Origin of the sequence: Roseateles microcysteis, from assembly GCF_036880965.1 — a bacterium.
Lineage (GTDB): Bacteria > Pseudomonadota > Gammaproteobacteria > Burkholderiales > Burkholderiaceae_C > JAUASW01.
The window spans coordinates 448,564-672,665 of sequence record NZ_JBAJMV010000001.1 but is presented as its reverse complement, the minus strand read 5'-3'; the positions used below and the strand labels follow the sequence as shown (position 1 = coordinate 672,665).

The 224,102-nt window shown below is 66.0% G+C and carries 205 protein-coding genes and 4 tRNA genes (2 of these 209 only partly in view); 127 read left to right on the top strand and 82 right to left on the bottom strand.

The features are described 5' to 3' along the window. Together V3596_RS03110 and V3596_RS03105 are read left to right on the top strand one after the other, a co-directional pair. Positions 1-1,506, top strand: the 3' portion of a protein-coding gene (locus V3596_RS03110) for a response regulator (RefSeq protein WP_334276130.1). Its footprint begins 108 nt before the window's first position; 1,506 of the gene's 1,614 nt are visible here — the last part of the coding sequence; the start codon falls outside the window, past its left edge; the stop codon is at positions 1,504-1,506. Positions 1,507-1,534: 28 nt separating this feature from the next. Continuing rightward, positions 1,535-2,167 carry a sensor histidine kinase gene (locus V3596_RS03105; RefSeq protein ID WP_334276129.1) on the top strand — a complete coding sequence of 211 codons (633 nt, stop codon included), beginning with the start codon at positions 1,535-1,537 and terminating at the stop codon, positions 2,165-2,167. A 4-nt stretch (positions 2,168-2,171) separates the two neighbouring features. Here V3596_RS03105 and V3596_RS03100 read toward each other — a convergent pair whose 3' ends face one another. Continuing rightward, positions 2,172-3,056, bottom strand: coding sequence for an aldose epimerase family protein (locus V3596_RS03100; RefSeq protein ID WP_334276128.1), 885 nt, complete (start codon positions 3,054-3,056; stop codon positions 2,172-2,174). A 267-nt stretch (positions 3,057-3,323) separates the two neighbouring features. On the opposite strand from V3596_RS03100, the gene V3596_RS03095 reads away from it, so the two are divergent. Genes V3596_RS03095 through V3596_RS03085 form a run of 3 tightly spaced genes read left to right on the top strand, consistent with a single transcriptional unit; the run spans position 3,324 to position 6,161 of the window. Continuing rightward, on the top strand, positions 3,324-4,085 hold the full coding sequence (locus V3596_RS03095; RefSeq protein ID WP_334276127.1) for a GntR family transcriptional regulator: 762 nt from the start codon (positions 3,324-3,326) through the stop codon (positions 4,083-4,085). After that, positions 4,078-5,394, top strand: a complete 1,317-nt coding sequence (locus V3596_RS03090; protein WP_334276126.1) for a serine hydrolase domain-containing protein — start codon at positions 4,078-4,080, stop codon at positions 5,392-5,394. The genes V3596_RS03095 and V3596_RS03090 overlap by 8 nt, the downstream gene beginning before the upstream one ends. After that, positions 5,391-6,161 carry a phosphodiester glycosidase family protein gene (locus V3596_RS03085; protein ID WP_334276125.1) on the top strand — a complete coding sequence of 257 codons (771 nt, stop codon included), beginning with the start codon at positions 5,391-5,393 and terminating at the stop codon, positions 6,159-6,161. Before V3596_RS03090 ends, V3596_RS03085 begins: the two co-directional genes overlap by 4 nt. A gap of 14 nt (positions 6,162-6,175) precedes the next feature. On the opposite strand, the gene V3596_RS03080 is transcribed toward V3596_RS03085, so the two are convergent. From V3596_RS03080 to V3596_RS03070, 3 genes are all read right to left on the bottom strand, one after another. Then, positions 6,176-7,798 carry a methyl-accepting chemotaxis protein gene (locus V3596_RS03080; protein ID WP_334276124.1) on the bottom strand — a complete coding sequence of 541 codons (1,623 nt, stop codon included), beginning with the start codon at positions 7,796-7,798 and terminating at the stop codon, positions 6,176-6,178. An 89-nt stretch (positions 7,799-7,887) separates the two neighbouring features. Further along, entirely contained in the window at positions 7,888-8,874 is a 987-nt protein-coding gene (locus V3596_RS03075) for an alginate lyase family protein (RefSeq protein ID WP_334276123.1), read from the bottom strand. Beyond that, positions 8,874-10,028, bottom strand: coding sequence for an alpha-hydroxy acid oxidase (locus tag V3596_RS03070; protein ID WP_334276122.1), 1,155 nt, complete (start codon positions 10,026-10,028; stop codon positions 8,874-8,876). Before V3596_RS03070 ends, V3596_RS03075 begins: the two co-directional genes overlap by 1 nt. 23 nt (positions 10,029-10,051) lie before the next feature. Between V3596_RS03070 and V3596_RS03065 the strand changes: the two genes are divergently transcribed. The 4 genes from V3596_RS03065 to V3596_RS03050 all read left to right on the top strand — a co-directional run bounded on the left by V3596_RS03065 (position 10,052) and on the right by V3596_RS03050 (position 14,557). Next, a complete protein-coding gene (locus tag V3596_RS03065; protein WP_334276121.1) occupies positions 10,052-10,426 on the top strand; it encodes a YbaN family protein in 375 nt (124 codons plus the stop codon). A 34-nt stretch (positions 10,427-10,460) separates the two neighbouring features. Continuing rightward, positions 10,461-11,867 carry an ATP-dependent RNA helicase DbpA gene (gene dbpA, locus V3596_RS03060; RefSeq protein ID WP_334276120.1) on the top strand — a complete coding sequence of 469 codons (1,407 nt, stop codon included), beginning with the start codon at positions 10,461-10,463 and terminating at the stop codon, positions 11,865-11,867. Between the two features lie 154 nt (positions 11,868-12,021). Further along, complete coding sequence (locus V3596_RS03055; protein WP_334276119.1) at positions 12,022-12,249, top strand: hypothetical protein; 228 nt, start codon at positions 12,022-12,024, stop codon at positions 12,247-12,249. A 55-nt stretch (positions 12,250-12,304) separates the two neighbouring features. Beyond that, the gene (locus V3596_RS03050; RefSeq protein ID WP_334276118.1) at positions 12,305-14,557 is read left to right on the top strand and encodes a S9 family peptidase; all 2,253 of its coding nucleotides are present in this window, start codon (positions 12,305-12,307) and stop codon (positions 14,555-14,557) included. A gap of 695 nt (positions 14,558-15,252) precedes the next feature. Here V3596_RS03050 and V3596_RS03045 read toward each other — a convergent pair. Then, positions 15,253-17,037, bottom strand: coding sequence for a glutamine--tRNA ligase/YqeY domain fusion protein (locus V3596_RS03045; protein WP_334276117.1), 1,785 nt, complete (start codon positions 17,035-17,037; stop codon positions 15,253-15,255). Positions 17,038-17,087: 50 nt separating this feature from the next. After that, positions 17,088-17,423: a 2TM domain-containing protein gene (locus V3596_RS03040; protein WP_334276116.1), complete on the bottom strand. Its 336-nt coding sequence runs from the start codon at positions 17,421-17,423 to the stop codon at positions 17,088-17,090. A gap of 209 nt (positions 17,424-17,632) precedes the next feature. On the opposite strand from V3596_RS03040, the gene V3596_RS03035 reads away from it, so the two are divergent. After that, entirely contained in the window at positions 17,633-18,406 is a 774-nt protein-coding gene (locus V3596_RS03035; protein WP_334276115.1) for a flagellar hook protein, read from the top strand. A gap of 1 nt (position 18,407) precedes the next feature. On the opposite strand, the gene V3596_RS03030 is transcribed toward V3596_RS03035, so the two are convergent. From V3596_RS03030 to V3596_RS03015, 4 genes are all read right to left on the bottom strand, one after another. After that, the gene (locus V3596_RS03030; RefSeq protein ID WP_334276114.1) at positions 18,408-19,202 is read right to left on the bottom strand and encodes a LytR/AlgR family response regulator transcription factor; all 795 of its coding nucleotides are present in this window, start codon (positions 19,200-19,202) and stop codon (positions 18,408-18,410) included. After that, a complete protein-coding gene (locus V3596_RS03025) occupies positions 19,199-20,278 on the bottom strand; it encodes a sensor histidine kinase (protein WP_334276113.1) in 1,080 nt (359 codons plus the stop codon). The genes V3596_RS03030 and V3596_RS03025 overlap by 4 nt, the downstream gene beginning before the upstream one ends. Further along, on the bottom strand, positions 20,275-20,784 hold the full coding sequence (locus V3596_RS03020) for a DUF6622 family protein (RefSeq protein WP_334276112.1): 510 nt from the start codon (positions 20,782-20,784) through the stop codon (positions 20,275-20,277). Before V3596_RS03020 ends, V3596_RS03025 begins: the two co-directional genes overlap by 4 nt. A gap of 128 nt (positions 20,785-20,912) precedes the next feature. Then, a complete protein-coding gene (locus V3596_RS03015; protein WP_334276111.1) occupies positions 20,913-22,469 on the bottom strand; it encodes a helicase HerA-like domain-containing protein in 1,557 nt (518 codons plus the stop codon). 187 nt (positions 22,470-22,656) lie between these two features. Between V3596_RS03015 and V3596_RS03010 the strand changes: the two genes are divergently transcribed. The 19 genes from V3596_RS03010 (at position 22,657) to V3596_RS02920 (ending at position 39,265) form a co-directional block, all read left to right on the top strand. After that, positions 22,657-23,382 carry a YebC/PmpR family DNA-binding transcriptional regulator gene (locus V3596_RS03010; RefSeq protein WP_334276110.1) on the top strand — a complete coding sequence of 242 codons (726 nt, stop codon included), beginning with the start codon at positions 22,657-22,659 and terminating at the stop codon, positions 23,380-23,382. Positions 23,383-23,458: 76 nt separating this feature from the next. Next, positions 23,459-24,739 (top strand): phosphoribosylamine--glycine ligase, encoded by a 1,281-nt coding sequence (purD, locus tag V3596_RS03005; RefSeq protein WP_334276109.1) that lies wholly within the window; start codon positions 23,459-23,461, stop codon positions 24,737-24,739. Next, positions 24,736-25,368: a 1-acyl-sn-glycerol-3-phosphate acyltransferase gene (locus tag V3596_RS03000; protein ID WP_334276108.1), complete on the top strand. Its 633-nt coding sequence runs from the start codon at positions 24,736-24,738 to the stop codon at positions 25,366-25,368. The genes purD and V3596_RS03000 overlap by 4 nt, the downstream gene beginning before the upstream one ends. 2 nt (positions 25,369-25,370) lie before the next feature. Beyond that, on the top strand, positions 25,371-26,306 hold the full coding sequence (hemF, locus tag V3596_RS02995; RefSeq protein WP_334276107.1) for an oxygen-dependent coproporphyrinogen oxidase: 936 nt from the start codon (positions 25,371-25,373) through the stop codon (positions 26,304-26,306). Between the two features lies 1 nt (position 26,307). Continuing rightward, positions 26,308-26,913, top strand: coding sequence for a nicotinate-nucleotide adenylyltransferase (gene nadD, locus V3596_RS02990; protein WP_334276106.1), 606 nt, complete (start codon positions 26,308-26,310; stop codon positions 26,911-26,913). A gap of 8 nt (positions 26,914-26,921) precedes the next feature. After that, positions 26,922-27,788, top strand: a complete 867-nt coding sequence (gene rsfS, locus V3596_RS02985) for a ribosome silencing factor (protein WP_334276105.1) — start codon at positions 26,922-26,924, stop codon at positions 27,786-27,788. A gap of 8 nt (positions 27,789-27,796) precedes the next feature. Next, positions 27,797-28,267, top strand: a complete 471-nt coding sequence (gene rlmH, locus V3596_RS02980; protein ID WP_334276104.1) for a 23S rRNA (pseudouridine(1915)-N(3))-methyltransferase RlmH — start codon at positions 27,797-27,799, stop codon at positions 28,265-28,267. After that, complete coding sequence (locus V3596_RS02975; RefSeq protein WP_334276103.1) at positions 28,264-28,884, top strand: Maf family protein; 621 nt, start codon at positions 28,264-28,266, stop codon at positions 28,882-28,884. The genes rlmH and V3596_RS02975 overlap by 4 nt, the downstream gene beginning before the upstream one ends. A gap of 4 nt (positions 28,885-28,888) precedes the next feature. Continuing rightward, positions 28,889-30,373, top strand: coding sequence for a ribonuclease G (gene rng / locus V3596_RS02970; RefSeq protein WP_334276102.1), 1,485 nt, complete (start codon positions 28,889-28,891; stop codon positions 30,371-30,373). 193 nt (positions 30,374-30,566) lie between these two features. Then, entirely contained in the window at positions 30,567-31,874 is a 1,308-nt protein-coding gene (gene tolB, locus V3596_RS02965; RefSeq protein ID WP_334276101.1) for a Tol-Pal system beta propeller repeat protein TolB, read from the top strand. A gap of 60 nt (positions 31,875-31,934) precedes the next feature. After that, entirely contained in the window at positions 31,935-32,483 is a 549-nt protein-coding gene (pal, locus tag V3596_RS02960; RefSeq protein ID WP_334276100.1) for a peptidoglycan-associated lipoprotein Pal, read from the top strand. Continuing rightward, positions 32,483-33,259, top strand: a complete 777-nt coding sequence (gene ybgF, locus V3596_RS02955) for a tol-pal system protein YbgF (RefSeq protein WP_334276099.1) — start codon at positions 32,483-32,485, stop codon at positions 33,257-33,259. Before pal ends, ybgF begins: the two co-directional genes overlap by 1 nt. A gap of 101 nt (positions 33,260-33,360) precedes the next feature. Beyond that, a complete protein-coding gene (locus V3596_RS02950; protein WP_334276098.1) occupies positions 33,361-34,479 on the top strand; it encodes a YeeE/YedE family protein in 1,119 nt (372 codons plus the stop codon). Between the two features lie 2 nt (positions 34,480-34,481). Continuing rightward, on the top strand, positions 34,482-35,264 hold the full coding sequence (locus V3596_RS02945) for a tRNA threonylcarbamoyladenosine dehydratase (protein WP_334276097.1): 783 nt from the start codon (positions 34,482-34,484) through the stop codon (positions 35,262-35,264). A 56-nt stretch (positions 35,265-35,320) separates the two neighbouring features. Continuing rightward, positions 35,321-35,396: transfer RNA gene (locus V3596_RS02940), tRNA-Lys, on the top strand. Between the two features lie 25 nt (positions 35,397-35,421). After that, positions 35,422-35,497, top strand: a tRNA-Lys gene (locus V3596_RS02935). Positions 35,498-35,522: 25 nt separating this feature from the next. Then, positions 35,523-35,598: transfer RNA gene (locus V3596_RS02930), tRNA-Lys, on the top strand. Positions 35,599-35,771: 173 nt separating this feature from the next. Continuing rightward, entirely contained in the window at positions 35,772-36,797 is a 1,026-nt protein-coding gene (locus tag V3596_RS02925) for a family 43 glycosylhydrolase (RefSeq protein WP_334276096.1), read from the top strand. Further along, positions 36,794-39,265, top strand: a complete 2,472-nt coding sequence (locus tag V3596_RS02920) for a glycosyl hydrolase 115 family protein (protein WP_334276095.1) — start codon at positions 36,794-36,796, stop codon at positions 39,263-39,265. Before V3596_RS02925 ends, V3596_RS02920 begins: the two co-directional genes overlap by 4 nt. On the opposite strand, the gene V3596_RS02915 is transcribed toward V3596_RS02920, so the two are convergent. Then, positions 39,208-40,062 (bottom strand): alpha/beta hydrolase, encoded by an 855-nt coding sequence (locus V3596_RS02915; protein WP_334276094.1) that lies wholly within the window; start codon positions 40,060-40,062, stop codon positions 39,208-39,210. The genes V3596_RS02920 and V3596_RS02915 overlap by 58 nt on opposite strands. Positions 40,063-40,143: 81 nt before the next feature. On the opposite strand from V3596_RS02915, the gene V3596_RS02910 reads away from it, so the two are divergent. The 3 genes from V3596_RS02910 (at position 40,144) to V3596_RS02900 (ending at position 42,525) form a co-directional block, all read left to right on the top strand. After that, complete coding sequence (locus tag V3596_RS02910; protein WP_334276093.1) at positions 40,144-40,761, top strand: LysE family translocator; 618 nt, start codon at positions 40,144-40,146, stop codon at positions 40,759-40,761. A 76-nt stretch (positions 40,762-40,837) separates the two neighbouring features. Next, the gene (gene apbC / locus V3596_RS02905) at positions 40,838-41,932 is read left to right on the top strand and encodes an iron-sulfur cluster carrier protein ApbC (RefSeq protein WP_334276091.1); all 1,095 of its coding nucleotides are present in this window, start codon (positions 40,838-40,840) and stop codon (positions 41,930-41,932) included. An 8-nt stretch (positions 41,933-41,940) separates the two neighbouring features. After that, on the top strand, positions 41,941-42,525 hold the full coding sequence (locus tag V3596_RS02900; RefSeq protein WP_334276090.1) for a nitroreductase family protein: 585 nt from the start codon (positions 41,941-41,943) through the stop codon (positions 42,523-42,525). 8 nt (positions 42,526-42,533) lie between these two features. Here the strand turns inward: V3596_RS02900 and V3596_RS02895 are convergent, their stop codons facing one another. The 13 genes from V3596_RS02895 to V3596_RS02835 form a co-directional block, all read right to left on the bottom strand. Then, positions 42,534-42,839 (bottom strand): antibiotic biosynthesis monooxygenase family protein, encoded by a 306-nt coding sequence (locus tag V3596_RS02895; RefSeq protein ID WP_334276089.1) that lies wholly within the window; start codon positions 42,837-42,839, stop codon positions 42,534-42,536. An 87-nt stretch (positions 42,840-42,926) separates the two neighbouring features. Beyond that, positions 42,927-43,442: a GFA family protein gene (locus V3596_RS02890; RefSeq protein WP_334276088.1), complete on the bottom strand. Its 516-nt coding sequence runs from the start codon at positions 43,440-43,442 to the stop codon at positions 42,927-42,929. Positions 43,443-43,450: 8 nt separating this feature from the next. Then, positions 43,451-43,960: a DUF1993 domain-containing protein gene (locus V3596_RS02885; RefSeq protein ID WP_334276087.1), complete on the bottom strand. Its 510-nt coding sequence runs from the start codon at positions 43,958-43,960 to the stop codon at positions 43,451-43,453. Between the two features lie 123 nt (positions 43,961-44,083). Continuing rightward, positions 44,084-44,821 carry a substrate-binding periplasmic protein gene (locus tag V3596_RS02880; RefSeq protein WP_334276086.1) on the bottom strand — a complete coding sequence of 246 codons (738 nt, stop codon included), beginning with the start codon at positions 44,819-44,821 and terminating at the stop codon, positions 44,084-44,086. Between the two features lies 1 nt (position 44,822). After that, a complete protein-coding gene (locus tag V3596_RS02875; protein ID WP_334276085.1) occupies positions 44,823-45,836 on the bottom strand; it encodes a 2-dehydropantoate 2-reductase in 1,014 nt (337 codons plus the stop codon). Further along, on the bottom strand, positions 45,833-46,855 hold the full coding sequence (locus V3596_RS02870; RefSeq protein ID WP_334276084.1) for an MBL fold metallo-hydrolase: 1,023 nt from the start codon (positions 46,853-46,855) through the stop codon (positions 45,833-45,835). The genes V3596_RS02875 and V3596_RS02870 overlap by 4 nt, the downstream gene beginning before the upstream one ends. After that, positions 46,852-47,394: an Mpo1 family 2-hydroxy fatty acid dioxygenase gene (locus tag V3596_RS02865; protein WP_334276083.1), complete on the bottom strand. Its 543-nt coding sequence runs from the start codon at positions 47,392-47,394 to the stop codon at positions 46,852-46,854. The genes V3596_RS02870 and V3596_RS02865 overlap by 4 nt, the downstream gene beginning before the upstream one ends. Positions 47,395-47,510: 116 nt before the next feature. Beyond that, a complete protein-coding gene (moeA, locus tag V3596_RS02860; RefSeq protein ID WP_334276082.1) occupies positions 47,511-48,800 on the bottom strand; it encodes a molybdopterin molybdotransferase MoeA in 1,290 nt (429 codons plus the stop codon). Further along, positions 48,797-49,327: a GNAT family N-acetyltransferase gene (locus tag V3596_RS02855; RefSeq protein ID WP_334276081.1), complete on the bottom strand. Its 531-nt coding sequence runs from the start codon at positions 49,325-49,327 to the stop codon at positions 48,797-48,799. The genes moeA and V3596_RS02855 overlap by 4 nt, the downstream gene beginning before the upstream one ends. A gap of 45 nt (positions 49,328-49,372) precedes the next feature. Further along, positions 49,373-50,476 (bottom strand): GTP 3',8-cyclase MoaA, encoded by a 1,104-nt coding sequence (gene moaA / locus V3596_RS02850; protein WP_334276080.1) that lies wholly within the window; start codon positions 50,474-50,476, stop codon positions 49,373-49,375. Between the two features lie 227 nt (positions 50,477-50,703). Further along, on the bottom strand, positions 50,704-52,071 hold the full coding sequence (locus V3596_RS02845) for a M28 family metallopeptidase (protein WP_334276079.1): 1,368 nt from the start codon (positions 52,069-52,071) through the stop codon (positions 50,704-50,706). 140 nt (positions 52,072-52,211) lie between these two features. After that, positions 52,212-52,601 (bottom strand): DUF1801 domain-containing protein, encoded by a 390-nt coding sequence (locus V3596_RS02840; RefSeq protein WP_334276078.1) that lies wholly within the window; start codon positions 52,599-52,601, stop codon positions 52,212-52,214. Between the two features lie 33 nt (positions 52,602-52,634). Further along, positions 52,635-53,237: a phenylacetic acid degradation protein PaaY gene (locus V3596_RS02835; protein WP_334276077.1), complete on the bottom strand. Its 603-nt coding sequence runs from the start codon at positions 53,235-53,237 to the stop codon at positions 52,635-52,637. 126 nt (positions 53,238-53,363) lie between these two features. On the opposite strand from V3596_RS02835, the gene V3596_RS02830 reads away from it, so the two are divergent. From V3596_RS02830 to paaZ, 11 genes are all read left to right on the top strand, one after another. Further along, positions 53,364-54,176 (top strand): enoyl-CoA hydratase-related protein, encoded by an 813-nt coding sequence (locus tag V3596_RS02830; RefSeq protein ID WP_334276076.1) that lies wholly within the window; start codon positions 53,364-53,366, stop codon positions 54,174-54,176. 2 nt (positions 54,177-54,178) lie between these two features. Continuing rightward, entirely contained in the window at positions 54,179-54,616 is a 438-nt protein-coding gene (gene paaI, locus V3596_RS02825) for a hydroxyphenylacetyl-CoA thioesterase PaaI (RefSeq protein WP_334276075.1), read from the top strand. Positions 54,617-54,623: 7 nt separating this feature from the next. Next, positions 54,624-55,931 carry a phenylacetate--CoA ligase PaaK gene (gene paaK / locus V3596_RS02820; RefSeq protein ID WP_334276074.1) on the top strand — a complete coding sequence of 436 codons (1,308 nt, stop codon included), beginning with the start codon at positions 54,624-54,626 and terminating at the stop codon, positions 55,929-55,931. Between the two features lie 36 nt (positions 55,932-55,967). Beyond that, positions 55,968-56,969, top strand: coding sequence for a 1,2-phenylacetyl-CoA epoxidase subunit PaaA (paaA, locus tag V3596_RS02815; protein ID WP_334276073.1), 1,002 nt, complete (start codon positions 55,968-55,970; stop codon positions 56,967-56,969). Then, the gene (gene paaB, locus V3596_RS02810) at positions 56,966-57,265 is read left to right on the top strand and encodes a 1,2-phenylacetyl-CoA epoxidase subunit PaaB (RefSeq protein WP_334276072.1); all 300 of its coding nucleotides are present in this window, start codon (positions 56,966-56,968) and stop codon (positions 57,263-57,265) included. The genes paaA and paaB overlap by 4 nt, the downstream gene beginning before the upstream one ends. 85 nt (positions 57,266-57,350) lie before the next feature. Beyond that, entirely contained in the window at positions 57,351-58,127 is a 777-nt protein-coding gene (gene paaC / locus V3596_RS02805; RefSeq protein ID WP_334276070.1) for a 1,2-phenylacetyl-CoA epoxidase subunit PaaC, read from the top strand. Further along, positions 58,127-58,642, top strand: a complete 516-nt coding sequence (paaD, locus tag V3596_RS02800) for a 1,2-phenylacetyl-CoA epoxidase subunit PaaD (RefSeq protein WP_334276069.1) — start codon at positions 58,127-58,129, stop codon at positions 58,640-58,642. The genes paaC and paaD overlap by 1 nt, the downstream gene beginning before the upstream one ends. 24 nt (positions 58,643-58,666) lie before the next feature. After that, on the top strand, positions 58,667-59,746 hold the full coding sequence (gene paaE / locus V3596_RS02795) for a 1,2-phenylacetyl-CoA epoxidase subunit PaaE (RefSeq protein WP_334276068.1): 1,080 nt from the start codon (positions 58,667-58,669) through the stop codon (positions 59,744-59,746). Positions 59,747-59,765: 19 nt separating this feature from the next. After that, positions 59,766-60,377, top strand: coding sequence for a TetR/AcrR family transcriptional regulator (locus V3596_RS02790; protein WP_334276067.1), 612 nt, complete (start codon positions 59,766-59,768; stop codon positions 60,375-60,377). A 22-nt stretch (positions 60,378-60,399) separates the two neighbouring features. Continuing rightward, positions 60,400-61,551 carry an ABC transporter substrate-binding protein gene (locus tag V3596_RS02785; protein WP_334276066.1) on the top strand — a complete coding sequence of 384 codons (1,152 nt, stop codon included), beginning with the start codon at positions 60,400-60,402 and terminating at the stop codon, positions 61,549-61,551. Between the two features lie 164 nt (positions 61,552-61,715). Beyond that, the gene (paaZ, locus tag V3596_RS02780) at positions 61,716-63,770 is read left to right on the top strand and encodes a phenylacetic acid degradation bifunctional protein PaaZ (protein ID WP_334276065.1); all 2,055 of its coding nucleotides are present in this window, start codon (positions 61,716-61,718) and stop codon (positions 63,768-63,770) included. A gap of 74 nt (positions 63,771-63,844) precedes the next feature. Here paaZ and V3596_RS02775 read toward each other — a convergent pair whose 3' ends face one another. The 15 genes from V3596_RS02775 to V3596_RS02705 all read right to left on the bottom strand — a co-directional run bounded on the left by V3596_RS02775 (position 63,845) and on the right by V3596_RS02705 (position 85,769). After that, positions 63,845-65,047 carry an RNA polymerase sigma factor gene (locus tag V3596_RS02775; protein WP_416383954.1) on the bottom strand — a complete coding sequence of 401 codons (1,203 nt, stop codon included), beginning with the start codon at positions 65,045-65,047 and terminating at the stop codon, positions 63,845-63,847. 20 nt (positions 65,048-65,067) lie between these two features. Next, positions 65,068-65,415, bottom strand: a complete 348-nt coding sequence (locus V3596_RS02770) for a YciI family protein (RefSeq protein ID WP_334276064.1) — start codon at positions 65,413-65,415, stop codon at positions 65,068-65,070. 128 nt (positions 65,416-65,543) lie between these two features. Continuing rightward, positions 65,544-66,353: a substrate-binding periplasmic protein gene (locus V3596_RS02765; protein ID WP_334276063.1), complete on the bottom strand. Its 810-nt coding sequence runs from the start codon at positions 66,351-66,353 to the stop codon at positions 65,544-65,546. Between the two features lie 94 nt (positions 66,354-66,447). Next, a complete protein-coding gene (locus V3596_RS02760) occupies positions 66,448-69,801 on the bottom strand; it encodes a hypothetical protein (protein WP_334276062.1) in 3,354 nt (1,117 codons plus the stop codon). Between the two features lie 20 nt (positions 69,802-69,821). Next, a complete protein-coding gene (locus tag V3596_RS02755) occupies positions 69,822-70,553 on the bottom strand; it encodes a carboxylesterase family protein (RefSeq protein WP_334276061.1) in 732 nt (243 codons plus the stop codon). Beyond that, the gene (locus tag V3596_RS02750) at positions 70,550-71,647 is read right to left on the bottom strand and encodes an ABC transporter ATP-binding protein (protein ID WP_334276060.1); all 1,098 of its coding nucleotides are present in this window, start codon (positions 71,645-71,647) and stop codon (positions 70,550-70,552) included. Before V3596_RS02750 ends, V3596_RS02755 begins: the two co-directional genes overlap by 4 nt. A 7-nt stretch (positions 71,648-71,654) precedes the next feature. Beyond that, the gene (locus V3596_RS02745; protein ID WP_334276059.1) at positions 71,655-74,693 is read right to left on the bottom strand and encodes a discoidin domain-containing protein; all 3,039 of its coding nucleotides are present in this window, start codon (positions 74,691-74,693) and stop codon (positions 71,655-71,657) included. Next, complete coding sequence (locus V3596_RS02740; RefSeq protein ID WP_334276058.1) at positions 74,690-75,517, bottom strand: carbohydrate ABC transporter permease; 828 nt, start codon at positions 75,515-75,517, stop codon at positions 74,690-74,692. The genes V3596_RS02745 and V3596_RS02740 overlap by 4 nt, the downstream gene beginning before the upstream one ends. Beyond that, complete coding sequence (locus V3596_RS02735; RefSeq protein ID WP_334276057.1) at positions 75,514-76,413, bottom strand: carbohydrate ABC transporter permease; 900 nt, start codon at positions 76,411-76,413, stop codon at positions 75,514-75,516. Before V3596_RS02735 ends, V3596_RS02740 begins: the two co-directional genes overlap by 4 nt. Before the next feature lie 5 nt (positions 76,414-76,418). Continuing rightward, a complete protein-coding gene (locus V3596_RS02730; protein ID WP_334276056.1) occupies positions 76,419-77,714 on the bottom strand; it encodes a sugar ABC transporter substrate-binding protein in 1,296 nt (431 codons plus the stop codon). A 79-nt stretch (positions 77,715-77,793) separates the two neighbouring features. Further along, a complete protein-coding gene (locus V3596_RS02725; RefSeq protein WP_334276055.1) occupies positions 77,794-79,221 on the bottom strand; it encodes a glucoamylase family protein in 1,428 nt (475 codons plus the stop codon). A gap of 69 nt (positions 79,222-79,290) precedes the next feature. Then, positions 79,291-82,206, bottom strand: a complete 2,916-nt coding sequence (locus V3596_RS02720) for a TonB-dependent receptor domain-containing protein (protein WP_334276054.1) — start codon at positions 82,204-82,206, stop codon at positions 79,291-79,293. 58 nt (positions 82,207-82,264) lie between these two features. After that, positions 82,265-83,299 carry a LacI family DNA-binding transcriptional regulator gene (locus V3596_RS02715; protein ID WP_334276053.1) on the bottom strand — a complete coding sequence of 345 codons (1,035 nt, stop codon included), beginning with the start codon at positions 83,297-83,299 and terminating at the stop codon, positions 82,265-82,267. 128 nt (positions 83,300-83,427) lie between these two features. Next, entirely contained in the window at positions 83,428-84,420 is a 993-nt protein-coding gene (locus tag V3596_RS02710) for a glucokinase (protein ID WP_334276052.1), read from the bottom strand. After that, positions 84,417-85,769 carry a GH1 family beta-glucosidase gene (locus V3596_RS02705; protein ID WP_334276051.1) on the bottom strand — a complete coding sequence of 451 codons (1,353 nt, stop codon included), beginning with the start codon at positions 85,767-85,769 and terminating at the stop codon, positions 84,417-84,419. The genes V3596_RS02710 and V3596_RS02705 overlap by 4 nt, the downstream gene beginning before the upstream one ends. A gap of 678 nt (positions 85,770-86,447) precedes the next feature. Between V3596_RS02705 and V3596_RS02700 the strand changes: the two genes are divergently transcribed. The 3 genes from V3596_RS02700 to V3596_RS02690 are packed head-to-tail and all read left to right on the top strand — an operon-like array spanning position 86,448 to position 91,283. Then, the gene (locus tag V3596_RS02700; RefSeq protein WP_334276050.1) at positions 86,448-87,932 is read left to right on the top strand and encodes a PAS domain-containing sensor histidine kinase; all 1,485 of its coding nucleotides are present in this window, start codon (positions 86,448-86,450) and stop codon (positions 87,930-87,932) included. After that, positions 87,929-88,330: a response regulator gene (locus V3596_RS02695; RefSeq protein ID WP_334276049.1), complete on the top strand. Its 402-nt coding sequence runs from the start codon at positions 87,929-87,931 to the stop codon at positions 88,328-88,330. Before V3596_RS02700 ends, V3596_RS02695 begins: the two co-directional genes overlap by 4 nt. A 10-nt stretch (positions 88,331-88,340) precedes the next feature. Next, positions 88,341-91,283, top strand: a complete 2,943-nt coding sequence (locus V3596_RS02690) for an EAL domain-containing protein (RefSeq protein WP_334276048.1) — start codon at positions 88,341-88,343, stop codon at positions 91,281-91,283. 551 nt (positions 91,284-91,834) lie between these two features. Here the strand turns inward: V3596_RS02690 and V3596_RS02685 are convergent. Beyond that, positions 91,835-92,602, bottom strand: a complete 768-nt coding sequence (locus V3596_RS02685; RefSeq protein WP_416383953.1) for a C40 family peptidase — start codon at positions 92,600-92,602, stop codon at positions 91,835-91,837. A gap of 221 nt (positions 92,603-92,823) precedes the next feature. Here V3596_RS02685 and V3596_RS02680 point away from each other — a divergent pair, with 221 nt between their 5' ends. After that, positions 92,824-94,725, top strand: coding sequence for a propionate--CoA ligase (locus V3596_RS02680; RefSeq protein ID WP_334276047.1), 1,902 nt, complete (start codon positions 92,824-92,826; stop codon positions 94,723-94,725). Positions 94,726-94,810: 85 nt separating this feature from the next. On the opposite strand, the gene V3596_RS02675 is transcribed toward V3596_RS02680, so the two are convergent. The 4 genes from V3596_RS02675 to V3596_RS02660 all read right to left on the bottom strand — a co-directional run bounded on the left by V3596_RS02675 (position 94,811) and on the right by V3596_RS02660 (position 98,792). After that, the gene (locus tag V3596_RS02675; RefSeq protein WP_334276046.1) at positions 94,811-95,665 is read right to left on the bottom strand and encodes an HAD family hydrolase; all 855 of its coding nucleotides are present in this window, start codon (positions 95,663-95,665) and stop codon (positions 94,811-94,813) included. An 88-nt stretch (positions 95,666-95,753) separates the two neighbouring features. Then, entirely contained in the window at positions 95,754-97,430 is a 1,677-nt protein-coding gene (locus V3596_RS02670) for a PhoH family protein (protein ID WP_334276045.1), read from the bottom strand. Positions 97,431-97,826: 396 nt separating this feature from the next. Beyond that, entirely contained in the window at positions 97,827-98,306 is a 480-nt protein-coding gene (locus V3596_RS02665; RefSeq protein WP_334276044.1) for a peroxiredoxin, read from the bottom strand. A 108-nt stretch (positions 98,307-98,414) separates the two neighbouring features. Next, the gene (locus V3596_RS02660; protein WP_334276043.1) at positions 98,415-98,792 is read right to left on the bottom strand and encodes an Mth938-like domain-containing protein; all 378 of its coding nucleotides are present in this window, start codon (positions 98,790-98,792) and stop codon (positions 98,415-98,417) included. 128 nt (positions 98,793-98,920) lie between these two features. Between V3596_RS02660 and V3596_RS02655 the strand changes: the two genes are divergently transcribed. From V3596_RS02655 to speD, 6 genes are read left to right on the top strand one after another with little or no spacing between them, the layout of a single operon-like run. After that, positions 98,921-100,147 (top strand): pyridoxal phosphate-dependent aminotransferase, encoded by a 1,227-nt coding sequence (locus V3596_RS02655; protein WP_334276477.1) that lies wholly within the window; start codon positions 98,921-98,923, stop codon positions 100,145-100,147. A gap of 34 nt (positions 100,148-100,181) precedes the next feature. Next, positions 100,182-101,492, top strand: a complete 1,311-nt coding sequence (locus V3596_RS02650) for a homoserine dehydrogenase (protein ID WP_334276042.1) — start codon at positions 100,182-100,184, stop codon at positions 101,490-101,492. After that, positions 101,492-102,883 carry a threonine synthase gene (gene thrC / locus V3596_RS02645; RefSeq protein ID WP_334276041.1) on the top strand — a complete coding sequence of 464 codons (1,392 nt, stop codon included), beginning with the start codon at positions 101,492-101,494 and terminating at the stop codon, positions 102,881-102,883. The genes V3596_RS02650 and thrC overlap by 1 nt, the downstream gene beginning before the upstream one ends. Continuing rightward, the gene (locus tag V3596_RS02640) at positions 102,876-104,105 is read left to right on the top strand and encodes a molybdopterin molybdotransferase MoeA (RefSeq protein ID WP_334276040.1); all 1,230 of its coding nucleotides are present in this window, start codon (positions 102,876-102,878) and stop codon (positions 104,103-104,105) included. The genes thrC and V3596_RS02640 overlap by 8 nt, the downstream gene beginning before the upstream one ends. Further along, entirely contained in the window at positions 104,102-104,350 is a 249-nt protein-coding gene (locus V3596_RS02635; RefSeq protein ID WP_334276039.1) for a MoaD/ThiS family protein, read from the top strand. The genes V3596_RS02640 and V3596_RS02635 overlap by 4 nt, the downstream gene beginning before the upstream one ends. A 2-nt stretch (positions 104,351-104,352) precedes the next feature. Next, positions 104,353-104,724 carry an adenosylmethionine decarboxylase gene (gene speD / locus V3596_RS02630; RefSeq protein ID WP_334276038.1) on the top strand — a complete coding sequence of 124 codons (372 nt, stop codon included), beginning with the start codon at positions 104,353-104,355 and terminating at the stop codon, positions 104,722-104,724. Between the two features lie 60 nt (positions 104,725-104,784). On the opposite strand, the gene V3596_RS02625 is transcribed toward speD, so the two are convergent. The 6 genes from V3596_RS02625 to V3596_RS02600 form a co-directional block, all read right to left on the bottom strand. After that, positions 104,785-105,315, bottom strand: coding sequence for an outer membrane beta-barrel protein (locus tag V3596_RS02625; RefSeq protein WP_334276037.1), 531 nt, complete (start codon positions 105,313-105,315; stop codon positions 104,785-104,787). 90 nt (positions 105,316-105,405) lie between these two features. Further along, a complete protein-coding gene (locus tag V3596_RS02620) occupies positions 105,406-107,013 on the bottom strand; it encodes a flavin monoamine oxidase family protein (RefSeq protein ID WP_334276036.1) in 1,608 nt (535 codons plus the stop codon). After that, positions 106,995-108,581 (bottom strand): polyamine aminopropyltransferase, encoded by a 1,587-nt coding sequence (locus V3596_RS02615; protein ID WP_334276035.1) that lies wholly within the window; start codon positions 108,579-108,581, stop codon positions 106,995-106,997. Before V3596_RS02615 ends, V3596_RS02620 begins: the two co-directional genes overlap by 19 nt. Then, positions 108,562-108,783, bottom strand: a complete 222-nt coding sequence (locus tag V3596_RS02610; RefSeq protein ID WP_334276033.1) for a DUF350 domain-containing protein — start codon at positions 108,781-108,783, stop codon at positions 108,562-108,564. The genes V3596_RS02615 and V3596_RS02610 overlap by 20 nt, the downstream gene beginning before the upstream one ends. Positions 108,784-108,808: 25 nt before the next feature. Beyond that, a complete protein-coding gene (locus V3596_RS02605; RefSeq protein ID WP_334276032.1) occupies positions 108,809-110,464 on the bottom strand; it encodes a DUF4178 domain-containing protein in 1,656 nt (551 codons plus the stop codon). A 3-nt stretch (positions 110,465-110,467) separates the two neighbouring features. Beyond that, positions 110,468-111,508 carry an SPFH domain-containing protein gene (locus V3596_RS02600; protein WP_334276031.1) on the bottom strand — a complete coding sequence of 347 codons (1,041 nt, stop codon included), beginning with the start codon at positions 111,506-111,508 and terminating at the stop codon, positions 110,468-110,470. Positions 111,509-111,655: 147 nt separating this feature from the next. On the opposite strand from V3596_RS02600, the gene V3596_RS02595 reads away from it, so the two are divergent. The 4 genes from V3596_RS02595 to nadB all read left to right on the top strand — a co-directional run bounded on the left by V3596_RS02595 (position 111,656) and on the right by nadB (position 116,878). Beyond that, positions 111,656-112,141, top strand: coding sequence for a molybdenum cofactor biosynthesis protein MoaE (locus V3596_RS02595; protein ID WP_334276030.1), 486 nt, complete (start codon positions 111,656-111,658; stop codon positions 112,139-112,141). Then, positions 112,138-112,524 (top strand): fluoride efflux transporter CrcB, encoded by a 387-nt coding sequence (gene crcB, locus V3596_RS02590; RefSeq protein ID WP_334276029.1) that lies wholly within the window; start codon positions 112,138-112,140, stop codon positions 112,522-112,524. The genes V3596_RS02595 and crcB overlap by 4 nt, the downstream gene beginning before the upstream one ends. A gap of 57 nt (positions 112,525-112,581) precedes the next feature. Beyond that, entirely contained in the window at positions 112,582-115,176 is a 2,595-nt protein-coding gene (gene clpB, locus V3596_RS02585; protein ID WP_334276028.1) for an ATP-dependent chaperone ClpB, read from the top strand. Between the two features lie 88 nt (positions 115,177-115,264). After that, a complete protein-coding gene (gene nadB, locus V3596_RS02580) occupies positions 115,265-116,878 on the top strand; it encodes an L-aspartate oxidase (RefSeq protein ID WP_334276027.1) in 1,614 nt (537 codons plus the stop codon). On the opposite strand, the gene V3596_RS02575 is transcribed toward nadB, so the two are convergent. From V3596_RS02575 to V3596_RS02565, 3 genes are all read right to left on the bottom strand, one after another. Beyond that, positions 116,875-117,165, bottom strand: coding sequence for a late competence development ComFB family protein (locus V3596_RS02575; RefSeq protein WP_334276026.1), 291 nt, complete (start codon positions 117,163-117,165; stop codon positions 116,875-116,877). The two genes, nadB and V3596_RS02575, sit on opposite strands and share 4 nt — an antisense overlap. Before the next feature lie 105 nt (positions 117,166-117,270). Further along, a complete protein-coding gene (gene nadA, locus V3596_RS02570; protein WP_334276025.1) occupies positions 117,271-118,371 on the bottom strand; it encodes a quinolinate synthase NadA in 1,101 nt (366 codons plus the stop codon). A gap of 46 nt (positions 118,372-118,417) precedes the next feature. Further along, positions 118,418-119,125 (bottom strand): helix-turn-helix transcriptional regulator, encoded by a 708-nt coding sequence (locus V3596_RS02565; protein WP_334276024.1) that lies wholly within the window; start codon positions 119,123-119,125, stop codon positions 118,418-118,420. A gap of 189 nt (positions 119,126-119,314) precedes the next feature. On the opposite strand from V3596_RS02565, the gene V3596_RS02560 reads away from it, so the two are divergent. Both V3596_RS02560 and V3596_RS02555 read left to right on the top strand, forming a co-directional pair. Next, complete coding sequence (locus V3596_RS02560) at positions 119,315-120,565, top strand: MFS transporter (RefSeq protein WP_334276023.1); 1,251 nt, start codon at positions 119,315-119,317, stop codon at positions 120,563-120,565. A gap of 63 nt (positions 120,566-120,628) precedes the next feature. Further along, complete coding sequence (locus V3596_RS02555) at positions 120,629-121,108, top strand: VOC family protein (protein WP_334276022.1); 480 nt, start codon at positions 120,629-120,631, stop codon at positions 121,106-121,108. Between the two features lie 30 nt (positions 121,109-121,138). Here V3596_RS02555 and V3596_RS02550 read toward each other — a convergent pair whose 3' ends face one another. Next, positions 121,139-122,659: an Lcl C-terminal domain-containing protein gene (locus tag V3596_RS02550; RefSeq protein ID WP_334276021.1), complete on the bottom strand. Its 1,521-nt coding sequence runs from the start codon at positions 122,657-122,659 to the stop codon at positions 121,139-121,141. A gap of 184 nt (positions 122,660-122,843) precedes the next feature. Here V3596_RS02550 and V3596_RS02545 point away from each other — a divergent pair, with 184 nt between their 5' ends. From V3596_RS02545 to V3596_RS02530, 4 genes are read left to right on the top strand one after another with little or no spacing between them, the layout of a single operon-like run. Continuing rightward, positions 122,844-124,565 (top strand): thiamine pyrophosphate-binding protein, encoded by a 1,722-nt coding sequence (locus V3596_RS02545; RefSeq protein WP_334276020.1) that lies wholly within the window; start codon positions 122,844-122,846, stop codon positions 124,563-124,565. A gap of 23 nt (positions 124,566-124,588) precedes the next feature. After that, positions 124,589-124,813 (top strand): RNA-binding S4 domain-containing protein, encoded by a 225-nt coding sequence (locus V3596_RS02540; RefSeq protein ID WP_334276019.1) that lies wholly within the window; start codon positions 124,589-124,591, stop codon positions 124,811-124,813. Positions 124,814-124,834: 21 nt separating this feature from the next. Continuing rightward, positions 124,835-125,344, top strand: coding sequence for a ribonuclease E activity regulator RraA (gene rraA, locus V3596_RS02535; protein ID WP_334276018.1), 510 nt, complete (start codon positions 124,835-124,837; stop codon positions 125,342-125,344). Positions 125,345-125,358: 14 nt separating this feature from the next. Next, the gene (locus tag V3596_RS02530; protein ID WP_334276017.1) at positions 125,359-126,648 is read left to right on the top strand and encodes a metal-dependent hydrolase family protein; all 1,290 of its coding nucleotides are present in this window, start codon (positions 125,359-125,361) and stop codon (positions 126,646-126,648) included. Here V3596_RS02530 and V3596_RS02525 read toward each other — a convergent pair. Genes V3596_RS02525 through mfd form a run of 3 tightly spaced genes read right to left on the bottom strand, consistent with a single transcriptional unit; the run spans position 126,638 to position 131,747 of the window. Then, positions 126,638-127,585, bottom strand: coding sequence for a septation protein IspZ (locus V3596_RS02525; protein WP_334276016.1), 948 nt, complete (start codon positions 127,583-127,585; stop codon positions 126,638-126,640). The genes V3596_RS02530 and V3596_RS02525 overlap by 11 nt on opposite strands. Positions 127,586-127,596: 11 nt before the next feature. After that, a complete protein-coding gene (gene serB / locus V3596_RS02520; protein WP_334276015.1) occupies positions 127,597-128,292 on the bottom strand; it encodes a phosphoserine phosphatase SerB in 696 nt (231 codons plus the stop codon). After that, a complete protein-coding gene (mfd, locus tag V3596_RS02515; RefSeq protein ID WP_334276014.1) occupies positions 128,289-131,747 on the bottom strand; it encodes a transcription-repair coupling factor in 3,459 nt (1,152 codons plus the stop codon). The genes serB and mfd overlap by 4 nt, the downstream gene beginning before the upstream one ends. Positions 131,748-131,866: 119 nt before the next feature. Here mfd and V3596_RS02510 point away from each other — a divergent pair, with 119 nt between their 5' ends. Next, positions 131,867-133,651 (top strand): DUF885 domain-containing protein, encoded by a 1,785-nt coding sequence (locus tag V3596_RS02510; protein ID WP_334276013.1) that lies wholly within the window; start codon positions 131,867-131,869, stop codon positions 133,649-133,651. A gap of 113 nt (positions 133,652-133,764) precedes the next feature. Beyond that, entirely contained in the window at positions 133,765-134,292 is a 528-nt protein-coding gene (locus V3596_RS02505; protein WP_334276012.1) for a hypothetical protein, read from the top strand. Here V3596_RS02505 and V3596_RS02500 read toward each other — a convergent pair. From V3596_RS02500 to V3596_RS02490, 3 genes are read right to left on the bottom strand one after another with little or no spacing between them, the layout of a single operon-like run. Beyond that, positions 134,279-135,322, bottom strand: a complete 1,044-nt coding sequence (locus V3596_RS02500; protein WP_334276011.1) for an RNA methyltransferase — start codon at positions 135,320-135,322, stop codon at positions 134,279-134,281. The two genes, V3596_RS02505 and V3596_RS02500, sit on opposite strands and share 14 nt — an antisense overlap. Before the next feature lie 49 nt (positions 135,323-135,371). Next, positions 135,372-137,918 (bottom strand): ATP-binding protein, encoded by a 2,547-nt coding sequence (locus V3596_RS02495; RefSeq protein WP_334276010.1) that lies wholly within the window; start codon positions 137,916-137,918, stop codon positions 135,372-135,374. A gap of 16 nt (positions 137,919-137,934) precedes the next feature. Further along, positions 137,935-138,426, bottom strand: a complete 492-nt coding sequence (locus V3596_RS02490) for a cache domain-containing protein (RefSeq protein WP_334276009.1) — start codon at positions 138,424-138,426, stop codon at positions 137,935-137,937. A 71-nt stretch (positions 138,427-138,497) separates the two neighbouring features. On the opposite strand from V3596_RS02490, the gene ispD reads away from it, so the two are divergent. Next, positions 138,498-139,208, top strand: a complete 711-nt coding sequence (ispD, locus tag V3596_RS02485; RefSeq protein ID WP_334276008.1) for a 2-C-methyl-D-erythritol 4-phosphate cytidylyltransferase — start codon at positions 138,498-138,500, stop codon at positions 139,206-139,208. Between the two features lie 82 nt (positions 139,209-139,290). Next, entirely contained in the window at positions 139,291-139,776 is a 486-nt protein-coding gene (gene ispF / locus V3596_RS02480) for a 2-C-methyl-D-erythritol 2,4-cyclodiphosphate synthase (protein WP_334276007.1), read from the top strand. Between the two features lie 8 nt (positions 139,777-139,784). Here ispF and V3596_RS02475 read toward each other — a convergent pair whose 3' ends face one another. Then, positions 139,785-141,110, bottom strand: a complete 1,326-nt coding sequence (locus V3596_RS02475; protein WP_334276006.1) for an ATP-binding protein — start codon at positions 141,108-141,110, stop codon at positions 139,785-139,787. 16 nt (positions 141,111-141,126) lie between these two features. After that, entirely contained in the window at positions 141,127-141,858 is a 732-nt protein-coding gene (gene ompR / locus V3596_RS02470; protein ID WP_334276005.1) for an osmolarity response regulator transcription factor OmpR, read from the bottom strand. A 143-nt stretch (positions 141,859-142,001) separates the two neighbouring features. On the opposite strand from ompR, the gene V3596_RS02465 reads away from it, so the two are divergent. Both V3596_RS02465 and V3596_RS02460 read left to right on the top strand, forming a co-directional pair. Continuing rightward, the gene (locus V3596_RS02465; protein ID WP_334276004.1) at positions 142,002-142,721 is read left to right on the top strand and encodes an SIMPL domain-containing protein; all 720 of its coding nucleotides are present in this window, start codon (positions 142,002-142,004) and stop codon (positions 142,719-142,721) included. 51 nt (positions 142,722-142,772) lie between these two features. After that, positions 142,773-143,372: an ATP-dependent Clp protease proteolytic subunit gene (locus V3596_RS02460; RefSeq protein WP_334276003.1), complete on the top strand. Its 600-nt coding sequence runs from the start codon at positions 142,773-142,775 to the stop codon at positions 143,370-143,372. 3 nt (positions 143,373-143,375) lie between these two features. Here the strand turns inward: V3596_RS02460 and V3596_RS02455 are convergent, their stop codons facing one another. Beyond that, positions 143,376-144,146, bottom strand: a complete 771-nt coding sequence (locus V3596_RS02455) for a 3-hydroxybutyrate dehydrogenase (RefSeq protein ID WP_334276476.1) — start codon at positions 144,144-144,146, stop codon at positions 143,376-143,378. Between the two features lie 68 nt (positions 144,147-144,214). On the opposite strand from V3596_RS02455, the gene V3596_RS02450 reads away from it, so the two are divergent. From V3596_RS02450 to V3596_RS02440, 3 genes are all read left to right on the top strand, one after another. Continuing rightward, positions 144,215-145,084, top strand: coding sequence for an alpha/beta fold hydrolase (locus V3596_RS02450; RefSeq protein ID WP_334276002.1), 870 nt, complete (start codon positions 144,215-144,217; stop codon positions 145,082-145,084). Then, positions 145,081-147,279: a RelA/SpoT family protein gene (locus tag V3596_RS02445; protein WP_334276001.1), complete on the top strand. Its 2,199-nt coding sequence runs from the start codon at positions 145,081-145,083 to the stop codon at positions 147,277-147,279. The genes V3596_RS02450 and V3596_RS02445 overlap by 4 nt, the downstream gene beginning before the upstream one ends. Positions 147,280-147,348: 69 nt before the next feature. Continuing rightward, positions 147,349-147,425: transfer RNA gene (locus tag V3596_RS02440), tRNA-Val, on the top strand. 62 nt (positions 147,426-147,487) lie between these two features. On the opposite strand, the gene V3596_RS02435 is transcribed toward V3596_RS02440, so the two are convergent. Next, positions 147,488-148,552 (bottom strand): AraC family transcriptional regulator, encoded by a 1,065-nt coding sequence (locus V3596_RS02435; protein WP_334276000.1) that lies wholly within the window; start codon positions 148,550-148,552, stop codon positions 147,488-147,490. Positions 148,553-148,696: 144 nt separating this feature from the next. Between V3596_RS02435 and V3596_RS02430 the strand changes: the two genes are divergently transcribed. The 4 genes from V3596_RS02430 (at position 148,697) to phaR (ending at position 154,444) form a co-directional block, all read left to right on the top strand. Beyond that, entirely contained in the window at positions 148,697-150,115 is a 1,419-nt protein-coding gene (locus V3596_RS02430) for a coniferyl aldehyde dehydrogenase (RefSeq protein ID WP_416383952.1), read from the top strand. 15 nt (positions 150,116-150,130) lie between these two features. Further along, positions 150,131-151,744 (top strand): GMC family oxidoreductase, encoded by a 1,614-nt coding sequence (locus tag V3596_RS02425; RefSeq protein WP_334275999.1) that lies wholly within the window; start codon positions 150,131-150,133, stop codon positions 151,742-151,744. A 26-nt stretch (positions 151,745-151,770) separates the two neighbouring features. Next, complete coding sequence (locus V3596_RS02420) at positions 151,771-153,744, top strand: alkyl/aryl-sulfatase (RefSeq protein WP_334275998.1); 1,974 nt, start codon at positions 151,771-151,773, stop codon at positions 153,742-153,744. Between the two features lie 109 nt (positions 153,745-153,853). Continuing rightward, positions 153,854-154,444, top strand: coding sequence for a polyhydroxyalkanoate synthesis repressor PhaR (gene phaR / locus V3596_RS02415; RefSeq protein ID WP_334275997.1), 591 nt, complete (start codon positions 153,854-153,856; stop codon positions 154,442-154,444). An 11-nt stretch (positions 154,445-154,455) separates the two neighbouring features. Here the strand turns inward: phaR and V3596_RS02410 are convergent, their stop codons facing one another. Then, positions 154,456-155,175: a substrate-binding periplasmic protein gene (locus V3596_RS02410; RefSeq protein ID WP_334275996.1), complete on the bottom strand. Its 720-nt coding sequence runs from the start codon at positions 155,173-155,175 to the stop codon at positions 154,456-154,458. A gap of 214 nt (positions 155,176-155,389) precedes the next feature. Here V3596_RS02410 and rimO point away from each other — a divergent pair, with 214 nt between their 5' ends. Both rimO and V3596_RS02400 read left to right on the top strand, forming a co-directional pair. Next, positions 155,390-156,811 carry a 30S ribosomal protein S12 methylthiotransferase RimO gene (gene rimO, locus V3596_RS02405; RefSeq protein WP_334275995.1) on the top strand — a complete coding sequence of 474 codons (1,422 nt, stop codon included), beginning with the start codon at positions 155,390-155,392 and terminating at the stop codon, positions 156,809-156,811. 11 nt (positions 156,812-156,822) lie between these two features. Next, on the top strand, positions 156,823-158,013 hold the full coding sequence (locus V3596_RS02400; RefSeq protein WP_334275994.1) for a PLP-dependent transferase: 1,191 nt from the start codon (positions 156,823-156,825) through the stop codon (positions 158,011-158,013). On the opposite strand, the gene smpB is transcribed toward V3596_RS02400, so the two are convergent. Continuing rightward, positions 158,014-158,481, bottom strand: a complete 468-nt coding sequence (smpB, locus tag V3596_RS02395) for an SsrA-binding protein SmpB (RefSeq protein WP_334275993.1) — start codon at positions 158,479-158,481, stop codon at positions 158,014-158,016. A gap of 59 nt (positions 158,482-158,540) precedes the next feature. Here smpB and V3596_RS02390 point away from each other — a divergent pair, with 59 nt between their 5' ends. After that, the gene (locus V3596_RS02390) at positions 158,541-159,008 is read left to right on the top strand and encodes a type II toxin-antitoxin system RatA family toxin (protein WP_334275992.1); all 468 of its coding nucleotides are present in this window, start codon (positions 158,541-158,543) and stop codon (positions 159,006-159,008) included. Next, complete coding sequence (locus V3596_RS02385) at positions 158,995-159,345, top strand: RnfH family protein (RefSeq protein WP_334275991.1); 351 nt, start codon at positions 158,995-158,997, stop codon at positions 159,343-159,345. Before V3596_RS02390 ends, V3596_RS02385 begins: the two co-directional genes overlap by 14 nt. Positions 159,346-159,394: 49 nt before the next feature. Here the strand turns inward: V3596_RS02385 and V3596_RS02380 are convergent, their stop codons facing one another. Then, positions 159,395-159,892, bottom strand: a complete 498-nt coding sequence (locus V3596_RS02380; protein ID WP_334275990.1) for a DUF4124 domain-containing protein — start codon at positions 159,890-159,892, stop codon at positions 159,395-159,397. Between the two features lie 124 nt (positions 159,893-160,016). Here V3596_RS02380 and guaB point away from each other — a divergent pair, with 124 nt between their 5' ends. From guaB to V3596_RS02360, 4 genes are all read left to right on the top strand, one after another. After that, positions 160,017-161,489 carry an IMP dehydrogenase gene (gene guaB, locus V3596_RS02375; protein ID WP_334275989.1) on the top strand — a complete coding sequence of 491 codons (1,473 nt, stop codon included), beginning with the start codon at positions 160,017-160,019 and terminating at the stop codon, positions 161,487-161,489. A gap of 62 nt (positions 161,490-161,551) precedes the next feature. Further along, positions 161,552-162,802 (top strand): TCR/Tet family MFS transporter, encoded by a 1,251-nt coding sequence (locus V3596_RS02370; protein ID WP_334275988.1) that lies wholly within the window; start codon positions 161,552-161,554, stop codon positions 162,800-162,802. A 36-nt stretch (positions 162,803-162,838) separates the two neighbouring features. Beyond that, positions 162,839-164,473: a glutamine-hydrolyzing GMP synthase gene (gene guaA, locus V3596_RS02365; RefSeq protein ID WP_334275987.1), complete on the top strand. Its 1,635-nt coding sequence runs from the start codon at positions 162,839-162,841 to the stop codon at positions 164,471-164,473. A 221-nt stretch (positions 164,474-164,694) separates the two neighbouring features. Then, the gene (locus V3596_RS02360; protein ID WP_334275986.1) at positions 164,695-165,945 is read left to right on the top strand and encodes a tyrosine-type recombinase/integrase; all 1,251 of its coding nucleotides are present in this window, start codon (positions 164,695-164,697) and stop codon (positions 165,943-165,945) included. Here V3596_RS02360 and V3596_RS02355 read toward each other — a convergent pair. Beyond that, positions 165,942-166,067, bottom strand: a complete 126-nt coding sequence (locus V3596_RS02355; RefSeq protein ID WP_334275985.1) for an arsenic metallochaperone ArsD family protein — start codon at positions 166,065-166,067, stop codon at positions 165,942-165,944. The genes V3596_RS02360 and V3596_RS02355 overlap by 4 nt on opposite strands. Before the next feature lie 110 nt (positions 166,068-166,177). On the opposite strand from V3596_RS02355, the gene V3596_RS02350 reads away from it, so the two are divergent. The 10 genes from V3596_RS02350 (at position 166,178) to V3596_RS02305 (ending at position 176,031) form a co-directional block, all read left to right on the top strand. Beyond that, on the top strand, positions 166,178-166,501 hold the full coding sequence (locus V3596_RS02350) for an ArsR/SmtB family transcription factor (RefSeq protein ID WP_334275984.1): 324 nt from the start codon (positions 166,178-166,180) through the stop codon (positions 166,499-166,501). Positions 166,502-166,529: 28 nt separating this feature from the next. After that, complete coding sequence (locus tag V3596_RS02345; protein WP_334275983.1) at positions 166,530-167,024, top strand: arsenate reductase ArsC; 495 nt, start codon at positions 166,530-166,532, stop codon at positions 167,022-167,024. Positions 167,025-167,041: 17 nt separating this feature from the next. Further along, positions 167,042-167,554 carry an arsenate reductase ArsC gene (locus V3596_RS02340; RefSeq protein WP_334275982.1) on the top strand — a complete coding sequence of 171 codons (513 nt, stop codon included), beginning with the start codon at positions 167,042-167,044 and terminating at the stop codon, positions 167,552-167,554. Positions 167,555-167,564: 10 nt separating this feature from the next. Further along, a complete protein-coding gene (locus tag V3596_RS02335) occupies positions 167,565-168,275 on the top strand; it encodes an MIP/aquaporin family protein (RefSeq protein WP_334275981.1) in 711 nt (236 codons plus the stop codon). Next, positions 168,268-168,999: an arsenical resistance protein ArsH gene (gene arsH, locus V3596_RS02330; RefSeq protein WP_334275980.1), complete on the top strand. Its 732-nt coding sequence runs from the start codon at positions 168,268-168,270 to the stop codon at positions 168,997-168,999. Before V3596_RS02335 ends, arsH begins: the two co-directional genes overlap by 8 nt. Before the next feature lie 131 nt (positions 169,000-169,130). Next, entirely contained in the window at positions 169,131-169,550 is a 420-nt protein-coding gene (locus V3596_RS02325; RefSeq protein WP_334275979.1) for a hypothetical protein, read from the top strand. Between the two features lie 257 nt (positions 169,551-169,807). Continuing rightward, a complete protein-coding gene (locus V3596_RS02320) occupies positions 169,808-172,513 on the top strand; it encodes a TonB-dependent receptor (RefSeq protein WP_334275978.1) in 2,706 nt (901 codons plus the stop codon). Between the two features lie 70 nt (positions 172,514-172,583). Beyond that, positions 172,584-173,276: a PepSY domain-containing protein gene (locus V3596_RS02315; protein WP_334275977.1), complete on the top strand. Its 693-nt coding sequence runs from the start codon at positions 172,584-172,586 to the stop codon at positions 173,274-173,276. 8 nt (positions 173,277-173,284) lie between these two features. Continuing rightward, positions 173,285-175,093 carry a 2Fe-2S iron-sulfur cluster-binding protein gene (locus tag V3596_RS02310; RefSeq protein WP_334275976.1) on the top strand — a complete coding sequence of 603 codons (1,809 nt, stop codon included), beginning with the start codon at positions 173,285-173,287 and terminating at the stop codon, positions 175,091-175,093. A gap of 77 nt (positions 175,094-175,170) precedes the next feature. After that, positions 175,171-176,031, top strand: a complete 861-nt coding sequence (locus tag V3596_RS02305) for a hypothetical protein (RefSeq protein ID WP_334275975.1) — start codon at positions 175,171-175,173, stop codon at positions 176,029-176,031. Between the two features lie 62 nt (positions 176,032-176,093). Here V3596_RS02305 and cueR read toward each other — a convergent pair whose 3' ends face one another. Both cueR and V3596_RS02295 read right to left on the bottom strand, forming a co-directional pair. Then, positions 176,094-176,564, bottom strand: a complete 471-nt coding sequence (gene cueR / locus V3596_RS02300; RefSeq protein WP_334276474.1) for a Cu(I)-responsive transcriptional regulator — start codon at positions 176,562-176,564, stop codon at positions 176,094-176,096. A 42-nt stretch (positions 176,565-176,606) separates the two neighbouring features. Further along, positions 176,607-178,805: a heavy metal translocating P-type ATPase gene (locus V3596_RS02295; protein WP_334275974.1), complete on the bottom strand. Its 2,199-nt coding sequence runs from the start codon at positions 178,803-178,805 to the stop codon at positions 176,607-176,609. A gap of 185 nt (positions 178,806-178,990) precedes the next feature. Here V3596_RS02295 and V3596_RS02290 point away from each other — a divergent pair, with 185 nt between their 5' ends. The 13 genes from V3596_RS02290 to V3596_RS02230 all read left to right on the top strand — a co-directional run bounded on the left by V3596_RS02290 (position 178,991) and on the right by V3596_RS02230 (position 187,243). Beyond that, on the top strand, positions 178,991-179,248 hold the full coding sequence (locus V3596_RS02290; RefSeq protein WP_334275973.1) for a heavy-metal-associated domain-containing protein: 258 nt from the start codon (positions 178,991-178,993) through the stop codon (positions 179,246-179,248). Positions 179,249-179,344: 96 nt separating this feature from the next. Further along, entirely contained in the window at positions 179,345-179,767 is a 423-nt protein-coding gene (locus tag V3596_RS02285; RefSeq protein WP_334275972.1) for a hypothetical protein, read from the top strand. A gap of 118 nt (positions 179,768-179,885) precedes the next feature. Beyond that, the gene (locus V3596_RS02280) at positions 179,886-180,245 is read left to right on the top strand and encodes a hypothetical protein (RefSeq protein WP_334275971.1); all 360 of its coding nucleotides are present in this window, start codon (positions 179,886-179,888) and stop codon (positions 180,243-180,245) included. Between the two features lie 9 nt (positions 180,246-180,254). Beyond that, entirely contained in the window at positions 180,255-181,676 is a 1,422-nt protein-coding gene (locus tag V3596_RS02275; protein WP_334275970.1) for a TolC family protein, read from the top strand. Between the two features lie 14 nt (positions 181,677-181,690). Then, the gene (locus tag V3596_RS02270; RefSeq protein WP_334275969.1) at positions 181,691-183,100 is read left to right on the top strand and encodes a copper oxidase; all 1,410 of its coding nucleotides are present in this window, start codon (positions 181,691-181,693) and stop codon (positions 183,098-183,100) included. Positions 183,101-183,164: 64 nt separating this feature from the next. After that, complete coding sequence (locus V3596_RS02265) at positions 183,165-183,689, top strand: cupredoxin domain-containing protein (protein ID WP_334275968.1); 525 nt, start codon at positions 183,165-183,167, stop codon at positions 183,687-183,689. After that, positions 183,670-184,176, top strand: coding sequence for a DUF411 domain-containing protein (locus V3596_RS02260; RefSeq protein ID WP_334275967.1), 507 nt, complete (start codon positions 183,670-183,672; stop codon positions 184,174-184,176). Before V3596_RS02265 ends, V3596_RS02260 begins: the two co-directional genes overlap by 20 nt. 11 nt (positions 184,177-184,187) lie before the next feature. Next, on the top strand, positions 184,188-184,541 hold the full coding sequence (locus tag V3596_RS02255) for a copper-binding protein (RefSeq protein ID WP_334275966.1): 354 nt from the start codon (positions 184,188-184,190) through the stop codon (positions 184,539-184,541). 166 nt (positions 184,542-184,707) lie between these two features. After that, positions 184,708-185,118, top strand: a complete 411-nt coding sequence (locus tag V3596_RS02250) for a hypothetical protein (protein ID WP_334275965.1) — start codon at positions 184,708-184,710, stop codon at positions 185,116-185,118. A 146-nt stretch (positions 185,119-185,264) separates the two neighbouring features. Next, positions 185,265-185,684, top strand: a complete 420-nt coding sequence (locus V3596_RS02245; RefSeq protein ID WP_334275964.1) for a hypothetical protein — start codon at positions 185,265-185,267, stop codon at positions 185,682-185,684. A gap of 16 nt (positions 185,685-185,700) precedes the next feature. After that, entirely contained in the window at positions 185,701-185,946 is a 246-nt protein-coding gene (locus V3596_RS02240) for a DUF2933 domain-containing protein (RefSeq protein ID WP_334275963.1), read from the top strand. Continuing rightward, complete coding sequence (locus tag V3596_RS02235; protein WP_334275962.1) at positions 185,943-186,593, top strand: methyltransferase family protein; 651 nt, start codon at positions 185,943-185,945, stop codon at positions 186,591-186,593. The genes V3596_RS02240 and V3596_RS02235 overlap by 4 nt, the downstream gene beginning before the upstream one ends. A gap of 44 nt (positions 186,594-186,637) precedes the next feature. Beyond that, positions 186,638-187,243: a YqaA family protein gene (locus V3596_RS02230; protein ID WP_334275960.1), complete on the top strand. Its 606-nt coding sequence runs from the start codon at positions 186,638-186,640 to the stop codon at positions 187,241-187,243. On the opposite strand, the gene V3596_RS02225 is transcribed toward V3596_RS02230, so the two are convergent. Further along, positions 187,237-187,476 carry a hypothetical protein gene (locus V3596_RS02225; RefSeq protein WP_334275959.1) on the bottom strand — a complete coding sequence of 80 codons (240 nt, stop codon included), beginning with the start codon at positions 187,474-187,476 and terminating at the stop codon, positions 187,237-187,239. The genes V3596_RS02230 and V3596_RS02225 overlap by 7 nt on opposite strands. A gap of 293 nt (positions 187,477-187,769) precedes the next feature. Here V3596_RS02225 and V3596_RS02220 point away from each other — a divergent pair, with 293 nt between their 5' ends. Beyond that, positions 187,770-190,133: a copper-transporting P-type ATPase gene (locus V3596_RS02220; protein ID WP_334275958.1), complete on the top strand. Its 2,364-nt coding sequence runs from the start codon at positions 187,770-187,772 to the stop codon at positions 190,131-190,133. Positions 190,134-190,153: 20 nt separating this feature from the next. On the opposite strand, the gene cadR is transcribed toward V3596_RS02220, so the two are convergent. Continuing rightward, positions 190,154-190,633, bottom strand: coding sequence for a Cd(II)/Pb(II)-responsive transcriptional regulator (gene cadR / locus V3596_RS02215; protein ID WP_334275957.1), 480 nt, complete (start codon positions 190,631-190,633; stop codon positions 190,154-190,156). A 67-nt stretch (positions 190,634-190,700) separates the two neighbouring features. Here cadR and V3596_RS02210 point away from each other — a divergent pair, with 67 nt between their 5' ends. From V3596_RS02210 to V3596_RS02175, 8 genes are all read left to right on the top strand, one after another. Then, positions 190,701-192,965 carry a heavy metal translocating P-type ATPase gene (locus V3596_RS02210; protein ID WP_395385749.1) on the top strand — a complete coding sequence of 755 codons (2,265 nt, stop codon included), beginning with the start codon at positions 190,701-190,703 and terminating at the stop codon, positions 192,963-192,965. A 34-nt stretch (positions 192,966-192,999) separates the two neighbouring features. Next, on the top strand, positions 193,000-193,368 hold the full coding sequence (locus V3596_RS02205; RefSeq protein WP_334275955.1) for a cobalt-zinc-cadmium resistance protein: 369 nt from the start codon (positions 193,000-193,002) through the stop codon (positions 193,366-193,368). 99 nt (positions 193,369-193,467) lie between these two features. Then, positions 193,468-194,778 (top strand): TolC family protein, encoded by a 1,311-nt coding sequence (locus V3596_RS02200; RefSeq protein WP_334275954.1) that lies wholly within the window; start codon positions 193,468-193,470, stop codon positions 194,776-194,778. A gap of 6 nt (positions 194,779-194,784) precedes the next feature. Further along, positions 194,785-196,353 carry an efflux RND transporter periplasmic adaptor subunit gene (locus V3596_RS02195; RefSeq protein ID WP_334275953.1) on the top strand — a complete coding sequence of 523 codons (1,569 nt, stop codon included), beginning with the start codon at positions 194,785-194,787 and terminating at the stop codon, positions 196,351-196,353. Between the two features lie 13 nt (positions 196,354-196,366). Then, complete coding sequence (locus V3596_RS02190; RefSeq protein ID WP_334275952.1) at positions 196,367-199,504, top strand: efflux RND transporter permease subunit; 3,138 nt, start codon at positions 196,367-196,369, stop codon at positions 199,502-199,504. Next, positions 199,501-200,118 (top strand): class I SAM-dependent methyltransferase, encoded by a 618-nt coding sequence (locus tag V3596_RS02185; protein ID WP_334275951.1) that lies wholly within the window; start codon positions 199,501-199,503, stop codon positions 200,116-200,118. Before V3596_RS02190 ends, V3596_RS02185 begins: the two co-directional genes overlap by 4 nt. Before the next feature lie 19 nt (positions 200,119-200,137). After that, a complete protein-coding gene (locus tag V3596_RS02180; protein ID WP_334275950.1) occupies positions 200,138-201,202 on the top strand; it encodes a DMT family transporter in 1,065 nt (354 codons plus the stop codon). Between the two features lie 15 nt (positions 201,203-201,217). Continuing rightward, positions 201,218-201,349, top strand: a complete 132-nt coding sequence (locus tag V3596_RS02175; protein WP_334275949.1) for a hypothetical protein — start codon at positions 201,218-201,220, stop codon at positions 201,347-201,349. 162 nt (positions 201,350-201,511) lie between these two features. Here the strand turns inward: V3596_RS02175 and V3596_RS02170 are convergent, their stop codons facing one another. Genes V3596_RS02170 through V3596_RS02160 form a run of 3 tightly spaced genes read right to left on the bottom strand, consistent with a single transcriptional unit; the run spans position 201,512 to position 202,374 of the window. Next, positions 201,512-201,739, bottom strand: a complete 228-nt coding sequence (locus V3596_RS02170; RefSeq protein ID WP_334275948.1) for a GDCCVxC domain-containing (seleno)protein — start codon at positions 201,737-201,739, stop codon at positions 201,512-201,514. Next, a complete protein-coding gene (gene merP, locus V3596_RS02165; RefSeq protein WP_334275947.1) occupies positions 201,736-202,014 on the bottom strand; it encodes a mercury resistance system periplasmic binding protein MerP in 279 nt (92 codons plus the stop codon). Before merP ends, V3596_RS02170 begins: the two co-directional genes overlap by 4 nt. Positions 202,015-202,026: 12 nt before the next feature. Beyond that, positions 202,027-202,374: a mercuric transporter MerT family protein gene (locus V3596_RS02160; RefSeq protein WP_334275945.1), complete on the bottom strand. Its 348-nt coding sequence runs from the start codon at positions 202,372-202,374 to the stop codon at positions 202,027-202,029. 75 nt (positions 202,375-202,449) lie between these two features. Between V3596_RS02160 and merR the strand changes: the two genes are divergently transcribed. The 8 genes from merR (at position 202,450) to V3596_RS02120 (ending at position 214,330) form a co-directional block, all read left to right on the top strand. Further along, a complete protein-coding gene (gene merR / locus V3596_RS02155; protein ID WP_334275944.1) occupies positions 202,450-202,845 on the top strand; it encodes an Hg(II)-responsive transcriptional regulator in 396 nt (131 codons plus the stop codon). A gap of 44 nt (positions 202,846-202,889) precedes the next feature. Further along, positions 202,890-203,297, top strand: coding sequence for a hypothetical protein (locus tag V3596_RS02150; protein WP_334275943.1), 408 nt, complete (start codon positions 202,890-202,892; stop codon positions 203,295-203,297). 68 nt (positions 203,298-203,365) lie between these two features. Then, positions 203,366-204,616, top strand: coding sequence for a TolC family protein (locus V3596_RS02145; protein ID WP_334275942.1), 1,251 nt, complete (start codon positions 203,366-203,368; stop codon positions 204,614-204,616). Between the two features lie 3 nt (positions 204,617-204,619). Then, positions 204,620-206,131: an efflux RND transporter periplasmic adaptor subunit gene (locus tag V3596_RS02140; RefSeq protein ID WP_334275941.1), complete on the top strand. Its 1,512-nt coding sequence runs from the start codon at positions 204,620-204,622 to the stop codon at positions 206,129-206,131. Then, a complete protein-coding gene (locus V3596_RS02135; protein WP_334275940.1) occupies positions 206,128-209,277 on the top strand; it encodes an efflux RND transporter permease subunit in 3,150 nt (1,049 codons plus the stop codon). The genes V3596_RS02140 and V3596_RS02135 overlap by 4 nt, the downstream gene beginning before the upstream one ends. An 845-nt stretch (positions 209,278-210,122) precedes the next feature. Next, positions 210,123-212,210, top strand: coding sequence for a ParB/RepB/Spo0J family partition protein (locus V3596_RS02130; RefSeq protein ID WP_334275939.1), 2,088 nt, complete (start codon positions 210,123-210,125; stop codon positions 212,208-212,210). A 677-nt stretch (positions 212,211-212,887) separates the two neighbouring features. Next, positions 212,888-213,361, top strand: a complete 474-nt coding sequence (locus tag V3596_RS02125) for a single-stranded DNA-binding protein (RefSeq protein ID WP_334275938.1) — start codon at positions 212,888-212,890, stop codon at positions 213,359-213,361. Between the two features lie 102 nt (positions 213,362-213,463). Further along, positions 213,464-214,330: a DUF932 domain-containing protein gene (locus tag V3596_RS02120; RefSeq protein WP_334275937.1), complete on the top strand. Its 867-nt coding sequence runs from the start codon at positions 213,464-213,466 to the stop codon at positions 214,328-214,330. 312 nt (positions 214,331-214,642) lie between these two features. Here the strand turns inward: V3596_RS02120 and V3596_RS02115 are convergent, their stop codons facing one another. The 4 genes from V3596_RS02115 to V3596_RS02100 all read right to left on the bottom strand — a co-directional run bounded on the left by V3596_RS02115 (position 214,643) and on the right by V3596_RS02100 (position 216,579). Beyond that, positions 214,643-215,116, bottom strand: coding sequence for a hypothetical protein (locus tag V3596_RS02115; RefSeq protein ID WP_334275936.1), 474 nt, complete (start codon positions 215,114-215,116; stop codon positions 214,643-214,645). Further along, on the bottom strand, positions 215,113-215,853 hold the full coding sequence (gene stbB / locus V3596_RS02110; protein WP_334275935.1) for a StbB family protein: 741 nt from the start codon (positions 215,851-215,853) through the stop codon (positions 215,113-215,115). The genes V3596_RS02115 and stbB overlap by 4 nt, the downstream gene beginning before the upstream one ends. A gap of 3 nt (positions 215,854-215,856) precedes the next feature. Next, entirely contained in the window at positions 215,857-216,258 is a 402-nt protein-coding gene (locus V3596_RS02105; RefSeq protein WP_334275934.1) for a hypothetical protein, read from the bottom strand. 162 nt (positions 216,259-216,420) lie between these two features. Beyond that, positions 216,421-216,579 (bottom strand): hypothetical protein, encoded by a 159-nt coding sequence (locus V3596_RS02100; protein ID WP_334275933.1) that lies wholly within the window; start codon positions 216,577-216,579, stop codon positions 216,421-216,423. On the opposite strand from V3596_RS02100, the gene V3596_RS02095 reads away from it, so the two are divergent. The 3 genes from V3596_RS02095 (at position 216,578) to V3596_RS02085 (ending at position 218,786) form a co-directional block, all read left to right on the top strand. Next, positions 216,578-217,180 carry a hypothetical protein gene (locus tag V3596_RS02095; RefSeq protein WP_334275932.1) on the top strand — a complete coding sequence of 201 codons (603 nt, stop codon included), beginning with the start codon at positions 216,578-216,580 and terminating at the stop codon, positions 217,178-217,180. The genes V3596_RS02100 and V3596_RS02095 overlap by 2 nt on opposite strands. Beyond that, positions 217,165-218,139, top strand: a complete 975-nt coding sequence (locus V3596_RS02090; RefSeq protein WP_334275931.1) for a relaxase/mobilization nuclease domain-containing protein — start codon at positions 217,165-217,167, stop codon at positions 218,137-218,139. Before V3596_RS02095 ends, V3596_RS02090 begins: the two co-directional genes overlap by 16 nt. Before the next feature lie 347 nt (positions 218,140-218,486). Next, complete coding sequence (locus V3596_RS02085) at positions 218,487-218,786, top strand: hypothetical protein (RefSeq protein ID WP_334275930.1); 300 nt, start codon at positions 218,487-218,489, stop codon at positions 218,784-218,786. A gap of 610 nt (positions 218,787-219,396) precedes the next feature. Here V3596_RS02085 and V3596_RS02080 read toward each other — a convergent pair. From V3596_RS02080 to V3596_RS02070, 3 genes are all read right to left on the bottom strand, one after another. Beyond that, positions 219,397-221,313 carry an Lcl domain-containing protein gene (locus V3596_RS02080; RefSeq protein ID WP_334275929.1) on the bottom strand — a complete coding sequence of 639 codons (1,917 nt, stop codon included), beginning with the start codon at positions 221,311-221,313 and terminating at the stop codon, positions 219,397-219,399. Positions 221,314-221,869: 556 nt separating this feature from the next. After that, the gene (locus V3596_RS02075; RefSeq protein WP_334275928.1) at positions 221,870-223,027 is read right to left on the bottom strand and encodes a DUF1173 family protein; all 1,158 of its coding nucleotides are present in this window, start codon (positions 223,025-223,027) and stop codon (positions 221,870-221,872) included. Between the two features lie 8 nt (positions 223,028-223,035). Next, positions 223,036-224,102, bottom strand: partial view of an LPD7 domain-containing protein gene (locus V3596_RS02070; RefSeq protein ID WP_334275927.1) — the 3' portion only. Its footprint extends 85 nt past the window's final position; only the last 1,067 of its 1,152 coding nucleotides appear in the window; its start codon lies beyond the right edge, outside the window — the gene reads right to left on this strand; its stop codon occupies positions 223,036-223,038.

The window sequence follows — 224,102 nt, the reverse complement described above, 5'->3', positions numbered from 1 at the left end:
CGCCAGGTGGTGATGACAGCGCATGCGGACGAAGCCTTGAAGGCCATGCGTGAAGGCAGCTTCGACCTGGTGCTGTGCGACTACAACCTGGGCGAAGGGGCGGACGGCCAGCAACTGCTCGAAACCGCACGCGGCAATCGCTGTGTCAATCCGCTGGCGCCATGGATCTACATCACGGCCAATTCCTTGCGCGCCGATGTGCTGGCTGCTGGCGACTACCAGCCCGACGGCTATATCCTCAAACCCTTCACCGATCAATTGCTGGCCCGGCAGATCGAGGCGCTGGCCGCCCGCAAGCAGCAGCTCGCGCCCTTGCTGGTGGCGGTGGATGCACGCGATTGGGACCAGGCCATCAGCGTGGCCGACGAATTCATCAAGAAGGCTGACAGCACCCGCGGCGAAGGCTACAAGCAGAAGGCGCAGGCGTTGATGAAGCTGGCCCGCTTCGACGATGCGCGAGCATGTTTCGAGCAGGCGCTCGGCCTGAACTCCGAACTGGCCTGGGCGCAGCTGGGTCTCGCCCAGGCTTTGCGAGCCCTGGGCCGCGCACCGCAAGCCGAGGCTGCGCTGCAGAGATTGGTGCAGGCCCAGCCCGACTATGCAGCCGCCTTCGATCTGTTGCTGGAACTGGCCGAAGAGCGCGGCGATGCCGTCGGTGCGCTGGCGCTGGCAAAGACTCTCGCCGACCTGGCGCCCAATGCCCAGCGCAAGATCAAGCTGGGCGAACTGGCCCAGGCCAACGGCGACGTGGCGTTGGCGGTGCGCGCGCTCGAGTCGGCTGTCACCAAGAATCGCAGTGCGCTGCAGCGCAGTCACCATGAAGGCATGCTGCTGGCCCAGGCGCTGATGGACAACGGCGAGATCGGCAAGGGCGTGATGATGGCCCAGGAACAGGGCAAGCAGTTTGCTGACCTGCCCGCAGCCCGCGCCTTGGGCAAGGCCCTGCAGGCGCAGGGCCTGCACCAGCTGGGCCAGGCTGACAAGGCCGCGACGCTGATGGCCGAGGCCCAGCAAGGCGGCATGGAAGAGCTGCCCGACGCCCACAAGCTGCTGATGGCGCGATCTGCGCTGGCCACCGGCAACCTGGAGCTGGGCCAGGCGCTGATATTGGCCGTGGCCCGCAACAACTCCGACCAGCCGATGATGCTGGCCGCCGCCTTGAACTCCGCCAAGGGCACGGCAGTCGAGGAGGCTTGCCGTGAGCAGGTCGAGCGAGAAGGCAGGGACGTTGACGAGGCGCTGCAGCAGTTGCAGCAAGCCAAGCGGGGCGGCGATCTGGCCCAGGCCATCGTCGTCGGCGAGGCGGCGCTGGTGCGCGCACCGCACAATTTCAGCGTGCTGATCGAGCTTTGCACCCTCTACCTGATCGCAATGAACCGGATGGGACAGGCACAGCAGCATGCCGACCGCGCACGCGAACTGCTGGACCAGTTGACGGCGCGCTATCCGAACCATGACCGCGTGGCGGCAGCCCGCAAGTTCTTCCGCGAGCGTGTCAAGGGATGAGCCTGCAAGCAGACGCGGAGCACGCGTCATGACCACGCCGCTGGACAGCGTCATCGTCCACGACCTGAAGAACCGCCTTGCCTTGCTGGCCGACTCGCTGGCGCGCCTGCAGGTGCTCAGCAGCGCAGGTGAGGCACAGGAACTGGCAGCGGGCAGCCACGCGCAAGTGCTGCAGCTGACCCATAGATTGAGCGGTTTGTTGCTGACCCAGCGCCTGGCCTCCGGTCGCCGGCTGCCTGTGCATCTGCAGGATGAGTCACCGGCACAGATGCTGGAGGAGCTTGCCGACGACGCGCGGCTGCTGGGTGGCGGGCGGCTGCAGATCGAGGTGCGGGCGGCCCCTGAGTTGCCGGCAATGTGGATCTGCGACCGCCATCTGCTGCGCCTGGCGTTGGACTCTGCGCTCTACAACGCCCTGCATTACGCGGTGAGCCGCATCCGGCTGGCCGCTGCCTTGGGCGAGGACGGCATGCTGGTGTTTTCCATCGCCGACGACGGCCCCGGCCCGGCGGCAGCCACGCCGGGCGAGCACAGCACGGGCCTGGGCCTGCAGGTTTGCCGCGCCGTGGCCCAGGCCCATCGCAACAAAGGCCGCGAGGGCCTGAGTCGGCTCAGCGAAGGTGTTGGCGGCGGGGCGCTGTTCGAGCTGCGGATTCCCTGAGCATTCAGCCGAGCTCGATCCGGTAGCCAGCCACGAAGGCCCGACCGGCCGGCAGCAGGATGGCGGCCGGCTTGGCGAGCAGCTCCAGTGGCGTCTGGGCGTCGTCGTCAACGCCATACCAGGGTGCAATGGTGACGAACTCCGCGCCGGGGCGCGACCACAGGCACAGGTGCGGCGCAGCACCGGTATGCAGAGCGAGGCGGCGGCCGTGGCGGCGGTGCAGCAGGTCCAGCCGACGCGAGTTGATGTTCTTGAACACCAGGCCGCCCGCAACGAATTGCTGCGACCCCAGTTGCACGCTTTGCCGGGGCTTGAATTCAAAGGGCTGGGGCAGGGAGCCGAGCAGCCTTCCATCGAGCCGATAGACCTCGGGTGCTTCCGCGCAGTCAAAGCCGACCATCCAGTCCGCCAGGCCCTCGCCCGGCCGCAGCGGCAGGGCCAGTGAGGCCTGCGACCCGAGGCTGAATGCCATCCGTTCCAGACCTCGGTTGCGCACCCGATAGTCCACCACCAGACCATCGCTGCGCAGCGTGAAGGTGACGCGCAATTCGAAATCGAAGGGGTAGCACTCGCGCGTGTGGCTGTCGGCGCGCAGTGTCAGCGTCAGGCTGTGGGCGGCGCGCTCGATCAGGCGGAACTGGGAGCTGCCGGCAATGCCATGCGGCGGCAGGGCATAGAAGCGGCCCGCGTGGGCAAACCCGTCCTCGCGCAAGCGCCCCACGTGCGGGAACTGCAGGGCCGCCGAGCCAAGCCCCTGTGGTTCGGTGCCGCAGTCCGCGCCGCTGCCCTGCCAGAGATAATCGTCGTCGCCGCGACGCAGGCTGCGCAGCTCCGCGCCGACCGACGTGACGGCCGCGCTCAGATCGCCCAGGCGAAGATGGTGCAGCATCGTCAGGCGTGCGGCACGTTGGGCTGGAGGCAGGACTCGTTCATTGGCAGGGAGTCTCGCAAGCCTGGCCCGATTGGCGCCTCGGGAATGCCCGAGGTCGGGCGGCCGCCGTCAGGTCGGCAAAGCGTCATCCGGTTATGGTCTGCTGATGGTTTGGCATCTGGCACACGCGCCGCCGGTTCAGTGGCAGCTGGTCTAGTCGCTACCATCGCGTTAGACCATCTGCAAACCAATTTGCCGGCCTGCCGGCCTAGAGCGAGGGCGCCCATGACCCCGGACCGCAATCAGAAACGCGAGCAATTGAAGCTGCGCCTGCTGGAGCTGATCCAGCAGAACGGAGAGGGTGGCCGCCTGCCGCCAGAGCGCGAGTTGAGCGAACGTTTCGAGGTGGCGCGCGAGACCCTGCGGCGCTGCCTGCGTGAGTTGGAGCTCGACGGCCTCCTGCAGCGCCGGCAGGGCGCGGGCACCTTTGTGTCAGGCCAACCTGTGGTCAAGCAGCCGCTTCTGATGTCTTTCTCGGAAGAGATGCGCCAGCGCGGCCTGGTGCCCTCGAGCGAGGTGCTGAGCAGCCGCCTGCTGGCGGCCGGCGCCAAGCTGGCCCAGCGGCTCAAGGTCATGCCCGGCACACAGCTGCTGGAGGTGCGTCGGCTGCGCCTGGCCAGCGATGAACCGATGGCGCTCGAAACCGTCTACCTCGTTCATTCGCGCGTGCCCGGCTTTGATGCCGCCGTGCTGGCCACGGGCTCGCTGTACGAACTGCTGGAGGCCCGCTATGGCTTGCAGATCCGTGCCGCCAGCCAGCAACTGCAGGCCACCGTCCTGAACGAGGAGGAGGCCGGGGCGCTGGGCGTGGCGCCGTTCTCGCCTTCGCTGCTGGTGGAGCGGCTCTCGCATGCCGGCTCGGGCGAGGTCGTCGAGTACGCCAAGACCCTGTACCGCGCTGATCGCTACCGCTTCGAAGTCCAGGTGATGCGACCCATCGTGACGACGCGTGAGGCCGTCGAAGTCGAGGAAGACGGCGATGAATGAGGTGCAGCGCCGCACGATGCTGAAGTGGGGCGTCGCCGGTGCTGGCGCGAGCGTGGTGTCGATGGCCCAGGCCTCGCCGGATCTGGCGCAGCAACTGCGCGGGCTCGTCGACGACCCGCAATGCCCGCTGCCAGGCCTCAGCGTGCTGGTGTTGCGCCAGGGTGAGGTGGTGTTCGAAGGCCAATACGGTCATCGTGTCGTCGCTTCGGAGAGCCGGCCGGCTTTGCCGGTCACGCCCGACACACTGTTCCGCATCGCCTCGGTCACCAAGCTGGTGGTCTTGTTGGGGATGATGCGTCTGGTTGAAGCCGGCCGCATGAGCCTGGACGAAGACGTGTCCGAGCGCCTGGGCTTCAGGCTGCGGCATCCGCGCTTTGCCGACGTGGCCATCACGCCGCGCCTGCTGCTGAGCCACCGCTCCGGTTTGACCGATGCTGGCGGGCTTTTCTTCGAGCTGCCCGCCACCTTGCAGGGGCTGCTGGGCGCGCAAGGCAGCATCGCAGCCCGGGCCTGGGGCGAACGGGCGCCGGGGGCCTTCTTCCAGTATTGCAATCTGAACTATGGTGTCCTCGCTTCGGTGATGGAAGTCGCCGCTGGTCGGCGCTTCGATCACTTGATGCGGGAGCTGGTGCAGGTGCCGCTGGGCATGGCGGGCGGCTTTGATGCCTCGGCGCTGCCGCCCGAGCAACTGGCCCAGGTGGCCGTGCTCTATCGCAAGCGCCGCGACGAACAGCCATATGACACGGCCGGCCCCTGGGTGCCGCAGGTCGACGACTTCAGCCGCGAGCCGCCCAAGCCGTTCAAGGGTCTGGCCGACTACAAGCTGGGCAGCAACGGCACGCTGTTCGGTCCGCAAGGACGGCTGCGCGTGCGCGTGAAAGACCTGGGCACCATTGCCCGCATGCTGCTGGCCGAAGGGCGGCATGACGGCCGGGCCTTCCTCAGGCCTGAGAGCGTGCGCCTGATCTGCACCGAGCAATGGCGTTTTGAAGCCCAGGCCGGCAACGGCGACAACCTGGGTGGCCTGTTCCAGGCCTGGGGCGTGGGACTGCAGCATTTCATCGACCGCAGCGAAGGCGGGCGGGGCGATCGCGTCTTTGCAGGTCAGGAAGCCTGGGGGCATCTCGGCTTTGCCTATGGCTTGCATTCCGGCCTGCTGATCGATCCGCGGCGCGGCAACGGCATCGCCTACGCGATCTCGGGCGAAGGTGCAGACCCGGAGAAGTTCCGCGGGCGGCATTCCAGCCTGCCGCTGTTTGAGGAGCGTCTGCAGGGCATGCTCTGGGCCCACGCAAAGGAGGGCGCATGAGGCGCATGCTGCTGGGCTGGCTGGTTCTTGCGCTGGCGGGTTGCGCCAGCATTCCCGCGCGCATCCAGGCGAACAGCGCGGGCCTGGACTATGCGCGGATCACGCCTTTCCCGGACAGCGTGGTGCATGCGCTGCGGGTTGACTTGCAAACCGTCAAGCTCAGCGTCTCGCCGCCAGCCGAGCGCGGCCAGGCCATCGACAACATGCCCAGCGCCGCCGGCGCATTGGCCAGCATCAATGTGTCCTTCTTCAACAAGGAGTACCAGGTGCGTGGCATCACCATCAGCGATGGAGAGGCCTGGGAGCCGGTGTTCGAGATTGCCAGGAGCCCCGTGCTGGCCTGCGATGCGGCCCAGCATTGCGTGATCGAGCTGAAGCCGGAGAAGGCCCGGCCCGAATGGCGCAATGTGATGGCTGGCACGCCCTGGCTGCTGGACCATGGCCGCCAACGCACCGCCGAGGACGACGCCACTTGCAAGAACCTTTGCGCAATGGTGCATCCGCGCACCGCCGTGGGCCTGGATGCCTCCGGCCGCTTCCTGATCATCGCGCTGGCCGAAGGCCGCCGGCCGCCGGTGCTGGGCCTATCGCTGGCGCAGATGTCAGCGGTGATGGCGCAGCTCGGCGCGGTGCACGCCATCAACCTCGATGGCGGTGGCTCGTCCACCTTGCTACTGCAGGGCCGCTCAGCGATGGAGCGCCCCTTCAACGAACCCGCGCTGCGCAAGGTGGCGAACGCCTTGCATTTGTTCGCCGTGCCGCGCTGAGCAGCAGCAAGCGCTCAGGAGTTGGCCCAGAGATTGCCGCTCGCCGCGGCGCCTGCTGGGGCCTTCGCAACGCTTCGCGCCACCGATCCGCTCTCAAGCCTGAAGCTCGCCACCGCTTCCAGCAGCGTGGCCGCCTGCGCTTTCAGGCTTTCACTGGCGGCAGTGCTTTCTTCGACCAGCGCCGCGTTCTGCTGCGTGGCATGGTCCAGCTGCGTCACGGCCTCGCCCACCTGCGCGATGCCGGCGCTCTGCTCGCTGCTGGCGCTGCTGATCTCGCCGACGATGTCTGCCACACGTTGCACCGAGGTGACGATGTCGCCCATGGTCTTGCCGGCGCGGTCCACCAGCAGGGTGCCGGTCTGGACCCGCTCGACCGAATCGTTGATCAAGGACTTGATTTCCTTGGCGGCCTCGGCGCTGCGCTGTGCCAGGCTGCGTACCTCGCTGGCCACCACAGCAAAGCCACGCCCCTGTTCGCCAGCGCGGGCCGCCTCGACCGCCGCGTTCAGCGCCAGGATATTGGTCTGGAAGGCGATGCCGTCGATGGTGCCGATGATGTCGGCAATGCGCTTGGAGCTGTCTTCGATACCCCGCATCGTGGTGACCACCTCGCCCACCACCGCGCCACCGTCGCGCGCCACGGTGCTGGCGCTTTTGGCCAGCTGATTGGCCTGCTGGGCGCTGTCGGCGTTCTGTCGTACGGTGGCGCTGAGCTCTTCCATCGTGGCCGAGGTCTGCTCCAGGGACGAGGCCTGCTCCTCGGTGCGGGCCGAGAGGTCGACATTGCCCTGGGCAATCTGTGCGCTGGCTGACGCGACCGATTCGGCGCCCTGGCGCACGGTGCCGACGGTGGCTGCCAGTGCCTGCTGCATGCGCTGCAGGGCGGCCAGCAGCCGCGCGGTTTCGTCGCTGCCTTCGAAGTTGATGCGCTGGCTCAGGTCTCCGTCGGCCACCTGATCGGCCACTTGCACAGCCTGAGCGAGCGGCGCGGTAATCGCGCGAATCAGGAACAAGGCCATGGCAATGGCGGCTGCAGCGGCCAGTGCGGACACGCTCAGCAGCCACATCTGGGCTGAGCCGAACACCTGCTCGGCGTGCAGGGCCGAGGCGCTTGCACCCTTGGCATTGATGTCGACCAGGTCTTGCAGGTCCTTGCTGGCGCGCAGATAGGCCTGGCGAGCTTCGCCACCCTGGATGCGACGGCCTTCCTCGGCATTGCCTGCGTTGACCGCGACCACGGCACGCGCTGCAAGCGACTGGTACTCGCTCCAGGCGGCATCGAACTTCTCGTAGAGCTTGCGCTCTTCCTCGTCGTTGATCAATGACTTGTAGTCGGTCGAGGCGACGCGCATCTCGTCCCTTGCCTTGGCCATATTGGCTTCGGCGATCTTGCTCTGTTCCGGCGTGCTGGCTGCCATCGCCTGCAGGAGGCCGACGCGGTAATCGGAGGCGCTTGCGTCCATCACGCCGGCCAGGCGAACGGCGGGCAGCCAGTTGCCGCTGATCTCCCTGGAGTCAGCCTGTACCAGCTGCAGACGGCTGTTGGCGAACCAGGCCAGGCCGACGAGCAGGAGCAGCATGAGGGCGAAGGCTGCTGTGAGTTTGCGAGCGATGCTGATGTTCTTCAAAGATGGCATGAACGACTCCTTGTTGAAGCTTGGGCCTTGGGTCGCCAATCGCTACCAGCCCGGGTGGCATCGTCGGGCCATCGAAGTAGCGGCGCAAGTCAGCGCGTCGAAAAGAAGCGCTTGGACGACATCAGATGAAGGTCGCCGCCGAGTGTGGTGTTGCGCAAGGGGCCGTTGGTGGGTATGGCAAGCACCCTCTGTCGCCGGGCTTCGCCGCGCTGCGAATAGAAGACAGCCCAGCCTGTGATGCCGCCGCGCGGCAGCTCCTGGCTGAGACCGGTTCGGTTGACAAACCAGGCCGGATCGGCAATGCCGGAAGCGGTGCGCTCGACCAGCAAGTCCAGCCGCGATCCCTGCAGCGCGTACCAATCCTCGCCGTCGCGCGCTGCCAGTTCGGCTGTCAGTACCAGCGGGGCCAGCGCATAGTTGTGATACGCCAGCGCCTTGCCGGCGCGGGCCAGTTCCTGTGGCAGGCTGCCGTCGTCCTGGATGTCGCTCAAGGCATCGTTGAAGAGCTCGCGGGCTGCGCTGCGCAGTTCGGTGTCAGCGGTGGCGCTGGCCGTGGCCATGATGGCGAGGCCGACCCAGTAGGCATGGTTGTTGCGCGCTGACTTGCTGTGGCGGATGTGGTTCAGTGCCTCACCGGCGACGCGGCGCAGCCAGCCGTCGATCTGCGACTGCTGATCGGCGCTCGCCTGGGGCCGCAGCTTCAGGTAGGCCAGGGCCAGCGAAGCCAGGGTCCATTTGCGCAGGTATTGCGCCTGGCTGGTCGCGATCCTGCCCAGCATCGCTTCGCCGGCAGCCCAATGCTGAAGCCATGCGAGTGCGCAACCGGCGTTTTCCGCCGCATCGGCTCCGCCCGCCAGCACCCTGTCGGCTCGCCGGCTGATCTGGTCGGCGAAGTCGGTGAAGGGCCTGGCTGCCGCTTCGTTCTGCGCCTTCAGGACCGGGTCGACGATGGAGTGGTTCTTGTCGCTGTAGTAGCCGTTGCCCTGCATGTCTCGAAGTGCTGGCTGTGCATCGGGGCAGGGCGCGGACTCGGCCAGGCCTGCCAGCAGGATCAGCGAAACAAGTAGCGCCCGCATCAGGCCTGCGGAAAGCTGCCCGGCAGGAGGATGCCGCTGTCCACCTTCTTCAGCTGCGTGTGGCCGCAAAAGGCCATGGTCACGTCGAGCTCCTTGTGGATGATCTGCAAGGCCTTGGTCACACCCGGCTGGCCCATGGCGCCGAGGCCGTATAGGAAGGCCCGGCCTATCCAGGCGCCGCGAGCGCCGAGGGCCCAGGCCTTGAGCACGTCCTGGCCGGAGCGCACGCCGCCGTCCATGTGCACTTCGATCCTGGAGCCCACGGCATCGACGATGCGCGGCAAGGCATGGATGCTCGACTCGGCGCCGTCCAGCTGGCGGCCGCCATGGTTGCTGACCACCAGCGCATCAGCGCCGGAGTTGGCCGCAAGCCTGGCGTCCTCGACATCCATGATGCCCTTGAGGATCAGCTTGCCGCCCCAGCGCTGCTTGACCCATTCCACGTCGGCCCAGGAGAGGCGCGGGTCGAACTGCTCATTGGTCCAGGAGGCGAGCGACTTCATGTCGGTGACGGCCTTCACATGGCCGACGAGATTGCCGAAAGTGCGGCGCTTCGTGCCCAGCATGCCCAGGCACCAGCGCGGCTTGGTCGCGAGGTTGATCAGGTTGGCGAGGGTCGGGCGAGGTGGAGCAGTAAGCCCGTTCTTGATGTCCTTGTGGCGCTGGCCAATCACCTGCAGGTCGAGCGTCAACACCAGCGCGCTGCAGCGGGCGGCGCGGGCGCGCTCGATCATGCGCTCCATCGCATCGCGGTCGCGCATCATGTAGAGCTGGAACCAGAAGGGCGCCGTGGTGTGGGCGGCGATGTCCTCGATCGAGCAGATGCTCATCGTCGACAGCGTGAACGGGATGCCGAAAGCCTCGGCCGCCTTGGCCGCCAGGATCTCGCCATCGGCATGCTGCATGCCGGTCAGGCCCGTGGGCGCTATCGCCACCGGCATCTTGGCGTCCTGGCCCACCAGCTTCACCGCCGTGCTGCGGTTTTCCATGTTCACGGCCACGCGCTGGCGCAGCTTGATGGCCTGGAAATCCGACTCGTTGGCGCGGTAGGTGCCTTCGGTCCAGGAGCCCGAATCGGCGTAGTCATAGAACATCCGTGGCACGCGTTTTTCGGCCAGGACACGCAGGTCTTCGATGCAGGTGATGGCAGGCATGGCGGCCACTCTACACTGGCGCCGTGCCCAACTCGACCCCACTCGCCCTGCGCGTTCTCTGGCTGCTGGCCGGCCTCGCCGCGCTTGTGCTAGGCATCGTCGGCATCTTCGTGCCGCTGCTGCCGACCACGCCTTTCGTGCTGCTGGCGGCCTTCTGTTTTGCCCGCGCCAGCAAGCGTTGCGAGGCCTGGTTGTTGAGTCACAAGACCTTCGGGCCCATGGTGCGGAACTGGCGCGCGCGCCGCGCGATTCCGCTTCGGGCCAAGCAACTGGCCTGGGTCATGATGACCTTCGGTTGCGCCGTGGCCGCATGGCGGCTGCCGCTGGCCTGGTCCTGGCTGCCTGCCGCGATTTGCCTCTGCGTGGCGGTCTGGATGTACCGGCTGCCGAGCAAGTAAAGGCTCGCGCGAGGCGGCCTGGGATAATCCTTCGATGAACACGTTCCCGCAGTCTTTCGCCGTCCTGCCGCTGTCCGCAGCCATGCAGGCCAATCTGGCCCAGCTGGGCTTCACCGAAATGACCGCGATCCAGGCCCTTTCCCTGCGCAAGTCGCTCGCCGGCACCGACCTGATCGCGCAAGCGCAGACCGGCAGCGGCAAGACCGTGGCCTTCGGCCTCTCGCTGCTGCACCGGCTCGACGCTTCGCGCATGAACGTGCAGTCGCTGGTGCTTTGCCCCACGCGTGAATTGGCCGATCAGGTCGCCGAAGTGTTGCGCCAGCTCGCGCGCGCCGCGGAAAACATCAAGATCTTGACTGTTTGCGGCGGCGTGCCGATGCGCAACCAGATTGCCAGCCTCGAGTTCGGCGCCCACGTCATCGTCGGCACGCCGGGCCGCATCCTCGACCACCTCGAGCGCGGCACGCTGGACCTGTCGCAGCTCAACACGCTGGTGCTCGACGAAGCGGATCGCATGCTGGACATGGGCTTTGTGGAAGACATCGCCACAGTCGTGAAGGCGGCGCCCAAGAACCGCCAGACGCTCCTGTTCTCGGCCACCTGGCCCGAGGGCGTGGCCGGCCTAGCTCAGCGCTTCATGCGCGACCCGCAGACGGTCAAGGCCGAAGCGGCCGCCGCGCCGCGCCAGATCCAGCAGATCGCGTTCGAGGTGAGCGAAGGCGACCGCCTGCACGCCGTCTCGCAATTGCTCCTGCACTACCGTCCGGCGCGCACGCTGGCTTTCTGCAATACGCGCCAGCAATGCCGTGATCTGGTGGACGTCCTGCAGGCACAGGGCATCGTCGCCCTCGCGCTGCATGGCGAGCTCGAGCAGCGCGAGCGCGACCAGGTGCTGATCCAGTTCACCAACAGCAGCTGCTCGGTGCTGGTGGCCACCGATGTGGCTGCGCGCGGCCTGGACATCGCCGAGCTGGAATGCGTGATCAACGTGGACATCGCGGCGGATGCGGAGAGTCATCTGCACCGCATCGGCCGCACTGGCCGCGCGGGCGCTGAAGGCCTGGCCCTGAACCTGGCAAGCCTGGACGAGATGGGTCGCATCGGGCGCATCGAGCAACTGCTGGGCTATGCCCTGAAGTGGAAGCCGCTGGCTGAAATGACGGCAGCCTCCAAGGCGCCGCTGCTGCCAGCCATGGACACCTTGCAGATCCTCGGCGGCAAGAAGGAAAAGATCCGCCGCGGCGACATCCTGGGTGCGCTCACTGGCGAGGCCGGTTTCGAGGCCGCCCAGATCGGCAAGATCCACGTGACCGACTTTCATTGCTACGTGGCCGTGGAGCGCAGCATCGCCCGCGAGGTGGTCAAGCGCCTGTCGGACGGCAAGCTGAAGGGGCGCAAGGTCAAGGTGCGCCGCCTGGCTGATCTGGCACCCCTCGACTGAAGGGGCGGACGGCTGGGCGATCCCCCCCGGGTCACGGGTTGAATCAGTGGTGGGGCCAGAAGCTGCGCCTTATTGCACGCAGGCTTCTCCAAAACACTCCTAGTCTTGCTTCAAGAGGCCGAAATCAAGGCAGAGGCAAGGCAAGGAGCCCATCATGGAAAGCAAACTGAGCCACGGACTTTCGATTGCGGGTGGCGCCCACTACGAACTGCGCTTCCAGTCGCTGTATCACGCTGGCCGCGGCCTGGCTTTTCCCTGCGACGCCCGAGGCGAAGTGCCGCTGGACGACCTGAGCCCGCGAGCGCTGGAAAACTACCTGTTTGCCCGCGCTGTCATCGGGGACGAATATTCGACGCCCGAGGTTCGCGAGTGCGGTGACTGAAGTCATTGGGTGAGGACCCCATGGCTTGCGGCGGCTGCTGCATTTAGCATGCGGCATGCGCAAACCCCTGACCCTCACCCTGCTGGCCGCCGCCCTGGCCGCCAGCGTCTCGCCCCTGGTCGCGGCCCCTGCCGCCACCGATGAACTCACCCTGGACCGCATTTATGCCGATCCGCCGCTGGCGGGCCGGCTGCCGCGTGCGGCAAACCTGTCGCCGGCTGGTCAGTGGCTGACCTTTCTGCAGCCCTCGGAGGCCGACAGCGAAGTGATGGAACTGTGGGGCCAGCCGCTGCCCGCAGGCAAGCCGCGTCGCTTGCTGGCGATGTCCGACCTGATCGGCGGCGCCAAGGCTGAGCTCACCGAGGCCGAAAAGATGGCGCTGGAGCGCCGTCGCATCCAGGGCAGCGGCATCCTGAGCTATCAGTGGTGCGGCGAGGATGACAAGCGCCTCCTGGTGCCGATGTCGGGCGCGCTGTATGCCGTTGAGCTCAATGGCGACGCTGCGCCGAAGTCACGCAAGCTGACCGAAGCCGGCGGCGACCCGGCCCGTGAGCCGCAGTGCGACAAGGCCGGCCGCCAGGTTGCCTTCGTCAAGGGCGGCGACCTGTATGTGCAGTCGCTGAACGAAGGCGGCGCCAAGCGCCTGACCTTGAGCGGCAGCAAGACCATGAGCACCGGCCTGGCCGAGTTCATCGCCGAGGAAGAGCTGGACCGCCACAAGGGCTTCTGGTGGTCGCCGGACGGCAAGGCTGTCCTTGCCATCGAAGTGGACGAAAGCCCGGTGCCGATCAAGGTGCGCGCGCAGATCTTTGCGGACCGCACCGCGATGACCGAGCAGCGCTATCCCGGCGCCGGTCAGCCCAACGCCAAGCTGCGCGCCCTGAACATCGATGTGGCGAGCGGCAGCATTACGCCGCTGCCCTTGCCGACCGAAGCCGAGTACATCGCCCGTGCTGGCTGGTTTGCCGACGGCAAGCCCTGGCTGCAATGGCTGACCCGCGACCAGACGCGACTGGACCTGGTCGAGTTCGATGGCGGCAAGGCGCGCACCGTGCTCTCCGAGCGCGACCCGGCCTGGGTCGAGCTGCACAACGACTTGCGTGAACTGCCGGCGATGAAGCTGTCCGGCCATCCGGCGCTCCTGTGGTCCAGCGAGCGCAGTGGCCGCCGCCAGCTCTGGCTGCTGGACCGCGTGAGCGGCGCGGTCAAGCAACTGACGCAGCAGCCCGAGATGGTGGCCGGCGTCGTCTGTGCCGCTGACAAGCGCATCGTCTTTTCCGGCGTGACCGAACGCGGCCGCGGCAAGGAATTGTTCGAGACCGACCTGAACGGCAAGACCCGGATGATCGATCCCGGTCAGCCGCGCCGCACCCGCGGCGCGTCGGGCGACAGCAGCTGCCAGCGTTTGCTGATGAGCGAATCCAGCTGGGGCAAGGTGCCGACCACTCGCGTGATCTCGATTGACGGCAAGGCCGCGCCGATCGAAGTCGAGGGCAGCCCTGCCGACCCGCTCCTCGCGCGCATCGTGCCGGAGCAGCAGGTGCTGGACATCATTTCTGCCGATGGCAAGACGCCGCTCAACGCCACTTACTCGCCGCCGCTCAAGGCCTCGGCCTCGGGCAAGAACCCGGTCATCGTGCAGGCCTATGGTGGCCCGCATGGCGCCTCGGTGGGCTGGCGCTACAGCGGTGGCATGGCGCTTGAAGCCTACTGGCAGCGGTTGGGCTTTGGCGTGATGACGGTGGACACGCGCGGCATGGCCAACCGTGACCGCGACTTCACGCATGCGCACTACCGCGCCATCGGCAAGATCGAAGTGGCCGACCTGTTCGCCGCGGTTCGCCAGCTGCCCAAGCTGGTGCCTTCGGTCGACCCGGCGCGCATCGGCTTCACCGGCTGGTCCTACGGCGGCTTCCTGGCTGCGCGTTCGATGCTGGACACCGACACACCGTTCGCCGCCGCCTTTGCCGGCGCACCGCCGACGGACTGGACGCTTTACGACACGGCTTACACGGAGCGTTATCTCGGCATCGACCCGCAGGGCGGCAAGGCACCGGCTTATGCCGAAGCCAACCTGATCCCGCGCGCCAAGTACCTGTCCAAGCCACTGATGCTGATCCACGGCACGGCCGACGACAACGTGCTGTTCGAGAACTCACTCAAGCTGATCGAAGCCCTGCAGAACGAAGGCAAGATCTTCGAGACGACGATCTACCCGGGCAAAGCCCACGGCATCGCCGGCCGCAAGTCGAGACTGCATCTGGCCAAGACGCAGACGGACTTCTTCGTCCGCCACCTCAAGCCCTGAGGGAAAGTGGGCTTATGAATTGAAAACGGCGCCGAAGGCGCCGTTTCTCTTGGTGACGTGTCTCGGCACGTTGCGGCCGTTCGCTTCGCGCTTGCAGAGGTCGGGCGGTAGGCACAGGCTGGCCCCGCCACCGGGCTCATGGTGCGCGGGTTGGCCTCGCGGCCAACTCCCCTCGGTGCTCGCATCACGGGCCGGCGGCGCGCAACTCGCTCCACTCACTTCGTTCGTGCCGCTCAGACAGGGCGCGCCAAGTCAGTTGTTGAAGCGTGCTGCGCACGCCCGGCCCGTGCTGCTGCGCTCTCGGCCGCGCACAAATCGCCCGGCAGCGGGGCCAGCCTGTGCCGGCGAGAGGTCGTTGCCTGCGAGCAAACACCCCCACGCGGCGCTGCGTTGCACGGTGACCCCGGGCAGCTGCGCGGTGAATGCAAGGGGCCGAGCAGCACAGCGGCTCGGGGGCAGCACGCGCAGCGTGCCTCAACGACTGACTTGGCACGCCCTGTCTGAGCGGCACGAACGAAGTGAGTGGAGCGAGTTGCGTGCCGCCCCGAGTTGCGAGCAGCGCAGGGGAGTCGGCCTGCAAGGCCGGCCCCCTTGCCTGAGCCGTGCGGCTGCCCGGGTTGCCGTGCAACGCTCTCCCGACGTGGCTTCGCGAACGGCCGCAACGTGCCGAGAGCAGGCGCTACTGCACGCGAGCCCTACTTGGTGAAGTTGTCCCGCAAGCCGGTGATCTTGTTGAACACCGGCTTGCCTGCCCTGTGGTCCACACGATCGGCCACGAAGTAGCCATGCCGCTCGAACTGGAACTTGGTATCCGCAGCCACAGCAGACAAGGAAGGCTCCAGGTACGCTGTAACGACCTTCTTGCTGCCCGGGTTCAGCACCTCGAGGAAATCGCGGCCACCCGCATCCGGCTGTTCTTCGGTGAACAGGCGGTCGTACAGGCGCACCTCGGCGGCAATCGCTTCATGCGCGCTCACCCAGGTGATCACGCCCTTGACCTTCACTGAATCGGCGCCCGGCGTGCCGCTCTTGGTGTCCGGAACGATCGTGGCGAGCACGGCGGTGATGTTGCCGTTCTCGTCCTTCTCGCAGCCCGTGCACTCGACGATGTAGCCGTACTTCAGGCGAGCCTTGTTGCCCGGATACAGACGGTGGTAGCCCTTGGGCGCCACTTCCTGGAAGTCTTCGCGCTCGATCCAGACATCGGGGCCCAGCGTGAAGTTGCGCGTGCCCAGTTCAGGCACATGGGGATGTGCCGGGGCGTGGCAGGCTTCCTTGTGCTCGGCGCTGCCGAACAGCTCGACCCAGTTGGTGAGCTTGAGCTTCACCGGGTCCAGCACCGCGCTGGCGCGCGCGGCCTTGCCTTCCAGGTCGGCGCGCAGATAGCCGTCGAGCACCGAGTATTCCAGCCAGGCATTGGTCTTGGTCACGCCGGTGGACTCGACCATGGCGCGCACGGCCTCCGGCGTGTAGCCGCGGCGGCGCATGCCGACCAGGGTGGGCATGCGTGGGTCGTCCCAGCCGGTCACATGCTGCTCGTCCACCAGCTGCTTCAGTTTGCGCTTGCTGGTGACCACATAGGAGAGGTTGAAGCGACCGAACTCGTATTGATGCGGCAGCGGGCGGGCCAGCAGGCCGCCATCGGCCAAGGCGTTCAAGAGCCAGTCGTAGAACGGGCGCTGGTCTTCGAACTCCAGCGTGCACAGACTGTGCGTGATGCGCTCCAGCGCGTCTTCGATCGGGTGGGCGAAGGTGTACATCGGATAGATGCACCACTGGTCGCCGGTGTTGTGATGGGTGGCGCGGCGGATGCGATACAGGGCCGGGTCGCGCATATTGATGTTCGGCGAGGCCATGTCGATCCTGGCGCGCAGAATCATGGCGCCGTCGGCATGCTGGCCATCACGCATCTCGCGGAAGCGCGCCAGGTTCTCTTGCGGCGTGCGGCTGCGGAACGGGCTGTCCTTGCCGGGCGTCGTGAAGTCGCCGCGGTTGGCGCGCATCTCGTCGGGCGTCTGCTCGTCCACATAGGCCAGGCCCTGTTCGATCAGGTACTCGGCCGCGCGGTACATGAAGTCGAAGTAGTTGCTGGCGAAGAACAGGTGCGAGGTGCCACCCGCGTTCCAGTCCCAGCCCAGCCAGGTGACCATCTCCTTGATCGCGTCGACGTACTCCTGCTCTTCCTTCTCCGGATTGGTGTCGTCGAAGCGCAGGTGGCAGATGCCGCCGTAGTCGCGTGCCAGGCCGAAGTTCAGGCAGATGCTCTTGGCATGGCCGATGTGCAGGTAGCCGTTCGGCTCGGGCGGGAAGCGGGTGCGGATCCTGGCCGGGTCGACCTGGCCGCCCTCGTGGTGGGCCGCGTCACCGGGCGTGCCGGCGAACTTGCGGCCCTGGGTCAGGCCGGCGTCGAGGTCGCGCTCGATGATGGCGCGAAGGAAGTTGTTGCTGACGGGCTTGGCGTCGTCGCTGGTATGGGACATAGAGGCGCCCCGGCGCCGGTCCGGGGCTGTGCAATTTGCTTGGGCACGAATTATCGCTGCTGGCGGCGGCGCAGGGTTTCGAGTTCCTTGTCCATCAGATGCTGGCGCAGATCGCCGCCCTGCAGTGACACGAAGGTGACGATGCCGTGGATCGCCAGGCCGATGCCCCAGGGCACCATCGGCACGAAGTGCCAGCGGCCATGGCCCCAGCCCCAGTCGCTGCCGGCATGGCCGAGCACATAGAGGCCCAGGTTGACCAGCACATAGACCAGGGCGTGGGTGTAGAAGCCCATTTTCTGGTCCACGCGGCGCTTTGCCAGCATGTGCAGTTCGTCGTCGGCGCTTGTGGTGGTGGTGTTGCTCAGGCTTTGCTCGTTGCTGCTCATTTCTCGCTCCTGGATGTTGGTCTGGTATGGAACGAATTCTGCGGCGCGCCGGCCCGGCCGGCCCGGGAAATGTGACGAATGGACAAGGCAGGGCGCCAGTGGCCATTGGACGGCGCCGGTGGATCAGGCAGGGCTTGGCGCGGCTTTTCCGGCCGCTGGCGGCGCCCTCTGGGGCTACCCTGAAGCCTTGGCATTGGACAAGCAAACCCATGGACCTGCAAAGCCTTTCCGGCCTGGTCGGCCGCGGCGACAGCACGCTGTCGCAAGCCGGCTCGAGCAAGACCACTCTGAGCGCCGACAGCCTGAGCAAGATCTCACCGGCCTTGGCCAAGGCACGCGAGCGCGTGGTGGCGCAGGAGCAATCGACGGCGACCTCGCTGTCGGTGCTTGGCAAATACAAATCGGCCTTGGCCTCGCTGGTCGGCACGGCCGGCGGCCTGGGCAAGCTCGGTTCCGGCAGCACGCCGGCCGCCGTCCAGTCGGCGCTCGAGGCCTTCGCGGCGGACTACAACAGCGCGACTTCCGGCGCGCGCGAGGCTTTCGCCCAAGGCGGGTCGAACCTGGGCAGCAGCACCCTGTTGGGCGATCTGCGCCGTGCCTTGAACCAGCGCACGGCACCGCCCACCCTGCATGCACTGGGCATCAGGGCGCAGGCGGACGGCACCGTGAAGTTGGATGCCGCCGCCCTCAAGACGGCGCTGGCCGCGAACGGCAAGGGTGTCACGGGCGCGCTCTCGCAGTTCGGCGCGGCCGTGGGCAAGCTGGCCGAGGGTGGGCTCAGCAGCTCGAGCCGGCTCACTTCAGCGCTGAGCAGCCTCGGCAACCGACTGACGGCGCTGAAGAAGCAGGAAGACGCCTTGCTGAGCGCCGCCACCAAGCTGTCGAACAGCCGCACGACCAGCGCCAAGACCAGCACCGATCCAACCATCCTCAAGGCACAGCAACTCCTGCAGCAGGCCTACCAGGGCACACAGGGCTCTTAGGCTAGAGGCCCTTGAACAGATGGGCATACATGCGGCTGACGCCCAGCCGCTCCTTGCAGCCATGCAGATGCAGGCTGAGCTTGCCGGCTTCGTCGCGCACCGCCCGCTCGATCGCATCGCTGCGCACCACGATGCTGCGATGAATCTGCCAGAAGCGTGAGGTGTCGAGCTGGGGCAGAAGTTCGCGCAGGGAGATGCGCACCAGATGCTCCTTGCCGCTCGTGACGATGACGCGCACGTACTTGTCGGCCGCTTCGAAAAAAATCACCTCGTCCACCGGCACCATCACGATGCTGCTGCCCACGCTGACCTGCAGAAGGCGCAAGGGTTGGGCGGCAGTTGCGGCCGGCGCGGCGCTGAGCAGGCCACGCAATTGCTGGACGGCGGCTTGCAAGGCATCGTCCTGCTTGGGTGCGAGGGCCTCCTTGAGCCGGGCGACCGTCTGTGCCAGCCGCTCGGGCTGCACGGGCTTGAGCACATAGTCGACCGCCGCATGCTCGAAGGCCTGCAAGGCGTACTGGTCGTAGGCGGTGACGAAGACCAGCTTGGGGAAGGGCTCGCCCTCGGGCCAGTCCTCGGTCAGCGCTGCGGCGGCTTCCAGCCCCGTCATGCCGGGCATGCGGATGTCCAGGAAGCACAGGGTCGGCTTGTGGGCCAGGGCCGCATCGACCGCCGCCTGGCCGTGCGCCACCTGGGCCACGATCTGCAGCTCCGGCCAGAGCTTGGCCAGCTCCTGGCGCAGGTTCTCGGCCAGCAGGGCTTCGTCTTCGGCAATCAGGGCAGTGATGGGCTTCATGGCTGTGGAATCCGTATCGAACAAAGCGTGCCGCCACCGGGGGCAGGGCTGATTTCCAGGCTGGCGCTCGGGCCGTAGCGCGTGGCCAGGCGCTCGCGTACCTGCTGCAGACCGAAGCCCGTGCCGGCGGCATCGGGTGTGGCTGAAAGGCCGGCGCCGCTGTCCTGCACCTGCAGCAGCAGGACCTGGCCTTGCATCTCAGCGCGGACGACGAGCTCGCCGCCTTCCACATGCGGCTCCAGCCCATGCTTGATCGCGTTCTCGACCAGCGGCTGAAGGAGCAGCGGCGGAATCTCCAGCCCGGCCAGTTCGGCCGGCAGCTGGAAAGCGGGCCGCAGGCGCGAGCCCATGCGCACCTGCATCAGGGCCAGGTAGTCGCTCAGTCGGGCGAACTCGGCACTCAAGGGATGGCTGCCGCTGCGCGAGGCCTGCAGGGTGGCGCGCAGGAAGGCGATGAGCTGGTCCAGCATGGCCTGGGCCCGGGCCGGGTCCATGCCGATCAGCACGCGCAGATTGGCCAGCGTGTTGAACAGCATGTGCGGTTCAAGCTGCGACTCCAGCAGGCGCAATTGCGTTTCTGCGGCGATGCGGGCTGCTTGCTGGGCCTGGGTCTCGGCATTCGCGATGCGGCTCTGGCCGACGAAGAACAGCGTGATCGCAGCGCCCGGCACGATGGCGATGAACACCATGGTCACCGCGCGGCGCAGGCTGACATCGAAGATGCCGCTGTTCTGGATGCCGGTCAACAGCACTGCCAGCTCGTTGCCAATGGTGTAGCCGATCATCGTGCCCAGCACCAGGCTGAGGACCTCGCGCAGCCAGGCGGGCGCCGGCCTGTGCAGCAGGTGCTCGCAAAAGAGCTCGACGCCGCGGCGCATCGCTTGCACTGCAACGGAGCAGCCGGCGGCGATGCAGAAGCAGAACACCGCGGTGATGCCCACGGGCTGTTGCAAGAGCAGCACCAGCCCGATGGTGACGGCTGTGGCGGCTGCGGCAACGGTGCCAATCTGCCAGGCGGCCCAGCGCAGCCAGTCCTCGCGGCTGCGCTCGGCCCAGGGCGTGTGGATGTTCTTCATGCAAAGGCCGCTTGGGCGTTGGTGCGGCCGAGGCCAAGTATGTTCAGCGTGCGGCCGAGGAAGGCGCCGCTCAGCGCACCGAACAGGCTGCTGAAGCCGATGGCCACGTCGGTCTGCAGGGCCAGCGCGGGGTTCATCGCCAGGCCCATGCCCAGGATGAACTTGCCGACGAAGATGGCCAGCATCAGGCCCATCGGGATCCAGCTGCCGGGCACCACGTATTGGCCGCCCTCGACGCGGGCGCGCCCGGGCCAGCCGCTCCAGCGGACCAGGGTCAGGCTGGTCAGCAGGCCGGCGCCCCAGGCCAGGATCGGCGTGGCTGCAAAGCCGAAGGTGTTTTCGATCCCCCAGGCGCCATAGGCCAGAAAGATCGCCGGCACCAGCATCAGACGCAGCCTGGACATGCGTCGCTCACGGCTCAGGCGCAAGCCCATGAGGACCAGGAAGGCGAGGATGGCCCAGACCCAGACGGGGATGTGCGTGAGGATGATGGCGGCAGTTTGCATGGCGCTTCCTGTGTATTGCGTGTTGACAGGCTTGAATGCTGAGGCCCTGGTCGCCGCCCCGCCATGCGGCTGCGACCAAGGGTTCAGGCCGGGTGCGAAACGCCGCCGATGCGGCGCGAGCGGGGGCCTCAGCGGCGCCGGCTGCCTCCGCCGCCGAGGATGCTGCCGAGCACGCCACGGATGATTTCTCGGCCTACCGAGGAGCCGATCGAGCGCATGGCCGACTTGGCGGCGGCTTCCGCAAGCCCTTCACGCCGGCCGCCGCGCGGGCCGGTCGAGCCGAAGAGCACGTCCTTCAGGCCGCCAAGCATGCCGCCGCCATCGTCCGTCGGGACTTGGGCAGTGCTTGGCGTGGGCATCGATGGCGGCGGAGCGGCGGGGCCGGCGCTCGGAGCCGAAGGCGCAGCCGCCGCCGGCTTGCCCTTGAGCTTCTCGTAGGCCGATTCGCGGTCCACTGCCTTCTCGTACACGCCCGCCACCAGCGAGCTCTGGATCAGGGCCTGGCGCTGCTCGGGCTTGATCGGGCCGATCTGGCTGCCCGGTGGCAGCACGAAGACCCGCTCGGTGATGCTGGGCCGGCCTTTCTCGTCCAGGAGGCTGACCAGGGCTTCGCCCACGGCCAGCTCGGTGATCGCGGTTTCGATGTCCAGCCCCGGCTTGGCCCGCATCGTTTCGGCGGCGGCCTTGACCGCCTTCTGGTCGCGCGGCGTGAAGGCGCGCAGCGCATGCTGGACCCGGTTGCCGAGCTGGCCGAGCACGGAGTCGGGAATGTCCAGCGGGTTCTGGGTCACGAAATAGACGCCGACGCCCTTGGAGCGGACCAGGCGCACAACCAGCTCGATGCGCTCGACCAGGGCCGGCGCCGCATCCTTGAAGAGCAGGTGGGCCTCATCGAAGAAGAAGACGAGCTTGGGCTTGTCCAGGTCGCCCACCTCGGGCAGGGTTTCGAACAGCTCGGAGAGCATCCACAGGAGGAAGCTGGCGTAGAGGCGCGGCGAGGCCAGCAGCTTGTCGGCGGCCAGGATGTTGATGACGCCGGCACCGCTCTCGGTCTGCATCAGGTCGGCGATGTTGAGCATCGGTTCGCCGAAGAACTTGTCGCCGCCCTGGGCGTCGATCTGCAGGAGGCCGCGCTGGATCGCGCCGATGGAAGCGGCCGAGACGTTGCCGTATTCGGTGGTGAACTGGCTGCTGTTGTCGCCCACGTACTGCAGCATGGCGCGCAGGTCTTTCAGGTCCAGCAGCAGCAGGCCGTTGTCGTCAGCGATCTTGAACACCAGTTGCAGCACGCCGGCCTGGGTTTCGTTCAGGGCCAGCATGCGTGCCAGCAAGAGTGGCCCCATGTCGGAGACCGTGGCGCGCACCGGATGGCCTTGCTCGCCGAATACATCCCACAGCGTGGTCGGGCAGGCGGCGCGGGCGGGCGGCTCGATGCCCCGTTCCTTGAGGATGGCCAGCAGCTTCTCGGAGGGCGTGCCGACCTGTGAAATGCCGGTCAGGTCGCCCTTCACGTCGGCCATGAAGACCGGCACGCCAAGCGTGCTGAAGGACTCTGCAAGCTTTTGCAGGCTGATGGTCTTGCCGGTGCCGGTGGCCCCGGTGATCAGGCCATGTCGGTTGGCCAACTGGGGCAGCAGCAGGCATTCGGTGGCGGCGTTGCGCGCCAGCAGGATTGGATCGGCCATCGGGAGAGCTCCAGATCGGGGGGCTATAGCGCTTTGCACTTCAGAGAAGACTCATATCGCCGGGGCGATGTGATGTCGGAACTAAGGCGCTTGCGGCTCAGAGAAGACTCATATCGCCGAGGCGATGTGATGTCGGAACTAAAATCGCAGTCTATCCAACCAATATGCAGGCCAGGAGCAAGCCAAGATGGCAGGTCATTCGAAGTGGGCCAATATCCAGCACCGCAAGGGTCGCCAAGACGAAAAGCGCGGCAAAGTCTGGACCCGCATCATCCGTGAAATCACCGTCGCGGCCCGTCAGGGCGGTGCCGATCTGAGCGCCAATCCGCGCCTGCGTCTGGCCATTGAAAAGGCCAAGGCCGCCAACATGCCGGCGGACCGCATCAAGTACAACGTGGACAAGGCCTCGGGCAACCTCGAGGGCGTGAGCTACGAGGAAATCCGCTACGAAGGCTATGGCATCGGCGGCGCGGCCATCATCGTGGACACGATGACGGACAACCGCGTGCGCACCGTGGCCGAAGTGCGCCACATGTTCAGCAAGTACGGCGGCAATATGGGCACCGAGGGCGCAGTGGCCTTCCAGTTCAAGCATTGCGGCCAGCTGATCTACGCGCCCGGCGCCTCGGAAGACAAGATCATGGACGTCGCGCTGGAAGCCGGTGCCGACGATGTGATCACCGATGACGACGGCGCCATCGAGGTGTTGACGCCGCCGACTCAGTTCGAAGCCGTCAAGAACGCGCTGGAAGCTGCAGGCTTCACCGCCGACGTGGCCGAAGTGACGATGCGCCCGGAAAACACGATCGAGCTGTCAGGCGAGGACGCCGAGCGCATGCAGAAGCTCCTGGACATGCTGGAAGACCTCGACGACACCCAGGCCCTGTATCACAACGCGAGCATAGAAGCATGAGCCCCCACGCAAGTTGTCACTTGCTGCCCCCCGCGGGGGCGTTCGCCCTCCTTGGGGCGGCCCTGCGGAGGTCGGCATGAAAGTTCTGGTCATTGGCAACGGCGGGCGTGAACACGCGCTGGCCTGGAAGCTCTCGCAAAGCGAGCGTGTTTCGCAGATCTATGTGGCGCCAGGCAATGGCGGCACGGCGCATGACGTCCGCTTCAAGAACGTGCCGCTGACGGACGTGAAGGCGCTGGCCGACTTCGCTGTCGAGCAGAAGATTTCGGTGACCGTCGTCGGCCCCGAGGCCTACCTGGCTGCCGGGGTGGTGGACGAATTCCGCGCGCGCGGCCTGCGCATCTTCGGCCCCACCAAGGCGGCCGCGCAGCTCGAATCGAGCAAGGCCTTCGCCAAGGACTTCATGAAGCGCCACGGCATCCCGACGGCTGCCTACGACACCTTCACCGACGCTGCGGCCGCCCACGCCTATGTGGATGCACAGGGCGCACCCATCGTCATCAAGGCCGACGGCCTGGCGGCGGGCAAGGGTGTGGTCGTCGCGATGACGCTGACCGAGGCGCATGAAGCCATCGACTGGATCCTCGCGGACAACAAGCTCGGCGTGGTGCACAACGAAGGTGGCGCGCGCGTCGTCATCGAGCAGTTCCTCGAAGGCGAGGAGGCCAGCTTCATCGTGCTGTGTGACGGCAAGAACGTGATCTCGCTGGCAACGAGCCAGGACCACAAGCGCCTGCTGGACGGCGATGCCGGCCCGAATACCGGCGGCATGGGCGCCTACTCGCCCGCACCGGTGGTCACGCCAAACGTGCATGCCAAGGTGATGCACGAGATCATCATGCCGACCATTTCCGGCATGGCCCGAGACGGCATTCCCTTCACCGGCTTCCTCTATGCCGGCCTGATGATCGACAGCCACGGCCAGCCGCGCACGGTCGAGTTCAACACCCGCATGGGCGATCCGGAAACCCAGCCCATCATGATGCGGCTCAAGAGCGACCTGCTGGAGGTGATGCTGCACGCCACGGATGGCACGCTCGACCAGGTCGAGCTGCAATGGGACCGCCGCGTGGCGCTGGGCGTGGTGCTGGCGGCCGAAGGCTATCCGCTCAACCCACGCAAGGGCGACGCGATCACCGGTCTGCCGGCTGAAACCGACAACGCCATGGTCTTCCATGCCGGTACGGCTGACAAAGACGGCACGCTCGTCACCAGCGGCGGCCGCGTGCTTTGCGTGACGGCCCTGGGCGAATCGGTGAAGACGGCGCAGCAGCATGCCTACGAGGCGCTGAGCGGCATCCAGTTCGCCGGCAAGCAGTACCGGCAGGACATCGGCCATCGGGCGGTCAAGCGTTGAGCACGACGAACCCCGAGTTGCCCCGCCTGATCGCCGGCAAGGCCGAGTTCAAGGCGCCTGGCAGCAGCATCGCGCAAGGCATTCTTCGCATGGCCGGCTGGACGCTGCGCTATGAAGGCCTGCCAGCCGGGCAGGGCGTGATCATGGTCTACCCGCACACCTCGAACTGGGATTTCATCCTCGGCGTGCTGGTCAAGTGGGCCTTCGGCATCCAGGCGCGCTGGTGGGGCAAGGACAGCCTGTTCAAGATCCCGCTGCTGGGCCCCTGGGCCCGCGGTATCGGCGGCATTCCGGTGGACCGTGCGAATGCCAGCGGCCTGGTCGGCAACACCGCAGACCAGATGAAGGCGGCGCGCGCCAACAGGGAACTTTTCTGGCTGGCCGTGGCGCCGGAGGGCACGCGCTCGCTGGTGAGCGGCTGGCGTTCGGGCTCCTACCATGTCGCCGTACAGGCGCAGGCGCCGGTGGGCCTGGCCTACTTCGACTTCGCGACCAAGACCGTGGGCCTGACCGACTTCGTCGAGCTGAGCGGCGACCCGGACAAGGACTTCGCCCTGTTCGCCAAGGTGCTGGCGCCCTATCGCGGCAAGCGGCCCGAGCTGGCCGGGCCGGTCAAGCTGAGGACCTGAGCATGGAAACCCAAGCAGTACGCAGCTATCTGCTCGACCTGCAGCAGCGCATCATTGCCGGCTTGCAGGCGGCGGATGGCGGTGAATTCATCAGCGACGGCTGGCAGCGCGAGCCTGGCGGCCGGCTCGAGGGCGATGGCGTCTCGCGCCTGATCGAGGGCGGTGCGGTGTTCGAGCGCGGCGGCTGCAATTTCTCGCATGTGCGGGGCCGGGTCTTGCCGCCGTCGGCCACCCAGCATCGCCCCGAACTTGCGGGCGCGCCTTTCGAGGCCATGGGCGTTTCGCTGGTGATCCATCCGCAGAACCCCTTTGTGCCGACGGTGCACATGAATGTGCGCATGTTTGCGGCCCTGCCGGCTGGCCGTGAGCCGGTCGTCTGGTTCGGCGGCGGCATGGACCTGACGCCGTACTACGGCTTCGAGCGTGATGCCCAGCATTTCCATCGCACCTGCCGCGAGGCGCTGGCGCCGCATGGAGCGGATCTGTTCCCGCGCTTCAAGACCTGGTGCGACGAGTACTTCTTCCTGAAGCATCGCAACGAGCCGCGCGGCGTGGGCGGCGTCTTCTTCGACGATTACGCCGAGGGCGGCTTTGAAGCGGCCTTTGCCACGATGCGCTCGGTGGGTGATGCCTTCCTGCCGGCCTATCTGCCGATCGTCGAGCGCCGCCAGGGCTATGCCTATGGTGAGCGCGAGCGCGACTTCCAGGCCTATCGGCGCGGCCGCTATGTCGAGTTCAACCTGGTGTTCGACCGCGGTACGCTGTTCGGCCTGCAGTCGGGTGGCCGCACCGAGGCCATCCTGATGTCGATGCCGCCGCTGGTGAAGTGGCGTTACGACTGGCAACCGGAAGAGGGCTCGCCCGAGGCGAAGCTTTATTCGGACTTCCTGCGCCCCCGTGACTGGGCCGACGAGCCGGCCACGCATCTGTGGCTTTGACATGCCCTTGATGCTGGCGCCGCGGGTCGGGCTGTTCGGCGGCAGCTTCGATCCGCCGCACCTGGCGCACCGGGCCTTGGCGGCCTGCGCGCTGGCCGAATTGAAGCTCGACAAACTGCTCTGGATACCCGCCGGCCAGCCCTGGCAGAAAGCTGGGCGACAATTGGCCCCGGCCGAACACCGGCGCGCCATGGTCGAGCTGATGATCGACGATGAATCGCGCTTTGAACTGGACGACTGCGAAATGCGCCGAACCGGCGCCAGCTATACGGTGGAGACCCTGCGCGAAAGAGCAGCGAATCACCCGGGCGAGCAGCTCTTCCTCATCATCGGCCAGGACCAGTACGCCCGCTTGAACACCTGGCGCGACTGGCCCGAGATCCTGCAGCGTGCCACGATTGCCGTGGCGGCCCGTGCCGGCGAAGCCATCCAGGCAGCACCGGAACTGCAGGTCACCCCCCATCAGAGCTTCAAGCTGGCATTGCCGGCCATGGAGCATTCAGCCACAGCCGTGCGTCAAAAAGTGATGCGTGGCGAGGACATCCGCCCCATGGTGGGCAACGCGGTCGCGGGTTATATTTCCCGGCACCGCCTCTACAGAGAGTGAGTCACTGAATGGACATTCGTAAGCTGCAGCGCGCCATCGTCGATGGTCTGGAAGACGTGAAGGCCCAGAACATCCAGGTCTTCAATACCGAGCATCTGTCGCCGCTGTTCGAGCGCGTGATCATTGCCTCGGGCACCAGCAACCGCCAGACCAAGGCACTGGCCTCCAGCGTGCGGGTGACGGTCAAGGAGCGCGGCATGCAGGTGATGCGCACCGAAGGTGAAGACAACGGCGAATGGATCATCGTGGACTGCGGTGCCGCCGTCGTGCACGTGATGCAGCCTGCCATCCGTGACTACTACCACCTCGAAGAAATCTGGGGCGGCAAGCCGGTCAAGCTGAAGCTGGGCGACGGCGAAGTGCGCCTGGTAAAGGCTTCCGAGCCGGAAGACGAAGCACCAGCCAAGCCTGCCAAGAAGAATGCTGGCAAGGCGCCAGCCAAGAAGACGGCACCGTCGGCAGCGCCCTCCAAGGTCACCGGCACCAAGACGGCTGCGGCCAAGAAGGCGGCTCCGGCTGCCAAGAAGGCAGCGCCTGCGGCCAAGAAGGTCGCCGCAGCCAAGCCGCCGCTGCGCAAGCCCGCAGGCAAGACGGCTGCCAAGACGCCCGCAACCCGTACACCCGCAACCCGCACGCCAGCCACGCGTACACCGGCTACCCGTACCCCCGCCGCGCGCACGCCAGCCACCCGCGTGGCGGCTGAAGCGCCGGTGAAGACGATCAAGGTCGGCGCCGCCAAGCCCGCAGCCAAGAAGGCTGCACCGGCCAAGAAGGCCGTCACCAAGACCGTGGGCCGCAAGACCGCCGTGGCGGCCAAGCCCGCAGCAAAGCCAGCAGCCAAGAAGGCAGCGCCCGCCAAGAAGTCGGCGCGCTGATTCTGTAGATGCGGCTCTGGCTTGTTGCCGTCGGCCAGCGCCAGCCGGCCTGGGCTGACACGGCCTACGAGGACTTCGCCAAGCGCTTTCCGCCCGAGCTGAAGCTCGAGCTGAAGGCGGTCAAGGCCGAGCCTCGTGGCGCCGGCAAGTCGGTCGAGCAGATGATGGCGGCCGAAGCGCAGCGCATCGAGGCTGCGTTGCCCAAGGGTGTGCGCCGCATCATCCTGGATGAGCGCGGGCACCAGCGCACCACGATGCAGCTCGCCGAGAGGCTCAAACTCTGGATGGGCGAGGGGCGCGACGCGGCGCTCATCATCGGCGGGCCCGACGGCCTGCACCCCGACCTGAAGGCCACGGCCGACGAGACCCTGCGCCTGTCGGACCTGACCCTGCCTCACGCCTTCGCACGCGTCCTGCTGGCGGAAGGCCTGTACCGGGCCTGGACGGTCATGGTCAACCATCCCTACCACCGAGAATGAGCGCCTCTCCGTCAGCAACCTCCTTCGACTTTCTCTACCTGGCCTCGCAAAGCCCGCGCCGCCGCCAGCTGCTGGAGCAGATCGGTGTGAAGCTGGAGCTGCTGCTGCCCACGGCAGAGGAAGACGCTGAAGCGCTCGAAGCGGTGCTCCCCGGCGAGAAGCCCGAGGCCTATGTGCAGCGCGTGACCCAGTTGAAGCTCGACGCTGCATTGCAGCGCCTGGAGCGCCGCGGCCTGCCGCCGGCGCCGGTGCTGTGCTCGGACACGACGGTGGCCATCGACGACGACATCCTTGGCAAGCCCGTCGATGCGGCAGAAGCCCTGGCCATGCTCACGCGCCTGGCCGGCCGCCGCCACCGAGTGATCACCGGTGTCGCGGTGGGTCTGGGCGCACGCCGCGATGCGCGATTGAGCGTTTCCGAAGTCGAGTTCGCGCCGGTGTCGCAAGCGGTTCTGCAGCGCTATGTGGACGGCGGCCAGCCCTTCGGCAAGGCTGGCTCCTATGCGATCCAGAGCGAAGCCGCTGCATGGATCTCGCACATCGCCGGCTCTTACTCAGGCATCATGGGCCTGCCGCTCTTCGAGACGGCACAGTTGCTGGAACCTTGGGGTCTGTGAAGACATGGAAGACATTCTGATCAACTGGTCGCCGCAGGAAACGCGGGTGGCCGTCGTCGAGAACGGCTCGGTCCAGGAGCTGCACATCGAGCGCACGCTGGAGCGCGGCCTGGTCGGCAACATCTACTCGGGCAAGGTGGCCCGCGTGTTGCCGGGCATGCAGTCCGCCTTCATCGATATCGGCCTGGAGCGCGCCGCCTTTCTTCATGTGGCCGACCTGCACGTGAACGGCAACAACCATGGCCGCGCGCCGCACAACGAGGCGGGCGTGCCGACGCCGATCGAGCGCCTGGTCTTCGAGGGCCAGGCCTTGACCGTGCAGGTGATCAAGGACCCGATAGGCACCAAGGGCGCCAGGCTTTCCAGCCAGGTCAGCATTGCCGGGCGCATGCTGGTGTTCCTGCCGCAGGACGAGCACATCGGCATCTCGCAGAAGATCGGCTCGCCCGAAACCCGCGAGCAGCTGCGTGCGCGCATGCAGGCCCTTGTGGGCAAGGCCGAGGAGGGCGGCGGCGGTGGCTTCATCCTGCGCACCAATGCCGAAGACGCGACTGACGAAGAGCTGGCGGCTGACATCGCCTATCTGCGCAAGACCTGGGCGACCATCCGCGAGCGTTCTTTCCGCTCGCCCCCGGGTACCTTGCTGCATCAGGACCTGAGCCTCGTGGAGCGCGTGCTGCGCGACCTGACGACGGACCGCACCGGCTCGATCCGCATCGACTCCAAGCTGCAGTTCGATGTGCTGCAGGGCTTTGGCGAGGTCTACATGCCGGCGGCCACGGCCAAGCTGGAGCATTACAAGGGTGAGCGGCCGATCTTCGACCTGAACAATATCGATGCCGAGCTGGACCGCGCGCTGGCCCGGCGAGTGGACCTGAAGTCGGGTGGCTACCTGATCGTCGACCAGACAGAGGCGATGACGACGATCGACGTCAACACCGGCGGCTTCGTGGGTGCCCGCAATTTCGACGACACCATCTTCAAGACCAATCTCGAAGCGGCCGGCGCCATCGCGCGCCAGCTGCGCTTGAGGAATCTGGGCGGCATCATCATTGTCGACTTCATCGACATGACGCGCGAGGAGCACAAGACTTCTGTCCTGAGCGAATTCAAGAAGCAGTTGAGCCGCGACCGCACCAAGGTGACCGTGGGCGGGTTCACGCAGCTTGGCCTGGTGGAGATGACGCGCAAACGCACCCGCGAATCGCTGGCCCGCATGCTGTGCGAGCCCTGCCCGACCTGCGAAGGCCGCGGCCAGGTCAAGACGGCACGTTCGGTCTGCTACGACATCATGCGCGAGATCCTGCGCGAGGCGCGCCAGTTCTCGCCCAAGGAGTTCCGCGTCGTGGCCGCCGCCAATGTGGTCGAGATGCTGCTGGACGAGGAGAGCCAGCACCTGGCTGGCCTGTCGGATTTCATCGGCAAGCCGATTTCGCTGTCGGCCGAGCCGACCAACCAGACCGAGCACTACGACATCGTGCTGCTCTAGTGTCAGGTCCCAACTGCCAGAGTTTCCGGGTGTGCGCATTTCGCCCATGTGGACCTTGTTCCGCGAGACTTTGGCGACTCTGGGACCACCATCTTTTACAGGCATGTGCGGGGTTGCGCCGGGATGCTCTTGCGGGTGAGGCAGAATAACGGCCTCCAGGACAAGGGATATCTGCTTCGCTGCCACCCAACCCATGCGCATGCCTGACCAGTCAAACGCCGCCTCGAACACCCCGCTGACCCGCCGCAACCTGCTGGCTGCCACTGTCGCTTCCGGCCTGGCACTGCCGGCCTGGGCTCAGTTCCGCGTCGAGATCGCTGGCGTCGGCACGACGCAGATGCCGATCTCGATCCCGAGTTTCCTGAATGAATCTGTGGCCGGCCAGGCCGTTGCCGCCATCGTGCGTGCCGACCTTGAGCGCAGCGGCCAGTTCCGGGTTGTCGATGCGCCGGCAGGCCTGAGCGAAACCAGCCAACCGGCCTTCAGCGAATGGCGCGGCCGCAACGTGGACGCCGTGGCCGGCGGTTCGGCCACCCGCCTGGCGGATGGCCGCATCGACCTGCGCTTCAAGCTCTGGGATGTGGTCAAGGGTGCGGACCTGGGCGGCGAGAGCCACCTGGTTGCGCCGGACGATGTTCGCGTCGGTGCCCACCGGATAGCCGACTGGATCTATCAGAAGCTGACCGGCGAGCGCGGCGTGTTTGCCACCCGGCTGGCCTATGTCACGAAGGTTGGCTCGCGCTACAAGCTGATCATCTCGGACTCGGACGGCGAGGGCGGCCAGGAAGCGCTCACCAGCCACGAACCCATCATCTCGCCTGCATGGTCGCCGGATGGCCGTGAGGTGGCCTATGTGTCTTTCGAGGCACGCAAGGCAGTGATCTACACGCAAGACCTGTTCACCCGTGCTCGTCGCCAAGTGGCTGCCTACCGGGGCACCAACAGCGCACCCGCCTACTCGCCCGATGGCTCGCAGATCGCGATGACCTTGTCGCGCGAGGGCGGTTCTCAGCTCTTCATCGTCAATCGCACCGGCGGTGATCCGCGTCGACTGACGCAGAGCTCGGCCATCGACACCGAACCGGTGTTTTCGCCTGACGGCCGTTCAATCTATTTCGTCTCCGACCGTGGCGGCGCGCCGCAGATCTACCGCATGTCGTCCAGCGGCGGCGGCGTCGAGCGGGTCACTTTCGTCGGCGGCTACAACATCAGCCCGGACGTCAGCCCGGATGGCCGCACGCTGGCCTACATCACGCGCACGGGTGGCAACTTCAAGCTCTGCGTGATGGACCTTGCCAGCGGCACGGTCAACCAGATCACCGACACCCTCGATGACGAAAGCCCCAGCTTCTCGCCCAATGGCCGTTTGCTGGTCTATGCGACGCGCTCGGCCGGCCGTGATGTCTTGATGACCACCACGCTGGACGGCAAGATCAAGGCCAAGCTGATCGCCAGCACGGCAGACATGCGCACACCCACCTGGGGACCGTTCACCCGTTGAGTGACCGTTCCCTTTCCTCCCCAAAGTTTCAACGACGACGTACTCCTAGGAGCGAATGAAATGAAGAAGATGATGAAGCAAAGCCAAGTTCTGTTGGCGCTGTTGGCCGCCGCCGCTCTCGTGGGCTGCAGCACGCCGGTGAAGCTCGATGAGCCGCCGAAGATCGAGACCCGCACTCCGCCGCCGCCGGCCGAGGCCAAGCCTGCGACGCCCACGCCGGTCGCCGAGCCCAAGGTCCAGCGCATCGACATCGACGCCGAGCAAACCGCCGCCGTCTCCGACAAGCGCGTCATCTATTTCGACTTCGACAGCTACGTGGTCAAGGACGACTACCGCGGCGTGGTCGAAGCCCATGCCAAGCGCCTGGGTGTCTCGAAGAACGTGCGCCTGAACCTCGAAGGCCACGCCGACGAGCGCGGTGGCCGCGAGTACAACCTGGCCCTGGGCCAGAAGCGTGCCGAAGCTGTGGCCAAGTCGCTGAGCCTGCTGGGCGTGGCGGCTGACCGCGTCGAGCCGGTTTCCTTCGGCAAGGAGCGCCCCGCCGTTCAGGGCAGCACCGAAGAAGCCTGGGCCAAGAACCGCCGCGTTGAACTGATGGACAAGAAGTGATGATCCGGCGCGCATCCGCACTGGTGGCCCTCGTGGCCGCCTTCGCCTGGCTGCCCGCTCAGGCAGCCCTGTTTGCCGATGACGAGGCACGCAAGGCCGTGCTGGACCTGCGCGCCCAAGTCAAGCAGAACGACGAGGCGCAGAAGGCCAAGATCGACGCCCTCAGCGCGCAGATGAACGAGATGCTGCTGCCCCTGCGGCGCAGCATCCTCGATCTGAATGGCCAGATCGAAGCCTTGCGCTCCGAGGTGGCCAAGTTGCGCGGCCAGAACGAGCAGCTCGCCCGCGAGCTCTCGGACACGCAGCGCAAGCTGAGCGAGCAGGTACAGGTGCTCGAATCGCGCCTGCGTCCGCTGGAGCCGCAGAAGGTCACGCTCGATGGCAAGGACTTCCAGGTCGACCCGGAAGAGCGTCGCCAATACGATGCTGCGACCGGCCTCGTGAAGCGCGGCGACTTCGCCGAAGCCGAGGCTGCACTGCAGTCCTTCCTGCGACGTTATTCAGCCAGCGGCTATGCCGACTCGGTGCGCTTCTCGCTGGGCATTGCCCAGTACGGCAACCGCGACTGCAAGGACGCGATCGTCAGCTTCAAGGCCTTCATCGCCGCCGCCAAGGACCATCCTCGTGCGCCCGATGCAGCGTTGACGCTGGCCAATTGCCAGGCCGACCTGAAGGACGTGAAGGGCGCCAGGCGCAGCCTGGAAGACCTGATCAAGACCTATCCAGGTACCGAAGCGGCCAAAGCCGCCAAGGAACGCCTCGCTTCGCTGAAGTAAGCCTCGCTACTCACTCTGCCCCGAAGCCCCGCCGGCCCTGCGCCCGCGGGGCTTTTTCATGGACGCAAGGGCTGCCGACATGGCCTCCTACAATCGCGGCCATGCAAGACATCGACATCAATGCCCTCAACACCCAGGTGCTGTGGGCCGCTTTCGCGCTGGCCACGCTGTTCGGCGTGATCGCGCAACGCAGCCACTTCTGCACCATGGGTGCGGTGTCCGACATCGTCAACATGGGCGACTGGAGCCGCATGCGCATGTGGGCCATGGCGGCCGGCGTGGTGATGCTGGGCTTCAACGGCATGGTCGCGCTGGGCTGGGTGGAGGCGAGCAAGACGGCTTACGCCGCGCCGCGCCTCCTGTGGCTCTCCTCCATCGTCGGTGGCCTGATGTTCGGCTTCGGTATGGTGCTTGCCTCGGGCTGCGGCAGCAAGACGCTGGTGCGCATCGGCGCGGGCAATCTGAAGTCGGTGGCTGTTTTCTTCGTGATGGGTGTGGCTGCGTTTGCCACCATGAAGGGCATCACGGCAGTGCTGCGCGTCGAGACCCTGGAGAAGGTGGCCGTCAACCTGGCGACCGGGCAGGACCTACCCAGCTTGCTGGCCGCGCCGCTGGGCCTGGCCAAGACGCAGGCCGCTGCCTGGCTCGGTGGCTTGATCGGCGGCGGGCTCTTGGTCTGGGCTGTCTGGAAGCCGGAAGGTCGCAGCCTGGATGCGCTGCTCGGCGGTCTGGGCTGTGGCCTCGCGGTGGCCGGTATCTGGTGGGTCAGCGGCAAGCTGGGCCATGTGGCGGAAGACCCGAACACCTTGCAGGAAGTCTTCGTCGGCAGCGTCAATCGCGAGCGCATCGAAGGCATGAGCTTTGTGGCCCCCATCGCCTACAGCCTGGACTGGCTGATGTTCTTCAGTGACAAGAGCAAGGTCTTGACCATCGCCATCGTCAACACGCTGGGCGTGATCGTCGGCGCGGGTGCGTGGGCCCTGGTCAGCAAGAGTTTTCGCTGGGAGGGATTTCGCGGTGTCGAGGACACGGCGAATCATCTGGTCGGCGCGATTTTCATGGGCGTGGGTGGCGTGGTCGCGCTGGGCTGCACGGTGGGGCAGGGGCTGTCGGGCTTGTCCACCTTGAGCGTGGGCAGCTTCATTGCCTTGGCCTCCATCATGGGCGGTGCGGTGCTGGCACTGCGCTTCCAGATCTGGCGCGTTGAGCGCAGCGCCTGAGCATGAGCGAGCTTGTCGACGACTGCGACGCCGAGCGGCGTTTCGGCGGGCTGCGCCGGCTTTATGGCCAGGCGCGCTATGAGCGCCTGCGCTCGGCGCATTTCGCCGTGGTCGGCCTGGGTGGCGTGGGCTCCTGGGCGGTTGAGGCGCTTGCGCGCTCAGGAGTTGCCGCGTTGACGCTGATCGATCTCGACCAGGTGGCCGAATCGAATATCAACCGTCAGGTGCAGGCACTGGGCGCGACGGTGGGCATGTCCAAGGTCGAGGCCTTGCGCCAGCGGGTGCTCGACATCAATCCGGCCTGCCGCGTCACGCTGATCGAAGAGTTTGTCGATGAAGGGAACTGGCCCTCGCTCTTGAACGGCGTGCGTCCCGATGGCCTGATCGATGCCTGCGACCAGATCCGCGCCAAGGCCTGTCTGGCCGATTGGGCGCGGCGCGAGAAGATCGGCTTCGTCACCGTCGGTGCGGCGGGCGGCAAGCGTGCACCGCACCTGATCGAGCTGGAAGACCTGTCGGCGACAACCCATGACCCTTTGCTGGCATCGCTGCGCCAGCGCCTGCGCAAATTCAATGGTGCGCCGCGCCAGGGCACGATGGGTGTCCGCTGCGTTTTCTCACGCGAGGCGGTGCATCGTCCGGTGAGCGAAGAGGGCGAGGCCTGCGATGTGGACGGCAGCTTGAACTGTGCCGGCTATGGCTCCAGCGTCACCGTCACCGCGAGCTTTGGCATGGTGGCGGCCGCCGAATTGATGGAGACTTTTTTGCGCCCTGCCGCCAGCTAAAAACAGCTTGCTGGGACTTTAAAAATTCGCCTATAATGTGAGGCTCTGCTGAAGGAGGGATGTTAGCTCAGTCGGTAGAGCAGCGGACTTTTAATCCGTTGGTCGCAGGTTCGAATCCTGCACATCCCACCAGTTGCATTTTGCTTTTGGGTTTCGTGGGTCCTTAGCTCAGTTGGTAGAGCAGCGGACTCTTAATCCGTTGGTCGAAGGTTCGAATCCTTCAGGGCCCACCACGAAATCTCAAGCGGACCAGAATTCGGGTCCTTAGCTCAGTTGGTAGAGCAGCGGACTCTTAATCCGTTGGTCGAAGGTTCGAATCCTTCAGGGCCCACCAAATCTCCCGAATCGTCGAAGGGACCTGCTGCAAAGCAGGTCCCTTTTGCGTTGGCCGCTTGCTTGCGCCTTTTCTTTTCGAAGCAAGCAAGCTGCTGAGTATTCGTCAGCGGCCTGCCGCAGGCTGAATGCGCGCGGCTATGGTTGCGCAGCCTCACTGTCGGTGCGCCAGCCATGCCAGCCTTGTTGTCCCTGTCGCGTTTCGTCTTCGCCTTGGTGCTTGCCAGCCTTGTGCACGTGGCAGACGCTCAGGCGCCGCGGCCTCTCTACCGCGATCCGGTCTTTGATGGCGCGGCGGATGCCGCCGTGGTCTTCAACAAGCAACGTGGCCGCTGGGAGATGTTCTACACGAACCGCCGGGCGACGCAGCGGCTGGATGATCCCAAGGACGTCAGCTGGGTGCATGGCACGCGCATCGGCATCGCCAGCACGCAAGACGGCAACACCTGGCACCGCGAGGGCGATGCCGAGTTTCCGGCGGAATGCACAGGCGGAACGCCTGAGCGCAGCACGCATTGGGCACCGGAGATCATCGAGCACGAAGGCCGCTATCACCTCTGGCTGACCGTCGTGCCAGGCATCCATTCGCGCTGGACAGGCAGGCGCTTTCTGCAGCACCTGACCAGCACCGACCTGCGCCGCTGGCAATGTGCAGATCAACTCGAACTCGGGTCGCAGCGCATCATCGACGCCTCCGTGGTGCGGCTGGACGATGGCCGCTGGCGCCTGTGGTTCAAGGACGAGGCGCAAGGCAGCCGCCTGTTCGCGGCTGAGAGTGCAGACCTGAAGCAATGGAAGGTCCAGGGCCCGATCACCGCTGGCGCGGCCGAAGGGCCCAAGGTGTTCCGCTTCAAGGGCCAGTGGTGGCTGGTGGCCGACCTGTGGCGCGGCCTGCTGGTGATGCGCTCTGCCGATGCCGCGCAGTGGCAGGAACAACCGACAAGACTGTTGGCCGAGCCAGGCCGTCATCCCACCGATCTCGCCAAGGGCCAGCATCCGGACGTGGTCGTGATCGGCGAGCGGGCCTTCATCTTCTACTTTGTCCATCAGGGCAATGAAGCGGCGGCCTCTGGCGACGATCGCTATCACCAGCGCAGCGTGATCCAGGTGGCCGAGCTGACATTGAACGACGGCTGGCTGGCGGTGGAACGCGATGCGCCGCCGCCCGATCTGCGCCACCTGTTTGGCGCGAAGCCGTGATCCAGCGGGTTCTTGTATCGCTGCTGCTGGTGCTGCCTATCGGTTCGGCAGCATTGGCGCAGCCGGTGGTGAGTACATCACCGCGGCACGGCAGCGTGGCCTTGCAGGATGCGCAAGTGCTGCATGCTGCTGACGCCGATCCACTCGAAGCCTTCGTCGCGCAAGACCTGGCCCAGGACCTGCGCCGCCTGGGGATGCGCGCAAGCGTCGGGCCGCACGCCCGGTCCAGATCTTCGACTCTGCAGATCTGGGTTGGCACCATCGGTCGTCATCCCGCCATCGATGCGCTGGCCAATGAAGGCAAGCTCGATCTCAAGCCGCTCTCCGGCTGCTGGGAATGCTTCACCATGGCCTTGGTGCGCCAGCCTGTGCCGGGCGTGGCCATGGCGCTGGTGATCGCGGGAGCAGACCGCCGTGGCACGGCCTACGGTGTCTACACCTTGTCGCAGGCGCTGGGCGTTTCGCCCTGGCATTGGTGGGCGGATGTGGCGCCGCTCAGGCGCGGCCCCTTGCACCTCGCCCTGCCCACGCCCCACACCGAAGGGCCCGCAGTGCGCTACCGCGGCCTCTTCATCAACGACGAGGATTGGGGCCTATTCCCCTGGGCCGCACGCACCTTCGAGCCCGAGGCTGCGACCATCGGCCCGCGCACGTATGAGCAGGTGTTCAAGCTGCTCTTGCGTCTCAAGGCCAATACCCTGTGGCCGGCCATGCACCAGGTGTCAGGCGCCTTCAATGCGCGCCCGGAGAACGCGGCGCTGGCGCAGCGTTACGGCATCGTCATGGGTTCTTCGCATGCCGAGCCCCTGCTGCGCAACAACGTGGCCGAATGGGCCGACAAACCCGAGCGCTACGACTACGCGGCCAACCCGGAAGGCGTGCGTGAGTACTGGGCCGAGCGATTGCGCAGCAACGGTCGCTTCGAGAATCTCTACACGCTGGGCATGCGCGGCATCCACGACTCGCCGATGCAGGGCGGCAGCAGCGTGGCCGTGCGCCAGGCGCTCCTGAACCAGCTGATCGCGGACCAGCGCGAACTGCTGGCCAGGCATGTGGGCCGGCCCGAGGCGCTGCCGCAGATCTTCGTGCCCTACAAGGAGGTGCTGACGCTGACGCTGATGCAGGCGGCGCCGGGCCTGCAGATTCCGGACGATGTGACGCTCGTCTGGCCTGATGACAACTTCGGCTATCTCCGTCGCCTGCCTCTGGCCAGCGAAGCGCGGCGTAGCGGCGGGTCGGGCGTCTACTACCACCTGTCTTATCTCGGCGCGCCGCTGTCCTATCTCTGGCTCAGCACCACGCCGCCGGCCCTGGTCAACGAAGAGCTGGGCCGCGCCTTCGATGCCGGCGCGCAGCGCTTGTGGATGGTCAATGCCGGCGACATCAAGCCGGCCGAGCTGAACCTCAGCCATTTCTTCGACCTGGCCTGGAACCCGGGCGTGGTGCGCGCCATGGGCCAGCGGGCCTACATGCGCGACCTGGCCGCAAGGCTTTTCGGCCCGCGAATGGCGGCATCACTGGCCGAGCTGTGGGACGGCTACTACCGGCTCAATTTCGAGCGCCGCCCCGAGCACCTGCAGTACCACCTGGCCGGCGAGCGCGCAAAGCGCAGTGGCCTCGCGGCCGATGCCGTGCGCCAGCGCCTGGCTGCCTTCGCGGCCTTGCTGGAGAAACTCGATGCCTTGCGGCCCCGCGTTCCCGTCGCCCAGCGCGCCGCGTTCTTCCAGCTGGCGGACTATCCGCTGCGCGCCTCGGCCCTGGCCAATGAACGCTTCTTCGCGCTGGAGGCCTATGCCGCGCTGCGCGAGGCTGACCCCGCCGAGGCGAGCCGACATGCCGCGCGTGCTCACCTTGCAGATCAGCGCACCAAGGCCCTGACCGCTCGCTACAACCAGGGCCGATGGGCTGGCATCCTGGCCGAGGAACCGGCCGATGGCCTGTGGCCCAACTTTCGGCTGCAGCCCGCCGTGCTGCCCGCGCCGGCGCTGAGTGCTGCCGCCCATCGTGGGCCCGATGTGACCGTGTTTGCCGTGGAGCCGCGCACGCCGGTCAACGAGACCGTGCCGCTGCAGGCCAAGGCTTCGAGCGGCTGGCAAGTTGTGCAGGGGCTCGGTCGGGGGGGCAGTGTCTTGCGAGCTCAGCAGGCCGGGGCCATCCTGGCCTTGCAGGCCCGCCTGCCGCGGCCCGGCACCTGGTGCCTGCGCGTCCACCTGCTGCCCAACTATCCCGGCGACGGCGCGAGCCCCTGGCGCCTGACGCTGACGCGGCCGGATGCAGAGCCCCTGCCGCTGGAGATCGGCAGAGCGGCGCAGGACGCCGCCTGGGCCCAAGGCGTGCTGGCGAATCGCTTGAGCGCCGCCACCCCGCTACAGGCGAGCGCCGGAGCCTTTGCGGCAGCCCTGCGCAGCGATCATGCGGGCTTGCTGTTCGACGGCGCTGAACTGACCGCCGGCGCCTGCAGCCGCTGAGCCATCCACAGCGCGGCAAGCAGTGGCCACTGGGACTGGGTGCCAGCCAGCTCGCGCAGCGCAAAGCCATGTGGCGCTTCGGCGAACACATGGGCGTCCACCTGGCCGCCGGTCTGCTGCAGGGTCTTGATGATATTCAGTGCATGGTCCACCGGCACGATGGCATCGTGCAAGGCATACGCGAGGAAAACGGGCATGCGCGGCAGGCCGTGCGGTTCGGCGGCAATGCCAATCGGCCAGGCGTCGTAGAAGGCCTGCTTCTCGGGTGGCGGATAGTCGGGCTTGCCGGCTGGCGCCTTGTAGAGCCGGTGATTGGCATTGAGCGGAGCGTAGGCGATGACTGCGCCACACGCCTGCAGCGCATGGTCCTGGCAAGCCATCACGCCGGCCAGGTGCCCGCCCGAGGAAAGACCCATGTGCAGCAGTGGCAAGGCAGGCAGCGTGGCGAGGTGGTCCAGGCAGCGCAGACCATCCTGCAATGCCTGATCGAAGGGCCAGACGCCGCCTCGGCCATCATCCTGGCCCGGCAAGCGGTGCAACACGACATAGGCATCAAGCCCCAGGCTGTTGAGCCAGCGGGCGACTTCGATGCCTTCCTTGTCATGCACAAGTTGCAGATAGCCGCCGCCGGCATAGACCAGGACTCGGCCGCGTGCCGGTTCGGTACTTCGGTACGCATGCAGCTCCAGCCGCGTGACGCGCCGGCAATGCCGGTCGGGCCATTGGCCTTCAAGGCGATTGGGGAGGCCGTCGCTCAGGGCGATCAGTTCAGCGGGCGCGGGTGCAGTTGGGTCCATGCCGGCACTCTAGGCAGTTGCGCGGCCCGCTGTCGCTCAAGTGGCTGATCGATTGGCCGGCTTGGCATAGCATGCGTTCCCATGCGCCTGTATTTCCTGTTCCTGCTGATGGCCAGTGCCACCGTGCTGAGCCCGGGCCCGGGCGTGCTGATGACGCTCAGCAATGCCTTGCGCAGCGGCTGGCGCGCCAGCCTGCCGGGGATCCTCGGCATTGCCACGGGTGCCACCATCGTGGCAGCGCTCTCGGCCACCAGCCTCGGTATCCTGCTGGCGAGTTCGGCGCTGGCGTTCACCGTGATCAAGATCTTCGGCGCCTGCTACCTGATCTGGCTGGGCATCAAGCTGTGGCGCACGCCGGGCCTGGCCTTGCAGGATTCGCCGCAGAGAGAGCCGCTGCGCAAACCGGGGGCGCTGTTTCTCCAGTCGCTGTCCCTGCAGTTCACCAATCCCAAGGCGATCTTCTTCTTCCTCTCGGTGCTACCTCAGTTTATTGATCATGACGTGCCCCATGGGCCTCAGTTCGTCTTGCTGGTCCTGAGCTATGCGCTGCTGGTCGTGCTGATCCACAGCATCTACGCCTTGTGTGCCCAGCGCGCACGGCGCTGGCTGAAGAGCGAACGCGGCGGCCGCACCCTCAACCGCGTGGGCGGCGCGACCTTCATGGCCTTCGGCGCCGTGTTGGCAACGGCAAAGAACTGAAGAACCAAAGCGCTTGCGCTTCAGAGAAGACTCATATCCCGGAGGGATGTGAAGTCGGCACTAAACTCCGCCGCCTATGAGCGCACCTACCGAAGCCAGCCTGTTGCAAGCCCTGCAAGCCGTCGTTGATCCCAACACCGGCCAGGATTTCGTCACAACCCGCCAACTGAAGAACCTGCGCATCTCGGGCGACCAGGTCGCCTTCGAGGTGGAACTGGGCTATCCGGCCGCCAGCCAGATCGACGGCCTGCGCAGTGCCCTGGTGGCTGCGGCGCGCCAGGTCTCTGGCGTCGGCAACGTCAGCGTCGAGCTGCGCAGCAAGGTGATTGCGCACGCGGTGCAGCGTGGCGTCCAGTTGCTGCCCGGCGTCAAGAACATCATTGCGGTGGCGTCGGGCAAGGGCGGCGTGGGCAAGAGCACCACGGCCGCCAACCTGGCACTGGCCCTGACTGCCGAAGGTGCCCGGGTTGGCATCCTGGACGCCGACATCTACGGCCCCAGCCAGCCGATGCTGATGGGCGTGAGCGGCCGGCCCGAAAGCCAGGACGGCAAGATGATGGAGCCGCACATCAGCCATGGCGTTCAGCTGATGTCGATCGGTTTCCTGGTCGAAGAAGACCAGGCCATGATCTGGCGCGGCCCCATGGCCACGCAGGCGCTCGACCAGCTCCTGCGCCAGACCCGCTGGCAAGACCTTGACTACCTGATCATCGACATGCCGCCCGGCACCGGCGACATTCAATTGACGCTGTCGCAGCGCGTGCCGGTGACGGGCGCCATCATCGTGACCACGCCGCAGGACATCGCGCTGATCGACGCCAAGAAGGGCCTCAAGATGTTCGAGAAGGTGGGCGTGCCCATTCTCGGAATCGTCGAAAACATGGCGGTCCACATCTGCACGAACTGCGGCCATGCCGAGCACATCTTCGGTGCTGATGGCGGCAAGCGCATGGCCCAGCAGTACGGCGTGGACTATCTTGGCGGCCTGCCTCTGGCCTTGTCGATTCGCGAGCATGCCGACGCGGGCAAGCCCAGCGTGGTGGCCGAGCCCGAGGGCGAAGCGGCGGGCCTGTACAAGGCCCTGGCACGCAAGGTGGCGATCAAGATCGCGGCCCAGGCCAAGGACTTCTCGTCCAAGTTTCCGACCATCACGGTCTCGAAGAACAGCTGAGCCCGCGCATGGATGCCGGCGACACACAGGCCCTGCAAGCGCTCCTGAGCCGCTACTCGGTCGGCCCCAGGCATCTGCAGGAGCCCGGGCCCAGCGATGAACAGCTGGCGCTGATGGTGCAGGCGGCCTTGCGTGCGCCGGACCATGGCGAGCTCTTGCCGTTCCGCTTCAAAGTTGTTCGCGGCGAGGCGAGGGCGCGAATGGCCGAGCTGTTTGCTGCGGCGGCGCGAAGCGCGGGCAAGGACGAGGCTGGTGCCGCACTGGATGGCGAACGTGCCTGGCGCCCGCCGGTCAGCGTGGCGGTGATCGCTTGCATCGACCTGGGCCATCCGCAGGTGCCGGCCCATGAGCAATGGGTTTGCGTCGGCGGTGCGATCTCCAACTTCCTCACCGCCGCCCATCTGCTGGGCTTTGGCGGCAAGATGCTCAGCGGCGCCAAGGTGCGCGACCCCGCGATCTGTGCAGCCTTCTGCGCACCCGGCGAGACATTGCTCGGATGGATCACGCTGGGCACGCCCAGCCGCCAGCCCTCGGGCCCCTCACGCAAGGGTGGGGTGGAGACCGCTCTCAGCGTCTGGGCCGGCCACGACTGAGCTTGCGTTCAGGGCTTCAGGTCCAACACGATTTCGCCCGACACCGGGTCGGTCACGCCCAGCCCATGGCCCAGGTCATCGAGCTCGGCGCGGAAGCTGTCCAGCAGGGTGATCATCAGCGGCCGCGCAGCCACCAGGCTGGCCATCGAATCCCACTCACCGACCAGGCAGAAATCGCGTTCGCCGGTCTGCACCACGCTGCCGCGCAGGAAGCCCTTGAAGGTCGGATCGGCGCGGCGGTGCGCTTCCAGGAAGGCCTGCTGGCGGCCTGACTTGACGCGGAATCGGACAATGTTGAAGGCGGCTTGGCTCATGGCGGCGACTCCTTTTGCGCGGCATTGGCGCCGCTGCTGAACAGTCGCGAGCGCCCTTGCAATACTTACTCGGCGCGGCGGCGGCCTTCAAGAGCTACTTGTCCGCCGTGCCCGCTGCGCCTCCAGCTGGGGCTTCAGCAGCTCATAGCGTGCAAGACTCACGGCCGGCCAATGCTCATCGCGGCGGTAGTACCCGGGCATGACGAGCGCACCTGCCGGCAGCTGCAGCCAGGGCTGCTTGGACTGCGTGAAGATGTGGATATCGGGCGGTAGCAGGTCTGGCTGGTCCAGGGTGCCCACTCGGACAAAGGACAGCAACGGGCCCGCGCTGGCATAGTGGCTGTACAGCGCGACTTTGCACTGCGGGCAGCGAGCGATCATCTGGCCGGCGCCACTGGCCGACGGCGTCCTCACCAGTTCGGGTGCCTCGCCCAGCAGCTGAAGACGGTCGCTTTCGATCATCGCGTTCAAAGCAAACGCCGAGCCACTCTCGCGCTGGCACCAGCGGCAATGACAGGCATGCACGAACAAGGGCCGCTCGGTCAGCCGGTAGCGCGTCTTGCGGCAGTCGCATCCGCCTTGCCCATCGAGGGTCTCGCTCATGGTGCACCTCATTCTGGATAGGTGTGGAAGCCATCAAACTGCGGTTTTCCCAGCGGCACGCCGTGCAGGCGCAGCAGCGCGTAGGCCATGCTGCAGTGGAAGAAGAAGTTGGGCAAGGCGTACAGATGCAGGAAATCGCCGGGCGGCAGCCTCAGCAGCGCCTGGCCGGCCTGGTCTTCGATGAAGGCGGGCGGCGCGTCGAAATCGCCTGGCTTCAGGCTTGCCAGCAGTGCCTGCACATAGGCCAGGCGCTCGCGCAGGCCGGCTGGCGTGCCGGCGAAACTCCCATAGTCGGGCACGGCGGCGCCGGCCAGCGGGAAGCACAGGCGCAGGGCGAAGTTCGCAGCGATCTCGACCTGGCCCTGCAGTGGAATCATGTCTGGCGTCAGGCGCTGGTGCAGCAGCGCGGGCAACTGCGCCGGATCGGCGCAATCAAGCCAGGCCTGCAGCGCGCCGAGATAGCGCTGGCAGACGGGCACCGAGGCTGCGTAGAGATCTTCGCGACGCTCCAGCTGCACGCTAGGCCTTGTTGAACGTTGGTGTGCGGATACGGGCAAGCACGCGCTTCCCGAGGTCGACCGATTCGGCGATGTCGCGGCGCAACGTGGCGCGGCTGACCATGGGGTTGCCGAGCATGGGCATCAGGGTTTGACCGTCGAGAACGCGCCTTCGCGCGTCAGCGTCGCCACGGCCTGGCGGATCGCTGCGAACAAGGCTTCGTCCATCTGCGGGTTGCAGGCGATGAAGGTCTCGATCAGACCGAACGAGAGCACGACCTTGGGCGGCGGCGCGATGGCATTGCGCAGCTCCTCGCGGGCGACGAAGCCGTTGGCGGCCCAGACATCGATGCGCTGAGCCTGCAGCTTGCGCAGATTGGTCGCATCGTCGGCGACTTCCTCGACCTGCAGGTTCTGCGCGCGCAGCCGCTGGGCGACCACCGAGTTGCGAATAGCGCCTATGGTCAGATTGCGGGCGTCTTCCAGGCTGGCGAAGCGCCGCGTGTCATCGGCACGGGCCAGCAGCACCAACTCGGCGCGGGAGATCGGACCGGCCCAGAGGAACTGCGCTTCGCGTTCCGGTGAGCGGCCCATGCCCACGGCACAGGTGCCCGCTCGGGTGTTCGCGTCGAGCAGGGCGCGGGCGGTGATGGTCTGTTCGAACAGCGGCTCGCCGATGTTGGCATGCTTGGCCAGGCGGCGCAGCATGTCGATACCGCGCCCGCTGAAGACGCCGGTCGCCGGGTCGCGCACGAACACGGCTGGCGTCTCAGGCAGCAGGAAGGTGATGCGGGCCGGGCCCTCAGCCGCCAGGGCCGGGCAGGCCAGCGGCAAGAAGCTGAGGATGGCGAACAGGCGCTGGCCCAATCCTGTCACAGCCATTTCAGATCCCCAGCACCTTGGGCAGCTCGTCGGGGCCGTATGGCCGGCCGCGCTGCGGAAAATTCTGCACGAGCTCGCACATGCGCGCGCTCAGCGGCGCCTGTCGGCCGTTGGAGGCGGCCAGGCGCACCACCTCGCCGCACAGCGCATCGATCTCGGTGCTGCGGCCCAGGGCCAGGTCGTCCGCCATGCTGGAGCGGGCCTTGGCATCGATCTGCAGCATGCGCTTGGCCAGCCGCTGGAAGATGAAGGTCGGCAGCCGCAGCATCGCAGGCAGGCGGCGCGGTGGCAGGGCGGCCAGCTGGGCAGGCTCGATGCCGGCCGTCGCCAGCACCTCTAGCGCCTCGCTCTGCAGCGCGGCAAAGCAGCGCCGGTAGCCGCGCTGCAGAAGCTGCTCGCGCAATGGCCGGCCGGACAGCGCATTGACCGGGTTGTTCAGGTTGATCAGCAGCTTGCCCCACTGGATGGCACGCAAGTCGGGCAACAGTTTGAATCCCAGGCCCTGGGCCGAAAAGGCGGCCTGGAGCGGCTGCAGCAAGGGGTCGTCTTGTGCCATCAAGGCGCCGGCCGTGCCGCGATGGAAATGGCCTGGCGAGAGCTCGGCGATATTGAAAGGCACCATGCCCGGCAGGCAGCGAAGATCCGGCGCTGACGCCTGTGCTCGCTCGGCATTGCCGATGCCGTTCTGCATCGACACCACGAGGCTGCCGGCCGGCAGGGCCGCCTGCAACTCTGCCGTGGCGCTGGCGGTGGCGCCACTCTTCACGCACAGGAGCGTGACGCTGGGTGACAGGTTGGCCGGCACCTGCTCATGCAGATGCAGGTCGACCGATTGGATCCGCTGCTCGCGGCCGTTCAGGTCGGTGAGCTTGAGGCCCTGCTCGCGCAGCGCAGCAATCACGCGCGGCCGGCCGACGAAATGGACTTCCAGGCCTGCTGATGCCAGGCAGCCACCGAGATAGCAGCCTACCGAGCCGGCACCCATGATCAAGACCGGGCTGCTCGTCGGGCTCATGGTCTGGCCTTTGGATAGGGATTGAAGGGCTGCCACAGCGGCGCCAGTTTCAGCTCACGCTGCTCGGCTTTGGCGCGCGCCTGCAGGTCGCTCAGCGTGCTGCCGAAATCGTCGATCAGGTAGGGCATGGCCAGGGGTTGCGTGGCACCGTCCGGCAGTGGCTGCCAGAAGTCGTCCCAATGGATCGGGATCACGCGACGCGCGCCGCTCAGCTGGACGGTCTCGCGCCAGTAGGCGTCGCGGTAGGCCTGGTCCTTCTGGCCCAGCGTGCCAACGCCGAGGAAGACCACGTCGGCCGGCCGGCCCTTCATTGCGTCAGGCACGAAGCCTGCGCTGCCCTGCACGAGGATTCGCTGGCCCTCATGCTCGACCAGCAGTGACCAGACCGTGCCTTCGCGCCAGGCACTCGCAGCGGCTGGGGCGCTCAGGGGCGCTTCGATGTCCTCATGGCCATTGCCATCGCTCCACAAGGTGGGCGAATGGCGCGAGGCAATGAAGCTGATCTTGAAACGGCCGAGCTGAAGGCTGTCGCCGGACTTCACTTCGCGCATCTGCGTGGCGTCGAGGCCGGCACCGCGGCCGAGGTTGAGCGTCGATGGCGAACCGACCAGCAGGGCGCCAGTACGACGCGCGATCAACGGCGAATCCATCGCATGGTCGTAGTGCGAATGCAGGGGCACGACAGCGGCCAGCTTCTTGATGCCCAGTGCCTTCAAGCCGGCATCGACGCGCGGCACATCGGGCGCAATCTTGCCAAGCAGGGCCGACAGCGGCGGGCGGCTGAAGAAGCCATCGGTCAGCCAGGCGGTCTCGCCGTCATCGAACAGGAGCGTGCTGACACCCGCGAACCGCACACGCAGCTCGCCCGTCTGCGGCGGGGCGACCGGCAGCACCAGATCATTCAGGCCGGCGAGCGCTGGCCGGCGCTGCATCTGGACCGCAAGGAAGAGCGCTGCCGCAATCAGCAGCAATGCCAGCAGCAGCGCGAAGCGGCGCAGCCGGGCAATGGTGCGGCTCACGTGGCCGGATGGGCCAGGTCGCGAATGTGCGTGGGGCCGACGCGGCGCTCGATCTCGCCCAGCATGCTGCGGCCCCAGCCCAGCGCGAACAGCCATTCACCGACGACAAACATCGGGCCCACGAGCAGTCCGACCAAGTCGTCCACAAAGGCCGGCTTGCGGCCCTCGTAATAGTGGCCGACGAACTGGATCACCCAACCGACCACGAAGCTGCCGATGCCCCAGAGCAGCCAGGACGCCAGGCTGCCGGCGGCCAGCGGCGTGGCCAGAGCCATCAAGAGGCCGTTCACCGCGACGGTGGCCAGGCCCAGCGTGAACTCGCCACGTGTCAGGTACCAGAGGGCGCTCAGAGCCCACAGCACCCAGGCGCCATTGAGCGCCAGGCCGCCCATCTCAAAGCTGGCACGCGCAAGCAGCACGCCAATGGAGAACACGATCAGCGGAATGCCGATGAAATGAGTGGCGATATTGCGGCGGTCGCGGTGGTAGGCCGCGTACTGGGCCATCAGGTCGATGGCAGGGCGGAAGGGGCTGGCCATGACGGTCTCCTTGAATCTTGGAACTGCTGGATTTCCTATGCCGCAATGCTAGTGCAGCATCTTGGCACCAGACTGTCAAAAAGCCGACAGGCATCCCCCTGCAAACCCGGGGCCGCCTACATCAAGGCGTCAAAAGGCAACACATCGACCGCAGCGCCCGCGGCCAGGCCGCCCTGGCCGTGGTTCAGCACGATCAAGCCATTGGCCCGGCTCATGCTCGAGAGAATGCCCGAGCCCTGGTCGCCCGTGGTCTCGACCTGCCAGCCGCCGTCCGCGGCGCGGCTGACGATGCCTCGCTGGTACTCGGTGCGGCCAGGCTTCTTGCGGATGGCCTTGACGCTGGCTGCCCGCAGGAGCGGCAGCGGCTCGGGCCGGGCGCCCGCCATGCGCAGCAAGGCCTCGCGCACCAGGGCGTAGAAGGTCACCATCACGGCCACCGGGTTGCCAGGCAGGCCGAAGAGCAATGCGGAGCTGCCATCGGCGCGGCGCATCTGACCGATGGCAGCCGGGCGGCCGGGGCGCATGGCCAGCTTCCAGAACAACACGTCGCCCATTACGGCCATCACCTGCCTGGTGTGATCGGCGTCACCTGCACTGACGCCGCCAGTAGTGATCAAGACGTCGGCCCGAGCCGTGCCTTCGGCAAATGCCTGGCGCAGCGCTTGCGGCTCATCCTGTACCAAGCCGAGGTCGATGACCTCGATGCAGCCCAGGCGCTGCAGGAGCGCGGTCAAGGTGTAGCGGTTGCTGTCGTAGATCTGGCCGGATTGCAAAGGCTGGCCCGGTGCGCAGAGCTCATTGCCCGTGGACAGCAAGGCCACCCGGAGGCGTGGAAACACCAGGGTTTCGATCTGGCCCAGCGAGGCGATCAGGCCGATGTCGGGCGCCTTCAGGAGGCGGCCAGCGGCCAGCGCCACCTGGCCTTGGGCCAGGTCTTCGCCTGCCTTTCGTCGGTTCGCACCTGCTTTCAGGAGGTCGGCCGGAATCTGGATGCTGTGCTCACCCAAGTGCTGCGCGAGTTCCTGCGGTACCACGGTGTCCAGGCATGGCGGCATGACCGCGCCGGTCATGATGCGCTGGCAATGGCCCGCAGGCAGCTCGGCAGCAGGCAGTTCCCCGGCCAGGCTGAGGCCGGCAATGCGCAGTGTGGTGGTCAGGCCGGGCTGCATCTCGGCACCACGGAAGGCGTAGCCGTCCATGGCCGAGTTGTCGTGCGCCGGCACGTCGATGCCGGAGATCAAGTCTTCAGCGAGCACACGGCCCAGCACCGAGCGCAGCGGCAGCCGTTCGGCCTGTGAAGCGTCGGGCGCGGGCAGTGCTTGGGCGATGAAGTCGCGCGCCAGGTCGAGGTGCAGGTCTTCGGCGTCGTAGCCGGCGAGACGCGTGGCAATCTCTTGCAGGCTCATGGCGAAGCGGGCGGGGCGGTGCCTGAATCGCGCAAATGACGGCACATCAGGGCTTTTGCCACGTAGCGCCCGTCGGGCAGCTTGATCGCCTGGTCCAGCAAGCCGTAGCGCTTGAAGCCGCAACGCTCATACAGGGCCACGGCCGCGGCATTGCCGGCGCTGACGCTCAAGGTCACCTGCTCCAGCACTGGCTCGCCTTCCAGCATCTCCAGTGCCTGCTCAAGCAGCGCGCGGCCCAGACCCACGCCTTGCAGCTCGGGCGAGACCATCATGCCGACGATATGGGCGATGTGGCGCACCTTGGCACGCGGGTCGATCTCGGCACTGATCGCACCGACCATCTGCTCGCCCAGCCAGGCGGTGAGCGTGAACAGGGTATGGCCGCCGGCTGCCAGCCCCAGGCGATTGCGATAGCTCTCGGCTGTGCGGCTGCGCTCGGTCTCGGCGTCCGATGTGAAGGCTTCCTCGAAGCGCTCCAGCATCGCGTCGCGCAGCTGCTTGTACCGCACCAGATCTTCTTCGCGCATGACGCGCAGGCGGCACGCAAGGCGGTCAGTACCGGTCTTCAAAATCTAGCCTCCGATGTAGTGCATTTCCACCTTGCGGGCCTCGCCAGGCAGGGCCGTGCCGCTGGCGCGCAGCTGCGAATAGCGGTCGCTGCGGGCCGACCATATCGAGGCGAGCGTGCCGGCAATGGCGTCGTCTTCGGCACCATTGCGCAGCAAGCCGCGCAGGTCATGGCCTGCATGGGCGAAGAGGCAGAGATAGAGCCGACCCTCGGTGGAGAGCCGGGCGCGGTTGCAATCGCCACAGAAGGCTTGCGTGACGCTGGAGATCAGGCCGATCTCGCCGCCGCCATCGGCATGGGCCCAGCGCTCGGCGGTCTCGCCTGGCGCGCTGGCTTGCAGCGGTTGCAGGCTGAACTCCTGCCGTAACAGGGCCAGTACCTCGCGCGAGGGCAGGACCTCGTCCATGCGCCAGCCGTTGGTGGCGCCCACGTCCATGTACTCGATGAAGCGCAGCGTGACGCCCCTGCCGTGGAAGTGCCGCGCCATGGGCAGGATCTCCTGCTCGTTGACGCCGCGCTTGACCACCATGTTCACCTTGATCGGCGACAGACCCGCGCCCTCGGCGGCGGCTATGCCCTCCAGCACCTCGGCAACCGGGAAATCCACGTCGTTCATGCGGCGGAAGATCGTGTCGTCCATCGCATCGAGGCTGACGGTGATGCGCTGCAGGCCGGCGGCCTTCAGGGCACTGGCTTTGCGGGCCAGCAGCGAGCCGTTGGTCGTCAGCGTCAGGTCCAGCGCTTGGCCTTCGGGTGTGCGCAGCCCGGCCAGCATTTCGATCAGCCGCTCGATGTTCTTGCGCAGCAGCGGCTCGCCACCGGTCAGGCGGATCTTCTGCACGCCTTGCGCGACGAAGATCCTTGCGAGCCGCGTGATCTCTTCGAAGCTCAGCAATTCGCTGTGTTTCAGGAAGCTGTGGCTCTTGTCGAACACTTCCTTGGGCATGCAATAGCTGCAGCGGAAATTGCAGCGGTCGGTGACCGAGATCCGCAAGTCGTGCAGCGGCCGGCCTAGCGCATCGGCGAGCAAGCCCCTGCTGCCGGCCTGCGGTGGCGGCAGGGGCAGCGAGCGGCGATGGTCGACCAGGGGAATGATGCGCTCGGACATGGGGCTCATTGTGCCCTTGGTCGAGACGACAGAGGGCATTGTGCCGAGCGCCGGGCCGCTCCCAAGCCGGCCGTTGGTCGATGTGCTTGCCGGTCAATCCGGCAAGCATCGCCGTCCCCTCGGGCGAGAGAGTGCCGCGGCTCTAATCCCGCCTGCGCGGGATTGGACGGCACGAGCGCCATCGCGTCTCGGCGATGGCCGGCCAAGGTATTCCTTGGACAAGGGGCTCAACGCACAGGACGGCCGCCTGGCTTCCAGGCAGGGACGTAATCTGCATTTGCCAGCCATCGGGCCGGCTCAATCAGCGACTGGATGACTGCCGTCATGAAGGGCAGGTCCAGGTGGGCGATGTCGTCGTCGGCCTTGTGATAGGTCGGCGTTGTGGCCCAGCCCGAGACGGTGTGGGCCACGATGCCGGCCAGGGCCAGCTGATAGTTGTCGGAACGTTGGAAGAACTTGTGTTCCGGGTAGGGGTCGGCAGTGATGCTGAAGCCGCGGGCCTTCATGGTCTCGCCGAAATCCGAGCGTTCGAAGCCGGTCATCATCAGGGTCTTGGCCGGCAGCTTCGGGTCCTGCATGCCGATCATCTCGAACTCGAGGTTGGCGATGATGTCGGTCAGCGGAATCGGCGGGTTCTTGGCGAAGTAGCCTGCGCCCAGCAGCCCAATTTCCTCGGCGCCGAAGCAGACGAAGAGGATGGAGCGCCTGGGCTTTTCGCCGGCAGCCAGCGCGCGCGCCACTTCCAGCACGGCGGTGACGCCGGAGGCGTTGTCGTTGGCACCATGCATGATGGTCACGCCATCGGCCTGCATGCCCAGGTGGTCCAGATGGGCAGAGAACAGGATGGTGCCGGCCTTGGGGTCGGTGCCTTGCAGATGACCGATCACGTTCGTCGTGACCAGCTTGTCTTCGACGATGCTGCCGGGCTCGAGCGTGAGGGCCTGGCCGGGCGTTGCCGCCAGTTGGTCGAACAAGGCTGACGGCACGGCCAGCAAGGTGGTGCGGGGCCGGCCTTGCGGGCCTGGGGCGCGCATCAGCCGGGTTTGGCTGCCCATCTGTGCGAAGGTCTTGCGACCGTCTTCGCTGTCGCGCACGATCAGCAGCTGGACGCCCTGGCGGCTGGCGGCGCCGTACCAGTCCATCATGGGTGCAGTTCCCTTGACCAGGACGATCTCGTCATTGCCCAGGGCCTTGGGATCGTCGGAGGCGGCGATGCTCAGCTTGCCACTGACGGGCTGGCCGCTGGAGGTGAACAGCAGCAGGCCTTCGGACTGAGTCTTGCCAGCCGCCGTCAGGCGGGCCGGGCCTTGCAGGCGCGGCTTGGGCAGCACGGCCGTCTGCAGGTAGCTGTTGTTCATGCCCGGCGCCGGCTTGATGCCGAAGCTCTCGAACTGCGAGGCGACGTAGACAGCGGCGATGGTTTCGTCGCGCGTGGCGCTCTTGCGGCCTTGCAGCGCATCGGAGGCCAGGAAGGACTCATGGGCGCTGACCCATTGCTGCTTGACGATCCAGGGCGTCTGCGCTGTCTGGGCAGTAGCGGCCAGGCTCAGCGCAGCGCAAGCGCCGACGAGGAGAGATTGGAGAGAAAAGCGCACCGTCCGTCCCTTCGATTGATGGATGTGTTCTGAAGCGGCGGATTATGGTGGCGGGCGGGACGAGACGCCCTTGGTCACTGTGCGAGATGCGCTCAAACAGGCGCTCATTCATTCGCTCGAACAGGCGCTCAACAAGGCACTCAACGCTGCGGCTTCTTGCCCTTCGCAGCGGCTCCAGCGGCCTCGGCCGCAAACGCCAGCTCCAGGTACTCGCGCACATTCTTCTTGAAGAGGTCGCCGAGCTTGTGCAGCTTGATGTGGCGGCGCTTGCCCTGCTCGCCTTCCAGCACGCCGTGCCTGTCGGGCAGCTCGCTGCCTCGGCTGAACTCCAGCGCAAGGTGCTTGTCGTAAGAGAAGAGGGCGCAGACCGGCGACCTGGCCGAGAACAGCAGGCCGCCGTAGCGCACCTCTTCGCGCAGCCGCGGCCCGGCGGTGTGGATCAACTCGCGGGTGCGATCTATCAGGGCGAAGCGCTCGGCATCGCGCTTGCGCAGCTCGGTCAGGAAATCATCAACGGCTTCGGGGTTCATGCCCCGATTGCACCACCGAATCGATGAGGCGATTCAGCCCTTGCGCTGCGCCAGCGTCTGGTGGGCCGAGCCCGTCTGCAGCAGCGGGCGGTCGGCCTCCAGCTCGATCAGGGGCTGGACTTCCTGCATCGTTGCGAGGCAGCGCACCGTCAGTTGTTGGTAGGTCTGCGTGCCTTCCAGCTTCCAGCGGATCTCGTCATCGGAAAGCTCGCGCAAGACCTTGGCCGGCACGCCGGCAATCAACGAACGCTCCGGCAGCTTGAGCTTGGCGCGCACAAAGGCGCTGGCCGCGACGATGGCGTAGGCGCCGACCTCGGCCTCGTCCATCACCACCGCATTCATGCCGACCAGGGCATCGTGCCGCACGATGCAACCATGCAGGACGGCGCCATGGCCGATATGGCCATTGCGCTCGACGACGGTCTCCGACGCCGGGAAACCATGGATCACGCAGGTGTCCTGCACGTTGGCACCTTCGTGCAAGACGATGCGGCCGAAGTCGCCGCGCAGGCTGGCGCAGGGGCCGACATAGCAGCCCGGGCCGACGATCACGTCGCCTATCAACACGGCGGTGGGGTGCACGTAGGCGCTCGGATGGACGACGGGGATGACGCCGTCGATGGCATAGCAAGGCATTTCGCTCTCCGGGTTTACCCCGGTCAATCGGGGTGGCGGCGCCCTTGCGCCAAATCAAGTGCGACCTTACGATCTACCGACCGGTCGGTCAAGAGTGTTTGATCGGCAGCAAGGAGTGATCGAACAATGTCCGAGAGTCCCGAACTGGTGATCCAGGTCAGCACGCAAGGCGCGGTACGCATCTTGACGCTGAACCGCCCGACGGCGCTGAATGCCTTCACGGCAGCCATGCTGGCGTCGACCCGCGAAGCGCTGGCTGAAGCGGCTGCCGATTCGAGCGTGCGCGCCGTGGTGATCACCGGCGCCGGCCACGCTTTCAGTGCCGGCCAGGACCTTGGCGACCCACTCGTCAAGCCCGATCCAAGCCCCGGCGCCGCGCCCAAGGACATCGGTCATCTGCTCGACAGTTACTACATCCCGCTGGCGCTGCAATTGCGCGCGATGCCCGTGCCGACGATTGCGGCCGTCAATGGCGTGGCCGCCGGTGCCGGTGCAAATTTCGCGCTGGGCTGCGACCTCGTGGTTGCTGGCGAGAGCGCCAGCTTCATCCAGGCCTTCTCCAAGATCGGCCTGATTCCGGACTGCGGCGGCACCTGGCTCCTGCCGCGCCTGGTGGGTCGTGCCAAGGCCATGCAGCTTGCCTTGCTGGGCGACAAGGTCAAGGCCGCCGAGGCTGTGTCCATCGGTCTGATCGCCCGTTGCGTACCCGATGCTGACTTGATGAGTGAGGCCATGGCCATCGCGCAAAAGCTCGCCGCCATGCCCAGCCGTGCGCTCGCCGAAACCCGCCGCCTGATTGACCAGGCCATGGACCAGGACTTCGAGGATGCCTTGCGCGTCGAGGCCATGATGCAGAGCCAGCTCGGCTTCGCGCATGACTACAGCGAGGGCGTGCAAGCCTTCATGGACAAACGCAGTCCCCAGTTCAAGGATCGCTGAGCATGCTGTCTCCTCAACAGATTGCCGAACGCGTCCGCGACGCCATGTTCGCCAACGACCGCGCCAGCAAGGGCTTGGGGATGGAGATCCTGGCCATCTCGCCCGGAGGCGCCACGCTCACGATGACCGTGCGTGAAGACATGCTCAACGGCCTGGACATCTGCCATGGCGGCTTCATCACCACGCTGGCCGATTCGGCCTTTGCCTTCGCCTGCAATGCCTACAACGAGATGACCGTGGCCTCGGGCTTCGACGTCAGCATCGTGGCGCCGGGCAAGCTCGGCGACCGGCTGACTGCGGTGGCCGAAGAAGTGCAGCTGTCCGGCCGCACCGGTGTTTATGACATCACCGTGCGCAATCAGCGCGATGAATTGGTGGCCTTGTTCCGTGGCCGCTCGTACCGGCTCAAGGGCAAGCCCGTCGTTCACATCCAGGAGTGAAGTAGCAATGCCTGTGAAGAACCCATCCCCCGGCGAGCTGGAGTCCATCGAGACCGCCAGCCGCGACGAGCTGCAGGCGCTGCAACTCGAGCGCCTGCGCTGGTCGCTCACGCATGCCTACGAGAACGTGCCGCACTACAAGGCGGCGTTCGACGCAAAGTGTGTGCATCCCTCGGACCTCAAGACCCTGGCCGACCTCGCCAGGTTCCCGTTCACGACCAAGAAAGACCTGCGCGACAACTATCCCTTCGGCATGTTTGCCGTGCCGCGCGAGCGGGTGTCACGCATCCATGCCTCGTCGGGCACGACGGGCAAGCCGACGGTCGTCGGCTACACGCAGCGCGACATCGACACCTGGGCCGGCCTCGTGGCCCGCTCGATCCGCGCCGCCGGTGGCCGCGCTGGCGACATCGTCCACATCGCCTATGGCTACGGCCTCTTCACCGGCGGCCTCGGCGCGCATTACGGTGCGGAGAAGCTGGGCTGCACGGTCATCCCGATGTCGGGTGGCCAGACCGAGAAGCAGGTGCAGCTGATCCAGGATTTCAGGCCCGACATCATCATGGTCACGCCCAGCTACATGCAGGTGATCATCGAGGAGTTCGAGCGCCAGGGCCTGGACCCGCGCTCGATGTCGGTCAAGGTCGGCATCTTCGGCGCCGAGCCCTGGACCGAGGCGATGCGCCGCGAGATCGAAGGCAAGGCCGGCATCGATGCGGTGGACATCTATGGCCTGTCTGAAGTGATGGGCCCCGGTGTTGCCAGCGAATGCGTGGAAAGCAAGGACGGCCCGGTGGTCTGGGAAGACCATTTCTACCCGGAGATCATCAACCCCGAGACCGGCGAGCCGGTGCCTGACGGCGAGGAGGGCGAGCTCGTCTTCACCTCGCTCAGCAAGGAGGCGCTGCCCATCATCCGCTACCGCACCCGCGACCTCACGCGCCTGCTGCCGCCGACCTCGCGCAGCATGCGCCGCATGGGCAAGATCGTCGGCCGCAGCGACGACATGCTGATCATCCGCGGCGTCAACATGTTCCCGACGCAGGTCGAGGAGCTGGTGTTGGCGGAGCCGCAGCTGTCGGGCCAGTACCAGATCGTGGTGAGCCGCGAGGGCACGCTCGACGAAGTGGAAGTGCGTTGCGAGTTGCAGCCCACGGCCATGGGTTCCGACGTGGGCGCAATCGCGAAACACCTGCAGCACCGCATCAAGACCTTGATCGGCGTCAGCACCAAGGTCACGGTCGGTGCGCCAGACTCGATCGAGCGCACGCTCGTCGGCAAGGCGCGCCGCGTCATTGATCGCCGACCCAAGTAGTTCAGCAAGAAAACAAGCAAGCAAGGAGTACGTACCATGTACACCCAAGCCATGAGCGTCGGTCCACAAGACCAGGCGAGCACGGTCCGCAGCGCGGAAGACCTGCAGCGCGAGGAAGCCTTCGAGGCCCGCATCGCAGCGGGCGACTTCATCGAAGCCAAGGACTGGATGCCCGAGCATTACCGCAAGACGCTGGTGCGCCAGATCAGCCAGCATGCGCATTCCGAATGCGTGGGCATGCTGCCCGAAGGCAACTGGATCACCCGCGCGCCGACGCTCAAGCGAAAGGCCATCCTGCTCGCCAAGGTGCAGGACGAGGCGGGCCATGGCCTCTACCTCTACTCGGCAGCCGAGACGCTGGGCACCAGCCGCGACCAGATGCTGGAAGCGCTGCACACCGGCCGCGCCAAGTACAGCTCGATCTTCAACTACCCGACGACCACCTGGGCCGACATCGGCGTGATCGGCTGGCTGGTCGATGGCGCGGCCATCATGAACCAGGTGCCGCTGTGCCGCTGCTCCTTTGCGCCCTATGCCCGGGCCATGATCCGCGTCTGCCGCGAGGAGAGCTTCCATCAGCGCCAGGGCTATGAATCCTTGCTGGTGATCATGCGTGAAGGCACACCCGAGCAGAAGGCCATGGTGCAGGACGCGGTCAACCGCTGGTGGTGGCCGTCGCTGATGATGTTCGGCCCGGCCGACAAGGACTCCCCGAACTCCGAGCAGTCGATGCGCTGGGGTATCAAGCGCATCTCCAACGACGACCTGCGCCAGAAGTTCGTCGATGCCACGATCCCGCAGGCCGAGATCCTCGGCGTGACCGTGCCGGACCCGGACCTGAACTGGAACGCCGCGCGCGATTCGTATGACTTCGGCGCCATCGACTGGGCCGAGTTCTGGCGCGTGGTCAATGGCGACGGACCGATGAACCGCGAGCGTCTCGGCGCCCGCGTCAAGGCCTGGGAAGACGGCGCCTGGGTTCGAGACGCAGCATTGGCCCACGCCCGCAAGCAAGCTACGAAGGAACAAGCAGCATGAGCACGACGACGACTCAAAACGAATGGCCGCTGTGGGAAGTCTTTGTCCGCAACAAGGCGGGCCTGGACCACAAGCATTGCGGCAGCCTGCATGCGGCCGATTCGAAGATGGCGCTGCAGATGGCCCGCGACGTCTACACCCGCCGCCAGGAAGGCACGAGCATCTGGGTCGTGCTCTCAAACCAGATCGTGGCCAGCGACCCGGGCGAGAAGGGCATGTACTTCGATCCGATGGAAGACAAGGTGTACCGCCACCCGACCTTCTACGAGCTGCCCGACGCGCTCAACCACATGTAGTCATGACCGCCCCCACGTTCACTTCGTTCACTGCCCCCCGAGGGGGCGCAGGCCTCCCTTGGGGCGGCCCGGCGGGAGCCCTGTAATGTCGCAACAATCGATCAAGGTGGGCTCGGCCCCCGAAGTCCAGTACCTGCTTCGCATCGGCGACAGCTGCCTGATCCTGGCCCAGCGCATCAGCGAATGGTGCGGCCATGCGCCCATCCTCGAGGAGGACATCGCTCTGTCCAACATCGCCCTGGACCTGATCGGTCAGGCGCGCGCCGTGCTCACGCATGCCGCCAAGCTTGACGGCCAGGGCCATGACGAAGACCAGCTCGCTTTCCTGCGTGACGAACGCCAGTACCTGAACCCGGTGCTGATGGAGCTGCCGCGCGGCGACTTCGCCTTCACCCAGCTGCGCAACTTCGGCGTGGCCTCCTGGCTGCTCTTGCTGTGGCGCCGGCTCGAGCAATCGAGCGACCCGGAAGTGGCGGCCATCGCCGGCAAGGCAGTCAAGGAAGCGGCCTATCACCAGCAGCACTCGGCCGACTGGGTCGTGCGCCTGGGCGATGGCACCGAGGATTCGGCGCAGCGCATGAAGTCCGCGCTGGCCACGCTGTGGCCTTACTTCAACGAGCTGTTCGACGCCGATGCGGTGGACGCCGCTGCGGCCGCGCAGGGCCTCGGCCCGGCCTGGTCGGACCTGAAAGAGGACTGGCGCACCGCCTTTGCGGAAGTGCTGGAAGAGGCGCAGCTCACGGTCCCCAAGGACAGCGGATTCCGCAGTGAAGGCCGGCTTGGCATGCATGGTGAACACATGGGCCATCTCCTCGCCACCTTGCAATACCTGCAGCGCGCCTATCCCGGAGGCAAGTGGTAATGACGCTGCTGCCGCTGGGCAACTCCTGCGGACGGCTGGAAGCCGCCTGGGAGGTGCTGCGCCAAATTCCCGACCCCGAAGTGCCCGTGATCACGCTGGCCGAGCTGGGCATCGTGCGCGACCTGCGCGAGACCGCGGGTGGCCTGGAAGTCGTACTCACGCCCACGTATTCCGGTTGCCCGGCCACCGAGCTGATCCAGGACGACGTGCGCGCCGCGCTCGCCGCCTTTGGCGAAGTCGAGATCGTGATGCAGCGCGCGCCAGCCTGGACCACCGACTGGATCACGGAAGCGGGCAAGCAAAAGCTCAAGGACTACGGCATCGCGCCGCCCGGCCCGGCGAGCGGCCCGCAGCCGATCCGGCTCGTGCACCGCGCTTCGCTCACCAAGCTGGCCTGCCCGCGCTGCGGCTCCGAGAACACCGAGAAGCTGTCGGCCTTCGGCTCCACGGCCTGCAAGGCGCTGTACCGCTGCCTCGCCTGCCGCGAGCCCTTCGAACACTTCAAACCCATCTGAACGATTCAAGAAAAAGAGACCGCCATGAGTCTTCATTTCCATCCTTTGAGAGTTCGCGAAGTCCGGCCCGACACCGACGAGGCCGTCATCGTCTCGTTTGATGTGCCCGCTGCGCTGGACGAGACCTTCCGCTTCACGCAAGGGCAATACCTGACCCTGCGCGCCGATGTGAACGGCGAAGACCTGCGCCGCTCGTACTCGATCTGCTCCGGTGTCGACGACGGCGAGCTGCGCGTGGGCGTGCGCAAGGTCGGCGGTGGCGTGTTCTCGAACTGGGTGCATGGCGCCTTGAAGGCCGGCGACGAGATCCAGGTCTTCCCGCCGCAAGGCCGCTTCTTCGTGCCGGTGGACCCTGCCAGCAGCCGGCATTACCTCGGCATCGCCGGCGGCTCGGGCATCACGCCCATCCTCTCGCTGATGAAGACGGTGCTGGCTCGCGAGCCCAATTCGCGCTTCACGCTGCTTTATGGCAACCGGCGCCCGGCCTCGACCATGTTCAAGGAAGAGATCGAGGACCTGAAGAACCAGTACCTGACGCGCCTGTCCCTGCACCACGTGTTCTCGCGCGAAACGATGGACGCGCCCTTGCAGGCCGGCCGCCTGGACGAGACCAAGATCGGTGAGTACCTGCGCACACTCATTCCCGCCGCCGGCATCGACCATGTGTTCGTCTGCGGCCCGAATCAGCTGAACGACGAAGCCGAGGCCGCGCTCCTGAAAGCTGGCGTGCCCGAGGAGCGAATCCACATCGAGCGCTTCGGCACTCCCGAGATGCAGCGGGGCAAGCCGGCGCCGCACGAGGTGCAGGAGGGCGATGCCGACGCAGCCAAGGTGCTGGTGATCCGCGATGGCGTGAGCCGCGAGATCGAGTTCTCGAAGAACGACCCGAGCCTGCTCGATGCAGCAGCGCGTGCCGGCATCGACGTGCCGTTTTCGTGCAAGAGCGGTGTGTGCTCCACCTGCCGCTGCAAGTTGCTGGAAGGTGAAGTGCGGATGGACAAGAACTTCGCGCTCGACAAACATGAGCTCGCTGCCGGCTTCATCCTGAGCTGCCAGGCGCACGCCTTGACCCCGCGCGTGGTCATCTCCTTCGACGAACGCTGAACCCACAAGACCAACAACAATGGCAAGAGGACGAGCAGCAGGCTTCGACGCCACCCGCGATGAGATCCTGGAGCAGGCCGCGCGCCTGTTCGCCGCCAAGGGCTATCCAGGCACCTCGATGAACGAGGTGGCCGAGGCCTGCGAGGTGAGCAAGCCCACCCTGTACCACTACGTACGCGACAAGCACGAGCTGCTGGTGCAGATCTGCGAAGACCATGTGCAGACGCTGGCCGCACTGGTGGAAGACGTGCAGGCGCAGAAGCTGGCGGCGGAGCCGCATCTGCGCGAGCTGATACGTCGCTTCGTGCAGGAGTACGGCCAGGCGCAGTACCAGCACCGGGTACTGACCGAAGACGTGAAGTTCCTGCAGGACGAAGACCGTGCGCGTTTGCTGGTGGTGGAGCGTGCCGTCGTGGCCGCCTTTGCCGATGCCGTGGCCGCAGTGCGCCCCGAGCTGGAGGCGGCACGCCTGCACAAGCCCCTGACCATGCTGCTCTTTGGCATGATCAACTGGACCTTCACCTGGCTCCGGCCGGATGGAGAGCTGAGTTACGAGGCCGTCGCCCCGATGGTGGCGGATCTCTTCTTTGGTGGACTCGGTGCGGTGAAGACCGCAGCCCCTTCTCTTTGACGAATTTCAACAGGAGACGATGATGAAGTTGATCAGCAAGCATCTGCTGGCCGTGGCCGCAGCGACCCTGGCAGTGGGTGCACAAGCCGACATCAATGTCGGCGTGACCGTTTCGGCGACCGGCCCCGCCGCCTCGCTGGGCATCCCCGAGAAGAACACCTTCACCCTCCTGCCGACGACCATCGCCGGCCAGAAGGTCAACTACATCGTGCTGGACGATGCGTCGGACACCACGCAAGCCGTGGCCAACACACGCAAGTTCATCACCGAGCACAAGGTCGACGTGGTGGTGGGTTCCACCGTCACGCCGAACTCGCTGGCCATGATCGATGTGGTCTCGGAAGCGCAGACGCCGATGGTCTCGATGGCCGCTTCGGCCCGCATCGTCGAGCCGGTCGACGCCAAGAAGCGCTGGGTCTTCAAGACGCCGCAGAACGACATCATGATGGCCCTGGCCATTGCCACCCACATGGCCTCGCAAGGCGTCAAGAGCGTGGGCTTCATCGGCTTTGCCGATGCCTATGGTGAGGGCTGGTATGGCGAGTTCAACAAGATCGCCGGCATCAAGGGCCTGACCATCGTGGCCAGCGAGCGCTACAACCGCACCGACACGTCCGTCACGGGCCAGGTCCTGAAGCTGATGGCCGCCAAGCCCGACGCCGTGCTGGTGGCCGGCTCCGGCACGCCCGCCGCGCTGCCGCAGAAGTCGCTGAAGGAACGTGGCTACACCGGCAAGATGTACCAGACCCATGGCGTGGCCAACAACGACTTCCTGCGCGTTGGCGGCAAGGACGTGGAAGGCACCTTCCTGCCTTCCGGCCCGGTGCTGGTGACGGCGCAGCTGCCGGCCGACCATCCGGTCAAGAAGAGCGCCGCTGACTATCAAGCCAAGTATGAAGCCGCCTTCGGCAAGGGCACCGTTTCCACCTTTGGCGGCCACGCCTGGGACGCCGGCCAGCTGCTGGCTGCCGCCATCCCCGTTGCGCTCAAGACCAAGGCCCAGCCGGGCACGCCCGCCTTCCGCGCCGCGCTGCGTGATGCGCTGGAAGGCCTGAAGGAAGTGCCGGGCGCCCACGGCGTCTTCAACATGTCGCCCAACGACCACCTGGGTCTGGACCAGCGCGCCCGCGTGATGGTCAAGATCGAGAACGGCACCTGGAAATACCAGCCCTGATCTGACGGGCATCTGGCTACTGCGCGGGGCGATCTCGGGCCTGCGGTGCTCGCCGTACGTCGGTACGGCTGTGCGCCTCAGACCCGACCTCGACCCGCTCGCTACGCCCTCTGCCCGCCAGATCCGCGCCGAGGCGCTACCGCATACCCCGCATCGAAATCGCCATGAGCACCAATCCCCCCATCCTCCAAAGCCTGATCGCCAACCGCTGGATAGGCTCGAACGCTGGCCGCCGCCTGGCCAGTGCGGTCAATGGCAAGCCCGTGGCGCTGACACATGCGGACGAGATCGACTTCGCCGAAAGCCTGGCCTTCGCAAGGGGTCAGGCCTTGCCTGCGCTCCTGAAGCTCGACTTTCAGCAGCGCGCCGCCACCCTGAAGGCGCTGGCCGCCTACCTGATGGAGCGCAAGGAAGCGCTCTACGCCATTTCGGCCCACACCGGCGCCACGCGGCCCGATTCATGGATCGACATCGAGGGCGGCATCGGCACCTTGTTTGCGTACGCCAGCATCGGCCGGCGCGAGCTGCCGTCGAGCAACGTCGTGCATGAAGGCCCAGCCCAGCAGCTGGGCAAGGCCGGCCAGTTCTGGGGCAGCCATGTGCTGGTACCCAAGCGCGGCGTGGCGGTGCACATCAACGCCTTCAATTTCCCGATGTGGGGCATGCTCGAGAAGTTCGCGCCGAGCTTCCTCGCGGGCATGCCCTGTATCGTCAAGCCGGCCACGGCCACCAGCTTCGTGGCCGAGGCCTGCGTGCGCATGGTTCATGAGTCCGGACTGCTGCCGGCCGGCGCCTTGCAGCTGATCATCGGCGGCTCGGGCGACTTGCTTGACCGCCTGGAAGAGACCGACGTGGTCACCTTCACCGGCTCGGCCGACACGGCCGCCCTGCTGCGGGTCAACAAGAACATCGTCGCGCGCAGCATCCCTTTCAACGCCGAGGCCGACAGCCTGAACTGCGCCATCCTCGCGCCCGATGTGACGCCGGACGATCCGGAGTTCGAGCTCTTCGTCAAGGAAGTGGCGCGCGAGATGAGTGCCAAGGCGGGCCAGAAGTGCACGGCCATCCGCCGTGCCATCGTGCCTGCCAAGCATATCGACGCAGTGGCCGCCATGCTGCGCGAGCGCCTGGCCAAGATCAAGGTGGGCGACCCGTCCATCGAGGGCGTGCGCATGGGCGCGCTCGCATCCAAGGACCAGCAGGCCGACGTGGCCGAGCGCGTGGCGCTGCTGAGCGCCGGCAACGAAACCATCCTGAGCGCCAGGGACGGCTTTGCGCCGCTGGGCGAGGGCGTTGGCGATGGGGCCTTCTTCGCGCCGACGCTCTTGCTGTGCCGCCAGCCCATGAAGAACGACGCGGTGCACAACGTCGAGGCCTTTGGCCCGGTGTCCACCTTGATGGCCTACGAAGACCTCGATGAGGCCTTGGCCCTGGCGGCCAAGGGCCGCGGCAGCCTGGTCGGTTCGGTCGTCACCAAGACGCCAGCCATCGCTGCGCAAGCGGTATTCCATGCGGCGGCCTTCCATGGCCGCGTGCTGGTGCTGGACCGCGAGGCAGCGCCCGAATCCACAGGCCACGGCTCGCCGCTGCCGCAGCTCAAGCACGGCGGCCCCGGCCGCGCGGGCGGTGGCGAAGAACTTGGCGGCCTGCGTGCCGTCAAGCACTACCTGCAGCGCTGCGCGGTGCAAGGTTCGCCAACCATGCTCACCGCCATCACCGGCGAATACCAGCGCGGCGCCAAGGTGCAAGAAGACGTGGTTCACCCCTTCCGCAAGTACTTCGAAGAGATCCAGGTCGGCGACTCGCTGCTGACGCACCGCCGCACGGTGAGCGAGGCCGACATCGTCAACTTCGGCGGCATCTCGGGCGACTACTTCTACATGCACTTCGACGAGATCGCCGCCAAGGACACGCAGTTCGGCCAGCGCATCGCGCACGGCTACTTCGTGCTCTCAGCCGCGGCCGGCCTCTTCGTCTCGCCGGCCCCCGGCCCGGTGCTGGCCAACTACGGCCTCGACACGCTGCGCTTCGTGAACCCGGTCGCCATCGGCGACACCATCCAGGCACGCCTCACCTGCAAGCGCCGCATTGACCGCGGCAATCGCCCCGACCAGCCGCCGCAAGGCGTCGTGGCCTGGGACGTGCAGGTGATGAACCAGCGCGGCGAGCTGGTGGCGAGCTATGACATCCTGACCCTGGTGGCGAAGAAGGCCGCTTGAGGCGGCGAGCGCTCCCCACGGGGGGGGCGCTCTGCCGCCGCTGCAGCCTGCCTTCGCCGGCCGGCCTGAGCCCTTCAGCCAGAGCCGAGAGCCGCCAGCTGGCGCTGCAGGTAGGCCCGCACCGCCGCTTCGCGCTCCAGGCCGATGGCCCGCCGATACGCTTCCCCCGCCTCTGCGCTGCGCCCCGCGCGCGCCAGCAGCTCCGCCCGTGCCGCCCAGAACGGCTGGTAGTCGAGCAGCCTCGCATCGGCCGCCAGCCCATCCAGCGCCGCGAGCCCAGCATCAGGCCCATCGCGTCCCGCCAGTGCCACGGCGCGGTTCAGCGCAACGACTGGAGAGCCGGTCAGCGCCATCAAGGCGTCGTAGAGCGCGACCAAGGCCGCCCAGTCGATGCGGCCCCGCCGCCGGCCGCTGGCATGGGCGGACTGCAGGGCCGCTTCGAGTTGGTAGCGCCCGGTGGGTCCGCCGGCGCTGGCCTGGCGCAGCAGGGCCTCGGCTTCCTCGAGCAGCGCGTGGTTCCAGCGGGTCAGGTCTTGCTCGGCCAGCGGCACATAGTCGCCGGCCGCGCTGAGGCGGGCATCGCGGCGCGACTCGCAATAGAGCAGCAGGGCCAGCAGGCCAAGGGCCTCGGGCTGGTCGGGCAGCAGCGAAGCGAGCAGGCGAGCCAGCCAGATCGCTTCTTCGCGCAGATTGCGCCAGCGGGCCTCGCTGCCGCTGGCGTCGGCCCAGGCCTCGGCGTAGCAGGCGTAGATCGCATCCAGCACCGCCTCCAGCCGCGCCGGCAGTTCGGCAGGCTCGGGGACGGAGAACGGAATGCCCGCCGCGCGTATCTTGGCCTTGGCCCGCACGAGGCGCTGCGCCAGCGCGGCCGGCGCGACGAGAAAGCTGGCGGCTATCGTTGCTGCATCGAGCCCGAGCACGACCTGCAGCATCAGCGGCGCGCGCGCCTCAGGCGCGATGCCTGGATGGGCGCAGGCAAACAGCAGACCCAGGCGCGGGTCGGGCAGGGTGCCGGGGTCGGCAGGCAGGGTGACCGTGTCGCCGATGATTTCCAGCTCGGCCGCGCCTTCCTCACCGCGCGCGAGCTTGCGCGCGGCATCGATCAACCGGCGCCGGGCTACGGTCAGCAGCCAGGCCTCCGGGTTGTCGGGCAGCTCGCGCGGCCAGTCCTTCAGCGCGGCGGCGCAGGCATCGGCGAGCGCGTCTTCGGCACCTGCCAGGTCGCGGTTGCGGCTGGCCAGCAGGGCGACGAGCCGGCCATGACTGCGCCGTATCACCGCCTCCAGCGTCGTGGCGACTACATCGCCCAGACCGGCCTCACTTCCATCGTGCCGTAGCTGGCACCGGGGCAGCGCGCCGCCCAGGCGATGGCGGCGTCCAGGTCCGGTGCCTCGATGACGTAGTAGCCGCCGAGCTGCTCCTTGGTGTCGGCATAGGGGCCATTCAGCACCTGGGTCTTGCCGCCGCTGACGCGCACGGTGGTGGTCATCTCGGCAGGGTGCAACCTTTCGCCGCCGAGCAGCACGCCGGCTTTCTGCAGGGCCTCGGTGTAGGCGTCGAACTCCGCCACGATGCGCGGCATCACTTCCGGGCCGGCCGCTTCCAGCGCCTGGTCATCGCTGTAGATCATCAACAGGTATTGCATCTCATCGCTCCTTGCCAATGGGTTATGGGCTGTGACGACCCAACGTGAGCCGCCGCATGAATGACGCTGGGAAAACCTGCTGATCGACAGGTCGCTGAAAATTTCTTCTCCCCGACGAGGGCGCAGGCTCAGGGCAGCAGGCCCTGCCGCATCGCCGGTGACAGGTAGCGGGCCTGCAGTTCGCGGTACCAGCCGCTCTCGCGCAATTGCTCGCTGGCCTGCTCCAGGCGCTCGACGCAGGCTGCAGGCGTCAGGCGTGACACATAGATACCTTCGTCAACGGCATCGGCCAGGTCCAGGTCGATGATGCGGATCTCGTCCAGCCAGCCTTCGGCCACCAGGGCCGACTCGAACACCGCCGGCAGGCCCAGGGCCGCGTCGCTGCGGCCGGCCTTGAGCATGCGCACGATGGTCAGCTGATCGCCGACCTGGCTGAGCCGGCCGGAGCGCTCCAGCTTCTCCACCAGGCTGTCAAAGCGCATGCCAAAAGCCTGGCCACGCACCAGGCTGATGGTCAGCGAGGGTGAGAACAGGTCGTCAGCCTTGCGCAGCCTGGCGGCACGATCCTTGCGCGCCATCAGCATCGCCTTGGCGCGACCCATCGGCAGCAGGCGCCCCCAGCCTTCGCGATCATCGGTGCGGGTGGCCATGGGTACCAGATCGACGGTGCCGCCCTTGAACTCATTGAAGGCGCGAATGCGCGGCATCTCGCGCCGCTCGATGCGCAGCCCGCTGCGGCGGCCCAGTTCGGCCATCAACTCCTCCGCCATGCGCTCCAGCGGCGAGCCCTGCAAGCCTGGCCGGGCGCTCATCGAGGACATGGCGGCCACGAGCGGGCGGGGGCAGGCCTGGGCAATGGCCGTGCCGGCAGGCAGCATCAGCAGCGTGGCAACAAGCAGGGCCGGGCGCAGGATCAGGGACAGCGTGGGGCGGGGCATGCCTGATGGTATGCGCCCCTGGCGCCCGCCCGGCTCAGCATTGCCCCCGATGCTGGCCCTGCCGGCCAGCCTCGTTTTGACCCGCCTCAATGGCTCAGCCGAGCTCGATCAGCAGCTTGTTGGGGCCGGCTTGCAGCGCCTGCAGCAGCACGGGCAGCGGCAGCCGGGCGCCGCCCAGCCGGTACGGGTTGCTGGCCCTCTCGAAAGCCAGGGGCTGGCCGTTGAGCTGCAGCGCCAGCGGCCCATGGCCCAGTGGCCCGACGCGATAGGCCAAATCGATCTGGAAGCCCTGTAGCTCGATCTGGGCGCTCAGGCCGTCCAGGGCGCTTGGTATCACCGGGTCCAGCGTCAAGTGGGCATGGCCCAGTTGCCAGCCGAGGAATCGCTGCACGATCAGGCCGATGGCAATGCCCGGGCCGCTGGAGTAGATGCGCCAGCCGCCGTCCAGCGGCACCTCGCCCGCCAGCGCCTGCGCGTAGTGCGCGCTGGCCTGGTAGCGGTCGGCAAAGCCGGCGTCGGAGCTGGAGAAATAGCAGTTGGCCTGGCGCAGCGAGGCCGAGGGCACGCGCTCGCGCAGCGCAATCGGATGGGCCTTGCCCAGCGCCGCGAAGAAGCGCCCGGCTTCGCCCAGGTGCGCCAGCATCTCGGCAAAGCGGAGATGGGCGTGCATGTACATCACGCCGATCTCGCGGCCGAAGAAGGCGCTGCTCTCGGCGCGCTGGAACAAGCGTTCGGGACCGCCCCGGTAGGGCATCGGCGCGTCGAACAACCTGGCGCCGTCCGGGCCGATCAGGTGCTGCTCGATCAGGGCCAGCTGGGCGCGCGCCTGCTCGGGGCTCAGCATCTCCTCCAGCACCGCATGCATCATCGGCAGCAGGCTGAAGTGGACGCCGGTGAGCCGGTCCTGCGGATGCAGCAGCAGCTCAGGCGCGCCGGGCTGTTCCGGGAACAGCGCATAGCCGGTGACCACGCCATCGACCACCAGCAGGCGCTGAAAGTCAGCCAGCACGGCCGCCGCTTCGGCTTGCAGGGCGACAGCCTCGTCGGCGCGGCCCAGCTGCTGCAGCGCGCGGGCCAGGCTCGCCAGCATCTGGTGATGCAGGGTCACGGTCCAGGCGCTGCACAGGCGCTCGCGCAACGCCGGGTCGGCCGGCTGCAGCGAATCGTTCCAGTCGCCATGCCAGTAGGCGGCCAGGCGGGTGCCAGGAATGCAGCGCTGGCGGATCAGCGCGAGCGCACGCTCGACGTGCTGCCACAGCGTGCCGCTGTCGCCACCGAAGAAGGGCAGCGGCTCGTCCAGCACGGCCGCGTCCTTGCTGGCGAGCAGGTAGCGGGCCAGGCCCAGCAGCGGCCAGAAGACGATGTCGCCATGCGAGTCGCCCGCGCGGACCTGGGCGTCGCGGTCGAAGAACATGAACCACTGCGGCCAGTCACCATCGGGGTTCTGGGCCGAGAACACGCGCTGCAGCAGGTCGCGCACCGGCGCGACATGACCGAGCGCCAGCAGCATCTCGAGCGGACCCTGGCAGACGTCGCGGGTGCCCCAGCCGCCGCCGGTGTACTGCTCCAGGCCGCGCGGCGAGAGGTAGTGCACCAGCGCGTTGTGCCGGTACCAGGGCAGGATGTCGGCCAACTGAGTGCTCTCGGCCTGCAAGGGGCTCGTCGCGCTCGCCTGCCAGGCCGGCAGGGCCACGGTGCCCGCCGTCGCCGGCTCGGCCTGGATCAGGCGGCCACGCAGCGTGAGGCCGAACTCGCTGAGCACCTCGGTGCTCATGCAGGCAAACGGCTCGCCGCGTGAGCGGCCATCTGCATAGAGCAGCTCGTCGCCGCCCAGCTGCTGCGGCAGCGAAGCGGCATCGAAGTCCAGGCTGAAGCCGCCGCCCGGAAAACGCGCGGCCAGCTCGCTGCCTTGCGGCGCATCCAGCGCCACCTCATTGCCTTGGCGGCGCACGGTGCACAGGAGGGCTTCGCTGCCGCCACCGTCATCACCACCCAGCGCGAGATGCAGGCTCAGCAGCAGTCGCACCGGCGCGCCGGCCAGCACGCGCACTTGCAGCCGCATCGCGTCCGGTGCTGCCAACGCCTCGCTGCGCACCTCGATCAGGCCGGTCGCATGCTTGTAGAGCCAACGACAGGCGCTCTCGTCGACGCTTTCGCCGATCTCGAAAGCCGAGGGCAGGCCGAGCTGCTGCCAGCCCGCGCCTGCATCGATGAACAGTCGCAGGCCTTGCGAGCGATACAGGCCAAGCCAGCTGCGCTGCGTCGACAGGCCGCGGTTGAAGCTGACATGGCCCTGCGTCAGCATGGAATGGAAGACACCGCCCATCCACACGGTGGAGGTCAGCGCCGTCTCGTCCGGCACCAGGTGCCGCCCGCTGCGCAGGATGTGGCCATGCGGTCGCTGCAGGCGCAGCTCCTTGGCACGCAGCACCACGTGGCCGGCATCGGCCTTGAAGAAGGACAGCAGCTCACCTCGCTCGAACTCGGCATGGCGGCGTTCGCAGCCGAAGTGATGGTCGAGTTCCTGGCTGCTCAAGGACTCGCTGGCCAGCAGGGGCGCGCTGGCGAACAGCGATGGCGCGGCCTGCGCGAAGGCCTCGGATGGCATGGGGCCAGGTCTTGCCTCGGGCAGGGCCAGCACCTCGGCCACGCGGCTCAGGTCGGCCGCCGAGCTGGCCTCGGGATGATCGTCCAGCAGCAGGCCGAAGAAGCCGAGCGAGGCCTGCTGGCCTGGCTGCAGGGTGAGCGGCTCGTCATGCAGGGCCAGCATCGCGTGCTCATGCTGAAGCCGGCTGCCCGGCAGGCCTTGCAGCACAGCCTTGGGCAGGCCGCCTTCGCGCAGGGCCAGGCCCTGGACCTGCAGGCCGTCGGTCGCGTAGCTGCAGGCGCGGCGCAGCGAACCCATCAGGGCCCAGGGGTGCAGGCCCTTGACCGCCAGGTTCTGGCGCGCGGCCAGCAGGCAGCCGTGCTGCGGATGATCAAGCGGGCTGAGGTCGAGGTAGTGGCTGACATAGTGCTCGTTGATGCGCACCGTGCCATAGGGCGCCAGCGCGATGTCCTGCAGCATCAGGAGATCGATCTCGGCCGCTGTGTCGCCGCGGTTCTCGACCTGCAGATGCCAGAACCAGGCCTTGGCCGATTCAGCCAGGCGCAGCTGCAACTGGAGATGCAGTTCCAGCCATTCGCCGCTCGCGCCGTGGCTGTTCTCGCCGGCGTGCAAGTGCAGGGGCGACAGCGGGCCCAGCAGCGGCGTGGCGCTCAGCGTTCCGTCCGGTCCCTGCCGGCGCAGCCAGAGGTTGGCCGGCGCGCCTTCGACCTCGTTGCCGGGAAACAGATTGATCAGCAGCTCACCGGCGTCGAAACGGCGGATCGCGCCGTTGGCGAGCAGCTGGACCTGAAGGCCGGCAGCGCTGTGCAGGCGGCGGGGAAGGGAATGGGGCGCAGTCATGGGTTTCAGGGGGTCGGCTCTCAGCGTCGCTTCTGGGCCATCAGCCAGGGCACCAGCGCGGGGTCTTCGTAGGCGGGGTTCCAGGAGCCATGGCCCTCGCCGGGATAGATGATGAACTCGACGGTACCGCCGCAGGCTTTCAGCGCATTGACCGTGGCCTGCTGCTGCGCGATGGGCACGACAGTGTCGGCGTCGCCGTGATAGGCCCGCGCCGGCACCTGGCGTGCGTTGCATGCTGCGGCCGGGTTGCCGAAGCCGCAGACCGGTGCGATGGCGGCGAGGTCGTTCGGGAAGGCCGCCGCCCAGTCCCACACCCCATGGCCCCCAAGGCTCAGGCCGGTGGCGTAGACGCGGTCGGCATCGGCCGGCAGCTGCTTGAGCAGCACCTGCAGCATCGCATGCAGGCGCCTGGGGTCCCAGCGGGCACCGGCCTCGAGCTGTGGCGAGCAGACGATGAAGGGGTAGTGGCGGCCATTGGCAATGTGCTTGGGTGGGCCATGCACCTTGACCGCATCCAGGTTCTCGCCGCGCTCACCCGAGCCATGCAGGAAGATCGCGAGGGGCCAGGTCTTGCCCGGCTTCGTCGAACCTGGTGGCATGTAGAGCCAGCAGCGAACGGCGGGCAGGCCATCGGGCAGGCTGATCGTCCAGGCCTGCTGGCCTTCCTGCGGCTTTTGAGGCTGCGCGGCCTGCGCAGCGCCCGTGGTCAGCAGCAGCGGTGTCATCAGGACGGTGCGTCGATCGATGCTCATGAAGGTTGGGCGAGGGCGCGACCCTCGCTGTCGAAGGCCAGCGCGTCAGCCGCGCCAAAGCCGAGGCTGACCGCGTGGCCGGCCTGCAGCGCGGTATCGGCCGGCGCGCGCGCAATGAGGCGTGCGCCGCCGCGGCTCAGCACATGAAGATAGGCCACGTCGCCCAGATGCTCCAGCATCTGCACGCTGCCATGCAGGGCCAGCGCGCTGCCTCCCGCAACCGTGGGCATGAGCTGCTCGGGTCGCAGGCCCAAGGTGAGCTTGTCACCCACCTTCAGGCCGCTTGCATTGACCGGCAGCTGCAGTTCGCCATCGGCGCCAAGCTCGAGGTGCAAGCCCTGCGAACTGGCAGCCAGCACGGTGGCCGGCAGCAGGTTGATCTTGGGCGAACCCAGGAAGCCGGCGACGAAGAGATTGGCCGGCCGGCGGTACAGCGCCAGCGGCGGGCCGGACTGCTCGATGCGGCCGCCGTTGAACACCACGATGCGGTTGGCCAGCGTCATCGCCTCGGCCTGGTCGTGGGTCACGTAGATGATGGTGGCGCCCAGCGTGGCATGCAGCCGCGCCATCTCCACCCGCATCTCGGTGCGCAGCGCGGCGTCGAGATTGGACAGCGGCTCGTCGAACAGGAAGATGCCCGGCCGGCGCACGATGGCCCGGCCGATGGCCACGCGCTGGCGCTGGCCGCCCGAGAGCTGGGCCGGATAGCGCTGCAAGAGCGGCGTGATGCGCAGCACCTCGGCGGCGGCGGCCACTGCGCGCTCGATCTCGGCCTTGGGCGTGTTGGCCAGGCGCAGGCCGAAGGACATGTTCTCGGCCACGGTCATGTGCGGATACAGCGCATAGCTCTGGAACACCATGGCCAGGCCGCGCTCGGCAGGCGGCACGTCGTTCATGGCCTGGCCGTCGATCAGCAGCTCGCCCGAGCTGATCTCTTCAAGGCCGGCGATGCAGCGCAGCAGCGTGGACTTGCCGCAGCCCGAGGGCCCGACGAAGACCACGAACTCGCCCTGTGCGACCTCGAGGTCGATGCCGTGCAGCACCTCGGTGCGCTCGAACTGCTTCTTGATGGCCCGCAGGCTCAGTGTGGACATGGGTGGCTCAATCTTGCTTGATCAATTGCACGTCGGCGGGCGCGCGCGGCAGCAGCACCTGGCGGCCCTGCCAGGGCAGTTCGCGGCCTTGATGCAGGGCGCGCGGCAGCGGGCCGTCGCCGGGCCAGGCCAGGCGGATGCCGCCATGCAGCTCGTGCAGCCTCGCCGTGCGCGCGGGCAGGTTCAGGGCCCAACCGCCGGCGGTTCGCTGAATGCGGTAGTCGAGCAGGCCATAGGGCGTGGACAGGCCTCGCACCTCGACATCGCCCGCGTCGAGCCAGGCGCGCTGCAGGCCGGCCGCGATCACCAGTGCGGCCTGTGGCTCGCGCTCATAGGCGAACAGGTCCAGCGCCGAACGGATGTAGTCGGACGACACCCAGGCATGCGGCATGTCGCCGAGGAAGCGAGGCTCGCGGTAGTCGGGCAGTACCACCTCGGCCCACTGGTTCCAGCCCTGCGGCCGCTGGTCCTTGAAGAAGAAGTCCAGCATCGCATGCGCCCGTTCGGGCTGTCCCAGGCGCACGAAGGCACCGACGGTGCGCAGCTCGTAGGGCGTGTAGTCCTTCCAGGCGCGGCGGCCTTGGGCGCGTGCGAGCGACTCCTGCCAGTAGCGCTCGAAGGTCTTTTCGAGCAGGCCCGGCGGCAACTGGTCCTGCGCCTGCGCGGGGTTCAGGGCCATGGTGGTGGACGTGGGGTCGAAGTCCCCGCGGTCGGCCGCGCCGACGATGTGATCGAGCTTGTGCACGCGGGCGCTGGCCTGGATGGCGGCCATCAGCTCGCGCTGGAATTCGTCGCGGCGGCCTTGCCAGGCCGGCAGCTCGGGCTTGTTCAGCCGCTCGGCGATCTGCACCGCGTCCTTGAGGCCGCGCAGGGTCCAGAAGTCGTCCCACAGCGCGTAGGCCGGCTTGTCGGAATAGCCTTCGTGGCTGATCGACGGCGGCATCAGGCCGAACAGGTGGGCGCGTGCCGGCGTGCTGTTCGTGGCCGTGCGCTCGCTCTGACGCTGCTGCTCGATCCAGTCGGCCACCTGCTGCACGCGCGGCCAGTGGCGGGCCAGCCAGGCGTAATCACGGGTGTGGCGCCAGACCTCGGCCACGGCATAGAGGTACTGGCCGTGGCTGTCGTTCTCAACCACCGGGTCGGCACCGCGCTGGTCGACGCAGCAGGGCACCTTGCCCGAGGCGAACACCTGGCCGCCGTACCAGTCGACGAATTCGCGCGCCGCGTCCTGCTCGCCCAGGCGCAGCAGGCCGGCCACCATCATGGCGCCGTCGCGCACCCAGGAGCGGGCATAGGAGCGCGTGCCGGGCTGCAGCGCCGGGCCCTGGCGCGACATCAGGATCTGCGCCAGCGCGCTGCGCAGTGAATCGACGATGGGCTGGGCCGCCGGCGGCACCTGCAGCTGCACGCGGTTGAGGCGTTCGCGCCAATGCGCGGCGGCAGCCTCGAAACGTTGGTCGATGCGCTGCGTGCTGCTGGAGGGCGCGCTCCAGGCGATCGTGCGGCTGGCGCCGGGCGCCAGCGTGATGCGGTACTGCAGCGCGGCGGAGGCCAGGGCCTGCGGGTCGGTGAGTTGATTGAGCGTGGGCGCCGATTGCAGGCTTGCCAGCGACAGGCCGCCGTCGAAAGGCAAGGCCGTCACGGCTTGCGGCCGTGCATTGGACGCGAGTACGGCCTTGCCATTGAGCATCAGCTGGCCATTTCGCCAGGCCACTTGCTCGACCTTGCTGACGCCGCCCTGCGTCGACAGGAACTGCTGCGGCGGATTGACCTGCCAGGGCCGCAGCGCCAACGTGAACGTGAGGCTGAGAGCTTGCTTGCCCGGGTTGCGCAAGGTGTAGCGCGCCATCAGGGCCGATGCATCGCGAGTGCCGTCGGCTGCCGCTTCGATGACGAGCTCGATGGCCGGATGGCGCCAGTGCACGCGCGGCATCGGCAGATAGCCGTCGGCCAGGCTCTGGCCGAGCTTCACGTCGGCCCAGGTGATGGAGGTGCCGTCGGCCAGGCGGAGGCTGGGCTCGATGCTGGCTCCGCTGCGGTGCAGCTCGATGGCGCCGTCTTCGCTGACCAGGCCGGCCTGTGCCGCGCCGCCGTCCACGCCCACCAGCGTCCAGTAGTTCTGCTCGTTCAGCAAGGCGCGCGGCAGCTGGCCACGCGGCAGGGTGGCCGCTGCAGCCTTCAGCATCGCGTTGCGGTCCGGCCAGTCCTGCAGCGTGAGCTTCAGCGAGCCCGTGGCCGGCGTGCCGCGCAACTGGCGCACCCGCAGCCAGCGCGCTTCGCTCTCGGGCAGGAACACGGTGTCGAGCCCGCCGTCACTGCCGCGCACCGCGCGCAAATTGCGCCACTGGCGGCCGTCGTCGGAGGCGAGCAGGTCGTAGTCGAGGCCGCGCAGCCCGGCCGGCCATTGCAGGGCCAGGCCCATGAACTCGCGCGCATGCTGGAAGTCGAAGTCCTGCGTCTGCGCGTCGACCCGGCGCTGCCGCGCCTCGGGCCACGGCGAGGGGTCTGGCGCGCGCTCCACCAGTGTCAAGCTGGAAAGGCACAGCGAGCCCTTGCCGCCTTCGCGACCGGCGCTGATGACCAGCTCCAGCGCCTCGGTGCGGCGCAGCGCCTTGTCTTCGCTCGGCCCCCAGGCAAAGCTGACATGGCGCTCGCGGATCTTCATCGGCGTTAGCCTGGCCGGCAGCGCCGTGTTCGGCCGGTTGATCCACCAGACGTTGTCGCCGCTGGCGTCCACAAACTTCATCTGCAGGTCGTTGGTGGCGCCGCTGCCCTTGATCGTGCCGACAAGCTCGAAGCGGCGCGGCCAATCGAGCGGCAGCGCGCGGCGCATCACCGCATAGCCCGAGACGCCGGCGAAGTCGTAGTCCAGGCACAGGCTGGCGTCGGAGCTGTCGCGCCGCAGGCTGGCGCGCACCTGGTCGGAGGCGAGGGCCTTCCATTGAGCGATGTCGCTGCCGTCCGCAACCAGGCGTGGCGCTGCGGCCAGCGCCGGCGAACCCGCCAGCAGCAGGGAGCAGGCGAGGAGTGCAAGGTAGCGCCTCACTTGACGCTCCCCATCAGCAGGCCTTGCATGTAGTAGCGCTGCAGTGCCAGGAAGAGCACGAGCACCGGCAGCACGGTGATCACTGCACCGGCCATCATCAGCTCGCTGTCCTGCACATGCTCGCGCGAGAGCGAGGCCAGGGCCACCGGCAGCGTGTACATGTCGCCATCGGTCAGCACGATCAGGGGCCACATGAAGTCATTCCAGCTGCCGAGGAAGGCGAACACGGCCAGCGTCACCAGCACCGGCTTCAGCACCGGCAGCACCACAGAGAAGAACAGGCGGAACTCGCCGGCGCCGTCCATGCGGGCGGCCTCGATCAGCTCGTCCGGAATGCCCCTGGCGTACTGCCGCACCAGGAAGATGCCGAAGATGCCGGCAAGACCTGGCACCAGCACACCGCCCCAGCTGTTCACGAGCCCCAGGTTCTTGAGCATCAGGAACAGCGGCAGCATGGCCACCTGGCCCGGTATCACCAGGGCCGCCAGCAGCAGGGCGAACAGCGATTCGCGGCCGGCAAAGCGCAGCTTGGCGAAGGCATAGCCGGCGAGCGTGTTGAACAGCGTGGAGATCAGCGTGGCGGCAATCGCCAGGCCCAGGCTGTTCGCGAATGCCGTGGCAATGCCGCCATGCAGGACCAGCTGCCGGTAGTGCGCCAGCGTAGGGTTGGCAGGCAGCAGCGGCGGCGGATAGGTGCTGGCCGCACCGCTGGGCATCAGCGAGACGGAGAGCATCCACAGCAATGGGAACAAGGCGAGCACTGCGGCCAGAAGCAGCAGGCCGTTGACGGCAAGCGCCGCGACGGTGTTGGATCGGCGCTTCATGCGGCACGCCCCGCGGTCAATCGAGCAGCCAGAGCCATCAAGCCCTTGGTCACCACCACGATCAGCAGGAACAGCAGGAAGGCCACTGCCGAGGCCTGTCCCAGGTTCCACCACTTGAAGCCTTCTTCATACATCAGGTAGAGCACGCTGACCGTGCTTTGCAGCGGGCCGCCCTGCGTCATCACATAGGGTTCTGCAAACAGCTGGAAGTAGCCGGCCGTGGTGAGAATGGACACCATCAGCAGCGTGGGCGCGAGGCTGGGCAAGGTGATGTGGCGGAACAGCGCCCAGGGCTTGGCACCATCGAGCCGCGCGGCTTCGTAGAGGTCTTCGGGCACGGCCTGCAGTGCGGCGATGAAGATGATCATGTTGCCGCCGAAGTTCTTCCATACGGCGAACAGGATGATGGTGGGCATGGACCAGGTCGGGTCGCCCAGCCAGTCGATCGGGTCGATGCCCAGGCACTGCAGCGCATGGTTCACCAGGCCGTACTTGACGTGGAACAGATAGCGCCAGATCACGGCCACGGCCACCAGGGTGGTCACCACCGGCGCAAACAGCGCCGTGCGGTACAGCGGCTTGAAGCGCGCCAGTTTGCTCTGCAGCAGCACCGCACAGCCGAGCGAGACCGCAATCGACAGCGGCACGCCGATGGCGACGAAGTAGGCCGTGTTGCCCAGCGCCTGCCAGAACAGCGGCATCTGCAGCACATGCAGGTAGTTGCCGAAGCCCTCGAAACGCAGGTTGCGCAGGTCGGCCAGCGCATAGATGTCGAAGTCGGTGAGGCTCAGGGCCAGGCCCATTGCCACCGGCAGCACGAAGAACAGCGCGATCACCGACAGCGCGGGCGCGATGAAGCCGATGGCGGCCCAGTGTTGACGTCGTCGGTGCAGCATGACTTTCAGCTCCTGGACCCGCGGTCCAGCATCCAGCGGCGCTTCTCGAGCAGCGCATCCACACGCACATCGAGCGCGCGCGCGGTGCTGTGCACGTCGCTGCGTTCGTGGATGGCGCGGGCGGCAAACAGCTGCATCTCCTGCACGATGCGCTCCCACTCCGGCACGGCGGGCGCCGGGCGCACGCGCTCCAGCTGCTCGGCATAGGCGGCGGCGTAGCGGTCCTGCGCCAGCGAGGCGCCGTCCATGGGCAGTGCCCAGCTGCTGCGGCGCGGCGGCAAATTGCCGGTGAGGCGGTAGAACTGCAGCTGCACGGCCGGGCGGCTCAGGTACTCGATCAGCTTCCAGGCCAGCGGCTTGACGCTGGAGCGCTTGAACATCACCAGGCTGGCGCCGCCGGCGATGGAGGCACCCGGGCCGGTGGGGCCGGGCAGTGGCGCGGTGCTCCAGCTGCCCTGCAGCTCGGGCGGCAGGCGGCGCTTGAACTCGCCGATGTTCCAGGGCCCCGAGATGTAGAAGGCAAAGCTGCCACGGCCGAACTCCTGCCAGAGGTTGGCCACCTGGTTGTTGCTGATGCCGGGGGCATAGCCGTCGGCGAACAGGCGCAGATAGAAGCGCAGGGCCTGGGTGAAGCCGGCGCCTGCGAAGTTGCCGCGCCGGCCGCCTTCTCGCAGCAGCGGCTCGCCCTGCTGCAGCGCCAGCGCCAGCAGCGGCTCGAATTCATTGGTAGGCAGCAGGATCGGCGTGGCAACGCCGCTGGCCTGCAGGGCGCCCAGGCAGCGGTGCCATGCGGCCCAGTCGGTGGGCGGCTTCTGGAAGCCTGCTCTGGCCAGCAGGTCGTGCCGCACATACATGAGCCGCGTGTCCACATACCAGGGCACGCCGACGCGGCTGGCCGCCACTTCGTTGGTCTGCCAGATGCCTTCGAAATAGTCGGCCGGTGCGAGCGAGGGCGCGCGCGGCAGCCAGTCGTCCAGCGGCTCCAGCGCACCGAGCGCCGCCATCTCGGGCAGCCAGGTATTGCCCATCTGGGCCACGTCGGGCGTGGCGTCGCCGGCAAAGGCGGTGAGCAGTTTTTCGTGCGCGGCCGTCCAGGGCAGGGCCTCGATGCGCAGGTTCACACCGGGGTTCTCGGCCCTGAAGCCGGCGAGCAGCTCCGCCGCCACTTCGCCCTCGCGACCCATGGCCCAGAAGCGCAGCGTGTTCGCATCCTGCGGCTTGCATGCGCTCAGGAGCGCAGGCGCAGCGGCAGCCGCACCGAGCCAGGCGCGGCGGGTCCAGGGGCGCGAGGCTTGGGTCATTTCGAGGACTCCCGCCGGGCCGCCCCAAGGGAGCACTGCGCCCCCGTGGGGGGCACAGAACGAAGTGAACGTGGGGGCTTCATTTCAGCCAGCCGCCGGTGAAACCGGCGCGCTTCAAGCCGCGCTTGAGCCATTCGCTGCGCCGCGTTGTCTTCCAGACGATCTCGCCGCGGTGGTTGCCCAGCATGGCGATCAGCGGGCCCTGGTCGATGCCCAGCATGTCCACGTCCACCCAGCCAAAGCCGGGGATGAGCTTGCCGTGCGTGAGCTTCACGTCGGTGAAAGTGAAGCTCGGGTTGAAGGCGTCGACGAAACCGTACTTGCCATAGATGTGCTGGCCGTAGCGCTCGCGCATCGTGCGCAGGGCAGGGATCACGATCTCGGGTGCGAAGGCGATGGACGAGCCGGCGCCATACGGTGCCAGCGTGCCGTCGTCGTAGGTGTGGGCGCCGCCCATGCCACGGCCGGCATAGCTGATGAACTTGCGCTTCTTGCCCTTGAACTCGCGCACCACGTCGGCCGGGCCATCGCTGGCGGTCACGCCCCAGACGTTTTCGCCGTAGCCCGCCCAGCCCTCGGGGTTGGCGATGGCATAGGCGCGTTGCGCGTAGGTGGCGCGGCGCGAGTTCTCGAAATAGTCGATGCCGCGGCCGCGCATATAGGCGTCGGCGATCCCGCGGAAGTCCACCCAGCAATGGGTGAACTGGTGGCCGAACAGCGGCGGGAAGCGCAGATAGGTCTGGCCGTACTCGCTGCCCCAGCTGGCGCGGTTGTAGGTGCTGGTCCAGGCGTCCCAGGCGGCGGGCTCCACGGCAAAGGTGGTCGAACCGAGTGCCAGCAGGTACACCAGCATGGCCTCGTTGTAGCCCTTCCAGTCGGAGCCGAGAAAGCCCTGCTCGGGGTCCCAGCCATGCGAGATCGAAGGCGGGCGGTGCTGCGCCCAGCGCCAGTCCACGCGGGCATAGATCTCGTCGGCCAGACGGCGGATGTCCTGCTCGTCCCGGTCCTTGCCGTCAAACCAGTCGCGGCAGAACAGCATGCCGGCCAGCAGCAGGGCGGTGTCCACGGTCGACAGCTCGCAGCGGCCGAAGCGGTGGCCGCTCTTCATGTCGAGGAAGTGGTAGAAAAATCCCTTGTGGCCCGACACGCCCGAGGCCTGCGGTCCTTGCGGCGCGGCATGGAAGAAGCGCAGCGTGGTGAGCACGCGTTCGCGCGCCTGGGCCCGGCTGATCCAGCCGCGCTCCACGCCGATGGGATAGGCCGTGAGCGCAAAGCCCACCGCCGCGATGCTCGCGAACGAGGGCGTGGGCCAGCGGTCCGGCGCCAGGCCGGTGCGGGCGTCGGTGGTGTCCCAGAAGAAGTTGAAGGTGCGCTGCTCGAGGTCGTCGAGCAGGGCGGTGTCGGCGTCTGGCTTGGCCCAGCCTGGGGCCGCGCCCAGCAGCGCGCCAGCGCCGGCCAGGCCAAGCAGGGCGCGTCGGTTCAGGCCGGGCGAGAGCTTGCGATTCATGTTCAGGCAGGAGAAAGCGGTGCGGGCCTCATGGCCCGCACCATTGTTGCGTCAGAAAGAAGACCGTCCTCAGAACTTGACGCTGGCCACCAGGCGGTAGGTGCGCATGTCGCCGCGCATGCTGTTGGGCTTGCCCAGGTTCAGGTTGTCGCCGCCCACCGCGTTCTTGGTGCCGCCGGCGCCCACCGGGCCACCGCCCCAGTCGTCAAAGCCGCCGTAGTTCTTGGCGTTGAAGAGGTTCAGCGCATCCAGGCGCAGGCCCAGCTTGTGGCCGATGACGGCGAACTCCTTGCTCAGGCCCAGGTCGAACTGCTTGAACGCGGTGGCGTCGCCTTCCACGCTCACGCATTTGTCCCAGCCTGCGGCGCAGCTGGTGATGCGGCGCGGCATGCCGCTGGCCCAGGTGGCCTTGCCCGAGAGGCTCATGCCCCAGGGCAGCAGCTTGTCGGTGACACCGGCCACCACCAGGCGCTGTTTGTCGACCAGGGTCGACGGGTTCCAGCCGTGCGTGGCGCGGCCATAGGTCCAGTCGAAGATGTCGTTGTTCCACTCCTTGCTGGTGGTCTTGGCATTGCTGTAGGTGTAGGCCACGTTCATGGCCCAGCCGGAGGCCACGGTGTAGGGCTTCTCGAACTTCACCAGCACCGAGTCGGTCTTGGTCTCGCCGACGAAGTCGCCGAGGATCAGCGTGCCGTAGCCATCAGGCCCGCCCCACAGCGGGTCGATCGGGCTCTGGTTGGCCCAGCCGCCGTTGGCGTCGCGGTTGCCGCCGAACCAGACGAACTGGTTCTTGGCCTTCACGCTGGACAGCGCGAATTCGGCGTTCCACTCACCCATGCCCTGACGCAGGCCCACGGTGAGCTGGTCGGCGAAGGGCATCTTGAACTTGTTCTTGATCATCCAGATCTCGCCGCCGGCCTGCTCGTTCTTCTGCAGCTCGTCGAGCGCATGGTTGGCCATGGTGCGGTCATAGCTGCGACCCCAGCCGCCGAAGATCACGCTCTCGCGGTTGCCGAACAGGTCATACGAAGCGCCCAGTCGCGGTGCCAGTCCGCCCTTGAAGGCCTGGCGCGAGCTGCCGGTGCTGATGAAGTCGTCGATGTTGACGCCGCCCTTGGCCAGCGACTGCGCATAGGTCTGGCCAGCCACCGGAGTGAAGCCATAGCGCGGCACGTCGAGCTTCTTCAGCGCGGCGACGCGCGCGGCCGGCGTCACGTAGCTGTTGTTGAGCATGTTGCTCTCGTAGTCGTAGCGCGCGCCGATGTTCAGCTCGAACTGCTTGGTGACGGCCCAGTCGTCCTGCAGGTACAGGCCCATCTGGTTGTTCTTGAACGAGGCAGCAGCGCCGGGAATGGCGCGGCGGATGAAGCACTGGTCGCTGTTGTTGCCGCCGTTGGTGATGTTGGTGCCCGTGCAAGCCGTGCCGTTGTAGTAGGCCAGGCCGGTGACGTTGTCGATGATGGTCTCGACCGTGTCCACGCCGAAGGCCGTGCCCGAGAGGTCGTACTTCATGGCCTTGAACTTGGCGCCGCCCTTGAGCACATGGCCCGAGATGCCGGTGTAGGTCAGGTCTTCGGAGATGAAGCTGCCCTTCTGGCCGCGCTTCTGCGCATTGGGCGAGCCGCCGGTGAACAGCACGTCCTGCGAGTTGCTCAGCGCATTCTGGCCGGCCGGCGACACCTTGTACTTGATGAAGGCGGAGCTGGCTGCCGAGCGCGGGTTCCACACATAGTCTTCATAGCCGACGCGGGCTTCGCTGAACCAGCCGCCGCGCGCCCATTCGTGCTTGATGTCGAAACGGGTCTCGTCGTTCTTGCGCTCCACGTCGTTGCCCGGCGCGCTCAGGTCGCGGCTCTCGGGGGAGTGGTCGGCTTCGCGGCGCACGCGCAGGCTCACACTGATGCGCTGCTCATCGTCGAGCTGCGCGTCGATCTTGCCGAACAGCAGGTGTTCCTTGAAGTTGTCGACCTGGCTGCCCTGGAAGCCGGCGATGGTGGGCACGATGCCCTTGCCGGTGGGCAGCATGTTGACGTTGCGCGGCACGATCTGGCGCGAGTCGTCGATGCTCTTGCCGTCGTAGGCGAAGAAGAAGTGCGCCTGATCGCGCACGATGGGGCCACCCAGGCTGAAGCCGTATTCCTTCTTGGACGAGGGCGGCAGTGCCACGCCTGCGGCCTCGCGCTCCTTCTCGAAGGGGTTCTTCTGGCGCCAGTTGGTGCCGGTGCGATCGACATAGGCCTCGCCGTGCAGCTCATTCGTGCCCGACTTGGTGATGGCCGTGATGGCCGCGCTGCTGACCTGCTCGAACTCGGCCTTGTAGTTCTGGCTCAAGACCTTGAACTCGGAAATGGCCGACTGCGGAAACGGATTGCCGCGCGAGCTGTCCTGGCCGCTCAGGCCGCCGCGCAGGATGTTGTTCTTCTGGCCCACGCCGTCGATGAACACATTCACGTGGTCGAAGTTCTGCGCGCCACCCTGGATCTTGGTGTTGCCGCTCTGGTCGGTCGAGAAGGCCACGCCCGGGGCGAGGTCGGCCGAGCTCAGGAAATTGCGTGTGGTCTGTGGCAGTGCCGCAATCATGCGCTGGGAGACGTTGGTGCCCAGCTGCGAGTCCTTCACGCCCTGGCGGGCGCTGCTGCCGGCCACGACGACGCGCTCGAGCTGCTGTGTGTTGGCGGTGAGGTCCACCGAGGCGGTTTCACCGACCTGCACCGTGATCGGCTGCGACTTCACGGCGCCGATGCGGATCTCGTAGACACCCGGCGCCAGGCCGGTGAGCACATAGCTGCCGTCGGCCAGCAGAGTGGCGCGATAGGTGTTGCCATTGGCCTGGTTCACGGCCGTGACCACGGCGCCGGCTTGTGCGCTGGCGACCTGGCCCTTGATGGTGGCCGTGCTCAGCTGGGCGTGGGCAGCGCCCGCCAGTGAGAGCGCGACCGCGGCGGACAGCGCGTGGCGCTGGAATCGGTTCAATCGGTACTTCATCGTTGTCTCCTGTCTTGACTTGTTGTGTCTGTCGCTTGTGATCAGGGGGAGGTCGAACTCAATGAGCGTTCGATGGCTTGCGGGTTTGCGGCTGCGGCGGTGGCGGGCCGGTGCCGCAGGAGCGGCGCAGCACCATTTCCACGGGCATCACGGTGGCCGGATGCTCAGCGCCGTCGGGGTTCTCGAGGCCCTTGGCCAGCGCGTCAAGCGCGGCGGCGCCCAGGGCGGCAATGGGCACGCGGATCGTGCTCAGCGCCGGGCTGACGTAGCGCGCGATGGGGATGTCGTCGAAGCCGGCGATGGCGATGTCGTCCGGCACGCTCAAGCCCGCCTCGGCCAGCGCGGTGAGGCAGCCGATCGCCATCATGTCGTTGCCCGCGAAGACGGCATCGGGCCGGGCCTTCGCCTGGGCGATCTTGCGGCCGGCGCTCCAGCCCGAGGCCTCGCTGAAGTCGCCCTCGAACACCAGCTCCTTCATGCCCGGGCGCAGGCCGGCGCGGTAGCCGCGCAGCCGCTCCTGGGCTTCATGGTTGCCGGCCGGGCCGCCGATGAAGGCGATGCGCTGGCGGCCCGAGGCGGCCAGGTGGGCTGTCATGGTGCGCGCGCCGCCGAAGTTGTCGACCTGAAAGCGGGCGTGCCCCGGCAGGTCCACGTCGGTATTGAGCAGCACGGCCGGCAGGTTGACCGGCAGGTTGTGCGAGAGAAAGCCGGCATCGGCATGCGGCGACATCACCAGCAGACCATCGACCCGGCCATTCATGGCGCGCAGCGCGGCGGCGGCCTCGTCGGCATCGTCATGCGAGCTCGACACCAGCAGATGCAGGCCCCGGGCGCGGGCGGCCTGGTCGATGCCGCGTATCAGCTCCGAGAAGTACTCGCCGTGCAGGTCGGGCAGCAGGGCGCCGATGGTGTCGGTGCGCCGCGTGATCAGGCTGCGGGCCGCGCCCGAGGGCGTGAAGCGCAGCTCGCGGGCGGCGTCGAGGATGCGCTGCTTGGTTTCGGGCAGCACGTTCTCGGCGCCGTTGAGCGCACGCGACACAGTGGCAACCGAGACGCCGGCAACGCGGGCGACATCCTTGATGGTGGCGGGCATGGGGTCTTGTCTCCGGCCTGGAACTCAGTCGTTCCGGCTCATGTAAAGGTTTTCATGATTAGACATGGCGACACATGGGCTCGTGTAATCGTTTACACCAATGGAGGGCGGGTGGACAACAGTTGGCTTCAGGCGGCCAGGGCGCCAGGCGTCCGGCTGGCCGAGGAGAGGGCGATGCAGGCCGCGCCCAGCAGGCCCGGCTGCTGGTGCCTGACCAGCCGCACAGGCACCGCGGCGACTGCTTCCGCGAACGGCCCCTTGGCGCAGAAGCGCGCACGGCAGGCCTCGCTCGTGAGCCAGGGCAGCACGGCTTGCGGCAGGCTGCCAACCAGGTAGGCACCCTGCCAGGCGCCATGCATCAGGACCGCGTCACCCAGCGCCGCAGCCAGGGCCTGGCAGAAGACGCTGACGGCGCCGACCGCCAGCTCGTCATCGTGCGCCGCCAGGATCTGTTCCGGCGACAGCGGGGCCACCATCTGGCCTTCCTCGTGCAGCGCCGCGTAGATGTTCATCAGGCCCGGGCCGCTGATCAGCCTTTCCCACGAGACCCGCCCATAGCGCTGGCGCAGGCGCTGGTGAATGCGCTCTTCCAGCTCGGTTTCGGGCGCGAAGGCAATGTGGCCGCCCTCGGTGTCGCTGATGCGGGTGAGGCCTTCGCCCAGCGAGGCACCCGCCACGCCCAGGCCGGTTCCGGCACCGACGACCACGATGCGTTGCTCGGCCCCCGGCTTGCCGGCGCCGCCCCACAACAGCGTGCTGTCGTCCGGAGTCAGGGCCGGCACAGCGGCAGCCGCAGCGCCGAGGTCGTTGATCAAATGCACCCGCTCCAGCCGCAGGGACTGCGCCAATTGCGCGGCGTCCAGGGTCCAGCCCAGGTTGGTCATGCGCACCTGCTGGCCCAGCACCCGGCCGGCCACGCTGATCACGGCCGTGGCCACCGGCTGCCCGACGTCCTGCAGGTAGAGCCGGGCGGCTTCCTCGAAGCTGCTGTACGCCTGGGCGGCGCTGCTCTGCATCTGCGACAGCGCCACGCCGCCATCGGCGCGGCGTGTGGCCAGGGCCAGGCGGAGATTGGTGCCGCCGATGTCGGCCACCAGGTGCGGCAGCGGGGCTTCAGTCATGGATGGTCGAGCGCCAGCGCGGCGCCTTGGGTCTGTATGACCTGGCTGTAGAAGCGGGCGCTGGCCTTGGGCGTGCGCTCCAGCGTCTCGAAGTTCACGTGCACCAGTCCGAAGCGCTTGGAGAAGCCCAGCGACCATTCCAGGTTGTCCAGGAAAGACCAGGCGAAATAGCCGCGTACATCCGCGCCGCGCTGCATCGCCTGGCCCACGGCCTCGATGTGGGTACGCAGGTAGTGCACGCGCAGCGGGTCGTCCACCTGGCCGTTCACCGCATGGGGCGGGTCGTAGAAGGCGGCGCCGTTCTCGGTCACATAGAGCGGCAGGCCGCCGTAGCGCTCGTGCATCCACACCAGCGTGTCGGCCAGGCTTTGCGGATGCAGCTCCCAGCCGGTCTCGGTGTAGATGCCGTCCTTCTGCCGCACCGGCGAGGCCGGCACCGGCCAGGCCTTGGCGTCGGCCTGCACGACGGCGCGGGTGTAGTAGTTGAGACCCAGGAAGTCGATGGGCACTTTCAGTGCCTCGACCTCGGCCGCCGGCCAGTCGGGCCAGGATTCGCCGAACACCTCGCGCAGCTCCTCTGGGTAGGTGCCCAGCAGGGCAGGGTCCAGGTACTGGCGGTTCATGTAGGCGTCCGCCAGGCGCGCGGCGTGGCGGTCGGCCTCGCTGGCGTTCGGGCCCAGATGCTTGGGCTCGATGTTGACCACCAGGCCGATCTTGTTCTTGCCCACGGCCCGGTAGGCCTTGACGCCCTCGGCATGCGAACGCATCAGGTTGTGCGCCGCCACGGCGGCCTCGTTGGCGCTGCGATGGCCGGGGGCCAGCACGCCGTGCATATAGCCGCCGTCGGCCACCACCCAGGGTTCGTTGAGCGTGGCCCACAGCGGCACGCGGTCGTCCAGCGCCTGGTAGACGATGGTCGCGTAGTCGGCGAACCAGTTCGCCACGTCGGGGTTGAGCCAGCCGCCGCGGTCGTCCAGGGCTTGCGGCAGGTCCCAGTGATAGAGCGTGGCCATGGGCTGGATGCCGGCGGCCAGCAACTCGTCCACCAGGCGCGAATAGAAGTCCAGGCCGGCGGCATTGACCCGCCCGCGCCCCTCCGGCAGCACGCGGCCCCAGGCGATGCTGAAGCGGTAGGCCGTGAGCCCCAGCTGCTTCATCAGCGCCACGTCTTCCTTCATGCGGCGGTAGTGGTCGCAAGCGACGTCACCGGTATCGCCACCCAGGATGCGGCCCGGCGTGCGCGAATAGCGCTGCCAGATGCTCGGCCCCGCGCCATCAGCCAGAGGCGAGCCTTCGATCTGATACGCCGACGTGGCGCAGCCCCAGAGAAACGGAGAGGGGAAGTTCATGGGTGGCTGGTGGTGGCGGGGTGGTGGCAACGGTTGTGAGTGCGGTGTGAAAACGTTTACATGACTATAGCGGGGGGTGGGGAGGGGAGGCTATGGGGTAGTTACCCGGAGGGAGGCAGCTTTGCAGCGGTTGCCGTCATCGGCGATCAGCCGCCGAGTTCACGCTGACAGGCTTCAAGCAGGCGCCGGAGCACCTGGCCGGCTGACGGATTCAACGACCGGTGTCGAGGGTGCTGCGGTCGTCCAGCCTTGCTGCCCGCGGCTGTCGCCGTCAACTCGCGCCGGAATGTCTGCTGCTCGAAGCCTTGGAATGGCGCTCCCGACCCACAGCCACCATACAACCCCTCGGTTTGGCTTCCGAATAGCTGCCGTTGACCCTGATTGTTAGAAGGGGCAAGTAGATGACTATCGCTTCTTGCTCGCGTCTTCGATAGCGCGCTTCAGGCCATCGTGAGTCCATTTGATTGCCTTGCAGCCGTTTTGTCCAAACGAGTCCGGAAGGCTTTTGGGTGCAGAGTCATCGTTGTGTCAATTTGTTTGCTGCCGGCATGCAGGTAAGCGTCGGCGCAATGACCTTAGATGTGTGCGCATTCCGTGCGGCCAGGAAGCCCTCACCGTTGACATAGTGACTTGACACATGTCTAGTTCAACCTCAAGCGCTAAGCGGGAGGCCAGGCCGTGAATGCCGACGAAATTGCGCGCATGACATCCGAGTCGCCGGATGCGCTGATCCTGATGTCGATCGATGGAAAGATCGTGCACTGGGACTCGGGCGCAACCGCAATCTTTGGCTACGACCGCAACGAAGCATGCGCCCGCATGCTGGTCGATCTTGTCGTGCCCGCAGATCGGGCGCTTGAGCAACTCAAGTGCCTTGAGGAAACCCGGCGCCTTGGCAGCACAACCTATGAGGCAGTGCGACGCCGCAAGAACGGCTCGTTGATCTATGTGGACGTCTCCGAGCGTCTCGTGCATGCACAAGACGGGACTTCGCATGTTCTTTCCGCAGTCAAGGATGTCACGCATATCAAGGTCTTGCGGGACGCCAAGCTGATGGAGGAACGCTTCAGGGACCTGCTCGAGTCCACGCCCGATGGCATCGTCATGGCCAACCCGACTGGCCATATCGTGATTGCCAACAGCCAGGCGGAGCGGCTGTTCGGCTACGACGAGGGCGAGCTTCGCGGCCGGTCGGTGGATATGTTGCTTCCGGACCGTTTTCGCCATGCCCACGTCGGGCACCGTTCGAACTACTTCCTGCAGCCCCGCAAACGCGCCATGGGCTCCGGCCTCGACCTCTCAGGGCTGCGCAAGGACGGCAGCGAGTTTCCAATCGAGATCAGCCTCAGTCCCTTGCGCACGGAGGAAAGTGCGTTCGTGATGAGTGCCATCCGCGACATCAGCGAGCGCAAGCGATTCGAAAAAGCTTTGCAGGAGAAGAATCAGGAGCTCGCAACAGCCAATCAAGCCAAGGACCGATTTCTGGCTGGCATGAGTCACGAACTGCGGACACCCTTGAACGCCATCATCGGCTTCACCGGCACCCTGCTGATGAAGCTGCCCGGGCCCATCAACGAGATGCAGGAAAAGCAGTTGCGAACGGTGCAATCCAGTGCCCGCCATCTGCTCGCGCTTATCAATGACCTGCTCGACGTGGCCAAGATCGAGGCCGGCAAAGTCGACCTCAAGCTGGAAATGGTGGATTGCAAGGCCGTGCTCGACGAAGTGGCGGCCACCCTGCGCCTGCAGGCAGATGGCAAGGGCCTGGACTTCACCGTCAGCACGCCGGCGCCTGCAACAGCGTGGCGCACCGACAGGCGGGCCTTGAGCCAGATTCTGATCAACCTTGCGAACAACGCCATCAAGTTCACGGACCACGGGTCTGTCCAGATGACGCTCCTTTTCCATGAGGACGGGACGGAGCGTTCGCTGGAGTTCCGCGTTGACGACACGGGAATCGGCATCCCGCAGCAAGACCAGGCCAAGCTTTTCGGCGCGTTCAGCCGGGTCGTCGGCGCGCAGGAAAACATGCCAGAGGGCACCGGACTGGGCCTGCATCTGAGTCAGAAGCTGGCCGAGCTGCTGGGTGGGGCTATCGAGTTCACCAGCGAAAGTGGTAAGGGCAGCAGCTTCACGCTGGTGCTCAGGGAGCCTGCTTCGTGACTGCACACATCGCCATCATCGAGGACAACCAGGCGAATCTCGAACTGGTCAAGTTCCTGCTCGAATGCAGTGGCTACCTGGTGTCAGTCGCCCGTGACGGCGTGCAAGGTGTCGAGCTGGTCTTTCGCGTGCGGCCCGACCTGGTCATCTGCGACTTGCAGATGCCGGCAATGGATGGCTATCAGGTCTTGTCCCAGCTCAGGGCGACACCCGACGTCGCGCCGATTCCCGTCATCGCGGTCACCGCATTCTCGATGCCGAACGACAGGCATAAGGTATTGACCGCGGGCTTTGATGGCTACATTTCCAAGCCCATCGACCCCGCGACCTTTGTGGGCCAGGTTGGTGCTTTCCTGCCAGCCGGCCTTCGCAGAAGTTTGCCGGCTTCGCCGGGCTGAGGCCGCGCGCATGGCATGCATCTTGGTTGTCGATGATCATGAAGCAAACCGGGAATTGATCAGCAGCCTGGCCAGCTTCAGGGGGCATGAATGCTGCGAGGCCGCCGATGGTCTCGAGGCCCTGGATGTCGTGCGGACCCGGCGGCCCGATCTGGTGATCTGCGACATCCTCATGCCGACGATGGATGGCTATGAGTTCGTGCGCCAGCTCCGGGCCGAGCCCACCATTGCCCACACGGACGTGATCTTCTACACGGCCAACTTCCTCGAACAGGAGGCGCTTCAACTGGCTCAGACCTGCGGCGTCAGGCAGGTTCTGGTCAAGCCCTGCGAACCTGAGGAGGTTCTGCGGGCCATTGACAGGGCGCTCTCCGATACCGGGCCGGCCCCACGGCCGACAGCGACGGACAATGAGCAGTTCGACCGCGAACATCGGCGCTTGTTGGCCGACAAGCTGGTCCAGAAGGCGGACCTGCTCGACCATGCCAACCGCCGGCTCTCGGCCCTGATGGAGCTCAATCTGCAGCTCGCCTCGGAGCGAGACCCGGAAGTTCTGCTCGAGAAGGTATGCCGTGGTGCGCGCAGCTTGATCGGCGCTCGCTACGCCATCCTTGGCGTGAATGACACCTCGCACACAGTCCTGGTTCGCATCGCCACGTCGGGCATGAACGAGGCGGACGCCAGCCGCATCGAGCACCTGCGCATCGACATCGGCATGCCGCGAGACGTGATGCTGGACCGCAGGCCTCAGCGGTTCGTCACCCCTGGCGGTGATCCCCACGTCGCGGGCTTGATTGGCGACTTCCCCCCTGTGCATTCCGGCCTGATCGTCCCTGTCGTTTCGCCCAAGCATGTGTATGGCTGGATTCTGCTCATCGACAAGCTGGGCTCCGATGGGTTCACCGACGAGGATGAGCGGCTGCTGACGGTCAATGCCGCGCAGGCCGGTCGCATCTATGAGAACGGCAGCCTCTACAACCAGATCAAGCAGGCAGCGGCGCAGCTGCAGGTCGAAGTCGTCGAGCGCAAGCAGGCCGGGGACAGGATCCGCGTTCTCAACCAGGAGCTGGAACAGCGCGTCCGGGATCTGCAGCATGTGAGCCGCGCGCTGCGCACGCTCAGCGCCGGCAACCGCACGATGCTGCGGGCGCGCTCCGAATCCGAGTTGCTGAGCAGCATGTGCGATGCGATTGTCTCGGCCGGTTCCTACGATTCCGCCATTGTGTGGTACTGCAACAGCGATGCCAGGCAGCCGTTCAAGCCCATGGCTGAATCGGGGTTCGGCCCCGGATTGGCTGCATTGCAGGCGATGGGCGATGCAGTGGCCGCAGCCGAGATGAGTCGGGGAATCGTGGCGGTGGCGGCACAGAGCGGCAGCACGCAGGTGGCCAATGACATGCGGACGATGCGAGATCCGTTTCAGGACTTGCGTCATCCGGGCGATTGCGCGTCGGCGATTGCCTGCCCGCTGCGCATCGGTGAAGAGATCATCGGCGTGCTGGAGATCTGTCATCGCGAGGCCAATGCATTCCAGCCTGACGAGGTGCAGTTGCTTACCGAGTCGGCAGACGATCTTGCTTTCGGTATTGCAACGCTTCGTGTCCAGGCAGAGCGGGCGCAGACCCAGGCGGCGATGCACCGGCTGACCTATTTCGATGCCATGACCGGCCTGCCCAACGAGGCCCAGTTCAGCGAAGAGCTACATGCCGCCATCACGGCCGGCCAGCGGGAGCAAGGGTGCTTTGCAGTGCTGCAGACCAACCTCGATCGATTGCGTGACGTGAACGCGGCCTTGGGTCTGGAACAAGGCGATGCCATGCTCAAGGAGTTCAGCCGGCGCCTGTTGCGAGTGGCGCCACCCGGCGTGCGGATGGCGCGCTTGCGGGGCAATGAGTTTGCCATGCTCTTGCTGGGCGCCGACCATGTCGCCGCCGCCGCCTTGGTCGACCGCCTTGAAGCCGAGCTGGCCGCCCCCTTTGTCGCCGCCGGCATTCCGCTTGACTTGATTGCAAGAACCGGGATTGCCTTGTTTCCCAGCCACGGCGCCAGTGTCCATGCCCTGTTCCGCTGCATGGACCTGGCCGTGCAGCAGGCGCGCGAGCGCGACTTGCCGCATCTGGTGTACGCCCCAAGCCTCGACCAAGGGCAGTCCGAGCGGCTGCAGATGGCCAGCGCTTTGCGGCGTGCCATCGAAGATGGGGACCTGCGCCTCTACCTCCAGCCCAAGATCGAGATGAACAGCGGCGCGATCTGTGGTGCTGAAGCCTTGGTCAGGTGGCAGCATCCCGAGCGCGGCCTGCTGGCGCCCGGCGTCTTCATTCCCCTGGCGGAGCAGATCGGGCTGATCAAGCCGCTCACTGAATGGATGCTCCGTTCTGCGCTGTACTGGAACAAGACCTGGCTGGCGCAAGGCTGCGCACTGCCCATCGCCGTCAATCTATCGGCCAGGAATCTTCGAGATGAGGACTTGCTGCGGCATATCCGGCAGCTTCATGACAGCACGGGCGTGCCGCGCGGGCTGCTGGAGCTGGAGATCACCGAGACCACGGTCATGGACGACGCGGAATTTGCGATGCGGGTCTTGAATGAGTTGAAGGCCGAAGGCATCCCGCTGCACATCGACGATTTCGGGACCGGCTACTCTTCGCTGAGCTACTTGCAGAAGTTGCCCGTGGACTGCGTCAAGATTGACCAGTCGTTCGTGCGTCACATGACGCAGGACCGTGATTCAGCGGCTATCGTGAAGTCCACCATCGACCTAATCCATGACCTCGGTCGCAAGCTGGTGGCCGAAGGCGTCGAGACCATCGAGTGCTGGCACCAGTTGCAATCATTCGGTTGCGACGTTGCCCAGGGTTACTTGATTGCAAGGCCGATGCCTGCCGAGGAGTTCCAACTTTGGGCAGCCAGCGGCGATCATCTGCCAAGCGGTGCCCATATTCCCGCGCAGTGAAGCACCTCCGCTACAAGGCGGCGTGCCAGGTCACAACTCCCAAGCCGCTGTTTCCGCGCGCCAGGCAGCGATGAGATCCTGTCGCGCCAGAATGCCCAGGTAAGCTGAATGCAGACGACATCGGCTCCCCTTGGCGCAGTTGTAGATGAGCCTCAGGTTTAGGTTAGTGGGGGCAGAGCACGAACGTCAGCATTGCGGCCATGAGCGTTTCTTGCTGCCCAAGTCATGAGGGACTGCACCCGCTGCGGGGCCGCCGCTCGCCGTCGGTCTCGGACTTCGGCTTTGGGCACATTGCTGCCGGTTGCGGGCGCTCCGGCGAATTCGACAACGGGGCAGCAGCGCGAGGTCGCAGCTTGTGAAAGCTGTCGCTGGACCTGACTGCGGACCACAGCAGTGGCAACCCCGTGCCGAATTTGCTGATCGGCTGCTTCAGTCAGTACAGCGGACACCCGGCCCGGGAACTGCTTCAATGGCCGGTGTCGACAGCAGCGAACTTTGAGCCACTGAAACCGAGCGGCAGCAACCAGCCTTATGCCGACGCCCCACCCGCCTCAGTGCGCCACCGTCAACCCCACTCCCGCCGCCTCACCCACCGGCACGCTGCCGCCACCAGGCAGATTGGCGCGCCTGGCGCCGGTGAAGCGCTTGGACCAGTAGGCTTCGCGCATGTCTTCCACGCGCACGGCGCTGCCGGTGCGGGGGGCGTGGATGAACTTGCCTTCGCCGACGTAGATGCCCACGTGCGAGAAGGTGCGGCGCATGGTGTTGAAGAACACCAGGTCGCCGGGCTTGAGTTCGTCCTTGCGGACGTTCTTCAGGCCTGACATGCCGGCCTGTTCTTCGGCGCGGTGCGGCAGCACCATGCCGACGCTCATCTCGAAGATGTAGCGGGTGAAGCCGCTGCAGTCGAAGCCGTTTTCTTCGGAGTTGCCGCCGCGCTTGTAGGGCACGCCGAGGAAGTTCATGGCCGAGAGCACCAGGTCCGACGCGGTGTCGCGCACCTGGTTCAAGAGCTTGGTGGAGCCCGCGCTCTGCAAGAGGCCGCGCTGCTGCAGGAAGCGGCTCACGGGGTCGTTGCTGACCTGGCTGGGGCCGGCCACGGTGGCCACCGAGGCCACCAGTTGCTGCGCCTGCAGCATCTGCTGCCCCTGGCCCCAGGCACCCGTCACCATGCCGGGCGGCGGCAAGGGTGCGCTGCCGCTCTGCTGCGCCACGGCACCCCCGGCGGCCAGGCACAACAGGGCCGCACCAGCGAGCTGGCGCAGCACAAGGAGATGGCGGGGGAGGGGGCGCGAGAGCTCGCGGCGTGGGAATGGCATATCGGCCGCGCAGCTTACGGAGGGGTCTGCGGGGGTGTCAAGAAAGGCAATGTAAGAGCGGCAGGATTTCAGGGAAAACCCGTTATTGGACCACGGCGCTGCAGCGTGCCGGCTGATTCGGGGTTTGCGCAAACGCAATGAAGTGCGCTTGTTCACGCGCCGGTCAGACTGTCGTCAGTGCGCCTGTTTGAAATGCCCAGCAATATTCAGGAGACGAGCCCATGACCGCAAGCAACCGCTATGCCGATTTCTACCGGCGTTCAATCGACCAGCGCGACGAATTCTGGGCCGAGCAGGCCGAGTTGATCGAATGGCAGACGCCGCCTCAACAGGTTTGCGATGCCAGCAACCCGCCGTTTGCGCGCTGGTTCGTCGGCGGCCGCACCAACCTCTGCCACAACGCGGTGGACCGCCATGCCCGCGACCATGCCAGCCGCCGCGCGCTGATCTGGGTCTCGACCGAAACCGGGCAGGAAAAGGTCTACAGCTTTGCCGAGCTGCAAGCCGAGGTGGAGCGCATGGCGGCGATCATGCTGGCGCAGGGCGTGCAGCGCGGCGACCGGGTGCTGGTCTATATGCCGATGATTCCCGAGGCCGCGTTTGCGATGCTGGCCTGCGCGCGCATCGGCGCCATTCATTCGGTGGTGTTCGGCGGCTTTGCCAGCGTGAGCCTGGCTCAGCGCATCGATGACGCCGCGCCCAAGCTGATCGTCAGCGCCGATGCCGGCAGCCGCTCGGGCAAGGTCGTGCCCTACAAGCATCTGCTGGATGAGGCGATCAAGCTCGCGACGCACAAGCCGGCGCGCGTGCTGATGGTCAACCGCGGTCTCGCCGAGATGAGCCGCGTGGACGGGCGTGACCTCGATTACGCCGCCGAGCGCGAGCGCCACCTGAATGAGCGCGTGCCCTGCGCCTGGCTGGAGTCCAACGAGGTCAGCTACACGCTCTACACCAGCGGCACCACTGGCCGACCCAAGGGCGTGCAGCGCGACGTTGGCGGCTACGCGGTGGCGCTGGCCGCGAGCATGAAGCACATCTTCTGCGCCAAGCCGGGCGAGACCTACTTCTCCACCAGCGACATCGGCTGGGTGGTGGGCCACAGCTACATCATCTACGGCCCCTTGTTGGCCGGCATGGCCACGGTGATGTACGAAGGCCTGCCCACGCGGCCCGATGCGGGCATCTGGTGGCAATTGGTCGAGAAGTACAAGGTCTCGGTGATGTTCAGCGCGCCCACGGCCGTGCGTGTCTTGAAGAAGAGCGACCCGGCCTTTCTCGCCAAATACGATCTCAGTTCGCTGCAGGCCCTGTTCCTGGCCGGCGAGCCGCTGGACGAACCCACGGCGCGCTGGATTTCCGAGGGCATTGGCCGCCCCATCATCGACAACTACTGGCAGACCGAAACCGGCTGGCCCATCCTCACTGTGGCCAACGGCGTGGAATCCGCGAAGAGCAAGTTCGGCTCGCCCGGCAAGGCCATGTACGGCTTTGACATGAAGCTGGTGGACGAGAACACCGGCGAAGACATTGCGGGCGCCCACCAGAAGGGCCTGCTCGCCATTGCCCACCCCTTGCCGCCGGGTTGCCTGCAGACGGTGTGGGGCGACGACGAGCGCTTCGTGAAGACCTACTGGACGAGCATCCCTGGCCGCCAGCTCTATTCCACCTTCGACTGGGGCGTGCGCGACGAGGAGGGCTACTACTTCATCCTGGGTCGCAGCGACGACGTGATCAATGTGGCCGGCCACCGCCTGGGCACGCGCGAGATCGAGGAAAGCCTCTCAAGCCATCCGAACGTGGCCGAGGTGGCCGTGGTCGGCGTGGCCGATCAGTTGAAGGGGCAGGTGGCCATGGCCTTCGTGGTCTTGAAGGACCCGACCAAGGCCGCCACACCTGAAGAGGCGTTGCGCCATGAAGGCGAGATCATCAAGCGCGTCGACGAGCAGCTGGGCGCCGTGGCCCGGCCGGCGCGCGTGCGCTTCGTCACCGTGCTGCCCAAGACGCGCTCGGGCAAGCTCCTGCGCCGCGCCTTGCAGGCGGTGTGCGAGGGGCGCGATCCTGGCGACCTCTCCACCATCGAAGACCCGACGGCGCTGGCACAGGTCAAGGCATTGTTCGCCTGACACCCTGTTGCAGAGTGCCGCCCTTGCGGAGCTGGGTAGTGCCGACGAGGCACTGCCGCTGGCGCAGGCCAGCGTTCAGGCGGCACTAAGCGCCTGACCCCGGTGGCCGACGCCAGTCGGTCTCGATGAAGCGGACGACACTGTCCTCGTGGTGCGGGCCGATGACGGTATGCGCCACGGCCTTGACGGCATCGATGGCATTGCCGACCGCAATGCCCCGGTGCGCAGCGCGCAGCATGCTCACGTCGTTGATGTGGTCGCCAAAGACCACGATCTCGCGTTCATGCAGGTCGTAGCGTTCGGCCAGGGTCTTGATCGCCTGGTCCTTGGTGGCTCGCCGGTCATGGATGGTGAGCCAGGGCCAGCCGGGGCGATAGAGGTCCTCGTTCATGTGGATCTCGAGACGGCCCTGGGCCAGCCCTTCGACCTCGGCCATCAAGGCCTGCAAGGGTTCTGCACGGTCCACGACGACGATGGTCACGGCCGGGTCGTGCAGCACGTCCTGCAGGCGCTCGACCTGGCGGAAGCGCGGGTCGCGGTTGCGATGGCGCTCCTCGACAAAGCGCTCTTGCGCCTCGTTGTGGGCCGACTGCCAGAACAGCTGGTCGCCCTTGGGCCCGTGCGTTGCCACGAACGGCATCTTGTCGTGCCGACGGATCAGCGCGAACACTTCTTGCGCCAGCGAGGGCTCCATCGCATTGACCATCTCGTGGCGGCCGCTGGCGTAGTCGCTCAGGTAGGCGCCATTCGACGAAATGACCGGCAGCTGCAAGGGCAGGTTGCCCAGCAGCTGCTTGATCGACACTATGTGGCGCGCACTGGCTATGGTGAAGGTCAGGCCTTCGTCCAGCAGACGGACCAGGCCAGCGCGCGTGGAGTCCGCGAGCTGGCCGGTCGGGTCGAGCAGGGTGCCGTCGAGATCGCTTACATACAGAGTCATGACATGTCTGCCCCTCGCTCAGCGAGTACGCTGAGCGGTCCCCCGAGGGGACGGACAGCCCGCCTTGGGGCGGCCCGGCGCCGGGCTGTCACAAGACTTCGGAAGCAAAGTCCGCCAGGCGCGAACGCTCGCCGCGTGCCAGCGTCACATGGCCGCTGTGGGCCCAGCCCTTGAAGCGGTCTACCGCGTAGGTCAGGCCCGAGGAGCCTTCGGTCAGGTAGGGGGTGTCGATCTGCGCCAGGTTGCCCAGGCAGACGATCTTGGTGCCCGGGCCGGCGCGGGTGATCAGCGTCTTCATCTGCTTGGGCGTCAGGTTCTGCGCCTCGTCGATGATCACGTACTTGTTCAGGAAGGTGCGGCCGCGCATGAAGTTCAGGCTCTTGATCTTGATCTTGCTGCGCACGATGTCGTTGGTTGCCGCACGGCCCCATTCGCCAGCGGCGCTGTCGCCACGGGCCAGCACTTCGAGGTTATCGTCCAGGGCGCCCATCCATGGGCCCATCTTTTCTTCCTCGGTGCCGGGCAGGAAGCCGATGTCCTCGCCCACCGGCACGGTGACACGGGTGACGATGATCTCGCTGTAGCGGCGCTCATCGAGCACTTGCGACAAGCCGGCGGCCAGCGTCATCAGCGTCTTGCCGGTGCCGGCGGTGCCGGTCAGGGTGATGAAGTCGACCTCGGGGTCCATCAGCAGGTTCAAGGCGAAGTTCTGCTCGCGGTTGCGCGAGGCGACACCCCAGACCGAATGCTTCTGATGGCCGTAGTCCTTCACGGTGCGCAGCACGGCGGTCTTGCCGGTGATCTCGGTGACCTTGGCATAAAGCGGCGCGGCGCCCGGCGCTTCCAGGTAGACGAACTCGTTGATCAGCAGCGTGGGCACCAGCGGGCCGCTGATGCGGTAGTAGGTCAGGCCGCCTTGCTGCCAGCTCTCCATGGTCTTGCCATGGCGCTCCCAGAAGTCATTGGGCAACTGCTGCACGCCGGTGTAGAGCAGGTCGGAGTCTTCCAGCGTCTTGTCGTTGCGGTAGTCCTCCGCCGGCAGGCCCAGCGCGCGGGCCTTGATGCGCATGTTGATGTCCTTGGACACCAGCACCACTTCGCGCTTCGGGTCGAGCCTTTTCAGGGCCTGCACGACGCCAAGGATCTGGTTGTCCGCCTTGCCCTGGGGCAGCCCTTGCGGCAGCGGCATGTCGATCAATTGCGTCTGGAAGAACAGCTTGCCGCCGGCTTCGCGGTGGCCGGTGTGGTCCAGGGGCAGGCCCTTGGCCATTTCCTCGAGATTGCTGCTCTTCATCGAGGCCGCCAGCTGGTCCAGCTCGCGGCTGACCTGGCGCACATTGCGCGCCACTTCGGTCATGCCCTTCTTGTGCCCGTCCAGCTCTTCGAGCGTGATCATGGGCAGGTAGACGTCGTGTTCCTCGAAACGGAACAGGCTCATCGGGTCGTGCATCAGCACATTGGTGTCGAGCACGAAGAGCTTGGGGTTGCCCACGCTCCTGGCCTTGGCGGGCCCGCGTTTGTTGCCGGCAACGGGTGCTGCACGGCTGCCGGCGGCCTTGGTGGCCGGGGTGGGCCGGGCGGGCGTGGATTCGGGGCTGCGGGCCACGGTCGGCACGATGCTCAGGGGTCTTGCCTCGTTGGCAGCCGGTGCCGGGCGGGCAGTGGGTTTTGCCGCGGCAGGGGGCTTGCTGACAGTCAGCGTGGTGGCGTAGGCGGTAGGTTCGAGTCGGCTGGCGCGCTTGGTGGGGGCTTTGGGCAGAGGCATGAGGCTTGGTGTCAGGGCGGGCTGAATCGCCCTCTCAGGTGAATGCCAGGGGCGGAACAAGCCACGGGGGCCGATGCCGAAGGTTCTGAAAAGCAAAAAGCCGCACAGGCTGCTGTGCGGCTTTGTTGGTTGGTGCGGCTTTGGCGACCCTCGGGCATGGGCTGATTATGCACATCCCGGATGCCGGTTTCGGGCTTGGCTGCGCGAGCAGCAGGGCTGCTGTGCAAAAAGCGACGGGCCAACATCAGGTTCGTCGCGCGCTTCCCGCAGGAGTGGGGGCGAGGCAACCCACGTTCTCCCAGGCGATGCAGCTTCAAAGCGCGACGGGCCAACAAAAAAGTCGGCGTCCTCAGGGGAAACGCCGACTCTGTCTTGCGCGGATGCACGCCTAAGCTATCAGGCTGCTTCCTTCTTCAATGCCTTGACCGACTTCAGCACTTCATCCACATGGCCGGCCACCTTGATGCCGCGCCATTCTTCGCGCAGCACGCCGCTGGCGTCGATCAGGAAGGTGGAGCGCTCGATGCCCTTGACCTTCTTGCCGTACATGATCTTGTTCTTGACCACGCCGAACATGTGGCAGAGCTTTTCTTCGGTGTCGGCGATCAGCTCGAAGGGCAGTTCAAGGTTTTGCTTGAACTTGTCGTGCGAAGCCATGTTGTCGCGCGAAACACCCAGCACGACTGCGCCGGCCTTCACGAAATCCTTGTGGCGGTCGCGGAATTGCATCGCTTCGGTGGTGCAACCTGGAGTATTGTCCTTCGGGTAGAAGTACAAGACCACAACCTGACCGTGGAATGCATGAGGCGTGAACTTCACGCCGCCGGTGGCGAGAGCTTCAATTTCCGGGAGAGGTTTGTTGAGCGCTGGCGTCATGTGGCGTTCTGTAGACTGTAGTGCTGCCCGGATGGGCATAGCCAGCGATTATACGTTGAACGGCAACCCGGCTCCTGACGCTGCTTCAGGCGTCAATCATTCGCATGCTCATTCGGGGTCGATCAGCAGGGCGGCCAGCACGGCGCGGCCCTCGCTGGCCAGCACGTTGTAGGTGCGGCAGGCGGCGCCCAAGTCCATGGTTTCCACCCCGATGCGCGCCTGGATCAGGCTGCGATAGAGCTGAGGCCTGGCGAAGCGGATGCGCGCGCCGCTGCCGAAAACCACCAGTTCGGGCTTGCACGCCAGGATCTGCTCGAAATGTGCTTCCGTCAGATCTTCGAACCGGCTCAGCGGCCACGGCTGCACCTCGCCACGCCAGGGGACGAGCAGGCTGGCGCGGTGCGGCTGGCCATTGACCCAGACACATTGGCCGTCGTGGCGCGAGATGGCGTTGCCGCCTTGCTGTTCGTCGAGCTGGAATTTCATGGGGTCGGAGATTTGGGCTGCCGCGAAGCGAGCCTGCGTTGTTTGCGAAAGCGCCAGCGGCGCCCCTGGGGAAAGCCCTGCTACCCTGTGGTCAAATTCTACTTTTGCCCCGGAGTCTGCGCCCCGTGATGAAGCCTGTCGCCAAGTCCAGCAAGCTGGCCAATGTCTGTTACGACATCCGTGGACCCGTGCTCGACAAGGCGCGAGCGATGGAGGAAGAGGGCCAGAAGATCATCAAGCTGAACATCGGCAACATCGCCGCATTCGGCCTGATGCCGCCGGACGAGATCGTGCAGGACATGATCCGCAACCTGCCCGATGCCGCCGGCTACACCGATTCCAAGGGCCTTTTCGCACCGCGCAAGGCAGTGGTGCACTACTGTCAGGAAAAGAACATCCGCGGCGTCACCATCGACGATGTCTACCTCGGCAACGGTGCTTCCGAGCTGATCGTGATGGCGCTCAACGCGCTCCTGGACAACGGCGACGAGGTGCTGCTGCCCGCACCCGACTACCCGCTCTACACCGCCGCCGTGGCGCTCTCGGGTGGCAACCCGGTGCACTACATCTGCGACGAGAGCAGCGACTGGTTCCCCGACATCGAGGACATCAGGCGCAAGATCACGCCGGCCACCAAGGCCATCGTCGTCATCAACCCGAACAACCCGACCGGCGCGCTCTATCCCGAGAGCCTCCTGCTGCAGATCGTCGAACTGGCCCGTCAGCACCAGCTGATCATCATGGCTGACGAGATCTACGACAAGACGCTGTACGACGGCAATGTCCACACCAGCATTGCCTCGCTGGCCGACGACGTGCTGTGCCTGACCTTCAACGGCCTGTCGAAAAACTACCGCAGTTGCGGTTACCGCGCCGGCTGGATGATCGTCTCCGGCGAGAAGCGCCATGCGAAGGACTACATCACCGGCCTCAACATGCTGGCCTCGATGCGACTGTGCGCCAACACGCCAGGGCAGCTCGCGATCCAGACGGCGCTGGGCGGCTATCAAAGCATCAAGGACCTGGTGGCGCCCGGTGGCCGCCTGTGCCGCCAGCGCGACCTGGCCTACGATTTGCTCACCCAGATCCCGGGTGTCAGCGTGGTCAAGCCCAAGGCGGCGCTGTACATGTTCCCCCGCCTGGACCCCAAGATCTACCCGATCGAGGACGACCAGCAGTTCGCCTACGAGCTGCTCGCCGAGGAAAAGGTGCTGATCGTGCAAGGGACGGGCTTCAACTGGATTGCCCCCGATCATTTCCGCCTGGTGTTCCTGCCCAATTCCGACGACCTCGCGGAAGCCGTGGGCCGCATCGAACGCTTCCTGTCGCACTACCGCAAGCGTGCAGGCCGTTGAACTGAAATCCCCTGAGACGAAACCGAGACATCAAATGAACGCGATCAAAGTCGGCCTGCTGGGCATTGGCACCGTGGGCAGTGGCACCTTCAATGTGCTGAACCGCAACCAGGCAGAGATTCGCGGCCGTGCCGGCCGTGGCATCGAGATTGCGATGGTGGCCGACCTCGATACCGCCCGCGCCAAGAGCATTGTGGGCAACGCCTGCGAAGTGGTGAGCGATGCACGCCAGGTGATCGCCAACCCCGAGATCGACATCGTTGTCGAGCTGATCGGCGGCTATGGCGTGGCCAAGACCCTGGTGCTGGAGGCGATTGCCGCCGGCAAGCATGTGGTCACCGCCAACAAGGCGCTGCTGGCCGTGCATGGCACGGAGATCTTTGCCGCTGCCCATGCCAAGGGCGTGATCGTCGCGTTTGAAGCGGCCGTGGCCGGTGGCATTCCCATCATCAAGGCGCTGCGCGAAGGCCTCACCGCCAACCGCATCGAATGGATCGCCGGCATCATCAACGGCACGACCAACTTCATCCTGTCGGAAATGCGCGGCAAGGGCCTGGACTTCGCCACCGTGCTGAAGGAGGCGCAGCGCCTCGGCTATGCAGAGGCCGACCCGACCTTCGACATCGAAGGCGTGGACGCGGCGCACAAGGCGACCATCATGTCGGCCATCGCCTTCGGCATTCCGGTGCAGTTCGACAAGGCGCATGTCGAGGGCATCACGCAGCTGCAGGCGGCCGACATCAAGTACGCCGAGCAGCTCGGCTATCGCATCAAGCTCTTGGGTCTGACGCGCCGTCGCGAGAACGGCATCGAGCTGCGCGTGCACCCGACGCTGATCCCGACCAACCGCCTGATCGCCAACGTCGAAGGCGCGATGAATGCCGTGGTGGTGCAGGGCGATGCCGTGGGCACGACCCTGTACTACGGCAAGGGCGCCGGCTCCGAGCCCACGGCCTCGGCCGTGATTGCCGACCTGGTGGACATCACCCGCCTGCACACGGCCGACCCCGAGCACCGCGTGCCGCACCTGGCCTTCCGGCCTGACGCGATGAGCGACACGCCTATCCTCGCGATGGACGAGGTGCTGACCAGCTTCTACCTGCGGCTGCGTGTGGCCGACGAAGCCGGCGTGCTCTCGCGCATCACCACCATCCTGGCCGAGAACGACATCTCGATCGACGCCGTGCTGCAGCGCGAGTCGGCCGAAGGCGAGAAGCAGACCGACCTGATCATCCTGACGCACGAGACCGTCGAAGGCCGCATGAACAAGGCGCTGGCATTGATGCAGGGCCTGCCGACGGTGCTGGCGCCGATCGTCCGCTTGCGCAAAGAGGAACTCGCCTGATGCGCTACATCAGCACCCGCGGCGACAAGACCGAGCGCCGTTTCTGCGAGATCCTGCTGGAAGGCCTGGCGCCGGACGGCGGTCTCTACCTGCCTGTTGCGTATCCGCAGGTCAGTGATGCAACGCTGACGAAGTGGCGCAACCTCTCCTACGCCGAGCTGGCTTTCGAGATCCTCAGCCTCTACATCGACGACATCCCTGCCGAAGACCTGCGCGCCATCACACAGCGCACGTACACCGAAGCGGTGTTCGGTACGGCGGCGATCACGCCATTGAAGCAGCTTGAGCCCGGCCTCGCGCTGGAAGCCTTGTCCAACGGCCCGACGCTGGCCTTCAAGGACATGGCGATGCAACTGCTCGGCCAATTGTTCGAGTACGAGCTGGGCCGCCGTGGCGAAACGCTGAACATCCTCGGTGCCACCTCGGGCGACACCGGCAGCGCCGCTGAATACGCCATGCGCGGCAAGGCGGGCGTCAATGTATTCATGCTCTCGCCGCTGGGCCGCATGAGCCCCTTCCAGCAGGCGCAGATGTTCAGCCTGCAGGACAAGAACATCCACAACATCGCCGTTGAGGGCGTGTTCGACGACTGCCAGGACATTGTCAAGGCAGTGTCCAACGACCTCGCGTTCAAGCGCCAGCACAAGATCGGCACGGTCAACTCGATCAACTGGGCACGCCTGCTGGCCCAGGTCGTCTACTACTTCGCCGGCTATCTGCAAGCCACGAAGTCGAACAGCGACAAGGTCAGCTTCTGCGTGCCCTCGGGCAACTTCGGCAACGTCTGCGCCGGCCATGTGGCCCGCCAGATGGGCCTGCCCATCGCCAAGCTCGTGGTGGCGACGAACGAGAACGACGTGCTGGACGAGTTCTTCCGTACCGGCAGCTACCGTCCGCGCGGCAGTGCCGAGACGCATGAAACATCGAGCCCCTCGATGGACATTTCCAAGGCCAGCAACTTCGAACGCTTCGTTTTCGACCTCCTCGGTCGCGACGGCGCGCGCGTGAAGGCGCTGTTCGGCGCGGGCGGGTTTGCGCTGACGGCTGAAGAGCATGCGGCGATTGCGCGTTTCGGCTTCAGTTCCGGCCGCAGCACGCATGCCGACCGGCTGGCGACGATCAAGCTCTGCCATCAGCGCTACGGCCAGCTGATCGACACCCACACGGCCGATGGCCTCAAGGTCGCCTTGGAACAGCGCGAGCCGGGCGTGACGATGCTGGTGCTGGAGACAGCGCTGCCGGCCAAGTTCGCTGCCACCATCCGCGAGGCGCTGGACATCGAGCCGCCGCGGCCTGCAGGTCTTGAGAACATCGAGGCCCTGCCAAAGCGCGTCACCGAAATGAAGGCCGACGCACAAGCCGTCAAGCAGTTCATCGTCGACCATGTCTGAAGCCCCCCGGCCGGCGCTGCAAAGCCTGGACGACGCGCTCGCGCGGCTTCTGAACCAGGTCGCGCCGCTGGGTCAGTTCGAAAGCCTGCCCACCGCTGATGCGCTCGGCCGCGTGCTGGCCGCCGAGGTTCGCTCGCTGATCGACGTGCCGCCGGCGGACAACACCGCCATGGATGGCTATGCGCTTTGCGCAGCTGACGTGGCCGAGCTCGGCACCGTGTTGCCGGTTGCACAGCGCGTGCCTGCCGGCGTGGTCGGCGCCAAGCATCAGGCCGGCACGGCGGCGCGCATCTTCACCGGCGCGCAGATTCCGCTCGGCGCCGATGCGATCGTGATGCAGGAGCAATGCGAAACGGTCGCTGGCGAAGGCCTCGGCAGTGTGCGCATCAACACCGCAGTGAAAAGCGGCCAATGGATACGACGCCGGGGCGAGGACGTGGAGCGGGGCAGCCTGGTGCTCGCTGCTGGTCATCGCCTGGACGCTGCCGCCTTGGGGCTGGCGGCTTCAGTCGGCGCCGCGCATTTGAACGTGGCCAAGCGGGTGCGCGTGGCCTTGTTCTCAACCGGCGACGAGTTGGTGATGCCCGGCGAGCCCTTGAAGCCCGGCGCGATCTACAACAGCAACCGCTTCACCTTGCGCGGGCTCTTGCAAGGCCTGGGCTGCGAAGTGATCGATCTCGGCATCGTGCCGGACCAGCTCGATGCCACGCGCGCCGCCTTGCGCGAAGCCGCTTCGAAGAGCGACCTGATCATTACCTCTGGCGGCGTCTCGGTCGGCGAGGAAGACCATCTGCGCCCCGCCGTGCAGGCCGAGGGCAGCCTGGACCTCTGGCAGATCGCCATCAAGCCCGGCAAGCCCTTGGCTTTCGGCCAGGTCAGCAAGGCTTGGTTCATCGGATTGCCGGGCAATCCTGTGGCCAGCTTCGTCACCTTCCTGCTGCTTGTGCGCCCGGTCATCCTGCGCATGCAAGGCGCCACGAAACTGACGCCGCGGCGACTGAGCTTGCGCGCAGATTTCGCCTGGCCCCGGGCCGACAAGCGCCGCGAGTTCCTGCGCGTCCGCTTGAATGACGCGGGCGGTCTCGAGCTGTTCGCGAACCAGAGTTCAGGTGTCCTGAGCTCGGCCGTCTGGGGCGATGGCCTGGTCGACAACCCGCCGTCCACGACGATTGCCGCCGGCGATGTCGTCAGCTATCTGCCGTTTTCCGAGCTGCTGTCATGAGCATCACCGTCCGCTATTTCGCCTCGCTCCGCGAAGCACTGGGCAGCAGCGAACAGCTCGATGCTGCAGGCCTCAGCCTGGCTCAGCTGCGTGACCACCTGATCGCCAGGGACGCCGCTCATGCCGATGTGCTGGCGCGTGGCCGTGCAGTGCGATGCGCTCTGAACAAGCAGATGTGCGATGAGTCGACGCTCATTCCTGACGACTCGGAAGTCGCCTTCTTTCCACCCGTCACTGGCGGCTGAGCATGCAAGGCCTGCACCTCACTGCCGATCTGAGTGGCTGCGATCCGGCGCAGCCGCTGATGACCAACACCGAAGCCCTGCGCGCGCTTTGCGTCGAGGCCGTGGCTGCGGCCGGGCTCGGCGCTGTGGCCGAACTCTTTCATCGGTTCGAGCCGGCGCCCGGCGAAAGCCAGAGCGGCATCACGGGTGTTGTGCTGCTGGCTGAATCGCACCTGGCGATTCATACCTGGCCGGAGCGCGGTGGCGTGACGCTGGACGTCTACGTTTGCAATCTCGGGCAAGACAACAGCGACAAGGCAAGGCACCTGATGCAGGCTCTTTGCACGGAATTTGCGCCAGGTGCAACGCGAATGCAGGCGCTGCAGCGCGGCTGACCGGAATGCAACAAGGCCCGCCGAAGCGGGCCTTGTTCATTGCCGGCCGGAGCCGATCTATCAGAACGCGTAGTTCAGGCCCACATTGAACTGCTGAATCTTCACATTGACCGAGTCGGTGCCGGTGCCGATCTTGTTGCTGCCCAGGTTCACGTACTCGGCGCGCAGGCTCAGGTTCTTGTCGAAAGCGTAGTCGCCGCCGAAGCCGAACAGGGCCTTGCTCTTGTGCAGCGAGTAGGTCGCATTGCCTTGCGACAGGTCCAGGGAGTTGCGGCTCATGCCCAGGCGGCCGAACAGCGAGAACTCCTTGGTGATCGGGGCGATGCCCAGCACCGAGGCGTGGATGGCGTTGGCGGTGATGGAGACGCCGTCTTCCTTCCACTTGCCCATGCGGCGCGCTTGCAGTTCAAAGGCGACGTTCTCGTTCAGCGAGTAGCCGAGCGTGGCGCCGAAGCCGGTCTTGCGCTCTTTTTCGCCTTCGGCCTTGAACTGGCTGGAGCTGATGTCTCCACCGATGTACCAAGTCTTGTCAGCGGCAGAAGCGTGGGCAGCGATGAAGGCCAGGGCGGCCAGGGCAACAATCTTCTTCATGGGTCGTGTCTCTTTCCGGTTAACCCCTCCTCTTGGGGGCGACGCGATGCTAACAAGGGTTTTTGCTAAAAGGGTTTGTGCTGTTGCTGCTTACCCGAATGTTTCTTTTTGAGACGACTGACTTTTGGCAGAGCTGCCCACCTCATGGCCTAAGGCGTAGGCCTCTTCGAACACGGAGTAGGCGGCCAGATCGCTGTGGGCAAAGCGCAGCCGGCCGTGCGGCTGGCGCAAGGCGGCCAGACTGGCCGAACTGCGTCGTCCTGGCACAGGGATGCTCATGGCATGGCCCCAGCGGGCGATGTCGATGCGCTGGAGGCGCTCGGGCAGGTCGAGATGCAGCGAGCTCACTTCTGCCAGCACACGGCTGGCCCATTGCCGCCATTCATCCTTCAGCAGTGCAGGCCGCTGACTCTCCGGCAGCGCCCAGTAGCTGCTCAACACGGTGGCTGCGCGCTGCGGTGCGAGGCCTTGATGGCCGGCGTCGACATAGCCCAGCGCTTGCTGGCTGCCGTAGGCCACGTTGTCCCAGGCGGGCGGTGCGCCGGGGCGGTCCAGCAGCGGTGCATCGATCAGCAGATTGGCAACCAGCCAGGGCGCATGGCGGGCGGTGCGCGTGGCTTCCAGCAGGGCGCTTGGTGCGGCCTCGCCAAGCAGCCGTTGAGCGATGAAGAGCGGCGTGGCCAGCACTACTTGCGAGGCGGACCAGCGCTCGGGCGCATCTGCTGCCTCGTTCCAGCAGCGCACCTGCACCTCATGCTTGCCGGGCTCGATGCGCAGCACGGTGCGGCCGGGCTGCAGGCGAGGGCCCAGGCCGGCCGCCATGCGCTCGGTGATCCAGCCATTGCCCTCGGGCCAGGTCAGCACGGGTTCGCGTTCGGCCTCGGCATCGCCCGGCGCGTGGAAGCCGTGCCTGCTGGCGAAGTAGTGCAGACCGGCCCAGGCCGACACCACGGCGCTGCCGGCGCCGAAGTCATCGCGGCAGCAGTAGTCGAGATACCAGCGCAGCCGCGCATCGTTCAGCTGCCGCGCATCCAGCCATTGGTCGAAGGTCTGGCTGTCGAGCGCGGTGTGGCCGGCAGTCCAGCGGGCGCGATGCGTGGGCATGGCGAAGCCGAGGTCCCGCTGTGCTTGCGCCACAGCTGCGCCAAATCGGCGGTATTGAGCCAGGCCGGCCGCGCCATTGGCCGGCGGCAGCAGGCCCTCGACCCATTGGCCTTCGAAGAACAAGCGCTCCTGCGGGCTGTGGCAGAGATTGCGCTCGTCATAGACCACGCGGCCGAGCTCATGGCGCGCCAGCCCGAGTTCGATCAGAAGCTCTAGAACATCGGGTGCCGCGGGGCCGGGCAGTGGCAGGTAGTGCGCGCCGAGCGGGCAGCGAATGCCTTGCAGAGAATGGCCGCGCGCATTGCCGCCGGCCTGGTCTTCCAGCTCCAGCAAGGTGAAATCGATGCCCCGCTTGTGAAGCGCACGGGCGCAGGCCAGGCCGGCCACACCGCCGCCAACAATCAGCACCTCGGTGCGGCGCAGCGGGCCATCGCCGGCGGCGGGCAAGGGCTGGCGCAGCCGGTGGCCGCGCGCAGGCGTGGCGCCAACCCAGCCGCCTTGCAACTCCTGTGGCCCGCGTCCGCAGGACGCCAGGGCCAGGGCGCCAGCGCCGCCGAGCAGGCCGCGCCGCGAGATCAATGGACCTTGCCCCATTCCGCTTCGAACTCGTGGACCAGTTGCTGGTTTGACAGGCGGTTGGCCTCCAGCCCTGGCGGCCTGGCCATGTCGGGCGGAAAGTCAAACAAGGCCGGCAGGCTCTGCACGCTGAGGAACTTCAGACCCTCGGGCAGGGCGCGTGGCAAGGCGAAAGGTCGGCGCGAAGACAGGATGAAGCCCCATTCGCCGAAGCTGGGCACATGGGCGTGGTAGGCCGTCGCTGTCAGGCCCACCGCCTCGACCGTGGCCGCCACGGTCCAGAAGCTGCGCCGCGCGATCAGTGGCGAGGTGGTCTGGATCACCGCATAGCCCGAGGCGCTCAGGTGCTGGTCGACCAGCTGATAGAAGCTCGTCGTGTAGAGCTTGCCCAGCGAGAAATTGGACGGGTCGGGGAAGTCGATCACGATCACGTCGAAGCGTTCATCGACGGGCAGTTGGCCCAACCAGCCGAAGGCGTCGGTGTTGACGATTCTGAGCTTGGGGCTCAGGAGCGACTCGTGGTTCAGCTCGCGCAGCAAGGGCAAGGTCGAGAACAGCCGCGTCATGTGCGGGTCCAGCTCCACCAGCGTGACCTGCTCGACGCTCGGGTACTTGAGGATCTCGCGCACTGCCATGCCGTCGCCGCCACCCAGCACCAGCACCTTCTTGGGCGCGCCGTGCGCCGCCATCGCCGGGTGGACGAGCGCCTCGTGATAGCGGTACTCGTCGCGCGAATGGAACTGCAGGTTGCCGTTCAGGAACAGGCGCACGCCATTGCGGCCGCTCGTGACCACCACGCGCTGGTAGTCGCTCGATTCGCGCACCAGCATCTGTTCGCCGTAGAAGCGCTCTTCGGCCCAGCTTGTCAGTTGCTCGGCGCCCAGCATGGCCACCACGAGGGCGAGCAGGGTGAACGCGCAGGCGGTGGCATGCGCCCCCCAGCGCCGCAATTGCGGCTTGAAGAGGAACAGGGCCCACACTGCCACGAGCGCATTGAGCAGGCCGAAAGCGATGCCGGTGCGTATCAGCCCGAGATGCGGCACCAGCAGGAGCGGGAAGGCCAGCGCGACCAGCAGTGCACCGAGATAGTCGAAGGTCAGCACCTGCGAGACCAGGTCCTTCAGCGCATAGCGATGGCCGTGCTGGCTCTTCAGGATGCGCATCACCAGCGGAATCTCCAGGCCCACCAGTGCGCCGACCAGCAGCACCAGGGCATAGAGCAACCAGCGGAACTCGGTGAGATGCGCGGGCGGCAGCAGGCTGTGCGCAGCAAAGAGCGCCGCCGGCATCAGGCCGCCAATCAGGCCGACCAGCAGCTCGATGCGCAGGAACTGCGCCACCAGTTGCCGCTCGACAAAGCGCGAGAGCCAGGACCCCAGGCCCATCGCAAACAGATAGGTGCCGATGATGGTCGAGAACTGCAGGACCGAGTCGCCCAGCAGGTAGCTGGCCAGCGCACCTGCGGCCAGCTCATAGACCAGGCCGCAGGCCGCGACAACGAAGACGCTGGCGAGCAGCAGCAGCTCGGGCAGGGAGACGCGCGCGGCGGAATTGCCGGCCGGGATGTCAGTGGATGGCGGAGGCAACGATCAGTCCGATGGAGATGCACATGGAGCCGACCACGATGGCCAGTGCCAGGTTCTTGTGCTCGACGATTTCTTCCCAGAGCTTGTAGGGCGTGAGCTTGTCGATGATGACGAAGCTGATCCAGAACACCAGCACGCCGATGATGGCGTAGAGGATGGAGCCCAGCACGATGCCGGGCTTGAGGAATTCGAAACCGCTCATCTCAGCTCTCCTTGCATTGAATTCATTATTTGTGCCCACCGCCGCCGCCAAAGCCGCCGTAGGAGCCGCCTGAATAGCCCGGGCGCACGCCGCTGCCGCTGCTGTTGCGGCGGCATTGCTGGTATTCGGTGCTGGCCTCACCGTAGGCGTTCTTGTAGCTGTCGCAGTCGTCCTTGCTGCAGGCCCGCAGGAGGATGATCAGCAGGACGAAGGCAACGGCAATGATGATGATGGTGCGTACCAGGGAGCCGCCGCCGCTCAGGGCACCGGCATCACGGGCCAGGGCGGCGCCGCGATCGGCTGCGAGGCGGAAGCCCTTGGCCACTTCCGCGGCGTCCAGCTTGCGCCCGAGCGACCAGGTGATCTCAGCGCCACTGCGTTCGCTGCTCAGCAGCTCCGTGCTGCTCTCGTAGTCGCCCACCTGGACGCGGTCCTCGCGCTGCACGCGCCAGTAGAACTCGCCCAGCACATAGGTCGTCTTGGCAGCGTTTTGCCAGCGCTGCTTGAAGCGCCGGCCCTGCCATTCCACGTCGCTGCCCCCGGCCGTCTTGGGCACGCCGGTGAGCGGGCGCACCAGGCTCCAGCCTTCTTCGGTGTCCACCAGGAAGGCAAAGCCTTCCATGCGGTTGTAGAGCAGGTACTCGCGCCAGAAGGTCTGTTCTTCGTCGTCGCCGGGGTCCGGAATGTCGCAGCGCTCCTGATAGCCGACCACCTGCCAGGGCAGGGGCTTGCCATTGGGCAGCAGCGACAGCGAGCCCGTGGTTCCCAGCGGGATTTGCGGCTCCATGCCGTTCGACTGCGCGTAGTGCTCCAGGTCTGCGCCGGCGCCGCCGGAGATGTCGACGACGGCATGGCACTGGCCGCAGACGATGGACTTGGTCGTGCCGAGCTTGGGCTCCAGCGAGGCGCCGCAGCTCGGGCAGGACATGGCGCGCGAGGCCAGCGTGGCCTCGCTGTCCTCTCGCAAGCCGGTCATGGCCAGGTCGGCCAGGCGCACGGCGCGGCCGACCGACCATTGCGGCGGCTCGCTCAAGTAGTCGAGCGTGCCGACTTCGTCCTGGCTGTTGCGCAGGTCGGCCAGCAGGAATTCGCCCGCATGCTGCAGCGGTGGCTTGGGCAGCTCGCCCTCGGCCGCGCCCAGCGTGACCAGGGTCAGCGAGGCGACCCGCCAGGCCTGGCCGTCCAGCACCTGCTGCGCGCCGACGACCAGCGTGTGAGATGGCGGTGCCGGTTCGTTCAGCGGCGCGTCGAACGAAAAGACATAGGCGCCGTTGTCTTCGGACAGCCAGCCGCTTTTGCCGCCACGGCTGGCGCTGGGCCGCCCCGAGGCAGCCACACCCCCTTGAGGGGGCGGCATCGATGGCGATGCCTCGGGGGCTTCATCAAAGAGGGCATGCCACTCGTTCCAGACGCCGCCCTCGTAGCGCAGTTGCAGCCGCCCGACGAGCGTGAAGTCTGCGCCTGCATGGCGGCCGCGCGCCTGCAGCTGCAGCGGGCTGTGGTCCGCGAACAGCTCGGCGCTCTGGCCGATCTTGCGCAATGCCTCGCCTTCGCGCAGCAGCGTGCTGCGGCAGAAGCTGCAGATCGCGCTGGCCGAGGCGCTGGAAGCGAACTCGACCGGCGCGCCGCAGTTGGGGCAGGCCGCGGTCCAGCGGCGCTGCGGTGCGGTGGACTCAGCCAAGACTTATCCGAGCTTCTTCAGCAAGTCGGCCTTCTTGGCCGCGAACTCCTCATCGGTGAGGATGCCCTTGGCCTTCAGGTCGCCGAGCTTCTCGAGCAGGCCCATGATGTCGTCCGCGCTCTGCGCCGCAGGAGCGGCTGGCGCTGCGGCCGCCGGGTGGGCCGTGCCCGCCAGGCCGGCTTGCAACTGCTGCGCCAGCACCTGGCCCATGGCCACGCCAGCGCCCAGGCCCATCGCATCGCCCGCCACGCCGCCACCTGACGCTGCACCCTTGGCCATCTCGGGCAGGGACTGCGCGGTCTGGTACTGCATGAACTGGCCCATGTTCTGGCCGATCATGCCCATGCCGATCTTCTGGTCGAGGATCTTCTGGAGGTCTTCCGGCAGCGAAACGTTCTGCAGCGTCACGCCTTCGAGCTTCAGGCCGATGGCTTCGAAGGAGGGGGCGGTTGCTTCCTGCAGCGCCTTGGCGAACTCGACCTGGTTGGCAGCGAGGTCCAGGAACGGGATGCCGCTCTGCGCCACGGCATCGCTGATGTGCTGCAGCATCAGGCCACGCAACTGGCCGTCCAGCTCCGCCGCGGTGTACTGCTCGCGGGTGCCCGAGATCTGCTGATGGAACAGCTTGGGGTCGACGATCTTGTAGGCGTAGTTGCCGAAGGCGCGCAGGCGCACGGCGCCAAAGTCCTTGTCGCGGATCGTCACCGGCTGCTGGGTGCCCCAGCGCTGGTCGATCTGCTGGCGGGTGCTGAAGAAATAGACGTCGCTCTTGAACGGAGACTCAAACAGCTTGTCCCAGTTCTTCAGGTAGGTGAGCACCGGCAGCGTCTGCGTCGTCAGCTTGTACATGCCGGGGCCGAAGACGTCGGCCACCTTGCCTTCGTTGACGAACACCGCCATCTGCGACTCGCGCACGGTCAGCGAGCCGCCGTACTGGATTTCCATGTCGGCAATCGGGAAGCGCCAGGCCAAGGTGCCATCGCTCTCTTCCGTCCACTGGATGATGTCTATGAACTGTTTCTTGATGAAGCTCATCAGGCCCATGGTGTTCCCCTCTCAATGCAATGCGGCCGTTTGCCGCGAGGCGCAGTATCCAACAGCCGCCCGCGGGCCCAAGCCATTTTGGATGGTTGGACCGCCAGCGCGCATGAACGGACCATGGTGGCACATGAGGCCGCAAAATACGCTCCCATGAAAACCTGCCGCAGCGTCAGCATCCAGACCGAGGATTTCGACCTCACGGCCGAGGCCGCCGCCCTGCGCGAGGGCGATGGTGGCATCGGTGCCGTGGTGGCCTTCGTCGGCACCGTGCGCGATGCGGCGGATGCCCGCCCGGTCCAGTTGATGGAGCTGGAACATTACCCGGGCATGACGGAGTCGGCCATCGCCGGCATGATCGACCAGGCCTTCGAGCGCTTCGAGATCCGCGCCGCCCGGGTGATCCACCGGGTCGGTGCCCTGGCGGCCCGGGATCAGATCGTCCTGGTGCTGGTGGCCTCGCGCCATCGCGGCCAGGCTTTCGAGGCCTGCGAGTTCCTGATGGACTACCTGAAGACCCAGGCGCCGTTCTGGAAGAAGGAACATGGCCCGGAAGGTGCGCAGTGGGTGGACGCCCGCGAGGCGGACGACGCGGCGCTGGCGCGTTGGGGTGTCAATTCAAGGAACGGAGCGGTATGAGCGCAATGATTCATGGGCTGGCAGTGGCGGGCGGTGCAGCGGCCGGTGCCTTGCTCCGCTGGCGGGTCGGGGTCTCGTTCAACGCCCTGTGGCTGGGCTTCCCGCTGGGAACGCTCCTGGTGAATGTGCTGGGCGGCTTTGCCATCGGCATGGCGCTGGAATGGTTCGGCCGCCAGCCGGATGAACTGCTCAAGGTTTTGCTGGTGACCGGCTTCCTGGGCGGCCTGACCACGTTTTCGGCCTTCTCGGGCGAGTCGCTGTCGCTCTTGCAGCGCGGCCACACCTGGATGGCGCTGGGCCATGCGGCGGCCCATGTGCTGGGCTCGCTGGCGGCGGCGGCGCTGGGCATGGGGATGATTCGTTTGATCCTGGACAAAGCCTAGGGTCTTGAAATTGCGGCCCTGGGGTCCCACTTGCTCGGGAACCGGAGGATTTTCCCCATGCGAGTCGACAAACTCACCACCCGATTTCAAGAAGCGCTGAACGAGGCGTCCAGCCTCGCCGTCACGCGCGACAACCCCTATATCGAACCCGTGCACCTCTTGTCAGCGATGCTGATGCAGGAGGACGGCCCGCGTGCCCTGCTGGAGAGAGCCGGCGTCAAGGTGCCGGCGCTCAAGTCTGCGCTCGACAGCCTGCTTGCCGGTCTCCCTCAGGTGCAGGGCGAAGGCCAGCAGGTGGGCGCCGGGCGCGACCTGGTCAGCCTGCTGCAAACTGCAGAGAAGGAAGCCTCCAAGCGCGGCGACCACTACATCGCCAGCGAGATGTTCCTGCTCGCCCTGGCGGATGCCAAGACCGACCTGGCCGGGGTCGTGCGCGGCCATGGCCTGACCCGCCAGGCGCTGGAGACAGCGATTGAAGCCGTTCGCGGCGGCCAGAAGGTGGACAGCCAGGAAGCCGAGGGCCAGCGCGAGGCACTGAAGAAATACACCCTGGACCTGACCGAGCGCGCCAAGCAGGGCAAGCTCGACCCGGTGATCGGCCGCGACGACGAAATCCGCCGCGCCATCCAGGTCCTGCAGCGCCGCACCAAGAACAACCCGGTGCTGATCGGCGAACCCGGCGTGGGCAAGACGGCCATCGTCGAGGGTCTGGCCCAGCGCATCGTCAATGGTGAAGTGCCGGAGACGCTGAAAGACAAGCGCGTGCTGGTGCTGGACATGGCGGGTCTGCTCGCCGGCGCCAAGTTCCGGGGCGAGTTCGAGGAGCGGCTCAAGGCCGTCCTGAAGGAAGTGGCCATGGATGAAGGCCGCATCATTCTCTTCATTGACGAGATCCACACCATGGTGGGCGCCGGCAAGGCCGAAGGCGCCATCGATGCCGGCAATATGCTCAAGCCCGCGCTGGCCCGCGGCGAACTGCATTGCATCGGCGCGACCACGTTGGATGAGTACCGCAAGTACGTCGAGAAAGACGCCGCGCTGGAGCGTCGTTTCCAGAAGGTGCTGGTGGACGAACCGAGTGTGGAAGCGACCATCGCCATCCTGCGCGGCCTGCAAGAGCGCTATGAGGTTCACCATGGCGTCGAGATCACCGACCCGGCCATCGTGGCCGCGGCCGAGCTGAGCCATCGCTACATCACCGACCGATTCCTGCCCGACAAGGCCATCGACCTGATCGACGAGGCCGCGGCCAAGGTCAAGATCGAGCTCGACTCCAAGCCCGAGGTGATGGACAAGCTGGACCGCCGCATGATCCAGCTCAAGATCGAGCGCGAGGCGGTGCGCCGCGAGAAGGACGAGGCCTCGCAGAAGCGCCTGGCCCTGATCGAGGAAGAACTCCTGAAGCTCGGGCGCGAGTACGGCGAGCTGGAAGAGATCTGGACCAACGAGAAGGCGCAGGCCCAGGGTTCGGCCCACGTCAAGGAAGAGATCGACCGCATCAAGCAGCAGATCGAGGAGTTGAAGCGCAAGGGTGACTTCAACAAGGTGGCCGAGCTGCAATACGGCCGCCTGCCCGAACTTGAAGCGAGCCTGAAGGAGGCGCAAGCCAAGGAAGCCGGCAAGAGCGGCACTGGCACGCCCAACAAGCTCCTGCGCACCCTGGTCGGCTCGGAAGAAATTGCCGAAGTCGTGGCGCGTGCCACCGGCATACCGGTCTCCAAGCTGCTGCAGGGCGAGCGCGACAAGCTGCTCAAGATGGAAGCCAAGCTGCACGAGCGCGTGGTGGGTCAGGACGAGGCGATCACGGCCGTGGCCGACGCCATCCGCCGCTCGCGTGCCGGCCTGTCAGACCCGAACCGGCCGCTGGGCTCCTTCCTGTTCCTCGGCCCCACCGGCGTGGGCAAGACCGAGCTGTGCAAGGCCTTGGCCGGCTTCCTGTTCGACAGCGAAGATCACATGATCCGGATGGACATGAGCGAGTTCATGGAGAAGCATTCGGTCTCGCGCCTGATCGGCGCGCCGCCGGGCTATGTGGGCTACGACGAAGGCGGCTACCTGACGGAAGCCGTGCGCCGCAAGCCCTACAGCGTGCTCCTGCTCGATGAAGTCGAGAAAGCGCATCCGGATGTGTTCAATGTGCTCCTGCAGGTGCTGGACGATGGTCGCCTGACCGACGGCCAGGGCCGCACGGTGGACTTCAAGAACTGCGTGATCGTGATGACCAGCAACCTCGGTTCGCAGCACATCATGCAGCTCGCCGGCGAGCCGAGCGAGGTGATCCGCGATGCGGTGTGGGAAGAGGTGAAGGCGCATTTCCGGCCCGAGTTCCTGAACCGCATCGACGAGACCGTGGTCTTCCATGCGCTGGACAACAAGAACATCGCAGCGATTGCCAAGATCCAGCTGCGTGCGCTGGAAGAGCGCCTGGCCAAGCTGGAGATGAGCCTGGACGTCGGCGAGGACGCGTTGGCCGAGCTGGCCAAGGTCGGCTTCGACCCGGCCTTCGGTGCGCGGCCCCTGAAGCGCGCGATCCAGCAGCGCATCGAGAATCCGCTGTCGAAGTTGATCCTGCAAGGGCGCTTCGGGCCGAAGGACGTGATCCCGGTGCATATCGACGGCGGCGAGTTCTCGTTCGAGCGCGTGGTGCACTGATCGCCAGCATGAGCGCAAGGCTGGGCCGGCTCTCCTTAGAATCGGCCCACCTTCCGCATGACGCCCTGATGACTCAGGGCGTGACCGAATGACCGCCACTGCTGCCGTTGCGCCCGCTCCCTCTCCCGTCGTCATCATCGGTGCGGGCCTTGCCGGCCTGACCGTCGCCCTGCACCTGGCCGACAAGCTGCCGGTCATCGTGCTCGCCAAGCGCGAGCTGACCGAAAGCGCCACGGCCTGGGCGCAGGGCGGCATCGTCGGCGTGCTGGGCAGCGACGACAGCATCGACAGCCATGTGCGAGACACGCAGGACGCCGGCGCCGGCCTGGTGGACGAAGCCACGGCCCGCTTCATCGCCGAGCGCAGCGCGCAGGCGGTGGAATGGCTCGTGCAGCAAGGTGTGCCGTTTACTCCTGATGACGATGGCCCACTCGGCCTGCACCTGACCCGCGAAGGCGGCCACGCGGTGCGTCGCATCGCGCATGCGGCCGATGCCACCGGCAAGGCCATCCACGACCAGCTGCTGGCGGCCGCCAAGGCGCATCCGAACATCAGCCTGCGCGAACGCTGGATGGCGCTGGACCTGATCACTTCCCGCCATCTGCAGCGCAGCGAACAACCGCGTTGCTACGGCGTCTATGCGCTGGACATCGACAGCCGCAAGGTCGAGACGCTGGCCGCGAGCGCCGTGGTGCTGGCCACCGGCGGCGCCGGCAAGGTGTACCGCTACACCACCAACCCCGACACGAGCACGGGCGACGGCATCGCCATGGCCTGGCGGGCTGGCTGCCGGGTGGCGAACATGGAGTTCATCCAGTTCCATCCGACCTGCCTCTACCACCCGCAGGAGCGCAGTTTCCTGATCACAGAGGCGCTGCGAGGCGAGGGCGCTTATCTCAAGCTTCCTGACGGCACGCGTTTCATGGCCGCGCATGACGAGCGCCTGGAGCTGGCGCCGCGCGACATCGTTGCCCGAGCCATCGACTTCGAGATGAAAAAGCATGGTGTCGACCATGTGTGGCTCGATGCCACGCACCTGGGCGAAGCCTTTCTGAAGGAACATTTCCCCACCATCCATGCCCGCTGCCTGAAGCTCGGCATCGACATCGCCCAGCAGCCGATTCCTGTCGTGCCGGCCGTGCATTTCACCTGCGGCGGCGTGGTGACCGACCTGCGCGGCCGCTGCGACCTGCCCGGCCTCTATGCCGTCGGTGAGACCAGCTACACCGGCCTGCATGGCGCCAACCGCCTGGCCAGCAATTCACTGCTGGAATGCGTGGTGCTGGGCCAGACCTGTGCCGACGACATCATGGCCGAGGCCAAGCCCGCGGCCGCGATGCCGCCGGCCTGGGACGAAAGCCAGGTGGAAGACGCCGACGAGCAGGTGGTGATCGCCCACAACTGGGACGAGCTGCGGCTGCTGATGTGGAACTATGTGGGCATCGTGCGAACCACCAAGCGGCTGGAGCGGGCCCTGCATCGCATCTCGCTGCTGCGCAGCGAGATCGATGACTACTACGCCAACTTCCGCGTCACGCGGGACCTGCTGGAGCTGCGCAACCTGGTGGACTGCGCCGAGCTGATCGTTCGCTCGGCCTTGCTACGCCATGAGAGCCGCGGCCTGCATTACAGCCGCGACTATCCGGATACCTTGCCGGCCAGTTTCCCGACCGTCCTGATTGCCGAGCGGCGCAGAGCTTAGGCCTTGGCGTGCAGAGCCCGGCGGGCCTGGACGAAGTTGAAGGCGTAACGCACCGACTCATTGATCGCCGAATCGATCTCCAGACGTTCCGGCTCCGTGAGGTAGAACGAGAAATCGACCGCGTGACGGATGTAGCGCGGCGGCAGGCGGTTCAGCGCGACGCAGGCCACGTCCACGAGCAGGTCGTTGTTGTCGATCTGCGGGAACTGAGGTGCCAGCTTCTGCACCGTGGCGAAGACTTCGCGTTCGTGATGGTTGTAGAGCGAGCTGAAGTCGGAGGTTTGCATGGCGGGGCTACTCTTCAAGTCTGGCGATATGCCGACTTTATAGCCTGAGCAGCCCGCGCCAAGGCGTCGGGCTGACCCTAGTCAAACAAACCGCAGCTGCAGGCTTCAGGCGGCGCCGATGCCGCTCTTCATGCCGGCGGCCTTGAGCTTGTGCGCTGCGACGAAGTCCAGCATGCGCTCGATGCAGCCGGCCGCCTGGCCGCGGACAGGCTCGGCCACCTCGATCTCGCCCTGGCCGGTTTCGAGGCAGTCGATGATGCCTTGCAAGGCGTTCATCGCCATCCATGGGCAGTGGGCGCAGCTCTTGCAGCTGGCTGCATTGCCGGCGGTGGGCGCCTCGATCAGGGTCTTGCCCGGCGCCAATTGGCGCATGCGGTGCAGGATGCCGTTGTCGGTGGCAACTATGTACTCCTTGGCTGTGCCTTCGACAACCGCCTTGATCAGGGCCGAGGTCGAGCCGACCACATGGGCCTTCTCGACCACGCTCTTCGGTGACTCGGGGTGCACCAGGATCATTGCGTCCGGATGCTGCTCTCTCAGGAGGTCCAGCTCCAGGCCCTTGAACTCGTCGTGCACGATGCAGGCGCCGTTCCACATCAGCATGTCGGCGCCGGTCTGTTCCTGGATGTAGCGGCCCAGGTGCCGGTCGGGCGCCCAGAGGATCTTCTCGCCCTTGGCATGCAGGTCGGCCACGATGTCCAGGGCGCAGGAGCTGGTGACCATCCAGTCGGCGCGTGCCTTCACGGCAGCGCTGGTGTTGGCATACACCACCACCTGGCGGTCCGGATGGGCATCGCAGAAGGCGGCGAATTCGTCGGCCGGGCAGCCGAGGTCCAGGGAGCAGGTGGCGTCCAGGTCGGGCATCAGCACGCGCTTCTCGGGGCTCAGGATCTTGGCCGATTCGCCCATGAAGCGAACGCCGGCCACGACCAGGGTCTGCGCCGCATGGTCGCGGCCGAAGCGGGCCATTTCAAGAGAGTCGGAGACGATGCCGCCGGTTTCCCAGGCCAGGTCCTGCAGGTCGCCGTCCACGTAATAGTGGGCGACCAGCACAGCGTTGTGCGCCTTGAGCAGGGCGGCGGCGCGGGCCTTCAGCGCGACACGCTGGTCGGGGGTGAGAGGCGCTGGCACCTTGGCCCAGGCATGGGCCGTGCAGCTTTCGCCAGCGGCGTCCTGGCGGGTGTAGTCGAAGAGAACCTGATCCATGGCCGGCATCCTAGCGCAGGGCCCATGGCGATGCGGAGCCAGGGTTTCAGGCCGAGGCGAAGAATCGGCTGGGCGGCATGCCCACGGTGCGTCGCACCATGGCCGAGAACGCGCTGGCGTTCGCATATCCCAGCTCGGCGGCGATGTGCGCCATCGGCCGCGCACGGGCGGCCAGCGTCAGTGCGTGGGCCAGCAGGACCTGGGAGCGCCATTGCGCAAAGCTCGTGCCCAGCTCTTCGCGGAACAGTCGCGAAACGGTGCGCGCACTGGCGCCGGCCTCGGCCGCCCAGGCTTCCAGGCCATGCTGGCGCTCGGGTGCCTCCAGCATGGCCTGGCAGAGCTTGCGCAGGCGGGCATCGCGGGGCAGGGCGATGCCCAGGCTCAGCGGCTTGGCGCGTTTCAGCTCATCGAGGACCAGCTCGGTCAGCAGCGCCTCCCGGCGTGCCTCGATCCTCTCATCCAGCTCGATGGCCAGTTGCAGCACCAGCTCGCGCAGCAGCGGCGCCACTTCAAGTACCCGGCATCCGGACCATATGGACTCTTCCAGCAGGCTGGGCAGGAGGTACAGCGTGCGCAGCTCGGCCTGCTCGATGGCGGTGACCGCATGGGTGATGCCGGCCGGAATCCAGACTGCCCGCGAGGGCGGCACGATGAAGGTGCTCTCGTCCGTGCCCACACGCACCGCGCCGCTGGTCGAGAAGACCAGCTGGCACCAGTCATGGTGATGCGGATGGATGTCCATCTGATGCTCCATGCGCCGCGCCTTGCCCCGAATCGGGCGCGCGGCCGTGGGTTCATGGAGCGACGGATCCAGGGGAGGCAAAGAGCGCCGAGCGGGTCGGGAGGCTTGGGTCGAGGGTCTGGACGGGTGCATGGCCGGAATTCGACAATGTTTGTCGAACTATCGCATGCCGGCCGAAAGCTCGCGGCCTACATTGGATCCATGAATTCAGCGACCCTCGCCCTCGACCCGCGCACCCAGGCCCGGCGCGACATCAGCACCATCAGCCTGATCGGCCTGGCACATGGCACCTCGCATTTCTTTCACATGCTGCTGCCGCCGCTGTTTCCGGCTTTCATCGGTGAGTTCGGGCTGAGCTATTCGCAGCTGGGCCTGCTGGTCACCACCTTTTTCGTGATCTCTGGCATCGGCCAGGCCACGGCCGGATTTGTGGTGGACCGCATCGGCGCCAGGCCGGTGCTGTTTGCAGCGCTGGGCTGCTTCGTGCTGGCTTCGCTTGCCGCGGGCCTGGCGGGCGGCTTCGGCGGTCTGATGCTGGCCGCGGCGCTGGCGGGTCTTGGCAACTCGCCCTTCCATCCGGTGGACTTCACGATTCTCAACAAGCGTGTTTCGCAGCCCCGGCTGGGCCATGCGTTCTCGGTGCACGGCATCACAGGCAACCTCGGCTGGGCGTTGGCACCGGTGTTCTCCATCGGCATTTCACAGGCCACGGGCAACTGGCGCTTCGCCTACGTCGGCACCGCCCTGGTCGCGCTCACGGTCCTCGCCTTGCTGGTCTGGCAGCGTCAGGCCATTGACGACAGGGAAGGGAGCTGGGCCCACGCCAAGCCGGCGCCGGGCGCCCGGCCCGAGCATCCGATGGCCTTCCTGAAGCTGCCCTCGGTCTGGCTCTGCTTCAGCTTCTTCTTCTGGACTACGGCGGCGCTGTCGGCCATCCAGAGCTTTGCCAGCCCGGCGCTGCAGGCGATGTACGGCCTGCCGGTGAGCCTGACCGCCTATGTGGTGACCGGCTACATGCTGTGCGGTGCGGCGGGCATGGTGGTGGGCGGCTTTCTGGTGGCTCGGGTCGAGCGGCTGGAGCGCAGCATCGCCTTCGCGATGGCATTGGCCGCCTGCCTGCTGCTCCTGACGGCCAGCGGCTGGCTGCCTCCCCTGGCGGCGGCGGCCGTGGCAGCGCTGGCGGGTTTCGGCACCGGCCTGGCCGGCCCTTCGCGCGACATGCTGATCAAGCGCGCCGCGCCTCCGGGCGCCACCGGCCGGGTCTACGGCACCGTGTATTCGGGCCTGGACGTCGGCTTTGCGCTGGCCGCGCCGGTGTTCGGCGCCTTGCTGGATGGCGGCCATCCCGCCGCCATCTTCGCGGGCTCGGCGTTGGCGTTGTTCCTGGGTGTCGGCTCGGCCGGGCTGGTGGGCATCGGGCTGGTGCGGCGTCGGCAACAGGCGCTTGCATAGGCTGCACTTGTCGGTTTCCAGGGCGGCTAGGATCGTCGCTCCGCAAAAGCTCTGGAGACCGATGTGACACCCAAGAACACCATCTGCATCTGGTACGACGGCGGCGCCGAGGAGGCGGCCGAGTTCTACGCCAGGACCTTCCCGGACAGTGCGGTGAAGGCGGTGCATCACGCGCCGTCTGACTACCCCTCCGGCAAGGCCGGCGATGTGCTGACGGTCGAGTTCACCGTCTGCGGCATTCCCTGCATCGCGCTGAACGGCGGTTCGGCCTTCAAGCAGACCGAGGCCTTCTCCTTCCAGATCGCTACCGACGACCAGGCCGAGACCGACCGGCTCTGGAGCGCCATCGTCGGCAATGGCGGCCGCGAAAGCGCCTGCGGCTGGTGCAAGGACAAATGGGGCCTGAACTGGCAGATCACGCCGCGCGTGCTGACCGATGCGATGGCCGACCCTGACCGTGCAGTGGCCAAGCGGGTCTTCGAGGCCATGATGCAGATGGGCAAGATCGATATTGCCGCCATCGAGGCGGCGCGGCGCGGCTGAGCCTCGGGGGCTGAGCTTCGGGCTGACCGCTCAGCGCTTGATCGCGCGCTTCTCGGGCGTACTCTCGAGCGATCGGCAGGTCAGCGGTGTCGTGCCTGCGCCGTCGTAGAAGCAGATCGCCAGGGCCGGCGTCTCATAGCTCACGGCGGCGCCACCGACAAAGGTGACGAACAAATCCTTCTGCACCGAGTTCGACGCGGCGAAGCCCTTGGGCCGGGGCGTGCCGTAGACGATCTTGGCAGCCAGCATCTTGCCCTCGAGCTCACTGCGGTATTCCGGCCGCACGGCCGTGAGCTTGGCCATGTCGTAGATCGTGCGGGCCTGGTCCTTGGGCATCTTCAGCGAGATCGTGCTGGGGATGCCCCGACTCAGGATGTAGACGGGCGCACCGGTGTTGTCGCCGTTGAAGAAGCTGGCGAACTTCACATAGCGCACGCGGCCGGCCGCTGCCATCGGGCCCGCCGCCCCCAGCTTCTGCAACTCGGTCTCGAGCGACTGGTCGGGGAACACCGCGCCCGAGCCACCGCAGCGCATGCCGTTGGCGCCGCCGTTGTTGTACAGGCCGAGGTCGCGGCAGGTGCTGACGCGCAGCACCTCGGTGGCCATGTCGTAGTCCTCGATCTTGATCGGCGTGAAGGTGTAGATGCGCTGGGGCAGGGGCTGCGCCTCGCGCTCGAAGATCCGCTCGACGTAGCCCTTCTTCTCGGCCGCCAGCTGCTGATCGAAGGCCTCCTTGTCGAAGGGGCTGCTGAACTTGGCTTCGTAGTCGAGCAGGCGGCGTGTCTGCAGATATGCCAGGAAGTCGGCACGCAGCTTGGGGCGCAGCTTCTCCTCGCTGCGCAGGCCGTTGACGTACCAGTCGATGGCTTGCAGGGAGCCGTCGTCCACGACGGGCTGGGTCGACAGGCTCAAGGGCGCATGGTCGATCAGGCCCCAGCGATCATCGGCACCCTTGCCGCCATTCAATGACGAAGCCAGGCGCTCGAAGGTCTGACGCTGGGCGATGAGCGCCTGCTGCTGCGCGACGACGGCCGGATCGCCGAGCGCCTGGGCAAAGGTCGAATCGGGGTTGCCCCCGCGCACCAGCACGACGCGCCAGCGCGAGCCATAGGTCCAGCGATTGCTGCCTCCGCAGGAGCCCGAGGCGCCGAAATGCCGGCAGCCGACCTGCGCCCCACCGTTGCCACTGGCGGCCGTCCAGACGGTCGACCACCACTCGATCGGGCGCTGCTTGCCGAGCGTGGCGAGTTCCTTCGGAGTCGGCAGGCGCCAGTCGGAATAGCCGGCCAGGCGGCTGTTCTGCGCCAGCGCCATGGCCTCGGGCCAGGTCAGTTCGGCCAGCTCACCCCGGCAGGCGTCGACAGGAACCGTGCCATCGCGCCGCGCCATGCATTTGGCCCACTGCAGTCCGGTGGCAGGATCGACCCAGACGCCGGCCTGCTCGCCCGCACCCGAGGCAGCCGCACTGGCGGGCTCCGCCGCCTGTGCATGCGCGGTCGAGGCCGCGAGCAATGGAGTCAGGAACAGTGCGCTCAGGGCAAGGCGAATCATGGCAAGTCTTTCTCGTCGATGAAGTGAAGCCGGGTCCATTTTCAAAGCCGTTCCATTGGCGCTTGCTGACGGCGCTGCAATTGCGCTGAAGCGCATTCCCAGGACTTGCTGTTTGCCGGCCCCTGTGGGCGGGGTGGCTGCCGCTTGGCTTTCGTCAAGCTGGCTGGCGCTACAGTCGGAGGCGATGAACACCACCCATTCTTCAGCCGGCGCCCGTCTCGCCGGACACGCCCTCGTCGAGGCCCTATTGGCCCAGGGAGTCGATACCGTCTTCGGCGTTCCCGGCGAGAGCTATCTCGCCGTGCTGGATGGCTTTCACGAGCACCGCGACAAGATCCGCTTCATCGCCTGCCGACAGGAAGGCGGCGCGGCCTTCATGGCCGAGGCACAAGGCAAGCTGAGCGGTCGGCCCGGTATCTGCTTCGTGACCCGCGGCCCTGGCGCGACGAACGCCAGCATCGGCCTGCACACGGCCTTCCAGGATTCGACGCCGATGATTCTCTTCATCGGCCAGGTGGCGGCCGACCAGCGCGACCGCGAGGCCTTCCAGGAGGTCGACTACCGGCAGATGTTCGGCCCTGGCACGCTCGGCATGGCCAAGTGGGTGGGCGAGGTGCACGACGCCGACCGGCTGCCTGAGTACGTGGCGCGGGCCTTTCACACGGCCATGCAGGGCCGGCCCGGCCCGGTGGTGCTGGTGCTGCCGGAAGACATGCTCACGCGCATGACCAGCGCGGCGGCGCTGCCCCGTGTGCGGCCGGCCGAGGCCGCGCCCACGCCGGCTGCCCTGGCCGAGTTGCGCGAGCGCTTGCTGGATGCCAGCAAGCCGCTGCTGATCGTCGGTGGTGGTGGCTGGAGCGCAGACAGCACGGCCGCCTTGCAGCGCTTTGCCGAGGCGTGGAGCTTGCCGGTGGGCTGTGCGTTCCGCTTCCAGGACCTGTTCGACAACAGCCACCCGAACTATGCCGGCGACGTGGGCATCGGCATCAATCCGAAGCTCGCTGCGCGCGTGCGTGAGGCCGACCTGATCATCGCCATCGGGCCGCGCCTGGGCGAGATGACGACCAGCGGCTACACCCTCCTGCAAGCCCCGCGGCCGCTGCAGCAGCTGGTGCACATCCATGCTGGCGCCGAAGAGCTGGGCCGCGTCTATGCAGCTGACTTGATGATCAATGCCAGCATGGGTTGTGCTGCCCAGGCGCTTGAGTCGCTGGCGCCGCCCAGCTCGGTGCCCTGGGCCGAATGGACCCGCACCGCCAATGCCGACTACGTGGCCAACTGCGTGCCGACGCCCGTGAGCCCGCTGGACATGGCCGAGGTCGTGAAGCAGCTTTCCACGTTGCTGCCCGAGGGCACGATCTTCACCAATGGCGCCGGCAATTACGCGGGCTGGCTGCACCGTTTCCATGGCTACAGCGCGCTGCATCAGTTTGGCCGCACGCAGCTGGCGCCGACCAGCGGAGCCATGGGCTATGGCGTGCCGGCGGCCGTGGCTGCGGCGCTGCTTCAACAGGACCGCTGGGTGGTCAATATCGCCGGCGATGGAGACTTCCTGATGACGGGCCAGGAACTGGCCACGGCCACGGGCTATGGCGCGAAGAAGCTCATCTCCGTGGTGGTGGACAACGGCACTTACGGCACCATCCGCATGCACCAGGAGCGCGAGTATCCGGGCCGCGTGTCCGGCAGCGATCTGTTCAACCCGGACTTCGCCGCTCTGGCCGAGGCCTACGGCTGGCGCTCTGCACGGGTCGAGTCGACAGGAGAATTCGAGCCAGCGCTGCGCGCTGCCATCGCCGAACCGGGCAAGCCGACGCTCTTGCACCTGCGCCTGTCCAGCGATGTGTCGACCAGCCGCAGCAGCTTGTCCGCCATCCGCGCCGCCGCCGAGCAGCGCCTCGCCTGAGCGGCATCTGAAACAATGCGGCCATGAACAAGACTGAATTCACACTGCGCGGCGAGTACATCGAACTGGACAAGCTGCTCAAGGCCACCGGCCTGGCTGAAAGCGGCGGCCGGGCCCGCGTCATGATCACCGAAGGCCAGGTGCAGGTGGACGGCCAGCCCGAGAGCCGCAAGACCGCCAAGATCCGCGCCGGCCAGCGTGTGCAGCTCGCGGGCGAGTTGATCCTTGTCCTGGCGGCCGACGCCTGATGTCTTCATGAGGGGTGCCGCATGAACAGCTTTTCCACCTGCGATATCTGCGACGCCTACAAGGCCGATGCCAGCGGCGTGCTGCGCGTGCTGCCCGGCGGGCTGTACCGGAGCTATGGCGCCCGAGCGAGCTTTGCCGGTGCGATCAGCACCGTGCGCTGCCTGGACGACAACAGCAAGGTCAAGGCCGCTGTGGAAAGCCCGGGCGAGGGCCGGGTGCTGGTGGTGGATGGTGGTGGCTCGATGCAACGCGCGCTGCTGGGCGGCAACCTGGCCGCCGCAGCTGCGCGCAATGGCTGGGCGGGCCTGCTGATTCACGGCTGCGTGCGCGACCTGGCCGAGCTGAGGCAGGCCGACATCGGAATCCTGGCCCTCGGCCATGTGCCCATGCCCACCGAGCGCCAAGGGCAGGGCACGAGCGACGTGGCCCTGCAGCTGCACGGCCTGCTGATACGTCCCAACGAATGGCTTTATGCCGATGAGGATGGCGTCGTCGTCAGCGCAGCGCCCTTGCACGCCCGAGCTGAATGAGAACCGGAGCCCGCATGCTGAATCACCTCACCCTGGCTGCCCTTGCCGTCACTGCCATGCTGGGCGGCGCTGCCCGCGCCGACACGCTGATCCACGCCGGGCGCCTGATCGACGTGGACCAGGGCAAGGTGCTGGAGCAGATGTCCATCGTCATCAAGGACGGCCGCATCAGCGAGGTGAAGGCGGGCTACATCGATGCCGCGGGCTATTCGCCCTACCACGACCTGCGCGCGCAGACGGTGATGCCCGGCCTGATCGACATGCATGTGCATGTCTCGGGCGAAAGCAGTGGCGCGAGTGGCGCGACCGACCGCTTCCTTCTGAACCCGGCCGACTACGCGCTGCGGGCCACGCAATACCTGAACCGCACGCTCAATGCCGGCTTCACCACGGTGCGCGACCTGGGCGCCGGCAATGGCCTGGCCATCAGCCTGCGCGACGCGGTGCGCAAGGGCTGGATCAAGGGCCCGCGCATCTTCGCTGCTGGCAAGGGCATTGCCACCACCGGTGGCCATGGCGACCCGAGCAATGCGCTCAACCTGGAGTACACGCACGACCACGGCCCCGAAGGCGGCGTGATCAACGGCGCTGCCGAAGCCCGCAAGGCCGTGCGCCAGCGCTACAAGGAGGGCGCCGACCTGATCAAGATCACCGGCACCGGTGGCGTCTTGAGCCTCGCGAAGAACGGCCACAACCCGCAGTTCATGGAAGACGAGGTCGAGGCCATCGTCAAGACCGCGCGCGACTACGGCTTCGCGGTGGCCGTGCATGCCCATGGCCGCGACGGCATCATGCGTGCGGTCAAGGCTGGTGTCGATTCCATCGAGCATGGCACCTACATGGACGACGAGATCATGCGCGAGATGAAGGCGCGTGGCACCTGGTTCGTGCCGACCATCTCCGCCGGCAAGTTCGTGGCCGACAAGGCCAAGGTTGATGGCTATTTCCACGAGTTGGTGCGGCCCAAGGCCGCCGCCATCGGCCCCTTGATCCAGGCCACCTTCGGCCGCGCCTACAAGGCCGGCGTCAAGATTGCCTTCGGCACCGATGCCGGCGTGGCGCCGCATGGCACGAACGGCCAGGAATTCATCTACATGGTCGAGGCCGGCATGACGACCATGGATGCGATCAAGTCCGCCACCGTCAATGCCGCGCAGCTGCTGCGCCAGAGCGACCAGCTGGGCAGCATTGCGCCAGGCAAGCTGGCCGATGTGGTGGCCGTGAATGGCGACCCGCTGCGCGACATCAGCCTGATGACCAAGGTCAGCTTCGTGATGAAGGACGGCGTGGCGGTCAAGCCCTAGTCATTGTCGGAGGGGCGTCGGCGGCTGGCTTGGCGCGCGACCAGTGGATGGCGACGTTGGTCAGGATCATCACCAGGATCAGGTCGCCCCACAGCGTGTACCAGAGCCAGGCATCCTTGCTCAGCAGGCAGGCGACCGCCAGGTTGACGCCGGCCAGCAGCAAGCCCATCAGACACATGCCGGCCGACAGCCGCTGCGTGTTCAGGTCCTTGTAGACCAGGTAGTTGCTGAAGCGCAGCCCCAGGTTCTTGCCACCCATCAGCGCGTCCACACCAAAGCAGGCCGCAACGATGCTGCCGATGACGGTTGCCTTCAGCTGCACCGCGAACTCCGAATCGAAGTACCAGGAAAAGCCGGCCGAGAGCAGCAGGATGACGATGCCGAACAGCGCCATGCCGCCGAGGATGTCGACCTTGCGGGTGGCCCAGCGGTTGATGGCCCATTGCATCGGCAGCATGGCGAGGCCGGCGCCGGCCGTGACCAGCGCTGCGGTGCGCAGATCGGTCGTCTTGCCGAGCACGAAAAACAGCAGGCCCAGCGCGATATCGGCGGCAATGGCCGGCCCCTGGTTCTTCAGGCGCGAGAAGTCGATGCCCTGGGCCGCGACCGGCTTGCGCCTGGCCTGCATCTGCAGCAGGCGCGGCAGATAGGCAAAGGGCTCGGGATGCGATTGATAGGCCACCTGCCCGTCAAGTGTGGCCCGCACGCCGTAGTTCCAGGCCGAGCGCGGACCCAGCTCGAAGACCAGCTCGCCCTGGGCCGTGGGCAGGCTGATGCGATGCAGCCGGTAGGGGCCGCTCGTGAAGCTGAAGCCGTCTTCCAGGGTGCGGCCCTCGTGCGTCAGCAACAGGCGCGAAGCGGTCAGCCCCGATTCAAAGCGCAGCTCGTAGCGAACACCGGCGACGGTGACGGGGAAGCGGTAGGTCCAGAGTTTCATGGCGTCAGGTCTCAGCGCAGCACTTGCAGGAGCTGCTCCAGGCCGCCTGCGTTGATCGCCACCATGGCCTGCTCGCGCACCTTGGGCTTGGCATGGAAAGCCACGGAAAGACCAGCGGCGCCCATCATCGGCAGATCGTTGGCGCCGTCGCCCACGGCGATGCATTGCTCGGGCGTCGCGCCGATTTCGGCAGCGCATTGCACGAGCATGCGGCGCTTCTCCTCGCCGTCGCAGATGTCGCCCCAGGCCTGCATCATGAGAGCGCCGGTCAGCTTGCCGTCGATGATTTCCAGCTCGTTGCTGCGCACGTAATCCATGCCCAGCTCCGCCGCGACGAATCGGGTGAAGAAGGTGAAGCCGCCGGAGACCAGCACCAGCTTGAGCCCCGCAGCCTTCAGGGCCGCGCAGAGCTCGCGCGCCCCCGGATTGAACTGCAGTCGCTCTCGCAGCACCTGGTCCAGCGCCGAGGCCGGCACGCCCTTGAGCAAGGCCAAACGGCGGCGCAGGCTCTCCTTGAAATCCGTGATCTCGCCACGCATCGCGGCTTCGGTGATGGCGGCGACTGCTTCCTTCTTGCCGGCCACTGCCGCGATCTCGTCGATGCACTCGATGCTGATCAGCGTCGAGTCCATGTCGAAGGCGGCGAGCCTGAAGTTGGCGAGCTTCAGCGGCGGCGTGAAGCGCTGGATCACGAGGTCTTGGTTCATGCTTGTTTGGTCGGTTGGCCGAGGAGGCGCAGGATTTCCCGGATCGCCTGGGCGCGGTCCTTCGGATCGCTGAGCGACTTCTCGATGCGCAGCTTGTCGTTGCCCACCAGCTTGATGTTGCGGTTCTTCTGCACCAGTTCGATCACGCGCATCGCGTCGATGGGCGGGTTGGGGCGGAAGCTGATGTTCATCAGCGCCGGGCCGGCGTCGATCTTCTGCACGCCATAGGGCTTGGCCAGCACGCGCAGGCGGTGGGTGTCAAAGAGGGTCTGGCCTTGCGCGGGCAGTTTGCCGAAGCGGTCGGTGATCTCTTCCAGCATCGCGTCGATCTGCTCGGGCTTGTCGGCCGTGGCCAGGCGCTTGTAGAGCGAGAGCCGCACATGCACGTCGCCGCAATAGGCGTCAGGCAGCAGGGCCGGTGCATGCAGATTGATCTCGGTGGTGGCCGACAGCGGCGACAGCAGATCGGGCTCGCGGCCCGCCTTCAGGGAGCGCACGGCTTCGGAGAGCATGTCGTTGTAGAGCTGGAAGCCGACCTCCATCATGTTGCCGCTCTGGTTCTCGCCCAGCACCTCGCCGGCGCCGCGGATCTCCAGGTCGTGCATCGCGAGGTAGAAGCCAGAGCCCAGCTCTTCCATCTGCTGGATCGCTTCCAGCCGCTGTGCCGCCTGCTTGGTCAGCCCCTGGATGTCGGGCACCATCAGGTAGGCATAGGCCTGGTGGTGAGAGCGGCCGACACGGCCGCGCAGCTGGTGCAATTGCGCCAGGCCGAACTTGTCGGCGCGGCTGATCACGATGGTGTTGGCCGTCGGCACGTCGATGCCGGTCTCGATGATGGTGGAGCACAGCAGCACGTTGTGCTTGCCACCGACGAACTCGCGCATCACCCGCTCCAGCTCGCGTTCGGGCATCTGGCCATGGGCCACCACGATGCGGGCTTCGGGCAGCAGCTCCTCGAGCTTTTGCTTGCGGTTCTCGATGGTCTCGACCTCGTTGTGCAGGAAGTAGACCTGGCCGCCACGCTTCAACTCGCGCAGCACGGCCTCGCGGATCGTGCCGCTGCTCTCGGCGCGCACAAAGGTCTTGATCGCCAGGCGGCGCTGCGGCGCGGTGGCGATGACCGAGAGGTCGCGCAGACCTTCAAGCGCCATGCCCAGCGTGCGAGGAATGGGGGTGGCGGTCAGCGTCAGCACGTCCACCTCGGAGCGCATCGCCTTCATGGCCTCCTTGTGGCGAACGCCGAAGCGGTGCTCCTCGTCGATCACCAAGAGGCCCAGGCGCGCGAACTTCACATCGCTGGACAGGAGCTTGTGCGTGCCGATGACGATATCTATCGTGCCGTCGGCCAGGCCTTCCATCGCGGCCTTGATTTCCTTGGCCGAGCGGAAGCGGCTCATCTCGGCGACCTTGATCGGCCACTTGCCGAAGCGGTCCGAGATGTTCTGGAAATGCTGCTCGGCCAGCAGCGTGGTTGGCGCCAGCACGGCGACCTGCTTGCCGCCCATCACGGCCACGAAGGCGGCACGCAGGGCGACCTCGGTCTTGCCGAAGCCCACGTCGCCGCAGACCAGGCGGTCCATGGGTTTCGGGGAAATCATGTCCTGGATCACCGCATGGATCGCGGCGCGCTGGTCCGGCGTTTCCTCGAAGCCGAAGCTGGCGGCGAAGGCCTCGTAGTCGTGGCCCGAATAGCGGAAGGCATGGCCTTCGCGGGCGGCGCGGCGGGCATACAGATTGAGCAGCTCGGCGGCGGTGTCGCGCACCTGCTCGGCGGCCTTGCGCTTGGCCTTTTCCCACTGGCCCGAACCCAGCCTGTGCAGCGGTGCTTCTTCCGGAGACACGCCGGTGTAGCGGCTGATCAGGTGCAGTTGTGCCACCGGCACATAGAGCGTGGCCTTGTCGGCGTATTCCAGGTGCAGGAACTCGGAAGCACCTTCGCCGATGTCGATATTGATCAGGCCCTGGTAGCGACCGATGCCGTGGTTCACATGCACGACCGGGTCGCCGACCTTGAGCTCCGAGAGGTCCTTGATCAGTGCATTGACGTCGCTGACCTGCTCCTGCTTTCTGCGTCGCCGCGTTGTCGGCGTGGTCGCGAAGAGCTCGGTCTCGGTGAAGAGCTGCCATTCGCGGCCCTCTTCACGCCAGAAGAAACCGGCCGCCAGCGGCGCGGCCATGATGGCGAACTTCTCTTTGGAGGATGCGAACTCGGCGAAGTCCTTGACCGAGGGCGGATCAATCTTGTTGTCGCGCAGCAGCTCCAGCAGGCTTTCGCGGCGTCCTTCGCTCTCGGCCAGCAGCAGCACGCGATGCGAGGTGGATTTCAGGTGCGAGGCCAGGCGGGCCAGCGGCTCCTGGGCCCCGCGTTCGACCGACACATCGGGCAGCGGCCGGGCGTACTCCACCGGCTCGGTGCCTCGCACGGCGAGCACCGGGTGCGGATGGGTGAGCGAGAAGAACTCTTCTGGCTTCAGGTAGATCTCTTCCGGCGGCAGGATGGGCCGCTCGGGGTCATGCTGCAGGAAGCGATGGCGCTCGCGCGTGTCGGTCCAGAAGCGGTTCAGGCTTTCGTCGATCTCGCCATGCAGGGCCACGGCACAGGCCTCGCCCAGGTAGTCGAAGATCGTTGCGCACTGCTCGAAGAAGATCGGCAGGAAGTACTCGATGCCGCCGGTGGCCAGGCCCTGGTCGATGTCCTTGTAGATGCGCGACCTGGTCGGGTCGCCGTCCATCTTCTCGCGCCAGCGCGCCCTGAAGGCCTTGCGCGCCGCCTCGTCCATCGGGAATTCGCGGCCGGGCAGGAGCTGCACTTCGGGCACGGGGTAGAGGCTGCGCTGGGTGTCGGGGTCGAAGGTGCGGATCGAATCGACCTCGTCGCCGAACAGGTCCACGCGGTAGGGCACCGGTGAACCCATGGGGAACAGGTCGATCAGGCCGCCCCGCACGGCGTATTCGCCCGGTGACACCACCTGCGACACATGGCTGTAGCCGCCCAGCGTCAATTGCGACTTCAGAGAGGCTTCGTCCAGCCGCTGCTTCAGCTTGAAGTTGAAGGTGGTGGCGGCGAGAAAGCTGGTCGGCGCGAGGCGCGTGAGTGCCGTGCTCGCCGGCATCAGTACGACATCGACATCGCGCTGATCAATTGCCTTGCCCTGCGCTTGCAGGACGCGCCACAAGGTGGCCAGCCGCTCGGAAATCAGGTCCTGGTGCGGGCTGAAAGTGTCGTAGGGCAGGGTTTCCCAGTCGGGAAAGACGGCCACGCGCAACTCGGGCGCGAAGACCTTCAGCTCATCTTCCAGCCGCTGCGTGTCGCCCGGCTCGGCGGTGACGATGACCGCGAGCCGGCCCGCCGCTCGTTGCTGCGCGCAAAAGCGAGCCAGCAGCAAGGCGTCAGCGGACCCTGTCGGGCGGGGTTGGGAGAACTTCTTGCCGGGGGCGATCAGGGGCAGCTGCATGACGGGCGCACAAATGAGTTCAGCCCCGAGACGGGGCCTGGGCTCATTGTAGGGACCGGGGCCGGGGGCTGCCGATATGATCCGGCCGACTTGTCTGAACACGAACGGAGCTTTCGCCGATGCGCACCCTGCTTGCCACCCTCACGCTCGCGACGCTGGGCCATGCCGCCCTGGCCCAGACCGGCCAGGCCAGCCCTGCCAGTGAAGGCGATCGCTTCAAGCAATGGCTGGACAGCAGCTGGGAGCAGACGCTCAAGCGCTCGCCCATCCTCGCCACCTCGCTGGGCGACAGCCGCTACAACGACCAGATGCCCGACACGACCAGCGCAGCCTGGCGCGCCGAAAGCAAGGCCCATCTCGAATCGCAGCTGAAGGCCTTGAAGGCTTTCAAGCGCGAGGCGCTCGACTCGAAGGACAAGCTCTCGCTGGCCATCATGCAGCGCAACCTGGAAGAGGGCCTGGCTGGCACGCGCTTCCCGGACTGGATGCAGCCCTTGAACCAGTTCGGCAGCACGCCGGGCTTCCTGGCCCAGCTGGGCTCGGGGCGCTCGATCCAGCCCTTCAAGGCAACGAAGGACTACGAAGACTGGATGAAGCGCCTGGGTCGGTCCGTGCCGATCTTCGACGGCATGATCGCCAATATGCGCACCGGCATGGCCAAGGGCGTGACCCAGCCGCGCCCGGTGATGGAAAAGGTGATTCCGCAGCTGGCCGCACTGATCAAGGACGAGCCAGAGCAGACGCTGTTCTGGAGCCCCTTCAAGAGCTTCCCCGATGCCGTGCCCGCCGCAGACAGGGAGCGCCTGAGCGGGCAGATGCGCGTGCTCCTGAAGGACCAGGTCATCCCGGCCTACAAGCGCCTGCATGCCTTCGTGCGCGACGAGTACCTGGCCAAGAGCCGCACCAGCACAGCCTGGTCCGAGCTGCCTGACGGCAAGGCCTGGTATGCCTACCGCGTGGCCGGCAGCACGACCACGAGCCTTTCGCCCGACGAGATCCACGAGATGGGCCTGAAGGAAGTGGCTCGCATCCTCGGCGAGATGGATGCGGTGCGCCGTCAGGTCAAGTTCGAGGGTGACCTGAAGGCCTTCTTTGTCCATCTGCAGGACGACCCGCGCTATTACTACACCAAGCCGGAAGACCTGCTGGCCGGCTACCGCGAGCTGCAGAAGAAGATCAATGCGCTGACGCCCAAGCTCTTCGACATCGCGCCCAAGGCCGACTATGAAGTGCGCGAGGTCGAGGCCTTCCGCGCGCAGAGCGCAGCCGGTGCTTCATACCAATCGCCTTCGGCCGATGGCTCACGGCCCGGCGTGTTCTATGTCAACACCTTCAACCTGAAGGCCCAGCCCATCTTTGGCATGGAGACGCTGTCGCTGCACGAGGCATCGCCGGGCCATCACTTCCAGGTCGCCATTGCGCAGGAAGACAAGGAGCTGCCCAAGTTCCGCCGCTTCGGCACGGCGTACACGGCCTATGTCGAAGGCTGGGCGCTTTATGCCGAGAGCCTGGGCAAGGAGCTGGGCCTCTTCACCGACCCGTACCAGTGGTATGGCCGCCTGTCGGACGAACAGCTGCGCGCGATGCGCCTGGTCGTGGACACCGGCCTGCATCACAAGGGCTGGAGCCGCCAGAAGGCCATCGACTACATGCTGGCTAACTCCTCGATGGCCGAGAGCGATGTGGTGGCCGAGGTTGAGCGCTACATCGTGATGCCGGCCCAGGCCCTGGGCTACAAGATCGGCCAGTTCGAGATCAGCAAGCTGCGCCGCGAAGCAGAAGGCGCCCTCGGCGCGCGCTTCGACATCAAGGCCTTCCACCGCCTGATCCTGACTTCCGGCCAGGTGCCGATGAGCGTGCTCGGCGAGCTGGTGCGTGACTGGGTCAAGGCACAGAAGCCCTGAGCCGAGTGCATTCCAGGCTGCGCTTGATGCAGCCTGTCGCAGCCCGCTGGGCCGGGCGGGCGCGTCTCCCTACAGTGCAATCCATCGACAACGCATTGCTTGGGAGATCCGCCATGAACAAGCTCTTCACCACCGCACCGACCCTGCTGATCAGCGCCGCCTGCCTGTTCTGCGCGCCGGCACATGCCGACAACAAGGGCTTCAAGGCCGGCGCCGAATTCCGTGAAGATGCCTCCCTGGTCGAGATCGGCCTGCCCGCCTACCCGGGCGCGGTGGCGCAGCAGGATCGCGAGCAGGACAAGGCGGCCCTGACGCTGGGCCTGTGGGGCGGTGCCTTTGGCTTCAAGCTGCAAGTGCGCAAGTTCATGAGCTCGGACGACATCGGCGCGATCAGCGACTTCTACGTCAAGGCGCTGTCACAGCACGGGAAGGTGCTGGACTGCTCGAAGGCACCGCCGCGCGCCAAGCGCGAAGGCAAGTCCGAGGACAAGACCTTGAGTTGCTCCGACGAGGAGCGCCAGGCTGGCAAGCGGGTCTACAAGGTCGGCGTCGACAACATGAACTTCCGCCTGGTCTCGCTGCAGCAAGTCGGCAATGCCGTGAACTTCCAGATGGTGCGCGTGCAGATCAAGGGCGATTGAGCTTCAGTCGGATCGGCTGCGGCGTGGCGCTGCTTCGCGCGCGCAGCTGACCGCAGCCACCGTCCACGTCCTGGCCGGCCGAGTCGCGCAGCTTGGTCAGCACGCCGCGACTGTGCAGCTCGGCGGCAATGCTGCGGGCACGCTCCCAGCTCGGACGGCGATAGTCCAGATCGGGAATCTGGTTGTAGGGAATCATGTTGAGCAGGCCCCGCTTGCCCTTGAGCAGCCGCACGATGCCATCCAGCTCTTCCGGCCCGTCGTTGACACCCTCGATCAGCGTCCACTGGTACTGGATCGGATAGCCGCTGAAGCGCGCATAGCGCTCGCCGGCCTCGACGATGTCTTCCGGGCTCAGGCGGGGCGCACGCGGCAGCAGCTCCTTGCGCAGCTCGGCCTTGCTGGTGTGCAGAGAGAGCGCCAGCGCGGGCTTGACCGGCCCGACGTCCGGCCCGTGCAGGCGCTCGAACACCCGCGGGTCGCCGACGGTGGAGAGCACCAGGTTCTTGTGCCCGATGCCGCCTTCGATGCCCAGCAGCGCGATGGCCTCCATCACGTTCTCAAGGTTGTGGGCCGGCTCGCCCATGCCCATGAAGACGACTTTCTTGACCGGCCGCAGGCGCCGCGCCAGCACCACTTGCGCAACGATCTCGGCCGAGGTCACCTGGCGGATCAGGCCTTCGCGCCCGGTCATGCAGAAGGTGCAGCCCACGGCGCAGCCGACCTGGCTCGAGACGCAGAGGCCGTCGCGCGGCAGCAGCACGCTCTCAACCATTTGGCCGTCGCTCAGGCCGACCAGCAAACGGGCCGAGCCGTCTTCGCCGGGATGCTCGGACACCACGCGGGCGAGCGCAGCAAGTTCCGCGTCGATGGCAGGCAAGGCCTCGCGCAGCGCCAGCGGCAGGAAATGCTCGGGCCGGCGCCGGCCGCTGTCATGCGGCTTGGCCTGTACCCAGTCGCGCAGCACGCGCTGCTCATGCTTTGGCAGCGCACCGAGGGCGCGCAGGCGCTGGCGAAGGTCGGAAATCAGCATGGAGTCAGGTGGGCGCGGCCGGGCGGGCAGTGTAGCGGCCCGGCCTGGCTCACTCCGGCCGCAGGCAGCGCCGCACCAGGCCAGGCAGCTCTTCCAGCGTGTTCTGTTTCTGCAGCACGCCACAGACGCCGATGGCCTGCGCACCGGCCAGCAGCTCGTCGTTGATGTAGCCCGAGGTGATCAGCAAGGGCATGCCAGGCCGCAGGCGGGCCGCGGCTGCTGCCACTTCCAGGCCCGACATATCCGGCATGTTGAAGTCGGTGATGAAGAGCTGCACGTCGCAACCGGGCCGGTCCAGCGCGGCCAGCGCTTCGCTCGCTTCCTGGTAGCACGTGACTTCATAGCCACAGCGCTTGAGCAGGCGCTCCACCATCAAGAGCATCACCTCGTCGTCGTCAAGGTAGAGCACATTGCCCTGGCCCGCCTCGTCCTGCAGGCTTTGCAGCGAGCCGGGGCTGAGGCTGTCTTGCGGAGCGTCGGCCAGTGGCAGATAGAGGTGGAAGGTGGTGCCCACGCCCACCCGGCTGTCCACCGTGATGGCACCATGGTGCGCGGCGACGATGCCGTGCACGACAGCCAGCCCGAGGCCCGTGCCCTGGCCCACCGGCTTGGTGGTGAAGAAGGGCTCGAAGATGCGGGCGAGCAGCTCGTCAGACATGCCGACACCGCTGTCGCCCACCCACAGGTGCACGTAGTCGCCATGGGGCAGCCGCGCCAGCCGCGGCTCGGCCTGTTCATCCAGCTGCATGCGTGCGTAGCCCACGCTGAGCCGCCCAGTGCTGCCGCTCAGCGCATGCCAGCCATTGGTGCAGAGGTTCATCAGCACCTGCTGCAGCTGCGTGGCGTCGGCCTCCAGGCTCAGGGCTTCCTCGCTGAGCCGCAGGTCCAGCGCCACGCGGGCGGGCAGGGTGGCGCGCAGCAGGCTCAAGGATTCCTCGACGATGGGCCGCAGCGGCTGCACCAGCATCTGGTGCGGCTGGCGGCGGCTGAAGGCCAGGATCTGCTGCACCAGGCTGCGGGCCCGCAAGGCGGCCTTGTTGATCTCGTCGAGGAAGGTGCGCGCGGGATGCTCGGCCGCCACGTCCTGGCGAGCCATGCCGACGTTGCCGAGGATGGCGGCCAGGATGTTGTTGAAATCGTGCGCAATGCCGCCGGCCAGGGTGCCGATCGCCTCCATCTTCTGGGCCTCGCGCAGTTGCTGCTCCAGCTGGCTCAGCCGCGCCTGCGCCTGGCGCTGCTCGGTTTCATCCACCGCCGAGAAGATGGCAATCCGGCCTTCCTCGCTCTCGAACACCTGGACCGAGACCCGGCAGTCCATCCGCTGGCCGTGCTTGTTCACCAGCCTGGCCGGGTAGTGGCTCAGATGGCCGTCGGTGGTGATGCGCTCGAGATAGGGCTGGCGGTCCGCATAGTCGGCCCAGACACCCAGCTCGGCCGGCGTGCGGCCGATGAACTCCTCGGCCGTGTAGCGGAACAGCGCCAGCATGCCTTCGTTGGCGGCAATGATGCGGTCGTCGCGCAGGCGCACCAGCGACATCGGCACCGGCGAATGCAGGAAGACATTGCCGAACTTGGCTTCGCTGCGCTTGAGCGACGTGCGCGAGCTGTTCAGGCTCCGGATATGCCAGAGCAGGAAGAAGCTCAAGAGCGCGACAAAGGCCATGATGGCCAGCGAGAACACAGCCCGGTCGCGGCTGCGGATCTGCCAGGGCGCCAGCACGTCGTCGAGCTCACGCGCATACACGGCCGTGACCGGAAAGCCGGCCACCTTCTTGTAGAAATACAAGCGCGGCACCTGCTGCTGGCCGCTGAGAAAGCTGTCGTCCTCGAACGAGCCCTCGGCCGGCAGTTGGCGCAGCCGCTGCTGCGCTGCCGAGGCGGAGATGTCGGTGCCGACCTCACCCGCCAGCTCAGGGGCCCGCACGATCAGGTGGCCAGTGTCGGAGACCAGGGCCACCAGGGCATTGCTGTCCTTGGCGATCGGCACATAGAACTTGCTGAAGTAGGAGACGCTGACGTCGGTGCTCAGGAGGCCCAGGTGGCGGCCGTCGCTGCTGGCGAAATTGCGCGCCAGCGGCAGGATCATTTCGCCGTCATAGAAGCGCGCAAAGGGTCGGCCCAGCACCGGCTCGCGCTGCGTCGGCTGGCTCAGGAGCAGCGGAATATAGGTGCGGTCGTCAGCATCGGTCTGGTAGGCCGGATAGTCGATCGAGCTGACCGCGGCCACGCCCTGGAGGTTGACGAACTGGAAAGAGGTGAGGATGCGGTTGAGCGGCTGGGCGTCGGTCAGCACCTGGCGCACCAGCACATCGTCGGCCGGCTTCGCTCCACGCGCCACATCCACCGCGCGGGCCAGCGCGTCGATATTGCCGGCCGCGTCGCTGAGGATCTGCTTGGCATGCTCTTCCAGCAGGCGCACCGCGGTCAGGCCGTGCTCGCGCTCGGCGCTGAGGGTCAGCGCCTTGTCCTGGCGGATGGCGAGCCAGGTCTGGGCCAGGATGGCGAGCAGCGTCAGGGCGACGAAGAAGAGCAGCACCTGGCTGGCACCGCGCGAGGTTTCAGCAAGGCGTTTCAGGTGCTCGGCGAGTTTTCGCATGGGCGCGAAGCTTGTCCTAGCGGTAGATGCCCGTGCCCAGGCACAGGTTCGGTATGCCAGGGACGCGTTCGACATAACCCCGCTTGGGCTCCACCACCTTGGTGACGGGATGCGGCCATTTGTAGTTCACCCAGCCCTTGCCGGCCGGCGTGGAATAGCAGACGCGCACCATGTCGCGGATCAGGTAGACGCCGTCCATGTCGCGCATCTCGATCATCACCTTGCCGCGGATCTTCGGGTTCTTGCCATGGATGATCTGGAAGCCATCGGGGGCCAGGCTGTACAGATAGAGGTCACCATGCGGGTTGATGGCACTCTTGCTGTTGAAGGGGCTGTCGAGCCGGTTGAACTCGGCAGCGGCCTTGTCCAGGCCATGCATCTTCAGGTAGTCCTGGGCCTTGGCCATCAGCCGGAGCGCCTCGGCTTCGCCGGAGCGCTCCAGGCACTGCGCGGGGCTGGCTACCATAGCCAGCAGCAGGCCGCAAAGAGCTCGGTGGGCTTGGGTCATGGCGGGTATCGGTGTGCGGACTGGATGCGGGGTCAGCATACTCCGCCGAGGTGCCTGCTTAGAATCCGCGCATGACAAATCTCAGCCCGGCAACACCGGGACTAGCCTTTGCGCTGGTGCCTGCGGCCGGAATCGGCGAGCGCTCCGGCGCCGACCGTCCCAAGCAGTATGTGGAGGTGGCCGGGCGGCCCCTGATGGCCCACACGCTGGCGGCCTTGCTGGCCGTGCCTGCACTCAGCGCCACTCTGGTCGTGCTCTCGCCCGAAGACAGCCACTTCGAAAAGGCCCTGCCTGAGTTTCACGGAGACCGCGCCTGGCTGGCCCGCTGCGGTGGCGCCACACGCGCAGCGACCGTGGCGGCGGGCCTTGACGAGCTGATGGCTCGCGGCGCCAGGGCGCAGGACTGGGTGCTGGTGCATGACGCTGCGCGCTGCCTTCTGCGGCCTGAGTGGGTGCAGCAGTTGATCGCGGCCTGCGCCGACGAGGCGGTGGGTGGCCTGTTGGCGCTGCCCCTGGCAGACACGCTGAAGGAGGCGCACCAGGGCCGGTCGCGCAGCACATTGGACCGGCGTGGCAAATGGGCCGCGCAGACGCCGCAGATGTTTCGCATCGGCATGCTGCGTGAGGCGCTGGCGCTGGCGGGCGCTGCGGTCACCGACGAAGCCAGCGCCATCGAGGCGCTGGGTCACGAGCCCTTGCTGGTCGAGGCCAGCCTGGAGAATTTCAAAGTCACCTGGCCGGCGGATTTCGCGCTGGCCGAGCGCTTGCTGAGGAGCCGCTAGGAATGAAACCCCCACGCTCACTTCGTGAGCTGCCCCCCGAGGGGGCGCACAGCCTCCTAGAGGCGGCTCGTCGGAGGCTGAAATGAACATTCGTATCGGCGAAGGCTGGGACACGCATGCCTTGGTCACCGGCCGCCCGCTGATCCTGGGCGGCGTCACCATCCCGCACACCCATGGCCTCCTGGGTCATTCCGATGCCGACGCGCTGGCGCATGCCATCACCGACGCGCTGCTCGGTGCTGCGGCGCTAGGCGATATCGGCAAGCTCTTTCCCGACACCGCCGCCGAGTTCAAGGGCGCCGATTCCATGGTCCTGCTGGCCGAGGCCTACAAGCGGGTGCGCGCGGCCGGCTGGCAGATCGGCAATCTCGACTCGACCATCATTGCGCAGGCGCCCAAGATGGCGCCTCACATCATGGCCATGCGCACGCGCCTGGCCGAGGTGCTGGGCATCGAGCTGGGCCAGGTCAATGTGAAGGCCAAGACGGCCGAGAAGATGGGGCCGGTCGGCGAGGGCCGCGCCATTGAGGCGCGGGCCGTCTGCCTGCTGCTGCCGCTGCCGGCCTGAAGCCCCGGCTAGGAGGCCTGGCGCAGCTTGATCAGCGTCAGCAGGCCGCCGCCTTCGGCATTGGCCAGCTCGAGCTTGGCGCCGATGCGCTGCAGCGACTTGTCGACGATGGCCAGGCCCAGGCCCGCGCCTGTGGCCGCCGTGCGCGCCGCGTCGCCGCGGTAGAAGGGCGTGGTCAGGCTGGCCAGCTTGTCGGGTGGCACGCCAGGGCCGTGGTCGCGCAGGCGCAGCAGCACGTGGCCGGCTTCGGCGGGCAGGCAGTCCACCTCCACCTGGGTCGGCTCGCCGGCCTGGTTGCCGTAGCGGCGCGCGTTCTCGAACAGGTTCAGGAGCACGCGGCCCAGCTCGGTTTCATCGGCCCAGACCTTGATGTGCTGCGGCACATCGGCGCTGATGCGGATCTGCGTCGGATCCCGAAAGGCGATGGCCTCGCGCTCGACCAGCTCGGCCAGGTTGATTGCATGCAGCTTGGTCTCGTTGGGCCGCGCGTAGTCCATGAACTTGCTGATGATGGCGTCGAGCTGGTCGATGTCCTGCGCCATGAACTGGCGCGCCTGCTCATCGTTGACGCTCATCTCGGCCTCCAGCCGCAGCCGCGCCAGCGGCGTGCGCAGGTCGTGCGATATGCCGGCCAGCATCACGGTGCGGTCTTCCTCCATGCGCGCCAGTTCGCGGGCCATGCGGTTGAAGCCCATATTGACTTCGCGGATCTCGCTGGTCAGCGTGGTTTCGTCCAGGCGCGAGTCGTACTCGCCTTCGCGGATACGGCCAGCGGCCACCGAGAGCTCGCGCAAGGGCTGGTTGATCAGCCGCGCGATGCCTGCTGAACCGAGGGCCGTGGCCACCAGCGCAATCAGGGCCCACCAGCCGTTGCCGCTCAGCGAGACCGACAGCGGCGTTGGGCTGGTGCGCAGCCAGTAGGCATCGCCGTCGATGCTGAAGCGCACCCACAGGCCGTCGACCTTGTTGACCTCGCGTGCCACCACGGTGTCCGGCCCCAGCCGGCCGCGCAGCTCGGCCGCCAGCCGGGTCGAGAAGGCGTTGACGTCGTAGGGCAGCCAGCGGTCGCCCGGCTCGGCCACCTCGACCTGCACCGCCTCGCTGCGGCTCAGCGACTTGACCACGGCCACGCGGTTGATGCTGTCGGCATCGGCCAGCGCCGCGCGGCTCAGGTTGACCAGGCCGGCCAGTTGCTGCGCGGCTTCCAGTGCGCGCGGCTCCGCCTCCAGCGCCTTGAAGGTCTGCTGCCAGGCCAGCACGCTGCCGATCAGCAGCAATGCAAGCAGAGCAAAGGTGCGCCAGAAAAGATTGAGCGCGAGTCTGGGCTGGGTCATTCCCTAGGGAGCCGCGTCAGGCAGCACCATCGGGCACGAACACATAGCCCACGCCCCAGACGGTCTGGATGTAGCGCGGTTGCGATGGGTCGTCTTCCAGCAGCTTGCGCAGGCGCGAGACCTGCACGTCGAGGCTGCGGTCAAAAGGCTCGAACTCTCGGCCCCGGGCCAGCTGCGCGAGCTTGTCGCGCGACAGCGGCTGGCGCGGATGGCGCACCAGCGCCTTCAGCATCGAGAACTCGCCGGTGGTCAGCGGCAACTGCTCGCCGTTCTTGCTCAGCTTGCGCAGGCCGAGATCGAACTCGAAGGGGCCGAAGTTCACCGTCATCGCCTCCTTGGTCGGCGCGCCGGGCGCCTCCATGGCCGGGCGGCGGCGCAGCACCGCATTGATGCGGGCCAGCAGTTCGCGCGGGTTGAAGGGCTTGGCCAGGTAGTCGTCGGCGCCCACTTCCAGGCCGACGATTCGGTCCACATCCTCGACCTTGGCGGTCAGCATGATGATGGGCGTCATGTCGTTGTTGGCGCGCAGGCGGCGGCAGATCGAGAGGCCGTCCTCGCCCGGCAGCATCAGGTCGAGCACGATCAGGTCGAAGGTTTCGCGGGTCAGCTGCTTGTTCAGCGCGCGGCTGTCTTCGGCCAGCAGCACATCGAAGCCTTCCTGGGTCAGGTAGCGGCGCAGCAGGTCGCGGATGCGCGCGTCGTCATCGACGACCAGGATCTTGTTGGGCTTGCTCGTTGTGGCGTTCATGGCGACCGCTCCTGAATTTGTAACAGCCGCATTGTTACCAGGATTTGGGCAGCGGCAAGCAGGACAGGGCCGGCGTTACAGCCCTGTAACAATTCCGATGCCCCGGGGCGCGCTATCGTCTGGGCTTCCAGATGGAGGACCCGATGAAGACCATTCTCAAGCGCACAGCTGCCCTGACCTTGTTCGCACTGGCCGCCGCCGGCAGCCAGGCCCAGACGATCGAGGCGCCGCGCCGCGACCTGCTGTCCTTCAGCGTCAGCGCCAGCACCGAAGTGCCCCTGGATGTGCTCAGCCTGGCTTTTTCGACCAGCCGCGAGGGCAGCGATGCCAATGCCGTGCAGTCCCAGCTCAAGGCCGCACTGGAGGCGGCCCTGACCGAGGCTCGCAAGGTGGCCAAGCCAGGCCAGCTCGATGTGCAGACCGGCAATTTCGCGCTCTACCCGCGTTACTCACCCAAGGGCGGCATCAACGGCTGGCAGGGCTCGGCCGAGCTCCTGGTGGAGGGCAAGGACACGGTGGCGGTGGCCGCGCTGAGCGGCCGCATCACCACGATGAACATCTCTCGCACAGGCTTCCAGCTCTCGCGCGAGGCGCGCGGCAAGGCCGAGGCGCAGGTGGTGGGTGACGCGATCCACCGATTCCGCAGCCAGGCGGCCGACTACGCGCGCCAGTTCGGCTATGCCGGCTATTCGATCGGCGAGGTCAGTGTCAACACCAGCGAAGCGATGCAGGCAGTGCCGATGTTGCGGGCCAAGGCCATGGCTGCGCCGGCCATGGACGTGGCGCTTCCCATCGAGAGTGGCCGCACCACGGTCAGCGTGTCGGTCAGTGGCTCGGTGTTGATGAAGATGGTCAACAAGTGAAAGCCGGCGAAGCTGCGCAACAATGCGCTCACTATGTTGAGGACTGACCAAATGAACGAGATGCACCGCAATGCCGCCGAAGACAAGGCTGCCAAGCCCGAAGCCACCGACAAGCTCGAGGAGCAGCTGAGCTTCAAGTCGCGCTTCGTGATGGTGTTCGGCGAGATCGACGACAAGATGGCGCACGCCACCTGCCGCCGCCTGCTGGCCCTGGCCGCTGACTCCGACGCGCCGATCACGCTGCTGATTTCCTCGCCGGGCGGCCATGTGGAATCGGGCGACGCGATCCACGACATGATCCGCTTCATCAAGGCGCCGGTCACCACGCTGGGCACCGGCTGGGTGGCCAGTGCCGGCGCACACATCTTCCTGGCGCCGCCGAAGGAGCGCCGCCTGTGCCTGCCCAACACCCGCTTCATGATCCACCAGCCGGCCGGCGGCGCCGGCGGCCAGGCCAGCGACATCGCCATCATGGCCCGCGAGATCATCAAGACCCGCGAGCGCATTGCCGGCGTGATCGCCAAGCAGACCGGCAAACCGCTGGACACGGTGATCGCCGACATGGAACGCGACTACTGGATGAGCGCGGACGAAGCGATCAGCTACGGCATCGTTTCGCGCGTCATCGAAAAGCAATCGGAGCTGAACTAATTGCTATTGCGCGGTCCAGCCGCCGTCCAGGCTCCAGGCCTGGCCGCGGACGTTCGATGCGGCGTCTGAGCACAGGAAGACCGCGAGTTCACCGAGCTGCTCGGGCGTCGTGAATTGCAGCGAAGGCTGCTTCTCGGCCAGCAGGCGGCGCTTCGCTTCGGCGTCATCGACGCCGTCTGCCGCGGCGCGTGCGTCCACCTGCTTCTGCACCAGCGGGGTGAGCACCCAGCCAGGGCAGATGGCGTTGACGGTCACGCCGGTCGTGGCTGTTTCCAGGGCCACGGCCTTGGTGAAGCCGACGATGCCGTGCTTGGCCGCCACATAGGCCGACTTTTGTGCCGAGGCCACCAGGCCGTGCACCGAGGCGATATTGAGCACCCGACCCCAGCCGCGCTTCTTCATGCCGGGCAGGGCCAGGCGCGTGGTGTGGAAGGCCGAGCTGAGGTTGATGGCGATGATCGCGTCCCAGCGTTCCACCGGGAAGTCTTCCACCGGCGCCACATGCTGGATGCCGGCGTTGTTGACCAGGATGTCGCAGCCGCCGAACTCGCCGTCGATGTAGGCCATCATGGCTTCGATCTCGGCGGCCTTGCTCATGTCGGCGCCGTGGTAGCCGACCTTGACGCCCAGCCTGGCCACTTCTGCCTTGGGCGCTTCATGGTCGCCGAAGCCGTTCAGCACGATATTGGCGCCTTGCCGGGCCAGTGTCAGCGCGATTCCGAGGCCGATACCGCTGGTGGAGCCGGTGACGAGGGCGGTCTTGCCTTTCAACAACATGGGAAGTCCTTCTTGGCTTGCTAGGATGGTCGAGACGAAAGCGTGAAGTCGCAAGGATACAAACAATGTCAGCCCCCACCCTGAATCGCGTGCAATGCCTGAGCCCGGCCGGGCTGCATCACATGGCCTATTGGGAGTGGGAGGGGCCGAAGCCGGATGCGCCGGTGCTGATCTGCGTTCATGGCCTCTCGCGCCAGGGCCGGGACTTCGACCTGCTGGCCCGCGTGTTGCAGACGCAGTACCGCGTGATCTGCCCCGACGTGGTCGGGCGCGGCAATTCAGACTGGCTGAGCAACCCAAAGCTTTACCAGATCCCGACCTATGTGTCGGACATGGTCACCTTGATCGCGCGGCTCAATGTCGAGCAGGTCGACTGGATCGGTACCTCGATGGGGGGCCTGATCGGCCTGGGCCTCGCGGCCCAGCGCAACAGCCCGGTGCGCCGCCTCGTGCTCAATGACGTGGGGCCGACCATTGAGTTCTCGTCCTTGCAGCGCATTGCCCAGTACCTCGGCAAGGGGCCGACCTTTGCCACGCTGGAGGAGGGCGCCGACTACCTGCGCCGCGTCTCGGTGGGCTTCGGCCCGCACACGCGGGAGGCCTGGCTGGCCTTGTCCACGCCGATGTTCCGCCAGGCGGGCGAGCGGCTGCGCCTGCATTACGACCCGTCGATTGCCGTCACGCTGGCCGACGTCACGCGCGAGCAGGTGGCCGCGGGCGAGGCGGGCCTCTGGGCCGCCTGGGATGCCCTGCGTGCGCCGACGCTGCTCTTGCGCGGCGCAGAATCCGACCTGCTGTCAGCTTCCACCGCAGACGCCATGACCCAGCGCGGCCCGCATGCCGAGCTGGTCGAGTTTGCCGGCGTTGGTCATGCCCCCACCTTGCAGGCGCCCGAACAGGTCGCCGCCATTTCGAAGTTCCTGTTCCGCGGATGAAGACAGCTCCCCAGGGCGGCCCCTCGGCGCCCATTGTTGCCCTGGCCTCGGCGCAACCGGCCGATGCGGCCGAAGTGCAGCGCGCGCGCGCCTTTGCCGAGCCCCTCCTGAGCGGCCAGCCGCTCGACACCGGCGAAGAAGCGCTGGCCCATGCCGACGGCGTGGCCGCCATCCTCGCCGGCATCGGCGCGGCTCCGGCGCTTCAGGCCGCGTCCTACCTCGTGTATGCCGGTGACTTCCTGAACAAGCCCGAAGAGATCGTCGCCAAGGCCTTTGGAGAGTCCTATGCCAGCCTGGTGATGCACACGCGCAAGCTGGTGCAGATCCAGCGCGCCGCGCGTGCCGCCAAGGTGGGTGAAGACCAGCGCGCCACGCAGACCGAACGCGTTCGCAAGATGCTGCTGGCCTTCTCGCATGACCTGCGCGTGGTGCTCTTGCGCCTGGCCTCGCGCTTGCAGACATTGCGCTACTTCGCTGCCAGCAAGACGGCCTGCCCGCGCGACCTGGCCGCCGAGTCTCAGCAGGTGTTCGCGCCCCTGGCCAACCGGCTGGGCATCTGGCAGATCAAATGGGAGCTCGAAGACCTGTCGTTCCGCTTCCTGCAGCCGGAGGACTACCGAAGCATTGCCGGTGCGCTGCAAGAGAAGCGCGTCGAGCGCGAGCAGCGCATCGAATCGGTCCGGCAGACGCTCGAGAGCGACCTGCGCGAGCAGGGCATTGCCGCGGAGGTGCAGGGGCGGCCCAAGCATCTCTACAGCATCTGGAAAAAGATGCAGGGCAAGGGCCTGGACATCGAGCGTGTCTTCGACCTGCGCGCGCTGCGCGTGATCGTGGCGGGCGTGCCCGAGTGCTATGCGGTGCTGAGCCGGCTGCATGAGCTCTACCGGCCCGTGGCAGGCGAGTTCGACGACTACATCGCGCGCCCCAAGCCCAATGGCTATCAATCGCTGCACACCGTGGTGCTCGGCCGGGACGGCAAGGCCATGGAAGTGCAGATCCGCACCCGCGCAATGCATGAGCATGCCGAGCATGGCGTGGCCGCGCATTGGGCCTACAAGGAAGCGGGCGCGCGCGGCTATGCGGGCGTCTCGGCAGCGGGCGACTTTGAAGAGCAGGTGGCACAGGCGCGCCGTGCGGTCCTGCACCAGCTGCTGGCATGGGAGCGCGATACCACGGCCTCCGAGGCGGCCGTGTTCGACGACCGCATCTATGTGTTCACGCCGCAGGCCTCCATCGTCGAGCTGAGCGCGGGTGCAACGCCCATCGACTTCGCCTATGCGGTGCACACCAGCCTCGGCCATCGCTGCCGGGGCGCCAAGATCGATGGCGTGATGGTGCCGCTCAATACCAAGCTCAAGAGCGGCCAGACGGTGGAGATCACCGCACTGAAGGAAGGCGGGCCCTCGCTCGACTGGCTCAACGCCGAGCTCGGCTATCTGCAGAGCCAGCGCTCTCGCGCCAAGGTGCGCGCCTGGTTCAATGCGCTGCAGCAGGCAGAGACGGTGGCCAAGGGCCGCGAGCTGGTCGAGAAGATCCTGCAGCGCGAAGGCAAGACCGCGGTCCGCCTCGAAGACCTGGCCGCCAAGCTCGGCTTCAAGAATGCGGATGCACTGTTCGAGGTGGTCGGCAAGGACGAGTACTCGCTTCGCAATATCGAGCTGCTGCTGCGCCCGCCCGAACCCGAGCCCGATCAGGACGAATGGCTGGCGCAGCGCCGCACGCGACCCACGCAAAGCGGCACACCCAAGGGCGGCGTGCTGGTGGTCGGTATCGATTCATTGCTTACCAGCCTCGCGCGCTGCTGCCGGCCCGCGCCGCCGGACGCCATCGGCGGCTACGTCACGCGCGGCAAGGGCGTGGCCATCCATCGTTGCGACTGCAGCAACTTCCGCGAGATCAGCCAGCGCGCGCCCGAGCGCGTGATCGCCGTGACCTGGGGCGAAGGCAAGGGCGGGCTCTATGCGACTGACGTGCTCGTCGAGGGCAGCGACAGGCAGGGCCTGCTGCGTGATGTGCTGGAGGTCTTCGCCAAGGAGAAGCTCAACGTCACGGCAGTGAACACGCAGTCGGTGAAAGCAGGTCAGGACACCGCCTGGATGAGCTTCACCGTCGAGGTGGCCGACTCCGCCAGGCTGAGCCAGATCCTGCGCAGCGTCGCGCAGATTCCGGGCGTGCGCGCGGCACGGCGCAAGTGAGCTTCTGAAGGCGTTTGCTTCAAGGTTCCTGGAAGTCCTGAAAATCCATGCTATAGTGCGAAGCTCTTCAGGCGCGTAGCTCAGTTGGTTAGAGCACCACCTTGACATGGTGGGGGTCGTTGGTTCGAATCCAATCGCGCCTACCAAATTCGGTAGGTTAAGAAGCCCGGTAAGTCTTTGATTTACCGGGCTTTTTGCATTGCTCACCTCATCCTTGCTGCTGGCGGCGCCAGGCCGCGGGGCTCTGGCCGGTCCAGCGCTCGAAGGCGCGGACGAAGCTGCGCGGGTCGCTGAACTGCAGCTCCTCGGCCACGGCGCTGGTAGGCAGGCCGCGCCTGAGCAAATGCTCGGCGCGAACGCGTTGCTGCTGCTCAGCGAGCTCGGAGTAGCGGATGCCCTCGCGCGCCAGTGCGCGGTGCAGGGTGCGCAGGCTCAGTCCCATTGAATCGGCAACGGCGGACAGGCTGCGCAAACGGCCCTGGCTGTCAAAGAGTTGCTCGCGCAGGTCGCCGCGCCCATCGATCAAGCCCAGTGCGGCCAGCTCGCGTTCGCAGGCCTGGCGCGAAATTTCGGCGCTGCTGCGGTTGTGGAACGACAGGCGCAAATCCAGCGCGGCCGAATCAAACACCATGCGGCTCTGCGCTTGACCGAAACGCACCGGCGCATCGAACAGATCAGCCAGTCCGCTGGCCAGGCTCGGCGCTTCGAAGGCCAGTTCCAGCCGCTTGATCAGCCGCCGACCCGGAGGCAGGCCGAGGATCTGGCGAATCGCGTTGAGCGCCGTGGCCAGGTGGTCGATGGCCAGGAAGGGCTGCATCTCCGGATCGTCGAACAGGGCGTCGGCCACGATCCAGGCCTCGCGCTCGTTCTGCTCCAGCTGCACCTGCAGCATCGAGCCGGCGATCAGCTGGTAACGCGTGCCGAAGCGCAGCGCCTCGCCAAGTGTGGCCTGCGACATCAGGCCCAGGCTCATCGCGCCCATGTGCGGCAGCGCCTTGCGCGCACCCGAAAGCAGGGCCAGCTCCAGGCCCCGGTGACGGCGCAGCGCCTGTTGCAGGCTCTCTCTTGCCTCGACATAGCTGCAGTAGGGCGCGCGCTCGGCGGCCATGTGCTGGCGCTGAAAGCTGGGGAAAAGCTTGGCGTCGGCCCAGTCCTGCTCTTCGGCCACGGCCAGCACACCGGCGAACGGATGTACCGGGAAGACCGGGTCGTGAATGCTGGGTTTGCGGGTTTGCCCGGATGGGGCGAGCCCTGGTGTGGCAGTCGTTGTCATGGGCTCTGTCAGCGCCGGTCATAGCCGGTGATGCCGCACCTGAGCACCATGCGGCACCAAGGCGGCGACCCGCAAAGACTAGGGGCAAAGCCGCCGGCTGCCAAGCGCAGTTGCCCGCAGCACGCATCCGCAGGAGACAAAGCAGTGACGCCTTTGACAGCCCAGGCCAGTGCCGCCAGCTTGCTGGCCGCGCAGGCCGCCGCCCATGCGGCCGAGCCGACGCCCGACCGTGCAATGCGCGTCGACCGACTGACCCGGCTGCAGACCCTGATCGAGTTCCATGCGCTGGAGTTCGTGCAGGCCATCGCCCAGGACTTCGGCCAGCGCTCGTCGCACGAGACGCTGCTGGCCGAGGTTGGCATGGTCAGCAGCGCCATCATCGGCACCCGCCGGCATCTGAAGCGCTGGATGCGGCCCCGCCGGCCCGCCACAGCGCTGGCCTACTGGCCGGCGCACAACCGGCTCTTGCGGCAGCCACTCGGCGTGGTGGGCATCGTGGCGCCCTGGAACTATCCACTGCAGCTGAGCCTCGGCCCGGCTGTGGGCGCGCTGGCCGCCGGCAACCGCGTGCTGATCAAGCCCTCGGAACTGACACCGGTTTTCTCGGCCTTGCTGCAGCGCCTGGTCAGCCAGTATTTCAAGCCGGAAGAGATGGCCGTGATCTGCGGCGACGCCGAACTGGCGGCCGCCTTTGTGGCACTGCCTTTCGACCATCTGGTCTTCACCGGCTCGACGGCCGTGGGCCGCAAGGTCGCGGCTGCAGCGGCGCCAAACCTGACGCCCTTGACGCTGGAGCTGGGCGGCAAGTCGCCGGTCATCATCGACGCCTCGGCCGACCTGGCTGTCGCCGCTGCGCGCATAGCCTTCGGCAAGCTGCTCAATGCCGGCCAGACCTGCATCGCGCCGGACTACCTGCTGGTGCCGCGCGGCCAGGGCAGGGTGCTGGCGGAGGCCTTGCAGCGCGAAGTGCTGCGCATGTACCCGACGCTGGAAGCCAACCCGGACTACACGGCCATCATCAGCCCGCGCCACCGCGCGCGCCTGCAGCAGATGCTGGACGAAGCACAGACGCAAGGCGCCACGCTGGTGCCGCTCAGCGCGGAGCAATTGGCTGCGGGCAGTCGCAAGTTCGTGCCGACCGTGGTCCTGAACCCCAAGCCCGGCATGCAGCTGATGCGGGAAGAGATCTTCGGACCGGTGCTGCCCATCGTCGAGGTCGACGGCGCCGATGCCGCGATCGCGCATGTGAAGGCCGGTGATCGGCCCCTGGCGCTGTACTGGTTCGGTCGTGACGCAGCGCGGCGTGAGCAGGTCCTGCGCGAAACCATCTCCGGCGGCGTCACCGTCAACGACTGCCTCTGGCATTTCGGCCAGGAGAACCAGCCTTTCGGCGGCGTAGGCGCCAGCGGCATGGGCGCCTATCACGGCGAAACCGGCTTCCGCACTTTCAGCAAGGAGAAGCCGGTGTTCATGCAGTCACGGTTCAACGGCATTGCGCTGCTGCATCCACCTTACGGCGCGACCTTTGAACGCATGCTGAAGCTCTTGAAGCTGATCGCCTGAACGCACAGGACCATCATGACTGAATTCGACTACATCATCGTTGGCGCCGGCTCGGCCGGTTGCGCCATGGCCGCACGCCTGAGCGAAGACCCGGAAACCACCGTCTGCCTCGTAGAGACAGGCGGCCCGGACAGCAGCGTGCTGATCCATGCGCCTGCCGCCGTGGTGGCGATGCTGCCCACCAGGATCAACAACTACGCCTACCAGACCGTGCCGCAGCCGCAGCTGAACGGCCGGCGCGGCTACCAGCCGCGGGGCCGGACGCTGGGTGGCTCCAGCTCGATCAACGCCATGCTCTATGTGCGCGGCAACCGCTGGGACTACGACCATTGGGCCTCGCTCGGCAACGGCGGCTGGTCCTATGAAGACGTGCTGCCGCTGTTCAGGCTCGGCGAGCACAACGAGCAATTCGGCGCGCCGTATCACGGCCAGGGTGGTCCGCTCAACGTGACCTACCAGGATCACCGCAGCCCTCTCAACGAGCTCTTTCTGAAGGCGGCACTAGCCCAGGGCATTGCCCTGAATCCGGACTACAACGGAGCCGAGCAGGAAGGCGCGTTTCTCTACCAGGTGACTCACAGGAATGGCGAGCGCTGCAGTGCGGCCAAGGCCTACCTCACGCCCAAGCTCGCGCGCCGCAACCTGACAGTGCTGACGCGCACGCAGACCTCGCGCGTGCTGCTGGAAGGGCGGCGTGCCGTCGGCGTCGAGATCATCCGGGGCAACGAGCGCCAGCAGCTGCGGGCGCGCTGCGAGGTGGTGATCGCCGCCGGCGCCTTCGGTTCGCCGCAGCTCTTGCAGCTCTCCGGCATCGGCGCTGGCGCCGAACTGCAGCCGCTGGGCATTCCATGCGCGATGGACCTGCCCGGCGTCGGCAAGAACCTGCAGGACCACATCGACTATGTGCAGACCTGGAAGTTGCCGAGCACGACCGAATCCTTCGGCCTCTCGCTGCGCGGCGGCTTGAAGACCACGGCTGCCATGCTCGAGTGGCGCAACAAGCGCACCGGCATGGTCACCAGCACCTTCGCCGGTGCCGGTGCCTTCCTGCGCTCGACGCCTGAGCTGCCGGCGCCGGACCTGCAACTGGTCTTTGTCATCGCCATCGTCGACGACCATGCGCGCAAGCTGCATCTGGGGCACGGCATGTCCTGCCATGTCGATGTCCTGCGCCCCTACAGCCGCGGCACGGTGAGCCTGCAAAGCCTGGATCCGCGCGACGCACCCTTGATCGATCCGCGCTTCCTCTCCGATGAGCGCGATCTGAGCTTGCTGGTGCGTGGTGCACAGATGCAGCAGCGGCTGATCGAGTCCTCGCCCTTTGATGAGGTGCGCGGCAAGCAGCTCTACCCAACCGACGCAAATGACTTGAAGAGCCTGGAAGCCGACATCCGCGCCCGCGCAGACACGCAGTACCACCCGGTGGGCACCTGCAAGATGGGCCCAGCCGACGATGCGATGGCGGTGGTGGATGAGCGCCTGCGGGTGCGGGGCATTGCCGGCCTGCGTGTGGCCGATGCTTCGATCATGCCGACCGTGGTGGGCGGCAATACCAATGCACCGACGATCATGATTGGCGAGAAGGCGGCGAAGATGATGCGCGAAGATCGACTGCAGAAGGCCGCTTGAGAACAAATGACCAGGAGACAAGAGCGATGAAGTTCATTCAAATGAAGAAGTCCGCGGCCCTGCTGGCTGTGCTTGCCCTGCTTGCCGGCTGTGGCCGCAACAGCGGTGTCGGCGGTGCCGCAGGCGACGCAATGCCGGCCACCGTGCAGGCCAATGAGCAACTGGTGCAGGGGTTGAAGCTCGACGACCCGCAGGACTTTGAAGATGCCAAGCGTGGCTTCATCGCGCGGCCCGAAGGAAAGATCGTCGCCGCTGATGGCAGCGTGCTGATCGACTTCGACGCTTTCAAGTTCGTTCAGGGCCAGTCGCCTGCCACGGTCAATCCGAGCCTCTGGCGCCACGCGATCCTGAATGCGCAGATCGGTCTGTTCAAGGTCACGGACGGCATCTATCAACTGCGCGGCTTTGACATCGGCAACATGACCCTGGTCGAGGGCAAGACCGGCTGGATCGTCATCGATGCGCTCACCGCGCGGGAAACCGCCGCCGCGGCCCTGGCCTTTGCCCGCAAGCATCTGGGCGACAAGCCGGTCACGGCCCTGGTCTTCACGCACAGCCATATCGACCACTTTGGCGGCGCGTTGGGCGTGGTCTCGGCGGCCGACGTTGCTGCTGGCAAGGTGCCGGTGATTGCCTCGGCCGGCTTCATGGAAGAAGCCACCAGCGAGAACGTGATGGTGGGCACGGCGATGGGCCGCCGCTCGATCTACCAGTTTGGCCGCGACCTGGATCGTTCGGCCAAGGGAATGGTCGACACGGGCCTTGGCAAGGGCGTGGCCTACGGCACCTTCGGCATCCTGCCGCCCACACAATTGATCACTCAGCCGACGCAGGAGCTGGTGCTCGACGGCGTGCGCTTCGTGTTCCACAACGTGCCTGGGGCCGAGGCGCCGGCCGAGCTGACTTTCTCCATTCCAGACAGACGAGCATATGGCGGCGCCGAGAACCTGGCGCAGACCATGCACAACCTCCTGCCGGTGCGCGGCGCCAAGGTTCGCGATGCGCTTCGCTGGTCCGGCTACATGCAGGAAGCACTGGAGCAGACGGCCGATGCCGAGGTCTATTTCGGTCAGCACAATTGGCCGATCTGGGGCCAGGCACGCATTGCCGAGTTCATCACCAAGCACCGCGACACCTACAAATACCTGCACGATCAGACGGTGCGCCTGATCAACGCCGGCCATACGCCGCGCGAGATCGCCGAACTGGTGAAGCTGCCCAAGTCCTTGCAGTCCTATTTCGGCGCCCGTGGCTACTACGGCGATACGCGCCACAACGTCAAGGCGATCTACCAGTTCTACCTGGGCGCCTACGACGGCAATCCGGCCAACCTCGACCCGCTGCCGCCGCAGGAGTCGGCCAAGCGCATGCTGGCGCTGATCGGTGGTGCCGACAAGGCCGTGGCTGCAGCGCAAGAGGCGTTCGACAAGGGCGAGTACCGCTGGGCGGCCGAGCTCCTGAACCAGGCCGTGTTCGGCCAGCCCGATCACAAGGGTGCCAAGGAGTTGCTGGCGCGCACCTACGACCAGATGGGCTATATGTCCGAGGCCTCGACTTGGCGCAACAGCTACCTCACGGCCGCTGCCGAGCTGCGCAACGGCCCGCCCAAGAAGGGCGTGAGCCGCGCCGGTTTCATCGACATGCTGTCGCAGACACCGGTCGAGCGCTTTCTGGAAGCCATGGCGGCCGGCCTCGATGGCCCCGCGGCCGAGGGCAAGGACTTGAAGGTCAATCTGGTGCTGTCCGACACCAAGGAGTCCTTCGTGCTCTGGATCGAAAATTCGGTGCTGCACCACAAGAAGGGCGAGCCTGCCAAGGACGCCAATTCGACGCTGACCCTGACCAAGCCGATCTTCATCAAGATGATGGCCGGCACGGCTGGCGTCAAGGACACGCTGCTGAGCGACGAGCTGAAGATCGACGGCAGCAAGATCGACCTGGTGCGCTTTTTCGGCCTGATCGACAAGGCGCCGGGCACCTTTGCCATCGTGACCAAATAGCCGAACAAGTGCTTGCAATGCAGGCGCCGCGGGGCTCGGGGGTAAACCCGTCCGGTCCTGCGGTGCCCGCCTCCTAGAATCTTGCTGCAACGCAATATAGGAGCAAGCGATGGCGACTGCCCGCAGAGGCAAGACGAAGGCGGAAGAAGGCGCAGCACCGGCTGAGCCCGAGCTGCGCATCCTCAAGAAATACCCCAACCGTCGCCTCTACGACACCAAGACCAGCAGCTACATCACGCTGGCCGACGTGAAGAAGATGGTGCTGGACGGCCAGGCCTTCGAAGTGCGCGATGCCAAGACCGCCGAGGACCTGACCCGCGCCATCCTTCTGCAGATCATCCTGGAGGAAGAAACCGGTGGCGTGCCCATGTTCACCACGCAGTCACTGGAGCAGATCATCCGCTTCTACGGGCACGCGATGCAGGGTGTGATGGGCGAGTACCTCGAGAAGAACATGCAGACCTTCTCCGAGATGCAGAAGAAGTTTGTCGACCAGAGCCCCGGCCTGGCCTTCAGCCCCGAGACCTGGGCCAAGTTCATGGGCACGCAGTCGCCCATGATGCAGGGCTTGATGGGCGGCATGGGGGGAATGGGCGGCTATGTCGAGCAGGGCAAGAACCTGCTTGAGCAGATGACCGAACAGATGCAGAAGGCTTTCCCGGGGATGCCGGGCATGCCGGGCTTCCCGCCCAAGAAGTAAGGCGGCGCTGGCTACTGCAGCCCGTGCCGGCTGCGGATCTGCTTCAGCGCTCCGCTCTCCTCGAGCTTTTGCAGCGCCGCGTCGATGGCCTTGAACTGGGCCTCGGTCACGGAGCGCTTGCTGAGCATCAGCCGTGCCGAGCCTTGCATCGGCAGGTAGTCCAGCTCGACCAGGTTGAGTTTTTGCCGCAAGAGCAACTGGCGCATCGCCGCGCGGTCGGCCAGCACCAGGTCGCCGCGGCCTGCCTTGAGCATCTGCAGCGCATGGCCCAACTGGTCGTAGTGCGAGAGCAGGCCGTCGTTCCGCAAAGCTGGCTTGTGCGCCTCGAAACCCTCGCCGAACCAGCCAAAGCTCTGGCTGATCACGCCGATGCCGCGCGAGCGGATGTCCTCGAAATTCTTGATGTCGCGCAGCTTGGCCGCCTTCTCGGGCAGGGCGAACAGCGCCACGGCCTCGACGAAATAGGGCGCCGTGAACCAGGCGACTTCGCGCCGCTCGGCGGTCATCGAGGCGGCGGGCAGGATGTCGATCTCACCGGCCAGGAACATCGTGTAGCGCCGCCGCCGCGGCAGCTCGGGCAGCAATTCCAGGCTGCAGCCAGCCTGTTGCAGGATGGCGCGCACCAGCTCGATGTCACTGCCCTGCATCTGGCCTTCCGCATTCATGTAGAGATAGGGCGGGCGCTGCTCGACAGCCATGCGCAGGGGGCGCTCGCACGCTGGGGCGGCCATGGCTCGGCCGAGGAGCAGGACGCTTGCGAGCAGCAGGCAGAGGCGGCCGAGGACAGCGGGGCGGGGCAGTGACATGGGGACGGGGACCGTACTGCTGGAGAGAGGAAGGGCCGACGCAGCGATGCTAATCCTCGCGGGCGCGCGGGTCATCGGGGAGATTGCCCAGATACAATGCCGGCCCAGCTTCTCAGCCAGGTCGACCGGCGGAAATCAAATGGAAACAACGACTTACGACACCGCCGCCGCGAAGATCGGCAACCCCGCTCCCAAGATTGGCTTTGTTTCGCTCGGCTGCCCCAAGGCGCTGACCGATTCGGAGCTGATCCTCACGCAGCTGCGCGCCGAGGGCTATGAAACCTCCAAGACCTTTGCCGGTGCGGACCTGGTGATCGTCAATACCTGCGGCTTCATCGACGATGCGGTCAAGGAAAGCCTGGACACCATCGGCGAGGCACTGGCCGAAAACGGCAAGGTCATCGTGACCGGATGCCTGGGCGCCAAGGCTGGCGCGAGCAGCCCGGACGCCGGTGGCCTGGTGCGTGAGATGCACCCCAGCGTGTTGGCCGTGACCGGCCCGCATGCCACGCAAGAAGTGATGGACGCGGTCCACACCCACGTGCCCAAGCCGCACGATCCCTTCATCGACCTGGTGCCCGAGGCCCGCGGCATTGCCGGCATCAAGCTCACGCCCAAGCATTTCGCCTACCTGAAGATCAGCGAAGGCTGCAACCACCGTTGCACCTTCTGCATCATCCCGAGCATGCGCGGCGACCTGGTGTCGCGGCCGATCGGCGATGTGCTGAGCGAGGCGCGCGCGCTGTTCGAATCCGGCGTCAAGGAATTGCTGGTCGTCAGCCAGGACACCAGCGCCTATGGCGTGGACGTGAAGTACCGCATGGGCTTCTGGGACGGCAAGCCGGTCAAGACCCGCATGTACGACCTGGTCGCCCAGCTCGGCGAGCTGGCCAGGCAGCATGGCGCCTGGGTGCGACTGCACTACGTCTACCCCTATCCGCATGTCGACGAGGTGCTGCCGCTGATGGCCGAAGGCCTGGTCCTGCCTTACCTGGATGTGCCGCTGCAGCATGCCCACCCGGAAGTGCTCAAGCGCATGAAGCGCCCGGCCAGTGGCGAGAAGAACATGGAGCGCATCCTGCGCTGGCGCGAGACCTGCCCGGAGATCGTGATCCGCTCGACCTTCATTGCCGGCTTCCCCGGCGAGACCGAAGAGCAGTTCCAGTACCTGCTGGACTTCATGGCCGAAGCCCGCATCGACCGCGCCGGCTGCTTTGCCTATTCGCCCGTGGAGGGCGCCACCGCCAACGAGCTGGACGGCGCGCTGCCGCAGGAAGTGCGTGAAGAGCGCCGTGCGCGCTTCATGGCGGTTGCGGAGCAAGTGTCGGCCGAGAAGCTGCGTTCGCGCATCGGCGCCAACATGCAGGTGCTGGTTGATTCCGCCCCGGCGCTGGGTCGCAAGGGCGGGGTGGGCCGCACCTATGCAGACGCCCCCGAGATCGACGGCACCGTGCGCATCCTGCCGCCCGAGAAGGCCAGCAAGATCCTGAAGGTCGGTGAGTTCACGCGCGTACGCATCGTCGCCGCGGAAGGCCACGACCTGGTCGGCATGCCGATCTGAAGGAGCGCGTCTTGAGTCACAAGAAGCGCGCCATCTCGACCGAGCAGATCCACCATCCCTACCAGCCGCCCGAGGGCTGGAGCGCCCATCCGGTGGGTGTTTTCAAGGCCTCGACCGTCCTGTTCAAGGATACGGCCGACCTGCGCCAGCCGCGCCCGCGCGACGGCCTGAGCTACCGCTACGGCCTGCACGGCACGCCAACGAGTTACACGCTGGGTGCGCGCCTGGCCACGCTGGAGGGCGCCGAGCATTGCCTGCTGACGCCATCGGGCTTGTCGGCTGTCACGCTCGTAAACCTGGCACTCTTGCAGCCGGGCGACGAGGTGCTGCTGCCGGACAACGTCTATGGCCAGAACCGCTGGATGGCGGTCGACTACCTGCCGCGCCTGGGCATCACGCATCGCTTCTACGACCCCTTGAATGCCGAGGCCTTGCCGCTGTCGGAGAAGACCAAGCTGGTCTGGCTGGAGGCGGCCGGCTCGATCACGCTCGAGTTCCCGGACCTGCTGGGCCTGCTGGGCCGCTGCAAGGCCGCTGGCGTGCTCACGGCGCTGGACAACACCTGGGGCGCCGGCATTGCCTTCAATGCCTTCGAGATCGCGCCTGGTATGGGTGTCGACATCTCGGTGCAGGCGCTGACCAAGTATCAGTCGGGCGGCGCGGATGTCCTGATGGGCGCGGTCTACACGCGCGATCTGGCGCTGCGCAATCAGCTGGACAACTGCCATGAGCACCTGGGCTACGGCCTGGGTCAGAACGATGTGGAGCTGGTGCTGCGTTCGCTGCCGACGATGGAGCTGCGCTATCGCGCGCAAGACCTGACGACGCGCGCGCTGGCGGCGTGGATGCAGTCTCGCCCGGAGATTGCCCAGGTGCTGCATCCCGCGCTGCCTGGCTCGCCAGGACACCAGCATTGGCTGGAGACGAGTTCTGCCGGTGCGGCCTGCCTGTTCTCGGTGGTGTTCAAGCCGCAGTACACGCAGAAGCAGGTCGATGCCTTCATCGACGCGCTGGAGCTGTTCGGCATCGGCTACTCATGGGCCGGCCCCATGAGCCTGGCCGTGCCCTACAACATGAGCCAGAGCCGCTCGCTGACGATGCCTATCGCGGCGGGGCCGCTGGTGCGCTTTGCCATCGGCCTGGAGGCGCAAGCCGATCTGCGCGCGGACCTCGAGCAGGCACTGGAGTCGGCGCTGGGCTGATCAGTCCTTCGACGAGTTTGCCGGCACTGCGTGCCGCATCAGCCGGCCTTTCTCGCGCTCCCAATCGCGCTTTTTCTCGGTCTCGCGCTTGTCGGCCTTGTCCTTGCCCTTGGCCAGGGCGATGTCGCACTTGATGTGGCTGCCCTTGAAGTGCAGGTTCAGGGGCACCATGGTGAAACCTTTCTGCTCGACCTTGCCGATCAGGCGGCGGATCTCGTCCTTCTTCATCAGGAGCTTCTTGGTCCGGTCCGCCAGCGGGTTGACGTGGGTGGACGCGGTGCGCAGCGGGTTGATGCGGCAGCCGATCAGGAACAGCTCGCCGTTCCTGATCATCACGTGGCCGTCGGTCAGCTGGACCTGACCGGCGCGGACCGCCTTGACCTCCCAGCCTTCCAGCACCATGCCGGCCTCGAACTGCTCTTCGATGTGGTACTCATAGCGGGCACGGCGGTTTTCGGCGATGGACATTGGGAGGCAGGTTTCGCGAGTTCGTGCGGCAGGGCCGCCAATACAATTGCGCCCATTGTATGAAGCACGTCAAAAAGTCCGTTCTGCTCTGGTACTCGCCGCGCGAGATGTATGAGCTGGTCACCGATATCGCCCGCTATCCGGAGTTCCTGCCCTGGTGCGAGAAGGCCGAGACCATCGATCAGCGCGAGGATGGCGTGACCGCCAGGCTGGGCCTTGCCTATGGCGGCGTGCGCCATGCCTTCACCACGCGCAACACCCATGAGAGCGGCCGCCGCGTCAGCATCGAGCTGGTCGATGGGCCCTTCTCCAAGCTCGAGGGCAACTGGTTCTTCGTGCCGCTAGGCAAGCCCGGGGCCGAGGGTGTCGGCGAAGAATCCAAGGCCTGCAAGATCGAGTTCGACCTCTGCTATGCCTTCTCCAGCAAGGCGCTGGAGGCTGTGGTCAGCCCTGTGTTCGACCGCGTGGCCAATACCTTTGTAGACAGCTTTGTGCAGCGTGCCGAAAGCGTCTATGGGCCTCGCTGAGCCGCGGCCGGGGCGCATCCGCGTCGAGCTGGTGTGGAGCCCGGCGGCTGGCGATGTGAGGCATTCGTGGCTCGACCTGCCCGAGGGCTGCACGGTGGAGCAGGGGCTCAATGCCTGCGCGGAATTTGCTGACCAACTGCCCCGACTGGCGGAACTGGCCGTGGGTGTCTGGGGGCGGGTGCAGCCTCTGAGCCATGGCTTGCGCGATCAGGACCGCATCGAGGTGTACCGGCCGTTGACCGTTGACCCGAAGGAGGCGCGGCGCCAGCGCTATCACGCGCGTGGCCAGCGGATTGTTTCCCGGCACAGGCCCCTGGGCGGAAAGACCAGTCGCTAGGCCTGCGGGAAGACCAGCGCCCAGGACTCGGGCAGGTGGGCTCGCTGTTTCAGCGGCACTCGCTGGCGATGACGGCGCGGGCGCGCTGCACTTCTTCGGCGCGCTGCTTGTCGTCGATGACGATGGGCTCGCCCTGCTCGTTGTTGCGCTTGATGCGCACGCCGCTTTCCAGCATCTGCAACTGGCCCTTGGCGCTGCGGCAGTTTTCGGCCCGCTGGGCGGCCTGCTTGCGCTCAGTTTCCTTGAGCTTGGCTGCCTGCTCCTGTTCGAGCTGACGCTGGCGGGCTTGCGCTTGGGGCTCAGGGCGGGAGGCGGCGCTGGCCGCTGCCGAGGCAGCTTCGGGCGCGCTGGCTCCGAACTGGCGCACGACCACCGGCTGGTAGCGCTGCGGCGGCTTCTGGAGGATGTCCTTCTCGGGCGTTCCCGACGGCGGCGGCCGGTCGCTGTACTGGACGTTGCCGCTGCTGTCCTTCCATTTCCATTGCGCCTGGGCCCCGCTGGCAAGGGTCAGCAGGAGCAGCAGGCAAAGCGTGGAGGACAGTCGCATGAGGCGGGGCCCGAAAGGCGTTACAGCAGGGTTGCGAGCGAGTGTACTGGCAGGTCTTCACCCCACCAAGGCGAGAGTGTGAACTGCTTCCGTATAATGCCGCTTTGCGTCTGGAGCTTCCCACATGCGCCTTCTCGGCAAAGCGCTCACCTTCGACGATGTGTTGTTGGTGCCAGCCTTCTCCCAGGTGTTGCCTCGCGACACCAGCCTCGCCACCCAGTTGTCCCGCAATATCCGCCTGAACCTGCCCCTGGTGTCTGCCGCCATGGACACGGTGACGGAAGCCCGCCTGGCCATCGCCATGGCGCAGGAGGGCGGCATGGGTATCGTGCACAAGAACCTGACCGCGCAACAGCAGGCCGCCGAGGTGGCCCGCGTGAAGCGTTACGAGTCCGGCCTCCTGCGCGACCCGATCACCATCACACCCGAAACCACGGTACGCCATGTCAAGCAGCTCTCCGAGCAGCATGGCATCTCCGGCTTCCCGGTGTTGGAGGGTGCGAAGGTCGTGGGCATCGTCACCGGTCGCGACCTGCGCTTTGAAACGCGCAATGACGCCCCGGTGCGCGAGATCATGACCCCGGCCGAGCGCCTGGTCTATGTGAAGGAAGGCGCTTCGCTGGCCGAGGGCAAGGCCTTGATGCACAAGCACAAGCTCGAGCGCGTGCTGGTGGTCAACGATGCGTTTGAACTGCGCGGCCTGATGACCGTCAAGGACATCACCAAGCAGACCAACTTCCCCAATGCGGCGCGTGATGCGCAAGGCAAGCTGCGCGTCGGCGCCGCGGTCGGCGTGGGCGAGGGCACCGAAGAGCGCGTTGAATTGCTGGTGCGAGCCGGCGTCGATGCCATCGTGGTGGACACGGCTCACGGCCACAGCGCCGGCGTGATCGAGCGCGTGCGCTGGGTCAAGCAGAACTATCCGCAGGTCGACGTGATCGGCGGCAATATCGCCACCGGCGCGGCCGCGCTGGCGCTGGTGGAAGCCGGCGCCGACGGCGTCAAGGTCGGCATCGGCCCGGGCTCGATCTGCACCACGCGCATCGTTGCCGGTGTCGGCGTGCCCCAGATCACCGCCATCGACTACGTCGCCACGGCGCTCAAGGGCACTGGCGTGCCGCTGATCGCTGACGGCGGCATCCGCTACTCGGGAGACATCTCCAAGGCCATCGCCGCCGGCGCCAGCGCCGTGATGATGGGCGGCATGTTTGCCGGTACCGAAGAGGCCCCGGGCGAGGTCGTGCTGTTCCAGGGTCGCTCTTACAAGAGCTACCGTGGCATGGGCTCGATCGGCGCGATGAAGGCCGGTTCGGCGGACCGCTATTTCCAGGAAAACGACGAGACCAGCAACCCCAACGCCGACAAGCTGGTGCCCGAGGGCATCGAGGGTCGCGTGCCCTACAAGGGCTCGCTGGTGGCCATCGTGTTCCAGATGGCCGGCGGCCTGCGAGCCTCGATGGGCTATTGCGGCTGCGCCAGCATCGCCGACATGCACGACAAGGCCGAGTTCGTCGAGATCACCTCAGCGGGCATTCGCGAAAGCCATGTCCACGATGTGCAGATCACGAAAGAAGCACCCAACTACCGTTCCGAATAAGACGGGTTGGGCATGACGAACGGGGCCTAGTGCCCCGTTCCTCACTTAAGGAATTCAAGCCAGTGAGCGATAGCGCAGTTCCCAGCCGTTCCGTCAAATCCGCCGGCATGGGCTTCATCATGGTAGCGGTGCTGATCGACATGATCTCGATCGGCCTGATCATCCCGGTGCTGCCGCCGCTGGTGGGCACCTTCGCGGCCAACCAGGCCGATCATGCGTTCTGGTACGGCGCGGTGGCTTTCGCCTTCGGCTTTGCCAACTTCCTGACCTCGCCCATCCTTGGCGCGCTGTCGGATCACCATGGCCGCCGCCCGGTGCTGCTGCTGGGCTTCTCCGGCCTGATGCTCAGCTTCTTCGTCACGGCCATGGCTACCGCGCTGTGGATGCTGATCGCCATCCGCCTGGTCAGTGGCGCCATGCAGGCCAATATCGCCGTGGCCAATGCCTATGTGGCCGACATCACCCCGCCCGAAGAGCGCGCCAAGCGCTTCGGCATGCTGGGCGCGGCCTTCGGCATGGGCTTCATCCTCGGCCCGGTGATGGGTGGCATGCTTGGTGCCATCGACCTGCATCTGCCTTTCTTCGTGGCTGGCGGCCTGGCGCTGGTGAACTGGTGTTATGGCTTCTTCGTGCTGCCCGAGTCGCTGCCGCTGGAGCGTCGCCGAGCCTTTGACTGGCGCCACGCCAATCCGGTCAGTGCTTTCAGGAAGCTCTCTGCCTTGCGCGGGGTCGGCCCGCTCGTGTGGGTGATCGCGCTGGCCGGCCTGGCCCAGTTCGTCCTGCACACCAGCTGGGTGCTCTACACCCACTTCAAGTTTGGCTGGGGTCCCAAGGAGAACGGTTGGTCGCTGTTTGCCGTGGGCGTGATGTCAGTGATCGTGCAGGGCTTCCTGCTGCCGCGCCTGCTCAAGCTCTTCAGCCCGCAGCGCCTGGTCATCCTCGGCCTGGCTTCGGCCACGGTCACCAATTTCATCTGGGGTGCCGCCACCGAGGGCTGGATGATGATTGCCATCATCTTCCTGAACGTGCTGGGCTTTGCTTCAAGCGCTGCCATCCAGAGCCTCATTTCCAATGCGGCGGATGCCAAGAACCAGGGCGAGACCATGGGCGCGGTGTCGTCGCTGAACAGCCTGATGGCGGTGCTGGCGCCGGTGCTTGGCGCCACGCTCCTGCACGCGGTGTCCGAGTTGCCGCGCGGCGACTGGCGCATCGGCGCCCCCTTCTATTTCTGCGCCCTGCTGCAAGCAGTCGCGCTGTTCTTTGCCTGGCGGCATTTCGCTCGCAGCCGTGCGGCGCGCGCAGCCGCAGCCTGAACGAACCCAGAATCTTCTCAAGCTCGAGTACCCACCATGAACCACGACAAAGTCCTGATCCTCGACTTCGGCTCCCAGGTGACGCAGCTGATTGCGCGCCGGGTCCGCGAGGCCCATGTCTATTGCGAGATCCATCCGAACGACGTGTCGGACGAGTTCATCCGCAGCTATGCGCCCAAGGCCATCATCCTGTCAGGCAGCCATGCCTCCACCTATGAGGACCACGAGCTGCGCGCACCGCAGGCCGTGTGGGATATCGGCGTGCCGGTGCTGGGCATCTGCTACGGCATGCAGACCATGGCCGTGCAGCTGGGTGGCAAGGTGGAGTGGAGCGACCACCGCGAGTTCGGCTATGCCGAGGTGCGCGCGCATGGCCACACCAGGCTGCTGGACGGCATCCAGGACCATGCCACGCTGGAAGGCCACGGCATGCTCAAGGTCTGGATGAGCCATGGCGACAAGGTCACCGTGCTGCCGCCGGGCTTCAAGCTGCTGGCTTCCACGCCGAGCTGCCCGATCGCCGGCATGGCGAACGAGGAGAAGGGCTATTACGCCGTGCAGTTCCACCCCGAGGTGACGCACACCTTGAAAGGCCAGGCCATTCTGGAGCGCTTCGTGCTCGGCATCGCCGGCTGCAAGGGCGACTGGATCATGGGCGACTACATCGCCGAAGCCGTGGCCAGGATCCGTGAGCAGGTGGGCGATGAAGAGGTCATCCTAGGCCTGTCGGGCGGGGTTGACTCTTCGGTCGCTGCCGCGCTGATCCACCGGGCTATCGGCGACCAGCTGACCTGCGTCTTCGTCGACCATGGGCTGCTGCGCCTGAACGAAGGCGACATGGTGATGGAGATGTTCGAGGGCAAGCTGCATGCCAAGGTGATTCGCGTGCAGGCCGAAGAACTGTTCCTCGGCCAGCTGGCCGGCGTGACCGACCCCGAGAAGAAGCGCAAGATCATCGGCGGCCTGTTCGTGGACGTGTTCAAGGAAGAGGCGGCCAAGCTCAAGGCGGCCGGCGCCGGCCACAAGGGCGAGCATGGGAGTCGCGCCGTCAAAGGCGCGACGTTCCTCGCCCAAGGCACGATCTACCCCGACGTGGTGGAGAGCGGCGGCACCAAGACCAAGAAGGCCACCACGATCAAGAGCCACCACAATGTGGGCGGCCTGCCGGAGCAGCTCGGCCTGAAGCTGCTGGAGCCGCTGCGCGAGCTGTTCAAGGACGAGGTGCGCGAGCTGGGCGTGGCCCTGGGCCTGCCGCCCGAGATGGTCTACCGCCATCCGTTCCCGGGCCCGGGCCTGGGCGTGCGCATTCTTGGCGAAGTGAAGAAGGAATACGCCGACCTGCTGCGCCGCGCCGACGCGATCTTCATCGAGGAGCTGCGCAACACCAAGGACGAAGCCACGGGCAAGACCTGGTACGAGCTGACATCTCAGGCATTCACCGTCTTCCTGCCCGTCAAGAGCGTGGGCGTGATGGGCGATGGCCGCACCTATGACTACGTGGTGGCCCTGCGCGCCGTGCAGACCAGCGACTTCATGACGGCCGATTGGGCCGAGCTGCCCTACAGCCTCCTGAAACGCTGCTCGGGCCGCATCATCAATGAAGTGCGCGGCATCAACCGCGTGACCTACGACGTGTCGAGCAAGCCGCCGGCAACCATCGAGTGGGAATAATTCAAAGTCGTGCCGGGTCGTCCAACAGGATCCGGCGCTTTGGAATATGCATAGTGCTGACAAGGGCTTAGAGATCCCAGTTGGTCTCAGATCGTCCCAGTCAAGCTCAGGTTTGCAGCCGGTACTGAATGCGGTACTGAAGTGCTGGTTCCCGATGACCCGTTTTGCTACCGTCAGACGCGCTGACGGTAGCTATTGCGGTATCAATTGGGGAGAGCACGGTGCTTACGGACATGCAGTTGCGGGCGTTCAAGCCCACTGGGAAACTCTACAAAGTTGCCGATCAACAAGGGCTGTACGTGGCCGTGACACCCACGGGTGTGATCAGCTTCCGCTTCGACTACCGGATCCAAGGTCGACGCGAAACGCTGGTCATCGGCAAGTACGACTCCTCGCTCGGGGCGAGGAAGCCGCGTGAGGTCAGCGAGCTTGCTTACGGACATTCCGTCACATTGGCGGAAGCAAGGCTGCTGCTGGCGCAAGCCCATCGATCCGTTGAGCAAGGGGAGAGCCCTTCGCGTGCCAAGGCTGACAAGCGGCTCGAAGCTGCGGAGGCACTGACCTTCGGAGCTTGGTCCCTGAAATACTTTGCCGAGGCCAAGTTGGCTGATTCGACCAAGGCGATGCGACGGTCCATCTACGACCGAAACCTTGCCAACGAATTCGGGCGCTTGAAGCTGGAGGAGCTCACGCCGGCGCGTCTCCTTGCACGATGTGAGCGGATCAAGGAGCGGGGGGCATCGGCACCTGCAGTGCACGCACGTGAGATCGTCTTGCAGGTCTATCGGTTCGTCCAAGCCCGCGGCTTGAAGATCGACAACCCGGCGGAATCGATTCGCCCCAGCGCGATCGCCACGTTCAGGGCGCGTGACAGGGCGCTCTCACCTTCCGAGATTCATGTCTTCTTCAATGCCTTGGAACAGACAGCGACTCTTCCCACCTTGCGCTTGGCACTCAAGTTCATGTTGTTGACGCTGGTGCGCAAGTCCGAGTTCATTCACGCGACATGGGACGAGGTGGACTTTCAGAACGCTGTTTGGTCGATTCCCAAAGAGAAGATGAAGGCAGGCCGGCCTCACAACGTCTATCTGAGCCAGCAAGCTTTGGACATTCTTGTCGCCTTCAAGACTTGCTTTGGAGCCAGTACCCATCTGCACCCCGGGCGGTACGAGACCACCTTGCCAATCAGCGCAGCGACGTTGAATCGTGTCATTGACGCAACTGTGACGCTCATTCGCAGTCGAGGCAAAGATTTTGAGCCATTCACGGTGCACGACCTCCGTCGTTCCGCGAGCACGTTGTTGCATGAGGCTGGGTTCAACAGCGACTGGATTGAGAAGTGCCTAGCGCACGAGCAAAAGGGCGTGCGCGCTGTCTACAACAGGGCTGAGTACGCCGAACAGCGTCGTAGCATGCTTCAGAGTTGGGCGGACATGCTGGACGACTGGATCCAGAGCGAAGGTGCCGCCTAGCGTCCAAGCGTGCCTTGTTCTGGAATGTCGGCCGACGCCTGCACCAAGCTGGCGTCGACTTCCTGGCCGCACACGCCGCTGCTGCAGCACAGGGCGGGGTCGTAGATCTGGATCGTGGACATGTCGGACTCCTTGGCTTGAAGCTGTCATCAGATGGACACAAGTCTGATGCAAAGTGCGCCTCGCGGCTTGCGTTGCATCAATATTTCCAAATCTATAGAATTCTCGACATATGGAAGAGCAACACATCATCCGCTCCCTCGCAGCCCTGGCGCAGACCCACAGGCTCAAGGTGTTTCGCCTGCTGGTCGTCGCGGGTCAGCAGGGCTTGACGCCCGGCGCCCTCGCTGAAGCGCTGGAGTTGCCGGCGGCCACCCTTTCCTTTCATCTGAAGGAAATGACCCATGCCGGCCTGGTGACCCAGGAGCGCGTGAGCAGGAATGTGGTCTATCGCGCCGCGTTCGAACACATGAACGCCTTGCTGGCCTACCTCACCGAGAACTGCTGCCAGGGCGAGGTCTGCCTGCCCGCCTCGGCAACGGCCTGCGCCTGCTGAGGTTCGTCCACTTCCTCAAAGGATTTCCGTGAGCTCTCCCCCCTACAACATTCTCTTTGTCTGCACCGGCAACTCGGCCAGGTCCGTCCTGGCCGAGGGCCTGATGAACCACCTCGGCCAAGGCAAGTTCAAGGCCTTCTCTGCGGGGAGTCATCCCACCGGTGAGGTCAACCCACTGGCGCTTCACACACTGGCCTGGCTGCATTTGCCGACCGAAGGCTATCGGAGCAAGAACTGGGACGAGTTCGCGCAACCCAGGTCTCCTGTACTCGATTTCGTGTTCACGGTCTGCGACAAGGCCGCCGGCGAGGTGTGCCCGGTGTGGCCCGGTCAGCCGATGACAGCCCACTGGGGCCTTCCAGACCCTGCAGCGGCAGTGGGCTCCGATGCTCAGAAGCTGCAGGCCTTCCAAGAGACTGCCGTGGCGCTGAAGCGCCGGATCGAGCTGATGCTCTCGCTGCCCCTGACGACCCTGGACAAGATGTCGCTGCAGAAGGCTGTGCGCGACATCGGCCAAGCCTGATTCCCTGAGTTCCCATCATGACGACCAACGTACTCATTCTCTGCACCCACAACTCGGCCCGCAGCGTGCTTAGCGAGGGCATGCTGAACCATTGGGCCAAGAAGCTTGGCAAAGACATGCGCGCCTTCAGCGCCGGCAGCGCCCCGAGTGGCCGATTGAACCCTTTTGCCCTTGAGGCGCTGACCAATGCCGACATCGACGTGTCCGGCTATCGCAGCAAGAGCTGGGATGAGTTCACGACGCCTGAAGCGCCGCCGCTGTCCATCGTCATCACGGTCTGCGACAGCGCTGCCGCTGAGCAGTGCCCGGTGTTCTTCGGTGCGAATTCGGATGGAGGCCAGCCGGTCAAGGTGCATTGGGGCTACCCCGATCCGTCCAACGCCGAGGGCGGTGACGAGGGCAAGCGCCGCGCTTTCGAGCTGACGCGCCAGGCCATCGGCTATCGCATGTTGCAGCTTCTGCAGTTGCCGCTCGAGACGATGGGCAAGCAAGAGCTCCTCGCCGCGCTCAACGCTATCTCCGCCACCTGAAGTGACGCCTATGACTGCTGGAACTCCACAGAAGCTGTTGGCCGAGGCCCTGGGCACGGCCTTGCTGCTTGCCGTCGTGATCGGCTCAGGGCTTATGGCTGAGCGCTTGTCGGGCGGCAACGTGGCTGTCGCGTTGCTGGCCAACACCCTCGCGACCGTGGGTGGCCTCTACATCCTGATTGAAGTGTTCGGTCCGATCAGCGGTGCCCATTTCAACCCTGCGGTGTCTTTGGTGATGGCGGCGCGTGGCGAGTTGCCGAAGGGCCTCCTCGCCCCGTATGTGGTGATGCAATTGCTTGGCGCCATGCTGGGGGCTTGGCTGGCACATGCGATGTTCGACATGAGCATCCTCCAGTTCTCGACCAAGCTGCGCACGGGCACGGGCCAGTGGATTGCCGAGGGCGTCGCCACTTTCGGCTTGCTGCTTGTCATCCTGCGAGCGCCGGCCGGCCGAGCATCGGCCATGGTCGCCGCCTATATCGGGGCCGCCTACTGGTTCACCGCCTCGACGTCCTTCGCGAATCCCGCGGCCGTCTTCGGGCGCCTCTTCAGCGACAGCTTTGCCGGCATCGCGCCTGCGAGCGCGCCCGGCTTCGTCGCGGCGCAGCTGATCGGTGCGGGCCTTGCCGCGGGCGTGCACCGCTTGCTGTCGCCCAAGGCGGCGAGCCCCAAGGTGGCGGGTTCTGCTGCGCGCCATCTGTCAAAGGCCCGACATGGCTGAGCACCTGTTTCCCGAGGCCACCTTCCCGGCGCTGAACGCCGAGCTGTTCGAGGTGCCGACGCAGGAGCGTCTGTCGGTCCCTGCTCGTTCGCAGCACCGCCCCCGTTTCCTCTTGCTCTACGGTTCGCTGCGCGAGCGCTCGTACAGCCGCTTGCTGACCTATGAAGCCGCACGCCTGCTGGAAGCCATGGGCGGCGAGGTGCGCATCTTCGATCCGGCGGGATTGCCCTTGCCGGATGGGGCGCCGGACAGCCATCCGAAGGTCCAGGAACTGCGCCAGCTGGCCGTCTGGGCCGAGGGCATGGTCTGGTGCTCTCCGGAGCGCCATGGCGCGATGACCGGGGTGATGAAGTCGCAAATCGACTGGGTGCCGCTGAGCGCCGGCGCCGTTCGACCGACGCAGGGCAAGACCCTGGCGGTGATGCAGGTGTCGGGTGGATCACAGTCCTTCAACGCGGTGAATCAGATGCGCGTGCTCGGCCGCTGGATGCGCATGCTGACGATTCCGAATCAGTCGTCGGTGGCCAAGGCGTTCGCCGAGTTCACGGAAGAGGGGCGGATGAAGCCGTCCGCGTTCTATGACCGTGTCGTCGACGTGATGGAAGAGCTGTTCAAGTTCACGCTGCTGACGCGGGACCTCGGGCCCTACCTGGTCGACCGCTACAGCGAGCGCAAGGAAAGCGCCGAGGAACTGTCCAAGCGCGTGAACCAACGCGCAACTTAAAGCTGAGCCGAAAAGGACCCAGAGACAGGGCAAATGCTCGGAATCTACTCGCGCACCCCAGCCTGGGAACACCCTAACTAGACATGCTCGCCATCTCTTGATGCAATGCAACATCAATTTTTGCCTGTTGCATGAAACTCATTGGCTTTTGGTTGTTGGTTCTGCTCGCCGTCCTCGTGCCGGCGACAGCTTCCATTGCCACGTCGATGATTTGCCCGCCCGCAACGGTGGCCAAGGCCCAGGTTCGCGGGCTGGTGATTCAGTCCAAGAGCGTCGTCAAGCACGCGGTGGCTTCGGGGTCTCATGCCCGAGTTGCCAGGGCCAAGACTGATTCCAAGAAGGCCGTTGCAGCCGATCAGCAGGCTGAGCACTGCTGCGACGCGACGCCTTGCAGCCACTGCGCTGGCTGCGGTTCCTGCGCCTCGATGGCCGCCACAGCGGACCTGGGCGCGCATGCCCGGCCATTCGCCATGTCGGCCCTTCCCGAGCCTGGCGGGCCGCGAGCGGAATTCCTGCTGTCTGGGCAGGAGCGGCCGCCTCGAACCAGCTGACTCAGCAGTACCGCCGGCCGGCGGCATGCGCGACTGCGTATGCTTGCACGGCCCGGCCAGGGATTGGCTGAGTCGCATGCTTCGGTAGACGGACCGGCCCCCCCATCGCCCCTTGCCCGGTTTCCCGCGAAGTCGTACTTCCCCGTCCATCGTCATGTGCTCGCCAACGAACAATTGGTTCGAAGGTGCTTTGAGCTCGCGACCTGCCCCCATTGAGGCGGCGGCGCGCGGCACCCAACTGGATGTACATGATGTCAATGAAAATCGCACAAACGGCGGTCTCCGCAGCCGTCCTGCTTCTCGTCAACAACGCATTCGCGCAGCAGGCAGGTGTCGCCGACGCTGGCGTCGCGCAGAACGCTTCCCTCGAAAAAGTCCAGATCACGGGCAGCCGCATCAACCTGAAGCAGGCGCAGATTTCCGGGGTCGGCCCTGTCACGGTCATCGACGCCGAGGCGATTCAGCGTTCTGGAGCCATTTCCGCAGAAACCCTGCTGCAGCGCCTTCCCGCTTCTGCAGGCACCGCCGGCAACCAGACCAGCGCCTACTGGACCGGCAATGGCTACGGCACGACCCAGGTCAACCTCCGCGGTCTGGGCATCAACCGCACCCTGGTACTGCTGAACGGGCGCCGCGTCGTCAATGGCGGTACGGGGGCCAACAGCTCGGTGGACCTGAACATGATCCCCGTCGCGCTGATCGAGCGCGTCGAGGTGTTGAAGGATGGCGCCTCGGCCATATACGGCGCTGACGCTGTGGCCGGCGTGGTCAACATCATCACCAAGAATGGACTCAAGGGTGGCGAGGCCTCGGTGCGCTACGGCGAGACATCTCGCGGCGATGGTTCCGAGACTGCCGTGGACCTATCCTGGGGCCTGCAAGCAGCCAATGGCTCGGTGGTGAGCGCCATCAACTATTCGGAAAGCGGCGCCATCAATATGGCGTCGCGCGCACCTTGCGGCTTGGCTGAAGTCAACGGCGCTCTGGCATGCACGGGCAGCTCGTCCACCATTGGCGGTCGCGCGCTGCTGGCTGACGGCCGACGCATCAACTTCAATCAGACGCCCGGAAGCGGCCCGGCCTTCGAGACGTATTCTGCAGCCAAGCACAACTACAACAGCAACCCGATGCTGAACGCGGTCAACCCGATCAAGCGTTTGGGGCTGAGCACTTTCGGCACGCTAAACCTGAGCGAAGAGACCCAGTTATTCACCGAAATTCTGTTCTCACATCGCGAGTCAGAGCAACTGGCAACGCCGGGTTCGTTGGGAGTCTATCGCGCCATGAATTTCGCGGCCGACCATCCTACCAATCCGACCGGGCAAAGCCTCGTGCTACAACGTCGTCGCCTTGAAGAGGCGGGCCCGCGCTACTTCCAGCAAGAGTCCAACATCTTCCGCGTGGTTGCGGGCGTCAAGGGCAGCATCGGCAAAAGCTGGGACTGGTCCGCGAATGTGAACTGGGGCCGCAACACGGGCGTCGATGTCACGACGAATGTGGCCAACCTCGACCGAGTGGCCCTCACGGTGGATCGCACCAAGTGCAGCACGGCGGCGGGCGCAGCCATACCTTGCGGCAACTACCTTGGCTACGGCAACCTGACCCGTCCGGTGATGGACTACATCCTCACCAATCTGCGCGACACAGGCGGCAATGAGCAAAAGGGCGCCAGCGGCAATATCAGTGGCGAGTTGTTCGCATTGCCTGCCGGCGTCGTCGGCTTCGCTGCAGGTGCCGAAGTGCGAAAGGAAAGCGGGTGGCGCAATCCGGATAGCCTGACAGTCCTGGGCATTGCCAACACCAATGCCCAAGACCCCATCGCAGGCGAGTACACGGCCCGCGAGGTCTATGCCGAGCTGTCCGTTCCGCTGCTGAAGAAGCTGCCCTTCATTGACTCGCTGCACTTCAACACGGCCGCGCGCTATTCCGACTACAGCATGTTCGGTTCGAAGAGCACCTACAAGGCGGGTTTGGACTGGCAGGTCATCCCGAGCCTCAAGCTGCGTTCCAACGTGTCGTCGGCCTTCCGCGTTCCTAACATCCCCGAGCTGTACGGCGGTGTGGCTGAGGGCAACCTCACCACGACTGACCCATGCAGCAACTGGAGCGCCTTGCCGGCGAGCTCGGTCGTATCGCAGAACTGCAAGGCCGCTGGCGTGCCGGTTGGCTACACGCAGTTGGGCAACACCATCCTGACCACGGTGGGCGGCAACCCGGCGCTGAGGCCCGAGGACGCAAAGACGCTGACGGCTGGCGCCGTTTGGTCGCCGAGCAAGTCCCTGACCCTGACGCTGGACTACTTCAACATCAAGATCACCAATGCGATCCAGAGCGTGGATGGCTCCACCAAGCTGGCGGTGTGCCACAGCACGCCGGGCCTGGCGCATCAGTTCTGCAACTCGTCCAGCTTCACCCGCAACAAGACCACTGGCGAGATCGACTTCCTCTCCTCCCAGCCGGTCAACGCGGCCGACGAGAAGATTTCGGGCATTGACATCGGTGCGCTCTATGAGTTCAAGCTCGCCGGCTTTGACGCAAGCTTGAACGCCGAAGTCTCGCACCTGAAGAACTACCAGGTGCGGCCATTCCCGGGTGCGGACGTCATCGACTACACCGGCAAGATCACCGGTGGTCGCGGTAGCTACACCCAGTGGCGTTCGCTGTCGTCGTTGACGATGGCCAAGGGTCCGTGGTCTGGCTCCTATACCGTGCAGTACATCGGTGCGGCAGATGACATCAACGCATCTCCGGGCGACATCGGTGCCAAGGCACCCGGCCTGATGTACCACTCGGCGCAACTGAAGTACGCATTCAGCAAGAAGCTCGACCTGTCCATCGGCATCGACAACCTATTCGACAAGAAGGCTCCGTTCATCCAGAGCTACACCGACGCGAACACGGACACGATGACCTACGACCTGCAAGGCCGCCGCTGGCACGTGCGCGCCGGCTACCGCTGGTAAGTCCTGCGGCACCGCGGGCATGGTGCCCGCGGTGCCATTCACGGACAAACCAAGCTATGAGAGTTGCACTATGAATCTACCCTTCTGGGTGCGCCGAACCCACAAATGGATCGGCCTCGTCATCGGCGTCCAGGCCTTGCTCTGGATGCTCAGTGGCGTCTACATGACGGTGATCTCGCTGGACGTAATCCACGGCGACCATCTCGCCCATGTCTTCGATGAGCCACTCGAACGCAGCGGCGGGCGGCTCGATATCGATCAACTCGCCAAGCTGCGCCCGGGCTTCGAATCCTTCAAGCTGAAGAAGCTCCTGGGCAAGGAGGTCTATGAACTCCGCGCCGACGGCAAGACCAGCTTGGTGGATGCCCGGTCGGGCGACCTGTTGAGCCCGCTGCCGCGCGAGCAGATCGTGGCCCGTGCCAAGGATATCTACCAGGGCGAGGCCGAGATCCGCGAAGTGACCTGGATCACCCAGGCGCCGCAGGAAGTAGCCAAGCGCCCGGTGCCGATGTGGGCCGTGCGTTTCGACGACCGCGCCAACTCGACGCTTTACTTTTCACCGGACACCGGCGATCTGCTCGCCCGTCGCCACGACCTGTGGCGCTGGTTCGATTTTCTGTGGATGTTCCACATCATGGATTACGACGCCCGTACCGACGTCAACAACAGCCTGCTGCGGGTCGCTGCCGGTGTTGGTTTGCTGTTCGCCCTGAGCGGTGCATGGCTGGTGTTCTACAGCTTTCGGCGGAGGGCACAGGCATGAGCCCCTGGATGCGCAAGATACACAAATGGATCGGTCTGCTGATCGGCTTGCAACTGGTGCTCTGGATGTGCAGCGGCTTTGTCATGAGCTTGCTGGACGCCGAGCAGGTGCGCGGCCGCGAGTTCCGTGCGCCTGCGGCGACCAAGCAAGCCTGGCCGACCGACGCCGTGCCCGTGAGCGGAATGCTGGCAGCGGCGCGCGAGTCAGCTCAGACCGTCTCGACGGGCTGGCTGGTTGACCGCCCGGTCTACCGGCTGGCCGGTGAGAAGTCGACCCACCTGATTGATGCCCATAGCGGCCAACGCGTTGACCTCGATGCTGCTCTGGCGCAGCGAGTGGCTGAGGCCTCATACCGGGGCCCAGGCAAGGCAATTCAGTCAGAACTGGTGGATCGCTCACTGGAAACCCGCGCTCACGAAGGCAAGGTCTGGCGCGTGGCGTTCTCCGATGCCGAAGATACGACGGTCTATCTGTCTCTGCAGGGCGATGTGCTGGAGCATCGAAACAAGACCTGGCGCTTGTTCGACTTCTTCTGGATGCTGCACATCATGGACTACAGCGGGCGCCAGGACTTCAACAACCCGCTGGTCGTCAGTGCGGCCATTGGTGGATTCTGGCTGGCCCTCAGCGGCATCTGGCTGCTGTTCACCAGCTTCAGTCTGGCCGAGTTCATTCCCAAGCGCTGGCGCGGAACCCGGTCGCTGATGGTCCACGCGCCCGATGGCAGCCGGCTGCGCAGCATGCGTGCTCATGCCGGCGACACGGTCTTTGTCGCGCTGGCCCAGCAAGGCCTGCAACTACCTTCGAACTGCGGAGGCGGGCAGAGCTGCGGCCTTTGCGAGGTTCGCGTGCGTGGGGCTGCGCCGGAAGCAACCAGCGCTGATCGTGCGGTGCTGGCACCATCCAGGATCGAGGCTGGATGCCGTCTTGCCTGCAACCTGAAGCTGGACCGTAACCTCGACATTGAGGTTCGTGGGGGCATGGCGCTGGGCGAGGTCCATGAGGCTCAAGTTGAAAGCGTCCGCGCGCTGTCGCCATTCATGCGTGAGGTTGTGCTGTTGCCCAAGGACAAGCCGGGGCCGGAGTACCGGCCGGGGTCCTTCATCCAGGTCCATGTGCCAAGCTACAGGATGGCCAAGCACCAGATCGATGCGCCGCCGGAGCATCACTCGGCATGGTCCGGGCTGCACCTGCCTCCGCAGTGGACCAGCGGTGCGCTGCTGCGGCGCTCCTACTCGCTGTCGGCACCGGTGCAGCAGACCGATGGTCGGCTGACCCTGCTGGTGCGCTTCTGCCACGGCAAGCAAGGGGGCAAGAACCATCCGCCCGGCAAGGGCTCGGCCTATGTCTTCGGTCTCAAGGCGGGCGACAAGCTGCAATACAGCGGGCCCTTCGGTGACTTCGCCATCCAGCACGGTGAACACGAGAAGGTCTTCATCGGCGGCGGCGCCGGCATGGCGCCGCTGCGTGCAATGGTGAGGGACCTGCTGGAGTCGGGTGCGAGCGAGCCAGTCCACTTCTGGTACGGCGCACGCACGGCTGCTGACGCTCCCTACGTGGACGAGATGGAAGAACTGGCGGCACGCTTCGACAACTTCAGCTGGCAACTGGTGCTGTCCGAAGAGAGGGGCGGGGCACGGCAGTCGGGTATGGTGCATGAGGCTGTGCGCGAGGGCCTGCTGCAGTCGCATCCCGACCTGCAGACCTGCGACTTCTACCTGTGTGGGCCACCGCCGATGTTGACCGCGACGCGGACCATGCTGAAGAAGTTGGGCGTGCAAGACGACAGAGTGGCCTTCGACGACTTCAAGATATGAAGTAGGGCGCACAGCCATCCGGTATACGGCCTTTGGGCCATGCCATAGTCTGGCTGCGTGCCCTTCTCGTCGAGCCCATGCCACTGTCTTTCCGTCGACTCCTGATTGCCCTTGTCTGCGTCTGTCTGTCGAACCTCGCTGAAGCCCAGCCTCAGGTGGTCTGGCTGTCGCTGGAAGGCTCGCCGAAGCGACCAGCCTCGGGCGTCGTCGAATCGAAAGTCCAAGCGCTTCCGCCCGGGGAGCAGGCGCGACGATGGCTGATTGAGCGCTTGCCAAACTTCAGCCACCAGCACGACAACGCCAGCGTCGCGCGCATTGAGCAATTGATGGCCGACGGGCGCGAGACCTACTGCTATGCCAATGCGCTGCGGACGCCGCAGCGCGAAGCTAGCGCGCTTTTCAGCGAGCCGGTTCTGCACCGGTTGCCCAGCCGCGTCATCATCAGGGCAGACCGTCAAAGCCTGCTGAGCCCGCACCTGAACGGCAGGGGACAAGTTCAGCTGCGCTCGCTCATCGATGACCCCAAACTGCAAGGCGCGGTGACCAGCCTGCGCAACTATGGTCCATTGATCGATCCGGTGCTGTCCGCTGCCAGCGGCCCGCAGCGCGTCACCCACTACGACACGCCCAGCCGCATGCTGATGGCTCGCCACATCGACTGGATCATTTCTGAGCCTGCCGCGCTGGCCGGGCTCGTCAAGAACGATCCCGATCTGCCTCGCACACCCACCCGCAGCTTCGAGGTCGCCGGTCCTGCCGCGGCGGTGGTGACCTATGTGATGTGCGGCCGTACGGCGACGGGACGGCAATTGGTGAGTGCGCTGAATCGGCTGATGGCCAACCATGCGGGTCGGCCTTGGGAGCAGCCCTACGTCGAGCTATTGGATAGCAATGAGCGCGCGGACCTCATGCGCTTGCTCCGGCAGTCGCCTCGTTAATCCAAGAAGAGTTCTCGCGCGGCGATGGAGCTCCACGCTCCCCCGTCGCATGCGCCAGGACTCTACTGAAATTGCGTTTTTTTGCGCAAATTTGGTGCGGCGGGCTTTGACTGCTGCGAGTGGGTCTCGCTGGCGCCGTCAGCCGCTTGCCCTGCCAAGGTATCCAGGATCGGGCACTCGGGGCGCTCGTCACCATGGCAGCAGTGCACAAGGTGTTGCAGCGTCGCCTTCATCGCCAGCAGCTCCTGCGCCTTGGCTTCCAGCGCCTCGATGTGGGCCTGTGCCATTGCCTTGACGACGCGGCTCGGCCGGCGCCGGTTCTGCCAGAGCCCCACCAACTCGCCGATCTCGGCGATCGAGAAGCCCAGGTCGCGTGCCTGGCGGATGAAACGCAGGGTGTGGACCTCGTTGTCGCCGTACTGCCGATAGCCCGACTCGGTCCGCCGTGCCGCTGGCAGTAGGCCCACCTGCTCGTAGTGCCGGATCATCTTGGCCGAGACGCCTGATGCCTCGGCCGCCTGGCCAATGTTCATGCCATCCATCGAATACTCCAGTTGAATCATGTCGCTCACGGCTCAGCGAGCCTTCCAGCGGCGCAGAAGCAGCGCATTGCCGACGACGCTGACGCTGCTGAAGGCCATGGCTGCACCGGCCATCATCGGATTCAGCAGGCCGAAGGCGGCCAGCGGGATGCCCACAAGGTTATAGATGAAAGCCCAGAACAGGCCACGCTTGATCGTCGCGTAGGTGCGGCGCGAGATGTCCAGCGAGGCCGCAACCAGCAGCGGATCGCCCCGCATCAGCGTGATGCCTGCCGTCTCCATGGCCACGTCGGTACCGGTGGCCATGGCGATGCCGACGTCGGCCGCAGCGAGCGCGGGGGCATCGTTGATGCCGTCGCCCACCATGGCCACCGTCCTGCCGGCCGCACGCAACTGCTGCACGACGGCCGCCTTGTCGGCCGGCAGGACCTCGGCCTTGACCTCGCCGATGCCGAGCGCCTTGCCAACGGCCAGTGCGCTGCCACGCGTGTCGCCCGTCAGCAGCACGGTCGAAATGCCCAGTTCGTGCAGGCGCTCAACAGCCTGCCTTGCCGATGCCTTGATCGAGTCACCGAAGGCCAGCAGGCCCAGCAGCGTCTGTCCGTGATCGGTTTCCTGCGTCAGCCAGGAGATGCTGCAACCCTGTGCCTCAAGGCGCTGGGCATCGACGGCCAACAGGCCCGAGTCGACTCCTTGCTCACGCAGCAGGCGGCTGCTTCCCAGTGTCAGCCGCTGGCCGCGGACGATGGCCTCCAGCCCCCGGCCCGGCAATGCGCGAGCCGCACGAGCCTCCGGCACGGGCAGGCGTTCGTCGCGAACCTTGTCCATGACGGCGCGCGCCAGCGGGTGCTCGCTGTTCTTCTGCAGCGCGGCCGACAGGGCCAGCACTTCGGCCTGCTGCGAGCCCGGCGCTGCGTGGACAGCCAGCAGGGTGGGCCGCCCTTCGCTCAGGGTGCCCGTCTTGTCGAACACCACGGTGTTGACCACATGGGCCAGCTCCAGCGCCTGGGCGTCCTTGATGAGCACACCCTGCTGGGCGGCGACGCCGGTGCCGGCCATGATCGCCGTCGGCGTTGCCAGACCCAGTGCGCAAGGGCAGGCGATGACGAGCACGGCCACCGCGTTCAACAGCGCCTGCTCCCAATTCCCCGTTGCAACGAACCAGCCCATCAGCGTCAGTAGGGCAATGACCAGCACCACCGGCACGAAAACCGCACTGACGCGGTCGACGATGCGCTGGATCGGTGCCTTCGCGGCCTGCGCGCTCTCGACCAGGCGGATGATCCGAGCGAGCGTCGTCTCGGCGCCGACCGCCAGGGTCCTCAGCGTCAACACGCCTTCCTCGTTGATGGCTCCGCCGGTGACCCGGTCGCCAGTCGCTTTGGCAACGGGCATGCTTTCGCCGGTAATCAGGGATTCGTTGACATGGCTGCTGCCCTCGACGATTTCGCCGTCGACGGGAATCCGGTCGCCCGGCCTCACCAGGACCAGATCGCCGATCCGGACCAGAGCGACCGGCAACTCAGACTCGACACCGCCTCGCAGCACCCGGGCGACGGCAGGCCGCAGCGCGTTCAGCGACTGCAATGCCGCCGTGGTGCTGCGCTTGGCACGAGCTTCCAGCCATTTGCCCAGAAGGACCAAGGTAATCACGGCGGCAGAGGCTTCGAAGTAAAGGTGGGGCATGCCATGCTCGGCATGCTTCAGCAGAAGGTAGATCGACAGGCCGTAGGCGGCCGAGGTGCCCAGCGCCACCAGCAGGTCCATATTGCCGCTGCCGGCGCGCACAGCCTTCCAGCCGGCGCGGTAGAAGCGGGCGCCCAGCCAGAACTGCACGGGCGTCGCGAGGGCCAACTGCAGCCATCCGTCCAGCATCCAGCCTATGCCCAGCACTTGCAGTAGCATGGGCGCGACCAGGGGCAAAGTCAGTACCGCACCGGCGGCGACTGGCAGCCAGTCGGGTTGCTTCGGCGCCGCCTGGGCGTGCGCCTCCGCCACTGGGCGAGCGCTGTAGCCCGCCTTCTCCACGGCGAGACTCAAGTCTGCCTCGCTGATGGTCGCCACCGCTTGCACGGTCGCACGCTCCGTGGCGAGATTTACGGACACCGCCGAGACGCCCGGCACCTCCATCAAGGCCTTCTCGACGCGCATCACGCAAGAAGCACAGGTCATGCCGAGGACCTGCAGATCGAAGGCGGCGGGCCGCCCCTGCATGGCGAGGGTGGTGGACATGGTGTCTCTCCAGTCAGGTTGTTCAAGGTGCCGGAATGCTCAAGCTTCCAGCGATGTCAAGGTCAACGGTTAGCGCAGACAGCCCACATGCCTGGTGTGGTCTCTCGCGTCGCTTGGCTTGACTCTCCAACCGTGTCAAGGATGACAGTCGGGTCTCCGATCAAGGAAACAACCGGAGATTCAAGATGATTGCTTTTGAAGTGAACGACATGACTTGCGGCCATTGCGTCAGCACCATCACCAAGGCGCTGAAGGCTGTCGATGCAGGTGCACGGGTGCAGATCGATCTGGCGTCGCATCGCGTGCAGATCGCGCCGACCGAGGCGGACGAGGTGGAACTGAGCGATGCGATCAAGGAGGCAGGCTACACGCCCGTGATGGTGTCCGACGCCGCTGTTGCCTGCACGCCAGGCGCTAAGGCCGGCCACGGTTGTTGCCACTAAACGGGGGGGCATGTCGACGTGAGTCCTCGGCACATTGACACATGTGCCATGCCCCGGCACCACGCGACGGGCCTCTTCGTCCCTTACAATTTGACCATGAGCAAGTTCTGGCGGATCGCGTTCGCATGGCTGTTGGCCGTGGCGCTACCCATTCAAGGGTACGCCGCCCAGACCATGCTGCTCTGCGGCCCGGCCAACCATCACAGCAGCGTGATGGACGACCACGCGGGGCAAGGCCATGACCATGCCAGCATGGCGCATGACGATGCCCCGGCGCATGACCACGCTGAGATGAGTTCAACGGCTGCTGATGCCGACAAGACACCCTCCGCCAAGGCGGGGCATGCTGACAAATGCAGCGTGTGCTCTTCCTGCTGCAGCGCTGCAGCCATCACGACCTCCATGGCGGGCTTCGCCGTGGCACCTCTGGACCTGCCTGAGGTCCCGACCGTCAAGGTCGCCCACGACCGCGTCATGGTCGGCGGGCTCGACCGACCGCCTCGAGTCTCCCGCACCTGAACGGGCCGGGCGGCGCGCTTTGCGCGAAGCCTTTGGCGCCCTGTATTGAGCCTGATCTGGCGCGTCCTATCGACGCGCCGGTCCGGCGGCAGCACAACAGTTCACTTGCGAGAGAACCATGCAATCCACTGCAAACGGCGTGGCGCTATTTCTGTCCGCCACGACCTTGTGGCTGGCGTCCAGCGCGTCGGCCCAGACGGCCCCGAGTGAAGCTCGGCGGCCCGACCCACTGAATCCCAAGGCTCAAGTGCCGACCGTGGTCTATCGATCGGCCTTCAAGGACTACCGTCCAAATACCGAGGCCGAGGTGGGCTCCTGGAAGGACGCCAACACCACCGTGCATCAGGCGGGCGGCTGGCGCGCCTATGCCAAGGAGGCCAGGCAGTCAGACCAGCCTGAGCAATCGCTGCCAGCGGCGTCGGCCGCATCGGCACCGAGCAAGCCGGCGGCGAAGCCCTCGGGCCATGCGCATCACTGAGGGGCACCCATGAAAAACTACCGAAGCGCCCCGGTGCGCCTGGCACTGCTCGCTGCGGCCCCGCTGCTGCTGGCAGGCTGTGCGAGCCTCAGCGGCAATGGCGGCATGACGTTCGTACAGGATGCCGCGAAAACTCATCTCGGCGCCACCGTCCAGGTGGCCAAGACCGACCAAGACATCGACACCATTGATCGTCGCGTGGCCGAGTTGCTCGGCAAGCCGATGACTGCTGACGCGGCTGTGCAGATCGCTCTGCTCAACAATAGGGGCTTGCAGGCCAGCTTCCAGGAACTGGGCATTGCCGAAGCCGAGATGGTGCAGGCCAGCCGGTTGCCGAATCCCGGCTTCAGCCTTGCCAAGCTCAAGCGAGGCGATGAGCGAGAGATCGAACGTGGCTTCTCGTTCGACCTCGGTCATCTGGTGGCGCTGCCATTGACCCGCCAGCTCGAGAGCCGGCGGTTCGCTGCCCTGCAGCGCAGCGTGGCGATGGAGATGCTGTCGCTCGCCGCCGAAACTCGCAAGGCCTTCTACGCTGCTGTGGCCGCCGAGCAGACGGCCAGCTATATGCGGGATGTGCGAGCCACGGCCGACGCAGGCGCCGAGTTGGCCAAGCGCCTCGCGCAAGCTGGCAACTGGACCAAGCTGCAGCAGGCTCGCGAGCATGGCTTCTTCTCAGAAGCGGTGCTGAACGCGGCTCGTGCCGAAGCGGCCCGTGTGTCAACGCGCGAGCGCCTGACGCGATTGCTGGGTCTGTGGGGAGCACATGGCGCCTTCGCGCTGCCTGCGCGATTGCCTGACCTGCCCGCCGAACCCAAAGACCGCCCAGACATCGAACAGGTGGCCATGGCCACGCGCCTCGACGTGCAGGCGGCCAAGGCCACGCTGGACGCCACGGCCAAGAACCTGGGCCTCAGCAAGGTGACGCGCTTCATCAACGTGCTGGAGCTGGGCTATATGCGCAACAGTTCCAACGAGGCACCGCGCCAGACCGGCTACGAAATCGGCATCGAGATCCCGCTGTTCGACTGGGGCGACGCACGCATTGCAAAGGCCGAGGCGGTCTACATGCAGAGCGTTCACCGCACGGCGCAAATCGCTATCGAAGCGCGATCCGAGGTGCGCGAGGCCTACCAGGGCTACCGTTCGGCCTATGACATTGCCAGGCACTACCGCGATGACGTGGTGCCCACGGCCAAACGCATCTCCGACGAGAACGTGCTGCTCTACAACGGCATGTTCATCAGCGTGTTCGAGCTGCTGGCCGACGCGCGCTCCCAGATCGCCAGCGTCAACGCCTCGATCGAGGCACTGCGTGATTTCTGGGTGGCTCAGTCGGATCTCGACATGGCCCTTGTCGGCAAGCCCAGCCTTGGCGGCAGCGCACCCTCGGCCTCGGTGGCCGGCACGGGCGGCGGCGCGGCCGCTCATTGAATCAGGAGTTCACGATGTTTTCCAGACGCAACTTTTTCCGCGGCGCCGGCGCTTTGACCGCAGCCGTCTCTGCCAGCGCCGTCAGCCGCGTCGCCCTGGCCGCGCTGCCCGAGCCAGTGCTGCAGACCAAGCCCGACACGATGCCGCCGTTGGTGCCCAACAGCGGACGCCCTTACAACCCCGTAGTCACACTCAACGGCTGGACCTTGCCCTGGCGTATGAACCAGGGCGTCAAGGAGTTCCACTTGGTGGCCGAGCCTGTGGTGCGCGAACTGGCGCCCGGCATGAAGGCCCATCTGTGGGGCTACAACGGGCAGTCGCCGGGCCCGACGATCGAGGTGGTCGAGGGCGATCGGGTGCGCGTCTTCGTCACCAACAAGCTGCCCGAGCACACCAGCATCCACTGGCATGGCCAGCGCCTGCCCAACGGCATGGACGGCGTGTCGGGGCTGACGCAAAAGTCTATCCAGCCTGGTAAGACCTACGTTTACGAGTTCGTTGCACGCCGCCCAGGCACATTCATGTACCACCCGCATGCGGACGAGATGACGCAGATGGCCATGGGCATGATGGGCTTCTGGGTCACACACCCGAAGGTGAAGCACCCGCTGATCGACGAGGTGGACCGCGACTTCTGCTTCCTGCTGAACGCCTTCGACATCGATCCCGGCGCGGCCACGCCCAAGATCATGACGATGACGGATTTCAATCTCTGGTGCTGGAACAGCCGCGTGTTCCCGGGTATCGACACGCTGAACGTGCGCAAGAACGACAAGGTGCGCATTCGCGTCGGCAACCTGACGATGACCAACCATCCGATCCATCTGCATGGGCATGAGTTCGCGGTCACCGGCACCGATGGCGGGCCGACGCCCAAGGCCGGCCGCTGGCCTGAGGTGACGACCGATGTGGCTGTCGGCCAGATGCGCCAGATCGAGTTCGTTGCGGATGAAGAGGGTGATTGGGCCCTCCACTGCCACAAGAGCCACCACACGATGAACGCCATGGGGCACAACGTGCCCACGATGATCGGCGTCGACCACCGCCAGGTGGCCAGGCAGATCACCAAACTCGTGCCCGACTACATGGTGATGGGCGAGCGGGGCATGGCCGACATGGGCGAGATGACGATGCCGCTGCCTGACAACACGCTGCCGATGATGACCGGCGAGGGCCCGTTCGGCGGTGTCGAGATGGGCGGCATGTTCTCGATCCTGAAGGTCCGCAAGGACCAGAAGCGCGGCGACTACAGCGACCCCGGCTGGTACCAGCATCCCAAGGGCGAGGTGGCCTTCGAGTGGACAGGCCAGTTGCCAGAACCCGCACGCTTTGCTGCTGAAGGCGGACAGTCGATGCCACGCAAGATGCCGGCACCGCCCACCGAGGTCAGCGTCCGCAAGCCGACAGGCCACTCTGAGCACTGAGCCATTCAGCCTGCCTCATTGTTTCAATCTCGCTGCAGATCAACGGCGATCTCAAGGACTCACTATGCAACTCATCCCTCAAATTTCGATCTCAGCGCTCGCGCTCACGCTTGTTTCCGGCGCGGCACTGGCCAGCGGCAATCACCCGGGCGGGCACGGCCATGACAGCGATGCCATTGGCAAGCCTGGCATCGCTGCCAAGGCTTTGCGCACCGTCCAGATCAACATGAGCGACGCGATGCGCTTCACGCCGTCGAGCGTGGACGTCAAGCAGGGCGAAACCGTGCGTTTCGTCGTGAAGAACTCCGGTCAGGTCAAGCACGAGATGGTGCTGGGTACCGAGAAGGAGCTCAAGGAACACTATGAGGTCATGAAGAAGTTCCCGGAGATGGAACACGCCGACCCCAACATGGTCACCGTCGCACCTGGCAAGGCCGGCGAGATCGTGTGGCAGTTCACCAAAGCCGGCAAGATCGACTTTGCCTGCCTGCAGCCCGGCCACTACGACGCGGGCATGAAGGGCGCCGTCAACGTCGCCGGCAAGGTCGGTGCGCCCAAGGCTGACAGCCATGCAGACCACAAGCACTGACGCCCTGCCAGGGTCGCTGATGACGCGACGCCAACTGCTGGCCGGCTGCGCCGTTCTGGTGATTGCTGGGCCAGCAAGGGCTCGCAGGGCGACGCCTTCCGAGCTGGCGCCTCGAATTCAGGTCTGGAAAGGCCCGAGCTGCGGTTGCTGCAAGGACTGGATCAGGCACCTGGAGACCAATGGCTTCCAGGTGTCCGTCAGTGACGCTGGCAATACCAATGCACGCAAACAACTGGGCGTCGACATCAAGTACGGCTCATGCCACACCGGCCTGGCCGGCGGCTACGCCATCGAGGGTCATGTGCCGGTGCGCGAGATCCGGCGCCTGCTGCGTGAGCGGCCGCAGGCGCTCGGCCTGGCCGTGCCAGCGATGCCCATCGGATCGCCGGGCATGGATGGCCCGGAGTATGGCCAGCGCAAGGATCCCTACGACGTGCTTCTGCTGAACAAGGACGGCAGCGCACGCACTTATCAAACCTACCGTTGAAGGAGCTACCCATGAACGCACTCAAGAACCTGACCCTGGCCTCGCTGATCGCAGCGAGCGCCGCCCTGGCCGGCACGGCCGCAGCCCAGGCCATGGACCACAGCAAGATGCATGGCACGGCCGCCTCTTCGTCCGCCGCGGATCTGACCGATGGCGAGATCAAGAAGATCGACAAGGACAACAAGAAGCTCACCATCAAGCATGGCGACATCAAGAACCTGGACATGCCCGGCATGACCATGGTGTTCCAGGTCAAGGACCCGGCCATGGTCGACCAGGTCAAGGTGGGCGACAAGATCCGCTTCAAGGTGGAGAAGGGCGCCAGCGGCTTCGTCGTGACGGAGATTCAACAAGCCGCCAAGTGATCCGAGCCATCGACTCGGGCGACCAGATGTCGCCGGGTTGATGAGGATCAACGTGAGGCGCCCCCAGTGGGCGCAACATGGTTTGTGCACTGAATGCTTGAGCGGGACGCGCAATTCCATGACAACAACGCTTGGACGAACGGCCAGAAGGCGGCTTGCAGCTGCCATGCTGTTCGTCTGGGTGTTCGCATTGAGTGCCGGGATGGTCAATGCCTGCGCGTTGGGCGGCGCAGGCGAAGGAGTTGCAGGCTTGGCGCCGCCGCCAAGTCCGGCCCATCAACATGACGCCGCCGCCGAAGAGCACGGGCATCAGGTCCATGCCGGCCACCCAGCTGCGCCTGCTCCGCAGGACCACGAGGGTGCTTGCCAGAAGTTCTGCGACGACGAGCGCTCCGCCTTGAGCCTCTTGGCCAAGGATCTGGGGAGTCCGGGCAGCATGCTACCGCTGCTCGTTCAGTGCAGTTCGCTGGCCTGGACGTCGGCTGATGTCTGGATGGCAGAAGAACCCATCACCCGGGTGCCACCGCGCAAGACGGGGCCACCCATTCCTATCCGCCTTCTGAGGCTGACCATTTAGCCATCCGCCATCGCGCCTCTGGGCAAGCCCAGTCAGGCGCAGATACCGCACGCCCATACTGGCGCGTGCTGGAGGCGGGGCAGCACGCGTGCCTTCGATCTGTACCCCAGTGGGGTTTCCTCGCCGTAACTCTTTCGGAGAGCACCATGAACAAGATTGCCTTCGGCGCCACGGCGCTGCTGTTCGTCGCCGGCCTCGCCACGGCCCAAACCAAAGAGCAGGACCATCAAGCTCACCATCCGGATGGCGCGGCCTCCGCCGCCCGGAACGCGCCGCCGAAGGCCGCTGTCCCTTCTGCCACGAAGAGTCCTGACATGGCCGACAAGATGAAGGTCATGCAGGACATGCACCAGAAGGTGATGGCGGCGAAAACGCCCGAGGAGCGCCAGGCGCTGATGGCCGAGCACATGAAGGCCATGCAGGGTGGCATGGCCATGATGAAGCAGATGTCAGCCGATCCGAAGGCGCGCGGCGCAGCCATGGAGCAGCGCATGGACATGATGCAGATGATGATGGAAATGATGATGGACCGGATGCCTCCGAGCCCCGCCGCTCCGGGCAAGTAACTCCAAGGAGATCGCCATGGAACACGATCATCAACGCGCGCCATTCTGGCGCTCCCGTTTTGGGCTGGGATGGATCGTTCTCGCGGCTGTCGCAGCATGGTTCCTCTGGGAGGAGCACCGTGCGCATCTGCTGGGCTTCCTTCCCTATGCATTCCTGCTCGCCTGCCCGCTGATGCATGTGTTCATGCACCGCGGCCACCACCACGGTGGCGGACATCACCAGCATGGAGACGATCGCGAAGACAAAAGGAGGCAGCCATGACGCACGATGCTCCCGCTTATGGGCTTTGGTCGCTGGTCATCCTGAACTCGGCCGTCTTCGTGATGTTCGCGTTCAGCTTCTTCAAGCCGCAGACGGCACGCGACTGGCGCAGCTTCAGCGCCTTCGCCGCCTTCATCGTTGCGCTGTTCGTCGAGATGTATGGCTTCCCGCTGACGATCTACCTGTTGTCCGGTTGGCTGCAGACACGCTATCCAGGCCTTGACCTGCTGTCACACAACTCGGGCCACCTGTGGTCGACCTTGCTCGGCGAGAAAGGCGATCCGCACTTCGGCGCGCTGCACATTGCCAGCTACATCCTCCTGGGCGGTGGCTTCTGGTTGCTGTCCAGCGCCTGGCATGTGCTGTACCACGCGCAGCGCCGCCACAGCCTGGCGACGGTGGGGCCCTATGCCCGGATCCGCCACCCTCAGTACGTGGCCTTCGTGCTGATCCTGCTGGGCTTCCTGGCGCAATGGCCGACGCTGCTCACGCTCGCGATGTTCCCGATCCTGCTCGTCATGTACGGCCGCCTGGCCATCACCGAGGAGCACGAGATGGAACAGCAGTTTGGCGACGCCTACCGCCGCTATGCCGCCCGCACGCCACGCTTCATCCCGGCGCTCGGCGGGGCGCAGGCAGCGACCTGAGCGCGATACCGGGGCAAGGGCAGGTCGGAGCTCGGGACAGGCTCATGCTGCGCGGCGTCGTCGAGTCCAGCCTGCTGCGCTCCTTGCTTCGGCGGGCCGACAGCCGCGCATTTCCAATCGTGGTGGCTGGCACGGCGACGGTCTCGACCTTGTCGATGTCAGTGCCATTCGCGAGCCTGCTGATCGCCGCGGTGTTGATGGCGCCGAAGCGTTGGCGGGCGATCGCAATCAGCTCAAGTGTGGGCGCCGCTCTGGGTGGGGGCCTGCTCTACCTGGCCTTTCATCATCTGGGGTGGGAGTTGTTGTTCACCCGCTATCCCGATGTGCTGCGCTCTGTAGCCTGGAGTGACGCGACGCGATGGCTGGGGGCCTACGGCGTGCTGGCCCTGTTTGTCATTGGCGCGACACCGCTGCCGCTGACTCCAGCGCTGATGCTCGCCGGCATCACTCGATTGCCAGTCGTCGAGGTCATGCTGGCGCTCTGGCTGGGCAAGCTCGTGAAGTACCTGGCCTATGCCTGGCTGGCTTCGAGGTTTCCGGCGCGTGCGATGCGAACCGAGTGGCCACACCTGGAGACCCTCCACGCCCTGCTCGTGCGAGGCGTGGGGTCTCGGCCTGCCATGCCGTCATCCGATGACGGGGCTCATTGATTCTTGTGCACCTTCGCGTGGTCATGCAGGGGCTTTGCCTTGGCCTTGGCGGGCGCTGAAGCCGCCGAAGCAGCCGCAGGCGCGCAAGGCATGTTCGCTGCGCTGGGCATGCCCCGCTCGGCACCATGGTCGTGGCGCTTCGCCTTGGCGCCAGCGCACTCAGTCGGCGAGGATGCGGCCGAGGCGGCCGGGGCCGGGCGGTCCTGCGCCATCGTTGCGGTGGAGGCCATCATGAGGAGGGCCAATGATGCAAGAGGTACCAATTTGCGCATGTCGCTACTCCTGGAGGTTGTGGACACTTCAGCCGGTGCTGACTCGAGGATCAGCTTAGGTAGGCATCCGATGAACTGCGTTGATGCGCATCAAGGCAAGTGCGGCGCGCAACTGGGCGATGGACCCGCAGGCCCGGATACTGAACGACGGTTCGGTCCCCCCGGGGAAAAATCCTTGACCTTACCATCGTGTCAAGGTCGAGACTGCGGCAGTCGATCCACCCGTCGGCGGACGCGCCATTGCAGGGAGCACCATGAAGAACGAGCACGAGCACCATGAGCCGGTCACGCCAGCGGTCTACACCTGCCCGATGCATCCGGAGATCCGGCAGGATCGACCCGGGCAATGCCCCATCTGCGGCATGAATCTGGTATCGGCTGAAGCGGCTGCGCAGCATGGACATACAGGTCACCAGCATCACCACCACCCCGCGTCTGCGCCGCACCAGGCGGAGACACATGTGGGTCATGCACCAACGTCCTCCTCGGAAACTGCGATCCGCGTACCCGCGTCTGGAGCCGGGGCGACGATCTACACCTGCCCCATGCATCCTGAGATCCGTCAGGACCATCCGGGGAACTGCCCGAAATGCGGCATGACGCTGGAGCCGCTGCTGCCCGAGCTGGAAGAGGAAGACAACCCGGAGCTCGTCGACTTCCAGCAGCGTTTCTGGTGGACGCTGCCGCTGACCGTGGTCGTCACCGTGCTGGCCATGCTCGGGCACCGGTTGCAGTGGTTCGAGATGACCACCCAGAGCTGGATCGAACTGGTGCTGACGCTGCCTGTCGCGCTCTGGGCGGGCTGGCCCTTCTTCCGGCGAGGCCTGCAGTCGCTGCTGAACCGCAGCCCCAATATGTGGACGCTCATCGGGCTGGGAACCGGTGCTGCGTTCGTGTACAGCGTGGTCGCAACGGTGGTGCCCGAGGTCTTTCCGGCGTCCTTCCGGGCGATGGGCCGGGTGGCCGTCTACTTCGAGGCCGCGGCTGTCATCATCTCGCTGACGCTGCTCGGGCAGATCCTGGAACTGAAGGCGCGCTCGCAGACCTCGGCGGCCATCAAGTCGCTGCTGGGTCTGGCGCCCAAGACGGCAAGGCACATTGACGAGCAGGGCGTCGAGAGCGACATCCTGCTATCCCACGTGCATGTCGGCGACCTGCTGCGCGTTCGTCCCGGCGAGAAGGTGCCGGTGGACGGTATGGTGGTCGAAGGCCGCAGCGCGGTGGACGAAGCGATGCTGACCGGTGAGCCGGTGCCGGTCGTCAAGTCGCCGGGCGACAAGCTGATCGGCGCCACGTTGAACACCAATGGTGCGCTGGTCATGCGTTCGGAGCGGGTGGGGTCCGCAACCATGCTGGCGCAGATCGTGCAGATGGTGGCGCAGGCCCAGCGATCGCGGGCGCCGATGCAACGCATGGCCGATCAGGTGGCCGGCTACTTCGTCGTCGCCGTGGTCGGCATCGCCGTGCTGACGCTGCTGGCCTGGGGCTTCTTCGGCCCCGAGCCGAGCTGGGTCTACGGCCTGGTCAATGCGGTGGCCGTGCTCATCATTGCCTGCCCCTGCGCGCTGGGCCTAGCCACCCCGATGTCGATCATGGTCGCGACCGGACGCGGCGCCACCAGCGGCGTGCTGTTCCGCGATGCCGCCGCGATCGAGAACCTGCGCAAGGTCGATGCGCTCATCATCGACAAGACCGGCACGCTGACCGAGGGCCGGCCGGTATTCGACCGGCTGATCCCGACGCCCGGTATCGATGAGGCCGAGTTGCTTCGCCTGGCCGCCAGCCTGGACCAGGGCAGCGAGCATCCGCTGGCCGAGGCCATCGTCAAGGCGGCGCGCGAGCGCGGGCTCTCGTTGGCCAAACCCGAGGGCTTCGAGTCCGGCACCGGCATCGGCGTGCGCGGCATCGTGGAGGGGCGTCAGCTGGCGCTGGGCAATACGGCACTGATGCAGCAGGTGGGTGTCGACGTCGGCTTGCTGCTGCCGCAGGCCGAGACGCTGCGGGCCGAAGGGGCCAGTGTGATGTACCTCGCGGCCGACGGGCACTTGCTGGGCCTGCTGGCTGTCTCCGACCCGGTCAAGGCCAGCACGCCAGAGGCACTGGCCGCACTGCGCGCTGCCGGGCTGCGCATCGTCATGGCCACCGGTGATGGTCTGACCACGGCCCGTGCCGTCGGGGCTCGGCTGGGCATAGCCGAAGTGCACGGCGAGGTGAAACCAGCCGACAAGCTGGCGCTGGTGTCGCGCCTGCAGACCGAGGGCCGCATCGTCGCCATGGCCGGCGATGGCATCAACGACGCACCGGCGCTGGCCAAGGCTGATGTCGGCATTGCCATGGGCACGGGGACCGACGTGGCGATGAACAGCGCCCAGGTGACCTTGGTGAAGGGAGACCTGCGCGGCATCTCGACGGCGCGGGCGCTGTCGGAGGCGACGGTCGCTAACATGAAGCAGAACCTGATGTTCGCCTTCGTCTACAACGCCCTGGGTATCCCGATTGCCGCCGGCCTGCTGTATCCGTTTACCGGCTGGCTGCTGTCGCCGATGATCGCGGCGCTGGCGATGAGCCTGAGCTCGGCCTCGGTCATCACCAACGCGCTGCGGCTGCGGCGCGGGTGATGGGGCTGCCTTGGCCACCTTCAACCACGGCCGGTGCTTCGCGATGCACTGACGCCATGGGTTCCGCCCAAGTGCAGCTTGGCATCTTCCGGACGCTTGGCGCTGGCCGGTCCTTCACTCAGCTCCTTCAGGATCTGGCAGTCAGCGCCGGCATTGGGGCCGTCGCAGCGTGTGCGAAGACCGACCAATTCATGCTTCAAGGCCGTCAGCTCGGCGATGCGTTGCGCAACATGTGCAATGTGCTCGTCGAGCAATAGGTTGACTTCACCGCAACCATCTCGGGGCGCGTCCTTCAGCCGCAGCAGCGCTCGCACTTCGTCCAGCGCCATGTCCAGTGATCGACATTTGCGGATGAACGACAAGCGCTCGACATGCGTGCCGTCATAGCTGCGGTAGTTGGACGCCGTCCGCGCCGGTGCAGGCAGCAGCCCCTCGCGTTCGTAGAAGCGAATCGTCTCCACCTGAGTGGCCGTCGCGGCAGCCAAATCCCCGATCTTCATCGACACCTTTCAATCATTGGCCAGGGGCACTTGACTCTACACCCGCTACAGGGTTTCAAATGGCCCCATGGATGCTCAAACCACCAGTCCTGCGGCGACCGACTCCACCTGCGAAACGGCCTGTTGCGGTTCGTCATGCGCTCAAGTGCCAGAAATCGCATCGATGCCAGCCGGCCCCGCGGATTCGGCGACACGGCGCTATCGAATTGCCACGATGGACTGCGCCACCGAGGAATCGGAGATCCGCAGGGCACTCGAGCCGATCGGCGAAATCAAGTCTTTGCGTTTCGACCTCGGTGAGCGCGTGATGTCGATCGTCGCCGATCCTGCTGCCCTGGATACCGCACTGGCGGCGATCCGAAAGATTGGCTTCACCCCGCAATTGCTGGATGTGGCGGTGCCGGGAGCTACGGGCGGATCGGGCCATGTCGAGACTGCACCGTTGAAGTCGGAGCTACCGAAGTTGCTGCTTGCGTTGCTGATGGCTCTCGTGGCCGAGGGCCTGTTCTTCCTGGCGGCCGACGGGCTGATGCTCAAGCTGGCTGAAATGCTCTTCGCGGGAACGGCCATCGCGTTGTCGGGCTTCAGCACCTACAAGAAGGGTCTGGCCGCCCTGCGTTCGGGACGCCTGAACATCAACGCGCTGATGGCAGTGGCGGTCACCGGCGCCTTCTTGATCGGACAATGGCCGGAGGCCGGCATGGTGATGGCGCTATACGCCATTGCCGAGTTGATTGAAGCGCGCGCCGTCGATCGGGCTCGCAACGCCATCCAGAGCTTGCTGGCGATGGCGCCCGAACACGCTGAGGTGCAGCAGGCCGATGGCTCGTGGGCGCGGCAACTTGTCGCTGTGGTGCCCGTTGGCGCCTTGGTACGCCTGCGGCCCGGTGAACGCGTGCCCCTCGACGGCGTGCTGATATCCGGCACTGGCAGCGTTGACCAGGCGCCGGTCACCGGCGAGAGCATCCCGGTCGACAAGGCTGCGGGCGACGAACTCTATGCCGGCACGATCAACCAGACCGCCGCGCTCGAGTTCCGGGTCACCGCGCTGGCTTCAAACAGCACCTTGGCGCGCATCATCCACGCGGTGGAGCAGGCGCAGGGCGCGCGCGCGCCGACGCAGCGTTTTGTCGACCGCTTCGCCGCGATCTACACACCTGCGGTGTTCCTGCTTGCCATCGCCGTCGCACTGCTCACGCCCTGGCTCGCAGGATGGAGCTGGATGCTTGCGCTCTACAAGGCGCTGGTCCTGCTGGTCATCGCCTGCCCCTGTGCGCTGGTGATCTCGACGCCGGTGACTGTCGTGAGCGCGCTGGCCGCAGCCGCTCGGCGTGGCGTCCTCATCAAGGGCGGTGTCTACCTGGAGCAGGCGCGCAAGCTCAAGGCCGTGGCGCTGGACAAGACGGGCACGATCACGGCGGGCAAGCCGACCTTGGTCGCGTTCCAGGTGCTCGACGAATCGGCGGACAGCAACGCTCTGGCCACGCTCGCCCTGAGCTTGGCGAGCCGCTCCGATCACCCGGTATCGAGCGCCATCGCGCAAGGCCTGCGCGCTGGCAACTTTCAAGCAGCCATGCTGAACGTCGATGACTTTGCCGCCGTGGCGGGTCGAGGCGTCCAAGGCCAGATGGCGGGCGCCGGCTATGTGCTGGCCAACCATCGCTGGATCGAGGAACGCGGCCAATGCTCGCCGGCCATCGAAGGCCAGTTGCGCGAGCATGAGAAGAACGGCCGAACTGTGACCCTGCTGGCCAGCGAGCAAGGTGCGCTGGCCCTCTGCGCCGTGGCCGACACGATCAAGCCCTCGTCGCAGCAGGCCGTGGCCGCCCTGAAAGCGCTGGGCGTCACGCCGGTGATGCTCACCGGCGACAACCAGGCGACGGCTGAGGCCATTGCCGCTCAGGCGGGCATTGCCGAGGTTCGCGGCAATCTGCTGCCAGAGGACAAGCTGGCGGCCATTCAAGACCTGCAACGCCGGCTGGGCCCTACGGGCATGACCGGTGACGGCATCAACGATGCGCCAGCCCTGGCGCAGGCCGATATCGGTTTCGCAATGGGTGCCGCAGGGACGCACACGGCCATGGAAGCGGCCGATGTGCTGGTCATGAACGACGACTTGCAGCGCTTGCCCGAGACCATCCGCCTGTCCCGCCGCACCCATGCCGTGCTGTGGCAGAACATCACACTTGCGCTTGGCATCAAGGCTGGCTTCCTGGTGGCGGCGGTGCTCGGGGATGCCAGCATGTGGATGGCTGTTTTCGCCGACATGGGGGCCAGCCTGCTGGTGGTGTTCAATGGGCTGCGCCTGTTGAAGGCGGACGTCAGCCGCTGATCCCGCCACACGGTCCGTCTATATACTTTCCGCCATGCGTCGTTGCATCGTCTTCCTCTTTGCCCTGTTGGTGCTGCTCCAGTTCTCCTGGGCGACGGCGGCCAGCTATTGCGGGCATGAGGACAGCGCTCCAAAGCACCGCACGCACTTCGGTCACCATGCCCATTCGCATGAAGGCGATGTGAACACCGGCGAGTCCGCCGGCAAATCGAGCGCAAAGAGTGTGCTGCAGGCGGCCGATCTCGATCATGGGCATTGCCACCTGAACCAGCTGGCTCTCGCCTACGGCGAGGGGCTGCTGCTCCCGCCGCAAGAGCGGTCCGCCCCACCGACCGACCTCCCATGCGTGGGGGAGTCCTTTGTACCGGAGGGGCTGGACCGCCCCAACTGGCTGCGCGCCTGATTCGGCGCGTCGTCTTCCAGCTTTCATTGCCAGGCTCGTCCAGCGAGCCGACGTAGCGCCGAACCCATCCCCCGTTGTTTCCACAACCCGGAGAGTTCGATGCGAAGCCATTTTCGAGGCTTGTTGTCACCGCTGACATTGGCGGTGCTGTGTATATCCTTTTTCCCTGCACGGGCGGCCACGGGCGAGTCTGCTGCCAAGCCCGCCGTTGACGCCACCCCGTCCAGCTCGCCTGTTGATGCAGGCCTGACCCTGAGCGAGGCACTTCGCCTTGCCCTGACGCACAACCCCGACCTGGCCATCGCCCGGCTGGAGCTGCAGGCGATGGCCGGCGCCGAGACCCAGGCCGGTGCGCGACCCAACCCCGAGTTGGGCGTGCTGGTCGAGGACACCCGCAACGCCACGCGGACGACCACCGTGCAATGGGCCCAGCCCCTTGAGCTGGGCGGCAAGCGTTCGGCGCGCCTGGCCGCAGCGGCGCGTGCGCGTGAGCAGGCTGGCGTGGCGCTCGAGGCCAAGCAAGCCGAGTTGCGCGCGGCGGTCACCAGTGCCTTCTTCGAGCTGCTGGGGGCCCAGGAGCAAGTGCGCCTGAGTCTGGGTTCGCTGGAGCTGGCGCGAACCGCCTTCGGCATTGCCACGAAGCGACTGCAAGCGGGCAAAGTGCCACCGCTGGAGCAGGCCAAGGCCTTGGTCGCCGAGGCCGCCGCCCGGGCGGACCTGGCACAGTCCCAGAGCGACCAGCTGTTGGCCCGACAGCGGCTGCGCGCGCTGTGGGGCCCCGGCGCTGTCGAATTCGGGCAGGCCGCCGGCAACGCAGACCTGCTGCCTGACTTGCCAGGCGCGCAGCGCCTGGGCGAAATGATCGTCGAGGCGCCGGCGATCCGGCTGGCGCGGCTGGACATTGCCCGCCGTCAAGCCTTGAGCGAAGGCGAGCGAGCCAAACGTGTGCCCGACCTGACTCTCACTGTGGGCGCCAAGCGCGATGCAGAGCTGGGCCGTACCCAGGCGGTGATCGGGCTGTCCATGCCGCTGCCGTTGCTGGACAGCAATCAGGGCAATCTGCTCGAAGCGCTGCGCCGCGAAGACCAGGCGCGCGAAGCACTGACGGCGGTGACCTTGCGCCTGCAGGCGGAGGTGACTCAGGCGCTCGAGAAATTGCGACTGACGCGCGAGCAGGCGCAGATGCTGCGCAGAGAGGCGCTGCCCACCGCTCAAACCGCCTATGACGCAGCCGTGAAGGGTTTCGAGTTGGGCAAGTTCGCCTTCATCGATGTGCTCGATGCCCAACGCACGCTGTTTCAGCTGCGGCAGCAAATCCTGCGCAACACCGCCGACGCCTATCGCGCCGCCACCGAACTCGACCGTCTGCTGGGCAGCTCCGCCGCCAGCAATGGTCAACCCCTGGAGTAAACAGTGATGACAACGGACATCAAGAACAAGAAGTCAGCCCTGGCAATTGCCGCTGTTCTGGTCGTGGGCCTGGTGCTGGGCGCGGCGATTCTGCGCACCGACAAGGTCCAGCCGGCGGGCGAGGACCATGGCCATGCGGAGGCAGGCCATGCCGAAGAAGGGCACGGCGACAAGGGACATGACAAGGAAGGTCACAGCGACAGCGACCACCACGCACAGGCCGCACCGGCCACCAGAGGCCCCCATGGCGGCAAGTTGTTCACGCAGGCGGGCTTCGGGCTGGAACTCAGCATCTTCGAGACGGACGTGCCACCCGAGTTCCGTATCTACCTCTACCATGAAGGCAGGCCTGTGCCACCTGAACAGGCCAAGGTCAAGGTCCGCGTGGAGCGACTGGGACGGTCGCCAGAGCTGTTCGACTTCGCCGCCGAAAAGGACTACCTCAAGGGTTCGGCCACCGTCGAGGAGCCGCATTCCTTCTTTGGCACCATCGAGGCGAGCATCGCCGGCCAGGCACTCGAGTTCAAGTTCGAGCAGGCCGAGGGCCGTGTGCAGATCAGCGAGGAGCAGCTCAAGCGCAACGGGGTCGACATCGCCATCGCCGGCCCGGCGCGCATTCGCAGCAGCCTGCAACTGCTCGGCGAGATCAGGCTGAATCAAGACGCCACGGTATTCGTCACGCCGCGCCTGGCCGGCATCGTCGAGGCCGTGCGTGCCAACGCGGGCGACCGCGTGCGCAAGGGCCAGGTCCTGGCCGTCATCTCCAGTCAAGCGCTGGCCGACCAGCGCAGCGAAGTGTTGGCAGCGCAGAAGCGCCTGGCTCTGGCCAAGACCACCTTCGAGCGTGAGAAGCGGCTGTGGGAGGAGAAGATCTCCGCCGAGCAGGACTACCTGCTTGCCAGGCAGGCCTATCAGGAGCTCGAAATCGCCGTCGAAAGCGCGCGCCAGAAGCTGGGCAGCCTCGGTGTTGCCCCTGGCGAATCGACGCAAGGCCTGACCCGCTACGAGATCCGCTCACCGATTGACGGCGTCGTTACCGACAAGAAGATCAGCATCGGCGAAGTGCTGAAGGAAGATGCACCCATTTTCCAGGTTGCCGACCTGTCCTCCGTCTGGGTCGAGCTGACGGTACCGGCCAAGGACGTGAATGCGCTGAAGGTGGGCGATGCCGCCACGGTTCAGTCCTCGGCCTTCGTGGCCCAGGCCACGGCCAGGTTGAGCTATGTGGGAGCGCTGGTTGGTGAGCAGAGTCGCAACGCCACGGCGCGTCTGCTGCTGCCCAATCCCAAGGGCTTGTGGCGTCCGGGGCTCCCGGTCACGGTGGACCTGACTTCGGACGAAGTCGCGGTGCCTGTGGCCGTTCTCGCCGAAGGGGTGCAATCACTGGGCGGCGGTCCGGTGGTGTTTGGTCGCTACGGCCAGCTCTTCGAGGCGCGACCGGTGGAGACCGGGCGCAGCGACGGCCGTTACGTGGAAGTGCTCAAGGGCCTCACGGCCGGTGAACGCTATGCCGCCAAGAACAGCTTCCTGGTCAAGGCGGACATCGGCAAGGCCGGCGCCAGCCATGACCACTGAGGGCGGCATCACCATGTTTGAAAAACTCATCCGCTTCGCTATCGAGCAGCGCTGGTTCGTCCTGGTCAGCGTGCTGGCCATGGCCGCGCTGGGCATCTTCAGCTACCAGCGCCTGCCCATCGACGCCGTGCCGGACATCACCAATGTCCAGGTGCAGATCAACACGCCGGCGGCCGGCTACTCGCCGCTCGAATCCGAACAGCGCATCACCTTTCCCATCGAAACGGCCATGGCAGGCCTGCCGAGCCTGGAGCAGACGCGCTCGCTCTCTCGGTACGGCCTCTCCCAGGTCACCGTGGTCTTCAAGGAGGGCACCAACATCTACTTCGCGCGGCAACTGGTCAACGAGCGCATCCAGGAGGCCAAGGCCAAGCTGCCCGCCGGCATCATCCCGTCGATGGGTCCGATCGCCACCGGACTGGGTGAGATCTATCTGTGGACGGTGGACGCCAAGCCGGGCGCGCTCAAGCCCGACGGCAGCCCCTACACGCCGATGGACTTGCGTGAGATCCAGGACTGGATCATCAAGCCGCAGTTGCGCACCGTCCCTGGGGTGACCGAGATCAACACGATCGGCGGCTACGCGAAGGAATACCTGGTCGCGCCGTCGCCCGACAAGCTGGTGGCACGGGGCTTGAGTTTCGGCGACCTGGTGCTGGCGCTGGAGCGCAACAACGCCAACGTCGGCGCAGGCTACATCGAGCACCGCGGCGAGCAGGTGTTGATACGTGCGCCCGGCCAGGTCAGCACCATCGAGGACATCGCGGACATCGTGGTCGGCAACGTGCAGGGAACGCCGGTGCGGGTTCGCGATGTAGCCGAAGTGTCGCTGGGCCGCGAGATGCGCACGGGCGCCGCGACCCGGGATGGCCACGAGGTCGTTCTCGGTACGGTGTTCCTGCTGATGGGCGAGAACAGCCGCACCGTGTCGAAGGCCGTGGACAAGAAGCTGGAAGAAATCAACCGCAGCCTGCCGGCCGGCGTCGTCGCCAACACGGTCTACGACCGAACTGTGCTGATCGACAAGGCCATCGCCACGGTCAAGACCAATCTGCTCGAGGGCGCCTTGCTGGTGATTGCCGTGCTGTTCGTCTTCTTGGGCAACATCCGCGCGGCCCTCATCACGGCAGCGGTGATTCCGCTGGCCATGCTGTTCACCTTCACCGGCATGCTGACGAACAAGGTCAGCGCCAACCTGATGAGCCTGGGTGCACTGGACTTCGGCATCATCGTTGACGGCGCTGTGGTCATCGTCGAGAACTGTGTGCGACGGCTGGCCCATGCCCAGACGCTGGCGGGGCGGCCGCTGAACCGCACCGAACGCTTTCACGAAGTCTTCACGGCCGCACGTGAAGCGCGCCGGCCCTTGCTCTACGGGCAGCTCATCATCATGGTGGTCTACCTGCCCATCTTTGCGCTCACCGGCGTGGAGGGCAAGATGTTCCACCCGATGGCCTTCACGGTGGTGGCCGCGCTGCTCGGCGCGATGCTGCTCTCGGTGACCTTCATTCCGGCGGCAGTGGCGATGCTGATCGGCCAGAACGTCGGCGAGAAGGAGAACCGCCTGATGGCCTGGGCCAAGCGGGGCTATGCGCCGCTGCTGGACTGGGCGCTGCTGAACAAGCCGCTGGTCATGACGGTGGCGGCGGTGTCGGTGGCGCTGAGCGGCCTGCTGGCCACGCGCATGGGCAGCGAATTCATCCCCAGCCTGGACGAACACGACATTGCGCTGCACGCCTTGCGCATTCCCGGCACCAGTCTGACGCAGGCCATCGCCATGCAGACCGAGCTGGAACGCACGATCAAGGCATTTCCAGAGGTGGACAAGGTCTTCGCCAAGCTGGGCACGGCCGAGGTCGCGACTGACCCCATGCCGCCCAACGTGGCCGACAACCTGGTGATGCTCAAGCCCCGCTCGGAATGGCCGGATCCCCGGCGCAGCAAGGACTCCCTGGTCAGCGCCATGCAGCAGGCCGTCGCCAAGGTTCCGGGCAACAACTACGAGTTCACGCAGCCGATTCAGATGCGCTTCAACGAGCTGATCTCGGGCGTGCGCAGTGATGTGGCGCTGAAGATCTTTGGCGACGACGCGGCAACCATGGCCGCCATCGGTGAGCAAGCCGCCAAGGTGCTGGAGGGCGTTCCGGGTGCGGAGGACGTGAAGGTCGAGCAGACCTCGGGCCTGCCGATGCTGACCCTGCAGCTGGACCGCAAGCAGCTCGCGCGCCTGGGCCTTAGCGTGGCCGAGGTCCAGGACACCGTGTCCATGGCCATCGGCGGCCAGGAGGCCGGCTCGCTGTTCCAGGGCGACCGACGCTTCGACATTCGGGTGCGCCTGCCGGACGCGCTGCGCAATGACCCCGACGCCATGATGCGCTTGCCCATCCGCCTGCCGCTGGACCATGGCAAGGCAGCCTATGTGCAGCTCGGCGACGTCGCCACGTTCGACATGACGCCGGGGCCCAACCAGGTCAACCGCGAGAACGGCAAGCGCTTCGTGGTCGTCACCGCCAATGTACGCGGCCGTGACATCGGGTCCTTCGTGGCGGATGCACAGGCGCAGATGCAGGCCAAGGTGAAGGTGCCGAGCGGCTATTGGACGATCTGGGGCGGCACGTTTGAACAACTGCAGTCGGCAGCCCAGCGCCTGCAGATCGTCGTGCCGGTGGCCCTGCTGATGGTGTTCCTGCTCCTGTTCGCGATGTTCAGCAACGTCAAGGACGGTCTGCTGGTGTTTACCGGCGTGCCGTTTGCGCTGACCGGCGGCATCGTGGCGCTGTGGCTGCGCGACATCCCGCTGTCGATCTCGGCCGGCGTGGGGTTCATCGCCCTGTCCGGCGTAGCGGTGCTCAACGGCTTGGTGATGATTGCCTACATCCGCTCGCTGCGCGACGACGGCCTGCCGCTGGACGCTGCCGTTCGGGAGGGTGCCTTGACCCGGCTGCGGCCGGTGTTGATGACGGCCCTGGTCGCGTCGCTGGGCTTCGTGCCGATGGCCATCGCCAATGGCACCGGCGCGGAAGTGCAGCGTCCGCTGGCGACGGTGGTGATCGGTGGCATCCTCTCGTCCACGGCGCTGACCTTGTTGGTGCTGCCCGTGCTTTATCGTTGGGCCCATCGACGTGACCGCAAGCTGGAGACCGTGACATGACAAACGCCAAGACCCACTGGGAGACCGTCTACCGAAGCAAACCGGCCGATACGGTCAGCTGGTTTCAGCCGCATGCGCAGCAGTCCCTGGACCTTGTCCAACGCATTGCAGGCGTCAACGGCAGCCGCGTCATCGACGTGGGCGGTGGCGCTTCGACGCTGGTCGACGACCTCCTTGCACAGCCGAACTTTGAGCTCTCCGTTCTCGACATCTCGGCTGCTGCCCTGGATGTGGCCCGGCAGCGGCTCGGCCGACAGGCGAAGGCCGTGCAGTGGATCGTCGGCGACATCACCCAGGTGCCCTTGGCCGAGCAGGCCTACGACATCTGGCACGACCGCGCCGTGTTTCACTTCCTGACCGAGCCGGCGCAGCGTGCTGCCTATGTGGCGCAGGTGCGGCGCGCGGTGCGGCCGGGCGGGCATGTCATCGTTGCCGCATTCGGCCCCGACGGGCCGACCCAGTGCAGCGGCCTGCCCGTCATGCGCTATGCACCGGACGAACTGCATGCGCAGTTTGGCGGTGCGTTCGAGTTGCTGGAGCAACTGACCGAAGCTCATCGCACGCCTTCGGGCGCCATCCAGCAATTCGTCTACTGTCACTGCGTCATGCAGTGACAGCGATGGGGCCTTTGTCGTGAAACCGACGATTCAACCTGGCATCGCTGCCGCGCTGGCCGCCGCTGTCCTGTTCGGCGCCGGCACACCCATGGCCAAACCACTGCTGGCCGAGACCGGGCCTTGGCTGCTCGCCGGCTTGCTCTACCTGGGCTCCGGCCTGGGCTTGTGGGCGGTGCGGGTACTTCGGCGCGCGCCAGCCGTGCGCCTGGCTGCTGCGGAGCGTGGCTGGCTGTTGGGTGCCATCCTGGCCGGGGGCGTGGTCGGGCCGGTCTTGCTGATGCTGGGTCTGTCCCGGCTGCCCGCTACCCATGTGTCCTTGTTGCTGAACGCAGAGGGCGTGATGACGGCGCTGCTCGCCTGGTTTGCCTTCAAGGAAAACTTCGACCGCCAGATCGCGCTGGGCATGCTGGCCATCGTGGCAGGCAGCGCCGTGCTTTCCTGGCCAGGAAGGCAAGGCGCCATGCAGAGCAGCGAAGCCTGGTGGCCGGCGCTTGCCGTGCTGGGTGCCTGCCTGGCCTGGGGTGTGGACAACAACCTGACCCGCAAGGTCTCGCTGAATGACGCCAGCTTTATCGCCATGAGCAAGGGGTTGGCAGCCGGCGCCACCAACCTGGCGCTGGCCCTGTGGCTCGGGGCGGCCTGGCCGGCGACGGGGACGGTGCTGGCAGCCGGCCTGCTGGGGTTTGCCAGCTACGGCGCCAGCCTGGTCCTGTTCGTGATCGGCCTGCGGCATCTGGGCACGGCCCGCACCGGGGCCTACTTCTCGGCAGCGCCTTTCGTCGGGGCGCTGCTCTCCATCGTGTGGCTGGGTGAGCCCATCACCTGGCCCTTGCTGCTGGCAGGCCTGCTGATGGCTGTCGGCGTCGCTCTGCACCTGACCGAACGGCATGCGCATGAGCATCAGCACGAATTGCAAGAGCATGAGCACGAGCATGTCCATGGAGCGGGTGACCCGCATCATGACCATGAGCATGTGCCGCCTGTCCCGGCCGGCACGCGCCATTCACACCCGCACCGGCATGAGCCCCTGACGCACAGTCACGCGCACTATCCGGACGCTCACCACCGCCATGCGCATTGAAAAAAGGAGCGCACCATGGGCCGGCTGCGAGCCGCTACCCGGGCCGTGCTTGCTCTTGCCCTGTCCGGATGGATGATGAGCTCCGCTGTCGCTGCCGACAAAGTCGCCGAGCACTGGATGCCGCTGCAGCGCTTCATCGGTGAATAAAGCGGCACTGCTGCCAGTTCATCGCTGACGACGAGTTTATCTAGACCTTTGAACTGGCGCCACCGGGCCAGGCGTTCCAGGTCTACAGCCGCAAGCGCATGAAGCGCGTATTGGCGAAGTAGGTCCAGCCACCTCCAGCGCGCGCGCTCGAAACGATTGCCGTCAACTCCCGCAGCTTGCGCAGCCCCGTGCCATCTGCACGGGGGGGCACTTGACGGAGCCAAAGGAGCAGAACACGCAACAGTCGCCGGGCTTGGGGCGAAGTACGGTCTTGCAGTGCATGCATTCGTAAAAGAACTGACACGCATCGGTGGGCATGAACTCCTGCCTTGTGTGCCCGCAGTGGGGGCAGGTCAGCACGGAGTCCAAGACGGGGGCCACAGCCGTCATTTGCGCACCGTCGACGGATAGCCCGCGTCGGTCGTTGCCTTGGTGAGCGCTGCCGCTGAAGTTTTGTCCGCGTCAAAGGCGACCGTTGCCGTCTTCTTTTCGAAGTCGATGCTCGTCCGGCTGACACCGGGCATCTGGTCGAGCGCCTTCTTGACCGTGATCGGGCACATGCTGCACGTCATGTTCTGGATGTTCAGCGTCACCGACTGAGGCTTCTCGGCCTGTGCGGCCACTGCCGCGAGTGAAAGAACAAGGCTGGCAATAATTTTTTGCATGGGATGAATCCTTCAGAGCAGGTAAGGCGCCACCCAAGGCACCGACAAGAGCGCCAGCAAGCTCAGCGCCGTGAACCAAAACAACAGCCGCTGCCGCCTGAGCACGGCGGGCGTCGCACATGTCGAACCGGGCTCGCAGCTTCGCGGTCGCAAGTAGAGGCGCTGAAACGCCAGACCAAGGAACAAGATGGTGGCGCCAGTCAGCCAGGGCCTGAGGGGCTCAAATTCGGTCAGCCGGGCAATCCACGTACCGCTGATGCCAAGGGCAAGCAACACCAGCGGGCCAACACAGCACGCCGAGGCACCGATGGCTGCCAATGTTCCGGCAACAAGTGAGCCCTTGATCTTGACTGTCGACATAGGCTGGCGCGCTCCGCGATGCTTCGATGGAAGACAGTCTAAAGTCCGTACCATGGTACGGAGTCAAGGGGGCGAATGAGCGAGCTGTCAATTGGGCGGCTGGCCGCCGAGGCCGGTGTGAACGTCGAAACGATTCGCTATTACCAGCGCCGCGGTCTCATGAGCGAACCGACACGGCCGGCTGGTGGCCAGCGGGCCTATCCGGCCAGCGCAGTCGGCCGCGTCAGGTTCATCAAGCGGGCGCAAGCCTTGGGTTTCAGCCTGGAGGAGATCGGTGCTCTCCTGAGGCTTGACGCCGCTCATGCCTGCGGTGACACGCGCGAGCTGGCGCAACACAAGCTCAAGATCATCGAAAGCAAGCTGGCCGATCTGAAGGCCATGCGCAGGGCTCTGACTTCATTGCTGCATCAGTGCGACTCAGGATCGAAGACGGGATACTGCCCGATCATCCAGGCGCTGACGAAAGATTGACCTGGCACAACCAGGCTCGACGTTCGGACGCTATGCTTCGACCCATGCTCGGCACCAGACGTCTTCGTCGCTGGATCTCCGGCGGCCTGCTGATGGCGATGCTGTTCATGCAGCTCGCCACGGCGGCCTACGCCTGTCCGCAGTTGCAGAGGGCGCTGCAGGACGGCCAGATGATGGCGGCCATGCCAGGCTGCGAAGGCATGCCTGCGCAGATGGACGACGACCAACCGCAGCTCTGCAAGGCGCATTGCGACAGGGATGCGCAGGGCACGGCCTCGGCGGTTGTGCCTGACCTGCAGCCCAACCCCGCCGCCGTCACGCTGCTGATGGGCATCATCGAACCGGTGCCGCCGCTGCTTCCGGCCGGTGTCGCGGCCGGTCTCGCGGCCGGGCTGCGACGCCCCCCAGGGGCGCCGCCTCTCTACCTCGCATTGCTCGTCCTGCGGAATTGAGCTGAACGACCGCGTCCACGCTTCCTGCGTGAGGCGCTTCCGTTCCAGCTTCCCTTCCGAGGACTGCCATGTCATCTCCTGCTTTGCGCATGGCGCGCCGCCTGCGCCCCTTGCTGCTCCTGGCTACCAGCCTCCAGCTGGCAGCCCCAGCCTTTGCCCTGAACTATGCCGAGGCTCTGAGCCTAGCCGAGCGTCAGAACCCCGCGCTGCGCGCGCAACAGTCGTCCGTGGACAGCGCCATCGCCGCCCAAGGCGCGGCAGGCGCGTTGCCCGATCCCCGGCTCACCGTGGGCGTCGAGAACCTGCCAACCGGCGGCATGGACCGCTGGAGCCTGACGCGCGACTTCATGACGATGCAGCGCATCGGCCTGATGCAGGAAGTGCCCAACCGCGCCAAGCGAGATGCTCGCGTCGATGTCGGCCTGGCACGCGCCGAGCGCGAGCGGGCGATGCTGGTGGTGCAGCGCCTGCAACTGCGACTTGCGCTTGGCACGGCCTGGATCGGTGTGCAGGCTGCTGAACGCAGGCGTACCGTCCTCGACGAGTTGCTGGCTGAAAACCAGCGCTTGCAGCAGACGCTGCCCGCGCGCATTGCCGACGGCAGCGCGTCCGCCACCGACCTGTTGATGGCGAGGCAGGAAGCATTGACCTTGGCCGACCGCGCGGATGAACTGAAGCGCGACGCCGACAAGGCGCGCGCGGCCTTGCGCCGCCTGGTTGGGCCGCAGGGTGACGAGCCACTGGATGGTGATGTACCCGCGCCCACCCTGCAGCCCGAGGCCTTGCGCGCACGCCTCCACCAGCATGCTGAACTGGCCCCCTATCCGGCGATGCAAGCCATGGCAAGGGCGGAGTTGCGCGAGGCTCAATCGGAGTCTCGTGGCGACTGGGCCTGGGAAGTGGCCTACAGCCGCCGCGGACGCCAGTGGGGCGACATGGTGTCGTTCCAGCTCAGCTTTGACCTGCCCTGGCAGAAGGACCGTCGCCAGCAGCCGGCGATTGCGGCCAAGTTGCGCGATGCCGAACGGATCGACGCCGAGCGCGAGGAGGCCGAGCGCCGGCACCGCCAGGAACTGGACGAAGAGCTGGCGGACCTGCAGGCGCTCGATCGTCAGATCGCTCGCATCGAGTCGGACGGGCTGCGGCTGGCGCAAGACCGGCTGGCCCTGAGCATGAGCGGCTACCAGTCGGGCAAGTCCGACCTGGGGGCCGTTCTTGCGGCGCGCTCGCAGCTGCTGGAGCAGCGCATGCGCCTGATCGAACTGCAGACACAGCGCAGCCTGCTGCAAGTCCGCCTGAATTCGTTGAGCGAGGAGTAAGCCATGAGAACAAGACAAGTGATGGTCGCGCTGATCCTGGTGGCCTCCGGCGCAGGGCTGGGGTGGACGATTGCGCGCTGGACACCGGTGCCCGATGTTGCTCCCGATGGCTCCGCGCCATCCGAACGCAAGGTGCTGTATTGGTATGACCCCATGGTGCCGACGCAGAAGTTCGACAAGCCCGGCAAGTCGCCCTTCATGGACATGCAGTTGCAGCCCAGGTACGCCGACGAGGCCGGAGGGGACGCACCTGGAGTGACCGTGAGCGCCGAGGCCGTCCAATCGCTGGGCGTGCGCACAGCCAAGGTCGAGCAGCGCCAGTTGAGCAGCCATGTCGAAGCCGTGGGTACCGTGCAGCTCAATGAGCGCGAGGTGAGCGTCGTGCAGGCGCGCTCCAGCGGTTTTGTCGAGAAAGTCTATGCGCGGGCTCCCGGCGACGTGATTGCCTCCGGCGCGCCCCTGGTCGACCTGCTGCTGCCCGACTGGGTGGCGGCGCAACGCGAGTACCTGTCGGTCCGGGCACTCGGAGATGCAGCGCTGGCCGATGCTGCCCGGCAGCGGCTGACGCTGCTGGGCATGGCGGAAGATGTGATCGCGGCGGTGGAACGCAGCGGCCAGGTTCAGGCGCGGCACACCGTTGTTGTGCCGCAGGGTGGTTTGATCGCTGAACTGATGGTGCGGCAAGGCATGACGGTGTCGGCCGGCATGAGCCTGGCGCGACTGAACGGACTGTCGACGGTCTGGTTCGACGTGGCCGTGCCAGAGGCGCAGGCGGGATCGGTCCGCGTGGGTCAGACGGCCGAACTGCGTCTGGCGGCATTCGGTGCCGAAATCCTGAAAGCACGGGTCGTCAGTGTCTTGCCCGAGGCCAACCCGGACACCCGCACCCTGAAGGTCAGGCTGGAACTGCCCAACCCCCGGCAGCGCCTGAAAGCCGGCATGTCCGGTCAGGCCAGTCTGCTGGGTGCCAGCCGCATGCAAATGGTCGTGCCCAGCGAGGCGGTGATCCGCACCGGCAAGCGCGCGCTGGTCTATGTGGTCGATGCTCCCGGGCGATTCCGGCCTGTCGAGGTTCAGGTGGAGCGCGAAATCGACGACTGGCTAGTGCTTCGCAGCGGGCTTGATGTCGGGCAGGAAGTCGTTGCATCGGCGCAGTTCCTGATCGATTCGGAAGCCAGCATGCGAGGCGTGACGCCGGCAGCCGCGGCAGTTCTGCCTGAAGCTCCGGGCGCATCGAGCGCAGCGCAGCATCAAGGTCCGGTCGAGGTCTATAGCGCAAGGGGATCCATCACCGAAATTGGCGACCAGCAATTGATGCTCTCGCACGAGCCAATTGCTGCACTACGCTGGCCGGCCATGACGATGGGATTCAAACTCGACAAGCCGACCTTGGCAGCCGGGTTGAAGACCGGTCAACTCGTGCAGTTCGGCTTCTCCAAGCGAGATGGTGACTATGTGATCGTTTCCATCCAACGGGTCGCAGTCGGCACAGCCGCGTCAGGAGGAAAGCCATGATCGCGCGCCTGATCCGCTGGTCGGTGGGCAACCGATTCCTCGTGCTGCTGGCCACGGCCATGTTGCTGGCCTGGGGCATCTGGGCCGTGCGCAGCACGCCGATCGACGCCTTGCCCGACCTCTCCGACGTGCAGGTCATCATCCGCACCAGCTATCCCGGCCAGGCGCCGCAGATCGTCGAGAACCAGGTCACCTATCCGCTGACGACGACGATGCTGTCCGTGCCCGGGGCCAAGACGGTGCGCGGTTTCTCGTTCTTCGGCGACTCCTTCGTCTACGTGCTCTTCGAGGACGGCACGGACCTGTACTGGGCCCGCTCCCGCGTGCTGGAGTACCTGAACCAGGTGCAGGGGCGGCTGCCGGCCACGGCCAGGTCCGCGCTCGGGCCTGACGCCACCGGGGTCGGCTGGATCTTCCAGTACGCACTGGTTGATCGTACGGGCAAGACCGACCTGGCCCAGTTGCGCTCGCTGCAGGACTGGTTCCTGAAATTCGAGCTGAAGAGCCTGCCGAATGTGGCCGAAGTGGCCAGCATTGGCGGCATGGTCAAGCAGTACCAGGTCGTCCTCGATCCGACGAAGCTGGCCGCTTTCGGCATCACACAGGCCCAGGTACGCGAGGCGCTGGTCGCGGGCAACCAGGAGGCCGGCGGCTCCGTGCTGGAGCTGGCCGGTGCCGAGTACATGGTGCGAGCAAGCGGCTATCTGAAGACTCTGGATGACTTCCGCGCTGTCACGCTAACCGCTCGGGGCGGCGTGCCGATTCGGCTCGGCGACGTGGCCACCGTCCAGGTCGGGCCGGAGATGCGCCGCGGCATCGCCGAGCTGGACGGTGAGGGCGAGGTGGCCGGCGGCGTGGTCATCCTGCGTTCGGGCAAGAACGCGCAGGAGACCATCGCAGCGGTGAAGAAGAAGCTCACCGAGCTGCAGGCCAGCCTGCCCAAGGGGGTCGAGATCGTCACCACCTACGACCGCAGCGCTCTGATCGAGCGGGCGATCGACAACCTGACCTACAAGCTCGGCGAAGAGTTCATCGTCGTGGCCCTGGTCTGCGCGGTGTTCCTCTGGCACCTGCGCTCGGCCCTGGTGGCCATCATCTCGCTGCCGCTGGGCGTGCTGGCGGCCTTCATCGTGATGCGCTACCAAGGCATCAACGCCAACATGATGTCGCTGGGCGGCATTGCCATCGCCATCGGCGCGATGGTCGATGCCGCCGTCGTGATGATCGAGAACGCCCACAAGAAGCTGGAGGCCTGGCAGCATGCCCACCCCGGCCAAGAGCTGGTGGGGCCTGAGCGCTGGCGCGTCATCACCGAGGCCGCCGAAGAAGTCGGCCCGGCCTTGTTCTTCTCGCTGCTCATCATCACCTTGTCCTTCATCCCGGTCTTCACGCTGGAAGCGCAGGAAGGGCGGCTTTTCGGGCCGCTGGCCTTCACCAAGACCTATTCGATGGCAGCAGCAGCGGGACTCTCGGTCACACTGATTCCGGTGCTGATGGGCTACTGGATACGTGGCCGCATCCCTGACGAACAGAAGAACCCGATCACGAGAGCACTCATTGCCGTCTATCGCCCGGCGCTCGAATGGGTGCTTCGATGGCCCAAGGCAACGCTGGCACTGGCCGCGGCCGTTCTCCTGACAACGGCATGGCCCCTGATGCATCTGGGCGGCGAGTTCCTGCCCAGCATCGACGAAGGCGACCTGCTGTACATGCCCTCGGCGCTGCCGGGACTGTCGGCTCAGCGAGCGTCCGAGCTGCTGCAGATCAGCAACCGGATGATTCGCACGGTGCCCGAAGTGGAGCGCGTGTTCGGCAAGGCCGGCCGCGCGGAGACGGCCACGGATCCCGCACCGCTTGAGATGTTCGAGACCACGATCAAGCTGAAGGCCCGCGCGCAGTGGCGCCCCGGAATGACGCCTGAGAAACTGGTCGAGGAACTGGACCGGGCGGTGCGCATCCCGGGGCTGGCCAACATCTGGATTCCGCCGATACGCAACCGGGTCGACATGCTGGCCACCGGCATCAAGAGTCCGATCGGGGTCAAAGTCTCCGGCACCGACCTGGCTGCCATCGACCGCATCGCCACTGCCATCGAGCAGGTCTCCAAGACCGTGCCGGGCGTGTCTTCCGCCCTGGCCGAGCGCTTGACCGGTGGCCGCTACATCGACGTGCGCATCGACCGCGCCGCAGCAGGGCGCTACGGCCTCAGCGTGGCCGATGTGCAGGCCATCGTGTCGGGCGCCGTCGGTGGCGAGAACATCGGCGAGACGGTCGAGGGTCTGGCCAGGTACCCGATCAATCTGCGCTACCCGCGCGAATGGCGCGACTCGCCGGAACGCCTTGCCACGCTGCCCATCCTGACGCCGATGGGGCAACAGATCACGCTCGGCACGGTGGCGCAGGTCAATCTGACGGACGGGCCGCCAATGCTCAAGAGCGAGAACGCACGGCCCTCGGGATGGGTCTATGTCGACGTGCGCGGCCGCGACCTCGCCGCGGTGGCCAAGGATCTGCGCGCTGCCGTGGCGCAGTCGGTGCGGCTGGAACCCGGCGTCAGCGTTGCGTACTCCGGTCAGTTCGAGTATCTCGAGCGCGCCAATGCCCGGCTGAAAGTGGTCGTACCGGCCACCTTGCTCATCATTTTCGTGCTGCTCTACCTGACCTTCCAGCGCCTGGACGAGGCTGTCCTCATCATGGCGACCTTGCCCTTCGCGCTGACCGGAGGCATCTGGTTCCTCTACGCGATGGGGATGAACCTGTCGATCGCCACCGGCGTGGGCTTCATTGCCCTGGCCGGTGTCTCGGCCGAGTTCGGCGTCGTGATGCTGATCTACCTGCGCCACGCGCTCGAGGCGCGGCTAGCGGCCGGCCGGCCTATGACGCGCGAGCTGCTGCTGGAGGCCATACGCGACGGTGCGGTCCTGCGCGTGCGCCCCAAGGCCATGACGGTGGCCGTCATCCTCGCCGGCCTGGTGCCCATCGTCTGGGGGAGTGGCACGGGCATCGAAGTGATGAGCCGGATTGCGGCGCCGATGCTCGGCGGCATGGTCAGCGCGCCGTTGTTGTCCTTGTTCCTGATTCCGGCGGTGTTCTTGTTGAGGCGTGGTGCAAAGCACCGGGTCAGGATCAGTCCTTTGGCGGGTTGACAGCAAAGCCGATGCCCGAGGCGCGGGTTTGTCAATCGCTTCGGACCGGACGGTAGTGGCGAATCTCGGCGACTCAGGGGCGAGCCTGATCGAGAGCCATTGAAGGGGCGATATTCGCCTCGTCTTCACGCGTTCTTCACGACGCCCTCACGCCGCAACGCCCCTTTCTACTGTTCCGTGGTCGCGAGGCCAGGGCAGTCATCCCGCCGCTGCATAGCTGCGCATGGCGGTGCCGCGCCGTTCATGGAAGCAATGCAGGCTGTGCAGTTGACGCCGTGTTGAGTTCTGGATGGAAGAGTTGCATGAGTGGACCAGTAGTTCAAATTGGCAGCCCGATCAACGCTGGCGTTCGCTTGCGTGGTCGCGCTGCAGGCCCAGCTCAAAGCGCTGCGCGTATTGGGTAGCAAGGCATTTTCTAGCCTTCCAAGGACATGCCCTAAGCCGTCCCAGCGGGTGCGGATAGGCAGATGTTGTCCGGTTACGGGCGCCCGATCTTGTTCTGAATGGATCAGCACCGCTGCGCGGTGGAGGTGCCGTCGCTGAGGCGGCGGCGTGCTGCGCTTCGCCGGGGGTTTGAGCGCTGTCCTTGCTCGCCTTCGCGGTGGCGGAGTTCTGTCGATCTGCTCCGGAGCCGTCCTTGTCCCGACCGGTAGCGCAGCGGCGTGCCGGCGGCAACCGTGCGGCTGCGCCCGAGCTCCTCACCCGGTCCCTTCGTTTGGCTTCGCCGCACTGCGGGCTGCGGCCTGCGGGCCCGCCATTGCCTTTGGCACGCCTCTGCGCTCAAGACCCGTTCGAGACGGCTCCAGTGAGCAGATTTCCCCACCACCAACGCAGAAAGGCGTGCCATGAGCAAGACAGCAACCCCAACGAACCGCAGCAGCAACAGCCTGGAGGCGGACGTTCCCTCCGCACCTCCCGAGACTCACCGGCGAGCAGGCATTGCCCTGCGGGCGGGGGAGCAGGAGGCCGTATTGGCCTATCTGCCGCTGCGCGGCCTGCGCATCGATGAGCGCAATGTGCGAAAGGATTCGCCGACCGAGGCGGAGATCGAGGAACTGGCCGACTTGATTGCCGCCCAGGGCCTGCTGCAAAACCTGACCGTGCTGGCGTACGACAGTGCCCGGCGGGGCAAGGGCAAGGACAAACACCGTATCTACACGCATGGGGTGATCGCGGGCGGGCGGCGGCTGCGGGCCTTGCACCTCCTGGTCAAGCGCGGGCACATCACCCTGGATGAGCAAGTGCTGTGCGCCGTGGTGCCGGCCGACCGGGCCATCGCGGTCAGCATGGCCGAGAACCAGGGCCAGAAGCCGATGAGCATTGCTGACACGGTGCAGGCCTTCGCGGACATGGTGACCGCCGGCGCCGGTATCGATGACATTGCCCTGTGCTTCGGACTCACGCCGCTGACCGTCAAGCGGCGCTTGAAGCTCGCCACCGTGACTCCCAAGCTGTTTGCACTGTTCCGTGCGGGCGACGTGACCATGGATCAATTGATGGCGCTGTCGCTGGCAGACACCCATGAGAAACAGGAGAGCGTCTGGGAATGCCTGCCGGTCTTCAACCGCAGTCCCGCCGCGCTGCGGCAGGTGATCTTGGGCGAGGGCGTGCGTGGCCATCTGGTGCGCTTTGTCGGCATCCAGGCCTACGAGGCGGCCGGTGGACATGTGGTCCGCGATCTGTTCGCCGACGAGGAGGGCAGCGCAGCCCATATTGGCGACCCCGAGCTGATGCAGCGCATGGCGCTGGACAAGCTGAAGACCCAAGCGGCCGAACTGTGCGAGAAGGACGGCTGGCCCTGGGTTGATGTGGCTTTCGACTATGACCACACGGTTCGGCAGCGATACCAGAAGGCGCCGACGAGCCGGCGCGAGCCTTCCGCCGAGCAGGCCCACGCGCTCGATGAGCTGCAGCGCGCTCAGGACGAGATTGATCAGCAGGTCGAAGCCTTGTACGACAAGGACGACGATGCAGAAGACCAAAGCGACCAAAGTGAGGAAGGGGCGCAGATCGAGGCATTGGAAGCGCAGTCCGAGGCTTTGCAGGCCCGGATCAACGACATCGAGTCGTCGCTGGCCTGTTGCGCCCCCGAGGTCGCTGCGATGGCTGGCGCGTTGCTGTCGCTGAGCCATGCGGGTGAACCGGTGCTGACCCGCCATCTGATCCGCCAGGAGGACCATCGCAAGGCACGCGATGCTGCCGCGCGGGCGGTGGGCGGGCCGGTCGACGTCCATGCCGGCTCACGGGCCGGTGAGCACGCAGAGGACAGCGAAACTGCCAAGGGCTGCGGCCTCTCCGAAATGCTGCGCAGGCAGTTGACGGCCCACAAGACGGAGGCGTTGCAGGTCGCGCTGGTGCGCAAGCCCGGTGTGGCGCTGGCTGCGCTGGCGCACGCGATGGCGACCCCCTTGCTCTACGACGGCGCTGCTTCACGCTACGAGTCCCCGACAGCGCTCGGCGTCAGCGTGCAGAGCTGCAATTGGTCGCTGGCGCAGATCGAGCCGACGTTGGTGAATGACCTGGCGCATCAGCAGTTGACCGAGCTGGTGCAGGCATGGCGCAACAAGGTGCCGTCCGAGCCCTCGGGGCTGCTGTCCTACCTGCTGGAGCAGCCGGTGGGCGAACTGGTCGAGCTGCTGACGCTGTGCGCGGCACTCACCGCCAGTGCATTGCACGGCTCGCCGCAGGCAAAGCCGGCACAGACGCTCGCTGCGGCGGTCGAGCTGGACATGGCTGATTGGTGGGTGGTGAGCGGCGAGAGCTATCTCGGCCGCGTGCCGAAGTCGCTGATCGCCGAGGCGCTGACGGAAGCCGGCGAGGGGGCAGCCGCTGCGACGCTGGCAAAGCTCAAGAAGGGCGAGGCGGTCAGCAAGGCCGAAGCCTTGCTGTCGGGCAAGCGCTGGCTGCCGGCTGCGCTTCGGCTGCAAGCCTGAGTACGCCGGGGCGGGGACGGACCCGCCCCGGCAGCACGTTGTTTTCGTCTCCTGCGGAGCCTAAGGTGCAGCGGCCCTTTCCCGTGCCCGTGTCCGCGGGCCTATTCCCTCGCGCTGCGCGCGACGGGCCCGCTTGGCGAACAGGCCGGCCCTGATGAGCTGCGCTGCGCGCCTTGCCGGCCAGATCGCCACCCCGGTCACCCGCCATGCCCGGAGCCGGGCCGCTGTGAAGTGCTCGCAGCGGCTCGACCGTCGCGCCAGTCGCTCGCCTGCGGCTCCCTTGGTGTCACGCCGGCCGCAGGGCCGCCGCTGCTCAAGTCGCTGAAGGCGACTTCGCGGCAACCGCTGCGCCAGGCGAGCTGGCACATCGGCCGCGTTGCTGCGTCGCCCGTGTGGGGCTGCCTGTGCGCCGGTCGCCCCACCGCGCTCCCCCCACGGCGCCCCCATCCGCAGGTGAGGGGGACTTGTGGGGGGATCTCAATACGGTGGGCCGGGAAACCGGCTCGCTGCTTCGGCAGCGGAAGAACCCCACCCATCCCCCACCCCTTCCCGTGAGGGAAGGGGCCATGCCCACCCCCCGCCCGCCCGTGGGCGGGAGCGAGGAGTCCAAGCGAGAGGATCAGTTTGCAGGGCCTTCAGCACGAAGCCCGGCTGGGCTCTCATGCAAGGAGATCATCATGGCCAACGTTCAAATCATCCAGCGCAACGCCCATCTGGCGGGCCCGGTTCGCATCGAGTTCGTCCCCGGTCGGGAAGGCAAGATCGCCAAGGGCACGGTGACCGCCATCAGCAACACCGTGCGCGGCTCCGGCGATGCGCGCGAGCAGAAGGCGACCGCCATCCAATGGACGCTGTGGGGCACCCAGGCCGAGAACGCCGCAGAGTATCTGCAGCGGGGTTCGCACGTGAACATCGTCGGCCGGCTGCAGAACAACAACTACGAGAAGGACGGCGCCACGGTCTATGGCTGGGCCTTCACCATCGAGGAGCTGGACTATCTGGACAGCCGCGCCGAGTCCGATGCCCGTCGTACGGCGGAACGCCCCTCCGAAGACCGCCACTCTGAACGCCCTGCATCCGAGGGCAGCACCCGCAAGACCGGCAGTGGCACGCGTCGCCCGGCCCGCGAGCCCGCAAAGTCCGAGGCCTGAGCGAACAGGGCGGGCATCGGCAACGGTGCGCGTCCTTTTGCCTTCTCTTCTCAGTCCATCGACACGCATCCCAACCGACCTCAACGTTTGAAGGAATCCATCATGTACGCCACCACCCCAACCCTGGCCACCCGTTTCTCGCGCGGTGCCCGCGTCCTGCGCGGCGATCAGCCGCTGTGTGAAGATCAGATGCGCGCTGCCGCCCCGTCGATCTTTGCGCAAGGAAAGCACGTGAGCCGCTCAGAGCGCTACACCTATATCCCAACCATCGAGGTGCTGCGCGGCCTGCGCAAGGAGGGCTTCGAGCCTTTCATGGTTGCGCAGGGCTCCAGCCGCATCGAAGGCAAGGCCGAGTTCACGAAACACCTGATCCGCATGCGCCATGCGGGCCAAGTCCAGACCAAGCCCGAGGCCAACGAGATCATTCTCATCAACAGCCACGACGGTGCCAGCTCCTACCAGATGCTGGCGGGTATGTTCCGCTTCGTCTGCTGTAACGGTCTTGTCGTTGGCGACGTGGTCGAGGACATCCGCATCCCGCACAAGGGCAACATCCAGGGCGAGGTCATCGAGGGCGCTTTCCGGGTGCTGGACGAGTTCGAGGAAGTCGAGGAACACAGCGATGCGATGAAGTCATTGCAGCTCGGGCAGCGCGAAGAGCTTGCGTTTGCTCAGGCCGCACTGGCACTGCGCTTCGGCGAGCGGCTGAGCGAAACGACGGGTGAGCAACTGCAGGCGCCGGTGACGGCCGAGCAACTGACCCAGCCACGCCGTGCCGAGGATACTGGCCGCAGCCTGTGGACGACGTTCCAGCGGGTGCAGGAGAACGTCATGCGAGGCGGGCAGACTGGGCGCAATGCGCAGGGCAAGCGCATCCAGACCCGGCCGGTCGGGAGCATTGATCGCGGCGTCAGCCTCAATCGCGGCTTGTGGATGCTGGCCGAGGAAATGCGCAAGCTGAAGGCTTGATGCAGCTGCGGCACGCTGGATTCGGCTCCGGATCCAGCGTGTCGCTGGGTCCTGATGGCCTGGCATCAAGCCTGTCCGCCCATCCACAGAACCAGAGACTGGGAGACGCGGAGACGTTGGGGGCACATTGCTGAGCTGGCGAGCGAAACGTACGCCGGCCCAGGCGCCGCGCGGGCGCGGCGGCGGCTGAACGCCTGCCCGCCGTGCTCGCGCCGCCACCGAGCCGGTGTTGCCTTCGCACCCGACTCGTGTGTCGTCTGCGCCGTGCTTCCTCAACTTGAGGGTGTCTTCATCCGCTGCATGCCGCACTGACTACCGGGTCAGTGCAAGGGTTGCCAGCGCCCAGGTCAGGATCGACGATCCTGCCGCTGTGGCGGCACAAGCCCACCACAGCGTGCGGCCACTGCCGGCGCGGTTGCCGTTGTTCGCAGCGCAGGCTTGGGCCGACTGAATGAGGCTTCGCAGTGCTGGGTTCAGCTCCGCGTGGAGCAATGCGCGCGCGAAGGCCGCCATCGACCGGGATTCGGCTTCGGCCGCGCTGCGCACAAGTTCAGTCGTTCGGCGTGCTATGTGTTTGACGACCTGCTCCTGGGTAAGCGCGGCGAGCGTGGTCATGCGGGCCTCCATCGAGGCCGCTTGAGCTTCGAGCTTTGTGCTTGCCAGAGTGATTGCACCTGCGGTCGAAGCCAAGGCCGGCCCAAGCTTCTCGATACGGTCTAGCAATGCCGCCATATCGCCGAGCACCTCGACGATCAGGGCTTCGCGAGCCATGCCAGGATCTTTCATGAGGCGTTCACTGCAAGTTCGTCACCCGGTTCGACAAGTTCCGCCAGACCGAGGGCTGCAAAGCATGCGTCCAGCAGAGGGATCGCGCCAATCGCCAATCTTCGTGCGGCCAGTTTGCGCGCCAACTGGAGCTTGTCGATGGAGTCCGTGGCTTTCACGATCAAGGCCTTGTAGTCGGTGTTGTCCTCGGCCAGCTTGAAGATATCGACCTTCTGTCCTGGTGACTGCCTATAGATCTCATTGAATGGCAGCCTGCAATCCAGACTCATAGGTGCGATCTGATGTTCCCGCAGAAATGCCAAGAGTGGGAAGAAGACCGCCTCCACCTCATCGCCGTGTTCGATCATGTTGAACACGATCTTCATCCGCCTTGCCGGCACGCCAAGTCCTGCAAGGTCAACTAGTGTGGCGATGGTGTCCTGCTGCTGCTTGATTGGCGCCACGGTCGGAATGACGAAGGCATCGAAGTCCTCGTGGCTGCCGCGGTAGCGGTGCATCAAGGCCAGCAGGTCCTCGACGTTGCTGGCGCCGATGTCGACGACGGCGTTGTCGATCGTTTGCAAGTACTCCTGCAGCTCGCCGAACTGCCGGCCCCGAATCACCTGAGCGTCCTCGTTGCCCGCGTTCAGGCTTTCGACAGACAGCAGCTCAGCGCCAGGAATTCGCGGCAGCAGCAGATGACGCGCGATGGTGGACTTACCGACGTTCCCAGAGAAATTGATGACCGCGATTTTCATCATCTACCCCTTTCGACGAAAGAACGGATTGGTGATTTGCATGTTCACAAAGGCCTCCGCGAGATCCTTGCCTGAACACTGGGCAAGGGCGGGTGGGGCTGCATCGACCGGCGATGCGGCTTGTGGCGGAGGGCGAACGGTCGCAGATGCAAGCGTTTGTTGGCCGGCAAGGTAACTTTGGGATGGAAGGCGCACTGCCTGCGGCGCGGCCACCGCCCGCGCGTCAACACGCTTCGCCTCTCGCCATACCGTGCAGATGCTCACCTGTACCCCCGCGTCGGCGAGGGCCTGTCGAATCGCGTCCAGCGTGTAGCCCAGCAGCCGCAAGCGCGCGATATCAGCTGCATATTTGCGCGCCTTGCGTGTGACGCGGCCGGGTGAGGTGGCGGGGATCAGATGCGTCATGGTGACGGGTGGTCAAAGCCAGGGATTTGGTCGGGTATGGGTCGTCGTTGATCGGCTTCTGGTCGGATGTTTTTCAGTTATTTTCAGGATTTTCAGTCTCGTTCTGCTCTCATTTCAGTTCGGTCGGAAGAGGCTCTTCTGCCGGGCTTCATCGGCAGATCTTCAGCCTGTTTTGGCCGCCGGCGATGCTGAAATTGAACTCAAATCCATCGCCGGATCTGCGTGGATTTGAGCCAATACTTGGATCATGGGTGAGTGCAGAGATAGGCGGCGTGCCGCTGATTTCACAAACGCTTCGCCGGCCTTCTTTGATCGGCTCATGGACTCTTCAACACACGACTTCGTCACTGTCGACATGCGCGGCTTGAAAGCCCTGCTGGTGGCGCATGCGAAGGCAAAACGGGTGACCGTGTCCGTTGTGGTCCGAGACGCCGTCGCGGCTGTGCTTGGGCGTGCCTACCCTGAAGTCGTTCCGCCACTGGTGGGCGCCGACGCTCCGAGCGATCAAGCGGCATGGGTCAAGCTCTCCGTGAGGGTCAGGTGCGAAGAGTCGCGGCGCATCGACGCCGGTGCCAAGGCCGCCGGCTTGTCGCGCGGCGCGTATCTGGTGGGGTTGGCAGACGGCGTGCCCGTACTCAATGAGGGTGGGGTGCGCCGTGAGCTCATCGCAGCGCTGGTGTCGTCCTGCGCGGAGCTTTCAACCTTGAATCGGAACGTTCACCGGCTTGTGGCGCTGCTGCGCGTCGGCAATGTCCAGCAGGCGCAGGGATATCGAGCCATGCTCGACACCCTTGCGGGCGATGTGGGCCGCCACTTGACGGTCGCCGCAACCGGCCTGGCCAAACTGAACATCTTCGGCCGAGCACGCTCCCCGAAGTCGCAGGCGTCACAACCGCGGAGCGAGCCATGGCACAAGGCGTGAACATCGACGGCGTTCTGATCACCTGGGGGGATCGGCTCTTCTATCCGGGCAATCGGATGGTCAGACCCAGTCCGACGCCGAAGCTGAGCGCTGCGGGAGTGCGGCAGTGCGCGGCAACCATTCGTGATCGCATCGCCGCCACGGTGGTTCGTCAGGCACCGCAGGTCATGGTGAAGGTGACTGGCGGTGGGCGAGGTATGGGCGCGATCACGGCTCACTTCCGCTACATCAGCAAGAACGGCCGACTTGAGATCGAAGATGACCGTGGCGAGGCTCTTCAAGGGCGGCATGCCGTGTGCGATCTTGCTGAAGACTGGCGCTTCGGGGGGAGCCTGATACCTGAGGACGCCGATGCTGGCTCGCGGCGCGAGGCACTCAACATCATGCTGTCGATGCCGCGCGGCACGGATGCACTGGTGGTCCAGCGTGCTGCTCGAGCGTTTGCGCAGGCCGAGCTTGCCGACCACAAGTACGTGATGGTGCTGCACGACCACCAGGCGAACCCGCATGTGCACATCAGCGTTCGGGCTGAAGCACGGGATGGGAAGCGGCTCAATCCGAGGAAGGCTGACCTTCAGCGATGGCGTGAGACGTTTGCACAGAGGCTGCGAGAGCAGGGCGTCGACGCAGAGGCGACCCGACAGTTTGCGCGCGGTAGGAATCGCAACTACGACGCACTGTGGCGGAGGAAGGCCCGTGAGGAAGGACGCCTTCGCTTCGAGCAGCCGAGCGCCAGGACCGGGGTGGGGGCGCAGGCCTCGAGGGCACAAGCAATCGAGGCTTGGAAACGCCTTGGGCGAGCCCTGGCGTCATCTGCAGATCCAGCTGATCTCCGTCTGGCGAGCGCCGTGGCGAGGTTTGTCCAAGAGGCGTTCGCAGCACCTGGGCGGGTTGAACTGCAGCAAGGGGCTGGCGGACTTCAGGTCGATCGAGCGTGGGAGAAGGAACGTTCTCGCTGATGGAGCGAGGGTGTCTGAGTTGACATCAGCGACACCTAGATCGTCGAGGCATCCAGGGATGCTGAGGACGGTGCAGCGCGAAGCTTCAAGCTGGGGCGCTGCGACTGTGGGGTTGTCTGATTTCATCGCGCGGACCCGCAGCGCGTGCTCTCATCCAAGCCTACCTGTTGGTTCACGGCTGGCAGTTGGTGGACTGACAATGGGTAAGCGCTTCGCTGCCGCAGAGGAGCACCTGGAAGCACCGAACATCTCGAGTGCCGGTCATATATGCTGGAGTTGTTGGGCTCGTGCGCAAACACGATTGACGCCAAACGCAGACGCCGAGTACTACACCTGACCAACACCCAATGTACGTCACCGACCTCACACACTTTCTTGACAAGACTGGCGTGATCGGCCCTGTCAAAGGTCCAGCGCGCGCCATTGCGCAATTCAATGTTGACGTGGTCGCGTATGCCTCAGACGTGAGGCCGATGGTCTCGCCGGCGCCGAGATGCTTCAAGTGCAAGAAGCGTGCGATCGAAGCAGTCCGGGCCAACGACGACGCCATAGTGTGGCGTTGCCCGATGTGCCACACCGAGGGGCGCATTTCGAACTGGCAGGGCAGCTTCTGGGACCTGCGCGACCGCCCGCCGGTCCCCGGCTAACCCGAACGGCGGATGCGATGGGGCTGTCGTCGATGCGCCGAGTCGCTTTGTCGCCCGAGGTGGCTCCTGGTCGTCCGATGAACTCCTCCTGCGGTACATCGAGGCTGCCGCACTGGGGCAAGTGTCATGTCCGCGAGTTCGGATGGTTCGATGAGCCCCGTTGCCTGAGCGAAAGCGGTCTGGCCTGCTGAGTGGGCTGCTGAGCTTCACACCTGCACGTCGGCGACTCGCCCTCGACCGATTCGACCTCAAACGACAGCTTCCCGGTGTGGCTGCGGACTCACGCTGCCGGCCAGAAACGGACCGTCGGGAGCGACTGGTTACCGGCACGCTGGAAAAGCGCTGCCGACGCATGCGCTGCATCGAGGCCAATCAGTGTTTTGGGCTGCAGTCTGCAGCGCGGCATTGTCGGCGCGGGGCGGATGGCCTAGGTCACTATGGCTTGCAGCATCGTCATTCGGGTCCGGCGTGGAGGCGCCGCGAAAGTGGCTGCCTCGACGCGGTTCGGCGCCAAGCTCCAACGGCCTCAGGCACGTTTTGGCGCCAACTCCGCGGTCGACGCGGCCAACATCGTGTAGGCGTCGCTGGTGGCACTGCGGCAGGCTGGTCGTCAGTAGCAAGAGACCGATTCGCACCGGTTCTTACAGGTCGAGTCCAGCAGCGTTGTTAGGACCCGGTCCATAGGACAGCTGGCCAAGCAGGTCGCCTTCTGCGCCTCGCACAGTTGCCGCGCTTCACGACGTGGCCGGTCGCGTTCCCACTGCGCCACGCGTTCGCGCTCTTCGGCCGACTCCCGAGAACGGGCGACGGCCAGTCGCTTTTGAGCCTCGGCGATCAGCTTCTGTGTGTCGGGACCGGCCAGCTTGTCGATGAATGACTGCCACGCCGCGGCACTGTCGGAGCTGCGCGCTTTGTCGAATTCGGTCTTCTGTACTGCAGCCAACTTGGCTCGGGCCGCCACGACCTCAGGCCACGTAGCGTGCTTCTGGATCCGATCAACTAGTTCCTGGCTGCTCGTGACCAGGTCGAACAGGCGCTTGCGGGCTGCGGGGACGTCCGGACTGTTGGGGTAGTTGGCAACGAATCGCTCCAGGCTTTGGATGGAGTTTCTCGACAACTCAAGAATTCGCGCACGGGCTAGCGGCGCCTCCGGACTGTTTGGATACTCGGCGATGAAGGCGTCCAGCTCCGGAATCGAAGCCCTGGCACTCGCGAATCGACTCGCTCGCAGCGCAGCGTTCTCGACCAGACTCCACTCCGCCTTCAACTGCGGTACGGCGAAGGTCACGATCGGTGCGATCTTCCCGCTCTCCAAGTCCATCTTCAGTGCCTGCGCCTGGTTGAGAGGCGCCGGCACGGTCACTTCCTGCTGCCAGGATGTCTTGCTGCTGGTCAGCACGGCATTGAAGACCTGACGATCAGCGTCGTAGCGAATCTGGGTCAGGACTGGGCTGCCCAGGTAGTCCGGCAACGCCTGCTGCCAGGCCTTGGCCATCAAAAGTTGCCGGGTCGAGGGCTCAGCGAGCCGGGCCTTTACTCGGGCTTCGGCTTGAGTGCGCTGGGCCTGGGCGGTCTGGTAGCGCTGGGTGTTGGCTGAAAAGCTGTCTTCGGCGGCTTTCAGGCTGGCGGCCCGACGGGCTTCGTACTGGGCCGTGGTCTCGAATTCGCCCTTGGGTGCCACGGTCGGGGAAGAAAAAACGGGAGCCAGTGGCAAGAGGGCGGACGACAAGGCACTCGCCAACTCCTGGGCTTCCAGCGCGGCGTATCGGGCCGTGACCAACTTCAGGATCAGATGATTATCGACGTCCGCGCGCTTGCTCGCCTGCTTGTCGATCTTCGATACCCACTGCACTAAATAATGGCCAGTGCCGACCTCTTGCTGATACTTGATCCAGTCCGGGATGATTTCTGAAACGGCGGCGTCGTCCACCATCAACTTGCTCCGCACTAAGCGCACGAAGTAGGGCCTGTGATCAGCAGCGTAGGCATTCATCTTGCCACCATCGGCGAAGTCGATGACTAAACTGGACGACGTTCTGAACAGGCTTGCATTCCCCTCCTTGAGGATGTTGGGGAAGTAAGTTACATCGATTGTCGGCTTGTCATGCGAGTAGCAGATGAAGCCATCGCCCCTAAGTATTCGCTTTGTATCGTCGCGGCATTGCACCAAGCTTTCCAGGTCGCCAATTGTCGGCAGCCTCCAGTCGGCATGACCCTGCCAGCCGCCAGCATTGAACCGATCGGGCAGGCTGCGCGCCTGCTGAAGACTGAACAGGTTGAAGCTACTGGATTCACGGACACAGGCCGACCCGTCCCATGTCTGGCCCACTGCACAACGCATCCAAACTAGCCCAGTCGAGGCATCCCAGATCAGAGCGCCGTCTTTGACGGGGACGAAGGGCCCAGTCTGCTGTTTCGGACTGTATTGGGTCTGGGCCCCGACTCCAGCACTGCAGGCCAGTCCCAGGACCAGCAACCCGGCCCAGACCCGGCATAGGGCCGCTGTCACAACGCCACGTCCACTCATGCTTCGCTTACCCCCTTGACGCGAAACATGATAGCGAGCCATCTGGCCCGGACTGCCAGAGAGTTTTCCAGAGCAGTACAGGCGCTTGGATCGTAGTAAACACATCCGACAGCGTGGACAGTCAAAGGCTGGGCTTGGCGGTGATGCAAAACAAGTCGGAGTGGTTTGCAGAATTGGGTTCGTGAGGATCTTTTCGGTCATCTGCTGCTTCGGCAACGTAGCGATGATCTTCGCGCGCAGCCGCAGTTCGGTCAGTGCTCCGGGTAATCGTCGAACAGGCGCTAGAGAAGTTGGGATGTTGAAATGGATGCGAAGCCCTGTCGAGAGCGTGTGCCTGGCCGAACTGCTCGACGTCTCGCTTGCGGGATAGGGTCCCGAGGCTGTGAGGCCGTACGGTCTCAGGTCAGGCGCTGGGCTTATGTCGCCCTAACGGCCGCCGATTGATATGCGCCCTCCGCCGAGGGATTGCCTTCGCGTGTGTCGTTTCGCTCTGACCGGCAGCTTCGGAGCACCGAATTGAAGGCTGGGGATGGCGCCAATGGGTGGAAGTAGCCGTTCATGTCCTGGCGAGGCCTGCCTCGCCTGGCACTATCCACCCGCAGTCGGCAGCGAAAATCAAAGGGGCTGGTGTTCCTCGGTCCGTCAAAGCGAGACTCGCAAGCCTTGCATCCGAACGAAGGTCGTAGCGGAGCAGCTTCAAGAATGCGCGCTGGTTCCGCACCGATGCTTCAACGAGCCGCTGCTCAGCCATCGTCTCAACCGGCAGCCATTGCGCTGTGGCAGTCATCAGGCTCAGTTCAGCGATATGTGGCAGGCCGGCGGCACTGATTGTCAGCGTCGCGATCATGAGCATGCGGATGCTGTCTGATGCACTCCAGAGCTCCAGTTCCTGTTCGAAGCGCTGTGCCAGCTGGCGGTAGAGCGAATCGTCCATGGCGAGTCCGACTTCTGGCACATGCTTGATGACGGCCTTGTGGCCTTGTCTGGCCGGAACGATCTCCTTGACCTCGGCGATCAGCAAGAGCAGCCGCTGATGACCACCGCTTGGCCCGCCGAAACAGGTCCAGATGTCCCTTCGACGCTCGATGATCGCGTCGCGCTGGTTTACATGAAATGGCTCCGGCACATAGAGCCTGGTCGTAAGCGATTCACCGCAGGTGACCACCTGTTCGGCGGCCTGCCGCAACTGCCGGCGCACGGTGCCCCAGGATCGCCGACCTTCGAAGCCAGGGTGCCAGCGTGTCAGCTCTGCCTGGTCCCAGAGGTAATGCAGCAGCCCGCGCAGCGAGAGCTTGGTGACTGTGCTCGAAGCAGTGCTGGCTAATGAGTTGGGCTTGGACGGGGCGGCTCGTCCCGGGCGCTTGGACAGTGAGAAGCCGAGCCTCAACGTCGTGATGCCGGTGTTCGGATCCTCTTTGATCGCGCTGCCCATCAGGTGCCGTAGGCCGGAGAGCTCGGTCGGCGGCTCGAAGGAGGCGCAATCCGGTGCATGTCGGCATCCCGTCTCGGGCATCCGTTTGACGATGTAGCCACCACCGAGCCGGGCGACATACATCTCAATGCCATCAGGACAACAGAGGCATCGGGGCCTTCGCCGCCTGCTGTAGGCCTGCGCGATCGCTTCTGCGAAACCTGGTGAGGAAGGTGCGAGCGGCATGCCTTCGATGTCCAAGGTGGACACGCGCTGGCCGCATTCCAGGGTGCTGGCATTCATGGTGGCGCTCAGCGGCTGCGGGACAGGGCTGCTCTGTCTTGCGCGCGGTTCAAGTCAGGTGCGGGCGGGGTGATCGGCAATTGCCGTTGGGCGGTGCGGTCGTAGACCTTGATCTTCGGCAGCGCGGTGCTGCGGGACCGTTGCGTCAGCTGCTCCGACGCGGCAGTCAGAACCGCCTGGCGCTTGGCCTCCGGCACTTTCTTCGCGATCAGCACCGCGTCGATGGCGGCGATCATGGCCTTGCGGCCACCGCCTCGGACCGACGACTTCTCATTTGCAGTCGTGGCGTTGGCAGTGCCGGCATCGCGCGCCGGCTCTATGCGGTTGGTCTGCCTGGCCTCGCGCTCGCGCTTGAGCACCTCCATATCGGCGAGGTTTGGCTCGTAGCCGACAGCTTTCACGCCGCGCAGCGTCGACTCCAGCCAGACCATGCGCCGAAAGTCCTCGGCGCCGGAAACTCGCAGGCCCTTCCAGTCACGAGCCTGCGCCAGGTCCACCATCGAGCGAGCCACTGATGGGCTGTTCGTGTCGGTAGCCAGCCGGAAGGTCGATTCGGTGAACGCGACCCGGGAACTGTCACCGCGGAAACGGTACTCCGTGCTCCCAATCTTCATATCGCCGACCATCACCGGTGCGCGTTTGATCACGTAACGTTCCGACAGTGAGCTTTCAATGCGAGCGACCATGGCGGCGCGCTCGGCTTTCGCGTCGATCCTCGCTACGACCTTGGCTGTGGCCATGGCCATCGCCTTGTCCAGCGGACTGCGCTGGGCGGCGGCGGAGCCGGTCATCGGGTTCGCGGAGGCGTCTGGCACATCGTCCCGCGTGGTCATCGGTTCCGAAGGCCGCTGGGTCAGGGCGGGCAGCGGTTCGCCGCGCTGCCAGTCGCCGTTGACCTTCTGGATCTGCGTGCGCGCACCTTTCGCATCGATGGCGGTGAAGCGGCTCGCTCCCATCTGTTCCGCCTTGGCGGTCATCTCGTCGAACGTCTTCGCACGGTAGGTGACGTCAAAGAACGGATCGCGAAACTCGAAGTGCTCACCGCGCTCTGGGTGCGGTGTCTGGAAGCGCTCCT

What these genes read in the sequence shown, in the direction of transcription:
- V3596_RS03105 (WP_334276129.1), top strand. Translation starts at nt 1,535, where the DNA reads ATGACCACGCCGCTGGACAGCGTCATCGTCCACGACCTGAAGAACCGC.
- V3596_RS03100 (WP_334276128.1), bottom strand. Translation starts at nt 3,056, where the DNA reads ATGCTGCACCATCTTCGCCTGGGCGATCTGAGCGCGGCCGTCACGTCG.
- V3596_RS03095 (WP_334276127.1), top strand. Translation starts at nt 3,324, where the DNA reads ATGACCCCGGACCGCAATCAGAAACGCGAGCAATTGAAGCTGCGCCTG.
- V3596_RS03090 (WP_334276126.1), top strand. Translation starts at nt 4,078, where the DNA reads ATGAATGAGGTGCAGCGCCGCACGATGCTGAAGTGGGGCGTCGCCGGT.
- V3596_RS03085 (WP_334276125.1), top strand. Translation starts at nt 5,391, where the DNA reads ATGAGGCGCATGCTGCTGGGCTGGCTGGTTCTTGCGCTGGCGGGTTGC.
- V3596_RS03080 (WP_334276124.1), bottom strand. Translation starts at nt 7,798, where the DNA reads ATGCCATCTTTGAAGAACATCAGCATCGCTCGCAAACTCACAGCAGCC.
- V3596_RS03075 (WP_334276123.1), bottom strand. Translation starts at nt 8,874, where the DNA reads ATGCGGGCGCTACTTGTTTCGCTGATCCTGCTGGCAGGCCTGGCCGAG.
- V3596_RS03070 (WP_334276122.1), bottom strand. Translation starts at nt 10,028, where the DNA reads ATGCCTGCCATCACCTGCATCGAAGACCTGCGTGTCCTGGCCGAAAAA.
- dbpA (WP_334276120.1), top strand. Translation starts at nt 10,461, where the DNA reads ATGAACACGTTCCCGCAGTCTTTCGCCGTCCTGCCGCTGTCCGCAGCC.
- V3596_RS03055 (WP_334276119.1), top strand. Translation starts at nt 12,022, where the DNA reads ATGGAAAGCAAACTGAGCCACGGACTTTCGATTGCGGGTGGCGCCCAC.
- V3596_RS03050 (WP_334276118.1), top strand. Translation starts at nt 12,305, where the DNA reads ATGCGCAAACCCCTGACCCTCACCCTGCTGGCCGCCGCCCTGGCCGCC.
- V3596_RS03045 (WP_334276117.1), bottom strand. Translation starts at nt 17,037, where the DNA reads ATGTCCCATACCAGCGACGACGCCAAGCCCGTCAGCAACAACTTCCTT.
- V3596_RS03040 (WP_334276116.1), bottom strand. Translation starts at nt 17,423, where the DNA reads ATGAGCAGCAACGAGCAAAGCCTGAGCAACACCACCACCACAAGCGCC.
- V3596_RS03035 (WP_334276115.1), top strand. Translation starts at nt 17,633, where the DNA reads ATGGACCTGCAAAGCCTTTCCGGCCTGGTCGGCCGCGGCGACAGCACG.
- V3596_RS03030 (WP_334276114.1), bottom strand. Translation starts at nt 19,202, where the DNA reads ATGAAGCCCATCACTGCCCTGATTGCCGAAGACGAAGCCCTGCTGGCC.
- V3596_RS03025 (WP_334276113.1), bottom strand. Translation starts at nt 20,278, where the DNA reads ATGAAGAACATCCACACGCCCTGGGCCGAGCGCAGCCGCGAGGACTGG.
- V3596_RS03020 (WP_334276112.1), bottom strand. Translation starts at nt 20,784, where the DNA reads ATGCAAACTGCCGCCATCATCCTCACGCACATCCCCGTCTGGGTCTGG.
- V3596_RS03015 (WP_334276111.1), bottom strand. Translation starts at nt 22,469, where the DNA reads ATGGCCGATCCAATCCTGCTGGCGCGCAACGCCGCCACCGAATGCCTG.
- V3596_RS03010 (WP_334276110.1), top strand. Translation starts at nt 22,657, where the DNA reads ATGGCAGGTCATTCGAAGTGGGCCAATATCCAGCACCGCAAGGGTCGC.
- purD (WP_334276109.1), top strand. Translation starts at nt 23,459, where the DNA reads ATGAAAGTTCTGGTCATTGGCAACGGCGGGCGTGAACACGCGCTGGCC.
- hemF (WP_334276107.1), top strand. Translation starts at nt 25,371, where the DNA reads ATGGAAACCCAAGCAGTACGCAGCTATCTGCTCGACCTGCAGCAGCGC.
- nadD (WP_334276106.1), top strand. Translation starts at nt 26,308, where the DNA reads ATGCCCTTGATGCTGGCGCCGCGGGTCGGGCTGTTCGGCGGCAGCTTC.
- rsfS (WP_334276105.1), top strand. Translation starts at nt 26,922, where the DNA reads ATGGACATTCGTAAGCTGCAGCGCGCCATCGTCGATGGTCTGGAAGAC.
- rlmH (WP_334276104.1), top strand. Translation starts at nt 27,797, where the DNA reads ATGCGGCTCTGGCTTGTTGCCGTCGGCCAGCGCCAGCCGGCCTGGGCT.
- V3596_RS02975 (WP_334276103.1), top strand. Translation starts at nt 28,264, where the DNA reads ATGAGCGCCTCTCCGTCAGCAACCTCCTTCGACTTTCTCTACCTGGCC.
- rng (WP_334276102.1), top strand. Translation starts at nt 28,889, where the DNA reads ATGGAAGACATTCTGATCAACTGGTCGCCGCAGGAAACGCGGGTGGCC.
- tolB (WP_334276101.1), top strand. Translation starts at nt 30,567, where the DNA reads ATGCGCATGCCTGACCAGTCAAACGCCGCCTCGAACACCCCGCTGACC.
- pal (WP_334276100.1), top strand. Translation starts at nt 31,935, where the DNA reads ATGAAGAAGATGATGAAGCAAAGCCAAGTTCTGTTGGCGCTGTTGGCC.
- ybgF (WP_334276099.1), top strand. Translation starts at nt 32,483, where the DNA reads ATGATCCGGCGCGCATCCGCACTGGTGGCCCTCGTGGCCGCCTTCGCC.
- V3596_RS02950 (WP_334276098.1), top strand. Translation starts at nt 33,361, where the DNA reads ATGCAAGACATCGACATCAATGCCCTCAACACCCAGGTGCTGTGGGCC.
- V3596_RS02945 (WP_334276097.1), top strand. Translation starts at nt 34,482, where the DNA reads ATGAGCGAGCTTGTCGACGACTGCGACGCCGAGCGGCGTTTCGGCGGG.
- V3596_RS02925 (WP_334276096.1), top strand. Translation starts at nt 35,772, where the DNA reads ATGCCAGCCTTGTTGTCCCTGTCGCGTTTCGTCTTCGCCTTGGTGCTT.
- V3596_RS02915 (WP_334276094.1), bottom strand. Translation starts at nt 40,062, where the DNA reads ATGGACCCAACTGCACCCGCGCCCGCTGAACTGATCGCCCTGAGCGAC.
- V3596_RS02910 (WP_334276093.1), top strand. Translation starts at nt 40,144, where the DNA reads ATGCGCCTGTATTTCCTGTTCCTGCTGATGGCCAGTGCCACCGTGCTG.
- apbC (WP_334276091.1), top strand. Translation starts at nt 40,838, where the DNA reads ATGAGCGCACCTACCGAAGCCAGCCTGTTGCAAGCCCTGCAAGCCGTC.
- V3596_RS02900 (WP_334276090.1), top strand. Translation starts at nt 41,941, where the DNA reads ATGGATGCCGGCGACACACAGGCCCTGCAAGCGCTCCTGAGCCGCTAC.
- V3596_RS02895 (WP_334276089.1), bottom strand. Translation starts at nt 42,839, where the DNA reads ATGAGCCAAGCCGCCTTCAACATTGTCCGATTCCGCGTCAAGTCAGGC.
- V3596_RS02890 (WP_334276088.1), bottom strand. Translation starts at nt 43,442, where the DNA reads ATGAGCGAGACCCTCGATGGGCAAGGCGGATGCGACTGCCGCAAGACG.
- V3596_RS02880 (WP_334276086.1), bottom strand. Translation starts at nt 44,821, where the DNA reads ATGGCTGTGACAGGATTGGGCCAGCGCCTGTTCGCCATCCTCAGCTTC.
- V3596_RS02875 (WP_334276085.1), bottom strand. Translation starts at nt 45,836, where the DNA reads ATGAGCCCGACGAGCAGCCCGGTCTTGATCATGGGTGCCGGCTCGGTA.
- V3596_RS02865 (WP_334276083.1), bottom strand. Translation starts at nt 47,394, where the DNA reads ATGGCCAGCCCCTTCCGCCCTGCCATCGACCTGATGGCCCAGTACGCG.
- moeA (WP_334276082.1), bottom strand. Translation starts at nt 48,800, where the DNA reads ATGAGCCTGCAAGAGATTGCCACGCGTCTCGCCGGCTACGACGCCGAA.
- V3596_RS02855 (WP_334276081.1), bottom strand. Translation starts at nt 49,327, where the DNA reads ATGCGCGAAGAAGATCTGGTGCGGTACAAGCAGCTGCGCGACGCGATG.
- moaA (WP_334276080.1), bottom strand. Translation starts at nt 50,476, where the DNA reads ATGTCCGAGCGCATCATTCCCCTGGTCGACCATCGCCGCTCGCTGCCC.
- V3596_RS02840 (WP_334276078.1), bottom strand. Translation starts at nt 52,601, where the DNA reads ATGAACCCCGAAGCCGTTGATGATTTCCTGACCGAGCTGCGCAAGCGC.
- V3596_RS02835 (WP_334276077.1), bottom strand. Translation starts at nt 53,237, where the DNA reads ATGCCTTGCTATGCCATCGACGGCGTCATCCCCGTCGTCCATCCGAGC.
- V3596_RS02830 (WP_334276076.1), top strand. Translation starts at nt 53,364, where the DNA reads ATGTCCGAGAGTCCCGAACTGGTGATCCAGGTCAGCACGCAAGGCGCG.
- paaI (WP_334276075.1), top strand. Translation starts at nt 54,179, where the DNA reads ATGCTGTCTCCTCAACAGATTGCCGAACGCGTCCGCGACGCCATGTTC.
- paaK (WP_334276074.1), top strand. Translation starts at nt 54,624, where the DNA reads ATGCCTGTGAAGAACCCATCCCCCGGCGAGCTGGAGTCCATCGAGACC.
- paaA (WP_334276073.1), top strand. Translation starts at nt 55,968, where the DNA reads ATGTACACCCAAGCCATGAGCGTCGGTCCACAAGACCAGGCGAGCACG.
- paaB (WP_334276072.1), top strand. Translation starts at nt 56,966, where the DNA reads ATGAGCACGACGACGACTCAAAACGAATGGCCGCTGTGGGAAGTCTTT.
- paaC (WP_334276070.1), top strand. Translation starts at nt 57,351, where the DNA reads ATGTCGCAACAATCGATCAAGGTGGGCTCGGCCCCCGAAGTCCAGTAC.
- paaD (WP_334276069.1), top strand. Translation starts at nt 58,127, where the DNA reads ATGACGCTGCTGCCGCTGGGCAACTCCTGCGGACGGCTGGAAGCCGCC.
- paaE (WP_334276068.1), top strand. Translation starts at nt 58,667, where the DNA reads ATGAGTCTTCATTTCCATCCTTTGAGAGTTCGCGAAGTCCGGCCCGAC.
- V3596_RS02790 (WP_334276067.1), top strand. Translation starts at nt 59,766, where the DNA reads ATGGCAAGAGGACGAGCAGCAGGCTTCGACGCCACCCGCGATGAGATC.
- V3596_RS02785 (WP_334276066.1), top strand. Translation starts at nt 60,400, where the DNA reads ATGAAGTTGATCAGCAAGCATCTGCTGGCCGTGGCCGCAGCGACCCTG.
- paaZ (WP_334276065.1), top strand. Translation starts at nt 61,716, where the DNA reads ATGAGCACCAATCCCCCCATCCTCCAAAGCCTGATCGCCAACCGCTGG.
- V3596_RS02770 (WP_334276064.1), bottom strand. Translation starts at nt 65,415, where the DNA reads ATGCAATACCTGTTGATGATCTACAGCGATGACCAGGCGCTGGAAGCG.
- V3596_RS02765 (WP_334276063.1), bottom strand. Translation starts at nt 66,353, where the DNA reads ATGCCCCGCCCCACGCTGTCCCTGATCCTGCGCCCGGCCCTGCTTGTT.
- V3596_RS02760 (WP_334276062.1), bottom strand. Translation starts at nt 69,801, where the DNA reads ATGACTGCGCCCCATTCCCTTCCCCGCCGCCTGCACAGCGCTGCCGGC.
- V3596_RS02755 (WP_334276061.1), bottom strand. Translation starts at nt 70,553, where the DNA reads ATGAGCATCGATCGACGCACCGTCCTGATGACACCGCTGCTGCTGACC.
- V3596_RS02750 (WP_334276060.1), bottom strand. Translation starts at nt 71,647, where the DNA reads ATGTCCACACTGAGCCTGCGGGCCATCAAGAAGCAGTTCGAGCGCACC.
- V3596_RS02740 (WP_334276058.1), bottom strand. Translation starts at nt 75,517, where the DNA reads ATGAAGCGCCGATCCAACACCGTCGCGGCGCTTGCCGTCAACGGCCTG.
- V3596_RS02735 (WP_334276057.1), bottom strand. Translation starts at nt 76,413, where the DNA reads ATGCTGCACCGACGACGTCAACACTGGGCCGCCATCGGCTTCATCGCG.
- V3596_RS02730 (WP_334276056.1), bottom strand. Translation starts at nt 77,714, where the DNA reads ATGACCCAAGCCTCGCGCCCCTGGACCCGCCGCGCCTGGCTCGGTGCG.
- V3596_RS02725 (WP_334276055.1), bottom strand. Translation starts at nt 79,221, where the DNA reads ATGAATCGCAAGCTCTCGCCCGGCCTGAACCGACGCGCCCTGCTTGGC.
- V3596_RS02720 (WP_334276054.1), bottom strand. Translation starts at nt 82,206, where the DNA reads ATGAAGTACCGATTGAACCGATTCCAGCGCCACGCGCTGTCCGCCGCG.
- V3596_RS02715 (WP_334276053.1), bottom strand. Translation starts at nt 83,299, where the DNA reads ATGCCCGCCACCATCAAGGATGTCGCCCGCGTTGCCGGCGTCTCGGTT.
- V3596_RS02710 (WP_334276052.1), bottom strand. Translation starts at nt 84,420, where the DNA reads ATGACTGAAGCCCCGCTGCCGCACCTGGTGGCCGACATCGGCGGCACC.
- V3596_RS02705 (WP_334276051.1), bottom strand. Translation starts at nt 85,769, where the DNA reads ATGAACTTCCCCTCTCCGTTTCTCTGGGGCTGCGCCACGTCGGCGTAT.
- V3596_RS02690 (WP_334276048.1), top strand. Translation starts at nt 88,341, where the DNA reads ATGGCATGCATCTTGGTTGTCGATGATCATGAAGCAAACCGGGAATTG.
- V3596_RS02685 (WP_416383953.1), bottom strand. Translation starts at nt 92,602, where the DNA reads ATGCCATTCCCACGCCGCGAGCTCTCGCGCCCCCTCCCCCGCCATCTC.
- V3596_RS02680 (WP_334276047.1), top strand. Translation starts at nt 92,824, where the DNA reads ATGACCGCAAGCAACCGCTATGCCGATTTCTACCGGCGTTCAATCGAC.
- V3596_RS02675 (WP_334276046.1), bottom strand. Translation starts at nt 95,665, where the DNA reads ATGACTCTGTATGTAAGCGATCTCGACGGCACCCTGCTCGACCCGACC.
- V3596_RS02670 (WP_334276045.1), bottom strand. Translation starts at nt 97,430, where the DNA reads ATGCCTCTGCCCAAAGCCCCCACCAAGCGCGCCAGCCGACTCGAACCT.
- V3596_RS02665 (WP_334276044.1), bottom strand. Translation starts at nt 98,306, where the DNA reads ATGACGCCAGCGCTCAACAAACCTCTCCCGGAAATTGAAGCTCTCGCC.
- V3596_RS02660 (WP_334276043.1), bottom strand. Translation starts at nt 98,792, where the DNA reads ATGAAATTCCAGCTCGACGAACAGCAAGGCGGCAACGCCATCTCGCGC.
- V3596_RS02655 (WP_334276477.1), top strand. Translation starts at nt 98,921, where the DNA reads ATGAAGCCTGTCGCCAAGTCCAGCAAGCTGGCCAATGTCTGTTACGAC.
- V3596_RS02650 (WP_334276042.1), top strand. Translation starts at nt 100,182, where the DNA reads ATGAACGCGATCAAAGTCGGCCTGCTGGGCATTGGCACCGTGGGCAGT.
- thrC (WP_334276041.1), top strand. Translation starts at nt 101,492, where the DNA reads ATGCGCTACATCAGCACCCGCGGCGACAAGACCGAGCGCCGTTTCTGC.
- V3596_RS02640 (WP_334276040.1), top strand. Translation starts at nt 102,876, where the DNA reads ATGTCTGAAGCCCCCCGGCCGGCGCTGCAAAGCCTGGACGACGCGCTC.
- V3596_RS02635 (WP_334276039.1), top strand. Translation starts at nt 104,102, where the DNA reads ATGAGCATCACCGTCCGCTATTTCGCCTCGCTCCGCGAAGCACTGGGC.
- speD (WP_334276038.1), top strand. Translation starts at nt 104,353, where the DNA reads ATGCAAGGCCTGCACCTCACTGCCGATCTGAGTGGCTGCGATCCGGCG.
- V3596_RS02625 (WP_334276037.1), bottom strand. Translation starts at nt 105,315, where the DNA reads ATGAAGAAGATTGTTGCCCTGGCCGCCCTGGCCTTCATCGCTGCCCAC.
- V3596_RS02620 (WP_334276036.1), bottom strand. Translation starts at nt 107,013, where the DNA reads ATGGGGCAAGGTCCATTGATCTCGCGGCGCGGCCTGCTCGGCGGCGCT.
- V3596_RS02610 (WP_334276033.1), bottom strand. Translation starts at nt 108,783, where the DNA reads ATGAGCGGTTTCGAATTCCTCAAGCCCGGCATCGTGCTGGGCTCCATC.
- V3596_RS02600 (WP_334276031.1), bottom strand. Translation starts at nt 111,508, where the DNA reads ATGGGCCTGATGAGCTTCATCAAGAAACAGTTCATAGACATCATCCAG.
- V3596_RS02595 (WP_334276030.1), top strand. Translation starts at nt 111,656, where the DNA reads ATGAAAACCTGCCGCAGCGTCAGCATCCAGACCGAGGATTTCGACCTC.
- crcB (WP_334276029.1), top strand. Translation starts at nt 112,138, where the DNA reads ATGAGCGCAATGATTCATGGGCTGGCAGTGGCGGGCGGTGCAGCGGCC.
- clpB (WP_334276028.1), top strand. Translation starts at nt 112,582, where the DNA reads ATGCGAGTCGACAAACTCACCACCCGATTTCAAGAAGCGCTGAACGAG.
- nadB (WP_334276027.1), top strand. Translation starts at nt 115,265, where the DNA reads ATGACCGCCACTGCTGCCGTTGCGCCCGCTCCCTCTCCCGTCGTCATC.
- V3596_RS02575 (WP_334276026.1), bottom strand. Translation starts at nt 117,165, where the DNA reads ATGCAAACCTCCGACTTCAGCTCGCTCTACAACCATCACGAACGCGAA.
- nadA (WP_334276025.1), bottom strand. Translation starts at nt 118,371, where the DNA reads ATGGATCAGGTTCTCTTCGACTACACCCGCCAGGACGCCGCTGGCGAA.
- V3596_RS02565 (WP_334276024.1), bottom strand. Translation starts at nt 119,125, where the DNA reads ATGGAGCATCAGATGGACATCCATCCGCATCACCATGACTGGTGCCAG.
- V3596_RS02560 (WP_334276023.1), top strand. Translation starts at nt 119,315, where the DNA reads ATGAATTCAGCGACCCTCGCCCTCGACCCGCGCACCCAGGCCCGGCGC.
- V3596_RS02550 (WP_334276021.1), bottom strand. Translation starts at nt 122,659, where the DNA reads ATGATTCGCCTTGCCCTGAGCGCACTGTTCCTGACTCCATTGCTCGCG.
- V3596_RS02545 (WP_334276020.1), top strand. Translation starts at nt 122,844, where the DNA reads ATGAACACCACCCATTCTTCAGCCGGCGCCCGTCTCGCCGGACACGCC.
- V3596_RS02540 (WP_334276019.1), top strand. Translation starts at nt 124,589, where the DNA reads ATGAACAAGACTGAATTCACACTGCGCGGCGAGTACATCGAACTGGAC.
- rraA (WP_334276018.1), top strand. Translation starts at nt 124,835, where the DNA reads ATGAACAGCTTTTCCACCTGCGATATCTGCGACGCCTACAAGGCCGAT.
- V3596_RS02530 (WP_334276017.1), top strand. Translation starts at nt 125,359, where the DNA reads ATGCTGAATCACCTCACCCTGGCTGCCCTTGCCGTCACTGCCATGCTG.
- V3596_RS02525 (WP_334276016.1), bottom strand. Translation starts at nt 127,585, where the DNA reads ATGAAACTCTGGACCTACCGCTTCCCCGTCACCGTCGCCGGTGTTCGC.
- serB (WP_334276015.1), bottom strand. Translation starts at nt 128,292, where the DNA reads ATGAACCAAGACCTCGTGATCCAGCGCTTCACGCCGCCGCTGAAGCTC.
- mfd (WP_334276014.1), bottom strand. Translation starts at nt 131,747, where the DNA reads ATGCAGCTGCCCCTGATCGCCCCCGGCAAGAAGTTCTCCCAACCCCGC.
- V3596_RS02510 (WP_334276013.1), top strand. Translation starts at nt 131,867, where the DNA reads ATGCGCACCCTGCTTGCCACCCTCACGCTCGCGACGCTGGGCCATGCC.
- V3596_RS02505 (WP_334276012.1), top strand. Translation starts at nt 133,765, where the DNA reads ATGAACAAGCTCTTCACCACCGCACCGACCCTGCTGATCAGCGCCGCC.
- V3596_RS02500 (WP_334276011.1), bottom strand. Translation starts at nt 135,322, where the DNA reads ATGCTGATTTCCGACCTTCGCCAGCGCCTGCGCGCCCTCGGTGCGCTG.
- V3596_RS02495 (WP_334276010.1), bottom strand. Translation starts at nt 137,918, where the DNA reads ATGCGAAAACTCGCCGAGCACCTGAAACGCCTTGCTGAAACCTCGCGC.
- V3596_RS02490 (WP_334276009.1), bottom strand. Translation starts at nt 138,426, where the DNA reads ATGACCCAAGCCCACCGAGCTCTTTGCGGCCTGCTGCTGGCTATGGTA.
- ispD (WP_334276008.1), top strand. Translation starts at nt 138,498, where the DNA reads ATGACAAATCTCAGCCCGGCAACACCGGGACTAGCCTTTGCGCTGGTG.
- ispF (WP_334276007.1), top strand. Translation starts at nt 139,291, where the DNA reads ATGAACATTCGTATCGGCGAAGGCTGGGACACGCATGCCTTGGTCACC.
- V3596_RS02475 (WP_334276006.1), bottom strand. Translation starts at nt 141,110, where the DNA reads ATGACCCAGCCCAGACTCGCGCTCAATCTTTTCTGGCGCACCTTTGCT.
- ompR (WP_334276005.1), bottom strand. Translation starts at nt 141,858, where the DNA reads ATGAACGCCACAACGAGCAAGCCCAACAAGATCCTGGTCGTCGATGAC.
- V3596_RS02465 (WP_334276004.1), top strand. Translation starts at nt 142,002, where the DNA reads ATGAAGACCATTCTCAAGCGCACAGCTGCCCTGACCTTGTTCGCACTG.
- V3596_RS02460 (WP_334276003.1), top strand. Translation starts at nt 142,773, where the DNA reads ATGAACGAGATGCACCGCAATGCCGCCGAAGACAAGGCTGCCAAGCCC.
- V3596_RS02450 (WP_334276002.1), top strand. Translation starts at nt 144,215, where the DNA reads ATGTCAGCCCCCACCCTGAATCGCGTGCAATGCCTGAGCCCGGCCGGG.
- V3596_RS02445 (WP_334276001.1), top strand. Translation starts at nt 145,081, where the DNA reads ATGAAGACAGCTCCCCAGGGCGGCCCCTCGGCGCCCATTGTTGCCCTG.
- V3596_RS02435 (WP_334276000.1), bottom strand. Translation starts at nt 148,552, where the DNA reads ATGACAACGACTGCCACACCAGGGCTCGCCCCATCCGGGCAAACCCGC.
- V3596_RS02425 (WP_334275999.1), top strand. Translation starts at nt 150,131, where the DNA reads ATGACTGAATTCGACTACATCATCGTTGGCGCCGGCTCGGCCGGTTGC.
- V3596_RS02420 (WP_334275998.1), top strand. Translation starts at nt 151,771, where the DNA reads ATGAAGTTCATTCAAATGAAGAAGTCCGCGGCCCTGCTGGCTGTGCTT.
- phaR (WP_334275997.1), top strand. Translation starts at nt 153,854, where the DNA reads ATGGCGACTGCCCGCAGAGGCAAGACGAAGGCGGAAGAAGGCGCAGCA.
- V3596_RS02410 (WP_334275996.1), bottom strand. Translation starts at nt 155,175, where the DNA reads ATGGCCGCCCCAGCGTGCGAGCGCCCCCTGCGCATGGCTGTCGAGCAG.
- rimO (WP_334275995.1), top strand. Translation starts at nt 155,390, where the DNA reads ATGGAAACAACGACTTACGACACCGCCGCCGCGAAGATCGGCAACCCC.
- smpB (WP_334275993.1), bottom strand. Translation starts at nt 158,481, where the DNA reads ATGTCCATCGCCGAAAACCGCCGTGCCCGCTATGAGTACCACATCGAA.
- V3596_RS02390 (WP_334275992.1), top strand. Translation starts at nt 158,541, where the DNA reads ATGAAGCACGTCAAAAAGTCCGTTCTGCTCTGGTACTCGCCGCGCGAG.
- V3596_RS02385 (WP_334275991.1), top strand. Translation starts at nt 158,995, where the DNA reads ATGGGCCTCGCTGAGCCGCGGCCGGGGCGCATCCGCGTCGAGCTGGTG.
- V3596_RS02380 (WP_334275990.1), bottom strand. Translation starts at nt 159,892, where the DNA reads ATGCGACTGTCCTCCACGCTTTGCCTGCTGCTCCTGCTGACCCTTGCC.
- guaB (WP_334275989.1), top strand. Translation starts at nt 160,017, where the DNA reads ATGCGCCTTCTCGGCAAAGCGCTCACCTTCGACGATGTGTTGTTGGTG.
- guaA (WP_334275987.1), top strand. Translation starts at nt 162,839, where the DNA reads ATGAACCACGACAAAGTCCTGATCCTCGACTTCGGCTCCCAGGTGACG.
- V3596_RS02355 (WP_334275985.1), bottom strand. Translation starts at nt 166,067, where the DNA reads ATGTCCACGATCCAGATCTACGACCCCGCCCTGTGCTGCAGCAGCGGC.
- V3596_RS02350 (WP_334275984.1), top strand. Translation starts at nt 166,178, where the DNA reads ATGGAAGAGCAACACATCATCCGCTCCCTCGCAGCCCTGGCGCAGACC.
- V3596_RS02340 (WP_334275982.1), top strand. Translation starts at nt 167,042, where the DNA reads ATGACGACCAACGTACTCATTCTCTGCACCCACAACTCGGCCCGCAGC.
- V3596_RS02335 (WP_334275981.1), top strand. Translation starts at nt 167,565, where the DNA reads ATGACTGCTGGAACTCCACAGAAGCTGTTGGCCGAGGCCCTGGGCACG.
- arsH (WP_334275980.1), top strand. Translation starts at nt 168,268, where the DNA reads ATGGCTGAGCACCTGTTTCCCGAGGCCACCTTCCCGGCGCTGAACGCC.
- V3596_RS02325 (WP_334275979.1), top strand. Translation starts at nt 169,131, where the DNA reads ATGAAACTCATTGGCTTTTGGTTGTTGGTTCTGCTCGCCGTCCTCGTG.
- V3596_RS02320 (WP_334275978.1), top strand. Translation starts at nt 169,808, where the DNA reads ATGAAAATCGCACAAACGGCGGTCTCCGCAGCCGTCCTGCTTCTCGTC.
- V3596_RS02315 (WP_334275977.1), top strand. Translation starts at nt 172,584, where the DNA reads ATGAATCTACCCTTCTGGGTGCGCCGAACCCACAAATGGATCGGCCTC.
- V3596_RS02310 (WP_334275976.1), top strand. Translation starts at nt 173,285, where the DNA reads ATGCGCAAGATACACAAATGGATCGGTCTGCTGATCGGCTTGCAACTG.
- V3596_RS02305 (WP_334275975.1), top strand. Translation starts at nt 175,171, where the DNA reads ATGCCACTGTCTTTCCGTCGACTCCTGATTGCCCTTGTCTGCGTCTGT.
- cueR (WP_334276474.1), bottom strand. Translation starts at nt 176,564, where the DNA reads ATGAACATTGGCCAGGCGGCCGAGGCATCAGGCGTCTCGGCCAAGATG.
- V3596_RS02295 (WP_334275974.1), bottom strand. Translation starts at nt 178,805, where the DNA reads ATGTCCACCACCCTCGCCATGCAGGGGCGGCCCGCCGCCTTCGATCTG.
- V3596_RS02290 (WP_334275973.1), top strand. Translation starts at nt 178,991, where the DNA reads ATGATTGCTTTTGAAGTGAACGACATGACTTGCGGCCATTGCGTCAGC.
- V3596_RS02285 (WP_334275972.1), top strand. Translation starts at nt 179,345, where the DNA reads ATGAGCAAGTTCTGGCGGATCGCGTTCGCATGGCTGTTGGCCGTGGCG.
- V3596_RS02280 (WP_334275971.1), top strand. Translation starts at nt 179,886, where the DNA reads ATGCAATCCACTGCAAACGGCGTGGCGCTATTTCTGTCCGCCACGACC.
- V3596_RS02275 (WP_334275970.1), top strand. Translation starts at nt 180,255, where the DNA reads ATGAAAAACTACCGAAGCGCCCCGGTGCGCCTGGCACTGCTCGCTGCG.
- V3596_RS02270 (WP_334275969.1), top strand. Translation starts at nt 181,691, where the DNA reads ATGTTTTCCAGACGCAACTTTTTCCGCGGCGCCGGCGCTTTGACCGCA.
- V3596_RS02265 (WP_334275968.1), top strand. Translation starts at nt 183,165, where the DNA reads ATGCAACTCATCCCTCAAATTTCGATCTCAGCGCTCGCGCTCACGCTT.
- V3596_RS02260 (WP_334275967.1), top strand. Translation starts at nt 183,670, where the DNA reads ATGCAGACCACAAGCACTGACGCCCTGCCAGGGTCGCTGATGACGCGA.
- V3596_RS02255 (WP_334275966.1), top strand. Translation starts at nt 184,188, where the DNA reads ATGAACGCACTCAAGAACCTGACCCTGGCCTCGCTGATCGCAGCGAGC.
- V3596_RS02250 (WP_334275965.1), top strand. Translation starts at nt 184,708, where the DNA reads ATGCTGTTCGTCTGGGTGTTCGCATTGAGTGCCGGGATGGTCAATGCC.
- V3596_RS02245 (WP_334275964.1), top strand. Translation starts at nt 185,265, where the DNA reads ATGAACAAGATTGCCTTCGGCGCCACGGCGCTGCTGTTCGTCGCCGGC.
- V3596_RS02240 (WP_334275963.1), top strand. Translation starts at nt 185,701, where the DNA reads ATGGAACACGATCATCAACGCGCGCCATTCTGGCGCTCCCGTTTTGGG.
- V3596_RS02235 (WP_334275962.1), top strand. Translation starts at nt 185,943, where the DNA reads ATGACGCACGATGCTCCCGCTTATGGGCTTTGGTCGCTGGTCATCCTG.
- V3596_RS02230 (WP_334275960.1), top strand. Translation starts at nt 186,638, where the DNA reads ATGCTGCGCGGCGTCGTCGAGTCCAGCCTGCTGCGCTCCTTGCTTCGG.
- V3596_RS02225 (WP_334275959.1), bottom strand. Translation starts at nt 187,476, where the DNA reads ATGATGGCCTCCACCGCAACGATGGCGCAGGACCGCCCGGCCCCGGCC.
- V3596_RS02220 (WP_334275958.1), top strand. Translation starts at nt 187,770, where the DNA reads ATGAAGAACGAGCACGAGCACCATGAGCCGGTCACGCCAGCGGTCTAC.
- cadR (WP_334275957.1), bottom strand. Translation starts at nt 190,633, where the DNA reads ATGAAGATCGGGGATTTGGCTGCCGCGACGGCCACTCAGGTGGAGACG.
- V3596_RS02210 (WP_395385749.1), top strand. Translation starts at nt 190,701, where the DNA reads ATGGATGCTCAAACCACCAGTCCTGCGGCGACCGACTCCACCTGCGAA.
- V3596_RS02205 (WP_334275955.1), top strand. Translation starts at nt 193,000, where the DNA reads ATGCGTCGTTGCATCGTCTTCCTCTTTGCCCTGTTGGTGCTGCTCCAG.
- V3596_RS02200 (WP_334275954.1), top strand. Translation starts at nt 193,468, where the DNA reads ATGCGAAGCCATTTTCGAGGCTTGTTGTCACCGCTGACATTGGCGGTG.
- V3596_RS02195 (WP_334275953.1), top strand. Translation starts at nt 194,785, where the DNA reads ATGACAACGGACATCAAGAACAAGAAGTCAGCCCTGGCAATTGCCGCT.
- V3596_RS02190 (WP_334275952.1), top strand. Translation starts at nt 196,367, where the DNA reads ATGTTTGAAAAACTCATCCGCTTCGCTATCGAGCAGCGCTGGTTCGTC.
- V3596_RS02185 (WP_334275951.1), top strand. Translation starts at nt 199,501, where the DNA reads ATGACAAACGCCAAGACCCACTGGGAGACCGTCTACCGAAGCAAACCG.
- V3596_RS02175 (WP_334275949.1), top strand. Translation starts at nt 201,218, where the DNA reads ATGGGCCGGCTGCGAGCCGCTACCCGGGCCGTGCTTGCTCTTGCCCTG.
- V3596_RS02170 (WP_334275948.1), bottom strand. Translation starts at nt 201,739, where the DNA reads ATGACGGCTGTGGCCCCCGTCTTGGACTCCGTGCTGACCTGCCCCCAC.
- merP (WP_334275947.1), bottom strand. Translation starts at nt 202,014, where the DNA reads ATGCAAAAAATTATTGCCAGCCTTGTTCTTTCACTCGCGGCAGTGGCC.
- V3596_RS02160 (WP_334275945.1), bottom strand. Translation starts at nt 202,374, where the DNA reads ATGTCGACAGTCAAGATCAAGGGCTCACTTGTTGCCGGAACATTGGCA.
- merR (WP_334275944.1), top strand. Translation starts at nt 202,450, where the DNA reads ATGAGCGAGCTGTCAATTGGGCGGCTGGCCGCCGAGGCCGGTGTGAAC.
- V3596_RS02150 (WP_334275943.1), top strand. Translation starts at nt 202,890, where the DNA reads ATGCTCGGCACCAGACGTCTTCGTCGCTGGATCTCCGGCGGCCTGCTG.
- V3596_RS02145 (WP_334275942.1), top strand. Translation starts at nt 203,366, where the DNA reads ATGTCATCTCCTGCTTTGCGCATGGCGCGCCGCCTGCGCCCCTTGCTG.
- V3596_RS02140 (WP_334275941.1), top strand. Translation starts at nt 204,620, where the DNA reads ATGAGAACAAGACAAGTGATGGTCGCGCTGATCCTGGTGGCCTCCGGC.
- V3596_RS02135 (WP_334275940.1), top strand. Translation starts at nt 206,128, where the DNA reads ATGATCGCGCGCCTGATCCGCTGGTCGGTGGGCAACCGATTCCTCGTG.
- V3596_RS02130 (WP_334275939.1), top strand. Translation starts at nt 210,123, where the DNA reads ATGAGCAAGACAGCAACCCCAACGAACCGCAGCAGCAACAGCCTGGAG.
- V3596_RS02125 (WP_334275938.1), top strand. Translation starts at nt 212,888, where the DNA reads ATGGCCAACGTTCAAATCATCCAGCGCAACGCCCATCTGGCGGGCCCG.
- V3596_RS02120 (WP_334275937.1), top strand. Translation starts at nt 213,464, where the DNA reads ATGTACGCCACCACCCCAACCCTGGCCACCCGTTTCTCGCGCGGTGCC.
- V3596_RS02115 (WP_334275936.1), bottom strand. Translation starts at nt 215,116, where the DNA reads ATGAAAGATCCTGGCATGGCTCGCGAAGCCCTGATCGTCGAGGTGCTC.
- stbB (WP_334275935.1), bottom strand. Translation starts at nt 215,853, where the DNA reads ATGAAAATCGCGGTCATCAATTTCTCTGGGAACGTCGGTAAGTCCACC.
- V3596_RS02105 (WP_334275934.1), bottom strand. Translation starts at nt 216,258, where the DNA reads ATGACGCATCTGATCCCCGCCACCTCACCCGGCCGCGTCACACGCAAG.
- V3596_RS02095 (WP_334275932.1), top strand. Translation starts at nt 216,578, where the DNA reads ATGGACTCTTCAACACACGACTTCGTCACTGTCGACATGCGCGGCTTG.
- V3596_RS02100 (WP_334275933.1), bottom strand. Translation starts at nt 216,579, where the DNA reads ATGAGCCGATCAAAGAAGGCCGGCGAAGCGTTTGTGAAATCAGCGGCA.
- V3596_RS02090 (WP_334275931.1), top strand. Translation starts at nt 217,165, where the DNA reads ATGGCACAAGGCGTGAACATCGACGGCGTTCTGATCACCTGGGGGGAT.
- V3596_RS02085 (WP_334275930.1), top strand. Translation starts at nt 218,487, where the DNA reads ATGTACGTCACCGACCTCACACACTTTCTTGACAAGACTGGCGTGATC.
- V3596_RS02080 (WP_334275929.1), bottom strand. Translation starts at nt 221,313, where the DNA reads ATGAGTGGACGTGGCGTTGTGACAGCGGCCCTATGCCGGGTCTGGGCC.
- V3596_RS02075 (WP_334275928.1), bottom strand. Translation starts at nt 223,027, where the DNA reads ATGAATGCCAGCACCCTGGAATGCGGCCAGCGCGTGTCCACCTTGGAC.